The following is a 225,337-nucleotide window of genomic DNA, read 5'->3' as shown; positions in this document are numbered from 1 at the left end:
CAAGGCTGACTGGACCGGCGACACCCGCGCCGATTGCAGCCGCGAAGGCGCCTGCTGGGTGTTCGTGCAGGTTCGCTTCGGCCAGTTCATGTACGGCTTCTACCCCACCGAGCTGCGCTGGCGGGTCGATGCGGCGGCATGGTTGGCGATCATCGGCGCGGCGCCACTGTTTCTGCGGCAGATGCCGCACAAACTGCGCTACGGCATCGGTTACCTGCTGGTCTATCCGCTGCTGGCCTACTGGCTGCTGCATGGCGGATTCCTCGGGTTGCAGACGGTGCCGACCAGTCAGTGGGGCGGCTTGATGCTGACGGTGGTGATCGCCGCGGTGGGCATTGCCGGCGCCTTGCCCTTGGGCATCCTGCTGGCGCTCGGGCGACGCTCGGACATGCCGGCCATCCGGGTTCTCTGCGTGACCTTCATCGAGTTCTGGCGCGGCGTACCGCTGATCACCGTGCTGTTCATGTCGTCAGTGATGCTGCCGCTGTTCCTGCCCGAAGGCATGAACCTCGACAAGCTGTTGCGGGCGATGCTGATGGTGGTGTTCTTCGAGGCCGCCTACATCGCCGAAGTGGTGCGAGGCGGCCTGCAGGCGATCCCCAAAGGGCAGTACGAGGCGGCGGCCGCCATGGGTCTGGGCTACTGGCGCAGCACGCTGCTGGTGATTCTGCCGCAGGCGCTGAAGCTGGTGATCCCGGGCATCGTCAATACCTTTATCGCCCTGTTCAAGGACACCAGCCTGGTGATCATCATCGGCCTGTTCGACTTCCTCAACAGCATCAAGCGCGCTACGGCGGACCCGGCCTGGCTGGGTATGTCCACCGAAGGCTATGTCTTCGCCGCGCTGGTGTACTGGATGTTCTGTTTCGGCATGTCCCGCTATTCCATGCGCCTGGAGCGCAAGCTGGACACCGGCCACAAGCGTTAGGAGTGAGATATGAATGATTCAATTGCGCAGGCCGGGCAGGCAAGCGAGCCGGTCATCCGCATGCAGGGCGTGCACAAGTGGTTCGGGCAGTTCCATGTGCTCAAGGACATCAACCTGTCCGTACGGCAGGGCGAGCGCATCGTGTTGTGCGGGCCGTCTGGGTCGGGCAAGTCCACCACCATCCGCTGTCTGAACCGCCTGGAGGAGCATCAGCAGGGGCGCATCGTTATCAACGGCGTCGAGCTGACCAGTGACCTCAAGCAGATCGAGGCGATTCGCAGCGAAGTCGGCATGGTCTTTCAGCATTTCAACCTGTTCCCGCACCTGACAGTGCTGCAGAACTGCACGCTGGCGCCCATGTGGGTGCGCAAGCTGCCACGCCGGCAGGCCGAGGAGGTCGCCATGCATTATCTGGAGCGGGTACGCATTCCGGAGCAGGCCAACAAGTATCCCGGGCAGCTGTCCGGTGGCCAGCAGCAGCGCGTGGCGATCGCCCGCGCCCTGTGCATGAAGCCGAAGATCATGCTGTTCGACGAGCCGACGTCGGCCCTCGATCCGGAAATGGTCAAGGAAGTGCTGGACACCATGGTCAGCCTCGCCGAAAGCGGCATGACCATGCTCTGCGTGACCCACGAGATGGGCTTCGCCCGAACGGTGGCCGACCGGGTGATCTTCATGGACAAGGGTGAAATCGTCGAGCAGGCCGAGCCGGAGGTGTTCTTCACCAGCCCGGTGAACGACAGGACCAAGCTGTTCCTCAGTCAGATCCTGCATTGAGCGAGGCCGAAGGGGAGACCGTCGGGGCGGAAGGCGTTCGGCTGTCTTCGGCTGGCCGTCATGGGCTAGAATACGCGCCCCGACTGCTCCCCCCTCCGAGGCTGTTCCGACGATGTTGATCCTGCGCGGTGCTCCCGCTCTTTCCGCCTTCCGTCACGGCAAGCTCCTGGCACAACTGACCGAAAAGGTTCCCGCCGTCAGCGGGTTGTATGCCGAGTTCGCCCATTTCGCCGAGGTTTCCGGCACGCTTGGCGCGGATGAGCAGAACGTACTGACCCGTCTGCTGAAGTATGGCCCCAGCGTACCGGTGCAGGAGCCGGCCGGTCGGCTGTTCCTGGTGGTGCCGCGCTTCGGCACCATCTCGCCCTGGTCGAGCAAGGCCAGCGACATCGCGCACAACTGCGGCCTGGAGAAGATCCAGCGGCTGGAGCGGGGTATCGCCTACTACGTGCAGGGCGAGTTGTCCGACAGCGATGCTCAGCTTGTCGCTGCCGCGCTGCATGACCGCATGACGCAGCTGGTGCTGGGCCGGTTCGAGGAAGCCGCCAACCTGTTCAGTCATGCCGAACCGAAGCCGCTCACGGCGGTGGACGTACTCGGCGGCGGTCGCGCCGCGCTGGAGAAGGCCAACGTCGAGCTGGGCCTGGCCCTGGCCGAGGACGAGATCGACTACCTGGTGCAGGCCTTCAGCGGGCTGGGACGCAACCCGCACGACATCGAACTGATGATGTTCGCCCAGGCCAACTCCGAACACTGCCGGCACAAGATCTTCAATGCCAGCTGGGATATCGATGGCGAGAGCCAGGAAAAATCCCTGTTCGGCATGATCAAGAACACCTACCAGCTGCACAGCGAAGGCGTGCTGTCGGCCTACAAGGACAATGCCGCGGTCATCGTCGGCAACGTCGCCGGTCGCTTCTATCCGAATCCCGAGACGCGCGAGTACGCCGCGAGCCAGGAGCCGGTGCACATTCTGATGAAGGTGGAAACCCACAACCACCCGACCGCCATCGCTCCGTTCCCTGGTGCTTCCACCGGCTCGGGCGGCGAGATCCGCGACGAAGGTGCGACCGGGCGCGGCGCCAAGCCGAAGGCTGGCCTGACCGGTTTCACCGTATCCAACCTGAACATTCCCGGCTTCGAGCAGCCCTGGGAGAAGCCGTACGGCAAGCCCGAGCGCATCGTCACGCCGCTGGACATCATGATCGAGGGCCCGCTGGGTGGCGCCGCGTTCAACAACGAATTCGGCCGTCCGGCGCTGACCGGCTACTTCCGTACCTTCGAACAGGCGATCAACACGCCGCGTGGCGAGGAAGTACGGGGCTATCACAAGCCGATCATGCTCGCCGGCGGCATGGGTAACATCCGCGAGGAGCATGTGCAGAAGGGCGAGATCTCGGTCGGCGCCAAGCTGATCGTGCTCGGCGGCCCGGCCATGCTGATCGGTCTGGGTGGTGGCGCGGCATCCTCGATGGCCACCGGCACCAGTTCGGCGGACCTGGACTTCGCCTCGGTACAGCGCGACAACCCGGAAATGGAACGTCGCTGTCAGGAGGTCATCGACCGCTGCTGGCAGCTGGGCGAGCACAACCCGATCAAGTTCATCCACGACGTCGGTGCCGGCGGCCTGTCCAATGCGTTTCCGGAGCTGGTCAACGATGGTGGCCGTGGCGGTCGTTTCGAACTGCGCAACATCCCCAACGACGAACCGGGCATGGCGCCGCTGGAGATCTGGTGCAACGAGTCCCAGGAGCGTTACGTGCTCTCCGTCGATGCGGCCGATTTCGAGCGCTTCAAGGCCATCTGCGAGCGTGAGCGCTGCCCGTTCGCGGTGGTCGGCGAGGCCACCGAGGAGCCGCATCTGACCGTTGCCGACAGCCATTTCGGCAACAAGCCGGTGGACATGCCGCTCAACGTGCTCCTCGGCAAGGCGCCGCGCATGCACCGCACTGCCAGCCGCGAAGCCGAGCTGGGTGACGACTTCAGCGCCGCTTCGGTCGATCTGGCCGAGGCCGTGACTCGCGTGCTGCGCCATCCCGCCGTGGCCAGCAAGAGCTTCCTGATCACCATTGGCGATCGCAGCATTACCGGTCAGGTGGCGCGCGATCAGATGGTCGGTCCGTGGCAGGTGCCGGTGGCCGACTGTGCCGTCACCGCGACCAGTTATGACGTCTATACCGGCGAAGCCATGGCGATGGGCGAGCGCACGCCGCTGGCGCTGCTGGACGCCCCGGCGTCGGGCCGCATGGCCATTGGTGAAACGCTGACCAACCTTGCCGCTGCGCGGATCGAGAAGATTTCCGACATCAAGCTGTCGGCCAACTGGATGGCCGCAGCCGGTCATCCGGGCGAGGATGCGCGGCTGTACGACACCGTTCGTGCCGTCGGCATGGAGCTTTGCCCGCAACTGGGCATCACCGTTCCGGTGGGCAAGGACTCGATGTCGATGAAGACGCGCTGGTCGGAGGAGGGGGGCGAGAAGAGCGTCACCTCGCCACTGTCGCTGATCGTCTCCGGTTTCGCTCCGGTCGCCGACATCCGCCAGACCCTGACTCCGCAGCTGCGCCTGGACAAGGGCGCCACCGACCTGATCCTGGTCGATCTGGGCCGTGGTCAGAACCGCATGGGCGCCTCGATCCTCGCTCAGGTGTACGGCCAGATCGGCCGTCAGGCGCCCGACGTCGATGACGCCGAGGATCTGCAGGCCTTCTTCGCCGTGGTCCAGGGCCTGAATGCCGACGGTCTGCTGCTGGCCTATCACGACCGCTCCGACGGTGGTCTGCTGACCACCGTGCTGGAGATGGCCTTCGCCGGTCATTGTGGCTTGAACCTGAATCTCGACGGCCTGCTGGACAGCGCCGACGACATCGCCGCCTTGCTCTTCAACGAGGAACTCGGTGCGGTGCTCCAGGTGCGCCAGGATGACACCGAGATCGTGCTGGCGCAGTTCAGCGCGGCCGGATTGGGCGATTGCGTCGCGGTGATCGGGCAGCCGGTGAACAATGGCCATGTGTCGATCAGGCACGGCGAGAATGAAGTGTTCGCTGGCGAGCGCCGTCTGCTGCAGCGCCAGTGGGCCGAGACCAGCTACCAGATCCAGCGTCTGCGCGACAACGCCGAGTGCGCCGATCAGGAGTTCGATGCACTGCTGGAAGAGGACAACCCAGGCCTGAGCGCCAAGCTCAGCTTCGACGTCAATGAGGACATCGCCGCACCCTTCATCAAGCGCGGCGTGCGCCCCCAGGTGGCGGTGCTGCGCGAGCAGGGCGTCAACGGCCAGGTGGAGATGGCCGCCGCGTTCGATCGCGCCGGCTTCGCAGCGGTCGACGTGCACATGAGCGACATCCTTTCCGGCCGCGTCAGCCTGGACGAATTCAAAGGTATCGTCGCCTGCGGCGGCTTCTCCTACGGCGACGTGCTCGGCGCTGGCGAGGGCTGGGCCAAGTCGATTCTGTTCAATGCCCGCGCGCGGGACGGTTTCCAGGCGTTCTTCGAACGCAAGGACAGCTTCGCCCTCGGCGTGTGCAACGGTTGCCAGATGATGAGCAACCTGCACGAACTGATTCCGGGTACGGAGAACTGGCCGCACTTCGTGCGCAACCGCTCGGAGCAGTTCGAAGCACGGGTGGCGATGGTCCAGGTGCAGGATTCGCCATCGATCTTCCTGCAGGGCATGGCCGGCTCCCGCCTGCCGATCGCCATCGCCCATGGCGAAGGTCATGCCGAGTTCGAGAGCGAGGAAGCCATGCTACAGGCCGATCTGTCCGGCACCGTGGCGCTGCGTTTCGTGGATAACCACGGCAAGGTCACCGAGCGTTACCCGGCCAACCCGAACGGCTCGCCGCGCGGTATCACCGGTCTATGCAGTCGTGACGGTCGCGTGACCATCATGATGCCGCACCCGGAGCGGGTGTTCCGCGCCGTGACCAACTCCTGGCGCCCTGACGAGTGGCAGGAAGACGGCGGCTGGATGCGCATGTTCCGCAACGCCCGGGTCTGGGTCGACTGAGCGTCCTGCTGAGCGCTACCAGATAGCCCGCTCGACGCTTGCGTCAGCGGGCTTTTTCCCTTGTGAACCCGTTCCATGAACCGCGCGCCTCGGCTGTCGTCTCAGCTATGACGCACCGCACCGTTTGGTAGTTGCGTTGATGGCAAGCTGCCACCTCACTGTCTGGCGCCCGCCGGGTTCACCTGCATGGAGAGTTCGATGTACAAGCTGTGTTTCTCTACGAAAATGAGAAAATGCTTGTAAATCAAATGGTTAGGAGCGATGTGGAGCCTAGTTTCTAACCAATATCTCTAACCAAAATATCTACCCTTTATCAGTCGTCTTCTATAGCCGAAAACGCCTCTTGCACGCTCTTGTTCCCTACGGCTGGTCAGCACATCATTGCCGTGATATCAAAGAAATATCACACAAGGAGGATGGAGCCATGCCCCGCTACTGCATGAATCTCGAAAAAGACGAACACGGAGACAACGAAGTTCACAAGGAAGGATGTGAGTGGACCCCCATCAAGAATAGGGACCTTGGCACCCACCCTAGCTGTAAGGAGGCCGTAGCTCTGGCAATCGTGCTTGGCTTTAAAGACGCTAACGGCTGTTACCACTGTTGCCGGGACTGCCACTCATCCTAACCATCACACAAAGGAAATTTGGAATGATCAAGAATATATCTGTAACTGCGTTGTTGCTCGGAACGATCCCAAGCGCGTTTGCGTGGCAAGACGTTAGCTACTCACGAACGCTACCATCTGGCGCTGTGTACTGCACAAGCCAAGGCAACCTTGAAAAGTTCGGGGGCTATGCTCAAGACGGAGACGAGCGAGGTGCAGACCGGATGCTCGATAGCGGGAAGTGCCGCATTAGCTCTGGCATGAGGGTTGAGGTGTTCCAAGAGGACCAAGATTTTATGGTCAGCTTCCTTTCCCCAAGCGGTAAAGCGTTCTACACCTTCAAGGCATTCTTTAGATAACCCCCCGCCAAAAAGCCCCCATGCTTCGCACAGGTGTGGGGGATTCTCCCCTAGCAAATATCACAGCCCGAAACATTCGCTGAAGTTCCCCGCTCGGGATATGACCGGCTTAACTCGCGCCCGCTGATCACTTTTTGACCAGTTACACGAATTTAAAATATCGAGCGTAGGGCTACAGTGAGCGCTATTGAGCTTTTGTGTGAAGACATACCACGCAAAGGAAACGGAGAGAACGTGCGTTCTAGCGTGCTCAGCGACGCTCTAAGGGGCATTCCTGAAGGGATTTGAGGGATAGCAGGAAGCCCCACTAGATGAGTGTGAACGAATCACACCATAAAGCAGGGCTTGAGAGGGGGAAACAGAAGGTTAAGAGGCAGCTTTGACCCGCTGCACTGTACTGATACCGACGTTCAGTGACTCCGCCACCTTGCGAATGGACATACCAGATTCTAGAGCGGCCTTGATCGCTTCTGCATCTACCCGAGGCTTGCCGCCCTTGTACTTGCCTGCTGCTTTAGCCTGCTGAATTCCTTCACGCTGACGCTCAAGGATCATCGAGCGTTCGAACTGATACACGGCACCAAGCATCGAGAGCATAAGCTCCTGCATGGGGCTGTCTTCGCCTGTAAAGGACAAGTTTTCCTTATGGAACCGGACGGCTACCCCCTTGGCATTGAACATCTTCACCAAGGACAGAAGGTCTTCAAGGTTACGGGCCATACGGCTGATATCGTGGACGACTACAGTGTCACCTTCCCGCACATACTCGATTAGCTGTTGCAGCGCAGGGCGCTTGGTGTCCTTACCTGAGCACTTGTCTTCGAACACCTTGTCCAGAGTGTAGCCGTCAAGCTGACGGTCTGTGTTCTGATCTACCGTGCTGACTCGGATATAACCGACCGTTGCCATGATTGCCCCCTTGCTGTGTTCATCTACGTCTTAGATGTTTGCAGTTTAGGGTAAAAAAGCAATGAACACAACTCTGTTGAACACGAATAGCCAAGCGAAGCGTATTCAGGGAATTGTACTCAGCAGCCTATAGCCTGTTGAACACAACGATTTCCTAGCGTCCTGCCTTCACTTCCAGCATCTGCACACGGCGATCAATCTTGTTCAGACGCTCCGTCACTCGTGCGTCCAGGGCATTCGTTCGCCCTTCGTTGTAACTGAGGTGGTTGGTCACTCTGTCCTCGATTTGGGATACGCGGCTATTGGTGGCCTGTAGGTCAGCAGCCGATGGCAAAGACCAGATCACCAGCAAGACGGTGGACAGGGCAAAAATGTTAAGGATTTGAAGGCTATTAGAAAAAGTAATCAATTTATGCTCCTTTATTGGGGATATATATTCTTGAATTGAAAATGTTTAGCAGAACATCGCGTTTAAGCGATGAAATATGCTTAACACAAAACTAAATGTTATTAAGTAACATCAGGACTACAGCGGAGCTATGGGAATAGCCGGGGAAGGCAGAGAATGTTTATCCCTGCCTTTTAAATACAGCTTTGTATGTTTACTGGGGTTTATAGCACTGTATGTGGCGTGCTACCTATTTAGAGCCGAATGCAATGTCCGTTTCTGTCAGCAGACCTTGTAGAGAATTATCAAACTGCTGCCGGATGTGTGGTTCAAGCTCCTGAGCAAGCTGCTCGGCATCCTTTGCTTGTGTGTTTACGACAATTCCACCGGGGCTGATGGTCATGCTTGCCTGCATGCTGATGTTGTTCGTTGTGCTGGATAGCTGTTCAAGGATGCTTTCGGGGTTGGCGTACTGAGCTGCCTGCATCTGCCATTCTGGCTTCGGGTAAAGCATTGGAGTGATGGGCTGGCGGGGTTTCTCTTGTAGCTTTGTGATACTTGCCGTTGATGGCATAGACAAAGCCGGTGGCTTGTTCCAACGACTAACATCCTGCAATGCCAGCACCTTCAGAGGGTCTTGTTTAGCTAACCTCTGCTCAAGCTTGGCGGCAGGGGTGCCCCAATCAGCAGAAAGCTTAGGCATGTAGCGGTCTGACTCCTTCTGCCAATCTGGACGCTTGTAGAGCATCGGTGTGATGGGCTGACGTGGCTTCTCTTGTAGCTTTGTAATGTTCGGAACACTCAAGAGGCCACGTCCCATGCTTGGAGCCATCAGGGCTTCACTACGTTGTTCGTAGCTAGCTTGTTTGGCCATTGCTGGGCTGTTCTCAAGAGCCTTAGCACTCCACGATACTAGGCTGGCTGTAGCTGACAGGGCACCAGCTCCAAGGCTGTACATTGCATCTCTGAGGGGAATGGTGGCGGTGTGCAATTCTTGCTGTGCTGCTGTGAATCGCTTGATGCTCGGGACCATCTCCCCGTCAACAGTTCGCTGTAGCTCTTCGGTGAATCTTGCATTAGCAAGCCGGTTTTTACTGGATTCAGCGCTTGCGGCAAATTCTTCGACACGAGGGGCCACATATGCGGCTTGGCGTGCATAAGCTTCTGCAAGCATATCCGGCGTAACCTTGCGAGCTGCCATATCCTTCAAGAAAGCTTCCATGCCACTCTTGCCTGTGCGGTCCTGCCATACCTCCTGAACGAATCGCTTGATCCCGGCGTTTGCATCTCCAAGTTGTTGGTTACCGTAGCCTTCAAAGAGGGTCGCTAATCCTCTCCCGCTTTATTCAAGCTGCTCATGCTCTGACATGAGTTGAGACCATATCTTCACCTTCGGCATTGTCCGGTAAGGTGCTCCCCGTTTCGGGCTGCTTAGCCCTACGCCTTGCGGCTGGTCGTTGAACGTTCCTTCTGATTAGAAGGCTTCGCTGCTGATTGCCCTCGTCTTTACGTTAGGGGTTTCCAGCAATTAAAGGAGTTTATTTTTCTGCGCATTTCGGCACAGCGAGCCTAACCGTTAAGCTCTTCACTCATAAGCGCCTGTTTACCGAATGTCTGGGTAATGGCGTATAACTGGCGGCTGTTCTGGTCGTCCGTCAGGCCGCTACCCTTTGTGGCAATACTGACGTTCTCAAATAGCTTGAATGCTTCTGCTGCTGATAGCCCGGCCCCTTGTAGCTGCTTCATTGCTTGGGCGTATGCGTCAACGTTCTTTTCAGCGTTCAGACCGAGGCGATTGCTAAGGATGGTCTGAAGTAGCCATGTATTTCCCCGGCATACCACCTGGCGCAACTTTTAAACTCGCCAAATGACCAAAAAACAATCAATTCGACGAGTATTTCTTACGTTTTCGCCACCCGGACCCCACTCCGGTGGCCATTTCCCGCATTACAGGCGCACCTCTCCTGCATTCGTCAGTAAATGTCGGCGCGCCATCCACAGGTTCGACAGAGCGAACAGTGTCACCAGTTGCGCCGTGTTTTTGGCCAAGCCGCGAAAGCGCACCTTGGTGTAACCGAACTGGCGCTTGATTACCCGGAACGGATGCTCGACCTTGGCGCGCACCTGAGCCTTGGCCTTTTCAATCTTGCGCTTGGCTTTGTACAGCACGCTGCGCTTATCGAGTTTTTTGTAGGTGCTGCGGCGTGCCGCCACCTGCCAGATAACTTCACGTCCTTCATGCTCGGGCCGCTTTTCGACACCGGTGTAGCCTGCATCGGCGCAGACCACGTTTTCGTCGCCATGCAGCAATTTGTCCACCTGGGTGACATCCGCCACATTGGCCGCCGTGCCCACTACGCTGTGCACCAGACCCGATTCGTCATCGGCGCCGATGTGGGCCTTCATGCCGAAATAATACTGGTTTCCCTTCTTGGTCTGGTGCATTTCCGGGTCGCGCTTGCCGTCCTTGTTCTTGGTCGAACTGGGCGCATTGATCAGCGTTGCATCGACGATGGTGCCCTGGCGCAGCGACAGGCCGCGGTCGCCCAGATAGCCATTGATGACAGCGAGGATGCCGGCCGCCAGCTCGTGTTTCTCCAGCAAGCGGCGGAAGTTGAGAATGGTGGTTTCGTCGGGGATGCGCTCCAGGTTCAGCCCGGCAAACTGGCGCAGGATCGTGGTTTCGTACAGCGCTTCCTCCATCGCTGGATCGCTGTAGCCGAACCAGTTCTGCAGCAGATGCACACGCAGCATCGCCATCAACGGGTAGGCCGGACGGCCACCTTCACCCTTCGGATAATGTGGCTCGATCAAAGCAATCAAGCCCTTCCACGGCACCACCCGATCCATCTCGATCAGGAACAACTCCTTGCGGGTTTGCTTGCGCTTGCCAGCGTACTCGGCGTCGGCGAAGGTCATCTGCTTCATCGGGAAACTCGGTGGGTGGGGTCGCGGTATTTTGCCAAATCAGAAAGTCTTTTTCAGAGTTTCCCTAAGCTCAAGAAAACGAGCATTCATTGCGTCCCGTCCGGCTCGATCTTGGGAGCCTGACGCTACGTCCATGGCTATCCTCTGGGACTCTCGTTGTGTTTGGGATTGGTTGAGCTTATCCACTTGCCGATAAGCCATATAACCACCTGCTGTCACACCAGCTACAGCAAGACCAGCGGGACCGCCCATCATTGGGAGACTTGCTCCGAGGGTGCCTCCAAAGCCTGCGGCCCCGGCATATGGCCCAAGACTTTGTGTGTTCGGCATATGTGGCATTGAAGGAATACGGGGAATATATGGAAGGTGCATTGGGTAGTTAGCGTTCGCGCCTCCCGAACTACCTTGTATAGTGCGGACATTTAATCGAGCTGCCGATGCTGCGCGAGTGAAAACATTTTGCACCTGTCGCGTGATGCGAGCTTCATCAAGCTTCACACTGCCAATACGCAATTCTGTAAGGCGACCAATCCTGTTCAAATCAGTTTGAATGGAGCGCTGAGCGTTCAGGGTGTTGTCAATCTGAACTTTCTTGATCTTCAGTGTTGGGAGGACAAGAGTTTTACTAAAGTCCTTCTGAAGAGCTGCTGTTGTCTTCTTTACCTTGCCTTCAAGGACCTTCAGATATTTATCTACCCTCTGTAAATCTTGTAGACGTGTTTGTATGCCGATCTGGGCATAGAACGATGAAACGGGACGAGTCATTTATTTTATCCTTTGTTTGTGTTTGGGAAGGGGGCGCAATGCCCCCTGTCCTTGTTAGTCGTTGGGCTGTAGCCCCATTGCTTCCAAACGTTCACGGATGATTCGGTTGGTGGGGTTGTTGGGATGACTTGGAGAACGAGCGTTCGCTTCGTGAATCATATTCACGTAATACTGCACCTCTTCTTGAGTGAGATTAGATTTAAGCTCAGGCTCTTTTTTCTCTTCTACTTTCTTTGGAGCCACTACAGGAGCTTTAGCAGTGACAGGAGCAGGAGCAGGAGCGGTAAGAGCGGCTTGTTTCTTTTCTTCTGCTGCTCGTTTCATAGCGCGTTCAAATGCTTTGATGTTAAGAGGCATCTTATTTGCCCTCCTTGGTGATGGTCATAAAATATTTACGGGCTTCTTCTTTTGCTTCTTCCCGAGCTTTACGCTCTTTCTCTTCAGCGGCCTTGCGTTCCTTTGCCACTTGAGCCTGATACAATTGCTCTGCAAGGATGGATTCTTGCTCAGCGTTGAATGCTTCAATCTCGGATTTGTATTTTTCTTCTACTTCAAGCTTGAGAGCTTCAATTTCTTCTTCCTGAAGCTGTTCCGGTTTGTTGAAGTAGGCCGAGTAGGAATGATTCCCCGAACGGCACGGAAGCTTTTCATTTAGGCTGTAGCCTGCTGCTACAAGCTCCACCACCTTCTTTGTATAAAGGAGAAGAATAGGTTCATCTATGTGCTGGCAAGCTGCGTGAGAGCCTTTGTAACGCTCAATTGCTTTAGCCTGACGTTCTGCCAATACTTCGGCAGAAAGGATCATTGGCTGTTGGACGTGTTGTTTAGTAGTCATATTGTGTTTCCTCTTTTATGGTTTATATAAATTGCAGGCAATAGCTGCCTGCGGCATTGACCCTGAATGAGTCAAATTCGTTGATGTTTTAAGGGTTGTTTGTTGCTTGTTCTGCCCCAGTGTGGGGAGGGTTTGTAGCAGATCGTTTAAAACAGAAGCGTTTTTCCGTAGTGAATAGCTATTTAGAACGGGCTAAATTCCTCTTCCTCTACTTGTTTGGTGCACACTTCAAACTGTCGGCCTATGAAGGCATAACGAGTGCCATTCAAGTGCACGATACAATTGCTTGGGTCTTCAACATAGAAGCCGCGAGTCTCCAGCCAATCCCACATGCGGTCATTAATACTGCCGTTCCGCTCGTAGCAAATATCAGGCAGAGTGCTCAGGTCGATACCGTCGATTCCTGATGCGGATAATTGCTTAGCCGCTGGCACAGATACAGATACAGGCTGTTCTATCGTTTCCAGCTCGCTGTAGCTAAGGGCATCAGCACAAGAGCCATCATCGTCTTCAGGCTCGGGCATAAAGTCGTCGTATGCGTCCATTGGCACAGCTTCAGAGGCCCACTCAGCACTAGCAGGCACGAAGTCATCTATTGTCGGGGCTGCAAGCTCCTGGGGGGCTTGTGTGGGCTGCTCCTTGGCCTGTACAGGGGCTTTCGCCGCGTCTTCCTGCACCAACACCAAGTCACGGTGAATCACATAGCTGTTCGACTTGTGGCCACCGATACGAGTCTCGTGTGCAGTCAGGTAGCCGGCCTCGCGTAGTGCTCGGAAGAATCGTTTGACTGTTGATTCGGAGACGCCGCAAGCGTTGCCAATATCAATCTGGTTGTCGAAGTAGGCGCGCTTGTCATCGGTGAAGAACTTGTAGCGGTCAAGAACATACAACCATACAAGCTTTTGTTCGGCACTGAACGGTTTTACAACCTGTTTAATTTCGCCAGTGTCTTTTTCTACCTCAACACCTACGAAGCCTTTAGCAGAAAGGATGTTCTTGTAAGCTGGCAGGTAGATATCAAGCTGTTGTTCGGATTTAGCAAAGAGTTGAGTGGCCATTGGTAATATTCTCCTCATGGGATGGACGTTGTAGGATTTGTTTAAATAGAGCGGTGACAGCTTGATTGCACGTATGGCTTGGGCTGGAGTGCCCAAGGTGTTCCATAAGCTGCAACAGCTCATCACTTGCTTTGTCGCACAGTGTGATTCTGATTTTCATATGCACCCTCATTACTTGAATAGAGCCAGGGGGCACAGAGACCCTTGGCTATTTATATTTCTATGATCTTGCGATCTTTGCACCAACACAAATGTATAAGAGCCGAAGGCTCATGCACCAACAAATCAAATACAGTCAACACAGAACCAAGCTTTGCTTTTGCTTGTTACAGTGCCAAGCGTGAGTCGTAGACGAACAAGATTGGTGCTGGGTTTTCTAATGTGTCTGTGTGCGAACGGTCGAAGACCTGAGCTAAGCAGATACATCAAACAGAGAAGAAAGAAATTTAGCTTCTATGCTTTTATTCTTTATTTCTAAATCTGTTTTACTGTAATCAGTATTACTATAGGAGCATCAAGACCCTTGGCCAAGGAGCACAGAGACCCTTGGTAGGGAGCACAGTGACCCTTGGCTTTATTTATCACCACCTCCGCCGAGTGCATTCACCCGTGCAAGCTCTTGTTTCAGTTCCAAATGAAGTAGGTGCTGTTTGAGAAGCTTATGTGCTAAAGCTTGTAGGCTAATATCAAGCTCCAGCTCTTTCGCCTTCTCAAACCATTCCAGCGGCACGATTACCTTGATTCGTTTATCCCGTTCTTTGTCATACAGCATTGTTAAACTCCTTGTTCAAGATTGTGTTCAGATATGCGGATACCGTTTGGTTGTGTTGCTTTGCTTGTGTCTCAAGCTTTGCCAGCAGCTCAACTTGCAGCAGGAACGTTTGCTTCTGGTAGCACTGGTTGCCCAGATACATTGTTTGTCGCAATTGTCATTTCTCCTTTCTATAGGCAATAGAATCCCGTCAAACGATGTTTGATATGAATTAGCGTTGGGATGGTGTTGCCGGGATCGTTGATTTACAGCACTAAGGATGGTCTGAAGTAGCCATGTATTTCCCCGGCATACCACCTGGCGCAACTTTTAAACTCGCCAAATGACCAAAAAACAATCAATTCGACGAGTATTTCTTACGTTTTCGCCACCCGGACCCCACTCCGGTGGCCATTTCCCGCATTACAGGCGCACCTCTCCTGCATTCGTCAGTAAATGTCGGCGCGCCATCCACAGGTTCGACAGAGCGAACAGTGTCACCAGTTGCGCCGTGTTTTTGGCCAAGCCGCGAAAGCGCACCTTGGTGTAACCGAACTGGCGCTTGATTACCCGGAACGGATGCTCGACCTTGGCGCGCACCTGAGCCTTGGCCTTTTCAATCTTGCGCTTGGCTTTGTACAGCACGCTGCGCTTATCGAGTTTTTTGTAGGTGCTGCGGCGTGCCGCCACCTGCCAGATAACTTCACGTCCTTCATGCTCGGGCCGCTTTTCGACACCGGTGTAGCCTGCATCGGCGCAGACCACGTTTTCGTCGCCATGCAGCAATTTGTCCACCTGGGTGACATCCGCCACATTGGCCGCCGTGCCCACTACGCTGTGCACCAGACCCGATTCGTCATCGGCGCCGATGTGGGCCTTCATGCCGAAATAATACTGGTTTCCCTTCTTGGTCTGGTGCATTTCCGGGTCGCGCTTGCCGTCCTTGTTCTTGGTCGAACTGGGCGCATTGATCAGCGTTGCATCGACGATGGTGCCCTGGCGCAGCGACAGGCCGCGGTCGCCCAGATAGCCATTGATGACAGCGAGGATGCCGGCCGCCAGCTCGTGTTTCTCCAGCAAGCGGCGGAAGTTGAGAATGGTGGTTTCGTCGGGGATGCGCTCCAGGTTCAGCCCGGCAAACTGGCGCAGGATCGTGGTTTCGTACAGCGCTTCCTCCATCGCTGGATCGCTGTAGCCGAACCAGTTCTGCAGCAGATGCACACGCAGCATCGCCATCAACGGGTAGGCCGGACGGCCACCTTCACCCTTCGGATAATGTGGCTCGATCAAAGCAATCAAGCCCTTCCACGGCACCACCCGATCCATCTCGATCAGGAACAACTCCTTGCGGGTTTGCTTGCGCTTGCCAGCGTACTCGGCGTCGGCGAAGGTCATCTGCTTCATCGGGAAACTCGGTGGGTGGGGTCGCGGTATTTTGCCAAATCAGAAAGTCTTTTTCAGAGTTTCCCTAAAAACAGTAGTAAATGCTGTATTTCTATCTGTGTTTACGTGGTAGGCGATAGGGGGCTGTTAATATCTTCGACCAGCTTTTCCAAATCTTTAATTAGCTGGGCAATATTGTCTTTGTTCTGCAAGCTATAGAGCACATCAGCAAACCGATCTTTAGCCAAGGCTCGCAAGCGGAATCGTCTAATTCGACAGGCATTGCCACACACCACCTTGTCACTGCGCCCCTCGATGGGTGTTCCGCACATAATACAGCTACGCATTCAATGTCCCTCCTTGTTCAATAGCCGCTTCGATGGCTGTGGTTATGTTCCTATAGGCTTCAGCAAGTGCTTTGTCCAATATGTTGACTGGATGGTGAGGGTTAGGATGACATCCATTAGAAAGCCAGCCTTGTATCACTTCGTGGAATTCGTCAACTGTTAGCCAGCTCCATTCTGTCTTCAGAGCGTAGTTGAATTGATTGGCACAGCGTTGGCTGCAATATTTCTTTGTTTGTCGTGATGTGGGCATTGTCTTGCCACACCAGACACAGTTTCGTTGAACGATAGCCAAGGGCATACCTCCATTAAATTGGTGAAAAATTCAAAGATAAAATCTTTAGGGTTTAAAAAGAGGCATACAACCCAAGGAAAAAGAGCTGTATGCCTATAAGATGTGTAGCGCAGCAAGAAGAGGAAATGCACCACACATAGAACAACTACCAAGCTCCCTCAAACCAGAAAGCTAAAGTAGAGAAGCCGGGAAAGCTTCTTTTAATTCCTCACCAGACCATATGTCAGAGTCCAGTGAGGCGGAAACACAAAACTGTAGAAAGCAAAAACCCACAAAAGTGGGGTATATTCTTTCGGATTATAAAACTTAGACGAGGGAAGTGCTAAGGAAAGTCACAAAAGAGAAGAAAAATGTTTAATATTTATTCCTTCTGTGCTTGCAATATATTATACACTCAAAGTCCGATTTTGGATATAGCTCTAAAGTGTGATTTTAATACTTTGGCGTAAATAACACATACATTTGCTGGTATGTCTTATTGCGGACTTAGTGTATAAAACAATTCTTGAGCTATGTGGTAAGTTTAACATTCACTACGCGATTCTGTCAAGTAGGTAAAGCAATAAAAAGCAACTATTTTGTTAACTATTTCGTATCTGGTAGTGCAGGAGGCACAGAACATCACGGTTACAGGTTAAATATCGTTATTCATTACCAAATGCTTGTTCAACAGTGACCACCTTCTAACCTGATGCTTGTTAAAGAAGCGTTCGAGGTTATGTGGTTTCTGAGCTTTGATAACAGATGCCATCCGCTCTAATCGCTGTTCTGTGCAGACACGTCCCAGCACCACCACATCAGCAGAGAATGTTTTGTCTGCAATGTCCTGAATGTCTTCAATGCGTGCAGGAGCCAAGATCGACAGGAAGGCTTGTGGCTTCTTCTCCCTGTTCAGGAGCTGGATTCGTATCAGGAACGGGTGTTCGGGATGGCGACGGCGTAGGAGCTGCTTAAACGCAATCATGTCATCGAGCAGGGCAATGGAGTCTGGTTCGGACGTGTAGAAAACAGAATGCTGATGGTGCCAAGGGTGGGCACGGAGCATCGAGAGATATTTTCTCTTGGTCTTGTCCTCTGAAGCTTCTGACACCTAGTACATCCTCCTGTGAATCAAAGTCTTTTCCTAAACCTACCCTCGATATGTGATGGTGGGGGCTGTGTGTCATCTGGCTACGCAATAGGCGCAGCAAGGGGTGACACGGAAAAAGAGTGTACTCCGATTTTCAGAAAGTGTGCATTAGTAGTGCGGTGCTTTGATAGAGTCACGGGAAGTCGAAAGACAGTAGTTCGATGGCTTGTCGTTTCTGCTGCATTGATGCGCCTTGGCTATAGGTGTCAAAGCTGATGTGCCCTCGGGTATGGCCAAGAATGCTCGGAATTACCAGTGCTGGCGCTCCTGCCTGTTCAAGCTCAGTGGCAGTTAGCTTTCTGAAGCTATGGAATACGTGTTGATCCCCGAAGCCCTCTGAACGCTTGAGCTTGGTGAACCTCTGACTCAAGGCGTTGAGCCGGATGCCTGACTTCGTTTTGTCATTGCCCGAGAACAGATAGCCATTCTGTGACTGGGCAAGCTCCAGCCGCTGCCGGTATAAGGGAAGCAATGCGGAGGCAATCGGAATCTCACGAACCCCGGCCTTGGTCTTAGCATCTTCCACACGGAATGCGACGGGGGTGCCGTCATTGAATATGGTTGAGCTGGTGCTAAGGCGTCCAAGCTCCTCGATCCTGCATCCCGTCCAGCATGCGAATGCGCAGAGGTCTGCGAGGTCGGTGTCATCCTTTGCCTTTGCAGCTTTATATAGACGTTCTGCTTCCTGCTTTGTGAATGCTGCCCAGCTACCCCCAGCAGCTTTACCAACTCGCGGGTGCTCGTGTCCTTCGAAGGGTGAAGGGGAGGCGGCAAATTGCTCGCGGTATGTCGGATCGTAGCGGCAAGCCCATTTGTGAATCTTGCGTAGCGCCCACAGGTGACCTTGGCGTGTCTGCCTGTTTGCACCGAGTGTGTCCAGGTACTGAGCAACGGCATCAAATGAGAGCGGAAGCTTTTCAGTAGTCAGCCAGTCGGAGAATGATTTGATCTTGCTGAGCGCTACAGAGCGTGTGCGTTCGTTGGCTGATTGTGTGGCGAAGTGTTCGGCAAACCGACGTTGTAGCGATGGGGTGAGCGGAGAGCGGGCACGGTAGGCTTCTGGCTTGGCAATAAGCAATCTGGCCTCTTCCAATTCTTCAGGCGTAAGCAAATGCTCTTGCTGTGCAAACAGCACCTCACTTTGACGGGAGAGGGTGTTGGCCTCCTGAACAAGGGGAATGAGGTCTGTGCCTGTACTGAGAAACTTTTGACGGACAAGCTCGTTAGCTCGGTCGATATCAGCTTGGGGAACGCCTGCGGCTCTGCGGTCGGCATCCACCTCGTCAAAGAGGAACTTGAGGGCTGACAGGATCGAATCAACCTCTTCGGGTGTGCGAGCTATAGAAGTGGGATGGCCATCAACGGCGTGCATGATCTGCCGCTTACGACTCTTCTCGTAAAACTCACCAGACCGAGCAATAGATTCTTTCCACTGATCGCCACGGCGAATTTGTTGGTCGCGTAGCTGTCGGAAATCGGCTTTCCATTCTGCTACCTGTCGAGCTGCAAGCTCACGAGCCAGTAGAGCGTCACCAGTCTTCAGGCTCTTGCTAAGAACGCGCCTGCTATAAATCTTCTGTAGCTTCTCAGGGATATCAAGGCGAACGTGATACGTCGAACCACGTAGCAGAATGTGATTTTTGATTGATGGCATGCTGGCATCACTTGATAGCGTTTCTATGCAGCCATTCTAACCAATATTTCTACCCAAACGCAGCGTTGACCCCTTGTAGGCCGCATGTTTGCTGGGTTGGAGGTGATTCTTTGTACAAGCTGTGTTTCTATGTTCCGGACAGCCATCTGGAAGCGGTCAAGAAAGCAGTGTTTGCGATTGGCGCTGGCCGGATCGGTGCCTACGACAGCTGCTGCTGGCAGGTGCTGGGGCAGGGACAGTATCGTCCGCTGGAAGGCAGTCAGCCCTTTCTCGGGCAAACCGGGCAGGTGCAACACGTGCCGGAGTGGAAAGTGGAGATGGTGGTTGCCGACGAGCTGATTCACGACAGCGTCAAGGCGATGAAAAAGGCCCACCCCTACGAAACGCCGGCCTTCGACGTCTGGCGTCTATCGGACATGCAGTTCTGATTCGATGGCCTGCTGGCATGGCCGGCAGGCGCTTCCCGGCTTAGGGGCGTATCTCGATCAGGGTTCCGTCCTTCACCAATCCCCAGATTTCCCGCATGTCGCTGTTGGTGAGCGCGATGCAGCCCTCCGTCCAGTCGAGGGTATGGAAGAACCATTCGGGATACTCTTCATCCACTGGCGTGCCGTGCAGCATGATCATGCTTCCCGGGGCCACGCCTTCCTGTTGCGCGCGCGCCAGGTCGCGCGCGTTGGGATAGGAAATGTGCATCGAGAGGTTGTACTTGTCGCTGGTCTTGCGCCAGTCGATCCAGTAGAAGCCTTCCGGCGTGCGCATGTCGCCTTCGCGCTGCTTGGCACCGTTCGGCTGTTTTCCGAGGGAGATGCGATAGCTCTTGAGCGTCTGCCCGGCGCTGACCAGATGGAGCTTGCGCTCGGATTTGATGACCAGCACCTTGTCGATGGGCGAGCCGCCCAGGCTGGGTGTCGCATTGGCGTGGGAGAAGGCGGTAAAGGTGAGGCAGAGCAGAGCGAGCAGCCAACGCATGGGGCTTTCCTGTCGAACTTCATCAGACCTGTGACCCGTTCGCCGACTCAGTCTGCCCGAGCGTTTTGTGGCTGGCGGTTCCGATAGCTCGTCACGGCCTCGGTGCGCACCGGGAAGGTCTGCTGCACCCGGTCGGCGAAGAAGCATTCTAGGGTACGGCCGATGGTCGGAAAAGCCAGCTCGGACCAAGGGATGTCCTGTTGTTCGAAGAGCTTCACCTCCAGGCTCTCGTCACCGGCACAGAACTCCAGATCCACCAGCTGAGCGCGAAAGAACATGTACACCTGATTGATGTGTGGCAGATCGAACAAGGTGTAGAGCTGCAGGTCCGTGACACGGGCGCAGGCTTCTTCGAGCGTCTCGCGTTCCGCTGCCTGCTGCAGGGTTTCGCCGTTCTCCATGAAGCCTGCCGGCAAGGTCCAGTAACCACGACGTGGCTCGATGGCCCGTCGGCAGAGCAGCACCTGGTCGCCCCAGATTGGCACGCACCCGGCGACTATTCGCGGGTTTTCATAGTGCACAGTGTGGCAACTGCCGCAGACGAAGCGCGGGCGGTTGTCCCCGTCCGGGATGCGGATCAGTACCGGGTTGCCACACTGGTTGCAGTACTTCATGGACGAATTCCTGTCGATTCCGGCAAATCTTGGTCCGTTCGCGATGATTCGGCAAGGAAGCCGCGGACCTCAGTGAGACCGACCGCGCATGTCGGTGTTCGTCCGCTTCTCATGGCTTTTCCGAGGTCTTGGGCGACTGCGCCTTTCATGCCATGATGCCGGTCAAAGACGAAACGAGAAAATTCATGCTGGACACAATACTCCGACGGGTGCGCGGCCATTGCCCGCATCTCCTGGCGCCGGAGGACCGCCTGCCCGAGGCGGCCGTGTTGATGCCGATCACTCGCAGCGAGTCGCCGGAACTGGTACTCACACTCCGAGCGGCCGGCCTGTCCACCCATGGCGGGGAGGTCGCATTCCCTGGCGGTCGCCGCGATCCGGAAGACCGCGATCTGCTGCAGACTGCGCTGCGCGAGGCCGAGGAGGAGGTCGGACTGGCGCCTGGCATGGTAGAGGTTGTCGGCCCGCTCAGCAGTCTGGTATCGGTGCATGGCATCCACGTCACGCCCTATGTCGGGCTGGTTCCCGACTACGTGGAGTACCGCGCCAATGACGCCGAGATCGCCTCGGTGTTCTCGGTGCCGCTGGAGTTCTTCTGCCAGGACCCGCGTGAGGTCACCCATCGCATCGACTACCAGGGCCAGAGCTGGTACATCCCGTCTTACCGTTATGGCGAATACCAGATATGGGGGCTGACGGCGATCATGATCGTCGAGCTGGTCAACGTGGTGTACGACGCCGGCATCGAAATGCGCCGTGCACCCGCTGCGTTCGTCGACCTGTCCGGGCGCGGCAAACCCTGAGCCACGCCGGTGACGCCGTCGGCGTCCCGGCGTTCATCATCCGACAACAAGAGGTGTCTGCGTGAAATACCGTCTGGGAGAGTCGCGAGTCGATGCACATCCGCAAAGCTGGGTGGCGCCAAATGCCACGCTGGTCGGCAAGATTCGTCTCGATGCTGGTGCCAGTGTGTGGTTCGGTGCGGTGCTGCGCGGCGACAACGAGCTGATTCACATCGGCGAGAACAGCAATGTGCAGGACGGTAGCGTGATGCACACCGACATGGGCCATCCGCTGACGCTGGGAACTGGCGTGACGGTGGGTCACAACGCCATGCTGCATGGCTGCACGGTGGGTGACTACAGCCTGATCGGCATCAATGCGGTGGTGCTCAACGGGGCGAAGATCGGCAAGCACTGCATCATCGGCGCCAATACGCTGATTGCCGAAGGCAAGGAAATTCCCGATGGCTCGCTGGTGGTGGGCTCGCCCGGCAAGGTGGTCCGCGAGTTGAGCGAGGAACAGAAGAAAATGCTCGAGGCCAGCGCCGCTCACTACGTGCACAACGCCCAGCGCTACGCGCGTGATCTGGAGCCAGACGAGTGAGTGTCGCGGAAAAACCTGTCGCTTCCCCCTGTGTCAGCCTATGCGCGCTGGACGAAGACGACCTGTGCGTCGGCTGCCAGCGCAGTGCTGACGAGATCCGCCGCTGGGGCCAGATGGACAACGAGGAGCGTCGCCTGGTACTGCAGCGTTGCGGCGAAAGGGCCCGTCTCGGCGGCCAGCTGATGTAAGACGTTGCCTGTACCCGGTTCGTGTTTTCAACCGTAACGAGGAATCCCATGCCAAGAATAGGCACTCCGCTGTCGCCCAGTGCGACCCGTATCCTGCTCTGCGGCTGCGGCGAGTTGGGCAAGGAACTGGTCATCGAGCTGCAGCGCCTCGGCGTCGAAGTGATTGCCGTGGACCGTTATGCCAATGCGCCAGCCATGCAGGTGGCGCACCGCAGCCATGTGCTCGACATGCTCGACGGCGCCGCGCTGCGTGCCGTCATCGAGCAGGAGCGCCCGCACTACATCGTGCCGGAGATCGAGGCGATCGCCACTGCGACCCTCGTCGAGCTGGAGCGTGAAGGCTATACGGTGATCCCGACCGCCAGGGCTGCCCAACTGACCATGAATCGCGAAGGCATCCGCCGCCTGGCAGCTGAGGAGCTGGGGTTGCCGACCTCACCCTATCGCTTTGCCGACTCGCTGGACGAGTGCCGCGCCGCCGCCATGGCGCTGGGCTTCCCGTGCCTGGTCAAGCCGGTAATGAGTTCCTCTGGCAAGGGGCAGTCGGTGCTGCGTAGCGACGCGGACATCGATGCGGCCTGGGAATATGCGCAGGCCGGTGGCCGCGCCGGTCGCGGGCGGGTCATCGTCGAAGGCTTCATCGATTTCGATTACGAGATCACTCTGTTGACGGTGCGTCATGCTGGCGGAACCAGCTTCTGCGAGCCGGTAGGGCATCGCCAGGAGAAAGGCGACTATCAGGAATCCTGGCAGCCGCAGCCTATGGCACCGGCGGCGCTGGCCGAGGCGAAGCGCATCGCGCTGGCGGTCACCGATGCGCTGGGCGGGCGTGGCATCTTCGGGGTCGAACTGTTCGTCAAGGGCGAGCAGGTATGGTTCTGCGAGATATCGCCGCGGCCGCACGACACCGGTCTGGTCACGCTGGTCTCGCAGGAACTGTCGGAATTCGCCTTGCATGCGCGGGCCATCCTTGGCCTGCCGATTCCGGTCATTCGCCAGCTGGGGCCTGCGGCGTCGGCCGTGGTGCTGGTGGAGGGGGAGTCGGCTCAGGTGAGCTTTGGCAACCTCGCGGAAGTGCTGGCCGAGCCCGATACCGCGCTGCGTCTGTTCGGAAAGCCTGGCGTCAGCGGTCAGCGGCGCATGGGCGTGGCGCTGGCACGAGACACTTCCATTGATGCTGCGCGGCAGAAGGCGCTACGTGCCGCGGCAGCGGTGAAGATCGAGCTCTGAGTGCAGCGGAGCCGGCTTAGTGCCGGCTCTAGCCAACTTGCTGCTCAGCCGACGGGGTCGCGCTCACGGTCCAGGCACGCACGCTTTTTACCCGATTGTCGGCCGCCTGGAGGATCTCCAGGCGATAGTTGCCGATCTGCAGGCAGATGCCGCTATCGGGGATATGCTCCAGGGCCTCGGTGATCAGCCCGTTGAGCGTCTTGGGCCCGTCGCAGGGGAGGTGCCAGTCCAGCGCACGGTTCACCTCGCGGATATAGGCCGCGCCATCGATGACCAGCGTGCCGTCTTCCTGCGGGTGGATGTCGGGGCTGCGCAGGGTATCCTGATTGCTGAATTCGCCGACGATCTCTTCGAGAATGTCCTCGAGCGTGACGACGCCGCGAACGTCGCCGTACTCGTCCACGACGATGCCGATCCTGCGCTTCTGTTTCTGGAAGTTCAGCAGCTGGGTGGAAAGCGGCGTGTTTTCCGGCACGAAGTAGGGCTCGGTACAGGCGGCAAGCAGGCTTTCCTTGGTCAGCTGGTCGTGGCTGAGCAGGCGGGCGATCTGTCGCATGTGGACGATGCCCTCGATCTGGTTGATGTCGTTGCGGAACACCGGCAGACGCGTGTGGGGAGTGGTGCGCAACTGGCTGATGATCGCTTCCAGATCGTCATCGAGGTCGATACCGGCGACCTCGTTGCGCGGAATCATGATGTCGTCGACCGTCACTCGTTCCAAGTCGAGAATGCCCAGCAGCATACTCTGGCGATTGAGGGGCAGGTCGCTGCCCGATTCGCGCACCACGCTGCGCAGTTCCTCGGTGGACAGGCTGTCATTGCCCTTGTTGGACAGGTCGACGCCGAGCAACCCGAGCAGGCCGTTGCTCACCCAGCTGAGCATGGCGACCAGGGGGTAGAGCACCTTCTGCAGCATCTTCAGTGGCAGACTGACCGGGTAGGCGATGATCTCCGGGCGCAGCGCCGCCAGCGTCTTGGGTGTGATCTCGCCGAATATCAGCAGGATGATCGTCAGGCCGATGGTTGCGATGGCGATGCCTGCTTCGCCCCACAGCTGCATCGCCAGCACTGTGGCAATGGATGAAGCAAGGATGTTGACGAAGTTGTTGCCGACCAGAATGGTGCCCAGCAGGCGGTCGGGGTGCGCTAGCAGTTCGCTGGCACGGCGGGCGCCACGATGGCCCTCCTTGGCCTGATGTCTGAGGCGGTAGCGATTGAGGCTGAGCATGCCGGTCTCGGAGCTGGAAAAGAACGCCGAGCACAGCAGCAGAAAGACCAGCAGGCCGACGAGAAAGCCGGGGTGTAGATTTTCCACGAGTTAGCCTGTTCGCTTCAGATATGCAGGATGAATTCGCGGACCAGCTTGCTGCCGAAGTACGCCAGCATCAGCAGGCAGAAACCAGCCAGCGTCCAGCGGATGGCCTTGTAACCGCGCCAGCCGAGTTGGTGCCGGCCCCACAGCAGCAAGCCGAATACGACCCAGGCGACCACCGAGAGCAGTGTCTTGTGGACCAGATGCTGGGCGAAAAGGTCATCGAGGAACAGCCAGCCCGACAGCAGCGATGCGGAGAGCAGTGCCCAGCCTGCCCAGAGGAAGCCGAACAGCAGGCTTTCCATGGTCTGCAACGGCGGGAAGTTGCGGATCAGCCCCGAAGGGTGCTTGTGCTTGAGGTGGTGGTCCTGCAGCAACAGCAGCAGCGCCTGGAACACCGCAATGGTTAGCATGCCGTAGGCCAGGATCGACAGCAGGATATGCGCGAGGATGCCCGGCTCCTCGGTGATAGCCGGTGCGGTGCCGGATGGGGCGAATTCTGCGAAGAGCACCGTCAGGCAGCCTAGGGGAAACAGAAGCAGCAGCAGGTTTTCCACGGGCATGCGGTACAGCGCCAGCAGTATCAGCAGGATGACGGCGGCGGCGATCAGGCTCGATGCGTTGAAGAAGTCCAGGTGCAGGCCGCTGGGCGACAGCAGCTGAATGAAGAGGCTGACCCCGTGGGCAAGCAATGCGAGCAGGCCCACGGCCAGCAGCAGGCGTTTGTCCGGCACGGTGCGTTGTGCCAGTCGCAAGCTTTGGTAACCCGTGACGCCGGCGTAGAGAATGGCGGCGGCAAGGCTGGGTAACAGAGGGTGCATAGGTTCCGCTAACGGGCTCGAAAGGTCGTGAGTGTGGCACAAACGCCCGAGGCACAAAAGCTGCGGCAAGGTTACGCGGCTCGTGGTGGGAACTGCTTCGTGTGGGGCCGCTGTCGCCGCACCTTTAGCAGGGCGGATCGGCGGCATGGATCGCGTCTGCTGAGAAAAGCGACGTGTGCGGGGTACCGGCGGCGCGTCCGCACCTTCTATAATCGCGCCCCTCAGCACATCCAGCGTGGAATGGCTCATGTTCGAAAACCTAACCGATCGTCTCTCTCAAACGCTTCGTCATGTCACCGGCAAGGCCAAGCTGACCGAGGACAATATCAAGGACACCCTTCGTGAAGTGCGGATGGCGCTGCTCGAGGCCGACGTCGCGCTGCCGGTGGTGAAGGATTTCGTCAATCGGGTCAAGGAGCGCGCGGTTGGTACCGAGGTGTCGAAGAGTCTGACCCCGGGCCAGGCGTTCGTGAAGATCGTTCGCGCCGAGCTGGAAGAGCTGATGGGCGCCGCCAACGAGGATCTGGCGCTCAATGTCACGCCTCCGGCCGTGGTGCTGATGGCGGGCCTGCAGGGTGCGGGTAAGACCACGACCGTGGGCAAGCTGGCGCGCTTCCTCAAGGAGCGAAAGAAGAAAACGGTGCTGGTGGTGTCTGCCGACGTCTATCGTCCAGCGGCGATCAAGCAGCTCGAGACGCTGGCCGGCGAAGTCGGCGTGACCTTCTTCCCCTCCGACACCAGCCAGAAACCGGTGGATATCGCTCAGGCCGCGATCCGCGAAGCCAAGCTCAAGTTCATTGACGTGGTACTGGTCGATACCGCTGGTCGGCTGGCCATCGACGCCGAGATGATGGCCGAGATTCAGGCTGTTCACGCGGCGATCAAGCCGGCGGAAACGCTGTTCGTGGTCGACGCCATGACCGGTCAGGATGCGGCGAACACCGCCCGGGCGTTCGGCGATGCACTGCCTCTGACCGGCGTGGTGCTGACCAAGGTCGATGGCGACGCCCGGGGTGGTGCGGCGCTTTCGGTGCGGCATGTCACCGGCAAGCCGATCAAGTTCCTCGGCATGGGTGAGAAGAGCGATGCGCTGGAGCCCTTCCATCCGGACCGAATCGCCTCCCGTATCCTTGGCATGGGCGATGTGCTCAGCCTTATCGAGCAGGCCGAACAGACCCTCGACCGTGAAAAGGCCGAGAAGCTCACCAAGAAGCTGAAGAAGGGCAAGGGCTTCGATCTCGAAGACTTCCGCGATCAGCTGCAGCAGATGAAGAATATGGGCGGTCTTGGCGGCCTGATGGACAAGCTGCCCTCCATCGGTGGCGTCAACCTGTCGCAGATGGGGCACGCGCAAGGCGCGGCGGAAAAGCAGTTCAAGCAGATGGAGGCGATCATCAATTCGATGACGCCAGCCGAGCGACGCAACCCCGATATCATCAGCGGCTCGCGCAAGCGGCGTATCGCCATGGGCTCAGGCACCCAGGTGCAGGATATCGGACGGTTGATCAAGCAGCACAAGCAGATGCAGAAGATGATGAAGAAGGTCACCGGCAAGGGTGGCATGGCCAAGATGATGCGCGGTATGGGCGGCATGTTCCCGGGTGGCGGGATGCCCAAGTTCTAGTCCCGCGGCTGCGATTGCACAGGTTTGGCGCCAGGACGGGCGCGCGCCTGTGTCCGGCGCGCTGGACGGCTGCGCGCCTCTAGCAAAAGAGTTTGCAAAATCCCCGGCATTCCTTAAAATGTGCGGCCTTTCGGGCCTAGGCCCATTTTAAGTGTGTGCCTTAAGTTAGCACCGACTACAGGAACGATGTTCACATGGTAACTATTCGTCTCGCCCGTGGCGGCTCCAAGAAGCGCCCTTTCTACCACCTGACCGTGACCAACAGCCGCAATCCGCGTGATGGTCGCTTCGTCGAGCGCATCGGTTTCTTCAATCCGATCGCCACTGGTGCGGAAGTGAAGCTCTCTGTGAATCAGGAGCGCGCTGCTTACTGGCTGAGCCAGGGCGCACAGCCGTCTGAGCGCGTTGCTCAGTTGCTGAAGGAAGCTGCCAAGGCCGCTGCCTGAACCCTATGAGCGCAATGTCCGCCCCGAGCGATGAGCTGGTCGTCATCGGCAAGATCGTTTCGGTGCATGGCGTGCGCGGTGACGTGAAGGTCTATTCCTTCACCGATCCAATCGACAACCTGCTGGACTATCGTCGCTGGACGCTGAGGCGAGGTGATGAGGTCAAGCAGGTCGAGTTGGTCAAAGGGCGCCTCCAGGGCAAGATCCTGGTGGCTTCGCTGAAAGGACTGACCGATCGCGAGGTGGCGCGTACGTACGCCGACTTCGAGATCTGCGTTCCACGCAGCGAACTGCCCGCGCTGGATGACGGCGAATACTACTGGTACCAGCTTCAGGGGTTGAAGGTGCTCAATCAGACCGGGCAGTTGCTCGGTCAGGTCGATCACCTGCTCGAGACCGGAGCCAATGATGTTCTGGTCGTAAAGCCTTGCGCCGGAAGTCTGGATGATCGCGAGCGACTGCTGCCCTATACGGATCACTGTGTCTTGAAAGTGGACCTGGAGTCGGGCGAGATGCAGGTCGACTGGGACGCGGATTTCTGAACGGCATGGCCGGCTTGCGCGTCGAGGTCATCAGTCTGTTCCCGGATATGTTCGCAGCCATCAGCGAATATGGGATTACCAGTCGTGCGGTGAAGCAGGGGTTGCTCCAGTTGAATTGCTGGAATCCCAGGAGCTACACCGAGGACCGTCATCAGACGGTGGATGACCGCCCGTTCGGCGGTGGCCCCGGCATGGTGATGAAGATCAAGCCGCTCGAGCTGGCGCTGGCTGATGCCAAGCGTGCCGCGGGCGGGAAGGCGAAGGTTATCTACCTGTCGCCGCAAGGGCGTCAGCTGAAACAGGCCGACGTTCGCGAACTGGCGAATGAGGAGGCGTTGATCCTCATTGCCGGTCGTTACGAAGGTATCGACGAGCGCTTCATCGAAGCGCACGTGGATGAGGAATGGTCGATCGGTGACTACGTGCTGTCCGGCGGCGAGCTGCCGGCAATGGTGCTGATCGATGCCGTGACCAGGTTGCTTCCGGGCGCCCTGGGGCATGCTGGTTCCGCCGAGGAGGATTCGTTTACCGACGGCCTGCTCGACTGCCCGCATTACACGCGTCCTGAGGTGTATGAGGGTAAATGTGTTCCTGAGGTGCTGCTCAGCGGCAATCATGAACACATCCGGCGTTGGCGCTTGCAGCAGTCCCTTGGGCGGACCTGGGAGCGACGCGCTGATCTTCTGGATAGCCGCTCGCTTTCTGGAGAAGAACAAAAGCTGCTGGCGGAATACATCCGTCAGCGGAACGATAGTTAACGTATCGATGGCAACCCGGCGGGTTGACCTTAGGAGCACACAGCATGACCAACAAGATCATTCAGCAGCTCGAAGCCGAGCAGATGACCAAAGAAATCCCGCCGTTCGCGCCGGGCGATACCGTCATCGTTCAGGTGAAGGTGAAGGAAGGCGACCGTCAGCGTCTGCAGGCCTTCGAGGGCGTGGTAATCGGCAAGCGTAACCGCGGCCTGAACAGCGCTTTCACCGTTCGCAAGATCTCCAACGGCGTTGGCGTCGAGCGTACCTTCCAGAGCTACAGCCCGATGGTCGACAGCATCAGCGTCAAGCGTCGCGGTGACGTGCGCAAAGCCAAGCTGTACTACCTCCGCGCGCTGTCCGGCAAGGCCGCCCGCATCAAGGAAAAGCTGGTCTAAGACCTCCTTTCCGCGAATCGAAAAAGCAGCCCTCGGGCTGCTTTTTTCGTTTCTGCAGCCTCGAAGCATCGCGCTGCGGTGACTACAGGCGGTCGACGCAGGCCGGGTTGCGCTTGCCGAGGCCCTGGCCCGCCTCGGCCGGCTGTGGAACACTGTCGGGCCCGATCCGATTCGTACCGCCATGCCCACGCTCGACGACCCCGTAATAGACCGTTACCTCGATGCCCTCTGGCTGGAAAAGGGCCTGGCCGATAACAGTCGGGAGGCCTATCGCAACGACCTCGCCTCATTCAACGGTTGGTTGCAGGAGCGCGGCGTTCGGTTGGCGGCGGCGGGGCGGGAGGTCATTCTCGATCACCTCGCCTGGCGCCTGAACAATGGCTACAAGGCGCGTTCCACGGCGCGCTTTCTTTCCGGGCTGCGCGGCTTCTACCGCTACCTGCTGCGTGAGGGTGAGATTTCGCTCGATCCGACATTGCGTGTCGACTTGCCCCGTCTGGGGCGGCCGCTACCCAAGGCATTGTCCGAAGCGGACGTGGAGGCCTTGCTGGCGGCGCCCGATACGGGTGATCCGCTTGGGTTGCGGGATCGGGCAATGCTCGAGGTGCTCTATGCCTGCGGCTTGCGGGTCACCGAGCTGATCAGTCTGACCCTGGAGCAGGTGAGCATGCGCCAGGGCGTGTTGCGAACCTTCGGCAAGGGCAACAAGGAGCGTCTGGTTCCGCTCGGCGAAGAAGCGCTGCACTGGCTGCAGCGTTACCAGCGGGATGCTCGAGATCAACTGCTGGCAGGTCGGCCCAGTGACGTGCTTTTTCCGAGCCAGCGCGGCGAGCAGATGACCCGCCAGACCTTCTGGCACCGTATCAAGCTGCACGCCCGGGTCGCAGGTATCGCGACCGGCATTTCGCCCCACACCCTGCGCCACGCATTCGCAACGCACCTGCTAAACCATGGGGCGGACTTGCGTACCGTGCAAATGCTGCTTGGCCACAGCGACCTGTCGACGACACAGATCTACACGCACATCGCACGCGCGCGGCTGCAGGAACTGCATGCGACGCACCATCCACGAGGCTAGCCAGCGGTGATTGGCTGCTCATGATGCCGCCGGAGCAGTCGCATCGAACGATCGGCTGCACAACGTAGTGGAGAGGTCTGTGGCAGTTTGCAGCACTTGGCTATGGTAGGCTTTGCGCCTTTCCTTGACCGTCGCTGCCAGGAGTTCCCATGGGCGTGATTCGTATGTTCGCTGCCGCCACAATTGGTCTGGTCAGCACCGTTGCAATGGCCGCCGATCCGGATCAGGCAATACGTCAATCGCTGCAGAAAATTCAGCCCGACATGCCGATCGAGGCGGTAGCCGAGAGCCCGATGCCGGGGGTGTATCAGGTTCAGCTGGAAGGCGGGCGGCAGCTGTATGCCAGTGCTGACGGTCAGTTTGTCATTCAGGGTTATCTCTACCAGTTCAAGGATGGGCAGGCGGTCAACCTGACCGAGCAGGCGCAGAGCCGATCGGTGGCCAAGCAGATCAACGCCATTCCGGCGAGTGAGATGGTGGTGTTCGCACCCAAAGCGCCGAAAACCCATATCACCGTGTTCACCGATACCGATTGTGGCTATTGCCAGAAGCTGCACAGCGAAGTGCCTCAGCTCAACCGTCTCGGTGTGGAGGTGCGCTACGTGGCGTTCCCGCGCCAGGGGATGGGCAGCCACGGTGCCAATACCCTGACCAGTGTGTGGTGCGCCAAGGATCGTCAGGATGCCATGAACAAGGCCAAGGCTCGTGAAGAACTGCCGGCAGCCAGTTGCGATACCCCGATCGCCAAACAATACCAGTTGGGGCAGATGATCGGTGTGCAGGGTACGCCGGCCATCATTCTCGCCAACGGTCAAATGATCCCTGGCTATCAGCCAGCGGCGCAGCTTGCAGAGGTGGCGCTCGCTGCGGCCAAGTAATCGATCATAGCCCATCGGTCCGGTTGCGCCGGTCCGACGATCGGCAGCGGAACTGAGCAGCTGACCGCGTTCAAACCCTTCGGTACTGAACGAAGGTGGTCGCGATGAAGCTCGAAGGTTCCTGTCACTGTCAGGCCGTGCGGTTCACGCTCGAATCCGCACAGCCCTATCCTTTCATGCGCTGCTATTGCTCGATCTGCCGCAAGACGGCAGGTGGCGGCGGCTTCGCCATCAATCTGGGTGGCGACTATCGCACGCTCCAGATCGATGGGCGTGAACATCTCGGCATCTATCGGGCGAGGCTGACCGATGCGGACGGCGGAACGCGCGTCAGCGAAGGGCGCCGGCATTTCTGCCGCCTTTGTGGTAGCGCACTGTGGTTGTGGGACCCGAGCTGGCCGGACCTGGTGCATCCGTTCGCCTCGGCCATCGACAGCGACTTGCCGGTTCCGCCGGAGCATACGCATCTGATGCTCGATTCCAAGGCCGGCTGGGTCGAGCCCCATATCCTGCCCGGGGACCGCTGTTTCGCCGAGTACCCGGACGAATCCCTCGCGCAGTGGCATGAGCGACTGGGGCTTGGACGGCTGTAGCGCTAGCCGTGGCTGATTGACTAAAAGCTGCTCCCTTCGTAATGTGCGACTCTTTTGTCGATCGGCAGGTCCGGTCGTTTCGCTGTGAATGGGGAGTTCAGCTTGAAACCGGTGAAAGTTGGCATCTGTGGGCTGGGAACCGTCGGTGGCGGTACCTTCAATGTGCTCAAACGCAACGCCGAGGAGATTGCCCGCCGTGCCGGGCGTGGAATCGAGGTTGCGCAGATTGCCACTCGTCACCCTAATTCCAAGTGCGACACCGGTTCGACCCCTATCACCGCCGACATCTTCGATATCGTGAACAACCCGGAAATCGACATCGTTGTCGAGCTGATCGGCGGCTACACGGTAGCCAAGGAACTGGTGCTCAAGGCCATCGAGAATGGCAAGCATGTGGTCACTGCGAACAAGGCACTGATCGCTGTGCACGGCAACGAGATTTTCGCCAAGGCGCGCGAAAAGGGCGTCATCGTCGCGTTCGAGGCTTCGGTGGCTGGCGGTATCCCGGTGATCAAGGCGATTCGCGAAGGCCTTGCCGGCAACCGCATCAACTGGCTGGCGGGCATCATCAACGGCACCGGCAATTTCATTCTCACCGAGATGCGAGAGAAGGGCCGCACCTTCGAGGACGTGCTCAAGGAAGCCCAGGAGCTCGGCTATGCCGAGGCCGATCCGACGTTCGACGTGGAAGGCATCGACGCTGCCCACAAACTCACCATCCTGGCATCCATCGCCTTCGGCATTCCGCTGCAGTTCGACAAGGCCTATACCGAGGGCATTGCACGCCTGACCACCGCCGATGTGAACTACGCCGAGGCCCTGGGCTATCGCATCAAGCACCTGGGCGTCGCTCGTCGCACTGAGGCAGGTATCGAGCTGCGCGTGCATCCCACGTTGATTCCGGCCGACCGGCTGATCGCCAATGTCAATGGCGTGATGAACGCCGTGATGGTCAATGGCGATGCCGTCGGCAGCACCCTCTACTATGGTGCCGGAGCCGGCATGGAGCCGACTGCCTCGGCCGTTGTTGCTGACGTCGTCGATGTCACTCGCGCGCTGACCACCGACCCGAACAATCGCGTGCCGCACCTGGCCTTCCAGCCGGACTCGCTGTCCGACCATCCGATCCTGCCGATCACCGCCTGCGAAAGCGCTTATTACCTGCGTATCCAGGCCAAGGATCATCCGGGCGTGCTGGCACAGGTGGCGACCATCCTTTCCGAGCGCGGCATCAATATCGAGTCGATCATGCAGAAGGAAGCCGAGGTCCAGGACGGCCTGGTTCCGGTGATCCTCGTGACCCATCGGGTCGTGGAGCAGCGCATTGACGACGCCATCGCTGCGCTCGAGCGGCTCGATGACGTCGTGGACAAGGTCGTACGCATCCGCGTCGAACAGCTGAATTAACAGGAGCCGAGCGAGCGCCGGGAGGCCCAGCGGCTTCAGGCGTCCAGGCCCAAATCGAAGGTTGAGAAAAATGCGCTACATCAGCACCCGCGGCCAGGCACCGGCCCTGAATTTCGAAGATGTGCTGCTGGCCGGTCTGGCCAGCGACGGCGGCCTCTACGTGCCGGAGAACCTGCCGCGCTTCACCGTAGAGGAAATCGCTTCCTGGGCCGGCCTGCCGTATCACGAACTGGCGTTCCGGGTCATGCGACCATTCGTTGCCGGCAGCATTCCGGATGCCGACTTCAAGAAAATCCTGGAAGAGACCTATGGCGTTTTCGCCCATGGCGCCATTGCCCCGCTGCGCCAGCTGAACGGCAACGAGTGGGTACTCGAGCTGTTCCACGGTCCGACCTTGGCCTTCAAGGATTTCGCCCTGCAGCTGCTCGGCCGTCTGCTCGACTACGTGCTGGCCAAGCGTGGCGAGCGCGTGGTGATCATGGGAGCCACCTCCGGTGACACCGGTTCGGCAGCCATCGAAGGCTGCCGCCGTTGCGAGAACGTCGATATCTTCATCTTGCACCCGCATCAGCGCGTGTCGGAAGTGCAGCGCCGGCAGATGACCACTATCCTCGGCGACAACATCCATAACATCGCCATCGAAGGCAATTTCGATGACTGCCAGGAGATGGTCAAGGCCAGCTTCGCCGACCAGGGGTTCCTCAAGGGCACCCGCCTGGTGGCAGTCAACTCGATCAACTGGGCGCGGATCATGGCCCAGATCGTCTACTACTTCCATGCCGCACTGCAGCTGGGCGGCCCGGCGCGTTCGGTCGCCTTCTCGGTCCCGACCGGCAATTTCGGTGACATCTTCGCCGGCTACCTGGCGCGCAACATGGGGCTGCCGATCAATCAGCTGATCGTTGCCACCAACCGCAACGACATCCTGCACCGTTTCATGTCCGGCAATCACTACGACAAGGACACGCTGCATCCCTCGCTGTCGCCGTCCATGGACATCATGGTGTCCTCCAACTTCGAACGCCTGCTGTTCGACCTGCACGGTCGCAACGGCAAGGCCGTAGCCGATCTGCTGGATGGCTTCCGCGCCAGCGGCAGACTTTCGGTGGAAGAGGATCGCTGGGCCGAAGCGCGTCGACTCTTCGATTCGCTGGCGGTGGACGACGAGCAGACTTGCGCGACCATCGCCCGGGTGTTCAAGGAGACCGGTGAGGTGCTTGATCCGCATACCGCCATCGGCGTGCACGCCGCTCGTGAATGCCGTCGTAGCCTGAGCATCCCGATGGTCACGCTGGGCACCGCGCATCCGGTGAAATTCCCGGATGCGGTGGAGAAGGCCGGTATCGGTCAGGCGCTGGCGCTGCCGGCGCACCTTGCCGACCTGTTCGAGCGCAGCGAGCGGTGCACGGTGTTGCCAAACGAGCTCAAGGCGGTGCAGGCCTTCGTCGGCCAGCACGGCAATCGCGGCAAGCCGCTCTAAGGGACGGTGATGTAAAAAAGGCCAGTCATGTGACTGGCCTTTTTCGTTATGGAGTGGGGCGAGCGACAAACGTCGCCTCGCACATCGGCATCGGGCGGTGCTAGTCGTCGAACTCTTCCCAGCCGCCCATTTCCTTCCAGCGATTGACGATCCCGCAGAACAGCTCGGCGGTCTTCTCGGTGTCGTAGCGGGCCGAATGCGCCTCGCGACCGTCGAAATCGATGCCCGCGGCCTGGCAGGCCTTGGCCAGCACGGTCTGGCCGTAGGCGAGGCCGGCGAGGGTGGCGGTATCGAAGCTGGAGAAGGGGTGGAAGGGGTTGCGCTTGATCTCGCAGCGGGCAATGGCAGCGTTCAGGAAGCCCAGGTCGAAGCTGCTGTTATGCCCGACCAGGATGGCACGCTTGCAGCCGGCGGACTTCACCGCCTTGCGCACGCTGCGGAAGATGTCGGTCAGCGCCTGCTGTTCGGGTACCGCCATGCGCAACGGGTGATCGAGCTTGATGCCGGTGAACTCCAGCGCGGCCGGTTCGATATTGGCGCCAGCGAAGGGCTCGACCCGGTAGAACAGCGTGTCCTGCGGGTAAAGCAGGCCTTGTTCGTCCATACCGATGGTGACTGCGGCGATCTCCAACAGTGCATCGGTCGCGCAGTTGAATCCACCGCACTCGACATCGATCACCACCGGCAGGAAGCCGCGGAAGCGCCGCGCCATGGGCGAGCGGGGCTTGTCGGGCAGGTGCTCCTCGAGTTCGTCTTCGAAGTGTTCCTCGCTCATGCATTGCTCTCCAGGCGCCAGTGCAGGCGTTCGCCAGCGCGCAACGGGACCACGACCTGTTCGCCGAACGGCAGGCTGGCCGGGACGTTCCACTCCGTGCGCACCAGCGTGATCTCATCCGTATTGCGCGGCAGGCCATAGAAATCAGGACCGAAATGGCTGGCGAAGGGTTCCAGCTTGTCCAGCGCCTGGCGCTGCTCGAAGGCTTCGGCATACAGCTCGATGGCCGCGAAGGCGGTGTAGCAGCCGGCGCAGCCGCAGGCGGCTTCCTTGGCATGCTGCGCATGGGGTGCTGAGTCGGTTCCGAGAAAGAACTTCGGGCTGCCGCTGGTGGCGGCGTCCAGCAGGGCTTCCTGGTGCAGGTTGCGCTTGAGCACCGGCAGACAGAACAGGTGCGGGCGGATTCCGCCCACCAGCATGTGGTTGCGGTTGTAGAGCAGATGGTGCGCGGTGATGGTGGCGCCGACGTTGGCTCCGGCCGCCTGCACGAACTGCACGGCATCACGCGTGGTGATGTGCTCGAAGACCACCTTCAGGGTCGGGAAGCGAGCGGTGACGCGGCTCAGCTGCTCGTCGATGAAGTATTTCTCGCGGTCGAAAATGTCGATCTCGCTGCGGGTGACTTCGCCGTGCACCAGCAGCGGCAGACCGACTTCGGCCATGGTTTCCAGCACGCCGAAGATATTGTCGATGGCGGTGACGCCGGAGGCCGAGTTGGTGGTGGCGCCTGCCGGGTAGAGCTTGGCTGCGTGGACGAAGCCGCTGGCCTTGGCGCGGCGGATGTCGTCCGGAGTTGTACTGTCGGTGAGGTAGAGCACCATCAGCGGTTCGAAGCGACTACCCGCGGGGCGGGCCGCGAGAATGCGCTGGCGATAGGCCTCTGCCTCGTCGGCGTTGCGCACCGGCGGCACCAGGTTCGGCATGATGATGGCGCGGGCGAACTGGCGAGCCGCATCTGCGACGGTATGGGGCAGGGCGGCGCCGTCGCGCAGGTGGATGTGCCAGTCGTCGGGGCGCAGCAGGGTGAGTCGGTCGGACATGCGGGGCTTTCCAGGCGGGTGAAACGTGCGCGAATGCTACCGGAAAAGCCCGGGCGGGGCACCTTGCCTTCGTCTGCGGCGGTCGACCCTCGCCACCCAACGCTCAAGTTTGCTGACCGGGCACCGATACCTAGATGGAACCAGCATCCTCCCGGAGCCCACCGTGCGCCTGCGCCCCCTCGTACTGTTGTGCCTGCTCGCTTCACCGGCCAACGCCCTGACATTCCAGACTCGGCTGGAGCGGGTGCAGTGGCAGGTGGAGGGCGATCAGTTCGAGTGTCGGCTGATCCAGCCCATCGCCGGTTTTGGCAGCGGCCAGTTCGTGCGTCGGGCCGGCGAGCAGGCAATTTTCCGCCTGCATTCCCCGGAACGCTGGCTGAGTACCGGTTCGGCGACGCTGCTGGCCGCTGCCGCGCCGTGGCAGCCTTCACGCAGCGATATCAATCTGGGGGTTGTGTCGGTGGGTGGTGGCGATATCCCGTTCAACAGCACCCAGGCGCAGGCCGGACGGCTGCTCAGCGGGTTGCTCGAAGGTCGTAGCCCGGTGGTGCGCCATCGCACGCTGCATGGCGGCGATGCGCTGGAGATCCGCCTGCTGCCGGCGCGTTTCGCCAAGGCCTACGAAGACTACCGCGCCTGCACGGCGAAATTGCTGCCGGTCAACTTCGATCAGGTGCGCCAATCGCAGATCGGCTTCCCCAGCAGCGACGTAGCGCTCGATGCGCTGGGGCGTGCCAAGCTGGACATCATCCTGCAGTACCTGCGTGCCGATCCCAGCGTGAATCGCATCCAGCTCGATGGCCATTCCGACAACAGCGGCAATCGGCTGGTCAATCGTGATCTGTCGAGACGCCGGGCGCTGGCGGTGCAGGAGTACCTGATCGCCAATGGCGTGCCGGAGCAGCAGATCACCGTGCGCTTCCATGGCGAGCGCTATCCGCTGGTGGCCAACAGCAGCGAAGCCAACCGGGCGAAGAACCGGCGAGTCACCCTGCGTCTGGAGCGCGAGGCAGCGGCCGCGGCGAACTCGACCGAAACAGCGGCGCCATCTTCCTGACCGCGCGACCGCCGCGCCCCTGTAAAAGCAGCCCCGTGACCGGTAGAATCGCAGGTTTTCCGTATAACCCGTGGAGCTGATGGCATGGCGGACGTTAAGAAGGTAGTTCTGGCCTATTCCGGTGGCCTGGACACCTCGGTGATTCTCAAGTGGCTGCAAGACACCTACAATTGCGAAGTGGTGACCTTCACCGCCGACCTCGGCCAGGGCGAGGAGGTCGAGCCGGCCCGCGCCAAGGCTCAAGCCCTGGGCGTCAAGGAAATCTACATCGATGACCTGCGCGAAGAGTTCGTCCGCGATTTCGTCTTCCCGATGTTCCGTGCCAACACCGTCTATGAAGGCGAGTATCTGCTGGGTACCTCCATCGCCCGTCCGTTGATCGCCAAGCGACTGATCGAGATCGCCAACGAGACCGGCGCCGACGCCATCTCCCACGGCGCCACCGGCAAGGGCAACGACCAGGTGCGTTTCGAGCTGGGCGCCTATGCACTCAAGCCCGGCGTAAAGGTAATCGCTCCGTGGCGCGAGTGGGACCTGCTGTCCCGCGAGAAGCTGATGGACTACGCCGAGAAGCACGCCATCCCGATCGAGCGCCACGGCAAGAAGAAGTCGCCGTACTCCATGGACGCCAACCTGCTGCACATCTCCTATGAGGGTGGCGTGCTGGAAGACACCTGGACCGAGCACGAAGAGGACATGTGGCGCTGGACCAAGTCCCCGGAAGCCGCGCCGGACACCCCGACCTACATCGAGCTGACCTACCGCAAGGGTGACATCGTCGCCATCGACGGCAAGGACATGACGCCGGCTCAGGTCCTGGCCGAGCTGAACCGTATCGGTGGCGAGAACGGTATCGGCCGCCTCGACATCGTCGAGAACCGCTATGTCGGCATGAAGTCCCGTGGCTGCTACGAGACCCCTGGCGGCACCATCATGCTCAAGGCCCACCGCGCCATCGAGTCGATCACCCTCGACCGCGAAGTGGCGCACCTGAAGGACGAGCTGATGCCCAAGTACGCCAGCCTGATCTACAACGGCTACTGGTGGAGCCCCGAGCGCAGCATGCTCCAGCAGATGATCGACGCCTCCCAGGTCAACGTGAACGGTGTGGTGCGCCTGAAGCTGTACAAGGGCAACGTCATCGTGGTCGGCCGCAAGTCGGACGATTCGCTGTTCGATGCCAATATCGCGACCTTCGAGGAAGACGGCGGCGCCTACAATCAGGCCGACGCTGGCGGCTTCATCAAGCTCAATGCGTTGCGCATGCGCATCGCCGCGGGCAAGGGCCGCACCCAGTTCTGATAAGCTGACGCGCCTGAGCCAACCGACCCCGGCCATGTGCCGGGGTTGTACTTTCTGCACTGCCACAAGCGCTGCCGAACGAGGAGACCTGAATCATGAGACTGCTGCATACCATGCTGCGTGTCGGCGATATGGAGAAGTCCATCGCCTTCTACACCGAAGTGCTGGGCATGACCCTGCTGCGCCGCAAGGATTATCCGGAAGGCAAATTCACCCTGGCCTTCGTCGGTTACGGCGACGAGGCGCACAACAGCGTGATCGAGCTGACTCACAACTGGGGCGTGGAAAAGTACGAGCTGGGCGACGGCTACGGGCATATCGCCCTGGAAGTCGAAGATGTCTACAAGGCCTGCGAAGACATCCGCGCACGTGGTGGCAAGATCACCCGTGAGCCTGGGCCGATGAAGCATGGCTCCAGCATCCTGGCCTTCGTCGAGGACCCGGACGGCTACAAGATCGAGCTTCTATCGCCGACTCGGGCCGACTGAGCGGCAAGCATGAAAAAGCCCCTTTCGGGGCTTTTTCTTTTTACAGATCGAAGTCGAAGTCGTTCAACTCTTTCTGCAGACGTCGTTCCTCGAGCAGGTTGTCGATGATCCGGCGCTTGGTCAGATTGGTCTTGGCCACCTCGACAGGGGCGTCGCTGCTCTCGTCGTCATCTTCGGCGATGAAATCGTCTTCGATCTGGATATCTTCTTTCTCGGCCACTTGTTCACTCCAAGGCTACGGGGCGCTCTTGGCGCACCTTATAGCGGCAAATTCGGGGCCGGTAAAAAAGTTTTTTTCAATCATGGGGCGAGCTTTTCTGCTATCCGCTCAATCGTCAGATGTCTTGTGCTTGTACTCGCAGAGGTCTTCGATCCTGCAGCTGCCACACTGTGGTTTGCGCGCCTTGCAGACATAGCGACCATGCAGAATCAGCCAGTGATGCGCGTCCAGCAGATATTCCTTTGGCACGAAGCGGATCAACTTGCGCTCGACCTCCAGCACGTTCTTGCCGGGCGCGATGCCGGTGCGGTTGCTGACCCGGAAGATATGCGTATCCACCGCCATGGTGAACTGGCGGAAGGCGGTGTTCAGTACCACGTTGGCGGTCTTGCGACCCACCCCTGGCAGCGCTTCCAACGCCTCGCGGTTGTCCGGCACCTGGCTGCCATGCTGCTCGATCAGGATGCGGCAGGTTTCGATGACATTCTTCGCCTTGCTCGGGTACAGGCCGATGGTGCGGATGTACTCGCACAGGCCGTCGTAGCCGAGGGCATAGATGGCTTCCGGGGTATTGGCCACCGGGAACAGCTTGGCGGTGGCCTTGTTCACGCCGACGTCGGTGGCCTGAGCCGAGAGGATCACCGCGATCAGCAGTTCGAAGGGTGTGCTGTAGGCCAGCTCGGTCTTCGGCTCCGGATTATCCTCATGAAAGCGGCGAAAGATTTCCCGGCGTTTCTCGGCATTCATCGCGGTGCACTCACTCGATCACACCGGTCACCCGCACTCGGCGGCTGGCCGCAGGCGCGACTGGCTGCGCGGCGCTGGCGCGTTCGGCGAGGTGCTGGTCGATACGGTTCTTCAGGGCGATCAGCAGGCCGAGCACAATGAAGGCGCCAGGCGGCAGGATGGCCAGCAGAAAGCCCTTGTAGTCGCTGAACAGGGTGATCTGCCAGTCACTGGCGACCGGCCCGAACAGCAGGTGCATGTTGGCGAACAGCGCGCCGGTGCCGAACAGCTCGCGCAGACCGCCCAGCACCACCAGCACCAGACAGAAGCCGATACCCATCACCAGGCCGTCGAAGCCGGCGATCAGCGGATTGTGCTTCGCAGCGAAGCCGTCGGCCCGGCCGAGGATCACGCAGTTGGTGGTGATCAGCGGGATGAAGATGCCGAGGATCTGGTACAGCTCGTAGGTGAAGGCCTGCATCAGCAGCTCGATGCAGGTGGTCAGCGCGGCGATGATCATCACGAACGCCGGCAGGCGCACCGCGGTGTTGACCACGCCTCGCACCAGCGAGACACCGATATTCGAACAGGTCAGTACCAGCATGGTCGCCAGGCCAAGGCCGAGGGCGTTGACCGCCGAGTTGCTGACGCCGAGCAGCGGGCAGAGACCGAGCAGCTGCACCAGCGCCGGATTGTTCTTCCACAGGCCGTTGACGGTCAGTTCGCGGTAGCTGGGTGTGCTCATGGCTGATCCCTTTGCGGCTTGGCGGCCGGCTCGGTGGTGCGTAATTCGTCGCGCGTGGCGGCGCTGCCGGCCCGCGAATGCACGGTGGCTTCGTCTGGTTCGCTGCGACCTTCCAGGGCGTTCCCGGTCGCGTCGGCCGTCGCGCCTTCGGCTGCCAGTAGTTCGGCCTTGTGTGCATCGAAGTACTGCAAGGCACGATGCACTGCGCCGACCACCGCGCGTGGTGTGATGGTGGCGCCCGCGAACTGGTCGAACTCACCGCGATCCTTCTTCACCGCCCAGCCATCGGCCGCCGGGTTCGTTAGCGACTTGCCGTCGAAACTTCGAATCCAGGGGCTCTTTGCGAGCTCGATCTTGTCGCCCAGCCCGGGTGTTTCCCGGTGGCCGATGACTCGCACGCCAGCCACCCGGCCGTCGGCATGGATGCCCACCAGCAGATGAATGGCGCCGCTGTAGCCGTCCGGAGCGATGGCCTGGAGGATCACTGCGGAGGGGCGCCCATCCTTGATGGCGATATAGGCGGGCAATGGGCTTCGGTTGCCAAGCAGGCGATCCTGAACCAGCACGCTGTCATCGAGCAGATGGTTGTCATAGCTGCCAGTCGGGAGGATCTCGCCCAGCGCACGTACCTGGGCGGCGCGTTCAGCGGCCTGGATGCGCTCGGCAGTGCCCTGTTGCAGCAGAGTCACCGCGCCCACGGTGACGATGGCGAACAAGCCCAGCACCGTGGCGTTCTTCAGCATCGAACGGCTGATTTCCGGAACTATCATGTCATTCGCCCAGCTTGAAGCCGCGCTCGGCCTTGCGATGGCCGTAGGTGCGCGGGCGGGTGTAGTAATCGATGGTGGGAGCGGCAAGGTTCATCAACAGCACGCCAAAGGCGACACCGTCCGGATAGCCGCCCCAGGCGCGGATGACGTATACCAGCACACCGACACCAGCACCGAAGATCAGGCGTCCACGTGGGCTGGTGGCGCTGCTGACGGGGTCGGTGACAATGAAGAAAGCGCCGAGCATGGTGGCGCCGCTGAGCAGATGGAACAGCGGCGAACCGTTGCTATCCGAACCCGAGCCGTTCCAGAACACCAGGCTCATCAGCATCAGCGCGCCGAGCATGCCGACTGGCGCGTGCCAGCTGAACAGCCGCTTATGCAGCAGGAACAGGCCGCCAGCGAGAAACGCCAGGTTCACCACTTCCGAGCCGATGCCGCCGAAGTGGCCGAAGGCCGGGTTGCGCCAGAGTTCGTCGATGGTCAGGCTCTTGTTCACCTTGAGCACATCCAGGGCGGTGGCTTGGGTCCAGCCGTCGGGAAGCGAAGCGATACCGAGGATATGCTGCAGACCGGCGCTCAGCCCGACACTGTGCGGCACCGGCCAGGTGGTCATCTCCACCGGGAAGGAGATAAGTACCACCACGTACCCGATCATCGCCGGGTTGAAGGGGTTCTGGCCCAGGCCGCCATACAGCTGCTTGCCGAACACCACAGCGCAGCCGGTGGCGATCAGCGTCAGCCACCAGGGCGAATAGGGCGGCAGCGCCAAGGCCAACAACACCGCGGTGACCAGCACGCTGCCGTCGCGCAGAAAGAAGCCCACCGGCCGCTGCCGCAGGTGGAGAATCGCCGCTTCGAAGGCAAGTGCGGCGAGCGATGCCCAGGCGAGGTTGATCAGCGTGCCGGCGCCGTAGAGCCAGGTCAGCACGACCACGCCGGGCAGGGTGGCCGCGAGCACCAGCAGCATGACTCGCTGGGTACGGTTGGCGCCCTTGGCGTGGGGCGAGGTGATGCGGGGCAGGGCCATTGGCTCTCCGGTGAAGGCGTTGTCTTGGGGCGTGGCCTGGGCCACTTCCTCGAATCTCTCTGACTTGTCGAGCGACTACACCAGCACACCGGTGCAGCGGTCATTTCTCACGATTGCTGATAGTCCGCCAGCTGCCGTTCGGCTTCGCTGAGTCGCAGGCGAGCGGCTTCCAGTGTCGTAGGCTCGGTCTGTTCATCTCGCTCCAGCTTGCGCAGATCGGCGCGGGCGAAGGCAACCTCGGTCTTCAGTTCACGCTGGCGCTCATCGATACCGGGCTTGCTGGTACGCACCAATTCCGGAGCGGGCTTGTGCGATGCGTCTTCGGCCGCATGCAGGGCTTGTTCGGCCGCCTGCAGCGCGTCGCGCAGGCGGCTGAGTTCCGCCTCTTGCGCGCCGGCCTTCTCGGCCTTCTTCAATTCGGCGCGCTTCATCGCCAATTCGATCTTGGCCTTTTTCAGCGCCTCGTCATCCGCTGGCTTGGCGGCGGGAGCGGGCGCGGCGCTCTGCGCGGCCGCCAAGGCCTGTTCGGCTTCGTGCAGCTGCTGACGCAGACGAGCGAGCTCGGCCTGCTGGTCGTCGTCCGGCGCTTCGAGCTTTTCCAGCTTGCGGATCTGCGCCTTGAGCATGGCGGCTTCGATCTTGGCCTTTTTCAGCGCCTCGTCATCCGCTGGCTTGGCGGCGGGAGCGGGCGCGGCGCTCTGCGCGGCCGCCAAGGCCTGTTCGGCTTCGTGCAGCTGCTGACGCAAACGAGCGAGCTCGGCCTGCTGGTCGTCGTCCGGCGCTTCGAGCTTTTCCAGCTTGCGGATCTGCGCCTTGAGCATGGCGGCTTCGATCTTGGCCTTTTTCAGCGCCTCGTCATTCGCTGGTTTAGCGGCGGGAGCGGGCGCGGCGCTCTGCGCGGCTGCCAAGGTCTGTTCGGCTTCGTGCAGCTGCTGACGCAGACGAGCGAGCTCGGCCTGCTGGTCCTCGTCCGGTGCTTCGAGCTTTTCCAGCTTGCGGATCTGCGCCTTGAGCATGGCGGCTTCGATCTTGGCCTTTTTCAGCGCCTCGTCATCCGCTGGTTTAGCGGCAGGAGCGGGCGCGGCGCTCTGCGCGGCTGCCAAGGTCTGTTCGGCTTCGTGCAGCTGCTGACGCAGACGAGCGAGCTCGGCCTGCTGGTCGTCGTCCGGCGCTTCGAACTTTTCCAGCTTGCGGATCTGCGCCTTGAGCATGGCGGCTTCGATCTTGGCCTTCTTCAGCGCCTCATCGTCCGCTGGGCTGACGGTAGGTGCTGCGCTGGCATTCTCCTGCATGACGGCATCGAGTGCCTGCTGCGCCGCTTCGGCGGCTTTGCGCAGATCGGCGACCTGGGCTTGCAGTTCGGGCGTGTCGTGTGCGGCGAGCTGCTTTTCGGCCTTCTTCAGTGCGACCTGAGCCATGCTGGCTTCGATCTTCAGTTTCTTCTGGGTCTCCGAGAGCCCCGACTTGGGCGCTGCGCTCGGGGTCGCAGCGGTGGTATCAGAGACCACCTGCGCGCTTTCGCCCTGCGCCGCCTTGGCGCGTGCGGCGCGCTCGGCGCGGGCCTTGCGCTCGGCTTCCTTCTGTTCCTCGGCACGGCGCAGGCGCTCCTGGCGCAGTTCGAAGCGCTGCTTGGAATGCTCGGCCTTCTGCTGCTTCTGCTCCAGCTCGCGGATCTCGGCCTTGGCGGCGCGGTAGTACTGCACCAGCGGGATGCTCGACGGGCAGACGTAGGCGCAGGCACCACACTCGATGCAGTCGAACAGATGGTGGGCCTTGAGCTGCTCATGCTCCTGGCCCAGTGCAAAGAAATGCAACTGCTGCGGCAGCAGGCTCACCGGACAGGCCTCGGCGCACTCGCCGCAGCGGATGCAGGGCAGCGCTGGTGGCGGAGGAGGCAGCTCTTCGAGCGTGCTGGCGAGCAGGCAGTTGGTGGTCTTGATCACCGGCACGTCGAGGGACGGCAGGGTAAAGCCCATCATCGGCCCCCCCATGATCAGACGGTTGAGCCTGTTCTGCTCGAGTCCGGCGAACGCCAGCAGTTCTCCGGCCGGTGTACCGATCAGCGCCTCGACGTTCATCGGGCGTGCCAATGCTTCGCCAGTGAGGGTGGTGATTCGCGAGATCAGCGGCTTGCCGAGCAGCACCGCGTCATGGATGGCAACGCAGGTGCCGACGTTCTGGCAGAGCATGCCGATGTCCGCCGGCAGGCCACCGCTGGGCACCTCTTCACCCGTGAGGATCTGGATCAGCTGCTTCTCGCCGCCGGAGGGGTACTTGGTCGGAAAGACCTTGAGCACGAAGGGGCGCTCCCCGATGGCGGCGCGCACCGCGGCGATGGCCTCGGGTTTGTTGTCCTCGATGCCGATCAGCACGTCCTGCGGTTGGACCAGGTGCGCGAGGATTTCGATACCCGCCACCAGTTCGGCGGCTTTCTCGCGCATCAGCAGATCGTCGGCGGTGATGTACGGCTCGCACTCGGTACCGTTGATGATCAGCGTGCGGATGCGCTGTGTCGGTGGCGGGGTCAGCTTGACTGCCGTCGGAAAGCCTGCACCGCCGAGGCCGCTGATACCAGCCTGACGAATCAGCTCGAGCAGCGCCGGACGCTCCAGCGCACGATAATCGAGGTGGGGCTCGAGCTCGATCCAGCGGTCCTCGCCATCGCTATCGATGACGATCGCATTGGCGAGCATGCCTGAAACGTGTGGGTAGGGCTGCGGGCCGATGAAGCTGACCACGCCGGATGTCGGCGCATGGAGCGCGGCGCTGACGAAGCCGCTGGCGACGGCGATCTGCTGGCCCTTGAGCACGTGCTCGCCGAGCGTCACACAGGGTTCGGCGGGCGCGCCAAGGTGCTGCGCCAGCGGCAGAATCAGGCGCTTGGGCAGTGGCGCCGGCTGGATCGGGGTGCGGTTGGACAGCTCCTTGTGCTCCGGCGGATGGATGCCGCCGTGGATGTCCCATACCTTTAGTGAGGTCATGCCGCCTGCTCCCGGTCAGTCGCGATCAGCTGGCCGGGCGGCAGCGGCCGGTTCCACTTCCAGCTCTGCAGGTTGCTGCCGACCTCGATCATGTCGATGCAATCCACCGGGCAGGGCTCGACGCAGAGGTCGCAGCCGGTGCACTCGGAGATGATGACGGTGTGCATCTGCCGTGCCGCGCCGACGATGGCGTCCACTGGGCAGGCCTGGATGCACTTGGTGCAACCGATGCATTCGGCTTCGCGGATATAGGCGACCATCTGCGGTTTCTCGCCGCCTTCGGCATCCAGCGGTTCCGGCTCGACATCGAGCAGGTCGGCCAGCGCCTGGATGGTCGCTTCGCCGCCCGGCGGGCACTTGTTGATCTTGTCGCCGCCGGCGATGGCCTCGGCGTAGGGCTTGCAGCCCGGGTAGCCGCACTGGCCGCACTGGGTCTGCGGCAGCAAGGCATTGATCTGCTCGGCGATGGGGTCGCCCTCGACGCGAAAGCGCACGGCGGCGAAACCGAGGATGGCACCGCCAAGCAGGCACAGGGCGAGCAGTGCAAGCACTGCGATGAGAACCGCACTCATAGCTTGATCAGTCCGGTGAAGCCCATGAAGGCCAGCGACATGAGGCCGGCGGTGATCATGCCGATCGCCGCGCCCTGGAACGATCTGGGCACATCGGCAATGGCGATGCGCTCACGCATGGCGGCGAACAGCACCAGCACCAGGGAAAAGCCCAGCCCCGCGGCGAAGCCGTTCACGGTGGCGGTCAGGAAGGTGAACTCGGCCTTGTTGGCGTTGAGCAGGGCCACGCCTAGGACGATGCAGTTGGTGGTGATCAGCGGCAGGAAGATGCCGAGCACGCGATAGAGCAGCGGACTGGTCTTGTTTACCACCATTTCGGTGAACTGGACGGTTACGGCAATCACCAGAATGAAGCTGATGGTGCGCAGGAATTCCAGGTCCAGCGGCTTGAGCACGTACTGCTGAACGAGATAGCTGCACATCGCTGCCAAGGTCAACACGAAGGTGGTCGCCAGCGACAGGCCGATGGCCGTCTCGATCTTCTTCGACACGCCCATGAACGGGCACAGACCGAGGAACTGCACCAGCACGAAATTGTTGACCAGAATGGCGCTAACCATGATCAGGGCGAGTTCGGTCATCTAGGGTCTGTTCCCGTTCCGTCGCGCTCTGCGAGAGCCGTGGGGCTAAAGGGCCGCTATTATCGGGAAGCGGCGGCGGGCATACAAGCTGCGGCAGCCGGTCGCGCTGATCCGGCGACATCCGGAGCAGTCCAAGGGCAGGACATGACTGCCGGTTGTCCGCCGTTTCAGCAGCTGGCCGCTGGTTGTGGTCTGATGAGCTGAAGCCCGCGACACCATCGGAGGTGTTCTCATGAGCATTCGATCGTTGTTGGTCCTGCTGTGCCTCGGCCTTGGGACGAGCCTGCAGGCACAGGCGGATCGGCGAGGCGGCGTCTGGGTGTTCCAGGCCGAAAGTCCCCGCTATTACAACCAGGGTTACAGTGCGGGCTACGGCCAGGGGTACAGCCGTGGCTATCGGCACGAAAGCCGTCCGCATCAGTACGATCCGCGCAGCCCCTATTCGCACTATCCGCAGTACCCGCGCAACCTGCCGCCGCGCTATCAGAGCCAGCTGCCACCGCAGTATTACGACCGTCATCGCGGCTTCGAGCGCCGCGACCACTGGCGTCAGGAGCATCGCCATCAGCGGCCACACGTTATTCGTGATGGCCGCGACTATCGGCTGCGGCCGCACTACGAGCGGGACGGGCGCTACCAGCAGTATCGGCGCTGAGTGTGCTTCAGGGCAGATCCAGGAGCGGGTGCGCACCGCTCCATGTTGGCTCGAAGTGGGCGTCGACCACTGCCTGCGGCACCTGGTGGACGTCTGGCCAGCGCCAGTGCGGTTGCCGGTCCTTGTCGATCAGGCGCGCCCGAACGCCTTCGGCGAACTCGGGGTGACGGCAGCAGTTGAGGCTGAGTGCATATTCCATTTGCAGCGCCTGGCTCAGCGACAGTTTCCGGGCACGCCGCTGTTGCTGCCAGACAATATGAGCGCTAAGGGGGCAGCCCGTGCTGAGAGCATGGGCGGATTCGGCGAGCAGCTCGTCGGGGTCGCTCTGGAGGGCGGTCAATGCCTGCCACGCATGGGGTAGTTCAGCCACGTCCAGCAGCTCGTCGATCCGTGTGCGCCGTGGCAGCAACCGGGCATCCGGCAGCCGCTCGGCGGCCTGTCGGCCGAGTGCTCGCAGCAGGCTGTGCAGCTGGCTGTCGGCCTGCTCTTGCCAATTGATCTGCACCAGGCCGTCCAGCAGCTCGGTCTGCTGATCTTCGCGCAGACAGCGATCGGCGAGGTCAAGGTCCAGCGCATCGCGCGCGTTGATCTGTGTACCGGTGAGGGCGACAAACAGGCCCAGCCGGCCGGGCAGGCGTGGCAGGAACCAGCTGGCGCCGACATCCGTGTGCAGGCCGATGGAAACCTCCGGCATCGCCAGGCGGCAGTCCGGTGTGACGATGCGAAAGGTGCCGGCCTGTAGCAGGCCCATGCCGCCGCCCATGACATAGCCATGGCCCCAACAGATCAGCGGCTTGGGGTAGTCATGCATTCGATGGATCAGACGGTACTCGTCGGCGAAGAAGCGTTCGGCGAGCGACGGTATCGTGCCGGGCTCGGATCGGCATGCCTCCGCCAGCTTGCGCACATCGCCACCGGCGCAGAACGCTTTCGGGCCGTTGCCACGCAGCAGTACACAGACCACGGCGGGGTCGGTTGCCCAGCGATGGAACTGGTCGAGCAGGGCTTCGATCATCGGCAGACTCAGCGCGTTGAGTTGCCGTGGGGCGTCCAGAGTGGCGATGGCGATCCGCGTTCCGTGCAGCGCCGGGCGATCTTCGAACGTGACCTTCATGGGGATCCTCGTCGCCTGCGGGGTTGCCGTGGATTATCGGTTGCGCCAGCGTGGGTCGCGCTTTTCCAGGAAGGCATTGACGCCCTCAAGCGTGTCCTCGGCTTCGAACAGCTCGACGAAGGCTTCCCGCTCGGCGGCGGCGAAGGTGTCCGGGATGCGTTGGCGTGCGCCATTGATCAGGGGCTTGATCGCGCGTACGGCCACCGGGCTCTGCCGAGCGACACGGGAGGCGAGCAGCAGGGCGTGGCCGCATGACTGCCTTTGCTCCACCACCTGTTCCACCAGACCGATGCGCAGTGCGGTGTCCGCAGTGATGCGCTCGCCGCAGAGAATCATGCGTTTGGCCCAGCCTTCGCCCACCAGCCAGGCCAATGCCTGGGTGCCACCGGCACAGGGCAGCAGTCCGACCGAGGCTTCCGGAAGGCCCATCTGCGCTTGCTGTTCGGCAATCCGCAGGTCGCAAGCCAGCGCGCATTCCAGGCCTCCACCCAGGGCGAAACCGTTGATCGCGGCAATCGACACGCCGCGGAAGTCGCGTAGCGCTTCGAATGCCTCGCCGAAGCGCCGGGCCATTTCGCGGGCCCGGTTGCGATCCCCGTCGGCAAACAGTTTGAGATCCGCCCCCGCGCTGAAGAACTTCTCACCCTGGCCGCAGATCACCAGTGCGTAGATGTCGTCATCATGGTTGAGATGGTCGATGACCTGCTTGAGCCCGATCAGCGACTCGCGGTCCCAGGTATTGGCGGGCGGATGGTTGATGGTGATGAGCGCGGTGTGGCCGTGCTTTTCCACGGTCAGCTTGTGGGTCAGGTCGAAGACGCCAGCCTGGTAGGGCTCTACGGCAGTGCTCATGGTCGAATCCTCGTGGCGGTTCTGGGCTCCGCTGACAGGCGACGGAGTACGTCGCACCTCTTCAGAGTCCTTCAGTGCAGCGAGGTTGCAGCGTTCCGGGCGGTCACGAAACCGGCACGGTGCGCCTGGGCGGGGCCAGTGCGCACCGTGGTTCTCTCACTGTAGCCTAGCTGGCTGGCCGGCCGCGCGGCGCTCTTCCTGCCATTCGGCCAGCGTAGGCGCCGCCTGTTCGCCGGACAGGCGATGGACGATCTCGAAGTAGTCCTGCTTGAAGCGATCCTTGAGTACTTCCTCACGGGGCTTCACGCGCACGGCGTAGACCGTCTGGACGTTCTGATGATCGAACGCTCGCCACTGCTGTTGGCCCTTGAGCAGGCTGTAGCTGTGGTTTTCCAGGGCTGCGATGACCGGCTCGCTGGCGATGGTCTTGGCGCGGCTGACCGCATCCGCCCACTGGTAGACGATGCTGTAGGCCGATGCGGCCGAGCTGGAGGGGTGCGTCTGGTAGCGCTCGCCGAAGTTGCGCACGAAGGCCTTGCCGCGCTCGGAGCCTTCCAGCTCGGGCACTCGCCAGGTCCAGGGCTCGGTGCCGAGCACGCCGCGCATGATGTCCGGGCCGGCCAGTTCGACCATGGACAAGGTCAGGTTGGGGACGGCAATCTGCATCTTCTTGTTCAGGCCGAGTTCGTCGGCGATGCGCATGGCGCGCACCATGTCCTCGCCGAACAGTACCAGCACCAGAACCTCGGCGCCGCTGTTGGCAGCCTTCTCGAGCGCGGCGCGGTAGTCGGACAGGCGTGCGCCTGGGAAGGCGGTACGCACACCCTGGTGCTTGCTGGTGTCGACGGTGCCGGTGGCCTGGCGCAGCGAGCTCTCGCTGGTGTGGCCCCAGGTGTAGTCGGAGGTGATGTAGAAGTAGGTCTTGCCCGGCATGTTCTCGTTCAGGTATTGCCCCAGCACCCGTGCACTCATCCAGGCGTTGTTGCACTCGCGGAACATGTAGCGGTGCCCATCCTTGCCGGTGGTGTCGTTGGAGTAGGTCAGCGTGCCGAAATAGAGAAGGCCCCGCTCCTTGGCGCGCTTGCTGGCGGCAATCGCCACCGCGCTGGATACGCCCCCGAACAGCATCGCAACGCCTTCATCAGCCATCTTGTCGACGTTGGCGATGGCCTTGTCCGGGCGCGAGGCAGTGTTTCGGCTGATCAACTGCAGCGGGCGACCCAACACGCCGCCGGCCTGGTTGATCTCGTCGATGGCCAGCAGCGCACCGCGCATCTGCGCCAGGCCTTCTTCCTTGTAGCTTCCGGTACGGGGATAGTTGAGACCAAGCGTGATGGGGTCGGCTGCCTGAGCCGCAAGACAGAACCCCAGCCCTAGTGCCAGAAGGGTAATCCGGTTCATAGCATGTTCCTTGTTATCGCTTTTGTTATTGGTTTATTGGCAGTGGGCTTTTTTACCTTGCGGCTGGGGCTTGCGTCACTCTTTATGTGAGGCTCGAAAGCCATGCCTGCGTCAGTACGTGAGCCAGGCGCGATTATGACTAAAGGAGGGGGGCTGATATTGCGGCAACGCAACGATTGAGCGGTTTTGTCGTTGACAACCCCACCGAGCTTTCTTAGGGTTCGGCGGCTTGGCCAACCGGAAATCGACCATGACTCAAGACGATCGCATCAGGCTCGAGGCAGGCTGGAAGGATGCGCTGCGCGAGGAGTTCGACAAGCCCTACATGGTCGAACTCGGTGCCTTTCTAAGGCGCGAGAAGGCTGCTGGCAAGACGATCTATCCACCGGGGCCGATGATCTTCAACGCGCTCAATTCGACGCCGCTCGAGCAGGTCAAGGTGGTCATCCTGGGTCAGGATCCCTATCACGGGCCGGGGCAGGCGCATGGCCTGTGCTTTTCCGTGCAGCCGGGAGTGGCGCCGCCGCCGTCACTGCAGAACATCTTCAAGGAACTCAAGCGCGACCTGAATCTGGATATTCCGCAGCATGGCTACCTGCAGCGCTGGGCAGAACAGGGTGTGCTGATGCTCAACACCTCGCTCACGGTGGAGCGGGGTTTGGCGGGGTCGCATGCCAAGGCGGGGTGGCAGCAGTTCACTGATCGCATCATCGAGGTAGTCGGCGAACGGCGCCCGCACCTGGTGTTCATGCTCTGGGGAGCGCACGCTCAGTCGAAGGCAAAGCTGATCGATGCGACTCGGCATCTGATGTTGAAATCCGTGCATCCGTCGCCGCTATCGGCGCACCGCGGCTTCATCGGCAACGGTCACTTCAGTCGCGCCAATCAGTTCCTTCGGCAGCAGGGCATGCAGCCTATCGATTGGCAGCTTCCGGCGCAGGTGTGACCCGATGCCTGCACGGCGGGCACCGGGTCTGACGGGTCAGTTGCGCTCGCCGTGCTTGGCCTGCAGCTCCTTGGCGTGCGTCAGGTGTTCTTCCAGTTTGGGCAGCGTCTGCTGAGCGAACTGTTTCAGATCGGCGTTCTCGCCGCTCTCTACGTAGTCCCGATACAGCTCGATGGTTTGCTCGTGGGCGACGACCTGGTTGTTGGCGTAGGCCTTTTCGAAATTCTCGCCGTCGCGCAGTTTCAGGATCATGGCCTTGGCCTTGTCCATGAGCGTGGCCTCGTCCGACATTTCGAGATCTTTCTGCTGCGCCAGCTGTGCGAGCTGCTGATTGGCTTTGGTGTGGTCGTCGATCATCTTCTGGGCAAACTGCTTCACATCCTCCGATGTGCCTTTTTCCAGCGCCATCTTGGCTGTCTCGATTTCCGCGATGCCTTTGGCAGAGGCTTCATCGACGAAGTTGTCGCCTCCCGCAGCCAGAGCCATGTTGGCTGCCAGCCCGACGAGCAAGGCGAAAGCGCCTGAGAAGATTGTCTTGGTTGTTTTGTTCATTGCCGTTCTCCTACTTCACCTGGCTCATGCCCGCCGGCAGGCGGGGCACAAGGCGCGATGCGGCGAAATTGCCGTCCCTTTTTGTGACTAGGTGCCTAGGGGACGGTTCCTCGCTTTCAGGCGAACGGCGCGGTGAAGAGATTTACTGCAGCATGGTCATTGCCGCATCCATGGCTGCGGACAGGTCCTCGTCTTCCTGCATCAGCTCGCTTGGGTCGAGCCCCAGCTTGGAAAACGCCGGGACGCTACTCCAGTCCAGCTGCGCATAGGGATGCTGCGTACCCATGTAGCTCTGCAGGGTGGCCACCTGCACGATGTCGACGTAATCGACCTTGTCTGAGTCGCGCTGGAAATTCGTGTACTGGCCGGCGACCGAGGCGATGGCATCCGGAAAATCCCAGGTGCGCAGAATTTTCTCACCGACGATGGGATGGATCTTGTCGATCACATGGTTGAGGCTGAAGGAATCCGCCAGCAGCGCGCTGTGCTCTTCTGCGTAGGTCAGGATGGGCAGGATGCCGATCTGGTGGACAAGGCCGGCGAGCGTCGCCTGATCTGGCATCAGGCGGGTGTAGTGGCGGCAGAGCACATGGCTGATCGCGGCGACCTCGGTGCTCTTGTTCCAGACTTCGCGCATCTTTCGGTCGACCACGTCGGTGGTGGCCTGGAACATCTGCTCCATCGCCAGGCCCGTGGCGAGGTTGCAGGTGTAGTTGATGCCCAGACGGCTGATGGCCATCTGCAGGTCGTCGATTTCTCGGCTGCTGCGCAGCAGCGGACTGTTGACCACCTTAATGATGCGCGCGGTAACGGCGGCATCGTTCCCGATCACCTTGCTCAGCGCGGGAATGCTGATGTTGGGGTCTTCGGCAGCCTCGCGCACGCGCAACGCCACTTCCGGCAGCGTAGGCAGGACCAGTTCATCGTTCTCGATCGCAAGGGTCAGCTCACGCTGGACTTTCTCGGCAAGGGTGCTCATGTCATTCCTTTATGTGTCGGTCAGTGTCGCTTGGGCGCTTCTGTCTGTCGGCTGGCATGCCGCTATGGTGCGCCTCTTTGGTGAATGCTTTCTGGCTCCGGTTCGCACTAGCGCTGGATTTCCTGGTCCGGATTCAGACTGTAGGGCAGCTCGAGCAGGCTCAGCGGCAAGCCATCCGGCGAGCCGAGGTAGAGTCGGCCGTCAGCGGCAGCGTCTTCCTGCACCACGGCGAGCAATTCGATGCCATCGGCACTGGTCGCCGCCAGTACCACCTCGCCGACGCTGGAGTTATGGACAGGTGAGAACAGTTCCACACCCGGCGCCGGCAGCTCACCCGGTTCACCTTCGACGGCCAGGTGCTGCAGGCGTCGTTTGAGTTTGCCGAGATACTGCATGCGAGCCACGATTTCCTGGCCCGTATAACAGCCCTTCTTGAAGCTCACGCCGCCGAGTGCCTGCAGATTGATCATTTGCGGGATGAACAGCTCGCGCGTGCTGCCGAAGACCTGGCCGATCCCGGCGCGGACCTGATCGAGCAGCCAGCGGTTGACCGGCACCTCGCCAAGCTGCGCGCTCAGGCGGGTGCGAACCTGCTCGGCTTCTGCTTTCGGTGCCCAGAGTTCGGCGCGGCCATCGGGCAGTCGGATGGCGATCAGGCCATTGCCGCGTACGATGCTGTCCGCTGCCTGGGATAGATCCAGCCCCAGGCTGACCAGCGAGCCATCTCCGCCAGCGATGCCGAATCGGCACCAGTCAGCGCTTTCGTCGCTCAGGCGAGACTTGGAAAAAACCGCGTACTTGGCGAGGTCGGCCAGCTGCGGTTGCAGCAGTTCGCCGGCCATCGCCAGCAGGTACCCGTCACCCTCCGGCACGATGCGGAAACTCGACTGCATGCGGCCTTTGGGCGTGCAGCGTGCTCCCAGGCTGGAGGTGTGCGCATCGAGGTAGTTGAGATTGCAGGTCAGCTGACCCTGGAGGAACTTGCTGGCATCCGGGCCGCGTACGGCAAGGACGCCTTCATGCGACAGAACGCAGAAATAAGCTGTGTCGGTCATGATCAGTCGTCGTCAGAATCCGGGTGGGCATCATAGCAGGCTGGCATAGCAGGCTGGCGAAAACGGTTGCGTGGGGCGGGTTCGCCGCGGGGCGAAAAAAGCGGCTGATCAGCGCAACGCAGTCGTTATAATGCGCGCCTTCTCAAAAGGAGCCGATGTATGGCCGAGCAATCCGAACTCAATCGTCTGTTCTGGCAAAGCCGTCGCGGCATGCTGGAGCTGGATGTCCTGCTGGTGCCTTTCGTCAAGGAGGTGTATCCGGGCCTCGACGAAGAAGACCAGCGTCGTTATCGCAAGCTGCTCAGCTGCGAGGATCAGGACATGTTCGGCTGGTTCATGCAGCGCGAAGAGCCCGAGGACGAGGATCTGCGCCGCATGGTTCGCATGATCCTCGATCGTGTCCAGCCCAAGTAATCCGCCTTTCGAGTGCCACTGGCGGCCGTCCGGTCTGCTGCTGGCGTTCTATCTAGCCGTTCAGGCATGCGCGCTCACGGCCATTCTGCTGTCTGGCGCGCCGCCTGCGGTACGGCTGGTCTGCCTGCTGCTGTGTCTGACGCATGCCTGGTTCGCGCTGCCGCGCCACATCCTGTTGTCCGATCCGAATGCCTTGCGCGGTCTGCGTCATGATGGGCAAGGCTGGCATCTCTGGAGCGAGCGGCACGGCTGGCAGGCTGTTCAGTTACTGCCCGACAGCCTGGCGCTGCCGTTGGTGGTGGTGTTGCGCTTTCGTTTGCCTGGGCGACGCCTTGCCAGCAGTGTCTGCGTGCCTTGTGATGCACTGCCGCACGAGCAGCATCGCCGCCTGCGGCTGTGTCTGAAATTCAGTCGACGTAGGTGGGCGGCACCAGAATAGTGTCGATGGCTTCGGGAAGCAGGTTGGGGTAGTCGAGGGTGTAATGCAGGCCGCGGCTTTCCTTGCGCTCCATCGCTGAACGGATCATCAGGTCCGCCACCAGCGCCAGGTTGCGCAGCTCGAGCAGGTCGCGGCTGACCTTGTAGTTGCTATAGAACTCGTCGATCTCGCTCAGCAGCAGGCGCACGCGATGCTGGGCACGCATCAGGCGTTTGGTGGTGCGCACGATGCCGACGTAGTCCCACATGAAGCGCCGCAGCTCATCCCAGTTGTGCGCGATGATCACGTCTTCGTCGGAATCGGTGACCTGGCTGGCATCCCAGGCGGGCAGGGTCGCCGTGCTGGTGATCTGGGGCAGTTCGCGCACGATGTCCTGCGCCGCGGCGCGGCCGTAGACGAAGCACTCGAGCAGCGAGTTGCTGGCCATCCGATTGGCGCCATGCAGGCCGGTGAAACTGGTTTCGCCGATCGCGTAGAGCCCGGGAGTGTCGGTGCGGCCGGCCTGATCCACGACCACGCCGCCGCAGGTGTAGTGCGCCGCCGGAACGACCGGGATCGGCTGGGTGGTGATGTCGATGCCATATTCCAGGCAACGTTCGTAGACGGTGGGGAAGTGGCTTTTGACGAAGTCGGCGGGCTTGTGGCTGATGTCCAGATAGACGCAGTCGATACCCAGCCGTTTCATCTCGTGGTCGATTGCGCGCGCGACGATGTCGCGCGGAGCCAGTTCTTCGCGGGGGTCGAAGCGGGGCATGAAGCGCTCGCCATTGGGCAGCCTGAGCAGTGCGCCTTCGCCGCGCAGCGCTTCGGTAACCAGGAAGCTCTTGGCCTGTGGGTGATAGAGACAGGTGGGATGGAACTGGTTGAATTCCAGGTTGCCTACTCGGCAACCTGCGCGCCACGCCATGGCGATGCCGTCGCCGCAAGCGCTGTCGGGGTTGCTGGTGTACAGGTAGACCTTCGCGGCACCGCCCGTGGCCAGCACGACGAAGCGAGACTGAAAGGTTTCGACCTCGCCCGTGTTGCGGTTGAGCACATAGGCACCCAGGCAACGCCTGCCCGGCAGGCCCAGCTTGTGCTCGGTAATCAGATCGACCGCGACACGCTGCTGCAGCAGTTCGATGTTGTCCTTCTGCCTGGCCTGGCCGAGCAGGGTGTTGAAGATGGCGGCACCAGTGGCGTCGGCGGCATGGATGATCCGCCGGTGACTATGGCCACCTTCGCGAGTCAGGTGGAACTCGAATCCGCCATCCTCGCGGTCAGGGCCCTCGTCGCGTGTGAAGGGTACGCCCTGCTCGATCAGCCACTGGATCGCCTCGTTGCTGTGTTCGACGGTGAAGCGTACGGCGTCTTCACGGCACAGTCCGCCGCCAGCCACTAGCGTGTCGGCGACATGGGATTCCACGGTGTCGGTGGTGTCCAGGACCGCAGCGACTCCGCCCTGAGCCCAATAGGTGGAGCCATTGGACAGGTCACCCTTGCTCAGTACCGCAATGCGCAGGTCGGACGGAAGATTGAGCGCGAGGGTAAGGCCGGCGGCACCGCTGCCGATGACCAGCACGTCGTATCGAAGAACCTGGTTCATGTCCATTTCCGCGGAAAAACGAACCCTAGTATATAGACCGGATGTAGCGCCAAAATAGATGACTGTGCAGTTGTCTTCTAACGAACGGAACTTTTTCCTCTGCGGACAGCTCAATAGGCAGTTATGAATGCAAACCAGCTGGCCATCGTGAATGGGCGGTGCGAGTTTGCTATGGACACCAGGACGGCGTCGTCAGCAAATCTGGCGCAACGCTGTGGTGCAATCGCCGTCAGGTATTGCAGGATAGCTTGCTAGGAGGGGGGAGAACTTTTGCGTAAAGCCCGGGTCTATTCTGGCAGGTCGGTTCACTGGTGTGAGCGACGCTGCTCCGACAAGGAGGAGCGTTCATGCTGACTCAGGAGCAGGACCAGCAACTGGTTGAACGAGTGCAGCGTGGGGACAAGCGGGCGTTTGATCTGCTGGTGATGAAGTACCAGCACAAGATCCTTGGGTTGATCGTACGGTTCGTACATGACTCCCACGAAGCTCAGGACGTCGCGCAAGAGGCGTTTATCAAAGCCTATCGCGCACTCGCCAATTTTCGCGGGGACAGCGCCTTTTATACATGGCTGTACCGCATCGCCATCAACACGGCGAAGAATCATCTGGTGGCGCGCGGAAGGCGTCCGCCGGACAGTGATGTGAGCTCTGAGGATGCCGAGTTCTACGAAGGCGATCACGCCCTCAAGGACATCGAGTCACCGGAACGCTCGCTGCTCAGGGATGAGATAGAAGATACCGTTCATCGAACCATTCAACTTTTGCCAGAAGATTTGCGTACGGCTCTAACACTGCGCGAATTTGATGGTCTTAGTTATGAAGACATTGCGAGCGTCATGCAGTGTCCGGTGGGCACAGTACGTTCTCGGATCTTCCGGGCGCGTGAAGCCATAGATAAAGCGTTGCAACCCTTGTTGCATGAATCCTGAGACAGCGGCGACAGCCAAGAGAGGAACCGCCATGAGTCGTGAAGCCCTGCATGAATCGCTGTCCGCGGTGATGGATAACGAAGCGGACGAGTTGGAATTACGTCGCGTACTCGCAGGCGACAACCCCGAGCTGCGTGCCACCTGGTCGCGTTATCAGCTCGCTCGTGCCGCAATGCACAAGGAACTGATCGAGCCGCGCCTGGACATCGCAGCTGCGGTATCGGCTGCGCTGGCCGACGAGGCCGCTCCGGTCAAGGAGCAGCAGCGTACCGCCTGGAGAAGTCTGGGGCGTCTCGCGGTAGCGGCTTCGGTCACGGTAGCTGTTCTGGCAGGTGTACGCCTGTACAATCAGAACGAAGTTGCCGGTCCGCAGCTTGCCCAGCAAGCGCCGCAGCCGACCATCTCCGTGCCGCAGGCCAATCAGGGGCCGACGGTGCTGGCTGGTTACAGCGAGCAGGCCGAGCTGCCCGCGCAGACAGCGGAGTCAGCACCGGTAGAGCGTTGGCATGAGGAGCGTCTGCCTTCTTATGTTCGCCAGCATGCACAGCAGGCTGCCTTTGGCACCGGATCGGAGAGCGCGCTGCCGTACGCTCGTGCGGCCAGCATGGAAGAACGTTAGGGAGAAACATGCGCGTATTACCGCTGTATGTGGTGATGGGGGGCTGGCTATCGATGCCGGCCCTCGCTGCTGATGCTGAGTCTTGGATGGGGCGCCTCGCGATAGCCGAGCAGCAGCAGAGTTATGCAGGGACTTTCGTCTACGAGCGTAACGGCAGCTTTTCCAGCCATGCTGTTTGGCAGCAGGTCGACGGAAAGCGGGTGCAGGAGCGCTTCCTCCAGTTGGATGGGGCGCCTGCCGAAGTTCTGTTGGTCGATGGACAGATGCAGTGCGCCACCGATGAGCTGGCGGCTCAGGTGCGCGAGGCGCAGGCGTGGCACGGTCAGCGTCTGGACCCCAAGGCACTTTCCGAATGGTACGAATTCCGTGAGATCGGTGACTCTCGTGTCGCCGGCCGTTCTGCGGTGGCGCTTGCCGTCGTTCCGCGTGACCAGCATCGCTACGGATTCGAGCTTCACCTCGATCGCGAGACCGCACTGCCGCTCAAGTCCCTGATGCTCAATGAGAAGGGGCAGCTGCTCGAGCGCTTCCAGTATGCGCAGTTCTCTACCGATCCGATCGATGCCCAACAACTGAAGCCAAGTGCCGATTGCAAGCCGGTATCGGTCAGCAAGCGTGAAGCCAACCCCTCTTCAGTCTGGCGTTCCGATTGGCTGCCGGCCGGTTTCAAGCTGCTTGATGCCAACCAGCGTCCGAGTCCCGCGTCTTCCGAAACGGTGTCCTGGTTGTCCTATGGCGACGGCCTGGCCAAGTTTTCGGTGTTTCTCGAGCCTTTGCGCGGCGCCTTGGTCGAAGATGCGCGTAGTCAGATGGGCCCCACCGTCGCCGTGTCCAAGCGCATCAGCACCGAGGACGGTGACGTGATGGTGACCGTCGTCGGCGAGATCCCGCTCGGTACGGCCGAACGCGTGGCGCTCTCCATGCGTGCTGGTGCCGAACAGGCGCAGCGATGATCGAAGAGTCGGGGCGGGTCGTTGCGCTGGATGACGGCGCCGTTTGGGTCGAAACTCGGCGCAAAAGCACCTGCTCTGGCTGTTCGGCGAAGAACGGCTGCGGGCAGGGCTTGATGGATACCCTCGGGGTGCGTGAGCAACGAGGGCTGATTCGGGCGCTTAGCGACCTGCAGCTCCAGGTGGGTGACTCGGTCATCGTCGGGGTCCGCGAGGACGTGTTGCTGCGCGGTGCCGTACTTGTCTATCTTCTCCCTCTGCTCATGCTGATGGCGGCAGCAACGCTCGCCGCCCAGTTTTCTGCGCATGAACCGCTCGTCATCCTGGCGGGGTTCGGGGGATTCTTCGTTGCCTGGCTGTTCGTGCGCATGAGAAGCCGAACGGTGGCAAGCGATCCGAATCTGCAGCCGGTGGTTTTGCGCGCTATGCTCGCGGGGCCTGCGAGTCCCTGAGCTTCCTTGTTTTGTCAGTGGGGAGACTTGTAGTCATGCTCAATCGAAACAGCTGCTTTGCCTTCGTGGCAGGCCTGGCCCTGTTCGGGCAGGCCGTGGTGGCGCAAGCGCAAGCGGCTTTGCCTGATTTTACGCCGCTGGTTGAAAATGCCTCACCAGCGGTCGTCAACATCAGTACCAAGCAGAAAGTGCCCACACGTGGGGCCACCGCGCAGATTCCTGAACTCGAAGGGTTGCCGCCGATCTTTCGCGAATTCTTCGAGCGCAGCATTCCACAAATGCCGGGCGCGCCGGGCCAGGGCCAGCAGCGCGAAGCGCAATCACTGGGCTCCGGATTCATCATCTCCGATGACGGCTATGTGCTGACCAACAACCACGTGGTGGCCGGTGCCGACGAGATCATTGTGCGCCTGCCCGATAGAAGCGAGCTCGAAGCCAAGCTGATCGGCGCCGACCCTCGCTCCGATGTGGCCGTTCTGAAGGTCGAAGGCAAGGGCCTGCCGACTGTGAAGATCGGGCGCTCCGACGAGCTCAAGGCTGGCGAGTGGGTGCTGGCCATCGGCTCGCCGTTCGGCTTCGACCATACCGTGACCGCGGGTATTGTCAGTGCGACTGGCCGCAGCCTGCCCAACGAGAGCTACGTGCCCTTCATCCAGACCGACGTGGCGATCAACCCGGGCAACTCGGGCGGCCCGCTGTTCAACCTCAAGGGCGAGGTGATCGGTATCAACTCGCAGATCTTCACCCGCTCAGGCGGCTTCATGGGCCTGTCCTTCGCAATTCCGATTGATGTGGCGATGGACGTGGCCAATCAGCTGCGCACCGACGGCAAAGTCAATCGCGGCTGGCTCGGCGTGGTGATTCAGGAGGTGAACAAGGACCTGGCCGAGTCCTTCGGGCTCGAGCGCCCGGCCGGAGCCCTGGTGGCCCAGGTAATGGATGGCGGTCCGGCGGCTCGTAGCGGGCTGCGCGTCGGCGACGTGATCCTCAGCCTCAACGGTAAGCCGATCGTCATGTCTGCGGATCTGCCTCATCTGGTCGGTGCGCTGAAGCCCGGCAGCAAGGCGCGCATGGAAGTGGTGCGCGACGGTGATCGCAAGACGCTGGACGTCAGCATCGGCGCCATGCCGGAGGAAGGCGAAGCGGTGGCGGCGTCTGGCGGTGGCCAGGAGCGCAGCGACAATCGCTTGGGCGTGAAGGTCACCGAGCTGACCGAGGAGCAGAAGAAGAGCCTCGATCTGCCGGGCGGCGTGGTGATCACCGAGATCCTCAATGGCCCGGCAGCGATGATCGGCCTGCGCCCCGGGGATGTCATCACTCATCTGAACAACCAGGCGATCAATTCGGCGGCGACGTTCAGCCGGGTTGCCGAGCAGCTGCCCAAGAACCGCTCGGTTTCGATGCGCGTGCTGCGTCAGGGGCGTGCGAGCTTCATTACCTTCAAGCTGGCCGAGTAAGCGCGGGTGCAGCAAACGAAGGGCGGCTCAGGCCGCCCTTCTTCGTTTCTGCCGTTTGGCCACTGGATGCAGCTGATCGTGATGCGGGCGGCTTGTGCGTGGCACTGCAGGGGCTGATCAGTTACACTTCGCGGCTATTTTCGGCGGGCAATCGGCCCGCGACTACCGAGTGTTGAGCTGTGAGTGACCTGAGTCATATCCGCAATTTCTCCATCATTGCCCATATCGATCACGGCAAGTCGACCCTGGCGGACCGTTTCATCCAGATGTGCGGTGGCCTGTCCGAGCGCGAAATGGCCGCTCAGGTACTGGATTCGATGGACCTCGAACGTGAGCGTGGTATCACCATCAAGGCCCACAGCGTCACGCTGCACTACAAGGCGCGGGACGGAAAGACCTACCAGCTGAACTTCATCGATACCCCCGGACACGTCGACTTCACCTATGAAGTCAGCCGCTCGCTGGCCGCGTGCGAGGGCGCGTTGCTGGTGGTGGATGCCGGTCAGGGGGTGGAGGCACAGTCGGTTGCCAACTGCTACACCGCCATCGAGCAGGGCCTCGAGGTCATGCCGGTGCTCAACAAGATGGACCTGCCGCAGGCAGAACCCGAGCGCGTCAAGGAAGAGATCGAGCACATCATCGGCATTGATGCCACCGATGCGGTCGCCTGCAGTGCCAAGAGCGGAATGGGCGTCGACGAGGTGCTCGAGCGTCTGGTCGCAGTGATTCCTCCGCCCACCGGTGATATCGAGGCGCCGCTGCAGGCGCTGATCATCGACTCCTGGTTCGACAACTACCTGGGTGTGGTGTCGCTGGTGCGGGTACGCCACGGTCGCATCAAGAAGGGCGACAAGGTGCTGGTGAAGTCCACCGGCAAGGTGCATCAGGTGGACAGCGTTGGTGTCTTCACGCCCAAGCACACCGCCACCGCCGATCTCAAGGCCGGCGAAGTGGGCTTCATCATCGCCGGGATCAAGGATATCCATGGTGCGCCGGTGGGCGATACCCTGACGCTCTCCAGCACGCCGGACGTGGAGATGCTGCCCGGCTTCCAGCGCATCAAGCCGCAGGTATATGCCGGCCTGTTCCCGGTCAGCTCCGACGATTTCGAGGACTTCCGCGAAGCCCTGCAGAAACTCACCCTCAACGACGCGGCACTGCAATACGAGCCGGAAAGCTCCGAGGCGCTGGGATTCGGATTTCGTATCGGCTTTCTCGGCATGCTGCACATGGAGATCATCCAGGAGCGCCTGGAGCGCGAGTACGACCTGGACCTGATCACCACGGCGCCGACGGTGGTCTACGAGCTGCTGCTCAAGAACGGCGACACCATCTACGTCGACAACCCGTCGCGCCTGCCGGACCTGTCCTTCATCGAAGACATGCGCGAACCCATCGTGCAGGCCAACATCCTGGTCCCGCAGGATCACCTCGGCAACGTCATCACCCTGTGCATCGAGAAGCGCGGCGTGCAGCGCGACATGCAGTTCCTCGGCTCGCAGGTTCAGGTGCGCTACGACCTGCCGATGAGCGAAGTGGTGCTGGATTTCTTCGATCGTCTGAAGTCGGTGAGCCGTGGTTACGCCTCGCTGGACTACAGCTTCGTGCGTTTCCAGTCGGCGAACCTGGTCAAGCTGGACGTGCTGATCAATGGCGAGAAGGTCGACGCTCTGGCATTGATCGTGCACCGAGACAATGCGCATTACAAAGGGCGTCAGCTGACCGAGAAGATGAAGGAGCTGATCCCGCGGCAGATGTTCGATGTGGCGATCCAGGCGGCCATCGGTGGGCAGATCGTCGCGCGGACCACGGTCAAGGCGTTGCGCAAGAACGTTCTGGCGAAATGTTACGGCGGCGACGTAAGCCGTAAGCGCAAGCTGCTGGAAAAGCAGAAGGCCGGTAAGAAGCGCATGAAGCAGGTAGGCAGCGTGGAAATCCCGCAAGAGGCGTTCCTCGCGGTACTGAAGGTAGATAGCTGATATGTCGATCAATTTCCCGTTGTTGCTGGTTATCGCCGTGGCCGTCTGCGGTCTTTTGGCACTGAGCGATCTGTTGTTCTTCGCACCCCGGCGTCGGGCTGCGATCGCCAACTACGAAGGGCGCACCGGGGAAATCGATCCATCGACGCTGGAGGCGCTGAACAAGGAGCCACTGCTGATCGAGTATGGCAAGTCCTTCTTCCCGGTGCTGGCCATCGTGCTGGTACTGCGCTCGTTTCTTGTCGAACCCTTCCAGATCCCGTCCGGTTCGATGATTCCGACGCTGGAGGTCGGTGACTTCATCCTGGTCAACAAGTTCGCCTACGGCATCCGCCTGCCGGTGGTGGACACCAAGGTGATCGAAGTCAGCGATCCGAAGCGCGGCGACGTGATGGTCTTCCGCTATCCGAACGAACCCAGCATCAACTACATCAAGCGGGTCGTCGGTCTGCCGGGTGACACCGTGCGCTACAGCAGCGACCGCCGTCTGTTCGTCAACGATCAGCCGGTGGCTGAAATGCTGGTCGGCGAAGAACCGGGCAGTCTCGGCAGCGCCGTGCTGTATCGGGAAAAACTCGGCGAAGTGGAGCACCTGATCCGCAAGGAAATGGGGCGCTATCGAATCGAACCGAGCCGCCAGTGGACCGTGCCGGCCGAGCATTACTTCATGATGGGCGACAACCGCGACAACTCCAACGACAGCCGCTACTGGCAGGATGACTCGATCCCCGCCGAGCTTGCTGGCATGGTTCCGGACCGCAACATCGTCGGCAAGGCCTTCGCCGTGTGGATGAGCTGGCCCGATCCGAAACTCAGCAATCTGCCGAATTTCTCCCGCGTGGGCCTGATTCACTGAAAGCTGTGAATTGCGGCCCCCGTCGAGCGTAGTGGGCTCGTTATATTTGTCCTGCCCCGATCGGTGGGTATCGTTACGACATAGAGGTCGACATGAGTTTTGCGCGTTCGCAAAAAGGGCTGTCCATGCTGAGCTGGATCATGCTCCTGGCGGTTGTGGCGTTTGTGGCCAGCACCGGGTTCAAGATGTTCCCGCATTATTTCGACTACATGTCCATGGACAAGATCATCCAGTCCGTGGAAACCGACGAAGCGCTTGAGATTCGCAGCGTCGGGGAGTTCTATAGTCATGTCAGCAAGGGGATGCAGGTCAACGGCATCCAGAATATCGATCTGAAGGAAGCGCTGAAGGTCGAGATCCAGAACAATGAATTCAGGGCACACCTGAAGTACGAAAAACGCGAGCCGCTGATCCGCAATCTCGATCTGGTGGCGAACTTCGACAAAGAATATCGCCTAAGGATGCCGTGAGCACTTCGTTAGCCCGCCTCGAGCGCAAGCTCGGCTATCAATTCAAGGACCAGGAGCTGATGCTCCTGGCCCTTACCCATCGCAGCTATGCCGGACGCAACAACGAGCGTCTGGAGTTTCTCGGCGACGCCATCCTCAACTTCGTTGCTGGCGAGGCGCTGTTCAACCATTTTCCGCAGGCCCGTGAAGGCCAGCTGTCGCGGCTGCGGGCCCGGCTGGTCAAGGGCGAGACGCTTGCCGTGCTGGCACGCGGCTTCGAGCTTGGTGATCACCTGCGTCTCGGCTCCGGTGAGCTCAAGAGCGGTGGCTACCGCCGCGAATCGATTCTGGCCGATACCCTCGAGGCGCTGATCGGCGCCATTTATCTCGATGCCGGCATGGATGTCGCCCGTGAGCGGGTTATCGCCTGGCTGGCCAACGAGCTGCAGGGCCTGACGCTAGTGGACACCAACAAGGATCCCAAGACCCGCCTGCAGGAGTTTCTGCAGTCGCGTGCCTGTGAGCTGCCGCGCTACGAAGTGGTGGACATCCAGGGCGAACCGCATTGCCGCACGTTCTTCGTCGAATGCCAGGTGGCCTTGCTCAACGACAAAACTCATGGGCAGGGCGCCAGTCGCCGCATTGCCGAACAGGTTGCCGCAGCAGCCGCATTGATCGCCCTGGGCGTGGAGAATGGACATGACTGACGAGCAGCAACAATCCGAAGACGTCAGCCGTTGCGGTTATGTCGCCATCGTCGGCCGGCCGAACGTCGGCAAATCCACCTTGCTCAACCACATCCTCGGGCAGAAGTTGGCGATCACCTCGCGCAAGCCGCAGACGACCCGTCACAACATGCTCGGCATCAAGACCGAGGGCAGCGTGCAGGCGGTCTATGTCGATACCCCGGGTCTGCACAAGAATGGCGAGACCGCGCTCAACCGCTACATGAATCGCACCGCGGCCTCGGCGCTAAAGGATGTCGACGTGGTGATCTTCGTCGTCGACCGCACCCGCTGGACCGATGAAGACCAGGCCGTGCTGGAGCGCGTGCAATACGTCACCGGACCGCTGATCGTCGCCGTCAACAAGACCGACCGCATCGAGGACAAGGCCGAGCTGCTGCCGCACCTGCGCTGGCTGGCCGAGCAGCTGCCGAATGCCGAGATCGTGCCGATCTCTGCGCAGCACGGGCAGAATCTGGAAACCCTGGAACAGCTGGTGGCCGAGCGCCTTCCCGAGGGCGAGCACTTTTTCCCGGAAGATCAGATCACCGACCGCAGCAGCCGCTTTCTTGCCGCCGAGCTGGTGCGCGAGAAGATCATGCGTCAGCTTGGCGCCGAGGTGCCGTACCAGATCACCGTCGAGATCGAGGACTTCAAGCAGGAAGGCCACGTGCTGCACATCCACGCGCTGATTCTGGTCGAGCGCGACGGGCAGAAGAAGATCATCATCGGCGACAAGGGCGAGCGCATCAAACGCATCGGCCAGGAAGCGCGCAAGGACATGGAGGTCCTCTTCGACTCCAAGGTCATGCTCAACCTGTGGGTCAAGGTGAAGGGCGGCTGGTCCGACGACGAGCGCGCACTGCATTCGCTGGGCTATCAGTAACAGCCTCTTCGCACTCACCCGTGCGCATTGCGCACCCCCTGGGCCGCCATGCACCAGCCTGCATTCGTTCTGCACAGCCGTCCGTACAAGGAAAGCAGCGCGTTGGTCGACCTGTTCACTCCGCAGGGGCGGCTGCGCGCCGTCATGCGTGCGGCGCGGGGCAAGGCCGGCAGCCTGATCCGCCCGTTCGTATCGCTGGAAGTCGAACTGCGCGGCAAGTCCGAACTGAAGACCGTTGCCCGCCTGGAAAGTGCCGGGCCCGCCCACTGGCTCGATGGCCAGGCGCTGTTCAGCGGCATGTACCTCAACGAGCTGCTGATCCGCCTGCTGCCGGCGGAGGACGCGCACCCTGCACTGTTCGAGCATTACGTCGCGACTCTGCCGGCGCTGGCCGAGCACCGGCCGCTTGAGCCGTTGCTGCGGGCCTTCGAATGGCGACTGCTCGACGAGCTGGGCTATGGTTTTGCCCTCGACATCGATATCGCCGGTCAGCCGATCGACGCGCAGCGGCTGTATCGGCTGGTGCCGGACGCCGGCCTGGAGCCGGTTGTGGGGTTCCAGCCAGGGCTGTTCAATGGCGCGGAACTTCTCGCGATGGCCGAGGCCGACTGGCAGGTGCCGGGCGCGCTGGCCGCCGCCAAGCGGCTGATGCGCCAGGCTCTGGCACCGCATCTGGGCGGCCGACCGCTGGTCAGCCGCGAACTGTTCATGAATCTGAAGGAGTCCCCGCGTGACTGAAGCCAATCGAATCCTGCTCGGTGTCAACGTCGACCATGTCGCCACCCTGCGCCAGGCCCGCGGCACCCGCTATCCGGACCCGGTCAAGGCCGCGCTGGACGCCGAAGAGGCAGGCGCGGACGGCATTACCGTGCACCTGCGCGAGGACCGTCGACATATCCAGGAACGCGATGTGCTGATGATGAAGGACGCCCTGCAGACGCGCATGAATTTCGAGATGGGTGTCACCGAGGCGATGCTGGCCTTTGCCGAGCAGCTGCGGCCGGAGCATGTCTGCCTGGTGCCGGAAACCCGCCAGGAGCTGACCACAGAGGGTGGTCTGGATGTCGCCGGCCAGGAGGCGCGCATTCGCGAGGCGGTGGAGCGTTTGCGCGGCTGCGGTGCGGAAGTCTCGCTGTTCATCGATGCCGATCCGCTGCAGATCGAGGCGGCGGCCCGGGTCGGTGCGCCGGCCATCGAACTGCACACCGGTCGCTATGCCGATGCTCACAGCGTGGCGGAACGTGCCTGCGAACTGGCGCGGATTCGCGACGGTGTCGAGGTCGGTCTCAGCCACGGGCTGATCGTCAATGCCGGGCATGGTCTGCACTACCACAACGCCGAGGCCATCGCCGCCATCCGTGGTGTCAATGAGCTGAACATCGGTCACGCCATCGTCGCTCATGCGCTGTTCGTTGGCTTCAAGCAGGCGGTCAAGGAAATGAAGCATCTGATCCTCAGCGCCGCAGCGCGAGGGTGAGACAAGCCGTCCGCTGAAGGGTCCATTCGCGGTCCTCTCCGCGGGGACGGCGCTGTTCAGCGGCGGAACAGGTTGATCAGCACGGTCAGGACCAGGCTGAGAATCACCATCGAGGTGATCGGGATGAACACCCGGCTGCGTTCGGACTCGATGCGGATGTCGCCCGGTAGGCGGCCGAACCAGTTCAGCAGCCAGGGGAAGTAGTGCCAGGCGATGCCGAGCAGGAGCAGCACCGCCCCGGCGAGGATCATCCAGCGTGCCATGTCGGTTCCTCGCTGGCTTCCGGGCGATGGCCGCCAAAACGGCTGCGGTACTCGGCGAAGGCGGCAATCACCTGGGCGGCCAACACCTTGACCGCATCGCTGCGATTGCTTCCACGCAGCAGGTTGATCCGATAGTCGCCCAGTTGCGGTAGCCCGTACTGCCCGTCCAGCCGCTGCAGGGGCGGGCGGACCAGGCTCGCCGGGTAGGGCGCGATTGCCAGATCGGCGATCATCGCCGCTTCCTGGCCGGAGGTCTGCTCGCTCGAGTAGGCGATGCGGTAGCCGCGCCCGATTCGGTCGAGCGCGTCCAGGGCCTGCCGTCGCCAGGCGCAGTCCGGACTGGCCAGCGCCAGTGGCAACGGCGTGCGCAGCGCGGCGACACCGCCGCTGCGGCCGGCCCAGACCAGGGGTTCGCTGTGGATCGGCTCGCCCCGCGAATCGTCCTGCCCGAGATTGCCGGTAGTGATCAGCGCCAGATCCAGTTCGCCGGCATCGATACGTTCGATCATGTCGATGCTGCGGGCGACCGAGACGTCGACCTCCACGCCGGGATGGCTGCGGGCGAACAGCGCCAGCAGGCCGGGCAGGATGCGTGTGCCGACATCGGCCGGCGTGCCGAAACGCACACGCCCTTGCAACGCCGGCTGCAGAAAATGGGCGATCGCTTCCTCGTTGAGCTTGAGCAGGCGCCGCGCGTAGCCGAGCAGCGTCTCCCCAGCGGGGGTGAGGCGCACCTGACGAGCCTCACGGACAAACAGCGGGCGGCCCAGGGTATCTTCCAGCCGCTTGATCTGCATGCTGACCGCCGAGGTGCTGCGATAGATCTGCCCGGCCGCGCGCGTAAAGCTGCCGCTCTCGGCGATGGCGACAAAGGTGCGTAGCACGTCGCTTTCCAGCAACGGGGCAGTCGTACCGGGGTTAGATGGTTCCAGCATGAGCCACCATTCAATAATCTTGAACGCAGGCTTTTATATTAGTCGTTTGTTTGAACAGCGGGCGTCCGCTCATCCTGTTCGTGAACCCGTGGCCGCCATATCCATGACGTGCTCACGGCCAGCGAAACGGAGGTGAGCATGTCTACAGAGCCACGCAACATCCGATCACGGCGGCCAGTGGAGCCCCAGATTCCTGACGTCTACATGCCGGCCATGTGGCCGCTCGGTCTGCAACGCAGCCTGCGTGACTGGTACCGGGCGTGGCGGCAGCGCAGCCGTTATCGGCAGCTGTTGCGACTGGACGACGCCGAGCTGGCCAAGCGCGACCTGAGTCGCCAGCAGTTGCTCGAACGGGCGCGCCTGCCGCTGCGGCAACTCGTGGAGGGGCGGCGCCGCAAGCGTGGCGCCTGACATCATCAGGCCGAGATGTCAGGGCTTGCGTGCCAGCAGTACGGCACGCATGGGGGCCGGCAGCCCTTCGACGGTGCGGCCGTGGTCCTGAGGGTCGAGGAAATCCGGTAGCGACTGGTAACGCATCCAGTCGGTGCTGCGCTGTTCCTCGACGCTGGTCACGCTGATGTCCACGCAGCGCACGTCGAGGAACCCGGCCCGCCGCAGCCAGCGCTCCAGCGCCGGCACCGAGGGCAGGAACCAGACGTTGCGCATCTGTGCGTAGCGGTCTTCCGGTACCAGCGCGGTGTTCTCGTCGCCCTCGACCACCAGCGTTTCCAGCACCAGCTCGCCGCCGCGGACCAGGCAGTCCTTCAGATCGAGCAGGTGATCGACGGGCGAACGGCGATGGTAGAGCACGCCCATGGAGAATACCGTTTCGAAGCCTTCGAGCTTGGGCGGCAGCTCTTCCAGGGCGAACGGCAGGTGCCAGGCGGGCAGCTCCGGCAGGTAACGTTTCATCGCATGGAACTGGCAGAAGAACAGCCAGTTCGGGTCGACACCGACCACGCTGTCAGCACCGGCGCCGAGCATGCGCCACATGTAGTAACCATTGCCGCAGCCGACGTCGAGGATGCGCTTGCCGGCAAGGTCGAGATGCGGCGCGACCCGGGCCCATTTCCAGTCCGAGCGCCATTCGGTGTCCACATGCACGCCGAATACCTCGAACGGCCCCTTGCGCCACGGCGACAGCCCCATCAGCGCCTCGCGGGTGGCCTGGCGTGTGGCTTCGTCGCAGGGGGCCGCGAGGCGGAAACATTCGCGCAGCTGGATCTGCGTCGGCATCAGCGCCGGTAGCGCATCGACGGCCCGGCGCCAGCGCGGCAGATCGCCATGACCGATGGCGAGTTTGGCGTCCAGTTGCTGTTGAACGTCGTTGGCCCAGGCAGCGAGTGGTGTGCCCGCCAGGCGCCAGGCGAGGGGAGTGAGGTCGAGATTCATGGCAGGGCGATCAGCGAAGCGAAATTCAGGCATTGGAACCAGGGCACGACCTTGGAAAAGCCGGCCTCGAGCAGGCGTTGGCGATGGGTTTCCAGGCTATCGGGCTTCATAACGTTCTCGATGGCGCTGCGCTTCTGGGCGATTTCCAGTTCGCTGTAGCCATTGGCGCGCTTGAAAGCGATGTGCAGGTCGGTCAGCAGCTGCTGCTCCTCGTCGTCCTCGAAGCGCAGTTTCTCCGACAGGATCAGCGCGCCGCCCGGCACCAGTGCCTGACGAATGCGGCCGAGCAGGACCGGGCGCTGTTCGGGGGCGATGAACTGCAGGGTGAAGTTCAGCGCCACCAGCGAGCTGGACTGGAACTCCAGGGCCAGGATGTCGGCTTCTAGGACCTCCACCGGCAACAGCTCCTGGTACATGGAGTCCTGCGCATGCAGGTATTCGCTGCAGCGCTCGACCATGGCGGTGGAGTTGTCCACGGCAATCACCTGGCAGTTGTCCTGACTCACATGCCGGCGCAGTGCCTGGGTCACCGCACCCAGCGAGCAGCCGAGGTCGTACAGGCGGGTATTAGGCTGAGCGAACTGTGCGGCGATCACGCCGATATTCTCAACGATCGTCGGGTAACCAGGTACCGAACGCTTGATCATGTCGGGGAACACCCGTGCCACGTCCTCGTTGAAGACGAAGTCCTGGACACGGGCTAGGGGCTGGGCGAACAGACGGTCGGGATCGTGACTCACGGTGGCGGCGGCGTGTTGGAAAAATGGGGCGGCATTGTAGCGGAAAGCGGCTGCCTGGCCCTGCCTCAGTGCACCTCGATCCGACAATCGAACAGCCCGGCCGGCTCGCCATCGGCCTCCCAGGGGCGCTGGTAGGTCAGGTAGAGCCGACCGCTGCCGGCCTGCCGCGCTTCGAAACGCCAGGTAGAGAGCCCGTCGCCGCCGATCATGTCGTCCTTCGGGTTGCTGAACACTTCAGGCCCAAGACTGCGCAGCTGCTCCGGGGCCGACTCATGGAGGATCCAGCGATAGCCGGTGGTCGGGTTGCTCGGCAGGCTGACGATCAACTGCTGACCGTTCTGCAGGCTCTGCGGGCAGCGGCGATCGTCGCTGAGTACCACGCTCGAAGGCGGTGCGCTCTCTTGGCCGGCGCAGGCGGTCAGCAGGGCGAGGCTGGTGGGTAGCAGCAGGCGAGGGATGTCGAAAGGCATGATCGGCACCAGTCGGAATGGAACCGGAAGGATAGCCCAAAAGCGCCCGGCTGCAGACGTGTCAGGGGTGCGGCGAGCGCAGGGCGGCTGTGCAAGCGCACCGTCCGCCCCGCGCAGGCTGTTTCTACTTAGAAGAGCACCTTGGCCACATCGGCGAAGCGCCTGGCGAAGTGCACCGTCAGCCCTTCCTTCAGGTAGTCCGGCAGCTCGTCGAAGTCGCCACGATTGGCTTCCGGCAGGATCAGCTCGAAGAGCTTCTGCCGCCGCGCGGCGATGACCTTCTCGCGTACCCCGCCGATGGGCAGCACATGGCCGGTCAGGGTCAGCTCGCCGGTCATGGCCACGCCCTTCTTCGGCGGCTGGTTGCGTGCCAGCGACAGCAGTGCGCTGGCCATGGTGATGCCGGCGCTGGGGCCGTCCTTGGGTGTCGCGCCTTCCGGCACGTGCAGGTGCACGAAGGCCTGGTCGAAGAACTGCGGATCGCCCTTGAATGTCTTCAGATTCGAGGTCACGAAGCTGTAGGCGATCTCCGCCGATTCCTTCATCACGTCGCCGAGCTTGCCAGTGAGCTTGAAGCCGCGGTTGAGCGTATGGATGCGCGTCGCCTCGATCGGCAGCGTGGCGCCGCCCATGCTGGTCCAGGCGAGGCCGGTGATCACGCCGACGCCAGAGAGCACCTGCTCGCTGCGGAAGACCGGTTTACCGAGGTAGCTTTCGAGATCCTTCGGCGTGATCTTCAGCACCGCTTGCGGATCTTCCAGCAGCTTGACCACCGCCTTGCGCACCAGTTTGCCCAGCTGCTTTTCCAGCTGGCGTACACCGGCCTCGCGGGCATAGCCTTCGATCACCGCCTTCAAGGCGCTGTCGCTGATGGCCAGGCGCTCCTTCGGCACGCCGGTCTTGTCCAGCAGCTTCGGCCACAGGTGGCGCTTGGCGATGGCCAGCTTCTCTTCGGCGATATAGCCGGACAGGCGGATCACTTCCATGCGGTCGAGCAGCGGGCCGGGGATCGAGTCCAGCGTGTTGGCCGTGCAGACGAACAGCACCTTGGACAGGTCCAGGCGCAGGTCCAGGTAATGGTCGAGGAATTCGACGTTCTGCTCCGGGTCGAGGGTCTCCAGCAGCGCCGAGGCTGGATCGCCCTGGTAGCTGCTGCTGAGCTTGTCGATCTCGTCGAGCATGATCACCGGGTTCATCACTTCGACATCCTTGAGCGCCTGCACCAGCTTGCCGGGCAGGGCGCCGATGTAGGTACGGCGGTGGCCCTTGATCTCCGCCTCGTCGCGCATGCCGCCGACGCTGAAACGGTAGAACGGCCGGCCGAGGGATTCGGCGATGGACTTGCCGATGCTGGTCTTGCCCACGCCCGGCGGGCCGACCAGCAGCACGATGGAACCGGCGATCTCGCCCTTGAAGGCGCCGACGGCGAGAAACTCGAGGATACGGTTCTTGATGTCGTCGAGTCCGGCGTGATGCTTGTCGAGCACCTTGCGCGCGCGCTTGAGGTCGAGCTTGTCCTTGCCGTAGACCCCCCAGGGCAGGGCGGTGGCCCAGTCCAGGTAGTTGCGGGTGACGGCGTATTCCGGCGAGCCGGTCTCGAGGATCGACAGCTTGTTCAGTTCCTCGTCGATGCGCTTCTGCGCGGCCGGTGGCACCACCTTGCCTTCCAGGCGCGCGCGGAACTCGTCGGCGTCGGCGCTTTTGTCGTCCTTGGTGATGCCCAGCTCGCGCTGGATGATCTTCAGCTGTTCCTTGAGAAAGAACTCGCGCTGGCGCTCGCCGATCTTGCGATTGACCTCGCCGGTGAGCTCCTTCTGCAGCTTGCCGACCTCGACTTCCTTGCGCAGCAGCGGCAGCACCTTTTCCATACGCTTCAAGACCGGCACGGTGTCCAGTACTTCCTGCAGTTCGGCGCCCGGCGCGGTGGTCAGCGCGGCGGCGAAGTCGGTCAGCGGCGACGGGTCGTTGGGGCTGAAGCGATTGAGGTAGTTTTTCAGCTCCTCGCTGTACAGCGGATTGAGTGGCAAGAGCTCCTTGATCGCGTTGATCAGCGCCATGCCGTAGGCCTTGACCTCGTCGCGCGGGTCCTCGTCGCTCTTCGGGTAATCGACTTCCACCAGATACGGCGGCTTGCGCCGCAGCCAGCCGCGGATGCGCACCCGCGCCAGGCCCTGGGCGACGAACTGCAGCTTGCCGCCCTCCTGTGAGGCGTGGTGTACGCGGACCATGGTGCCATGTTCCGGCAGGCTGTCCGGGTCGAAGGTGGCCATGTCCAGCACCGGCGAGTCGACGAAGAACAACGCCACCCGCTGGTGCGGCGTCTTGGCCACGCGCTCCAGGGTCTCGGCCCAGGGGTCTTCATTGACGATGACCGGCAACACCTGAGCCGGGAAGAACGGCCGGTTGTGCACCGGGATGATGTAGAGCTTGTCCGGCTGCTGCTGGTCAGGCAGCACGAGGCCGTTGGAGATGATTTCCTGATCCTGATTGATGTCGTCGTTCATGCGGCACCCGTTGCGAATACGTGCTCCTTAGATGGGTAGTGCCCCGGATGATTTCAATCCCGGCCGCGGGGTGGGCACCTTCCCCGGCGTTAGGTAGAGTGCGCACTGGCCGGCGTCTTTCATCAACGGCGACGGCTGCCAACCTCAGGTGCCCACATGCTCAATGCCCGTCTGCTTCGCCTGGATGACCAGACTCACCAGCACGCCCACGACTATCACCAGTTGGTGATGTCGCTGGCCGGTCGTGCGGAATTCGAGGTCAACGGCTCGGGCGGGGAGGTGTGCCGGATGCGCGCCTGCCTGGTGCCGGGGGATGCCGATCATGGTTTCGCCGGCATGGGCGACAACCGCATGCTGATCATCGACCTGGACGAGCAGGAAGTCGGCACCGAAGATCCCGAACTGCTGGCGCGCCTGTTCGAGGCGCCGCGCTATCCGGCGCTGGATGCCGACTTCCAGAACCTGTTGGCGTACGCCGGTGCCGAGCTGGCGCGCTACGGCAGCGATCCGCTGCTGGCCCGCGCGCTGGGTGGCGTGCTGTTACGGGCATTGCACCTGCGGCTGTTCGGCGAAGCCCAGCAGCGTCCGGCCGGCCCGCTGGATCTGCAGCGACTGGACAGCCACATCCAGAGCAATCTGGCGCGGCGCATCACGGTCGCCGAGCTGGCCCAGGTGGTCTGCCTGAGCCCCAGCCATTTTCACGCCCAGTTCAAGGACAGCGTCGGCCTCACCCCGCACCAGTACCTGCTCAAGGCCCGCCTCGATCGCGCCGCGCGCCTGCTGCGCGAGACGCCGCTGCCCTTGGTGCGCATCGCCGAGGAGTGCGGCTTCTCCAGCCAGAGTGCACTGACCACGGCCACCCGCCGCTACCTCGGCCTGACCCCTCGCGGGCTGCGCAAGTCGGATTGCTGATCGGCCCTGGATCGCCCTGTTTTCGCGCCGGTCAGAGATTACGCAGATATTCCTGCGCCATCCTGGTGCGCTTTTGTTACCACAGCTTTTCCGCCTTCCCCTATCGGAGTTTTTCGCAAAACTTCCGTAGTTTTGCGTAAGAACGGCTCGACGCGCTGACCCTACATTCCGCTTCCCGACCTGGCTCATCGTCTTGTGCTGCATCATCAGCCCGGCCGTGGACTAGACCTATAAGCAGACACAACTCAAAAGAGGAGCGGCGCATGTTCAAGGCCGGTCACGTGCTGGATGGCGCCTTCGCCAACCAGAAAGCCGCGGAATTCTTTCCCGCCATCAGCGCCAACTACGCCGTTGACGAGGCGCAATATCTCACCGAGCTGCTGCAGCTTGCCGATCCCGGCGAGGCGGGTGTTGCCGCCATTCGCGAGCGCGCGCGCAGCCTGATCGAGGCGGTGCGCGGGCGTGACAATGCCGTCGACACCCTCGATGCACTGCTGCGCCAGTACAGCCTGGATACCCAGGAAGGGCTGATGCTGATGTGCCTGGCCGAAGCGCTGCTGCGCGTACCGGACGCGGCGACCGCCGATGCGCTGATCCGCGACAAGCTCAACGCTGCCGAATGGGAGCGCCACCTGGGCCAGAGCGACAACGTGTTGGTCAACTTCGCTGCCTGGGGCCTGGTGATGACCGGCAAGGTGGTTGATCCGGAGACTGCCGACGGCCGGCCGAAGAACGTCATCGGCCGCCTGCTCAAGCGCTCCGGCGAGCCGGTGATCCGCGCCGCGATGAACCAGGCCATGAAGCTGATGGGCAAGCAGTTCGTGCTCGGTCGCACCATCGCAGAAGCCCTTAAGAACGGCCGACCGGAGCGGGAGAAGGGCTACACCTATTCCTTCGACATGCTCGGCGAGGCTGCGCTGACCGCTGAAGACGCCGCCAAGTACATGGCCGACTACCGCCAGGCCGTGGAAACCGTGGGCGCCGAGCCGCAGGTCGGGCCGGGCCCACGACCGTCGGTGTCGATCAAACTGTCGGCGCTGCACCCGCGCTACGAAGTCGCTCAGCGCGAGCGGGTGCTCAACGAGCTGTTCGCCAGCGTGCGCGAACTGGCCGTGCTGGCGCGTCAGCGCAATGTCGGGATAACCATCGATGCCGAGGAGGCCGACCGCCTCGAGCTGTCGCTGGAACTGTACGAGAAACTCCTGCGCGACCCGGCCATCGCCGGCTGGGGTGAGTTCGGCCTGGTCATTCAGGCCTACTCCAAGCGCTGCCTGCCGGTGCTGGTTTGGCTGACGCTGCTCGGTCGCGAGCTCGGCGAACGCATTCCGCTACGGCTGGTAAAGGGCGCCTACTGGGACAGCGAGATCAAGCAGTGCCAGGTCCAGGGCCTGGATGGCTACCCCGTCTATACCCGCAAGGAAGGTACCGACACCTCCTACCTCGCCTGCGCGCGCTACCTGTTGTCCGAGCACACCCGTGGGGTGATCTACCCGCAGTTCGCCAGCCACAACGCACACACTGTCAGCTGCATCCTGGCCATGGCCGAGGAAACCTCGCAGCCGCGCGAGTTCGAGTTCCAGCGCCTGCACGGCATGGGCGATGCCCTGTACGACACGGTGATCGAGAAGTACGCCCGCAACGTCCGGATCTACGCCCCGGTCGGTGCGCACAAGGACCTGCTGCCCTATCTGGTGCGTCGCCTGCTGGAGAACGGTGCCAACTCGTCGTTCGTCCACCAGCTGGTCGACCCGCGCGTGCCGGTCGAATCGCTGATCGATCACCCGGTCACCCAGCTGCGCAGATTTGCCGCACCTGGCAACCCGCGCATTCCGCTGCCGCCGGCGCTGTTCGGCAATCGCAAGAACTCCCAAGGGATCAACATGAATATCCAGAACCAATGGAACGACCTGGCCAGCGCCTACCAACCTTTCCTTGAGCGCCAGTGGCAGGCGGCGCCGGTCATCAGCGGGCAGAGGCTCGCCGGTACGCCGTCCGAGGTGCGTTGCCCCTATGACCTGAACAAGGTCGTCGGCCAGGCCCAGTTCGCCAGCGCCGAGCAGGCGCGCCAGGCCGTTGATCGCCTGGCAGCTTACTGGCCAACCTGGAATGCCACGCCGGTGGAGACCCGTGCCGCGGTGCTGGAGCGTCTGGGTGATCTGCTGGAGCAGCACCGCGCCGAGCTGATGGCCCTGTGTACCGTTGAAGCCGGCAAGTCGCTGCAGGACGGCATCGATGAGGTACGCGAGGCGGTGGATTTCTGCCGTTACTACGCCCAGCAGGCGCGGCTGAAGCTTGGCCGCGAAGAGCTGAAAGGCCCGACCGGTGAGCGTAACGAGCTGTTCCATGAAGGCCGCGGCGTGTTCGTCTGCGTCAGCCCGTGGAATTTCCCGCTGGCGATCTACCTCGGCCAGATCAGCGCGGCACTGGTTGCCGGCAACACCGTGCTGGCCAAGCCGGCCGAGCAGACCAGCCTGATCGCTGCGCGTGCGCTTGAACTGATGTTCGAAGCCGGCCTGCCGAAAGAGGCGATCGCCTTCCTGCCCGGCGACGGCGCCACCCTGGGCGGTGTGTTCTGTCGCGATCCGCGCGTGGCCGGCGTGTGCTTCACCGGGTCGACCGACACGGCGCGCATCATCAACCGCCAGCTGGCCGAGAAGGAAGGCCCGATCGCCACGCTGATCGCCGAGACCGGTGGGCAGAACGCGATGATCGTTGACTCCACGGCACTGCCCGAGCAGGTGATCAAGGATGCCGTCGGTTCCGCCTTCACCAGCGCCGGCCAGCGTTGCTCGGCGTTGCGCGTGCTCTATGTGCAGCGTGACATCGCCGATCGGGTGATCGAGTTGCTCAAGGGCGCCATGGCCGAGCTCAGAGTCGGCCCGACCCATCTGCGTGAGAACGACATCGGCCCGGTGATCGATCAGGAGGCGCGCGAAGGCCTGCTGGCGCATATCCAGCAGCTCAAGAGCGAAGGGCGCTTGATCGCCGAAGCCCGATTGCCGGAGGGGCTCAACGGCCATTTCGTGGCGCCGGTGGCCTTCGAGATCGACGGCATTCACCAGCTGAAGAAGGAGCATTTCGGCCCCGTGCTGCATGTGGCGCGCTACGACGCGGCGGACCTGGAAAAGGTCGTCGCGGCGATCAATGGCACCGGCTACGGCCTGACGCTCGGTGTGCACAGCCGCAACGAGGAAACCGCCGAACGCATCGAGCGTCTGGCGCGGGTCGGCAACCTTTACGTCAACCGCAACCAGATCGGTGCGGTGGTGGGCGTGCAACCGTTCGGGGGCTGTGGCCTGTCCGGCACCGGCCCGAAGGCGGGCGGCCCGAGCTACCTGCTGCGCTTCGCCAACGAGCGCACCACCTCGACCAACACCACGGCGGTGGGCGGCAACGCCTCGCTGCTGTCGCTCGGCGACGACTGAGCGGATTGACGCCCGAAGGGCGTCGGCGTGTAACCGCGGGGGCTGGCTTCGGCCGCAACCCGCGCATGACATCAACCCGGCTGTCCCGGCAGCCGGCGTACAACAACAAATTGGACAGTTGGCGGACGCTCTTCCGCCACTGACGGGCCCGGGTTGGGCCTGTCGCCGGTGATGGCCGCTTTCGCCATCGCCCTCTGCCAAGGTGGCACGCGGGTTCGCTCGCGCTCCGCCGAACAACAACTAACGAGGGATTCACAATGAGCGTCAGTACACCCACGCTGATCACCTTTCTGATCTACATCGCCGCGATGATCCTGATCGGTTTCATCGCCTACCGTGCCACCAAGAACTTCTCCGACTACATCCTCGGCGGGCGCAGCCTCGGCAGCTTCGTCACCGCGTTGTCGGCGGGCGCCTCGGACATGAGCGGCTGGCTGCTGATGGGCCTGCCCGGCGCGATCTTCGTCGCCGGCCTGTCGGAAAGCTGGATCGCCATCGGCCTGATCATCGGCGCCTGGCTCAACTGGCTGTTCGTTGCCGGTCGCCTGCGCGTGCACACCGAGCACAACCACAACGCGCTGACCCTGCCGGACTATTTCTCGCACCGCTTCGAGGACGAGAGCCGCATGCTGCGGATCTTCTCCGCGCTGGTGATCCTGGTGTTCTTCACCATCTACTGCGCCTCGGGCGTGGTGGCCGGCGCGCGGCTGTTCGAGTCCACCTTCGGCATGCCCTACGAATACGCACTGTGGGTCGGCGCTGCGGCGACCATCCTTTACGTGTTCATCGGCGGCTTCCTGGCGGTGAGCTGGACCGACACCGTGCAGGCCACGCTGATGATCTTCGCGCTGCTGATCACGCCGCTGTTCGTCATCCTCGCCCTCGGTGACATGGGCACCGTGATGGCCACCATCGAGGCGCAGAACCCGGCCAACTTCGACATGTTCCGCGGGCTGTCCTTCGTCGCCATCATCTCGCTGCTGGCCTGGGGCCTGGGCTACTTCGGCCAGCCGCACATCCTGGTGCGCTTCATGGCCGCCGACTCGATCAAGACCATCCCCAACGCCCGTCGCATCGGCATGACCTGGATGATCCTGACGCTGGCCGGTGCCGTAGCGGTGGGTTTCCTCGGCATCGCCTACTTCGCCGATCACCCGGACCAGGCCGGTGCGGTGAGCCAGAACGGCGAGCGGGTGTTCATGGAGCTGGTGAAGATCCTGTTCAACCCCTGGGTGGCCGGCATCATCCTTTCCGGCGTGCTGGCAGCGGTGATGAGCACCCTCAGTGCCCAGCTCTTGGTCAGCTCCAGCGCGCTGACGCAGGACTTCTACAAGGCGATGCTGCGCAAGAATGCCTCGCAGACCGAACTGGTCTGGGTCGGCCGCGGCATGGTGCTGCTGATCGCCCTGATCGCCATCGGCATCGCTTCCAACCCGGAGAGCAAGGTGCTGGGTCTGGTGTCCTACGCCTGGGCCGGCTTCGGTGCAGCGTTCGGTCCGGTGGTGCTGATCTCGCTGCTGTGGAAGCGCATGACGCGCAACGGCGCGCTGGCCGGCATGCTGGTGGGCGCGGTCACCGTGGTGGTGTGGAAGGAGTTCATCGGCCTGGGCCTGTACGAAATCATCCCGGGCTTCATCCTCGCCAGCATCGCCATCGTGGTGGTGAGCAAGCTGGGCGCCGAGCCGGCGCCGAGCATCGTCAAGCGCTTCGAGGAAGCGGATGCGGATTACCACGCCGGTTGATGACCGGAGTGGGTGCGCGCGCGTGGTGGGCTGAAGCCCACCCTACAAAAAGCGGACGTGCACAGCCGTCATGCCAATCCTGCGTAGGGTGGGCTTCAGCCCACCGCTACGGTCGATCCGATTCAAGGCGTAATGCATCCCGCCCGGCCCTTCGCCAAATCTGCTCAATCCATCACCTCGGACAAATCGATCCGCCGCCAGCGCGCTTCGGCGAAGCTGTACACGGCGAAGGCCAGCAGGCCGACGCCGATTGCCAGCAGCAGCGCGCCACCGGCGGGCATGCCCTGCAGCGCTTCCAGCGCTTCCTTGAGGCCGGGTGGGTCGGTCGGTTCGTAACGGCTGCCACCCATGAACAGCAGCCCGGCAATGATCAGAAAGGAACAGCCACGTGCAGCCAGGCCGATACGCGAGACGGGCCGAACCAGGCGCATGGTGCCCTCGTCGCACTGGAAGTAGCGCTCGAAATGCGCGCGCCATGCTTTGATCAGGTGGGCGATGCCGACGCCGAGCGGGATCAGCGCGATTGCCCAGATCAGCCAGTGCGAATGTTTCAGGCCCAGCAGCCGCATCAGGCTGTCGGTGCCGTCGCTTCCGGAACCGCCGCCGCCCGCGGCGAAACGGTCCAGGCCGCTCACCAGCAGGCTCAGGGTGAACAGCGCGAGCAACAGATTCACCACACCGCTGCTGACCAGACCGGTGCGTACCAGCAGGCCCTGGGCATCGCGGCCGTGCCGGTCGGTATCGCCGATGCCTTGGGTCAGGCGCCAAGCCACATGGGCCAGCAGGCCGATCACCACCAGCCAGAGCAGCACGGCACCGAAGGGCTGCCCGAGCAGCTGCTGCACGGCGCCGCGGGTGTCCACGGTGTCTCCCGAGCCCAGTGCGGCCATGACGGCGAAGAATCCGACGATCACATACACCAGGCCACGCGCTGCATAGCCGCTGCGCGCCAGCCAGACCACTCCGCGGGTCACGTTCATCGTTTTCCTCCGTAGGCCATCCACCCTTTCAGTAGATGCCCTCTTTGCGTCTCGGTTCGAGCCTGCTGCGATATGGATGCACAGCGCCGTGACCCGCTGAGGCTACAATCGACCGGCACCGCCAACGGGGGCTCCGGTGAACATCGATAACCGAATCAAGTACCGTCATCTGCTCTGCTTTCTGGAAATATCCCGGAAGGGCAGTCTGGCGCGCGCCGCCGAAACGCTCGCGGTGAGCCAGCCAGCGATCTCCAAGACCTTGAAGGAACTCGAGGCGCTACTTGGCACCAGCCTGTTCGAGCGCAGCAAGACCGGCGTCAGCTTGACGGCCGCCGGCAGCGCCTTCCTGCGCTACGCCGGGCCGAGCGTGCAGGCGCTGCGTGAAGGCGTGCGCAGCCTGCGAGCGGGCGAGCATGAGGCCGGCATGGTGCGCCTGGGCGTGCTGTCCACGGTGGAAAGCGCGTTACTACCTGATGTGGTGCGTCGGCTGCATGCCCAGCATGCGGCGCTGGTGGTGAGCGTTGCCACGGGGCCGGGCGCATACCTGCTGGGCCAGCTGCGCAGCGGCGAACTGGACCTGGTGATCGGCCGGGTCACCGACAATCCGCAGATCGAGGGGCTCAGTTTCGAGCACCTCTATAGCGAGTCCATGACGCTGGTGGTGCGCCCGGACCATGCACTGCTAGGCGCCGGCGCCGGGCAGCTGGGCGATTATCCGGTGGTGCTGCCGCTGGCCGGCACCAGCATCCGGCGCTCGGCGGACAGCCTGTTCATGCAGCTGGGCATCGCTGCGCCGCCGCGGCGCCTGGAAACGCTGTCCGTCGCGTTGAGCCGTCGCTACGTGCTCGACAGCGATGCCGTCTGGGTTGCGCCACTGGATGCGGTGCGCCAGGACCTCGCCTGCGGAGAGCTGGTGGAGCTGGACCTGGGTTTGAAGGAGCCCGGCGGCTCGGTGGGCATCTGCAGCAACCCATCGCTGCCGCCCACCCTGGCCATGCAGTGGTGCTGCGAGGCGCTGCGTGAAGCAGCGGTGGTTTACCGCAATCCATAACCCCTGGGTTATGGATCGGCCCGTTCTTTTCAATTTCGGCCTGCGGCAGGCTGTCGCACACTGGCTCCGCCTTGAAGGCTTCGTGCCCAACGACAAGAAAGGAGCCTGCCATGTCCGAACCGGACACCCGCCTGTTCGTCGCCCGTGATCGCACCTGGCATCCGGCGGCGCTAACGCCCGACTACAGGACCTCCGTAGCCCGGTCGCCACGTCAGGCGCTGATCAGCATCCCCGCATCGCTGTCCGAAACCACCGGCCCGGATTTCTCGCACCTGAAGTTCGGCGATCATGACAACGATCTGCTGCTCAACTTCAACCATGGTGGCTTGCCCATCGGCGAGCGGATCATCGTCTCCGGACGGGTCATGGACCAGTACGGCAAGCCGATTTCCAACACGCTGGTGGAGATGTGGCAGGCCAATGCCGGCGGGCGCTACCGGCACAAAAACGATCGCTACGTGGCGCCGCTCGACCCGAACTTCGGCGGTGTCGGTCGTACGCTGACCGATAGCGAAGGCACCTACATCTTTCGCACGATCAAGCCGGGTCCGTATCCCTGGCGCAACGGGCCGAACGACTGGCGGCCCTCGCACATCCACGTCTCGGTCAGCGGCCCATCGATCTCCACGCGGTTGATCACCCAGCTGTATTTCGAAGGCGATCCGCTGATCCCGCTGTGCCCGATCGTCAAGACCATCGCCAACCCCGCCGCGGTGCAGACGCTGATCGCCAGGCTCGACATGGGCAACGCCAATCCCATGGATTGCCTGGCCTATCGCTTCGATATCGTGCTGCGCGGGCAGCGCAAGACCCATTTCGAGAACCGCTGAGGAGGCTCTGACATGCCCCTTGAACTGCTGCCGGAGACCCCCTCGCAGACGGCCGGCCCCTATGTGCACATCGGCCTGGCGCCGGCTGCCGCCGGCAACCCGACCCGCGAACAGGAAATCTGGAACGAGATGGCCAGGCCGGACGCGTCAGGTGAGCACATTCTGCTGCTGGGCAGCGTCTACGATGGCAGCGGCCATCTGGTGCGCGATTCGTTTCTCGAGTTCTGGCAGGCCGACAGCACCGGCCGGTATCAGCCGCGTTTCGATCCGGAGCAGTCGTTCAACAGCTTCGGCCGTACCGCCACCACCTTCGATGCCGGCGAGTGGACCCTTCGTACGGTCAAGCCGGGTGTGGTGAAGAACCGCGCCGGGATACCGATGGCGCCGCACATCAACGTGTCGCTGTTCGCCCGCGGGATCAACATCCACCTGCACACGCGCATCTACTTCGATGATGAGGCGCAGGCCAATGCCGCCGATCCGGTGCTGAACCTGATCGAATGGACCCATCGGCGCGAGACGCTGATCGCCCGACGCTGCGAGGTCGACGGCAAACTGGCGTATCGTTTCGACATTCATCTCCAGGGCGAGGCGGAAACGGTTTTCTTTGACTTCTGAGCTCAGCGCCGTCGCGGGCGTAACCAGCGAGCGGGTTGCCCCGCATATCCAGCAACGGTTTGCCGATGCCCTGCAGGCCCGTGGCTACCGTGCCGACCCGGCACAGCAGCGCGCGATCGACCAGCTCGCCGGCTGGCTCGAGCGCTGGCTGCGTGGCCGCAGCAGCTGGTTGCGCGCGCCGTCCTCCGGCGTCTACCTGTGGGGCGGCGTCGGCCGCGGCAAGAGCTTCGTCATGGACGCCTTCTTTGCCGCAGCCCCGGTGACGAGCAAGCGCCGCGTGCATTTCCATGCCTTTCTCCACGAGGTGCAGCTGCGCCTGCAGGAGATCACCGGCCAGCCCGATCCGCTGCAACTGATCGCCGCCGAGATCGCCGGGCAGAGCCGGCTGCTGTGCTTCGACGAATTCCATGTACATGACATCGGCGACGCCATGCTGCTCGGTCGGCTGCTGCAGCACCTGGTGCAGGCCGGTGTCGGGCTGGTGTGCACGTCCAACTATCCACCGGCCGGGCTGTGCCCCAATCCGCTGTATCGCGACCGGTTCAAGCCGGCCATCGCGCTGCTCGAGCGGCGCTTCCAGGTGCTGCAACTCGATGGCGGTGAGGATTACCGCCTGCGCGGCGACTACCGGTGGGGAGATTACGCGGTCGCGCCGGAGTCGGAGCAGGGCGCCCGGGTCGCCGCGCTGCTGCCCCTGGGCGAGGCTGCCGAGCACGATCTGATGCTGGAGGTGAACCGTCGTCCGCTGCCGCTGCTGGCCCGCGAGGCGGAGCGCGGCTGGATGCATTTCGACACGCTGTGCCGCGAACCACGCGCCAGCGCCGACTTCCTCTGGCTGGCCGAAGAGTTCCATGCGCTGGCGTTGTCCGGGGTGCCTCCGCTCGACGGGCAGGGCATCGACGTGCAACAGCGCTTTCTCAACCTGGTGGACATTCTCTACGACCACGGCAACCGGCTGCTGCTGGTGAGCGACATGCCGTTGTCGGCGCTGCTGAGCGAAAGCGCCCACGTGGATTTCTCCCGCACCCGCAGCCGGTTGCAGCAGTTGCGCTTGCTGCCGCCGGGCAATGCCCTGACCGCCTGACGAGACTTCCATGCTCGCGATCCTCGGGATTACCGCGCCCATCTTCATCCTCGTTGGTATCGGCTTTCTCGCCTGTCGCAGCGAGCTGATCAGCCGCGAGCAGTCGGCGGGCATGGGGCGCTTCGTCATCACCTTCGCGCTGCCGGCGCTGGTGATCAAGGCGCTGATCGACCAGCCGCTGGAGCAGGTGCTGAACTGGAACTACCTGTGCGCCTATGGCCTGGGCTCGCTGGCGTCATTCGCCCTGGGCTACGGCATCTCACGCCGCGTGCGGGGCGACAGCCTGAGCGGCAGCGCGTTAGCGGGACTCGGCAGTTCGGTTTCCAACAGCGGGTTCGTCGGCTATCCGATCGTGGTGATGGTGGTCGGCTCGCCGGCCGCGGTGGCGCTCGCGCTGGGCATGATGATCGAGAACCTGCTGATGATTCCGCTGGCGCTGACGCTGGCCGAACTCGGACGGCAATCGGACGCGGGCGTCTGGCGAGCACTGAGCGGCACGCTGAAAAGCCTGGTACGCCACCCGGTGCTGATCGCGATCACGCTGGGATTGACGCTGGCGGTGCTCGGGCTGCGCCCGCCGGCCGTCATGATGCGGGTCATCGACATGCTGGCGCTGGCCTCCTCACCGGTGGCGCTGTTCGTCATCGGCGCCAGCCTCAACGGCCTGCGGGTCGGCGCACTATATACGGACATGGCGCAGCTGACAGTGGGCAAGTTGCTGCTGCATCCGCTGCTGGTGATGGGATGCTTCCTGCTGTTTCCGGTGAACGATCCGGAGCTACGCCTGGCCGGCATCCTCATGGCGGCGGCGCCGATGATGAGCATCTATCCGATCCTTGGCGCACGCTACGGCCTGGAAGGACGCTGCGCGGCCGCCGTGGTCAGCGCGACGGTGCTGTCCTTCCTGTCGATCAGCCTGTTTCTCTGGCTGCTGCACTAAAGCCGCATTGGCGATTATCGGTCACCGTGTCGATAATCGCCCTATATCAGCTGTCCGGGGTTTCCGCCATGACCGACGAATCGCGCGTTCACCAACCACCGATGGCACCGCCCATCGTCGCTTCGCCTGCCAAGCGCATCGAGGCACTGACCGGCGATCCCAACTTCATGACGTCGCTGGCCCGTGGCCTGGCGGTGATCCATGCGTTCCAGGAGCGCAAGCGTCACCTGACCATCGCGCAGATCAGCCACCGCACCGAAATCCCCCGCGCCGCCGTGCGGCGCTGCCTGCATACGCTGATGAAGCTCGGTTACGTCACCACCGACGGGCGCACCTATTCGCTGCTGCCCAAGGTGTTGACGCTGGGGCACGCCTACCTGTCCTCCACACCGCTGGCGATGACCGCGCAGCCGATCCTCGACCGCCTCAGTGAACAGCTGCACGAGGCCTGTTCGATGGCCACGCTGGAGGGTGACGAGGTGCTCTACGTCGCCCGTTCCGCCACGCCGCAGCGGCTGATCTCGGTGGATCTGTCGGTGGGCAGCCGGCTGCCGGCGTACTGCACGTCCATGGGCCGTATCCTGCTGGCCGCGCTGGACGATGCAGCCCTCGACGAATACCTCGAACGCGCCGACTTGCAGGTCAAGACCAGCCGTACCCTGCATACGGCCGAGGCCCTGCGGCAGAACATCGCCGAGATTCGCCACCAGGGCTGGGTCATCATCGATCAGGAGCTGGAAGTGGGCCTGCGCTCGCTGGCGGTGCCGCTGAAGGATTCCGCCGGGCAGGTGCTGGCGGCACTCAACGTCGGCACCCATGCCGGCCGCGTTTCGCGCCAGGAACTGGAAACGCGCTTCCTGCCGGTGTTGCTGGAAGCCAGTCGCGAACTGAGCACGCGGCTGTTCCACTGATGATACGGTCCGCCTAGTCGAGATGCCGGGGACGGGGGCCAGGCGGACGTTGCAGATAAAAACGGGGGATGGCACGCTAATCCGTTCGATAATCGAACGCTATGTCGATTATCGGATTGTGGCCCGGGAGTTGGACCGTTACCGTTTTCGCAACGCAATCAGCGTACCGAAAACAACACGAGATTCGACTCATGGCTGAACTCCTTACGCTCCGCGAAGCCGTCGAGCGCTTTATCCAGGACGGTGACACGGTTGCCCTGGAAGGCTTTACCCACCTTATTCCCACCGCCGCGGCCCACGAGATCGTGCGTCAGGGCCGCAAGGACCTGACCCTGGTACGCATGACCCCGGACCTGGTCTACGACCTGTTGATCGGCGCCGGCTGCGCGAGGAAGCTGGTCTTCTCCTGGGGCGGCAACCCCGGGGTCGGCTCGCTGCACCGCCTGCGCGACGCGGTGGAGAAGGGCTGGCCGCAGCCGCTGGAGATCGAGGAGCACAGTCACGCGGATCTCGCCAACGCTTACGTCGCCGGTGCTTCCGGCCTGCCATTCGCTGTGCTGCGGGCCTACGCCGGCTCCGACCTGCCCAAGGTCAACCCGCTGATCAAATCGGTTACCTGCCCGTTCACTGGCGAGGTGCTGGCTGCAGTGCCTTCGGTACGCCCGGATGTCACCGTGATCCACGCGCAGAAGGCCGACCGCAAGGGCAACGTGCTGATCCAGGGCATCCTTGGCGTGCAGAAGGAGGCCGCCTTGGCCGCCAAACGCTGCATCGTGACCGTCGAGGAAATCGTCGACGACCTCAATGCGCCGATGAACGCCTGTGTGCTGCCCACCTGGGCGCTGACTGCGGTCTGCCTCGTCCCGGGCGGTGCGCATCCGTCCTATGCCCATGGCTACTACGAGCGCGACAACCGCTTCTATCAGGCCTGGGACCCGATCGCCCGCGACCGCGAGGCGTTCAGCGCCTGGGTCGACACCTACATCCGTGGTACCGAAGACTTCGCCGAATTCCAACGCAAGCTGGCCCAGCAGCAGGAGGCCAACTGATGAGCGCCTACAGCACCAATGAAATGATGACCGTGGCCGCCGCCCGCCGCCTCGGTAACGGCAGCGTCTGTTTCGTCGGCATCGGCCTGCCATCGAAGGCCGCCAACCTGGCGCGCCTGACCCATGCACCTGAAGTCGTGCTGATCTACGAATCCGGCCCGATCGGTGCCAAGCCGTCCGTGCTGCCGCTGTCCATCGGCGACGGCGAACTGGCCGAGACCGCAGACACTGTGGTGCCCACCGGCGAGATCTTCCGCTACTGGCTGCAGGGAGGGCGCATCGATGTGGGCTTTCTCGGCGCGGCACAGGTGGACAAGTACGGCAACATCAACACCACGGTGATCGGTGATTACCACAAGCCCAAGGTACGCCTGCCCGGCGCCGGCGGGGCGCCGGAGATCGCCGGCAGCGCCAAGGAGGTGCTGATCATCCTCAAGCAGTCGCATCGCACCTTCGTCGACAAGCTGGCCTTCATCACCTCCGTCGGCTTCGGCGAGGGCGGCGAGCACCGCAAGCAACTGGGGCTGCCTGGCAAGGGCCCGGTGGCGATCATCACTGACCTGTGCATCATGGAGCCGGAGGTCGGCACCCACGAGTTCGTCGTCACCGCGCTGCACCCGGGCGTGACGCGCGAGCAGGTCGTCGAGAACACCGGCTGGGCGATCCGTTTCGCCGAGCAGGTAACAACCACCGAGGCGCCGCGTGCCGAGGAGCTTCAGGCGCTGCGCGCGCTGGAGGCCCGCACCGCCGCCGCCCACGGTCAGCCAGGAGGTGAGGAATGAGCCGCGACGTATTCATCTGCGATGCCGTAAGAACGCCCATCGGCCGCTTCGGCGGTGTGCTGGCGGGCGTGCGAGCCGACGATCTGGCAGCGATTCCGCTCAGGGCGTTGCTCGAACGCAACCCCGGTCTCGACCCGGCGGCGGTCGATGAAGTCTTCATGGGTAGCGCCAACCAGGCCGGCGAGGACAACCGCAATGTCGCACGCATGGCCGCGCTGCTTGCCGGGCTGCCGAAGACGGTTCCGGGCGTGACGCTCAACCGTCTCTGCGCCTCGGGTATGGACGCGGTGGGCACCGCTTTCCGCGCCATCGCCTGCGGCGAACTGGAGCTGGCCATCGCCGGCGGCGTCGAGTCCATGTCCCGCGCCCCCTATGTGATGGGCAAGGCCGACAGCGCATTCGGCCGCAGCCAGAAGATCGAAGACACGACCATCGGCTGGCGCTTTATCAACCCGAAGATGAAGGACATGTATGGCGTGGATGCCATGCCGCAGACCGCCGACAACGTCGGCGACGAGTGGGACATCAGCCGCGAGGATCAGGACGCCTTTGCCCTGCGCAGCCAGCAGCGCACCGCTGCCGCGCAGCAAGCCGGTTTCTTTGCCGAAGAGATCGTCCCGGTGGTGATCAAGGGCAGGAAGGGCGACACGGTGGTCGATACCGATGAGCACCCGCGTGCCGATACCACGGCCGAGGTGCTGGCCAGGCTCAAGCCGGTCAATGGCGAAGGCAAGACGGTCACCGCCGGCAACGCCTCGGGCGTCAATGACGGCGCGGCGGCGATGATTCTCGCCAGCGCCGAGGCGGTGCAGAAGTACGGCCTCAAGCCGCGCGCCCGGGTGCTCGGCATGGCCAGTGCCGGCGTCGCCCCGCGCATCATGGGTTATGGCCCGGTGCCGGCAGTGAAGAAGTTGTGCGAGCGGCTGAAGCTGGCCGTCAGCGATTTCGACGTCATCGAACTCAACGAGGCTTTCGCCGCTCAGGGCCTGGCCGTCATGCGTGATCTCGGGTTGGCGGATGACGATGCCCGTGTGAACCCCAACGGTGGCGCCATCGCCCTCGGCCATCCGCTGGGGATGAGCGGCGCGCGGTTGGTACTGACAACGGTCCATCAACTGGAGAAATCCGGCGGCAAGTTGGGCCTGGCGACCATGTGCGTCGGGGTCGGCCAGGGGGTGGCACTGGTGGTGGAGCGGGTCTGACAGGCCGCGGTAGCTTGGCCTGTGAATGGGCGAGGGTGGATGGGCTGAAGTCGCCCTGCGACATGCAGGCGGCAATCCGGCAGGCTGGGCTGCAGCCCACCAACCGCCGCATCCTCGCCGAGCGACGTTCACACCGGTGCCCGGATATGTTTATCCAGCGGTGGGCGCGGGCGGGCATTTGGACCACACTGATCCGTCGATCGAATAACAAGGAATCGGGTTTTGGACCGGCCAAGCAACCAACTCTTCGATGTCTATTTCACCAGCGCCCCGATGCGTGAGGTGTTTTCCGACCGCGGCCGTGTGCAGGGCATGCTGGATTTCGAGGCGGCGCTGGCCCGGGCCGAAGCGCGGACCGGGGTGATCCCCGCCACCGCGGTCGACGCCATCGAGGCGGCCTGCCATGCCGAGCACTACGACCTGTGCGCACTGGCCGAGGCGGTCGCCACGGCCGGCAATTCGGCGATTCCGCTGGTCAAGGCGCTCGGCCGGCAAGTCGCGGCCAACGACCCGGATGCCGAGAAATACGTGCACCTGGGCGCCACCAGCCAGGATGCCATGGACAGCGGGCTGGTCCTGCAGCTGCGGCAGGCCCTCGCGCTGCTCGAGACGGACCTGCGCCGTCTCGGCGACGCGCTGGCCGACCAGGCCGCGCGCCATGCCGAGACCCCGATGGCCGGGCGCACCTGGCTGCAGCATGCAACCCCGGTAACCCTCGGCATGAAGATCGCCGGCTGGCTCGGCGCCGTGACCCGTCATCGCCAGCGGCTCGCCGAACTCAGACCGCGGCTCCTGTGCCTCCAGTTCGGTGGTGCTTCCGGCTCGCTGGCTGCGCTCGGCGAGCAGGCCTGGCCGGTTTCCGAGGCATTGGCCGGTGAACTCGGGCTCAACCTGCCCGACCAGCCCTGGCATACCCAGCGCGATCGCCTGGTGGAGTTCGCCAGCCTGCTTGGCTTGATCGCCGGCAGCCTGGGCAAGCTCGGCCGCGACCTGGCCCTGCTGATGCAGACCGACGTCGGCGAGGTCTTCGAACCCGCCGCGCCGGGCAAGGGCGGTTCCTCGACCATGCCGCACAAGCGCAACCCGGTCGGCTGCGCGGTGATGATCGCCGCCGCCACCCGGGCGCCGGGGCTGGTGGCTACCATGCTGTCGGCGCTGCCGCAGGAACACGAGCGCAGCCTCGGTCTCTGGCTCGCCGAATGGGAAACCTTGCCGGAACTCTGTTGCCTGGTTTCCGGCGCCCTGAGCCAGGCGCTGATTGCCGTACCGGCGCTGGAGGTGGATGGCGAACGGCTACGCGGCAACCTGGAGTTGACCCGCGGGCTGGTGCTGGCTGAGGCGGTAAGCATCGCTCTGGCGCAGCTCGTCGGTCGCGAGAAAGCCCACGAACTGGTCGAGCAGTGCTGCAAGCAGGCGGTGGCCGAGGGCCGCCACCTGCGCGGTGTGCTGCGCGACAGTCCCGAGGTCAGCAGCCGATTCAACGATGCCGAACTGGATCGCCTGCTCGATCCGGCCAACTATCTGGGCCAGGCGCGCCGCTGGGTCGAGCGCGCCGTGGCCGAACACCATGCCCTGAACGAGTGAGAACGACGATGCCGAGCGTACAACTGGCCGATGTCAGCCTGAACTACCGATTCGACGGCCCGGAGAGCGCGCCTGTGCTGGTGCTCTCCAATTCCCTGGGCACCGACCTGCACATGTGGGACGCGCAGATTCCGGCCTTCGCCGAGCATTTCCGCGTGCTGCGCTACGACACCCGCGGCCATGGCGCTTCGGGCTTCACGCCGGGGCCATACAGCATCGAGCAGCTGGGCCATGACGTGCTCGGTATGCTCGCTGCATTCGGCATCGAGCGCTTCTCCTTCTGCGGGCTGTCCATGGGCGGACTGATCGGCCAGTGGCTGGGTATCCATGCCGCGGACCGCCTCGAGCGCCTGGTGCTGTGCAATACCGGGGCGAAAATCGGTACCGACGAGGTCTGGAACGCGCGCATCGAGGGCGTGCTGACCGGCCGTGAGCAGGCCATGCGCGACATGCGCGATGCCTCCATCGCGCGCTGGTTCACGTCGGCCTTCGCCCAGGCCAACCCGGCGGTGGCGGCGCGTATCACCGAGATGATCGCCAGCACCGCGCCGGATGGCTACGCGGCCAACTGCGCGGCGGTGCGCGATGCCGATTTTCGCGAGCAGCTGGGTGCGATCAAGGCGCCGACCCTGGTGGTCTGCGGCACACAGGACCCGGTCACGACGGTCGAGCATGGCCAGTTCATGGAGCAGCGCATCGCCGGCGCCAAGCGGGTGGATTTCGACGCGGCGCACCTGTCCAACGTTGAGGCGGGCGAGGTCTTCACCCGGGCCGTGCTGGATTTTCTTCGAGGCTGAGCGCTGGTCGTTCAGTCCACCGCAACCTCTAAACACTGCTTATCTCGGCGGACCGGCCTCAGTCGCCGGCTCGCCCTGACAGGAGACGCCCCACAATGGACGAGAAACAACGCTACGAAGCCGGCATGCAGGTGCGGCGCGCGGTGCTCGGCGATGCCCATGTCGACCGCAGCCTGAGCAACATCAGCGAGTTCAACGCCGAGTTCCAGGAGATGATCACCCGCCATGCCTGGGGTGATATCTGGACCCGGCCCGGCCTGCCACGCCACACCCGCAGCCTGATCACCATTGCCATGCTGATCGGCATGAACCGCGAGGGCGAGCTGAAGCTGCACCTGCGCGCCGCGCGCAATAACGGCGTCACCCGTGAGGAGATCAAGGAAGTGCTGCTGCAGAGTGCCATCTACTGCGGCATCCCGGCGGCCAACGCCAGCTTCCACTTGGCCGAGGAAGTCTACGCCGAGCTGGGCGTCGAATCGCTCGGCGAGTCCTGAACCCACTGCGCCAGCCGTTCTCGCCCCACCCACGCCCCGTACCGCCTTACCGGTGGCCGGGGCGTTTTGCCTGGCGTCCTAGCGCGGGATGCCACATACCCCGGCAACGTAATGCGGCCATGCCGGTGGCGGCGGCGTAGGGCCTGGCGGTGGATAGCTCAGAAGCAAAAGCCAGAAACGAAAAAGCCCTGTAAAAACAGGGCTTTAACGATAGGTGTCTGGAGCGGGCGAAGGGAACAGCACCCGGTCGCTAACTCGTTTATTACGAACGTTTTTTCCGATCCAGGCGTCACGGAATGGACTCGATTGTGGACTCAAGTCTTCGGCCTGGTCAACGCAGGCCGTTGCGGGTGATCCAAAGCGAGCCAAGCACATCCATCAACAGCCAGAGCATCGGATTTCATTCGGAAGTCTATCTGTCTACTGGCACACCACGCCACAGGTCGCGACGGACAGGCGAGCTGCCGTCCTCAAAGGACTGGCTCTTCATCGACCGGCGCGGCCCCGTCTTTCACCCGCTCGATGAACCGCCTCATGGGCTCCGAGGGTTCGCCCCGGCGGCGCAGCAGGTAGGTGGAGAGCATCGGTGGGATGCCGGCCAGGGGACGAATGGAGATGTCCGGGCGCTGTAGCGTCTGCACCTGCGAGGCGATGGCGAAGCCGATGCCGTAGCCGGCGCCGACCAGGGTCAGCATCACGCCCAGGCTGGTCACTTCGTCCACCAGCTTGAGCGGCATGTTCGTGTCCTGCAGCACCGCCTGAATCTGGTGGCGGCAACCGGAGCCCGCCTCGGGGTGGCACAGAACCAGCGGAAACTTCAAGGCTTCGGGCAGCGGCACCTGCACGTGTGCCAGCAAGGGATGGCGTGCGGGCACGATCACCGACAGCGGGTCGGTCCACACCGGCTCGGCGACGAGGCCATCATGCACCGCGTTTGACAACGCAAAGCCGATGTCCAGCAGATCGTCGTGCAGCATCTTGAGCTGCTGCGCGAACGGCAGCTCGAAGACGCGAATCTCCAGCTCGGGCTCCTCCTCACGGCTGCGTGCCAGCAGGGTGGCGATGCGGGGCTGCGCCAGGCTGTCGCAGATGGCGATGCGCAGATGGCCCTGGTAGCCCTGTGCCGCCGCCTTGGCGCTCTTGACTGCCTGCTCCACGGTGGCCATCACGCGCCGGCATTCGCCGAGGAACACCTGGCCGGCCCAGGTCAGCCGCGTCAGGCGTGTGCTGCGGTCGAACAACTGCACGCCAAGCTGGCTTTCCAGGTCGCGCATCGCACGCGACACAGGCGACTGCTCGATGCCCAGACGCTCGGCTGCACGGGCCAGATGCAGTTCTTCCGCAACTGCGACGAAGTAACGCAGCAATCTGAAATCCAAGGCCACCTCCTGTTTGTCTTCTTCTGGTTCGGCATCTCGGGCGCCAGCATCTACATCCGCATCCCGTCAGCACCTCCTTCGATTGCATCGCGTCGAAGCACTCATGCCTGTCGGGACCAGGCCCGTCGCCGACACGCGCGGAGCTGGCCGGCGCACACAGCCGGACACTGAATGCTGATGGCCAGTGTTTGCGGCTGCCATGCCAGGGCGGGCGGCCAAGCAATATGACGCAGGCGTTCCTGCGAACCAGGGCCGCGAAGACGATGCTGCGTCCGCAAGGCTGGTAAATCAGCCGGTGTGCCGAGCACCGCGCGCAGGCGCTCACGCGTGTCGGAGTTCGCGATCGGTGCAGCCGACGACGACACGCCGGCGTCAGGGCGGGCGTGCCGATGCAGTTTCATGGGGGTGTCTTTCGGCTCACCCCGGTCGTGGCCTGGTCGGTCACGAACCCAGCTCCAACACCCCGGACTTCTGCGTAGCCGCCATCCCCTGGGCGACGCGCTCGTAGATCCACCAGGCGGTCGCCGCGGATGAAGTCCTCGGGCTGCGGTTGACGCGGCGCGGAGGCCTGCAGCCGCTGCGCGAGCTGCTCGTCGCCCATGCGTTCGTCGTTCCAGAACACGCTGCCGTGGGTAGTGACGGACAGGTTCGCCACGTCGGGCTTGATCGGCTTCACTCCATTCAGACACAGATGCTAATAAGAACTATTATTGATTGTCCGTGGTTTTGTGTGATATGGCAACACCGATGGAATAACCCGGCCTTGCCTGGACACTCGCAGCCTCGCCAGCGACTGAAGGCCGGATGGCGGCAACTGGAAAGCCTCTGTGACCGGCATCGCCACCGGGAAGCACTCATGCGGTTCCCTACGGCCAGAGGAATGGACTCCACTTTCTGGGGGGGAAGTACATGAACTTACGCCATCTTCGCTGTTTCATCGCCGTGGCCGAGGAGTTGCACTTCGGCCGGGCGGCGCGAAGGCTGCATGTGGAGCAGTCACCCCTGTCGCGAACGATCCGCCAACTGGAGGCGGACTTGGGCGTGACGCTGCTGGAGCGCACGCCGCGCGGGGTGCGCCTGACCCCGGCCGGGCAGGTGTTCCTGGAGGAGGCCCGGCGCGTGCTGCTGACCCTTGAGCAAGCCCAGACCAAGGCGCGGGCGGTGGCGGCGGGACACCGGGGCACCCTGCGCATCGCCTTGGCCGGCGGCGTCGGGCGGACCCGGCTGTCGGCGCTGCTCGCGCTGTGCCGGGAGGAGGCGCCGGAAGTGGGCATCCGGCTGTTCGAGGCGCCGCTGTCGCAGGTGGTGGGCGGGCTGGGCAACGACCTGTACGACGCGGCCTTTGCGATGGCCGGCGAGATGGAGGCCGGGGTGGTCGCCATGCCGGTGTGGCAAGACCCGCTGGTGGTGGCCATACCCGCGCGGCACCCCTTGCTGGCGCACAAGCGGGTGCCGCTGGAAGAGGTGGTGGGCTACCCGCTGGTGCTGTGCCACCCGCAGGTGTGTGCGGAGTGCAGCCGGCAATGCGAGCGCCTGCTACGCCTGGTGGAGACACCGTCGGTCGTGGCCGAGTACGTGACAACCCACTCGCTGATGCTGGCCCTGGTGGCGGCCGGCTATGGCGTGGGATTTTCCACCGAGGCGCACGTGGTGGCATGCCGGCAGGCGGACGTGATCGTCCGGCCGCTGGATGAAGACTCGGCGGCGTTGACGACCTACCTGCTACATGCCGAGGGCGCGATGTCGGAGCCGCTGCGCCACTTCATCGACCGTGCGCAGCGTGTCGGCCATATGCCGTTGGATGCGCAACGGCTCGCATGAGGCTGCCTCAGGCAGGTTGACCGATTCCATTTTGGTCAAAGCGCCAGACCTGTTTTGCCACAGCAGGATTCCATTGCAGCGGTGCACGGGCGCGCTGCACTCAGGCGTTGCTCGCGCTTGCAGTTGGCATCCTGCGATGAAACTCGCATGCCCATCGTGACGCGTCACAGCGAAGACGCGCGGCGCAACAGTGCTTGCCGTATGCGCATCGGCTCTGGCGTGTTGAGCTGATCGCGCTTTACTGGGCCTTTTTCCCTGCAAAGACTTTGGCCTGGTTATCCGGGTCAAGCATGGCGCCCGCGAATGACGCTGGTGACAGCATGTTTCGCGGCTTGCGAATTGTGAGTGATGGCGCCCTGCGCGGCAAGGCGCACATCTCGCATCGGAACCGGCGGTATCACCGATGCCACGGTCTTCGCCGCTTCGCCACCTGCTCGTTTCGCCCGGAGATTCCTGGACAGCCACGCACGCCGCCTGTACGGCGGGTGCGCGTGCTTGGACTCGGTGCGATGACGAATGGAGGCGCGCGATATGCCGAAGTCGAGCAGCCTGGCCGATGGCGCCAAGACCTACTACCGCCCGATCGAGGCGGCAATCCGCTGGAGCGGATTGCTGCGCTTCGAGCGGCGCATCCTGGCGATCTTGGGACAGCGGCCTCTGCCGGAGGCAACGGAGTTTCCGCGCTGGCCGATGCTGCGGTTGAACGCCGAAAGAATCTTCGATGCGCTGGCTCACGGCGAGATGCCGTATGGCAAGGAGGGCTTAGTGCGGGACACGCAGGGCCTGGCAATGGACGACCCGTCGCTGACGGTGCGGCACGTTGATCTGAAAGCCTGGATGGCGCACTACTACCCCGGCGAGAAACCGGCGTTTCTGTTCGATGAGATCGAGCGTGCACTTCACCCGGCGATCAGCCTGGACACAGTGGGCGCATTGCTGGCCGAGCGGGAAGCGATCAAGGCGCGGCTGGCGGAACACTTGGGCGTGCACGAGACGCTGCGCGCCGAGCACGAGGCGCTGCTGAAAACGCACGCCGACTACACAGCCGACGCGGAGCGTGCGAACACACCTGGGCCACGTAGCGAATCGACCTACCTGAACATCGTTGGTGGGTTACTGACGCTGCTGCTGGGCAAGTCTCCCAGCGGCATGCCGTATTCCAGCTTCCTGACGCAGGAAGCCATCATCAGCGCGATGGTGGCGCACCACGGCAACGCGATGGGCATCACCGAGCGCACCCTGCAGGCCAAGTTCGCACTGGCTCGGCGCAATCTGCAGAGCACAACTTCCTGAGCGATGCCAGACCGTATCTGCGGTCGCGGATGCCGCATTTGCGGTGTCTTTCCTCAGCGCGGCGTTCTTAATGCGAGTCACGCCAATCAGCGCCACTGAGCGTTAAGGAGTGACCCTCATGTCTTCGCAGACCACCGCCACGGCGGCACCGACCGAGCACCGCATCCTGCGCCGCGCCGAGGTCGAAGCCAAGACCGGCTTCAAGCGCGCGCACATCTACAGCCTGATGAAGGAAGGCAAGTTCCCCAAGGCGCTGCGCTTGGGCGTGCGCGCGGTGGGCTGGGACTCGGTGGAGATCGAACAGTGGATCGCCGATCGCCTCAAAGAACGCGCCTGACGCTTCTTCTCGGTTCATGCCATTCGACGAGGAGAAGCTCATGCAGGTGGTGTCCATCATTTCGACCAAGGGCGGCGTGGGCAAGACCACGACGGCGGCCAACCTGGGCGGCTTCATCGCCGATGCCGGGCTGCGCGTGCTGCTGCTGGACCTGGACGTGCAGCCCACGCTGTCGAGCTACTTCACGCTGGACGTGCGCGCGCCCGCCGGCATCTACGAGATGCTGGCCTTCAACGAGCGGCGCATCGATCAACTGGTGTCGCGCACCGCGATCGCGGGCCTGGACCTGGTGCTCTCCAACGACGACCGCGGCGAACTGAACACGCTGCTGCTGCACGCTCCGGATGGGCGCCTGCGACTGCGCCATCTGCTTCCCGTCTTCCGCACGCACTACGACTTGCTGCTGATCGACACCCAGGGCGCGCGCAGCGTGCTGCTGGAGATGGCGGTGCTGGCGTCCGACCTGGCGCTGTCGCCGGTGACGCCGGAAATCCTCGCGGCGCGCGAGCTGCGGCGCGGCACGCTGCAACTGATCGAGGACATCGCGCCGTATCGCCACCTGGGCATCGAGCCGCCGCCGCTGCGCCTGCTCATCAACCGTGTGCATCCGGTGTCGTCGAACGCGCGGCTGGTCCAGCAGGCGCTGCGACAGGTGTTCCAAGAACAGGCCGGCGTGCAGGTGCTGGGCACCGACGTACCGGCCATCGAAGCCTATCCGCGCGCTGCGACACGAGGATTGCCGGTGCATCGGGTGGAGTACCGGCAGCCAGCGGGGCGCACGGCGCCCGCGGCGCTCGACACCATGCGCACGCTGGCCGGCGAGCTGTTCCCCGCGTGGCGGGAGCGCTTCGCGCTGGTCACCGGCCGGGCCGATGTGGGAGGGGCCGGCCATGGCGAGCGCGCATGAACTGGCGCGCGGCCGTGAACGGCTGCGCGCGCTGATCGAGTTCGCGCTGGGCGAAGGCTGGCGCGTGGTGCGCACGTCCGGCGGGCACCTGAAGTTCACGAAACCAGGCTGCGCGTCGATCTACACCAGCTCGACTGCGAGCGACCACCGTGCCGACCGCAATGCCCGCGCGCAGCTTCGCCGCGCCGACCGGCAGGCGCAGGAGAACGGCCGTGGCTGAGCTGTCGCCGCAGGACATGGCTGCCAAGCTGCTGGCCACCGGCTTCGAGCGCAGCGGCCCTTCGGCCGCGACCTTGAGTGACCCCATCGCCGACACGCCGATGGTGGTGACGCTGGACCAGTTGCGGCCCTACGACCACGACCCGCGCGTGACGCGCAACCCGGCCTATGCGGAGATCAAGGCGTCCATCCGCGAACGTGGGCTGGACGCGCCCCCCGCGATCACGCGCAGGCCGGGCGAAGCGCACTACATCATTCGCAACGGCGGCAACACGCGGCTGGCGATCCTGCGCGAGTTGTGGAGCGAGACCAAGGAGGAACGCTTCTTCCGCATTGCGTGCCTGTTCCGCCCGTGGCCGGCGCGCGGCGAAATCGTGGCGCTGACCGGGCATCTGGCCGAGAACGAGCTGCGCGGCGGGCTGACCTTCATCGAGCGGGCCTTGGGCATCGAGAAGGCCCGCGAGTTCTACGAGCAGGAAAGCGGCCAGGCGCTGTCGCAGAGCGAACTCGCGCGGCGGCTGACTGCCGACGGCTATCCGGTGCCGCAGTCGCACATCAGCCGCATGAACGATGCGGTGCGCTATCTGCTGCCGGCGATCCCGACGCTGCTGTACGGCGGATTGGGCCGGCATCAGGTGGACCGGCTCGCGGTGCTGCGCAAGGCGTGCGAGCGCACCTGGGAGCGGCGTGCGCTGGGCCGCACCGTGGCCGTGGACTTCGCCACCTTGTTTCAGGACGTGCTGACGCAGTTCGACACTCAGCCAGACGACTTCTCGCCGCAGCGGGTGCAGGACGAGCTCGTGGGCCAGATGGCCGAGCTGCTGGAGGCGGACTACGACACGCTGGCGCTGGAGATCAACGACAGCGAAAGCCGCCAGCGTGCGCTGACCAGCGAACCGGCAGCGCCGACGCCCCCGGCAGCACCTGTCTTGCCTGCTACACCGCCCTCGCCGGTCTCCGCGCCTCGGCAGCCACCCGCCTCGTCTGTGCCGCGCGACACCACGCCGGTCGCGCCTCCGGCGCCAGCAGCAACACCGCCTGCACCGCCCGGAGCGCCGGAGGAACAGTACGGGCAACGCGACGAGCGTCTGCAAGGGCACATCGTGACACCGGCACCGACCACCGAGCGCCTGCTGTCCATCCAACGGATGGTCGCGGACCAGCTCGGCGACAAGCTGCCCGACTTCGAGGTCGACGCGCTGCGTGCGATCCCCGTGCAGGCTGGCGGGCTCTATCCCATCTCGGACGTCTGGTATATCGAGCCGGGGCTGGACGCGCCGGATCGCCTGCGCGTGCACATCGCGCAGTTCGCGCGCGAGATTGCCGGGGACGCGGCGGTGGCCGACCACATCGAGGCCATCGACGGCGGCATCGGCTTCGTCTGCGTGGCGCCGGCCGTGGGCCAGGCGAAAGCGCTGCCGGCGTTCGCGCGGGCGGTGCTCACCCTGCTGCATGCGCTGAGTGCGGCGCCGCCTGCCGCGAACGGCTTGGACCGCGCGCGGCTGGCCGACGAGCTGGCGGCGCTGCTGCATGGCCACGGCGGCTCGGCCACACGCCTGAGCGATGCTGCGCTGGTGAAGCTGTTCCGTCTGCTGCGCCTGGCGCGCCGGCTGCTGGACCTGCAAGCCGGCGAAGCGGGCCAGGAATCCTGAGCGCAGGAGGCTCTCGCATGTCGGCACCGCACCCGCTCAACCAGGCCGTGATCGCCCAGGCCCTGCATGACCTGCGCAACGGCCAGTTGCGCCGCTGCAAGGCCATGGGCTTCGGCGAGGAGGAGCTGGATGCGCTGAAGCACCCTGAACTCGTGAGCATGCTGGTGAATGCCACGGTGTCATGGTGTTCGGTGTCGGTGAACCAGGAGGTGTTGAAGCGGCTGCTGAGCCAGCTGCACGACGTGGAGCGGGAGATCGCCACGGTGGACCGCATGCTGCGCCTGGGGGCGAGCACGGAGATGGTCAGCAAGTTCTACGGCCTCACGCATCAGGAAGTGGCGCTGCGCCGCGACATCCTCGGGCTGCCCAAGCGCAAGGGCCGGCATCCGGTACTCGACGAGGCGCAGGACGTGGCCTTGTGGGAGCGCTGGAAGGCCGGCGTCACCGAGCGCCATATCGCCCTGACCGACGACATGGCGATGCTGGCGCTGACCATGGACCTGGCCGAGGCCATGACCCTGCCCATGTCGGTGATCTGGTCGGCGATACGGAACTGGATCGACCAGGGGCTGGTGTAGCCATGACCACGGGCAGCGCACCACGGCGCGATGGCCCGGTTGCGCTGTCGGCGTTGTTCGACGAGGCGCTGCGGCACCTTGAGCCGAAGGAACCGGCGCAGGGCACGGCGCCGAGCCAGGACTGCTTTCTCTACAGCGGCAACCGGCACGAGAGCGTCCCGCGCGCGCTGTTCCTCGACCGGCGCCTGACGCCGCTGGAGCGCAATGCCTGGCAGGTGTTCCGCCTGCAGCTCAACGACGACGGCGTGACCGCCTTTCCTACCTACGACCAGCTCCGCCCCTATCTGGCGTCCATGCCCTGTGCGTCGCAAGCCTCGCACGAGACCGTGGCGCGCGCCTTGACGCTGCTGCGGCTGACACGCTGGCTCAGCCTGGTGCGGCGGCGGCGCGATCCCAGGACCGGCCGTATCCAAGGCAACCTCTACGTGCTGCACGACGAACCGCTGTCGCCCTTCGAGGCGATGCAGCTCGACCCGGACTACCTGGGCTTGGTCAGTCAGGCGCTCACGCACGCGGCGAAGGCGGTGCAGGTCGTGGGCATGAACACGCTGCGGGAGATCGCCGAAGACCCGCTGCTCAGCGGGCGCACGCTGCCGACCCGCCTGCAAGTGCTGGCGCAGCGCATGGCGCGGCATGGCTGGACGACGCCAGGTTATCCACAGGAGGGTGCGGACCACGAATCCGAAGAAGGCCAGGAAGCCCTTCTTCGGAATGCTGCGCGCCCGTCTTCGGAATCCGAAGCAGGGCCGAAACCCGCGCCGGACGGCTCTCTTCGGATTCCGAAGCAGGACCGTACAGTACGTAATGATCGTATAAATGAAGTACGTACAGTACCGCGCGCGAGGGCCTTGCAGAACCTGCGGCTGCCAGACCGCTTCCAGCGTTTGAAGCACGAGCAGCAGTCCGGCGCGCTGGTGGCCTTGCGGCAGGTGGACGAAGCCCTGCGGCAGGCGGTGCTGGACGAATGGGAGGCGCGCTGCTGCAACAGCTCGGTGCGCAACCCGGCTGGCTACCTGTTCGGCATCATCCAGAAGGCGATCCGTGGGGAGTTCAAGGCCTGGGCGGGCGACAGCGCCACGGTGCCGCCTGCTTCCCGTCCACCCGCACCGGCACCGGCGCCATCGGCACCGCCGGTATCCCCCGAAGTGGCGCGCGCCCACCTGGCGCGGTTGCGGGCGGCCCTGCGCGACCCGTGACCGGCCGAGCTATCCCCTGGGGATAGCTGGGACAGGGAGCCTTCCGGCGGGTCAATCCGGCTACACCCTTGCCAAGGTCTCAATTGAGATACAAAGTAGGGGCTAATGCATAACAGGAGAAGCAACGATGGCCGCACAGACTTCGATGCTGCACATCCGCGTGGACGATAAGCTCAAGGCCGATGCAGCCGAGAAACTCGCCGGGGTCGGCCTCACCGTTTCGGACGCCGTGCGCATCCTGCTGACCCGTGTGGTCAAGGAAGGCGCACTGCCGGCTGGCCTCACGGCCGACCCGGAGGCCTACGATGCCTGGTTCCGGGCGAAGGTCCAGGAGGCGCTGGCCGACACACGGCCGCCGGTGCCGCACCAGCAGGTCATGGATGAGGCGCAGGCCCTGATCGACAGGAAGCGGCGTGCGCGTACTTGAGTGGCGGGAAGCTGCCCGCGCCGACCTGCTGGCGATTGTTGACTACATCTCGGACGACAACCCCGATGCCGCGCAGCGGTTGAAGGACGACATCGAGGCCAAGGCCGCGAAGCTGCCGGAGCGCCCGAAGCTCTACCGGCCTGGCCGCGTGGCCGGCACGCGGGAGATGGTCGTGCGTGCGAACTACGTGGTGGTCTACATGGAGGACACCCGCGCGGTGTCCATCCTGCGCGTGTTGCACGCCGCGCAGCAGTGGCCGCCGGCACGGGAGTGAAGGAGGTTTTCCTCACTGGAGATTCACCATGAATACCAAGGAGCCTGAAGCAGCCAAACTCAAGGCGCTGCAGGAAGCAGCTTGCATGGGCTGGGCCGACATCGCCGCCGGCCGCCATGCCGATGTTGCCGACGGCCAACTCGAAGGTTTCATTGCACAGTTGGGACAGCAGGCGGCGCTTGCCGTCGCTACCCGCCGCGAGGCTATCCCCAGGGGATAGCTGGGACAGCCAGCCTTCCCGCCACCGACAAACCGGGCGCACGCCGATTGCGGTTTGTTGACTGACGGCCTTCCGGGCGGTGCCGATGCTGGCGACTCGTTCCGTTAATGCGAGTCGTCACCCATGGCCAATGAACCCCTGCAACTGAATCTCGGGTCGCTGCGCAGCGCGATGTCGCTGACGCTGCACACGCACCACGCTTCGCGCATCTGGCACGGCCGTGCGCCGACCGAGGGGCGCCCCGGCATCATCGGTCTCAACGGCTTCATCGGCGCCATGAACAAGATGAAGCGCGGCGCCGAGCAGGACGACCCGTACTCGGACTGGTGGATGTTGCGGATCGAGGACAAACTCGCCGACACCAAGACCCGTCTGCAGACCCTGCGCGAACAGGTGGATCAGGCCCTGGCCGACGTGCCCCCGGCGCTGTCGCTGGGCGAGAACATGAACGTGCAGCCGGTGAAGCTGCCGCTGTTCGTGAACGCCCAGCTCGGCTTCATGGCGGTGTATCTGCTGGCCGACTACGACGACCTGGCACGCAAACTCATCCTGGCGCACCACACGGCGCTGATCGACCGCAGCACCTTGGAGCGCTGGCTCAATGATGGTGCGCACGCGCTGCGCAGCCTGTTCTCGCTGGCCCAGCAGTACCGCTACTCGGGCACGACGCGCGACGACTTCGCGGCGAAGAACGCGGCGGCGCGAGCGGCGCTGGAGAAGTTCGGCGAGTTGCCGCAGGACGTGCTGGAAGGCACGCGCCGCTCGCGCTTCGCGCCACCCATCGCGCGGCGGACGACCAAGCCCGGCACGCCGCCTGCTGCGCCTGCCATCGTGCCCGATGCGCAGGCTTCCACGGGTGGCGCAGCCGATGGTGCGGCGGGCGATGAGGGTGTTGGCGCATGACAGCATCGCCCCCTATCAGCCACTCCACGCGCTTCGTGGCGCTGGAACAGGCGGACTTCCAGCGGCTGGAACACGCAGGCTACCTAAAAGGCCTTTTACAGCCTTTTAAGGGTAAGGGGAGTCTGGAGACCTGGGCCAGCCAGTGCGCAGCGCTGCGCGACGACGTGATTGGCCTGGCGCAGCGGCGCGTGCTGCCCCAGGCGCGCGCCTATCCATTCAGTCTGCTCGACGTGCAACTGGCCCAGCAGGCCACTGGCGCAGGGACGACCTTCCTGCGCTGGCGCAACCTCGACCGTTCCTCCATGGGCGTGGCGTTGTGGGAGGCCCTGCTGGCCAACCCCGCGACGCCGGCCTCGCTGATCGACGAGCTGTACGCGATCGAACTGCAGCGCATCGTGCTGAACATGCAGATCAGTCTGACCCACAGCATCGCTCGCCAAGCCCTGGAATGCGCCAACAAGGCCGCGCAGGCCGAAGCGGCTTACCTGCGGCGCGTCCACGGGCATACCGCGTCCGTTCCACCCACCACCAAGGAGTCACCATGAGCACGCACTTCGTCGGCGAGGGCAACATCGGTTCTGCGCCGGACTACCGCGAATTTCCGAACGGCAACGACGAGCCACGCCGGCTGCTTCGCCTGAACGTCTACTTCGACAACCCGATCCCGAAGAAGGACGGCGAGTACGAAGATCGCGGCGGCTTCTGGGCGCCCGTGGAGCTGTGGCACCGCGACGCCGAGCACTGGAAGACGCTGTACCAGAAAGGTATGCGGGTGCTGGTCGAGGGCCGCACCGTGCGCGACGAATGGGAGGACGCCGACGAGAACGAGCGCGTGACGTTCAAGGTCGAGGCGCGGCGCGTGGGCATCCTGCCGTACCGCATCGAGTCGGTGGCGCTCAGCGCCAAGCCGGCCGGCGGACAGTAATTCGCCCATCGCCGTTCCCCCGAGGGCGGCTGTAGCAACCGTCATACGCCCGCGATGCACCAGCGAGCTATCCCCAGGGGATAGCTCCAAGGTCGTCCACGGAGTTCCAGCCGCCCTCCCGAAACGACGCTCTTGCTGTGCCAGCTCCTACGATCTATGCACACCGCTGCGGCAACGAACCGCCTGCCAATCACAAAGCGGTGTCTGCATCAATCGACTTCCTTGCTGCCGGCATCTCCTGGCCCCGCCAAGCTGACGCCCATCCGATGAACCGCACATTTCCAAGGAGGCTTCATGCGCGTGTTCCTGTGCGAGAAGCCGTCCCAGGGCAAGGACATCGCCCGTGTGCTGGGTGCCGGTCAACGCGGCAACGGCTGCTACAGCGGCGCGGGTGTCGTTGTGACCTGGTGCATCGGTCATCTGGTGGAGGCGGTTCCGCCCGAAGGCTACGGCGAGCAATACAAGCGCTGGGCCATCGAGCAACTGCCCATTCTTCCTGAGCGTTGGCGTGTCGAGCCCAAGGCGGCGACCGCGGCGCAATTCAAGGTCGTGCAGCAGCTCGTCGCCAAGGCGGGCGAGCTGGTGATAGCGACCGACGCCGACCGCGAGGGCGAGATGATCGCCCGCGAGATCATCGACCTGTGCGGCTACCACGGGCCGATTCAGCGCCTGTGGCTGTCGGCGCTCAACGATGCGTCGATCCGCAAGGCGCTGGGTGCGCTCAAGCCGTCCGCCGAGACGCTGCCGCTGTACTACTCGGCCCTGGCCCGCTCGCGTGCCGACTGGCTGATCGGCATGAACCTGAGCCGGCTGTTTACGCTTCTAGGTCGGCAGGCCGGCTACACCGGCGTGCTGTCGGTGGGGCGCGTGCAGACGCCGACGCTGAAGTTGGTCGTGGATCGTGATCGCGAGATCGCGCGCTTCGTCTCTGTGCCGTATTGGGCCGTGGACGTGCTGCTATCCCATGCCGGCCGGTCCTTCACCGCGAGCTGGATACCGCCCGAAGGCAGCACCGATGCAGCGGGTCGCTGCCTTCAGCAGCCGGTGGCGCAGCAGGCTGCGGATTGCATTCGCGCCGCACGCGATGCGCAGGTCGTGTCGGTGGACACCGAGCGCGTGCGCGAGGCACCGCCGCTGCCGTTCGACCTGGGCACGCTGCAGGAGGTGTGCTCCAAGCAGTTGGGCCTCGACGTGCAGGAGACGCTGGACATCGCGCAGGCGCTGTACGAGACGCACAAGGCGACGACCTATCCGCGCAGCGACTCGGGATACCTGCCCGAAAGCATGCTCGCGGAAGTGCCGGCGGTGCTCGATGCACTGCTAGCCACCGATCCCAGCCTGCGGCCCTTGATCGGCCAGCTCGACCGCAACCAGCGTTCGCGCGCCTGGAACGACGGCAAGGTGACGGCTCACCACGGCATCATCCCGACGCTGGAGCCCGCCAACCTGTCGGCCATGAACGAGAAGGAACTGGCCGTCTACCGGCTGATCCGCGCTCATTACCTCGCGCAGTTCCTCCCGCACCATGAGTTCGACCGGACGGTAGCGCAGTTCTCGTGCGGCAGTCAGTCGCTGGCGGCCGTGGGCAAGCAGATCGCCGTCACCGGCTGGCGCGAGGTGCTGGCGACGCCGGGGCCGGACGATGCCGACGGCGAGGATGCGCAGCGCAGCCAGGTGCTGCCGGCGCTGCATGCGGGCCTGTCCTGCCCGGTCGGCAAGGTGGATCTCAAGGCGCTGAAGACGCTGCCGCCCAAGCCCTACACGCAGGGCGAGCTGATCAAGGCCATGAAGACCGTCGCCAAGTTCGTGACCGACCCGCGGCTGAAACAGAAGCTGCGAGATACCACAGGCATCGGCACCGAGGCGACACGCGCCAACATCATCAACGGTCTGATCGGTCGCGGCTACCTGGTCAAGAAAGGTCGCGCCGTCCGCGCTTCCGACGCGGCATTCACGCTCATCGACGCGGTGCCCTCGGCCATCGCCGACCCCGGCACCACGGCGGTGTGGGAGCAGGCGCTGGACATGATCGAGGCCGGCCAGATGGCGCTGGACACCTTCATCGAGAAGCAGTCCGTGTGGGTCGGCCAGCTCGTGCAGCAGTACCGCGGCGCAACGCTCTCGCTCAAGCTGCCGCCGGCGCCGGCCTGCCCGCAGTGCGGCGCACCGATGCAGCAGCGCACGGGCAAGAGCGGCTCGTTCTGGTCCTGTTCGCGCTACCCGGACTGCAAGGGCACGTTGCCGATCGAGTCCCCGACGGGCCGGCGCAGCGCACCGCGCAAGCGGCGCGCTGCCTCCAAGGCGTCCTGATCCTCGCTTCCCCCTGCCGCGCCGGCCACTTCACTGGCGGCGAGGCAAACGTCCCGCACCGCGCGGGACTCCAAAGCGCGCGTCTCCTTCTGCAACGGTGTGCGCGCCCCGTCTGCCCGCCGTCGGGCGACGGGGCGAGAAGGTCATTGCTCCACGAATCGCGCCCGCCGCCATTCCCTTGATCGGTGTGCCTTGCCTCGGTCACGAGGGGCTTCCTGACGCCTTGCCGCCGCGCGAGCCGTGAGGAGGCCCCTTGGGCCGAGGGTATTCCGTGCCGGTGCCCGCCGGCGAAACATCGGGCTCCCTTTGTGTGTGGATGCACGCCAGAGGTTTCCGGCCCCAGCCACGAAACGGGCCGGGTGCGATTGCTGACGCAGCGAACGGCTTTGACGACGGCCTGCGCTGACGCAGCCCACAGGTGGTTTTCCTTTCTCTTCAGCCGAAGGCCCGTGTGGCCTTCGGCGCCCTGGTCTTTGCCTTGTCCCGTGACGCCGGCCATTGCCCTAAAGCGGGCCGTCCGCGATTCGGTTTTCCCTGCGACGGCAGCCATGCTTCGCGCCCATCCTCACGCCATGCGTTGCTGACAGTCGTCAGCGGCATGCCCTGGCAGTCTCGGTCTTCAAGACTGCAACGCGGTTCGCCGCGTTGACCGAACCAGTCCGCTTCGCATCGCCCATCGCGGACGCTCGCCGGCCTGGCGACGATGCACTTTTCTCAACCACCCGAGGGGAACCCCATCCCCTGCGGGATGCGTGCTCCCCGACCCACCAAGGAGCACGGCATGTCTGAACCTTCCGCATCTTCCTCTGCAACCGCAGTGCGCAGTGGTGCGCTGGCGCTGACCTGGACCGGCAAGCGTTTGCCGCTACAGGTGCTGCGCAGCGCGGCCGGCCACTACATCGGCACACAAGACGACGAAGGACCGGTATCGCGGGAGTCCGTCGAGTATTTCCCGACCCACCTCGCAGCACAGCGCGCCCTGGATACCCATGCCTGGACACAGCGCGCTCACCCCTGATTCCCACCCTTCAAGGAGTTCTCTCATGAATCTGTCTTTACCCGAAGACGTGCTCGATCAGATGGCGCTGGAACAGGCGCACTTCGACGCTGCACCGCAGGCCTTCTTCGAGGCCTGGAAGCGCGGCGCGCAGATCGCCGGCCACGAGTGGTTCGGCGACGGCACACGCGAAGGTCTGCAGCGTGCCACCACCAAGTGGGACCTGCGGCCCAACATGCTGATGCTCAACGACGCCCTGGGCGTGCTGAGCAGCGGTCAACGCATGTTCCTGTCCGCGATGGTGAGCTTCTACAACTCCCGCGAGGGCGGCGCGATGCTCAAGCGTTGCGGCTTCGAGGGGCTGTCCGACTTCGGCGGCCTCGATCTGGAACGGCGCCAGGTCATCGCTGACCTCACGCTGCACTACAACGGCTGGTGAGCCGCGCCTGGCAACCCACCGTCCATTCATCCCACCCCACGAGGGACATGCGTCCCCGTTCGGGGCCATGTCCCTCCTTCTTTTCGCAGGAGCGGCCATGTCCCGAATCACCATCTTCCACTGACCTGCACCGCCCGCCACCAGGGCGGCCCGACGCCGCGGCCGGCTGACCGGCTGCCACTTCATCCACTCGCTGGGGTTCAATCCCCGGCAGGGGATTGCCTCGGCCATCCTCTGCTGGAGGAATCCCATGTCCCATTCCAACAATCCCTTCGCCCGCGGCTACGATGGCCTGTCCGTGCAGCGGCTGTTGGCGATTTCCTACGACGACGACTGCCCGCTGAGCTACCTGCCGCTGCACGTCTCGCAGTCGCACCTGCCGGACAGCCAGGTCGAGCGCCATGCCTGCGTCTTCTGCGACGACTTCGCGCTGATCACCGAGGGCCAGAACGTGCCGCCCGAGCTGGACGCGCAGTGCCCCAGCCACGGTATCGCCCGAAACCTCGTCTACGCCGTCATGGCCGAAGAAGCCGGCCAGCCGCTGCACGTCGGCGATACCTACTCCGAGGAAGCCGCGCGCGAGGTGGTACGCCGCCTGCGCTTCGAGACCGGGTTCTACAGCCGTGCCTGGGAAATCAGTTCGGCGCACATCACCGAGGAGGCCGGTCGCTTCCTCGCCGAACTGGCGGACATCGCCACGCCGAGCGGTTTTCTGTTCGTGGCCTTCCGCATTCCCTACAGCCCGGCGGTCGGCGTGAAGCTGGTCGCCACGCCCTGGACGGATGCGAACCTGCAGCATGTCGAGGGCATCACCGCCGAAGAGCTGCGGCAGGAGCACCGGGCCAAGGGCGTGCCGGAGTCCCTCGTGGAAGTGTTGCACCTGGCTGCGCTCGCCGACGTTCGCATGTTGGTGTTCGATGCCGACGCGCCCGTGCTGGACGGGCTGACGCTCTACGACGACGAGTAACCCGCAACCCATTCGAGCCCCCACGTCGGGGCTCTTCTTTTTCGCGGAACGCGGTGCCGGCGCATTGCCGATTCCCAACGGACGGTCGCCGCCATGTGCCGCACGCTGGCCGCATGTTCGCTGGCGTTGCCGGCAGCATGCCCAGGCAGTCGAGACCTTCGAGACTGTGGCGCGGTTCGCCGTGCTGGTTGCTTCGTTCTCCGGGCGCCCCCGCGTCCATCCACCTCACCCTCAAGGGATCGACCTCCCTTGAGGGAGGGAGCCCCTTGGTTGCCACAAGGAGTCTCCCCATGGATACCCAAGCCATCCGCGCACAGATGCCGACGCTCGTCGTCGGTCATGTGCCTTCCAACGTCCGTTCGTTCAAGTTCAACATCTTCGACGGCCAGCCCAAGGTTTCGACGCTGGGCTTTCACATCGACCCGAAGCCTTTCGAGGGCAAGGTCATCGCCACCACCGACGAGGCCATCGTCGTCAAGACGGGACGAGCCGAGTTCGCGGTGCTCGATCGCACGCTCGTGACCGAAGTGCCCGACGAGGGCGCCAAGGTGCAGGTCGAACCCTATGTCAGACGCCGCTTCGACGGTCAGCGGGCGGACACGCCCGAGGAGCAGACCGAGTTCACCGCCGACGGCCAGCCCTACACGGTGAAGCGGTTCGTGCTCGGGTCCGCACCGGCGAAGCTGCCGATCCCCGAGCCGCGCTGCCCCGAGCTGCAGGAACTGATCGTCCAACTGGAGCAGTTGCCCGCTCCCGACGGTTTCCGGCGCGTCACCCACCTGTTGGTGGATGCCGGTGCGCGGGACATCACCTGGGTCGATCCGCTGCCCGCCGACATCATCCGCACGCCACCGGCCATCGGCTTCACCGTCGACACGATGAAGTTTCAGGGTCGCGTCACCGTGCTGTATGAGCGTGGCCTCGACCTCTACGCGGTGGAGCTGCACCGCGACGGCGAGCTGGTCGAACGGGTCGATGAGGTGTTCTTCGACACCCTCGGCGAGACGCTGGAACGGCTGATTGACGACGGGAGCTGGAGACGCATCCGCGTGCAGTGCCTGTCGAGTCGCAAGGCTGTCCGGCACTGACCTCTCAGCAGCTTCCCGCCCTCGCGGCGGGAAGCCTCTTTTCCTGCCCCCTGGAGATCACACCCATGACTGTTCGATTCAAAGGCACGGAGCTGCGGCCCGTGCTCGCCGAAGCGGTGGCGAATCAATGCCGCGTCATCCTGGTCAAGGATCAGGGCGTGTACTTCCTGGCCGAGTGCGGCGAGCGCCGACCCGATGGTCGCCAGAAGACCATCGCCTATGCCGCCGGCTGCAACCCGGATGTCGATGCCTTCGATGACTGGTGGGAGCTGGCGCGCGCCGAGTTCGGTGGCGACGACTTCGGCGAGTTCTTCGATCCGCAGGAGGGCGTGTTTGCGCGCATCCTGCGCAGCGAGGACGACCTCGACGTGTCCGCCACCGCGACACACCTGTCGCTGCAGGCGGTTCCTCCCACGCCCAGCGGCAACTGACCGCCCATCCCTGGCCCCCGCTCCGGGGGCCTCTTTCTTCTCGGCAATGCGGACAGCCGCGAGTGCCGATTGCCGCTCGCCTGCGCGCCGTCCCGGCGCCACGCTTCCGGCCATGTTCCGCTGACGTCCGTCAGCGACATGCCCAGGCAGCCACGATCTTCAAGGCTGCGACGCGGTTCCGACCGCGTTGATCACCCGAGTTCGCACCGGCATCCATGCGCGAACGGCCATCGGTTCTCGATGGCGATGCCACCAAGCTGTTCCATCAACCCACGCGGGGGTTCCACACCTTCCCCGCCTTGGGTCGGGTGTGTCTCCGCCTCATTGTTCCCAGGAGATTCACCATGACCACTTCCAACGAAAAGTCCTACTTCGATCTGCACATCACCGGCCTCGGGTACCTCAATCGCATCCGCGAAGTGAAGCCCAAGAAAGGCGATGCGTTCCTGGCCTGCGACATCGCGGCTCTGAACGGTCCCAGCGATGACGTCTCGTATGTGCGTTTCGACACGCGCGTATCGGGATCGGAAGCGCAGCACCTGGTGCGCCGCTGCATTCAGGCGGTCGACGCCGAGAAGAAGGTGATGATCGGCTTCCGCATGGGCGACCTGTGGACCGACACCTTCACCTACTCCAAGGGCAAGCGTGCCGGCGAGCAGGGTGTGAGCCTCAAGGCCCGCCTGCTGTTCGTCAGTTGGATCAAGGTCGACGGCAAGCTCGTCTACAAGGCCGAGCCCAAGCCGACCGAGACCGACGAGCGGGACCCGGAAGTCCCTGTGACGTCCGACGCGACCGCTGCGCAGCAAGCCTCGGCACCGGAGCCTTCCAAGCCCGTCGCCGATGCTGCCGACGACGCAGCCGATGCCCCCGCATTGGCAGTTGCCGAGTCGTTCTGATCCGCAAGGCCCCATCCCCGGGGCCTTGTCTTCTCTTCGTCCGCAGGAGACCTTCATGATCACCATCCCCGGCCAACTGGCCATCAAGACCATCCACGGCAGGAACGGCGACTTCAACGTCGGCCGCCTGGCGACCTCGATCGGCGAGTTCGTCGTGAAGAACGCCGAACTCGATCAGTACCGCGAGGGCAAGTACGACGGTGATTTCGTCATCGTCGAGATTCGTCCCTCCACGTACAACGCCAACGGCCGCATGGTCATCGAGATCCGCGCCCATCTGGGCGGGATGACACTGTCCAACATCGACGCCCTGAGCCGCGACGAAGCCCGCCGGCTGAGTCCGCAGGAAGTCGATCCAATCGACGAGGAAGCGCAGGCGCCCGCGCCGGCAACGCCCCCGGCCAAGCCGAAGGCGAAGCCGCGCAGTCCGCGCGATCCCCTGGTCGATACCACGCCGTTCGGCAGCGAACCGGCTCCCGTGTCCGCTGCGGCCTCGGCCGAGGCAGACGACGCGGCGCTGTTCGGTGCCTTGTGGCCCCTGGGCGAGACCGTAAAGCTCGATGCGACCGTGGATCGTCGTGTGCTGCGTCAGCAGCGCGACCGTCTCGACAAGCTGGGCTACGAGTTCGCTCCGCTGTCCCAGGACTGGCACCTCCAAGCTGCCTGATCCATCCGCCGCCTTGCGCGGCATTCCGCCACCCGCCGGGGTTCTCCCCCGACGGGGAGGGCTCCGGCCTTTTCTTCAAGGAGACCCTCATGGGCTGGACCTTCGTTCGTCAGACGCGCGATCAGTTGATCCGCGAGCTGCTCGCTCCGCAGGCGTCCGAACGCGCTTGCTGCGAAGTCATCGACCACACGCTGGACGGCGACGTTCTGTGGACCGTGGTTCGCGTCACCGCCAGGCAGGCGGGCGTCATGGGCCTCGTGGCCGGTGAGTCCGTCTGCTACATCGGCTGCCATCTGCTGGAAAGCTCGGGCGGCGATTGGGGCTACAAGTCCCTCGATGAGTCCGTGCATCCGTACTACTACTCGTGCCCGCTGCGCTATCTCGACATGGCGCCGGTGCAAAGCCCCGAGTGGCGCGAGCGGGTTCACCGCTTCCACGCGGGGCGCGCTGTCTAGCGGCACGCATCTTCCTTCACCCAACCGGGGCGAGCACGGCCCCGCGGGCTGTGGTTGCTCCTTCATTTCCAAGAGGACATCACCATGCCTGCACCTTCTTCCGCGAAACCGCTGTACCGCATCGACGAATGCCCCGACCTCATGGCCGACGGTTGCGTCGGTGACGAGCAGGGCAATCTCGTCTTTCTCTCGATCTGGGCGCGCGACACCGCCGTTCAGGAGTTCCTCGCCCGCCTGACCCTCGGCCGGGATGAACAGGGACTGGATCAGTTCCACGTCATCACCGAGCAGGGCGCTTCCATCCCGGTCTTCGTCGGCAACGTCGAGAACCTGGAAAAGCGCATCACCCGCGCCTATCGGCGAACGCTGTTCGGTTCGCTGACGAATGTGTGGCTGTTCGATCGTCGCTGCGTGAAGCCAGACAAGGCCAACGCCGGCGCGCTGGCGCTGCTGCCCAGGGATTCCGCTCACCGGCTCGACCGGCTGTGGACGCTGGTGCAGGACACCTGCCCGCTGCCACTGCTCGACCACTGGCGCGACACCGTGCTGGAGCTGTTGCAGACACGGCGGATGCTGACCGGTCTTCCCTTGGCCCTCGGGCCGCTGGAAGGCCATCGGCTGGCCCTCGATGTCCCGGCGCTGACGAAGGCGTTGGGCGAGCTGATCCGCAACGGCACCCTCGGCGCCACGCAGTACGAACTGGCCGCGAACGCACCGCTTCGGCGTGTGGCGTGAGCCATCCCCACGGGCATGCGCGCCGCGCGTGCCCGCCTTCCCTCATCCATCACCAGGAGAAATCCATGGCACTCATGTTTCCGCGCCTGGCGCGCAATTTCATCCGTAACGGCTACTTCCCCACCGACGAGCCGACGCTGGAGCGGGCCTTGTCCGCACTGGCGCCGTCTCCCGGCGCCATGTCCATCCTCGATCCCTGCGCCGGCGAAGGCGTGGCGATTGCCGAAGCCGCCCACGCCCTCGGGCGCGAGCAGGTCCAGGCCTTCGTCGTCGAGTACGACGCCGAGCGTGCCCGCCACGCACGGCAACTGGTCGATCGCTGCATCCACGGTGACCTGATGGACACGCTGATCTCGCGCCAGTCATTCGGGCTGCTGTGGCTGAACCCGCCGTATGGCGACCTGAGCAAGGACGTGAACGGCAACATCGGCTATCAAGGCCAGGGCCGTGCGCGGCTGGAAAAGCTGTTCTATCAGCGCGCGCTGCCGCTGCTGCAGTACGGTGGCGTGCTGATCTTCATCGTGCCGTCCTACGTGCTCGACGCCGAGCTGGTCGGATGGCTGACGCGCCACTTCGCCGACCTGCGCATCTACCGTGCGGTGGAAACGCAGTTCAAGCAGGTGGTGATCTTCGGTCGCAGGATTCGTCAGCGCGACCAGGCATCGGATTCGGTCAAGGCCACCCGCGGTCTGCTGCTGCAGATTGGACAGGGTGACGCCGAAGCCGAGGAACTGCCGCTCGAATGGCCGTTCCTGCCGTACACCGTCCCTGCCAGCCCGGCCGAGCCGGAGCACTTCTATCGCGTGACGATGGAGCCCGAGCAGTTCGCCGATGAAGTCGGCCGGCTGCAAGGACTCTGGCCGGCGCTCGATACGCACCTGGGGGCCGCGCAGCAGTCGCTGCGTCCGCCCGCGCGGGCCTTGTCGCACTGGCATCTCGCCCTGGCTCTGGCCGCAGGCGCGATCTCTGGCGTAGTGAAGTCCAAGAGCGGGCGCGTGCTCGTCGTCAAAGGTGATACCCACAAGGAGAAGACCCTCCAGACGGAATACACCGAACGCGACGACGGCTCCGTGGCCGAGACGCGCATCCTCACCGACAAGTTCGTGCCGGTCATTCGTGCATGGGACTTGACGCTGGGCTCGCCTACGTGGGGCGAAGTGCTGACCATCCGCTGATCGCTGTTCCCTGACGGTTCGCCGTCGCTTTCATCCACCCACCGGGGTCACGTTGCCCCGATGGGGTGCCGTGGCCCCTTCTTCCAGAAGGAGAAACCACCATGGCACTCGCAGTCCTCAACCTCGCGTCACAAGCACGCTTTTCGCCAGGGCAGGTGGTCATGACCGCCGGCGTCGACGAGCTGGTCCGACAGGGCCGGCTCAACCCCTCGCCGTACCTGCGCCGCCATCTTCATGGCGATTGGGGCGACCTGGACGACAGCGATCGACGGCAGAACGACGCCGCGCTGAAGTCCGGTGAGGATCGTCTGTTCTCGTCCTACCAGGTCACGCGCGACCTGAAGCTCTGGATCATCACCGAATGGGATCGCAGCGTCACCACACTGCTGTTGCCCAGCGAATACTGATCCGCATCCAGCGGCCTCGCGCCGCTTCTTTCTTCCCGCCCAGGGGCATGTCACCGCCCCGTGGGGGAGGTGCATGCCCCATTGCTTTGGAGCATCACCATGTCCCTCGATCTCGAAACCGTTCCCGAAACCGCTGTGCAGGGCGACCTGCTCGAAGCGGCCGCTTCACCCCTCACGCTCAGCCTGCAGGACTTCGTGTCCGAGTTCGGCGACGAGCTGCTCGACTCGCTCAACCGCGCCAATCCTCCGGTCTACACCGGCCAGGTGCGGGGGCATCGGCAACTGATCCTCGCCACGCTCAAGCGCAAGCTGTTCCCGGCGCAAGCCGATGTGGTCCATGCCGTCACCGAGCTGTTGGTCGATCGTGGCGAACGCGCCGCGATCGTCAATGGCGAGATGGGTTGCGGCAAGACGACCGTCGGCATCGCCACGGCCGCCGTGCTCAACGCCGAGGGCTACCGCCGCACCCTGGTGCTCTCGCCACCCCACTTGGTCTACAAGTGGCGGCGCGAAATCCAGGAGACGGTGGCCGGTGCCAAGGTCTGGGTGCTCAATGGCCCGGACACGCTGGTCAAGCTGCTGAAACTGCGCGAGCAGTTGGGCGTGCCGGCCCAGGGCCAGGAGTTCTACGTCCTGGGCCGCGTGCGGATGCGGATGGGGTTCCACTGGAAGCCTGTCTTCGTTCGGCGGCGCACGCCTCACGGCGACGTGGGGGCCTGCCCGGATTGCGGGCATGTCATCACCGACCTCGACGGCGAGCCGATCAACCCGGTCGCGCTCGAAGCCGAGGAGTCCCGCCGCAAGTGCAGCCACTGCCGTGCACCGCTGTGGTCGTTGATCCGTCCCAGAGGCCTGTCCGCCAGCGACCAGTCCTCGACCGTGCTCAAGGCACTGAAGCGCATTCCAACCATTGGCGAAGTCACCGCGCAGAAGCTGATGCAGAAGTTCGGTGACGCCTTCCTCGCGTCGATGCTCGGGGACAACATCCACGAGTTCATCAACCTGATGGATGGCAACGGCGAGCTGGTCTTCTCGGACCGGCAAGCCCACCGGATGGAACGCGCGATGGCCAACATGGAGTTCGGCTTCGGCGAGGGCGGCTACCAGCCGTCCGAGTTCATCAAGAGGCAGCTTCCCCAAGGCACGTTCGACCTGCTCATCGCCGACGAGGCGCACGAGTACAAGAACGGCGGCTCCGCACAGGGCCAGGCCATGGGGGTGTTGGCGGCCAAGGCGCGCAAGACGCTGCTGCTCACCGGCACACTGATGGGCGGCTACGGCGACGACCTGTTCCACCTGCTGTTCCGAGCCCTTCCGGGGCGGATGATCGAAGACGGCTACCGGCCGACGAAGAGCGGCAGCATGACGTCCGCCGCGATGGCGTTCATGCGCGATCACGGCGTGCTCAAGGACATCTATTCCGAGAGCACCGGCACGGCGCACAAGACGGCCAAGGGCACCAAGGTATCGGTGCGCACGGTCAAGGCGCCGGGCTTCGGTCCCAAGGGCGTACTGCGTTGCGTCCTGCCGTTCACGGTCTTCCTCAAGTTGAAGGACATCGGCGGGAATGTGCTGCCGCCCTACGACGAGGAGTTCCGCGAAGTCGCGATGGACACGGCGCAAGCCGCGGCCTACCGCGATCTGGCGGGTCGGCTGACCCAGGAGCTGAAGCAGGCCCTGGCGAAGCGCGACACGACGCTGCTCGGTGTAGTCCTCAACGTGCTGCTGGCCTGGCCGGACTGCTGCTTCCGGTCGGAAACCGTGGTGCATCCGCGCACGCGCAACACCTTGGCGTTCGTACCGGCTCAGTTCAACGAGCTGGAGGTGATGCCCAAGGAGCGCGAGCTGATCGAGATCTGCAAGCAAGAGAAGGCGGAAGGTCGCAAGACCCTGGTCTATTCGGTCTACACCGGCACGCGCGATACCACGTCGCGTTTGAAGGTGCTGCTGGAGCAGGAAGGCTTTAAGGTTGCGGTACTGCGCGCGAGCGTGGATGCCTCCCGCCGCGAGGACTGGATCGCCGAGCAGTTGGACCGTGGCATCGACGTGCTCATCACCAATCCCGAGCTGGTGAAAACCGGCCTGGACCTGCTGGAGTTCCCGACCATCGTGTTCCTCCAGTCCGGCTACAACGTGTATTCGTTGCAGCAGGCCGCCCGGCGCTCATGGCGCATCGGCCAGAAGCAGCCGGTGCGCGTGATCTACCTGGGCTACGCCAACTCCTCGCAGATGACCTGCCTGGGGTTGATGGCCAAGAAGATCATGGTGTCGCAGAGCACGTCGGGAGACGTACCCGAGTCGGGCCTGGATGTTCTGAACCAGGATGGTGATTCCGTCGAGGTCGCCCTGGCCCGACAGCTTGTCACGGTCTGATCCATGTGCCCATGCCGGTGGCCCCTCGGGGTCGCCGGCTTCTTTCCACGGCCCTTCGGGGCCGTTTTTCTTGGGCGTATGGCAGTCCATGGCGCCGCCCCGCCATGTATTCGGGCGGGCGCCAGTGCGTTTTGTTTGCTGCCCGCAGGCCAAGCGGCGGCGATGGTGAGCGCTCCGTGTTCCAGGGAAGCGCCCTCCATGCAACCATCCATCCGCGCTGTTCACCGCCTGGCCCTCGTCACTGGCTTGCTGGCCGGCAGCCTGTTGGCCGCCGGCTGCGCCACGACCGCTGCGCCGTCTGCGCCAGCGGTGCCGGCCGCATCGCCAACCGCCGTCGCGCCGGAGCCGGGTTTTGTTCCGGTGGCCCGCTACGGCCGCTACACCCTGGTCGAGCTGGTGCCGGAACCTGCGCAGCGTGATCTCTTGCAGCAGGCGGTGGAGGTCTCGATTCCGCCCATGCTCGATGCCAGCGTGGGCGATGCCATGCGCCATGTGTTGCTGCGCTCGGGCTACCGGCTCTGCGATGCGGCCGAGGCCGCTACGCTCTACGCGCTGCCGCTGCCTGCCGCGCACCTGCGCCTAGGCCCGCTGATGCTGCGCGATGCCTTGCTGACCCTTGCCGGCCCCGCCTGGGAGCTGTCGGTCGATGACTTGACCCGCCAGGTCTGCTTCAGCCGGCACGGTGCTCCCACCTTCCTTTCCGCCAACCCGCCCGGCACCGCCACGCCCGCGCCGGACGCCGACCGGCCCGAGGAGATGCAGCCATGACCTTTCCCCAGGCGCCATCCGAGCGCAATTCCCGCACGCGCTGGCTCAAGATCGCCGCGGCCTTCTGGCTGCTGCTCATCAGTGCCGTGGCACTCATCAACAGCGTCGGCTTGTCGCGGCTCGCCGAACAGACCCAGAGCACTGCACAGGATGCGCAGGTCAAGGCGCTGGGCCTGCGCGTGGCCGATCTCGAACACCAGGCCAATGCGGACAAGCGCCGGCCGGTGCCGATCAGCCAGGCCGAATTCGCCAACGCGCGGCAGGCGCTGGACGAACGGATGACGCGCCTCGAAGAGGCCGATGAGGCGAGGGCCTTGGCCGTCGACCTGCAGACGCTGCTGGCGCGCGTGAACGCAATCGAAACCCGCCTGGAGAAAACCCGGCAGGTGGCATCCGCCGCTCGCCCGCGCACTCCGGTTGCGACGAAGCCCAAGGTGCCGGAGCCGCCGTTCCGGGTGCTCGGCGTGGAGCTGCGGGGAGGCGAGCGCTTTCTGTCGATCACCTCCACCGCCGCGGCCTCGCTCGCGGGCGCCCGGCTGCTGCGCGAGGGCGACGCCGAGGGCGGCTGGCAACTGCAGTCCATCGAGGCGCAGGCGGGCGTGTTCCAGGTGAACGGCCAGACGCAGCGCGTTGCGGTGCCGTAGGAGGTCGCCATGAACCTGCGGCCGTTGCTCGCTGCCGTCGTCCTGTTCGCCACTTTCGGCGCATCCGCCCAACCGGCCCCGGTGACGAACTCGCGCATGGTGCCCGCTCAAGTGCAGCCGGGCGCTGATGCCGCGCTCGACGAGAGGCAGGCGCGGGAGTGGGGGCTTCGCTCCGAGGAGTGGGCGCGTTACCGGCAACTGATGCAGGGGCCGCTCGGGGTCTATTCGCCCCAGCTCGATCCGCTCACGACGCTGGGCATCGAGGCCCGCAGCGAGGAGGAGCGCAGGCGCTACGCCGAGCTGCAGGTGCAGGCCGAGGCCCGGCGCGTCGGCAAGACGCTGGCCTACCAGCGGGCCTACGACGCGGCGTGGCAGCGCCTGTTTCCCGGCCAGCCGCGCGTGAGCCTGCCCGGCGCCAAGGCGCAGGGTGCCGGCAACACCGGCTCCGGGCGCCTGGCGGTCTTCGTCAAGGCCGACTGCGCACCGTGCGCGCAGCGCGTGCAGCAGTTGCAGGCGGCCGGCACAGCCTTCGATCTCTACATGGTCGGCAGCCGTCAGGACGACGCGCGCATCCGGCAGTGGGCCACCCAGGCGGGCATCGACCCGGCCAGGGTGCGCGCCCGCACCATCACGCTCAACCACGATGCGGGGCGCTGGCTGTCGCTCGGCCTGCCCGGCGATCTGCCGGCCGTGGTGCGCGAGGTGAACGGCCAATGGCAGCGGCAATAGGTGCTCCGGGCCGGGAGCGTCGGCCGTCCCGCGTCGCCATCCGCTGCGCCAGCGCCGTGCTGCTGCTCACCAGCGGCGGCTGGGCGTTGGCCGCCCTGGCGCGGGAAGTGCCGCCGCCGGCCTATCAACTGGCGGCGCATCGTGCAGACGTGCCGGCGGCGGTGCTGTACGCGGTGGCCTTGCAGGAGAGCGGCGCCATGCTGCGCGGGCGCCTGATCCCCTGGCCGTGGACGCTCAACGTCGCCGGCTCGCCACAGCGCTATGCCACCCGCGCCGAGGTCTGCGCGGGGCTGCACCGTGCGCTCGCCTACACGCCGGCCAATCGCATCGACGCCGGCCTCGGCCAGGTCAATCTCGGCTACCACGCGCATCGCTACACGCAGCCCTGCGAGCTGCTGGACCCGTACCGCAACCTCGCCATCGCTGCGGAAATCCTGCGCGAACAGCACACGCCGGGCGAGGACTGGCTGCTTGCCATCGGCCGCTACCACCGGCCCGCCGGCGGGGCACCCGCGGCGCGATACCGGCGCAGTGTGCATCGGCACCTGACCCGCGTACTCGACCCCGGCGTTCCCGTTCCAACTCTCCAGGCCACCACGCCATGAACCACACCGTCCTCATCGCCGCCATCGGGCTGCTGTCCACGACCACCATCTTCGCCCAGACCGTCTCCGGGCCGCTGATCGTCGTCGAAGACCGCGGCGGCGACTCCGCGCTGCCGTACTACCAGTCGCTGAATCCTCAGCCGGATCAGGCCACGCCGCCGGCCCCGATGCCGACCCCTCGCGCGGGCAACACGGCCGACGCCGAAGCCGCCATGCTGCCGGTTCGCTCGACGCAACTGTCGCCGGGCGAGGTGCAGCGCCGCGTCATCCGGGCGCCGGGCCTGACGGCGCTGTTCCTGATCGGCGACGACGAGCGTTCGCGCGCCTGGCTGCGGCAGCGGCAGGCGGCGCTGCGAGAGCTGCAGGCCGTGGGCCTGGTGGTCAACGTGGAGTCGATGGCTGCGCTGACGGCGCTGCGCAGGCTGGCGCCCGGCCTGATCCTGTCGCCGGCCTCCGGCGATGACCTGGCCCAGCGCCTGGGCCTGCGCCACTACCCGGTGCTCATCACGGCCACCGGTGTCGAGCAGTAGGTGCGCAAATGGCCCAACCGCATGCGGTCGAGGTCTTGCTGCGGCCAGCGGTGGAGCTTTATACCGTGGCGGTCTGCACCGGCGCCGCGATTCTGTGCCTGGTGGCACCGTGGTCGCTCGCGCTGAACCCGCTGCTCGGCCTGGGCTCGGCGCTGGCCTTCCTGACCTTCGGCGCGATTCGCCTGCGCGATGCCTGGGCGATCCTGCGCTATCGCCGCAACATCCGCCGCCTGCCGCGCTACGTGATGACCAGCCGCGACGTGCCGGTGAGTCAGCAACGGCTGTTCGTCGGCCAGGGCTTTCGCTGGGAACAGCGGCACACGCACCGGCTGATGCAGACCTATCGGCCGGAGTTCCGCCGCTACGTCGAGCCGACGGCGATCTACCGGGCCGCCCGGCGGCTGGAGGAGCGGCTTGAGTTCGCGCCGTTTCCCGTCTCGACGCTGGCGCGCGCGTTGGCCTGGGACAGCCCGCTCAACCCGGCGCGACCACTGCCGTCGGTCGGCGGACTGCCACGCCTGCATGGCATCGAACCTGCCGAGGTCGACGTCACCCTGCCGCTGGGCGAGCGCGTCGGCCACACCCTGGTGCTGGGCACCACGCGCGTGGGCAAGACGCGGCTGGCCGAGCTGTTCATCACCCAGGACATCCGCCGCAAGGTCCGCGGCGAGCACGAGGTGGTGATCGTCTTCGACCCCAAGGGCGATGCGGACCTGTTGAAGCGCATGTACGTCGAGGCCAAGCGCGCCGGGCGCGAAGGCGAGTTCTACGTCTTCCATCTGGGCTGGCCGGACATCTCGGCGCGCTACAACGCCGTGGGCCGGTTCGGGCGGATCTCCGAGGTGGCCACGCGGATCGCCGGGCAGCTCTCGGGCGAAGGCAACAGCGCCGCGTTCCGCGAATTCGCCTGGCGCTTCGTCAACATCATCGCGCGCGCCCTGGTCGAGCTGGGGCAGCGGCCGGACTACCTGCTGATCCAGCGCCACGTCATCAACATCGACGCGCTGTTCATCGAGTACGCCCAGCACTACTTCGCCAAGAACGAGCCGAAGGCCTGGGAGGTCATCGTCCAGCTCGAAGCGAAGCTGAACGAGAAGAACATCCCGCGCAACATGATCGGGCGCGAGAAGCGCGTGGTGGCCCTCGAACAGTACCTGTCCCAAGTGCGCATCTATGACCCGGTGCTCGACGGCCTGCGCAGCGCCGTGCGCTACGACCGGACGTACTTCGACAAGATCGTCGCTTCGCTGCTGCCGCTGCTGGAGAAGCTCACCACCGGCAAGATCGCGCAACTGCTCGCACCGAACTATTCCGACCTGTCCGACCCGCGGCCGATCTTCGACTGGATGCAGGTCATCCGCAAGCGCGCGGTGGTCTACGTGGGGCTGGATGCGCTGTCCGACGCCGAAGTCGCGGCAGCGGTGGGCAACTCGATGTTCAGCGACCTGGTCTCGGTGGCCGGCCACATCTACAAGTTCGGCGTCGACGACGGGCTGCCCGGCGCCGCGGTGAGCGCCAAGATTCCGATCAACGTCCACGCCGACGAATTCAATGAACTCATGGGCGACGAGTTCATTCCGATGGTCAACAAGGGCGGCGGTGCCGGCGTACAGGTGACGGCCTACACGCAGACCTTGAGCGACATCGAGGCCCGCATCGGCAATCGTGCCAAGGCCGGCCAGGTGGTCGGCAACTTCAACAACCTGTTCATGCTGCGCGTGCGCGAGACCGCCACCGCCGAGCTGCTGACGCGACAACTGCCCAAGGTCGAGGTGTACGCCACGGCGCTGATGAGCGGCGCCACCGACAGCTCCGATCCGCACGGCAATACCGCGTTCACGTCCAACACCCAGGACCGCATCAGCAGCAACAGCGTGCCGTTGATCGAGCCGGCGCATGTGGTGGCGCTGCCCAAGGGGCAGTGCTTCGCGCTGACCGAGGGCGGCAACCTCTGGAAAGTCCGCATGCCGCTGCCTGCGCCCGACCCCGACGAAGCCATGCCGAAGGATCTGCAGGAGCTGGCCGGCTACATGCGACAGCACTACGTCGAGGCAGGAGACTGGTGGGAGAACCAAGGCATCCCCGGCCTGCAGGACAAGGCGCTGCCCGACGACCTGCTGGACGACTTCAAGCAGATGGCCGCGGCTGAAGAGGCCGAAGCATGAGCGATCCGGCCGTCGCGGCACAGCGCCAGCAGCAACGACAGCAAGGCCTGATCGCCAGCCTGGTCACGCTGCCGTTCCGCTTCTTCGGCGTGCTGTGCGGCGCGCTGCTGCTGTGCATCCTGATCGAATGCGTCGGCATGCACTTCTTCTGGCCCGAGCAGGGCTGGCGCCACGCGCAGGGCATGCTGCACTACGAGCTGGATCAGCTTTCCACGCATTTCACCCGCAGCGCGCTGGTGCAGGAGCCGGGGCGCACCGCGCACCGGCTGGTCGAGCAGGGCTACGACTGGCTGTTCGTGAAAAGCGGTCTGCTGGACTGGATACGCGACGCCTCGGCGCAGGCCAGCGCCGGCAGCCATCGTCCGACCAAGGATTTCCGCTACTACATCGGCTTGGTCTACGTGAACGTGGAGAGCTACCTGATCGCGGCGGCCTACACGACGCTGGTCTTCCTCGTGCGGCTGCTGGTGCTGTGCCTGACCCTGCCGCTGTTCCTGATGGCCGCCTTCGTCGGATTGGTCGACGGCCTGGTACGCCGGGACATCCGCCGCTTCGGCGCGGGACGCGAATCGGGGTTCATCTATCACCGCGCCAGGGCCAGCCTGATCCCATTGGCCGTGCTGCCGTGGGTGACTTACCTGGCACTGCCGGTCAGCGTGAACCCGTTGCTGATCCTGCTGCCCAGCGCCGTGCTGCTCGGCGTGGCGGTATGCATTGCGGCGGCGACGTTCAAGAAGTATCTCTAACCGATCACTGGACTGGCGCTACACACTACGAGCTTCATCGACCCACGGGTCATGGCGACGTAAAGGTTCTGTGCGCTCATACCCTCGATATTTAGCAGCACCGCAACTTCCGCTTCCAGCCCCTTGAGCAACAGCGTGCTGCCGACGGCGCGTTTTGGTAGCGGGCGCCCCAACAGCCGGTTCTCTTCCCGCACGCGCCGGGCCGCCTCTGCCAGAGGGACGGCCCCCGACGAGGCTTCTCGGAGCGCCTTGAGCACCCCGTAGAGGATGGCCGGCCGATGCACACGCACGTTCGGCAGTGCCCGCAATTCCGACAACAGCGCGGCGGCTGCAGCGAGAGAGGGCGTGCGCCCGAACGCCAGTGCGCGGCTTTCTGCCTCGTTCGGAGGATTCCTTGCAGTTCCCTTTGCCAACGACTGCAGGCGCCGCGTCAACTCCGCCACGCCCACATTGGTCATGACGCTCTGTGCCAGCGCCAGCAACTGCGCGAGGGCATTCGGTGCCCCCACTTCAAAGCTGCTGGCGAAGGCGATGAGGTCTTGCAGATCGACGGCCTCGACCGTCGAAGCGCCCGGCGTCTGGCTCGCAAAGTTCTGCTGAGCTGCTCGGTTGCGGCTATCGGCGATGATGAGCACGCGCCCGTCAGCGGTTGGCGATGCCGTCCTCGCAGCGGCTAGGCGCTGGGCATGGTCGTTGGGTGGTACGGCCTGCATCCAGGTCACATGCTCCGGTGGCCCACTACGCAGATCCACCGACTGCCCCGCCGCCAACAACCGGCGGGCCTCCAGCAACCATTGTCCCAGCGCTTCCGCGCCGGCGTTGCGCCATCGCCAGGGCGTTGCCAGTTCCCCGATGACAGGAAAATGCGCGCACACGTGCTGGTTCCAGTCGGCCAGCGCATTGCCCCGGAACCCGAAGATCGCCTGCATGGGGTCGCCCAGCACGCAGGTCGGCAAGATCAACGAGAGGAAATAGACGATGTAGTGCTGAGGCACCGAACAATCCTGGTACTCATCCACGATCAGATGCGCATATGAGGCTTTCAGCACCTCACTGACGTGCCCGGCTTGCAGCAGCTTCCAGGCGGCGTCGCGGATTGCCGGGTAGTCCCGCGCAGGTGCAGCCAGCCGCAGAATCTCCGGATCGTGGGCGCTGCGGCCGGGAAAGGTCGAGATGAGCCGGATGGCCCAGCCATCGATCGTGCTCAATCGATAAGCGCTGGCTGGCACACCGGCGCGGTCCAGCCGGCCACGCAGGGCCGCAACCCCGGCGTTCGTGTGTGTCAGCACGAGGATGGGCTTGTTGCCCCGATGACCGGCAAGCGCGTGGGCAATCAGCTGTGTCTTGCCGCAGCCGGCCGGTGCGGTGACGGTTCCGCGTTGGATTGCACGAAGGTCGATTTTAACGTGGTCCATCAGTGGCCCACCCGAATACCTGGTCCATCAGAGCGCGGAAGCCCTGATCGCAAAGATGCAGGTCCGGTGCAACGATGGTCCTCGCCACGTCCTCCATCCACGAGATTTGCTTGAACCAGCCAGCTTTTCGGATGCGCGCCGCCTGACCAAGAATGGCCCTGCGTTCGGCCGACAGGAGGCCGGTGTTCTGGATCTCGTCCCAGATCTGCTGGAAGGTGAGCGTGTTGTTCGAGACAGTGCGCAGGTGTTCGACGATCAGGTCGCCATGCAATTCGTTGGCATAGCCGATCAGCCTCTGGCAGGCAGCCGGCGTGAGACTTCCGAACAGCTCGTCCTCCAGCGCCCGGCCCGCGCGGTAGGCGACGACGGTGCCACCGTTCTCGACAAAAGCCTGCTCGACCGCAGGTGTGGGCTTCTTGTCGTCGTCGCGCAGCACCATCACCCGGTAGCCCAGAGACTGGAATGCGGAGGCGCGCGCATACGGTCGATCCGGCTCCCCGCCACCGCAGTCGACGAGCGCCACGCCCAATGCAGCCAGTGACGCATTCCCCTGGTCAAGCCTGTATAAGTCCAGCCCGCGCAGCAGGCCTATCTCGCTGGCTCCCTCGCACACGACCACGGAGCCAGCCAGGAAGGCCTCGGGATAGAGGCGGATCGTGCTCTGGATGTCATTGTCGGCGCCGACCAGGCGAGCCTCATGGCCGAGGGGGCCGCGGCGCAACACGAAGAGCTGGCCGCCCGACAGTTCTCTCAGCGCCACGGGTGAGTGGGTGGTGAGGAACACCTGCAGCGGAGCAGCGGCCTCCTTGGCTCCGAGGGAGCCCAAGAACCTCGCGATGCGGTGCGGCTCCAGCCCGTACTCCAGTTCGTCCGAGAGCACGATTGACGCCTGACCGGCCGCCTTGCGCTGTAGGCCAGCGACAAGCAGACGCGTGGACCCGACGCCCAGGCTGCGAAGCGGGATGCCGCTTTCGTTGTGCAGGGAGATGGTGCCGCCACCGAACGACACCGAATGCGAATCCAGCAGCGCCTTGGCCTTGGCGCCGATGTTGACGCCCAGCTCCTGAGCAGTGGTGGTGACGATCCCCAGCGCTTCTCCCAACTGTTGTTCGGCCTGGTCTCCGAAGCCACTCCGCGCATCTCTGGCGGCCTTGACGAGGGCGGCCGAAGCGTCGGCTCGCTCTTCCGAGATGCGGTTCAGTACCGAGCCGCGCTGCCATCCCAGGTTGAAGTCCGCCAGCGCGCCGATGCGAGTGGGCGCCAGGGCGACGCGATCCTTCCATGCGAGCGTCTTGACGATGCCTTGCTGTGCGGCGCGGTCGGAGACGAGGGTCCACGAGGGCTCCAGGTCACTGGCGACCGTCAGGTTCAGGCAGAGCACAACCTCCGCGCCGGCAGAGGGCTCGTCTTCGACGACGCCAGTGTTGGCGTGGTATCCGCGCAGGAATGCACCAAAGCCCTCCAGCGTCCTCATGCTGTCATCGAGGTCGCCGAGCGTCAGCGTGATGCTGATTGGGGTCGTGATGTCCAGGCCGAAGAAGTCCGCATCCGAGAACTGGACATTACGCCTGGCCCCCAGGCATAGATCGATCGCGTCCAGTACCGTGGACTTGCCGCTGTCGCCCGGGCCGATCAGGCAGTTGATGCCAGGCGTCGGGCACCAGGCCAGCAACTGGATGCCGCGGAAGTTGGCGATCTCGATCTTTCTGATTCGTGCCATGCCTATCCCCCGCGCATTGAAGCCGCTGCCACTGAAATCGCAGTACCTCACTATCCACTCGGGCCGCCTGCTGCAGGCCTCCTGCCCAGTTCTCCTACTTGGTAGGGCGAGACAGCGACTCGGCAAGCTCCAACAACTTTGCGACGTCTTCTGCGGGCAATGACGCCTCCTTCAGGTATCGCACTAAAGCCATCGCTTCAGGCTGCGCGTGCAAGTAGTTGACGACTTCAGGGTCAGTCGAATGCGATAGGCGGAACAAGACGTCGGGATCTGCCGCCAGCACCTTCGCTAGAGCTTTGATGACCTCGGGCCTAGGCGGAGACTCCTTGCCACGCTCGATACGGCTCAGGTAGGCCGGCGAAATGCCGACTATGCCTGCCGCCTCGCGCAACCCAAGGCTCTGCGCCACCCGAAGGTCGCGAATCGTCTCTCCAAAGCTAGTCATGCCGCACATCCTACCCCGAATGTTTAGTGTTGTGCAACATACAACACTCTTAGTAGACTGCGCCATTGTTTGGTAAAGTTTGCTCTTTCCTGCCGATCTTGGGCCAGGACCATGCCGGCCAACCTGCCCACGTCGTCACTTTTCAGGAGCGAACAGATGCTTGGGGAAGAAGTGTTCACGGTTAAAGAGGTCGCCACGCTCTTAAAGGTCGGCGAGAAGACGGTCTACTCCATGGCCCAGGCTGGAGAACTACCTGCGTTCAAGGTGCGAGGTCAGTGGCGATTCGCCCGAAAGGACATCGATGCATGGATAGAGCAGCAGAAACACACAACCCATGATTTCGGCGAGGAAGACCAGAAATGACCCCAGCCTCGGTGAGCGGAGTTTTTATATGAGCAGAACGAAGAACAAGCAGGCCGAGAACACCATCCCAGCTGGATACACGCTCGACTACGTTTCTGGCAGACAGATCAAGGAAACGAAGAAAGAGCTCGTCCGGCAGCGGGTAGTTCGTGCCCTGATCCATGAATACGGATTCTCTCCGGAAGACATGGAGCTGGATTTCTCCATTGGCGGGCGCAAGAAGGTGGATGTGGCCATCTTCCACCACGGCAAGGACCACACAATTGAGAATCTCAGCCGCGCAGTGATTTGCCGCCAAGAACCGAACGTCGGCAAAAATGCCATGCGCATCCGCGATTACGAGCAGGCTGCCAAAGACCTCGAAGAGATCGAAACCATCATGCGCGAGGTCGATGCCGTTCAGTACGGCTTGTGGACCAACGGCCTGGAGTTCTTCTTTGTCGAGAAAGAGCAAAAGCGCTTCGAAACCAAGTGCAACCCCATCGGCGACTGGCCGATGGCCGAAGAGTCGGTCGGCACCAAGGAGGTCATCTCCGATGCCCATACCCGCATCGCCGACAACGAGATGCTCAAGATCACCTTCCGCCGCTGCCACAACTACATCCATGGCAACGAGGGCATGCCCAAGGATGCCGCCTTCTGGCAGTTCCTCTATCTGATCTTCTGCAAGATGCACGATGAGAATCTGCGCGGCAAGCAGCGTCAGGCCTGGAAACGGCGCTTCTGGGCTGGCCCGAAGGAGCAGTTCGAGCCACAGGGCCGCAAGGCCATTCGTGCCCGTATCGAGGAGCTCTTCACCGAGGTCAAGAAGCAGTACAAGAACATATTCCGGGGCAACGAGGAGATTACCCTCTCCGACCGGGCGCTGGCCTTTATCGTTTCTGAATTAGCCAAATACGATTTCACCCGCACGGATGTCGATGCCAAGGGTGTGGCCTACCAAGAACTGGTGGGCGTCAATCTGCGCGGCGACCGTGGTCAGTATTTCACTCCCAGGGGCGTGGTGAAGCTGGTCGTGGAAATGCTTGACCCCAAGGAGAACGAGACGCTGCTGGACCCGGCTTGTGGGACCGGCGGTTTCCTGGTCGCCACCCTGGGACATATGCTGCAGAAATTCCGCGAGGAGCAGAATACCCAGGTCGGCAACGAGAACACCACCGAGTTTCTGAACGTCCATGAGCGGCTGAAAGAGTATGCTGCCGCCAATGTCTTCGGCACCGACTTCGACCCGTTCCTGATCCGCGCCGCTCAGATGAACATGGTGCTGGCGGGCGATGGCCGTGGACATATCTACAACATCAACTCATTGGAGTTTCCGCTGGGGCATCTAGCCGACCTGCCCAGCGTCAAGAAGGAGATCCCGCTGGCGTCCGTGGATATCATCGCCACCAACCCTCCCTTCGGCTCCGACATCCCGATTACGGACAAGCACATCCTGAAGCAGTACGAGCTGGCTCATGGCTGGGAGCCGGACGGCGAAGGTGGATTCCGCAACACCGGCGTTCTCAAGGGCAGCGTTGCCCCCGAAATTCTCTTTATCGAGCGCTGCATCAAGTGGCTCAAGCCTGGAACCGGCCGCATGGGCATCGTTCTTCCCGACGGAGTTCTCGGCAATCCGGCCGCGGAGTACATTCGCTGGTGGATCATGCGCGAAACGCAGGTGCTTGCTTCCGTCGACCTGCCGGTAGAAGCCTTCATTGCCGAAGCCAACGTCAACATCCTCACTAGCTTGCTGTTCCTGCGCCGCAAGGACGACCAGGAGAAGCATCGCGAGGCCCTGGGTCGTGCCGAGGAATACCCAGTCTTCATGGCCGTTGCCGACAAGGTTGGCTTCGACCGTCGTGGTAACAAACTCTACAAGCGCACCCCGGACGGCGAAGAGATTGTCGAGCCCAAGCAGCATATCGAGCGCATCCGTATCGGCGGGCGCTTCGTGGAACGGACCCTGACCCGCAGTGAAAAGATCGAGGACAACGATCTGCCGGTCATCGCTGAGAAGTACCGCGAATTTCTCAAGGAGCAGAACGGGTGAGCGATCAAGACGACATCATTGAAGCCCCGCAGGACGCTGCCGATGAGAGCGGCCCGGATAATTTTTTCATCGACATCCTGACCGGCAACAAGGAGAGCGCCTCGGCCAAGAAGCTGCTGGTGCAAAAGGTTTTGCGCCAGCTCATCGAGAGCTATGGCTTTGACCGAAACGATCTGGAGGTCAACTACAACCCGCAGATCCCCGGCCAGGGGCGCAAGCGCATCGACATCGCGATTTTCCGCCCCGATGCCGAGCACAATAACGACAACCTGCAGCGGATCATCGTCTGCAAAAATCAGAAAAAGCGAGACAAGCTCCGCTCCATTGCCGAGGCCGACGCCGACCTGCGCGAGCTCAAGGAGCTGCTGGAACTGATCCCGGGCGCGACGCTGGGCATGTGGACCAACGGTCAAGAAGAGTTCCTGTTCCAGGTCGAGCGCACCCGTTTTGAAGTCCGGCCCAAACCGCTGGGTGTCTGGCCGGTTCCGGGCGAACGCACCTCCGATCTCGATCGCACCGGCGGTGTCATTCAGGTCAGCGCCGAAGCGGAAGATCTGGAAGACGCCCTGATGCGCTGCCGTCAATATCTGAACCGGAATCTTGGTCTCGATCACAAGGATTCCTTCAAGCAGTTGGCCGTGCTGATGCTGGCCAAGATCCATGACGAGACCCTGCCCACCGGTGAGCGCAAGTTCTGGATCAGGGGTGACGAGCCTTTCACCGAGGCGGGCCAACAGGCCATTGCCCAGCGCATCACCGAATCCATTGCCGCCGCCAAGGCCTGGCAACCGAACCTGCTGACCCGTGGCTGGGATCTGACGCTGGAACCCCACGAGACCGCCCGCGTGGTCATGGAGCTGGCCCGTTACTCACTGAGCGAAACCCAGCCACGTTACCGTACCGAGGCCTTCCGTGCGGTTGCCCGCAGCGTGATGGACGGCCGCGAGGGCCGCTACCCTACGCCGCTCAACGTGGCCGAAATGGCGGTGGAGATGCTCGACCCGCAACCCGGCGAACGCATCATGGACTGCTCCAGCGGCACCGGCACCTTCCTGGCCATGACCGCTGCGCACATCTTCAGGAAAAAGCTGGCGGCCGTGGGCACGACGCCTGAAGAGGCCACCAACGAACAGATCCGCCAGGCGCAAAACGAAACCGCCGCCTGGGCGGCCAGCAATGCCCTCGGCTGCGACATTGATCCCTTCCTGGCCGTGGCCAGCCGCATGAACCTGCTGTTCACCACCGGCAATCCCGGTCGTGTGTTCCGCATCGATGCTCGCACCTTCCCGGACGGCGATCTGGATGGCATTGAGGCCGCTCGCCCGGCCATGCCGCTGGGCAGCATGGATATGGTTCTGCTCAACCCCTGGTTCTCGACACAAGACACGGTCAGCGACACCTCCATCCTGGAGCGCTACGACCTGGGCAACAACTGGGAGCGCGACGAAGAAGGTGGATTCCGCAACACCGGCAATCTAAACATCGGCGGTGTGCCGCCCGAGGTGCTATTTATCGAACGCGCCCTGCAATGGGTGAAGCCTGGCACCGGCCGCGTGGGCATCCTGTTGCCCGATGGTTTGCTGGGCAATCCGGGCGATGAGCACGTGCGCTGGTGGATTCTGCGCCACTGCGAGGTCCTGGCCTCGGTTGACCTGCCGGTGGAGCCGTTCAAGGTCACGGTGAAGGAATATGGCCTGACGCCCGCCTTGCCGAGCCTTTTGGTATTACGCCGCCGCAGCCAGGAGGAACTGATCAATACCGAGCATCCCGAATACAGGGTCTTTATGGCCGTGGTGGACCGGGCTGGTGTCGATGCCCGGGGCAATCTCCTGTTCCAGCGAGCCCCGGATGGTGAAGAACTGGTTTTCGATGAGGAAGTGATCGAGCGGGTTCGAGAAGGTGGTGAAGTAGAAATCCGCCGGACCACACGTCGCAACCGCCGCGTTCATGACGAGCTGCCGCTGGTGGCAGAGAAATACAAGGAATTCCGCGCAACCGGCGAGGTGACGTTATGAGCAGAAAATTCCAGGTAAAAGCTGTGCCAAGTTCTTGGCTGGAGCACAATGGCCGTCGCTTGGACTGCGGGCCTTATATGTCTGGCGCTATAGAAGCTGCCGAACTAATGAGGCAGTTCAGCGTAGAACCACTTGAGAGCCTTACAAAAGACATATTTCATGCAGGCAGAGAGGGCAGACAGTATGTTCTGGATGCTCAGCATGGTGTTCCCTTTATGGGAAGCACAGATATTTTGGCTTTCGACCTCACGTACCAACCCCTGCTTTCCAAGAAGCAGGTAAACAGAAACCCACAGTTCACCATACGGAAAGGCTGGACGCTGATTACTCGTTCAGGTACGACAGGGAGGATGGCGTTTGCTCGCGAGAGCATGGATGGCATGGCCTGCTCTGAGCACGTAATGCGGATAGTTCCCGACGCGAATAAAGTGCCAGAAGGCTACATCTTTGCTTATCTGTCATCTCGCTTTGGAATTCCTCTTGTTGTCTCTGGCACTTACGGCTCGATAATTCAAAGTATAGAACCACACCATGTCAGCAACTTGCCTGTGCCACGATTAGGAGAAGTAGAGTCTGTTGCAGACCGGTTAATCCAGCGCTCTGGAAGCCTTCTTAGTAACAGTCAAGCAAAGCTTAACGAAGCTACGGAACTCTATTTTGATTCTGTTGGGCTTTCAGATATTAATCCAACGGAGTGGCACTCGTGGGGTAGCGATCTTGGATTTGCCACCCCTGTAAGTTCGAAGTCTTTGCGGGCTTTAAACTTTAATCCTCGATTCGAGCGGCTTTGCTCGCAAATTAAAGAAGGACAGCATAAGTTGCTTGGCGAATTATGCCTTGAAGGAACATTGCGCCGGGGCAATATATTCAAGCGAATTGATGCAGCTCCAGAATACTCGTATCAACTGGTTGGCCAGAAACAAATTTTTTGGCTGCGACCAGAAGGTCGCTGGATTTCTAAAGCATCCGTTCGCGAGGAAGTTCTCGTTTCCGATGGAACGATTCTGGTGGCCGCTCAAGGAACGCTTGGTGAGGGAGAGCTATTCTGCCGTGCCGAGTTTATAACTGGAAGTACGCTGGAGAGGGCCTATTCGGAGCACTTCCTACGAGTCATTGCCGACGAGTCGCAGATCGAACGGGGGGCGCTGTTTGCATTTATGCGTTCAGAAACGGCATTCCGTATGCTTCGCTCCGCCTCGACAGGAAGCAAACTCCAAGATTTTCACTATGCAGTTTTGCCGTCTTTACCGATCCCTTACCCAGAACAGGCGGTCCGCAAGAAGTGCCATGACTTGGTCATGGAGGCTTATGAGGCCCGCGATGAGGCCATAAGGTTCGAAGACGAAGCCCGTTCCCTCGTCGAGCGCACCATTGAGGAGGGGGCTCGCTAATGGCAAAAGTCATACCCATCGGGCAGCCCGCGAACGAATCTGAACGCCAGGCCATCGGCTTCCTTCGGGATCATCTGCCCGATGGTTGGTTGATCTTCCACAACTTCGAGATGCGCCAAGGCCAGGAGGTATTCGAGATCGACATCGCCATCCTCGCGCCTCACGCGGTGTATCTGGTGGATGTCAAAGGGACGCGGGGCAACATCGATGTGTATGGCTCCAAGTGGTATCCGCAGGGGCGGCAACCGTTTTTCTCGCCGCTGGCCAAGCTGCGCAGCCATGCCAAGACCATGGCCACCATTATCCGCGAAAGCAATACCGGCCTGATCGAACTGCGCAAGGCCCATGTGCATGCCGCCGTGCTGCTCACCGCCGATGACGCCGCCGTGTTCGACCAGGCGGGTATCGACAGCCCGGACGTGACCGACTTCAAGCACTGTCTGAAATACTTCCGCGACGCGAGCCGCATTCCCGACAACCGGCTGGATAATATCACCCGCTTCCACTCCCAAATTGCCAAGGCGATCACCGGTAACGCCAAGCCCAAGAGCGCGGCGCTGGTGTTCCGCGACTGGCAGGTGGAAGAGAAATTGGGCGGCACCGACCGCTACACCGAATACCGCGCCAAGCACAACCTGTTGGGCAAGAGCGGCGGCATGGCCCGCCTGCGGGTCTATCAGGCCGACCCTTACCAGGACGAGACCGCCCGCAAGGAAGAGTTCAAGAAGATCAGCAACGCCTATCGCGCCGTGGCACACATGCCGACCCACGCCAACGTGCTGGCGGTGAAGGATCTGTTCGTCTCCGACGATGAAGATAAGGTGGTGCTGGTCACCGAGGACCTGCCTGGCCAAGCCCTACGCCTGCACATCAACAAAGCCTCCCTGGCGCTGACCTTTGACCAAAAGCTCCAGGTGATGCGCGATGTGCTGTCGGCCCTGGACCATGCGCACCGGCACGAGGTGATCCACCGCAATCTCACCCCGGACGCCATTCTCGTGACCAAGGGCGGCCAGGCCCGGGTGACGGGTTTCGATTTCGCCCGGGTGGGCAAGAACCGCACCTCCACCATCGCCGATCAGGTGGTGGATGATCTGGAAGCGGCTTACCAGGCTCCGGAGTGTTTCAAGGACCCGACCCAGGCCAGCATTGCCTCCGACCTCTACGCCGTTGGGCTGATTATCTATGAACTGCTGACCGGCGAGCTGCCCTTTGAAAGCGTCGACCAGATGATGGAGGCCGACGGCAAGTTCCCCATCAAGCCCTCGGAGCACAAGCCGGACCTGCCCAAGGGGATCGACGAGTGGCTGCAGAAGTTCTGCGAGTTCGACCCCGAGGAACGGCATACCAGCGCGGCCATCGCCCGCAAGGGCCTGGATGACCTCATTCTGCCCGAGGCCAAGAATGACCAATCGACAGGAGAGTCGATTGGCACGCCCGAGCAGGGCGCCCGAAGGGCCGCGCCCAAGGACGGGAGCGGTGACTCCGCCCCTGAAAACGACCTGATGAACCTTCCGCAGGATTTCATCCTGGCGGATCGCTTCCGCATTCAAAAGAAGCTGGGTAGCGGCGGCTTCGGCGTGGCCTACAAGGTGTTCGATTCCCTGGGCGATGTGGTGCGGGTCATCAAGCTGGTGACCAAGGACCGCCGCAGCGTGTACGAGCGACTGCGCCGCGAATACAAGACCCTGACCAATCTGCCCGACCATCCGCACGTGGTGAAGGTGATCTGGGCGGACCGCATGGCCGACGCCAAGCAGACGCCGTACATTGTCTTTGAATATGTGGAAGGTCTGGATGTCTCCGATCTGATCGACGCCGAGGCGCTGTCACTGGATGATGCCGTGCGCATCGTGCGCGAGGCCGCCGATGGGCTGGCCCATTTACACAAGCACGGTGTCTACCATCAGGACATCAAGCCCTCCAACCTGCTGTGGACCGATAAGGGAGTCCGCATCATTGATTTCAACGTTGCGGTCTCCGAGAACGACGAGGTTCAAGGCGGTGGTGGCACGCGTCGCTACCTGCCGCCGGATTACGATTACTCCTCCGAGCCTGATGCTTCGGATCGAATGGACCGTGACCTCTATGCCCTGGGCATCTCCTTCTATGAGTGCCTGACCGGCAAGTATCCGTTCGACGACCCCACGCCACCGATCAAGACTCAGCCCAAGGACCCCAAGCAGTTCAAAGGTTGCGCCGATCTCAGCTCATCGCTGGTCAATGTGCTGGTGAAGATGATCGCGCCGGAGCGCAAGGATCGCTTCGCGTCAATCGATGAGTTCTTGACCGCCATGGCCGAGGTCAAGCGCCTGCGCTCGGTGCTGACCACCGGCGAGATTGGTGCCGGACCCAAGGTGGTGTCCAAGCTGGGTTTCGAGCCGACCAAGCCCAACACCAACCCCTTTGTTACCCACTTGCTGACCCTCTACAGCCAGAGCCAGGTATCCAACGCGGGCACCCGAGGTCTCGACGAAGTTGGCAAGGCTACCTACGTGCCGACCTATCTGGATGAGAAGCTCAAGCCCGCGCTGCTCAAGGGCGAGTTCCGCCTGGTCATCATCAGCGGTAACGCCGGTGACGGTAAGACGGCCTTCATTCAGCAGTTCGAGGCCTTTGCCGAGAGCAAGGGCGCTCAGATGCAGCGCGGCGCGAACGGGGCCGTGTTCCAGCTCAAGGGCCATACCTACCAGAGCAATTACGACGGCAGCCAGGATGAAGGCGACGAGCGCAACGATGCCGTGCTGCAGAAGTTCTTTGCTCCCTTCGCGGGAAAGGACGCCTCCGACTGGCCCGAGAATCAGACCCGCCTGATCGCCATCAACGAGGGGCGGCTGGTCGATTTCTTCCTGGAGCATGAAGAGGAGTTCCCGCTGCTCGCAAAGCAGATCCAGCAGGGCTTGGCCGGAGCCGCTCCGGAAGGCGGCATCGCGGTCATCAACCTCAACCTGCGGTCGGTGGTCGCCGAACCCGAGGAAGGTCAGCCTTCGATTCTGGAGCGGCTGATTGCCCGCATGACGCAGCAGGAATACTGGCAGGCCTGCGAGAAGTGTGACCTCAAGGGCAAGTGCTTTGCCTACCATAACGCCCGGACCTTCCAGGACCCGGTTGCCGGACCCAAGGTGATCGAGCGTCTGAAGATGCTCTACACCATTACCCACCTGCGCGGGCGACTGCATATCACCATGCGCGACCTGCGTTCGGCGCTGGCCTTCATGCTGGTGGGCACCCAGGATTGCGACGGCATTCACCAGCTCTATCAGAACGGTGGTGAGGAGACCCAGAATCGCATCCTTGACGGTTTCTATTTCAACTCGTGGCTTGGCGGGGCGGAAGGATCCAATGACCGGCTGATTGCCTTGCTGCGCGAAATTGACGTTGCCGAAGTCAGCAACCCCGATCTGGACCGCGAGCTTGGCTTCCTCAATCCCAAGACCAAGGCCATGAGCCGCTTCTCGTTCGCGGAGCGGTCCGGATATGACAATGAACTGGTGGAGACGCTGTTTGGCAGTCTGCCTCGCGATTACTCATCGAAGAACCGTGCCCGATTGATCGTCAAACACCGGAATTACCTCTCGCACATGCGCCGCCGCCATTTCTTCGAATGCCGCGATAGTCAGGAAAACCGTCCTTGGGAAAAGATGCTTCCATATGGGCATATTGATCCCTTCTTAAAAGCCATCGAGGAATCTGGAGCGAAGAGTCAGGATGAGGTAACCACCATTCTCCGCGCCATCAACCGGGGCGAAGGGTTGAGCGATCCGGCGCGGCTGGGCAACCAGTTGGCACTCCGTGTTCGTCAGGTGGATAAAGGCACCATCCGCAGTTACCGCCTCTTTGACGGCGACCATTTCACGCTCCGCACCGAGCAGGAAACGGCGGCTCATCCTTTCCTCGAGTGCCTGTCTCAGGCGCTGGTGCTGTTTTACGACTCCGGCGACGGCCACAAGGCCAGCCTGCGCATCAATCTCGACATCTATGAAATGCTGATGCGGCTCAACAACGGCTACCGTCCCAGCATCGAGGAGCAGGAAGGTTTCTACCTCAGTCTGGCGGTGTTCAAGAACGTTCTATCCGCCGCTCCCTATCAGGAGGTGCTCCTCACTGAAAGCGGCTTCGAATTCTTCCAGATCCGGCGCGACGACAAAGGCATCCTGCATCTGGGAAAGGTAAGCAGGAGGGCTGAAGCATGAGCATCAAAGGCAGAGACAAGGAGTTCCGCACTCCCAAGACCACCTACGTCGATTTCAAGCACATCGAGATGGATCGTGTGCTGACCATGCTCTTTCCCCGGCTGAAATACGATGGCTATGCCAGCCGACGCCCGCCCCGTGGCGGCGACCTGACCGTTGAAGAGTTCATGGAGGACTTCCTTGAGCATCCTGAATGGTTCGCGGGCTTTGATCGCTTTCCGCAGGTGGTACACCGCTGGATCGAAACCGATCTGATGGATGTGGTTAATCGGGGCAAAGCCAATCAGGCCGTGGCCGCTCCAAGGCCGCTGCATGGCAATACCTATAAGTTCCGCAACGCCAAGCATACCCGTGATTACGGCGCTGCCGAGCAGATCTACTGGATGCTTTTCTATGCCCGCAAAGGCAAAGGCCAAGCGGCGCGGGATGCGTTGAAGCGCTTCTTCTTCCCGGGAATCGACCTGGTGACGGACCGCTACGATCCCAACGCTTCCGTGGATGTGGAAACGCAGGCCATCCTGCGTCTGGATCATCAGGTTACCCAGGACATGAAGGACTCCAAGGAGCCCTCGCGCTTCCAGCCGCTGTGTATCGGCCAGGCCGATATTATGGCCGACGACATTCTGCGGCTACTGGCCTATGAGCCCTATATTCCGCGTTCGGTGCTGGTGGATTACCTCAAAACCCTGATGGCATTCCATCTGGCGCTTTACCACCTCAAGCTACTGCAGATGCTGCCCAAGCTGGTGAAACAGCGCTCGGGCAACGATCTCTGCACCGCCAAGGAATGCCCGATCAACCCGGGCCTCGATAATGCGCTGGAAGGCTGTCCTTACCGCGTGGCGCTGGTCGTGGATATGGGCGACGTCAACAATCCGCACATGGCCGAGTTGGCTCGCAAGTCCACTGACCGGCTCTATCGTCAGATACCGGCCTTTGTGCAGGCCAACTTCGTCATCAAGAAGCTCGATGAGATGGCGGAATACCTGAGCAAGAAGACGGGCAAGCTGGCTACCCCTGGGGGCGGCGTGTTCACCGTCGGCGACCTGGTATCCCTACTGAAACCGGAGCACGACTCAGAGCGCCAAGCCTACTTCAAATTCCGCCTGGCGAGCCTGATCGAGGAATCGACCTCCGGGAACGAGGACGTCGATCCGGAGATCCGGGAAGTCACCGGCATGGGCCTGGGTGAGTTCGAATCCTTCATCGAAATCCTGATGGCGTATCGCGGCAAGTATCACCGCCAGTACATCACCGAGTGCCTGGACTCTCTGCTGCTGAAGAACAAAGAGAACGGCCTGCTGGCCCAATCCCGGACCAAGGGAAGTCCTCGGCGATTTGTGCTGGGAAGCAAGCTGCTCGAGGTGCTCCTCCAGGTGGCCGTGCTTACCCAGGACGGCGGGCGATTTGTGACCCGCGAGGTTCGCATCGAGGAATTGCTGGCCTTTTTGAGAAACCGCTACGGCCTTCACATCGACCGGCTGCCGGAAGGAAGCCAAGCCAACAGCAGCATCCTGGACAGACGCGCCCTGCGCCTCAACCTCGAAGCCTTCAAGCGCCGCCTGCGTGAAATCGGTTTCTACGAGGACCTGTCGGATGCCTACGTGACCCAGAAGGTATCGCCCCGCTATGCGATTGAGAGAAATGCCGGAACTGATAAGAACGGGAGGCACGCATGAGTAACGCGTTCACCAAGCTTTCCCAGGATAAATTGAACGCGGCGGTAGCTGGTCTGCTGTGCCCTCGTATCGAAGCGATCCTGGGTGATCGTGGCCCAGGCCACTGCATGCGGGTCACCGATCTTGATGACGATGTCATGGAGTCGGTCTGCAAGGAACTGCGGCGAACCCGGCCCGACGGAAACATCTTTATACTCGGCAGCCATGACCAGGAGGGCATGCCTTTCCGGGTGACCTCCACCAAGCTGGTGGAACTGCGTAACCCTGACGCGAATGGCGAGCTGCGCCAGCCATTGCTGGTCTTCATACCGACCTCGCTCCGTACCAGCGCCGAAGATTCTTTTGGCGTGGCCACCTTCGAGGAGTTGGCTTTCACCGGCATCTACGAGGACCTGATCGACTCGCTGCTTGACCGGCTCCCGGCAACGCTGGTCGGCCATGTCCGCGATCTCTTGGGCATCCTCACCGAAGAGGAATGGCTGTTTGCCGACGATGTTTCCCGCGTGCGGTATCTGCTCACCGCGCTCGAAAACGGGATTGATGGAGAAACCCTCGGGGCCAGCCTGTATGAATTGACGTTGATCCCGGACTTCAAGCTCTTTGCCGACACCGGCATGGTCAATGGCAAGATTCGCCGCAACCTCGGCAGCGTCCGCAGTCTGATGACCTCACACAAGTCGGTGCGTGGCCGTATTGCCGATCTGGGGCTCAGCGACAAGGCATTGGAGTCGCGCCTATTCGCCTACTTTGAAAAATACGATGTCCAGGAGCCCGAATCCTGGACGCCGCCCATCGCGACCGACAAGAGCTGGTGGAGCATCTCTTTCGACAAATGGACCTTCCAGGAAGAGCTTTCGCTGGACAAGGTTCTTCTGACGGTGCTGGAGACCGACTTGCCGGTCGTTGCGGAGGATGAGACCGACGACCAACTCTCCGGCCTCATCGGACAACAGGTTCTGGTCCCGAACGACCGCCGCAAAATGAACGTGGTGTTCGAGGTTAACCCTCACCCCGGCAAGGTCAGCGGGCTTGACCATTTTACGGTGCAAATCATTTCACAGAATGACGGCCCGGTAGGAAAATCCAAAAAGGTCAAAGCCTGGACGCCCAACCGCCTGCAATGCACGACCAACCTGGCCAAACTCAATAAAATCGAATTCGAGGAAGGATGGCATTTCATCCGTGTAATGCCTTGGACGGCCGATGGCGATCCGATTCCGCTCGAAGCAGATTCCGCCTCCGAGGGAGCTAAACGCTCTTACGAGAGTGAACCTTTCTACGTCCTGCCCGGTGGCAACATTGAGGAAGAACCGCCGCAACGCGCCATCCCAATTGAGCAAAGTTTGGAGCATGCACGTTTCCGGCTGCAACTGACTGCCCTGGGCGACGAACGCAATCCCGATGATATCGCCATCAGTGGTGTCGCCTGGGCCGAAGGCGGTCGTTCCAAAAAGACCTCCCGCCAGGAAACCCTGCACGCAAAATTCGGCCGTGAGGGCGCTGTTCAGATCCCGCTCTCGCGTATGCTCAAAACCATCGAGCAGCGCATCTTGGCGGAGCCCAAGCACCCGTCGGGCTGGCGAATGCAGATCAACCTGGATACCGCCGAACCGCCTTCCGAAGTCGGACTCACACTGCCTTCTTCCGCCGCGATGGCTTCCTTCCTGGCTGCCCGCGAAGAGTTTTTTGCAGCGGTGCGCAAAGACACTGCCGAGCTGATCATGCAGGGGCTTTCGTTCCGGGACTCGGAAAAGGAATGCCTCGCGTATGCTGAAAGCTACCTTGATCTGGTCAGGAACCTCATCCGTCAGGCCGAGACTACTTCCGGTGCCGAGCGTCAGCAGCACCTGCAAGCGCTCAGAAACGTGCTGGCCGTCGATTCCATTCATGTCATCTTGACCGACTTCCGTGGAAGGCATCGTGAGGCTGTTTTGGTCTCCCCAACCCATCCGCTCCGTGCCTTGTGGCTGAGCAGTTGGGTCACCCTGGGCAAGGATTGGATCGAGAAGATCAAGTCAGGTGGGAAGGATCACATTCCTCATGTCCGTTCCGCGCTGTTGGATGGCCTTGTGCCCTCTGCCTATCCGGTCGGTATTCCCGTCGAGGATGGCCGCATCTTCACGCCGGTGGACAACCTGAATGCGTTTTGGGCGCTCTACGCCCCGACCACCGAGGAGAATTCCCGTGGCCTGATGGCGGAGATCTGTTCGGCCCTCGGCTTGGCCGAGCCCTCTGCGGCGGGAACCGATATTTCCGGAAAGGTCATTGCGGACAAGATCGAGCGCTATCTCTCCCAGCATCCGTATGTGCGAGAGCTATCCCTGAACATTTTCAACCCCGGGGCCGGATCGGTGATAGCGGAGGCCCTGATATCGCTCCAGCAGAAACGTGAGCATGCTGATTTGCGCTATGACATCCGGCTCTTTACCTCCGATCCCGACTCGCCGGTTTTGGGTGAGGCGCTTGAATCCATGGTCCGTCCTGGAGCCACGGTAAACGAGGCAGCCGACGCGTTTGCGACTTCAACTGGCAGCCATCTGTTTTCCAAGCTGAACTTGGCCAAGCACGCGCTGAATGAATTCCATGCAAATTCCAAAGAGTTTCCGGCGCACATCAGCGTTCTTTTGGATGTGTTCCCCGCCGAGGAGCTTTCCATTGCCGAGAGGCCGATGGGGGTGACTCCGCTGCATGGGTTGATACAGGACTTCGATACCGAATTCGTTGATGACGATTCGGGTACCTTCTGGAATAAGCGGCCGATTGTTGGGCGCTCCCTCGGCGCGGACAACCACGCTGCGTGTTTCGATTTGCTGTCGTCGCTGAGCCGTCACCTCTGTTTTGCCACCTCAGCGGTTGCTGCTTCTGGTGCCAGTTTCAAAGCCGTACCCGTCGTGACCCTTGGCCTCGATGTGGCCCAACGAGAACTGATCTACGAGGTTCACCAGATCAGCGATTGGGTGTTCACCATCGACCGAAATATGGGAATTGAGTTTTTCGACCATGGCGGCCGGAAGAACAGACCGGACTATCTGATTGACTATGTGCCGGGAGCCAGCTCCCAGGCTACACATAACCTGATCATATCCTCGCGCTCGAGCGATGAGCTGGAGGCCATGCTGAAGCCGGTGCTGCTTGAGCACGGGTTATCCGCCGACGGCGAGCAGTCGGTTCAGATCCTGGCAAACCTGCGGTCGCTTTCCGGCCAGCTCGCCCTGAAACTGATTTCAGCACGCACGCAACAGGCAGAGGCTCTTGGCCTGGCCCTGGCGCGGCTCTATCTCGAATATCAGGGCGCGTTGAGCAATCAGGTCATTGTGCCGCTGGATGCACACACGGACCTCTACCGCTCAAGCGGTGAATCAGACGACGTCAACGATGCCATCAGCCTGCAACGCACCGACTTGGGTTTGTTCGACCTGGATTTGAACACCAGGACGATCACCTGCAACCTGGTCGAGGTGAAGTGTTATTCGCAGGTCGGCGACTTTGCGGCCTTCAACCAACTGAAGGAGCGGATCTCCGCCCAGATCAATCAGAGTGAGCGCATCCTCCAGCGCCACTTCGACCCGGCCCTGAAAAAACCGGACCGGCCGGATAGGTTGCTCAAGAGCCGGGAGTTGGCTCAGATCCTTCGGTTCTATTTGGAACGCTCACTGCGGTATGGGATCTTTGATGTGACTGCCGCGCAGGAAGCGCGAGGGCTACTTGAATCCATCGAACAGGGCTACTCGCTTCAATTCAGGCGGTGCGCCCTGATCTTCGACTTTGACAAGGCCGGAACCGAAGCCCCTGACAACGAGGTGGGCATCGAATTCCACCGCATTGGCAAGGATCTCATTCACGCCTTGCTGGAGAATTGCCGTAAGCCTGTGTCCGTCGAGATTGAGGAAGAGCCGACCGCCCATCTCCTGAGCGAGCAGTTCATTCCGAACGTGCCGAAACTCGAGACAGCCGCGTTCATCGCGCCCAAGAGAGCCCGGTCAACGTCCTGGACGGTGGATGAGCTCTGGGACGAAGAGCCGGAGGCACCAATCACCCAGTCAACAGCTTCTGCCGCAGAGGAAACACACGCACCTGCGCAAGAGGAAAAGGAAGGACAGGCGGAACCCGTCGAGCAAGCACCTCGAACTTCCACCATCGAGCCTGAAGAAGAAAAGGAAGCCGAACAGCCCGCTGTCGTTGCTGTTGAACCGGAAGCACCTGTTCAACCCGAGCATGAAGCGCCTGAGCATCCGACCCCCGAGCCCGCGCCTCAAACCGAGGTCAGTTATGACATCATGCTGGGTGTCAATGGTGACTCGCCTCAGTACGGTTTGCTCGGAGAGGTTTCCGGCAGAAAGATCGCCCTGGACCTCAACCACACACACACGATCAGTCTCTTTGGGGTTCAAGGCGGCGGCAAGAGCTACACCCTTGGAACAGTCATTGAGATGGCCTCTATGCCGCTTCAGCACATCAATGTGCTGCCAAGCCCGCTCGCCACGGTCATTTTCCATTACAGCCCGACGCAGGATTATGCGCCGGAGTTTACCTCGATGATCAATGCCAACTCGGTGGATGAGGAGATCCGCATCCTTCGTGAGCGTTACAAGGCCAACCCGGAAGCCCTGAAGGATGTCCTGATTCTTACCCCGGCAAACAAGGTGGATGATCGCCGGGCCGAGTACCCGGATATCGAGGTGAAGCCGATTGCCTTTTCTGCCTCCGAACTCAAGGCGGCGCACTGGAAATTCCTGATGGGAGCGATTGGCAGCCAGAGCATGTATATGCGGCAAATCAATCTCATCATGAGGGGGCTGCGGGATAACCTGACTTTGGATGCCCTGCGAGCAGGCATCGATAACTCTGGCCTGTCCGATCACCTGAAAGAGCTGGCCCAGACGCGCCTGCTGTTCGCCAGTGAATACATCAACGATAACCAACGGCTTCAAGACCTGATTCGTCCGGGCCGCTTGATCATTGTGGATCTGCGTGACGAGTACATTGAAAAGGATGAAGCGCTCGGTCTGTTCGTGGTGATGTTGCAGATTTTCTCGGAAGCCACTTACCAAGGAGGCGCCTTTAACAAGCTCGTGGTATTTGACGAAGCCCACAAGTACATAGAGAACGATGATCTAGTTTCCGGATTGGTTGAAGTGGTTCGGGAAATGCGACATAAAGGCACCAGCATCATGGTCGCGTCCCAAGACCCGCCATCGGTTCCCGTTTCTCTAATTGAGCTGTCCTCACAGATCATCATGCACAAGTTCAACTCACCAGCCTGGCTTAAGCATATCCAGAAGGCCAATGCCGCCCTCGGAGAGTTGACTTCCGAGAAAATGAGTCACCTCGGTGCAGGCGAAGCCTATGTTTGGTCAAGCAAGGCCTCAGATGACTCGTTCACCCGCGGCGCAGTGAGAATCAAATGCCGTCCACGCATCACCCAGCATGGCGGCAGCACAAAGACGGCAGTTGCTAACCAGCAATAGCAATGCGAGCAGGCCTCACCAATCTGAACAAAACGAAGGCGCCCTCCACCAAATGAGAACTCCCTTCCTGTGGGAGTGAGTTAGGCACTTCAGCCCCCTCCTGGAACCCATTTACGGACGGGGTGCGGCTCTCCTGCTCCCGCACCCCAACCGCGCCACGCCAACCACGAACGTAAATCCGGCACCATGCCGATTCCGATTGTTTGCGGCAGGTTCCAGCCGACCACCGCAGCATTCCGCCATCCAGACGACTGCGGAATGGCGTGATGACGACCACAGGCAAACCAACGACCGACTGCCGCCGCGCGCCGGCATTGGCCCTGGTCCTAGCCGTCGCGCTGACCAATGCCTCGCCCGCGTCAGCCGGCGATGCCTCCCCAGAGCATGCACAGTTGGCGGCCCTCGCGCGCCAGCTCGACCTGATCGACCGCCTGGCCGAGCACGCCGCCAATACCGCTCCGCAGGAACGCGCCCGCCATCACTTCGACTACGCCCGACTGCGCGCAGACCTGAAGCGCGTTCGCGCCGGCCTGCAGGACTATCTCGTGCCCCAGCGCGCCCAGCCGCGCGATCCCGTCCCGCTGGCCGGCGATTACGTCCGCCGCGACCGCGCCGACGACGAGGAGCCGTCGCCATGACGCCCTCTGCCGATCAGGTCGCCGCCTTCCAGGCCAACGGCGGCTTTGCGCCTTCGGCCGTCTCTGCCGTGGTGCTCGCTTTCGTGTTCGCCGTGTTGCTGCTGTGGGGCGTGTGGGCCATGCGCACCGCCTACGTCGGCTGGGCCGAGCACCGCATCACTGAACGTCAGTTCCTCGCCGTCGTCGTGCGCTTCGTGGCGATGTACCTGGTGCTGACCTTCTTTCTCCTCTCCTGACCGTCACGAAGGGCCATACGCCATGAACACTCCAACGACATCCCATCGCATTCCGTCCCGCATCGCCGCTCCGCTGCTGCCGCTGGCGCTCGCGGGCCTGCCGCTGTCGGCCTTCGCGCAGGGCCTGCCGACCATGGAGGACCCTTCGCGCGGCCAGGGCAGCGGCATCCTGCAGACCTTGCAGAACTACGGCTACGACATCGTGCTGCTGATCGCGCTGCTGGTGGTCGCCTCGATGTTCGTCGGTGTCTGCTATCACGCCTACACCCGCTACTCGGAGATCCACACCGGCCGCGCCACCTGGGGCCAGTTCGGCCTGACGGTCGCCGTGGGCGCGATCCTGCTGGTGGTCGGCATCTGGCTGCTCACCAAGGCCACCGGCGTGCTGTGAGGGCGGCAAACGATGGCCGTCCCCTTGGAGACCCCGCGCGACACGCTGGTGACCTTCCTGCCGCACCGGCTGAACCGCCAGCCCGTGGTCGTGCGCGGGGTGACCGCCGACGAGTTGTGGATCTGCGCCGGCCTGTCGGCCGCAGCCGGGTTCGCGCTCGGCCTGCCGCTGGCCTGGCTCACGCACAGCATCGCCATGGTGCCGACGCTGATCGTCGCCGGCATCGCGCTGGGCGTCTTCGTCGGCGGTGGCTTCCTGCGCGCGCAGAAGCGGGGCCGGCCCGACACCTGGCTGTACCGGCAGCTCCAGTGGCGGCTGGCCCTCAGGCATCCGGCGCTGGCGGCGCTCCTGGGCGGCCAGCGCCTCATCACCCGCTCGGGCTACTGGACGACCCGGCGCAACGCCAATCGAGGTGCGCCATGAGCCGTTTCAGGAACGAGGTTGCGCACCTGCAGGCGCACGTGAAGACGCTGCGTCTGGGGGCCGGCGCGTTGTTCGCGGTGGCGCTGCTGCTCGGCTTCGGCTGGTGGAGTGCGCCGAAGAGTCTGACCATCCATGTGCCGCCGGACTTGCGCTCGGGCAGCACGCGCAAGTGGTGGGACGTGCCGCCCGAGAGCGTGTATGCCTTCTCGTTCTACATCTGGCAGCAGGTACAGCGTTGGCCCACGAACGGCGAAGAAGACTATCCGCGCAACCTGCGCGCGCTGTCGGCCTACCTGACGCCGAGCTGCCGGGCCTTCCTGCAACAGGACTACGAGTACCGGCGCGCCAGTGGCGAGCTGCGTCAGCGCGTGCGCGGCATCTACGAGATTCCCGGCCGCGGCTACGGCGATGATCCGGCCACGCGCGTCAAGGTGCTCTCCGACCGCGATTGGATCGTCACGCTCGACGTGAGCGCGGACGAATACTACGGCTCCGAGCAGGTCAAGCGTGCCCTGGTGCGCTACCCCATCAAGGTCGTCCGGCTGGACATCGACCCCGAGCGCAACCCCTTTGGCCTGGCGCTGGACTGCTACGCCAGCGCGCCCCAGCGCATCGAAACGCCGCCGACGCCGACCCAGGCCGGCGCGCCCGCCAACGCCTCCGGCCACCTGCAGGGAGACTCCCCATGAAGCCCGTTGCCTTGTCGGCCCTGGCCGGCGTCCTGCTGATCCTCGGTGTCGTGCCGGCCAGCCAGGCCGTGGAAATCCTGCGCTGGGAGCGGCTGCCCCTGCCGGTGCCGCTGGTGGTCGGCCAGGAGCGCGTGGTCTTCATCGACCGCAATGTGCGCGTCGGCGTACCGGCCAGCGTCGGCGACCATCTGCGCGTGCAGAGTGCGGGCGGCGCGATCTACCTGCGGGCGAGCGAGCCGATTCCGCCCACGCGGCTGCAACTGCAGGACGTGGAATCCGGCGCGCTGATCCTGCTCGACATCGCCGCCGAGCCGGCGAAGGACGGCCAGGCGCCGCTGGAGCCGGTGCGCATCGTGGAAGCGGAGGCCCCCGCGAAGCGCTACGGCGGCGGTGCAGCAAGTGGCGCGGACGAGCAGGCCGATGCGCCCGCAGACAAATCCGTTCCCCGGCGCGAAACGCCGGTATCGGTCGTGTTGACGCGCCATGCCGCACAGAACCTGTACGCGCCGCTGCGCACCGTCGAGCCGGTCGCCGGCATCGGGCGCGTGAACCTGCGCCGCGGCCTCGCGCTGGACACCTTGCTGCCGACGCTGCCGGTGCACGCGCGGGCGCTGGCCGCGTGGCGGCTGGAAGACCAGTGGGTGACGGCCGTGCGACTCACCAATACCGCCGCGCGCTGGCTCGACCTCGACCCGCGCGCCCTGCAGGGGAACTTCGTGGCGGCGACCTTCCAGCATCCGAACCTGGGGCCGGCCGGCACCCCGTCCGACACCACGGTGCTCTACCTGGTCACGCGCGGCCACGGCCTGGCCGAGTCGCTGCTGCCGGCGCTGAGCCCGATCGATGCCACCGTGAACCTGCCGCCGGCCGCCGCGGCCGGCTCGACCGGAGGAGCGCGCGATGAAAAGTAATCCGCTGCTCAAGTGGCTGCTGATCCCGATGGCGCTGCTGCTGGTGTTCGTCGGCATCAAGCTGTTCTCCGGCGCGCCCGGCGGCCAGCCCGCCTCCAAGGGCGCGGCCAGCACGCTCACGTCCGAGGAGATGAAAGCCCTGGGCATCGCAGGCGACACGCCGCGCGATACCGTTGCCACGCTGGTGGCCCAGGTGAAGCAGTTGCGCACCGAGCTACAGAGCGCGCTCGGCGACAACAAGCAGCACAAGGCCGAGAACGAGCGCCTGCGCGCGCGGGAAAGCGCGATCGACCAACGCATCCAGAGCGCGCTGGAAGGCGAACGCAGCCGCCTGGAGCAGGAGCGCAATCAGGTGGCCAGCGACAGGCAGCAGACCCAGGGGCTGCTGCAGGATCTGCAGCGGCAACTGGACGGCCTTTCCGGCAAGGGTGGCCCGTCCGACCTGTCCGTCGGGCTGGGGCTGGAAGAGGGTGACGGCCAGCGCTTCAACCGCGGCGTCGGTGGCACGCAGTGGGTCGAGCCCGACGATGCCAAGGTCGACGCCAAGAACGCCAGCAAGGAGCCGAGCTTTCCCCTGAGCTTCGGGCCGGCCCAGAAAAGCCTGTCGGCCGCAGTGGAATCCGTCGCCGACGTCGGCAGCCGCGCGGTGGGCGCATCCACGAAGGCGGTCTACACCGTGCCGTCGAACTCGACGCTCATGGGGTCGATTGCCATGACGGCGCTGATCGGGCGCGTGCCCATCGATGGAACCGTCAACGACCCGTACCCTTTCAAGGTGCTGATCGGCCCGGACAACCTCACGGCCAACGGCATCGACATCCCCGACGTGGCCGGCGCCGTGGTCAGCGGCACGGCCTCGGGCGACTGGACGCTCTCGTGCGTGCGCGGGCAAATCCGCTCGGTCACGTTCGTGTTCCAGGACGGCACCATCCGCACGGTGCCGGAGGACAGCAGCAAGGGCGGCAGCAACAGCGGCAACTCGGGGCACAACGGCGCCAGCATCCAGGGCGGCCTGGGCTGGATCAGCGACCCCTACGGCATTCCGTGCGTCAGCGGCGAGCGACGCAGCAACGCCCAGCAGTACCTGGGCAGCCAGGCGCTCATCACCGCAGCCGGCGCCGGCGCGGCCTCGCTCATCAAGTCCGACAACGGCAGCGTGGCCGTGGTCGCCAACAGCAACGGCTCGCTGGGCACCGTCGGCATCAGCGGCAACGAAGCGATGGGCCGCATCCTCGCGGGCGGCGTGCGCGACATGGCCGATTGGGTCAACAAGCTCTACGGCCAGGCCTTCGCGGCGGTCTACGTGCAGCCCGGCGCCAAGGTGGCCGTGCATCTGGAGCAGCCGCTCGACATCGACTACGACGCCAAGGGGCGTCGGGTTCACCACCGCACCGGAGAAGCCCATGCCTCGGATCTGGATTGACGCGGCCGCCGTGCTGCTGGCGGCCACCCTGCTCGGCGGCTGCGCTACCAGCAAGGAGAAGCTGCTGCCGCACGGCGACAGCACCATGCTCGACATCTGGCATCGGGAGACCGGCGGCAGCGCGGGCGGCGGCCAGGCCGCGCGGCAACTGCTCGATGCGCGCCAGGGCCTGCGCCGGCCGCTGGTCGAGGCCGATGTGCAGGCGGCGCCCGGCGTGCAGGCGCGCTACACCCGTACCGCGCAGAACGAGATCTACCGCCAGTTCCACCGCCTGCCGAACCCCGACCTGGTGATGTACGTGTTCCCGCACCTGGCGGGCACCGACCCGGTGCCGGTGCCCGGCTACAGCACGGTGTTCCCGCTCTACCAGCGCGTGCAGTACGCGATGCCGGGCGAGCGCGTGGAGGACTACTGATGGCCTGGTCGCTGTCGTGGTCACGCAAGGGCGACGCATCGCCTGCTGACGCCGTGGATGCGACCGATGATGCCTGGGCACGGCACGTGGCGGCCTTGGTGGCACAGGGTGTCGCCGAGCCGGGCAGCGCGCTCGGCCGGGGCCGGCGCAGGCCGGCCACCCAGGCCGACCACGATGCGCTCTATGGCGTCGCGCCGTCGTTCGCGGACTTGCTGCCCTGGGTCGAGTACCTGCCCGGCAGCAAGTGCATGTTGCTGGAAGATGGCCAGTCGGTGGCGGCCTTCTTCGAGCTGGCGCCGGTCGGCACCGAGGGCCGCGAGATGGCCTGGCTATGGCAGGCGCGCGATGCGCTGGAGAACGCCCTGCAGGACTCCTTCGACGAGTTGGACGACAACCCCTGGGTGGTGCAGCTCTACGCCCAGGACGAGGCCGACTGGGACAACTATCTGCGCTCCCTGGCGAACTATCTGCAGCCGCGTGCGCAGGGCAGTGCGTTCAGCGACTTCTACCTGCGCTTCTTCGCCCATCATCTGCGGGCCATCGCCAAGCCGGGTGGCCTGTTCGAGGACACCACGGTGACGCGCCTGCCGTGGCGCGGTCAGGTCCGGCGCGTGCGCATGGTGGTCTACCGCCGCACGTCCGCGGCCACGACCTCGCGGCGCGGCCAGTCGCCCGAGCAGGCGCTGACAACGATCTGCGACCGCCTCGCCGGCGGGCTGGCCAATGCCGGCGTGAAAGCCCGGCGTCTCGGCGCGGCGGACATCCACGCCTGGCTGCTGCGCTGGTTCAACCCGAATCCGACCCTGCTCGGCGCCACCGCCGAAGACCGGGAACGCTTCTACGCGCTGACTCGCTACCCGGAAGAGTGGGAGGAGGGCGAGATCGAACTCGCCAGCGGCACCGACTTCGCGCAGCGCCTGTTCTTCGGCCAACCCCGTTCGGACGTGCCCAACGGCCTGTGGTTCTTCGACGGCATGCCGCATCGGGTGATCGTGATGGATCGTCTGCGCACGCCACCCGTGACCGGCCATCTGACGGGCGAGACGCGCAAAGGCGGCGATGCCATGAACGCGCTGTTCGATCAGATGCCCGAGGACACGGTGATGTGCCTGACGCTGGTCGCCACGCCCCAGGACGTTCTGGAGGCGCACCTCAACCACCTCGCCAGGAAAGCCGTCGGCGAGACCCTGGCCTCGGAGCAGACCCGGCAGGACGTGCAGCAGGCGCGCGGCCTGATCGGCAGCGCGCACAAGCTCTACCGCGGCGCGCTGGCGTTCTACCTGCGCGGCCGCGACCTGGCCCAGCTCGATGCGCGCGGCCTGCAGCTCGTCAACGTGATGCTCAACGCCGGTCTGCAACCGGTGCGCGAAGAGGACGAGGTGGCGCCGCTGAACAGCTATCTGCGCTGGCTGCCGTGCGTGTTCGATCCGGCGGCCGACAAGCGCCAGTGGTACACCCAGCTCATGTTCGCGCAGCACGCGGCGAACCTGGCGCCGGTCTGGGGCCGCAGTCAGGGCACGGGGCATCCGGGCATCACGTTCTTCAACCGCGGCGGCGGCCCGATCACCTTCGATCCGTTGAACCGCCTCGACCGGCAGATGAACGCGCATCTGTTCCTGTTCGGCCCCACGGGTTCGGGCAAGAGCGCGACGCTCAACAACATCCTGAATCAGGTGACGGCGATCTATCGGCCGCGCCTGTTCATCGTCGAGGCGGGCAACAGCTTCGGCCTGTTCGGCGACTTCGCGGCACGGCTGGGCCTCACCGTGCATCGGGTGAAGCTGTCGCCGGGCGCGGGCGTCAGTCTGGCGCCGTTCGCCGACGCCTGGCGCCTGGTCGATACGCCGAGCCAGGTACAGACGCTGGACGCCGATGCGCTCGACGAAGACCAGACCGATGCCGGCATGGCCGTGGAAGGCGACGAGCAGCGCGACGTGCTCGGCGAGCTGGAAATCACTGCACGACTGATGATCACCGGCGGCGAGGACAAGGAAGAAGCGCGCATGACCCGCGCCGACCGCAGCCTGATCCGCCAGTGCATTCTCGATGCGGCACAGCATTGCGTGGCGGACGAACGTACGGTGCTCACACGCGATGTGCGCGACGCGCTGCGCGAGCGCGCCCGCGACGCCACGCTGCCGGAGATGCGGCGCGCACGGCTGCTGGAGATGGCCGACGCCATGGATATGTTCTGCCAGGGCGTGGACGGCGAGATGTTCGACCGGTCCGGCACGCCGTGGCCCGAGGCGGACATCACCATCGTGGACCTCGCCACCTTCGCGCGCGAGGGCTACAACGCCCAACTCTCGATTGCCTACATCTCGCTCATCAACACCGTCAACAACATCGCCGAGCGCGACCAGTTCCTGGGTCGCCCGATCATCAACGTGACGGACGAAGGCCACATCATCACGAAGAACCCACTGCTCGCGCCCTACGTGGTCAAGATCACCAAGATGTGGCGCAAGCTCGGCGCCTGGTTCTGGCTCGCCACGCAGAACCTGGACGACCTGCCGAAAGCGGCCGAGCCCATGCTCAACATGATCGAGTGGTGGATCTGCCTGTCGATGCCGCCCGATGAAGTCGAGAAGATCGCGCGTTTCCGCGAACTCAACGCTTCGCAGAAGGCGCTGATGCTCTCGGCACGCAAGGAGGCCGGCAAGTTCAGCGAGGGCGTCATCCTGTCCAAGTCGATGGAAGTGCTGTTCCGCGCCGTGCCGCCCAGCCTCTACCTGGCGATGGCGATGACCGAGCCCGAGGAGAAGGCCGAACGCTTCCAGTTGATGCAGCAGCACGGCATCAGCGAGCTGGATGCCGCCTTCCGCGTGGCCGAGAAGATCGACCGTGCGAGGGGTATCGAACCGCTGGCGCTGGACACGTTGGCCTGACGGGAGCGACACGATGCGCATGCCTTCCTTCGCCCGCCGTCATCCCCGGATCGTTCTGCTGATCGTGGCGACGATTGCGGTGGCCTCGTGGATGCTGCTGCGCGCGCCGCATCCGGCAACCGAGTCCATGTCCCTGGCCGCCGCCGGGTCCGAAGCGCCGAAACCGGCCGGCCCGCCCTGGCTGTATGGCCGTGCCGATGCGCGCTTCACGGTGGTCGGGTACGCCGACCTGGAGTGTCCGTACTGCCGGGCCTACTTCCCCGCGCTCAAGCGCTGGATCGACGCCCATCCCGAGGTGAACTGGCAGTGGCACCACCTGCCGCTGTCCATGCACGAGCCGGCCGCGACTGCCGGGGCTCGCCTGGCCGAGTGCGCGGGCGAGACCGGCGGACATGCCACGTTCTGGCAAGTCGTGGCGTGGTTCTACGCGCACACCCGTGGCGACGGCCAGGGCCTGCCGGAGGGCCTGCGCTATCCCGACCTCACGCCAGCCATGCAGGGTTGTCTCGACAGCGATCGCGCCGATGCCATCATCCGTGCCCAGGCGGCGGAAGCAGCACAGCAGGGCATCGCGGCCACGCCGGCTCTGCAACTGCGCGACCGCGAGTCCGGCAAGACCCTCCTGCTGCACGGCCCCGTCGAAGGCGATGCCTTGCTGTCGGCCATCGACCAGCTTGCCGCCGGCAGCACGACTGCAGCCGAACCCGCCCATTCCCCAGACATGCCCGCCGGCGTCGCCGGTGACATGCCCAGGTAGCCATCGATCTTCAAGGCTGCGGCGCGGCTCGTCCGCGTTGATCGAAACCCGTTCGCATCGCATCCCTTGACGCGAACAGCCACCGCATCCGCGGTGGTGGATGCCCGCTCGTCACCTGTTCCATCCCCATCGTCCCCCGGAGGGTTTGCCCTCCTGGGGCAGGCGCCCTCCGATCTCATCCATTGGAGGTTCGCCATGTCTCTTGCCATCGCCGACTCCCGCCCGGAGTCGCTCACCCTGATCGCCGCCCAGCACGAAGACTGGATCATCCAGCAGGCCATCACCCTGCTGGAGAACCGCGTGTTCAAGGCCGGTCCGGCGCTGGGCAGTCCCGCCGCCGTGCGCGACTACCTGCGCCTGAAACTGGTCGCGGAGCCGAACGAAATCTTCGCCGTCGTGTTTCTCGACAACCAGCACCAGGTGCTCGCCTTTGAGCCGCTGTTCCAGGGCACGGTCGACCAGACTTCGGTGTATCCGAGGGTGGTTGTTCAGCGTGCGCTGGCGCTCAACGCTTCGGCGCTGATCCTGGCGCATCAGCACCCTTCGGGGAACACCGAGCCCTCGGCCGCTGATCGTGCGATCACCGAGCGGCTGAAGAGCGCCCTGGCCACCGTCGATGTCCGGGTGCTGGATCACTTCATCGTCGGCAAGGGCAGCCCGTACTCGTTCGCCGAAGCCGGCTTGTTGTAGCAGCACCAGCCGACGCGCATTCATGTCATCACCACGGGAGCCCTTGGCTCCCGTTTCCTTTCGCCGACCCGCAGAGAAATCGGGACTGACCGGTTTCGGTTTCTTTGTCGTCCCCTGATCTGCGTTGCGCTCGACTACGAGTCTGCATCGACTCCGCGGAGGCGCGACATGCCGGCTCATTCCCTCAACCTTCCTGCCGCCTCGCGGCGCCTCCTGGCCGCCCGGCTGGCCGCTGGACTGTGCGCCGCGCTGCTCGGTCCCATCGCGGCCGCCGCCGATGTGCTCGTCGTCACCGACAGCCGTCATCCGGTGCAGGCCCCGGCCGGCGTGCGGATCATCGAGCTGGACCAGGCCACGCGCATCGAGGTCGAACTCGCCGCGCACCTACCGGCCGACCCGCAACAGGCTGCAGCCCTGGTGCGGCAGCGGTTGCATGACGGCGGCGAGGCCCTGCAGCGCCGCATCGGCCACGCCTACCAAGGTGTCGCGGATGCCTGGGGACTGGGCATCGCCAAGATTCCCGCCGAGGTGGTCGATCGACGCTATGTGGTCTACGGCGAGCCCGACGTGTCCCGCGCCGTCGCGCGCATCAACGCCTACCGGAGCACGCAGCCATGAGCCTCCTGCTGGCACGCCGGCGCCTGCGCGCCACCGTCGCCTCGCTGCTGCTGGGCACGGCCAAATCGACGTTCGCCCTGGACACCGCCACCATCGTCTCGTCGGCGCTGTCCCCCGACTGCCTCGAATACCGCGTGGTCGGAATCTGCTACTGGCTGTACTGCACGCCCTTCGGCTGCTCGGTTCGCACTTCCGTCAAGGTGCGCCACTACGTCCCCGATGCGGTGGTGTCGAGCTACTCGAACACCGGCGAAAACCCGTGGCTGGAAGTCAGGGCGATGAGCATGCCCAACCCAACCGCCAAGGCGGGCGGTGACGGCACGACCAATCACGACAACGAGAACAACCTCGCCAAGTTCAAGAACGCCGATGTCATCGGCCATCCGGCCGGGCTGGTGTTCAGCCAGTTCGCCAGCGCCTCCGGCTACACCTGCGAAGGCGCGGGCACGGCCTTCATGCCGTATCTGCTGAGCACGCTCGACACGATCGCCTGGCGCTACAACATCCCGGAAGCGTTCTACCCCGAAGCGCTCATCCCCGGCCGGCGCGAAATCGGTACGCGCACCGGCCTGAACCTCTGGGGCAACGTGTATCCCCGCGGTGGCTTCCTGCACCAGACCGACGACCACAAGAGCGGCGCCGTGGTCGCGCAGCGCGCGGGCGACATCGTGACGCGCCGCAACCAGATTCACGTGTACCAGCCTCTGCTGGCCAACGCCCGCGACGGCTACTGGCCGGCCGGCGCGCTGATGGAGACCGACGCCTCGACGGGCAAGTGGCAGGAGCTGACACCCACGCTCTCGAACAGTTGCGTGGTCTTCCCGCACAGCCGCACCCGCGTGCAGGCCCAGCAGGGCGACTACGCCTGGGCCTTGTGGCGGCCGTACTCCTGCTGCCGGCGCCGTGGCCAGGTCTTCCTCGGCAGCGTCGATTTCATGTGAGGAACCCACGATGAACGCCTCCCTCCCTGACTTTCTGCGCCGCGCGAAGTCGCCCCTGCGGGCCACGCTGCTCGTGGCGGCCATCACGCTGGTCGTCGGCGTCGCCTGGGCGCAGACCCGCATCGACCCCAATGGCGTGAACGTCAGCGGCAGCGTGATCGGCGACGACGTGCTCTACAGCATCGGCGGCGGCCGGGCCGTGTCGATGGGTGGTGCCGGCAACATGCAGAGCATCGGCGTCGGCGTCGGCTGGAACAGCAACCTGATCTGCGGCGACATGAGCATCACCACGACGCTGCAGAACCAGCTCAACGGCATCACCAACGGCTTCCAGACGATCATGAGCAACGTGATCCAGAACGCCACCAGCGCCGTGGCCTCGCTGCCGGCCCTGATCATCCAGCGCGCCGACCCGGGCCTGTACAACCTGCTCACCAACGGCATCCTGCAGGCGCGCCTGGATTTCGACCGCTCGAAGATGACCTGCCGCGCCATCGCCAATCGCATGGCGGACATGGCCGGCGGCCAAGCCGGCTGGGACCAGCTCGCCGAGGGGATGGCGCTGCGGGATGCGGTCAGCAGCACCGATGCCGTCTCCGCCATCGAGCAGGCCGAGTCCAACAAAGGGAACAACGGCGTGCCCTGGGTCGGCGGCGGCAACGCGGGCGGCTCCGGTCAGAGTTCGATCAAGGTGGTCGGCGACGTGACGCGCGCGGGCTACAACCTGCTCAACGGGCGCAACGCCACCGATACCTCGTCGATCGCGCGCAGCGCCTGCGGCAACCGCCTGACCTGCCAAACCTGGTCCTCGCCCCAGGCGGCCGCCGACTGGGCGACCCGCGTGTTGGGCGAACGCGAGCAACGCACCTGCGAAAACTGCACGAAGACCCAGACCACGCCTGGCGTCGGGCTCACGCCAATGATCCAGGAAGAGTACGAGACCAAGCTGCAGGCGCTGCAGGAACTGGTGACGGGGGCCCGGCCGACGACGTTGGCCAATCTCGACGCAGCCGGCAGCAGCTCGCTGCCGATCACCCGCGGCGTGATCGAGGCCCTGCGTGACGAACCCGACCAGGACGTGCTGGGCCGGCGCCTCGCGTCCGAGGCTGCGCTGTCCAGCGTGCTGGAGAAGGCCCTGCTGCTGCAACGCACGTTGCTGACCGGCAAGAAGGAGCCGAACGTCGCTGCCAACGAGCTGGCCGTGCAGGCGGTCGACCAGGAGAACAGCGCGCTGGAGCAGGAGATCAACAACCTCAAGACCGAGCTGGAACTGCGCCGCACGCTGGCCGGCAACTCGGCGATGGCGATCATCCAGCGCCACAGCACCCGCGCTGCCGGCTCGCGCGGCGTCTTCGAGGGCGACACCACGCGCGACCGTCTGCGGGAAATCCAGAAGCCGCGGAGCGGTACGCCATGAGCCGGCTGGCCTGGCTGCGGCTGCCATGGCTGTTCAACCGCCGCGTCGGCGTGGCGCTGCTGTGGACCTTGCTGGTGGTCGCTGCCGCGGTGGCGGTGAACATCGCCGGCATCCACGTGGTCGGCGGCGTCGAGGGCTGGCAGCACTGGCTGCAGGCGCACGCCGGCCACTTCTTCGTGTGGCGTCTGTGCCTCTACGGAGCGACGGCTTACGGCTGGTGGTGGATGCGTCGGCGCCTGTTGCGGCGGGAGCCGTCCCGCGAGACGCATCAGCGCCTGCTGCGCACGGAGATCGCGGCCGTCATCGCCGTGGTCGCGCTGGAAGCCAGCCAGCTGCTGCGGCACGGCTGAGACCGGGAGGCAGGCATGACGCTCTACACCACGGACTACTTGGAGTATTACCTGACCCTGGTGGCTTGGGTGGTCAACAACGGCATCTGGAGCATCCTCGTGGCCAGCGGCGTGTTCGCGCTGCCGTTCGTGGCCATCGTGATCCAGGAATGGCTCAAGGCCCGCAGCGAAGGTGCGGACGAGGGCAACAAGGGCGTGCTGTCGTCGATGCGCATCGAGAACCGGGTGTGGGTGGCGATCGTGGTCATCATGTTCGCCGGCATCCCGTTCATCCCGGTGGATCTCGCCACGATCAGGTTCGACACCACGCGCTCCGCGCAATGCCAGGTCAACGTCCCGCTGCCCAACGACACGGGCTGGTCCAACGTCTACACGGCGCTCAACGACCAGAGCGCGCTGGTGCCGGTGTGGTGGTTCTTCATGCACGCGCTGTCGAAAGCCGTGACGGGCTCCGCGGTGGCGGCGATTCCCTGCGGCACGGACCTGCGTCAGATTCGCATGGATGTGGATGCCACGCGCATCGACGATCCGGTGCTGGCACAGGAGGTCGCCGACTTCACGCACGACTGCTACGGGCCGTCGCGCGCCAAGCTGTTCATGAACCGGCCGACGCTCTCCGACGAGCAGATGAACGACGTCACCTGGATCGGATCGAGTTACTTCCTCGACACGCCCGGCTTCTATGACACCTATCGCGCCAAGACCCCACGCACGGCCTGGCCCTACGACGCGACCCGCGATGCGGGGCTGGCACAGGTGGACAGCGGCGGCGGCTATCCGTCCTGCCGGCAGTGGTGGGCCGATGGCGGCCAGGGACTGCGCAGCCGGCTGCTGGCACAGGTCGACCCGGACCTGCTGACCCGCATCGGGCGCTGGGTGGGCTTCCTGTCGCAGAGCGAGGTCAATGACTCGGTGATCCGCGCCGTCGTCTCACCGCGGCAGCAGAAGATGAACCAGGGCGCCGTCTACACCGACTACGGCGGCCAGATCGACAAGACGCTGCCGAACATCGTCACGCGCGGCGCGAGCGACCTGGGGCTGACCGTCGGCTCGCTGGGCTTCTTTCCGGCGATGGACGTGGTGCGCCAGGCGCTGCCGATGGTGCTGACCATGCTCAAGATGGCGCTCGTCATCTGCATCCCGCTGGTGCTGCTGATCGGCACCTACGACCTGAAGACGGTGGTGACGGTGAGCTGCGTCCAGTTCGCGCTGTTCTTCGTGGACTTCTGGTTCCAGCTCGCGCGCTGGATAGACAGCACGATCCTGGATGCGCTCTACGGCTGGGGGTTTGGCGCGGACAGGCCGCACACGAACTTCGATCCGCTGATCGGCTTGAACAACGCCTTTGGCGACATGCTCCTTAACTTCGTCATGGCGATGATGTTCATCGTGCTGCCGACGTTTTGGGTCATGGCATTGGCTTGGGCAGGCGTTCGCACGGGAAATATCGTGCAGGGGTTGTCCACCGCCACCTCGGACGCCAAGGGCGCTGGGGGGCGTGGCGCTGGTATGGCAATGAGCGCCGTATCGAAGAAGTGACCGCCGTTCAGTCGTCGTCGGTCACATGCGGGTCGATGCGCCAGTCGCTCTTGTCATAAAGCCCGAAGCCGTTGGGGCCTTCCCTCCACTCGGGTTGCGGTTCCTCTTGATCAGGGTCGTCGTGCTGCACGAGCCATGCAGCAGTCACCGCAAAGGCAAGCAGCAGGGCCAGCCAGAACGCGGAGTAGAGCAGCGCACCGAGCACGGCGAGCTTGACGATCCAGAGCACCGCCGTCGCCGCGCCTGCGGGCACCCCGCGCGTCACCAGCCAGCCGGCGACACGCTGCTCGCGGCGCAGGTATCCACGCCAGGCACGGCCAGCCCCCCGGCCCAGCCGGTGGCTCCAGCGCCTGTTGTGCGTGTTGGTGGTCATGCTCATGTGCCTCGGTTTCAGTGGTGCCTCACCTCAAGAGCGGCCGGTTGGGGCTTGCCCTCCAGCATAGACCGCGATCAGGAGGCCGGGTTGCGGCTGGCAGAGCGGTCGCAGGTCGATTAGATTCTGCAATATAAATCAAACGTTATGCTACTTTCCCTGCACGTTCTTGCGATAGCTCTAGCAGCCTGTTGAAATTCGCCGCGATGATTACGCCCACTGCTTCTGGCAGCAGCGGTCGCGCTCGTTTACTTCCCGTTTAGGGCGCCAATCGATGGAAATAGCCCGATTTGGCGTGCTCCAGGCGCACCTTCCCCGTCAACGCGCTCATGCCATTGAGCCTGTAGCCAGCAGCTTCGGCAGGCGCACCAGGTTGCTTGCCGCCATGGCCAGCTGGAACAGCGCGTCGACACGCTCAAGTCCGCGTTGCTTCACCTGGCGCAGCCCGGCCGCCGCCTTGAGCCAGCCGAAGTGGGTATCGATCCAGGCGCGAATCTTCAGGCTCAGACCATAGCCGGCGTGCGCGTGGTACGGCCATCGATGGCGCTGCGCCGACCATTGGTGTTCTGCGCAACATGGGGTGTCACGCCGGGGGCACGACAGGCGGCCACGAAGTCTGCCGTGTCGTAAGCCTTGTCCGCGGCCAGGGTGCGTCGACGGCGACCACCCAGCTTGCTCAGCATCGCCAGCGCGGCTTCGCGTTCGCCATGGCCACCGGCCAGAGTCACATGAGCACTGCGCACCAGGCCACTGCGGTGCTCCATCAGCACATGCCCCATGTAACTCAGCTGCGCGCCGGTGTTGTGGCTCTTGCGGTACAGCCGGGCATCCGGATCGCTGGTCGAGGCGTGGGTGTCGTTGCTGCGCTTGTGCCCCTTGAAGTCCGGCGGGGCATTGCGCGGGCCGGGGCCCGGGTCGTCTGGCGTATCGTCCTTGGGACGGAAACTCTTCTGAGAGGCCCAGGCTTGCAGCAATGTGCCGTCGACCGAGAAGTGCTCATCCGAGATCAGCCCCTGCTTCTCCGCCAGGCGTACCACCTCGCTCAGAAACTCAGCGGCCACTGCCTGAGCATTGAGGCGGTCACGATTCTTCGAGAAGACCGAGTGATCCCACACCGGATCATCAATGGCCAGGCCGACGAACCAGCGGAACAGCAGGTTGTAGCCCAGCTGCTCCATCAGCATCCGCTCGCTGCGCAGCGAGTAGAACAACTGCAGCAACTGCGCCCGCATCAGCTTCTCGGGGGCGATCGAGGCGCGGCCGGTGTCGGCATACAAGGTGTCGAACAGGGCGCTCATCCGCTGCAGAGCGGTGTCTGCCAGCTTGCGGATGGCGCGCAGTGGGTGAGTCGCTGGCACGAAGTCATCGAGCTGCTGGAGGCGCGGGTTGGCCAGCCGGTGTTGCAACGCAGCACGCCGCCGCAGGCTACCCCGTTGGGCAGGCGCCTGCTTAACCATGTCCAGCAGGTGCGCTGGCTGGAGCGCGACCTGCGTCGGGTGGTGCCGGCGCTGGCAGACAGTCAGCAGCCCAAGCGTTTGCGCATCGCCTTGAATGCCGACAGCCTGGCCACCTGGTGGGCGCCGGCGGTGGCCGACTTCTGTGCGCAGCAACAGGTACTGTTGGAGTTGGTGGTCGAAGACCAGCAGGTAGGACTCAAGCGTATGCGCGCCGGCGAGGTGGCGGCCTGCCTGTGCGCAGCAGAGCGTCCCGTGGCGGGCGCGCGCAGCCTGGCCTTGGGAAGCATGCGTTACCTGGCGCTGGCCAGTCCGGCGTTCATGGCCCGGTATTTTGCCAATGGTGTGCAGCGCACCCGGCTGGCGCAGGTGCCGGCCATTGTATTCGGCCCGGATGACCAGCTACAGCACCGCTATCTGGCCGCGCTCGGTGTGCATGGGCATTTCAACCACCACCTGTGTCCCTCTTCGGAGGGTTTTGTGCAGCTGGCCCTGGCCGGACTGGGTTGGGGGCTGGTGCCTGAGCTACAGGTGCGTGAGTTGCTGGCAGGTGGCGAACTGGTCGAGTTGCTGCCCGGGCAGTTCATTGATGTGCCGCTGTACTGGCATTACTGGCGGCAGGGCGGAGCTTTGCTGGATGGCTTGACGGCTGCCCTGCGCGACTATGGCCAGACACACCTGCATGCCTGGTAAATGGGCTGTGGCTCAGGGGGTCTTGCGCTGTAGCGGCAGGCTGCTGAAGCTGACGCCGGCCAGGCCGGTATCCATCAGGGCGCGGATATTGCCGTGATCCTTGCCCTCCGGGTGACCCAGCACCTGGCGGTAATGCTCACCAAAGGCCTGCAGGGTTTCTTCCAGGCTCAACCCTTCGAGCAGGGCCAGGCCGAGCAGCTTGCAGGAGCCTTCATTCTGCCCGGCTGGATTGTCCAGTGTGCCGTTGCGGAAGGCGGCAGGCTGGTAGTCATAGTGTTCGGCAATGAACGCCAGGGTTTGGCTGAACAGATGCTGGCCACTGTGTAATTGGGCACGAAAGTGCTCGAGTGCGGTCATGCGCAGGGCTCCCGGAAAAGGCGACAGGGTAGGCGCGATAGTATAGGTCGCGCCGGCCGGCGAGCATGCCAGCCGGCCGGCGCGGGAGCAAATGGACTCAATATTATTGAGCTTGTATGTTGCTTGGCTCAGGGACCTTCACTATTGGCTACGCGGGCCTTAAGGCGGACCAGGGATGGTGGGAAGCCATAGTGACGTTTGAAGGCAGCACTGAAACTGCTGATGTGCTCATAGTTGGCAAGGCTTGTTGCCTCCTCCACCGATAGCCCTTTCTGGGACATGGCTTGATAGGCACGTGCCAGACGCTGGCGACGCAGGTAGGCGGCGATGGTAATGCCGTTGCGGCTGCGGAAGGCGTTCTGCAGGTCGACCGGGTTGGTACCGAGCTGGCGGGCCATATCGGCAATGCTCAAGGCGTCTGCCTCGCCGCTGTTGAGCCACTCCTTGAGGCGCGCCAGGCAACGTTCCAGGTGGCTGCCGAGACGTTTATTTGGCGGCGTGTCGATGCTGCGCAAAATATCGCTGGCCAGGTCCAGGGCGAAACTCTCGCGCTGCAGGCGCTGCAGCAAAGGCGGTAATCCAGCATCACGTTCAAGCAACTGATGGGCGCGCTGGAGGGTATCTACCGACGGTTGCCAGGGCAGGTTCTGCCAGTGGTTATTACTGAAACGCAACAGGTTGTCACTGCGCAGCTGACTGCTAAGGGCAACCTGCTGCAGCCAGTCGGGGGTAATACTCAAGCACACCTTGGTTTCTTCGCGGCCGCTGCGCCAGTGGCGCTGGAACTGATCGGCGTCGGTCAGGTTGACCAGCATGGCGCGCTGGCCACCAAGGCGGGCGTCGAAGTGCAGGCGCTGGCGCGGCAGGCTGACTTCGGCCTCGCCCTGCAGCAGAAAGGCGGCGGTGATGCCTGGTGCCAGGCGATTGGCGCTGCTGGCGTCGACCAGATCGCGGCTATGGCTGAAGTACAGCACCAGGCCTTCGCTCAGCACTTGCACTTGTTGTTCGCCGTCGAGCACTGGCTGTTCGCCCGGTAGCTCGCGCTGGAAATGCAGGTTGCCGCCCAGGGTGTGGGCGACATTGCTGAGCTGACCGCAGGTGAAGACCGTCATGCTGGCTTGACCGATGGAAGTTTCGTTGCGGCTAATTTTTCCTTCTTTTCGCCTAAGCGCGCAACATTGTTCAGAATTATTCTCATGTGCAATGAGATCGCAATCGTCTTGATTGCGTTACCAACGAGCATGGGAATCACACAGCGATGGGTTTGCTCCTCACGCAAACGACGGTGGTCGAGGCGGTCTTTCACGATCAGGTCGACGCGGCGCAGATAAGCCAGTGGCTGGACGGCATCGAGCAGCTGATCGAACGCCGCCAGCCGTTCTTCTTCATCTCCACCACCCGCGAGAGCAGTACCTTCGCCGAGGATTACCGGGCCATCCAGGGCGTCTGGTACAGGCAGCACAAGGCGGCGTTCCGCGAGATCTGCGTGGGGCTGGTGCGCATCGCCAGCGATGCCGACGAACTGGCCCGGCTCGACACGCCGGCGCTGCATGCCGCCTGGGGCGTGCCGTACTTCGTCACCCTCGACAGGACGCACGGCTATCGCTGGATCGCCGAGCGCATGGTGAATCATGCAGCGTCCATCTGAGCAGGTGCCGGTGACCCGGCTGGCGCTGGCGGTGATCGTGGTGCTGTACCTGGCCCACGCGCTGCCGCTGTACTTCTTCAACGTGGCGATGCCGGCCATCCTGCGCAGCCAGGGCGTCGACCTGCGCTGGATCGGCATGCTCTCGCTGCTGTACATCCCCTGGGCGCTCAAGTTCCTTTGGGCGCCGCTAATCGACCGCCATTACCTGCATAGCCTCGGCCGTCGCCGCACCTGGCTGTGGCTGACCCAGACGGCGCTGGTAGCCGGCATTCTGCTGCTGGCGTTGACCGGGCTGGAGCACGGCCTGTTGCTGTTCGTGTTGGTGAGCTTGTGGATATCCACCTTCGCCGCCACTCAGGACATTGCCATCGACGGCTACACCGTGGAGTCGCTGGCCAGCGAGGATCATCGCCTGGGCAGCATGGCGCAGAGCATCGGCGTGGCCCTGGGCAGCCTGTTCGGCGGTGCCGGCGTGCTGTGGTTGTACCAGGTGCTCGGTTGGCAGAGCGCACTACTGACTCTGGCCGGCCTCAGTGCCTTGACCATGCTGGCGGTGGTGCGGGTCGATGATCGCCTGTCGGCTCAGATCGAGGCGGCCAGGCCAGGCTTCGTTGCCACCTTCAAACGCTCGGAAATCCGCTGGGCACTGCTGCTGATCCTGGTCTATCGCCTGGTCGAGGCGCCGGCCATGGCCATGCTCACGCCGATGCTGGTGGATCGGCAGTGGTCGTTGACGCAGATCGGCCTGCTGATGTCGGTGGCCGGCGCCAGCGTCGGGCTGCTCGCCGCCGTGGCGGCTGCGCGCCTGCTGCTGCGCCAACTAGCGGCGACCCTGCTGCTACGTGCCGGCTGGCTGCGCAGCCTGGCCTACCTGGCGGTCGCCGGGCTGCTGCTCAGCGGCCTGGCCGACGGCTCACCGCTGTGGCTCGGCACCATGGTGCTGGTGCTCCTGGCCATCCGCTACCTGGCGATGACCAGCCTCTACGCCCTGTTCATGCAGCTCTGTTCGCGGCAGCAGGCCGGCACCGACTTCACCGTGCTGGTGTGCTTCGAGCTGCTGGTGTTCTTCGTAGGTGGCTCGCTGTCGGGCTTCCTCGCCAAGGGCCTGGGCTACGAAACCTATTACCTGCTGCTGGGCGCACTTTCAGTGCTCAGCGTCCTGCTCTGCAAACCTATCGTCCGGTCGATCCAGGCCGGCTCCGACAATCATTGACGCGCTTTCTTTGGGGGAAACCATGAGGCATCTTTCGGCATCCATGCAGGTCACCTTGCTCAGCCTGGCGGTGAGCGGCGCGCTCCACGCGCAGGCCGACGACACCACGGCCAGCCAGGTCAAGGAGCTCAGTCCAATGGTGGTCACCGCCACTCGTTCGGCCAAGAGCATCGCCGAGATCGCCGGTACGGTATACAGCATCGAGCGCGAGCAGGTCGTCGAGCAGGCCGCCGCCGGTCGTTCCACTGCCGATATCCTCGGCCAGCTTGTGCCTTCTTTGGCACCGAGCAGCGGCACCACCAGCAACTACGGCATGACCATGCGTGGGCGCACCGTGCAGGTGATGATCGACGGTGTGCCGCTGACCGGCTCACGTGATGGTTCGCGCCAGCTCAACAGCATCAACCCGGCGATGATCGAGCGCATCGAGGTGATCTCCGGTGCCACCAGCATCTACGGTGCCGGCGCCACTGGTGGCCTGATCAACATCATCACGCGCAACGCCAATGATGAAAGCAGTGACTTCAGCAGCCGCATCGGCCTGCGTACCCCCGGCAAGGCGGCGCGTGACGCCATGGCTTACGAGGCATCCCAGACTGCCGCCTTCCACCAGGGCGCGGTCAGCGGTTTCGCCGGCCTGAGTTACACCAATCAGGGCGAGATCCGCGATGCACACGGTGATCGCATCGGCCCGGAGATCGCCCAGACCGACCGTCAGGACACCACCAGCTTCGACTTCAACGGCCGCCTGACCTGGCACCTGGACGATGACCAGCAACTGAGCGCCGGCGTGCGCTATTACAACGACGAGCAGGACAGCGACTATGGCCCGGACTACGGCCCAGGCCTGGCAGCGCTGTTCACCCCGGCGACTTTCCAGCCGAGCCTGCAAGGCATCAAGGGCCTGCAACTCGACGATCAGCCGCGTACCCGTCACTACGGCGCCAACGTCCAGTATCTGAATCGCGACCTGTTCTGGGGCCAGCAATTGACCGCCGAGGCCTATTACCGCAAGGAGAAGTCGCGCTGGTTCCCGTCCGTGGCGGCCGCGGTGCACCCGGCGCTGCCGGGGGGCTTCACCTACGTGGCGCTGCAGTCCAACACCGATATCGATGTGTGGGGTGTACGCACCGCGTTGCAGAAGGGCTTCGAACTGGCCGGGCGCGACCTGCAACTGACCTACGGCCTGGATCACGAACGGGAAAAGGACAGCCAGAGCGGGCAGTCCTACGACCTCAATACCTTCATCGCCAGCAACGGTCTGAACTACCGCGAAGCCCAGCGCTATGCCATGGGCCCGGACGTTGAGGTGAGCAAGACCGGCCTGTTCCTGCAGGGCGACTACCAGCTCACCGAGCGTCTCAGCCTGCAGGCCGGGGTGCGTCGCGAGACCATTGGCAACGACGTGGACGCTTCCATTCCCTATGGCGAGGCGATTGCCGCCGACCGTGTGCCGGGTTATCAGCCGCAGACAATGGCCGGCGGCAACGTGCGCCACAGCGAAACCCTGTTCAACCTCGGCGCGGTGTATGCGTTGACCGACAGCCAGCAGGTATTCGTCAATTTCTCCCAGGGCTTCAGCCTGCCTGACACCCAGCGCATGCTGCGCGACGTGTCGGCCAACTTCTCGATCGATAGCAGCAGCATCGATTCGATCAAGGTCAATAACTACGAACTGGGCTGGCGCCTGGGCGATGCCCGCGGCCTGAATGCCGGGGTGACCGCGTTCTACAACACCTCCGACAAGGTGGTGCAGTTCAACCGCGACTACAGCGTCTCGGTGGCCGATACCGACGAACGCGTGTGGGGTGCCGAGGGCAATCTGCAGGTGCCGGTTGCCGAGGGCTGGACGCTGGGCGGCACCCTGGCCTACACCCGCGGCCAGTACAAGGACGCCGCCGGCAAATGGCGCGAGCTGAACGCTTTCCGCGTGTCGCCGCTGAAGGGCACCGTCTACAGTGACTGGGATTTCCTCAATGGCTACAGCGTGCGCCTGCAGGCGCTTAGCGTAGGCGGCAGCGACAGCGCCTATGACGACGCGCAAGTGGCGGCGGTGAGCCCAACGGTCCGCGCCAATCCCTCGGCGAAGATTCAGGGCTACACAGTGGTCGACCTGATCGCCCATGCACCCTGGTTCGGTGGCGAGGTCGGCTTCGGTGTCTATAACCTGACCGACCGCGACTACAAGAGCGTCTACAGCCAACAGGCCGAGGCTACCTACGGCAAGCTTTCCAGCCTGCCGGCAGCCGGTAGAACACTATCTTTCAGCTACAGCACAAGGTATTGATTCAGCTTTATCAGCCTGTTGAAATTCGCCGCGATGATTACGCCCACTGCTTCTGGCAGCAGCGGTCGCGCTCGTTTACTTCCCGTTTAGGGCGCCAATCGATGGAAATAGCCCGATTTGGCGTGCTCCAGGCGCACCTTCCCCGTCAACGCGCTCATGCCATTGAGCCTGTAGCCAGCAGCTTCGGCAGGCGCACCAGGTTGCTTGCCGCCATGGCCAGCTGGAACAGCGCGTCGACACGCTCAAGTCCGCGTTGCTTCACCTGGCGCAGCCCGGCCGCCGCCTTGAGCCAGCCGAAGTGGGTATCGATCCAGGCGCGAATCTTCAGGCTCAGACCATAGCCGGCGTGCGCGTGGTACGGCCATCGATGGCGCTGCGCCGACCATTGGTGTTCTGCGCAACATGGGGTGTCACGCCGAGGGCACGACAGGCGGCCACGAAGTCTGCCGTGTCGTAAGCCTTGTCCGCGGCCAGGGTGCGCCGACGGCGACCACCCAGCTTGCTCAGCATCGCCAGCGCGGCTTCGCGTTCGCCATGGCCACCGGCCAGAGTCACATGAGCACTGCGCACCAGGCCACTGCGGTGCTCCATCAGCACATGCCCCATGTAACTCAGCTGCGCGCCGGTGTTGTGGCTCTTGCGGTACAGCCGGGCATCCGGATCGCTGGTCGAGGCGTGGGTGTCGTTGCTGCGCTTGTGCCCCTTGAAGTCCGGCGGGGCATTGCGCGGGCCGGGGCCCGGGTCGTCTGGCGTATCGTCCTTGGGACGGAAACTCTTCTGAGAGGCCCAGGCTTGCAGCAATGTGCCGTCGACCGAGAAGTGCTCATCCGAGATCAGCCCCTGCTTCTCCGCCAGGCGTACCACCTCGCTCAGAAACTCAGCGGCCACTGCCTGAGCATTGAGGCGGTCACGATTCTTCGAGAAGACCGAGTGATCCCACACCGGATCATCAATGGCCAGGCCGACGAACCAGCGGAACAGCAGGTTGTAGCCCAGCTGCTCCATCAGCATCCGCTCGCTGCGCAGCGAGTAGAACAACTGCAGCAACTGCGCCCGCATCAGCTTCTCGGGGGCGATCGAGGCGCGGCCGGTGTCGGCATACAAGGTGTCGAACAGGGCGCTCATCCGCTGCAGAGCGGTGTCTGCCAGCTTGCGGATGGCGCGCAGGGGGTGAGTCGCTGGCACGAAGTCATCGAGCTTGGCGACAGTGAACAAGGATTCCTGAGTGATATCGGCGCCACGCATGGAAATCGGGGTTCCCGGCAGATTGGAGCCGATATCGTAAACCTTACACGGCAAAGTCAGACAGGCCGTAGGCGAATTTCAACAAGCTGCTAGAGGCTGATTTGATTCCGTGCTATTTTTATAGCATGGATGGAAATTCTAGGCACCAGGTAATCAAGCGGCTGCAGGCGGGACTCCCCCGCGGGGCGCCGTTCGACCTTGCCACCCTGAGCCAGTTCGGGGTGTCGCCCCAGCTCGCCGCCCACTATGCCGACGGCGGGTGGCTCGTGCGCCTGGCCCATGGCGTCTATGCCTTCCCGAACGATGAGTTCGGGGTCTACGGTGCGCTGAAATTCCTGCAACAGCGCGTGCCCGGCCTGCACGTCGGCGGCAAGAGCGCCCTGGCCCTGCAGGGCGTGCGGCACAACCTGGGCAGCCGGGAGACGCTGGTGCTGTGGGGCGACGGTCGTTTCGCGTTGCCAGCTTGGTTCACCTCGCGCTTTCCGGCCCGCTACGTCCACGCCCGCCTGTTCGACTGGCCGGACACGGCGCTGGCCAGCAAGACCCTGACCACGCCGCCTGGCCTGCCCGAGGATCTGCGGGTGGCTGCCTCCGAGCGTGCCGTTCTGGAACTGCTGTACGAAGCCGGCGTCAAGCAGAGCCTCGAAGAGGCCCGCAACCTCTTTGATGGACTGCGTTCCCCCCGCAAGGACTTGCTCGGACAACTGCTGTCCTGCTGCACCAGCGTGAAGGCCGTGCGCCTGTTCCTCACCTGGGCGCGCGAGACCAGCCTCGTGGATGTCGATGCCCTGCTGGAGCAGTACCCGGTTCGCACCGGCAGCAACACGCGCTGGATGAGCCGGCTCGATGACGGCACCTTGCTGAGCCTGAGACCTCATGGATAAGACCTACGCGGACACCGTTCGCCTGCTGCTGGCCGTCGCGCCCGACGTGTTCGCCAACGACATCTTCGCTATGAAGGGCGGCACGGCCATCAACCTCTTCGTGCGGGACATGCCGCGCCTGTCGGTGGACATCGACGTGGTGTACCTCCCGTGGCAGACGCCGCGCGACGAAGCGCTGCAAGCCATCAACCAGGAGCTGGCCGCCATCGCCACGCGCGTTGCACCACTGGGCGTGCAGACACGCCTGGTTCGCGCCAAGGATCTGGGGGACACCAAGCTGATCGTCGAGAACGACGCCAACCAGGTGAAGATCGAGGTCAACGTCGTGTTCCGAGGCAGCGTGCTGCCCGTGGAGCGGCGGCCGCTGAGTGCCAAGACCAGCGATCTGTTCGGCGTCGAGTTCGAGCTGCCGGTTCTGGCACCGGACGAGCTGTACGCCAGCAAGCTGGTGGCTGCGCTGGATCGGCAGCACCCCCGCGACCTGTTCGACGTGTGGCAGCTCTTTGAGTCGGGCGACATCAGCGACGGCATGGTCGAGTGCTTCGTGATCTATCTGGCGGGCCACAACCGGCCGCCCCACGAAGTGCTGTTCGGCAACGACAAGGACATCGCCGGCGAGTACGAGCGGGCCTTTGTCGGCATGACCGAAGTGGACTGCTCCCTGGAGACACTGCTCGACGCTCGCGCCAGGATGCGGCGCGAGCTGCCACAGCGACTGAGCACCGCGCACAAGCAGTTTCTGAGCGGGCTGGCGCGCGCAGAGCCGGACTGGTCGCTGGTGCAATGCCAGCATGCCGCTCAACTGCCGGCGCTGCGCTGGAAGCTCGCCAATCTCGAAACCTTCCGCAAGCGCCGTCCCGACGACTTCGCAGCGCAATCCGCCGCCCTCGACACCGGCTTGGGCCAGAGCTGACGAGCGTCCCGCAGCGCCCCACTTGCCGGGATTGCCCCATGCCGCATTCATCGTGGCGCCCGCGCAGCAGCGGCCCTATACCCAAAGGCTTCCGACAAAGGCCAAAGGGTTGGGAAGGGGCAAAGGAAGGGCGCCAAGGGGAAAGGCCCTATCCTGAAAAGGCCAAAAGGCGCCCCCGAGCAGTCCGTCATCCGGGGTTCGCCATGCTCTCGCTGTTCCAGCGCAAACGGGTGCCACCCACCGCCGGCACACCGCCCACATCCGCCATCGAAACTCCGAAAGGGTTGATGCGGCCGGAGTCGGCCGCATCGCTGCTGGCCACGCCGCGTCGGCAGAAGCTGCTGGAACACATCTGGCAGCGCACATCGCTCTCGCGCCGACAGTTCGCCACGCTCTACCTCGCCCCACTGGAGCGCTACGCCGAGCTGGTCCAGCAGTTCCCGGCCTCCGAGAACCACCACCACGCCTATCCGGGCGGCATGCTGGACCACGGCCTGGAGATCGTCGCCTATGCGTTGAAACTGCGGCAGTCATACCTGCTGCCTGCGGGCGTCACGCCGGAGGCACAGGCGGTCCAGGCCGAAGCCTGGACCGCAGGCACGGCCTACGCGGCCCTGCTGCACGACATCGGCAAGATTGCCGTCGATCTGCACGTCGAACATGCCGACGGCAGCGTCTGGCATCCCTGGCACGGCCCGCTGCGAAAGCCCTACCGCTTCCGTTACCGAAAGGAGCGCGAGTACCGCCTGCATAGCGCCGCCACCGGGCTGCTCTACGCGCGCCTTCTCGATCGGGACATCTTCGACTGGCTCAGCGGCTATTCCGACCTCTGGGCCGCGCTGCTGTACGTGCTGGCCGGCCAGTACGAGCACGCCGGCACGCTCGGCGAGCTGGTCGTGCAGGCCGACCAGGCATCGGTCGCCCAAGAACTCGGCGGCGATCCCAGCAAGGCGCTGGTGGCGCCCAAGCATGCTCTGCAACGCAAATTGCTCGACGGCTTGCGCTACCTGCTCAAGGAAGCGTTCAAGCTGAACCAGGCCGGCCCGGCGGACGGTTGGCTGACCCAAGACGCCTTGTGGCTGGTGAGCAAGACCGTCTCCGACAAGCTGCGCGCACATCTGCTATCGCAAGGCATCGACGGCATTCCGGCGAGCAACACGGCGGTGTTCAACGTGCTGCAGGATCACGGCATCGTGCAGCCAACGCCGGATGGCAAGGCGATCTGGAAGGCTTCTGTCACCAGCGACGCCGGCTGGTCGCACGCCTTCACCTTCCTGAAACTCTCGCCGGCGATGATCTGGGATGCCGCCGACCGGCCGGCGCCGTTCGCAGGCCGTGTGCAGGTCGAAGAGGAACAGGCGGAGCCGACGCCGCAGGCGACAACGGTGGCCGATGGGCCGCGCGCCGAAGGCATCGAAGCTGCATCCGCGAGCACGGCGCCGATCGCATCCGCAGCCACGGACATCGGCGTGGCCGCGCTGCTCGACCTGCTGGGCGACACTGCTCCATCCACAGCGCCGGAGATCGCCGAGGCCGAGCCGGCCCCTTCGACCGTGCCCCCGCCGCAGATGAGCCTCGCGCCTTCCCAGGATCGCGCGGAGCCCTCCGGGGCGCACTTCATGGCCTGGCTGCGTCAGAGCATCCAGACGCGCAAGCTCATCATCAACGACGCCAAGGCCCTGGTGCATACCGTCGCCGGTACGACCTATCTCGTCAGCCCCGGCGTGTTCCAGCGCTACGCGCAGGAGTGCCTTCAAGTCGCCGCGCTGGCCAAGCAGGAGAAGCTGGAGGGGTGGCAGTGGGTACAGAAGCGCTTCGAGAAGCTGGGACAGCACCGCAAGCAGCCGAGCGGGCTGAACATCTGGACCTGCGAAGTCACGGGGCCGCGCAAGTCGCGCCGGCTGCACGGCTATCTGCTCGCCAGCCCGGAGGCGCTGTTCCGGGAGACGCCGCCAGACAACCCATACCTGCGGCTCCTCAACGAGGCCGCAAAGCGCGAAGATTCAGCCCTTGGGGGCAAGGAGGGGTCGTCTCAGAAAACGGAAAATAAAGCACGTTAAGCTCCAATTTCGCGCAGGTACTGGTACAACGTTTCGCGGCTGATGCCAAATTCACGGGCCAGCTTTGCCTTTTGTTCGCCGGCCTTGACGCGTTGCAGAAGTTCAGCGGCGCGTTCGGGCGAAAGCGCTTTCTTGCGGCCCCTGTAAGCTCCGCGCTGTTTGGCGAGCGCGATGCCTTCCCTCTGCCGCTCGCGGATCAATGCTCGCTCGAACTCGGCGAACGCGCCCATGACCGACAACATCAAGTTCGCCATCGGCGAATCCTCGCCGGTGAAGGTCAGGCATTCTTTGACGAACTCGATGCGCACACCGCGCTTGGTCAGCTTTTGCACAAGGCGGCGCAGGTCATCGAGGTTGCGGGCCAAGCGATCCATGCTGTGCACCACCACCGTATCTCCTTCGCGCACGAAGGCCAGCAGCGAGTCAAGTTCTGGGCGCTGGGTGTCCTTGCCCGATGCCTTGTCGGTGAATACCTTTCCGACTTCGACCTGTTCCAGTTGCCGCTCCGGGTTTTGGTCGAAGCTGCTGACCCGGACGTAGCCGATACGTTGACCTTGCAAGATGCCCCCAAACAGAAAAGTGTCAGGAATAAATCTATGACCTTGAGCAGCCTGTGTCAATAAATTAAGCGATGGAGTCTATCCGGACGTTTCTGGGTAGGCTGTCCTGACGTCAGGTTAGGGCATAGCCTAATCGGACACGATGACATGATTGCATAATTTCGATAGTTGTAGTATTATTTGATGATGAAAAAGCAAGCCGCAACATCGATCTTCGAATCCCTCTCCTCGGGCCTGCGCTTGGATGTGTTCAGGCTGTTGGTCAAGAAGGGGCCGGGCGGCATGGTGGCAGGCGAGATTGCTAACGCGCTGGACATACCGCCGGCCAACCTTTCATTTCACCTCAAGGTGCTGTCACAAGCTCATCTGGTGACGGTTGAGCAGGAGGGTCGCTTCCAACGTTACCGAGCGGACATCCCGTTAATGTTGGATTTGATTGCGTACCTCACCGAAGAATGCTGTTCGGGTAGCCCCGATCAATGCCTTGAACTGCGTACCGCCTCGAAGTGTTCCGAGGAGTTCTTGCCGCTCCTGTCACCCACTCCAGCGAAAGCGACAACATGAATATTCTGTTTCTTTGTACCGGTAACTCCTGTCGTTCCATCCTGGCGGAAGCGACCTTCAACCACTTGGCTCCGACAGGCTGGAAAGCGATGAGTGCGGGAAGTCAGCCGACCGGGACGGTCCATCCGCGTTCCCTGTCGCTCCTGACACATGAAGGTATCGACACGGGCGAACTGCACAGCAAATCATGGGACAACCTGCCGCTGGCCCCGGATGTGGTCATCACTGTGTGCGCAAATGCTGCCGGGGAAACCTGCCCGGCTTATCTTGGTCCGGTACTGCGTGCGCATTGGGGTGTTGACGATCCCGCTCATGCCACAGGGACCGAAGCGGAAATCGAAGCCGCGTTCACGACGGCCTACCGTATCTTGCGACGTCGCATCGAAGCCTTCCTCGCGCTGCCGTTGGAGCAACTTGTACACGACCGGACACGCTTGAAGGTGGAACTGGATCGGATTGGAGCGCTTTCAGCGTAGTTTTTATTTGACTGTTATTTCAATACTTGATGGAGGTTTTAAATGAAGAGGATCGAAGTGTTTGACCCATCGCTGTGTTGCAGCACCGGCGTCTGCGGCGTGGATGTTGACCAAGCCCTGGTGACTTTTGCCGCTGATGTCGATTGGGCGAAGCAGAACGGCGCGTACATCGAGCGCTACAACCTGGCGCAGCAGCCACAGATGTTTGCCGACAATGCGACCGTAAAAGGATTTTTGCAGCGCTCCGGTCAGGATGCTCTGCCACTGATCCTGGTCGATGGTGAAGTGGCCCTCGCGGGGCGTTATCCAAAGCGGGCTGAATTGGCCCTCTGGATCGGCATTGATCAACCGGCAGACGCCGCCAAACCGACAACGGGCGGTTGCTGCTCCGGCCCGCGTGGCTGCTGCTGAACAACATGGAGAAAATGATGATGAAATTCCTGCAAATTCCTCCCCGCTTTCTGTTTTTCACAGGCAAGGGCGGCGTCGGCAAGACCTCGATTGCCTGTGCCACGGCCATTCAGTTGGCCGAAGCCGGAAAGCGCGTCCTCCTGGTTAGTACTGACCCGGCATCCAACGTCGGGCAGGTATTTGGTGTCGATATCGGTAATCGCGTCACACCGATTCCGGCGGTTCCACGTCTTTCTGCTCTGGAGATTGATCCCGAGGCAGCGGCCAGTGCCTATCGGGAGCGCCTGGTTGGCCCTGTCCGCGGCGTGCTTCCTGATGACGTGGTGAAGGGCATCGAGGAATCGTTGTCCGGCGCGTGTACCACCGAAATTGCCGCATTTGACGAGTTCACTGCGCTACTGACCAACGCGGCACTCACGGCTGATTACGAGCACATCATCTTTGATACGGCACCTACCGGCCATACCATCCGCTTGCTGCAACTGCCGGGCGCGTGGAGCGGTTTCCTGGAAGCCGGCAAGGGCGATGCCTCGTGCCTAGGCCCGCTGGCCGGTCTGGAAAAGCAGCGTACTCAGTACAAGGCGGCTGTTGAAGCCTTGGCTGATCCGCTGCAAACCCGCTTGGTGCTAGTCGCTCGCGCCCAGCAGGCGACCTTGCGCGAGGTCGCCCGAACCCACGAAGAACTGGCCGCTATAGGCCTCAAACAGCAACATCTCGTCATCAACGGCATCCTGCCTCACATTGAAGCCGCTACCGACCCACTCGCCGCTGCAATCCACGAACGGGAACAAACGGCGCTGAAGAACATCCCGGCTACGTTGACTGCGCTTCCGCGTGATCACGTAGAACTTAAGCCCTTCAATCTCGTCGGCCTTGAAGCACTGCGGCAGTTACTGACCGACCTTCCTCCACAAGCACCCGCAGCGGTTGATTCCCCGATCGAACTCGACGAGCCAAGCGTGGCCGAGTTGATCGACGGCATCGCGGCGGATGGACACGGGCTGGTCATGTTGATGGGCAAGGGTGGAGTAGGCAAGACAACCCTGGCGGCCGCCATCGCGGTCGAACTGGCGCATCGCGGCTTGCCGGTGCATCTGACGACCTCCGATCCTGCTGCCCACTTGACCGACACACTGGATTCCTCGCTCGACAATCTGACTGTGAGCCGAATCGATCCGCATGCCGAGACCGAGCGCTATCGCCAGCACGTCCTGGAAACCAAGGGCGCTCAACTCGATGCCGAAGGCCGCGCGCTGTTGGAAGAGGATCTGCGTTCGCCCTGCACGGAAGAGATTGCGGTCTTCCAGGCGTTCTCACGCATCATTCGCGAGGCTGGGAAAAAGTTCGTTGTCATGGACACGGCTCCGACCGGGCACACCTTGCTACTGCTCGACGCGACGGGCGCGTATCACCGCGAAGTGTCACGACAAATGGGCAAGACCGGTGTGCACTTCACGACGCCGATGATGCAATTGCAGGATCCGAAACAAACGAAGGTACTCGTCGTCACGTTGGCGGAGACGACGCCTGTACTGGAGGCCGCCAACCTGCAAGCTGATTTGCGCCGTGCCGGGATCGAGCCGTGGGCCTGGATCATCAATACCAGCGTGGCGGCAGCCTCGGCCAAGTCGCCGTTACTGCGTCAGCGTGCGGCCAACGAGCTACACGAAATCAGCGCCGTGGCGAATCAGCATGCGGACCGTTACGCGGTTGTTCCGCTTCTGAAGGAAGAACCGATCGGTGCAGAACGACTGCGTGCGCTCATCCATCCTCAAGCATAGGAGATCGACCATGTTGATCCAGAATTTCATGACGCCCGATCCGGTAACCGTTCAACCTGAAACACCGGTTGAGGACATCGCGAGACTGCTGCTTGCCCATCGCATCAACGGCGTTCCCGTGGTCGACGGTGCTGGTCGGCTGATCGGCGTTGTGACTGCGCAGGACTTGATTCACCGGGGCGCGGACGAACGGCTCGAACCCCGTGAATCGGTCTGGAAGGAGAACTTCTGGGTTTCCTTTCTTGGCCCAAAAGGGACGCAGCGCGACAAGGCCGGGGGGCGTACTGCCGCAGAGGTAATGACCACGGAAGTGCATAGCGTCGCGGCGGCCATGCATCCCTCCGTTGCAGCCCGGCTGATGGTGGATCATCACTTAACGTCCCTTCCTGTCGTGGAGGATGGGAAAGTGATCGGCGTCATCTCCCGGATTGACCTCTTGAGCCTTCTTAAAGAACTCGAAAACCCCCTGAAAAGAGAGAATTGACGTGATTGCCGCCCTTCTGATTTTTCTTGCCACTATCGCCTTGGTGATCTGGCAGCCGCGCGGGCTGGGCATTGGCTGGAGTGCGACGCTTGGCGCTGTCGTGGCGTTACTGTCCGGTGTCGTTCACTTCGGTGACATTCCTGTCGTCTGGCAGATCGTCTGGAACGCCACAGCCGCATTCATTGCCATCATCATCATTAGCCTGTTACTCGATGAGGCCGGGTTTTTCAAATGGGCAGCCTTGCACGTCGCACGCTGGGGCGGAGGGAAAGGACGTCTGCTGTTTGCGCTGATCATCCTGCTTGGTGCAGCCGTCGCCGCGCTTTTTGCCAACGATGGCGCAGCGCTGATTCTCACGCCAATCGTCATGGCCATGTTGTTGGCACTGGGGTTCAGTCCGGCGGCAACGCTCGCGTTCGTCATGGCGGCAGGGTTCATCGCAGATGCCGCCAGCTTGCCGCTTGTCGTATCCAACCTGGTTAACATCGTCTCTGCCGACTTTTTCAATATCGGGTTCAATGACTACGCTGCGGTGATGGTTCCAGTGAATATTGTCGCCATCATTGCCTCTCTGGCCGTGCTGTCGATCTATTTCCGCCGCAGCATCCCCGCACGCTACGACGTGAATCAATTGAAACAGCCGAAAGAGGCCATTCGCGATGTGGCTACGTTTCGTTTCGGCTGGGTGGTTCTGGCCCTGCTGCTGGTCGGATTCTTCGGCCTTGAGCCGCTAGGCGTGCCGGTTAGCGCCGTGGCTGCCGCAGGCGCCCTGCTGTTGCTCGTCGTCGCTGCGCGCGGGCATGTCATCAGCACCCGCAAAGTGATCCGTGAAGCGCCTTGGCAAATTGTCATTTTCTCGCTGGGAATGTATCTCGTGGTTTATGGGCTGCGTAACCAAGGACTGACGGAACATATCGCAAGGCTGCTGGATTACTTCGCACAAGGCGGTGTATGGGGCGCCGCCTTTGGCACTGGCTTCCTCACAGCGCTTCTGTCCTCTGCCATGAACAACATGCCGACGGTACTGGTGGGCGCCCTGTCCATTGATGCCACAAGCGCAACGGGCGTGGTGAAGGACGCGATGATCTACGCCAATGTGATCGGTAGTGACCTGGGGCCAAAGGTCACCCCGATCGGCTCGCTGGCGACGTTGCTTTGGCTGCATGTGCTGGCGCGCAAAGGAATGACAATCACATGGGGGTATTACTTCAAGGTGGGCATTGTGCTAACCGTCCCCGTACTCGCGGCGACCCTGGCAGCGCTGGCACTGCGCCTGAGTCTCACTTGATGCGCGCGGAGCGCTGTTTGCAGACATACAGTATTGGAGTGAAGAAGGGTGAGCGGCTTGGCGTATGGCTATTCTCTTGAGTGCGGTCATCGGGATACCGCTCTATATCGCCTTTTTTAGCGGAACTGGATTTACTCGGCCATAGAAAGAAAAAGAGCATCCATGCCACGCCGTTCGATCCTGTCCGCCGCCGAGCGTGACAACCTGCTGGCATTGCCGGACGCCAAGGAAGAACTGATCCGTCACTACACGTTCAGCGACACCGACCTGTCCATCATCCGGCAGAGGCGCGGTCCGGCCAACCGGCTGGGCTTCGCCGTGCAGCTCTGCTACCTGCGCTTTCCTGGTGTCATCCTTGGCGTCGATGAGCCACCGTTTTCGCCCTTGTTGAAGCTGGTCGCCGACCAGCTCAAGGTCAGCATCGAAAGCTGGGACGAGTACGGCCAGCGGGAACAGACACGGCGCGAGCACCTGGTCGAGCTGCAAACGGTGTTGGGCTTCCAGCCCTTCACGATGAGCCACTACCGGCAGGCCGTCCAGTGGCTGACCGAGCTGGCAATGCAAACCGACAAGGGCGTCGTGCTGGCCAGCGCCTTGGTTGATCATCTGCGGCGGCAGTCGGTCATTCTGCCTGCCATCAACGCCGTCGAACGAGCGACCGCCGAAGCGATTACCCGCGCCAACCGGCGCATCTACGATGCCCTGGCCGAACCGCTATCGGACGCGCATCGCCGCCGCCTCGACGATCTGCTCAAACGCCGGGACAACGGCAAGACGACCTGGTTGGCTTGGCTGCGCCAGTCACCGGCCAAGCCGAATTCGCGGCACATGCTCGAACACATCGAACGCCTCAAGGCGTGGCAGGCGCTCGACCTGCCTTCGGGCATCGAGCGCTTGGTTCACCAGAATCGGCTGCTCAAGATCGCCCGCGAGGGCGGTCAGATGACGCCCGCGGACCTGGCCAAGTTCGAGGCGCAGCGCCGCTACGCGACCCTAGTGGCGCTCGCCATCGAGGGCATGGCCACCGTCACCGACGAAATCATCGACCTGCATGACCGCATCCTGGGCAAGCTGTTCAACGCCGCCAAGAACAAGCATCAGCAGCAGTTCCAGGCGTCCGGCAAGGCGATCAACGCCAAGGTGCGGCTGTTCGGGCGCATCGGTCAGGCGCTGATCGAGGCCAAGCAAGCAGGCCGCGATCCGTTCGCCGCCATCGAGGCCGTCATGTCCTGGGATGCCTTCGCCGAGAGCGTCACCGAAGCGCAGAAGCTCGCGCAGCCCGAGGACTTCGATTTCTTGCACCGCATCGGCGAGAGCTACGCCACGCTGCGCCGCTACGCGCCGGAATTTCTCGGCGTACTCAAGCTGCGGGCCGCGCCTGCCGCCAAGGACGTACTCGACGCCATTGAGGTGCTGCGCGGCATGAACAGCGACAACGCCCGCAAGGTGCCTGCCGACGCGCCGACCGACTTCATCAAGCCGCGCTGGCAGAAGCTGGTGATGACCGACGCCGGCATCGACCGGCGTTACTACGAGTTGTGCGCGTTGTCGGAGATGAAGAACGCGCTGCGCTCAGGCGACATCTGGGTGCAAGGCTCCCGCCAGTTCAAGGACTTCGAGGACTACCTGGTGCCGCCCGCGAAATTCGCCAGCCTCAAGCAGGCCAGCGAATTGCCGCTGGCCGTGACCACCGACTGCGACCAGTACCTGAACGACCGGCTGACGCTGCTGGAAACACAGCTTGCCACCGTCAACCGCATGGCGCTGGCCAACGAGCTGCCGGACGCCATCATCACGGAGTCGGGCCTGAAGATCACGCCGCTCGACGCGGCAGTGCCCGATACCGCGCAGGCCCTGATCGACCAGACCGCAATGGTCCTGCCGCACGTCAAGATCACCGAATTGCTGCTGGAGGTGGACGAATGGACGGGCTTCACCCGGCACTTCGCGCACCTGAAATCGGGCGACCTGGCCAAGGACAAGAACCTGCTGCTGACCACGATCCTCGCCGACGCGATCAACCTGGGCCTGACCAAGATGGCAGAGTCCTGCCCCGGCACAACCTACGCCAAGCTGGCCTGGCTGCAAGCCTGGCACATCCGCGACCAAACCTACGGGGCGGCGCTGGCCGAGCTGGTCAACGCGCAGTTCCGGCATCCCTTCGCCGAGCACTGGGGCGACGGCACCACATCATCCTCGGACGGCCAGAACTTCCGCACCGGCAGCAAGGCCGAAAGCACCGGCCACATCAACCCGAAATACGGCAGCAGCCCAGGGCGGACGTTCTACACCCACATTTCTGACCAGTACGCGCCATTCCACACCAAGGTCGTGAACGTCGGCGTGCGCGATTCAACCTACGTGCTCGACGGGCGCTGTACCACGAATCCGACCTGCGCATCGAGGAGCACTACACCGACACAGCGGGCTTCACCGATCACGTCTTCGCCCTGATGCACCTTTTGGGCTTCCGCTTCGCCCCGCGCATCCGCGACCTGGGCGACACCAAGCTCTACATCCCGAAGGGCGATGCCGCCTATGACGCGCTGAAGCCCATGATCGGCGGCCCGCTCAACATCAAGCACGTCCGCGCCCATTGGGACGAAATTTTGCGGCTGGCCACCTCGATCAAGCAGGGCACGGTGACCGCCTCATTGATGCTGCGGAAACTCGGCAGCTACCCGCGCCAGAACGGCCTGGCCGTGGCTCTGCGTGAGCTGGGCCGCATCGAGCGCACGCTGTTCATCCTGGACTGGCTGCAAAGCGTCGAGCTGCGTCGCCGCGTGCATGCCGGGCTGAACAAAGGCGAGGCGCGCAACGCGCTGGCTCGCGCCGTGTTCTTCAACCGCCTGGGCGAAATCCGTGACCGCAGCTTCGAGCAGCAGCGCTACCGGGCCAGCGGCCTCAACCTGGTGACGGCAGCCATCGTGCTGTGGAACACGGTTTATCTGGAACGGGCCGCGAATGCCCTGCGTGGCCACGGCAAGTCCGTTGATGACTCTCTATTGCAGTATCTGTCGCCGCTGGGTTGGGAGCACATCAACCTGACTGGCGATTACCTCTGGCGCAGCAACGCCAAGATCGGCGCGGGCAAGTTCAGGCCGCTACGGCCGCTGCAACCAGCTTAACGTGCTTTATTTTCCGTTTTCTGAGACGACCCCAAGGACAACGACGATCAGGGGTAGCCGTGCGGCCGCTGCGCAGGCCGGCTTCAATCCGCGGATGGGGCCGACTCTGCCAGCTTGGCTTCGGTCAGAGTCATCAAGTGGGCGGAACTGCATTTCAGCGCACGGGCGATCTTGAGGATGAGGGGGAGCGTGGGGACATGCTCGCCGCGCTCGATCTTGCCCATGTGAGACCGCTCGATGCCGGCCATGTGAGCCAGCGTTTCCTGAGCGATACCCTGGTTGGTTCTCTCTTCCCGCACGGCAGCCCCAAACGCGATGGCTGGTTCCGCTTCGTAGGTAGTGGTGCCGGTGGGGCGGCCCCTTTGGATCGAACGCTTTGGCATTGCCAAGAGCGTCGAACACGGTCACGATTTAAACCACGTTAAACTTAACTCATTCAACGGCTTCGAGATCAGTTGCCACGAGTTCACCGCCTGGGGGGAGCTGGACGTGGAATCGAGTGACATCACCGCCGAAATTCGCATGGCCGTCCTCGGCGAATGGGTGCCTCCCCAGCTCGCCGACGTGCTCGCCCTGCAGCGTACCGAAGAGCCGGAGACTCATGCCGTCCTGGCCGGCTGGACAGATCCCGGTCGAGGCGCGGAGCTGCCGGGCGACGGCTTCGACTTCGCCTTGTCTGCGGTTGCCCGGCAGTGGCCTGGCTGGGTATGCGAGCCGCTGTGGCATGACACGCTGGCGGTCGCCGTGGCCAAGCGCTCCCACCTGCTGGCCTACCGTGAAGTACCGTGCCAGGAAGTGCTCAAGCAGCCGTTGATCTGCTCGCAGTCCACGGCCGATGAACCATGGCGCATGACCGTGCAGCGCGTGTTCGAGAACGCGCTGCAAGAGCGAGAGCAAACGGTGGAGACATTCGATGTGGCGATGACGCTGGTTGCCGCCGGGTACGGGATCGCCATTGCGCCTGCCGCGAGACTGGCGAGCTACCTACGCCGAGGCATCGCCGTGCGGCCGCTGGCCGGCGCACCAACGATCGTGATGGCTTACCTGCTCCGCCGCGATGCTTCCTTGTCGGACACCCAGGCAAGATTCGCCCGCCGCGCGCGCTTGGTGTCCTGACAGATACGCCGGGATCGCGGTTTCGCCACGATCCCGCATTCCTGCTGCTAGGCGACCCCGACTCGCGGCGGGGTCCATTCGCTTTCCTTCACGGCTGTGCTCACTGCCATGACGAGCTTGTCGAGATTGCTGGCCGTCACGCCCTCCAGTGCCGAACGCCCCCGCAGCATCGAGCGCGGCTGCAGCAGTGCATGGTAGATCTGCCAAGGGTCGGCACCCCTGGTCAGCTTGAGGACGGACTGGATCAGCTCGTGCTTGAGTGGGTCGAGGTGCCAGTCCGGCACCCGCTGGCCGCGGTTGCCCACGTTCAACGCCAGCAAGTTGCCCGCCTTGATCTCGTAGCTGATCCACCTGCGGGACTTGCCCGCCATCTTCGCAAACGCAGCGACGGGAAGGTTGTGCGGCGCCTCGAAGACATCGAACAGCTCCATCCTCTCGCGCTGAATGTCCGAAGGCACCAGCGGCGCGGCCGATCGAGGGGGCGGAACCGCCGGCAGCCGATGTGCGGCGGCAGAAACCAACGGCATGGCGTCGCCGGGCTTCGTCACGAGCAGGATTGGCGAAGCGGCAACCGGCGTGGAGGGTGCGCTTGCGGTTTGCTCATTCGGGAACGCGGGAACGCCTTCCAGATGCACGGTGAGCGGCATGCTGGCCGCCTCGACCTGGTTCTGCTCGAAGAGGTCGAGCCGATCGGCCCAGTCCTGCATCATGCGGCGACGCTGCTCCACGTACTGGGCATGGTTGTAGGTCGCGCTGACCTTGTTGGGATCGACATGCGAGAGCTGTGCATCCACCCAGACCTTCGGGTAGCCGATCTCGTTGAGCGCAGTGGACATCGTGCCGCGGATACCGTGTCCGGTCAGGCGTTCCTGATAGCCCATGCGCTTGAGGGCACCATTGAGCGTGTTCTCGCTGATGCGCTTCTTCAAGTCGCTGTCGTGCCGGAACAGGTGGCGCTGGGCCGGCTTGAACTCATCCAGCAGGTGCCGGACGATCTCCATGGCCTGAATCGACAGCGGCACGATGTAGGGCGGGATGTCCTTCGCCTGCTGCCGCTTCTTGCGCATATCCAACTGGAGTTGCTTCACGACGTCGGGCGGGATGATCCACAACCCACGGTCCAGATCGAATTGATCCGGCGTCGCCTGTCGCAGCTCTCCGGTTCGCACGCCGGTCAGCAGCAATAGCCGCAGCCCGAGCTGGGTCTGCCGCCTGCCGCGATAGCTGCGCAGCCGCTGCAACAGCTTCGGCAGCTCGGCCATGCGCAGGAACGGGTTGTGGTTGACGGGTGGCAGCGGCAGCGCCACCACATCGAGATCGGAGGCAGGGTTCTGCTCCAGGCCCGGCACGATCACCAGCGCGTAGCGGAACAGTTGGTTGAACCACGTCCTGACTTTCTCGGCGACGGAGAGCGCCCTGCGCTTCTCGATCTTGGCGATCACCTCCAAGAGGTCGGGACGCTTGATCTCATAGATCGACCGCTTGCCCAAGGCGGGCAGCACATCCTTGTCGAAGATGCGCGGAAGTATCGAGAGGGTCGTCTGCCGGCCTTCCTTGAGGCTGAGCCCGCGATGCTTGAGCCACTTGCGATACACCGCCTCGAAGGTGTTTTCGTCGGCGAGCCGGACAGCGGTGCGCTTCTGCTTGCGGTGAACGCGAGGATTGGTGCCTTTGGCCAGCAGGGCGCGCGCTTCGTCGCGCAGGCTGCGGGCCTCGCGAAGCGTCACCTCCGGATAGGTGCCGAGCGACATCCGCTTCTGCTTGCCCGCCCAGTAGTAGCGGAAGTGCCAAGTCCTGCCCCCTGCAGCCGTGACGGCCAGGGAGAGGCCATCCAAGTCAGGGAGGGTGTATGCCTTGCCAGTTGCCTTGGCCTGTCGAACGGCCAGGTCTGAGAGTGCCATGCTCTTGCTCCTGAACATGAGTCAGGAACCAGATGCTGGTCACGTCGACCTCGCCCCTCCATCAACAATCCGGAATCAGCCGCGCCCGCAAAAATGGACTTGTTTGTGGACTTAAAAGTCCCGGCTGTAGATGGATCGCAGTGGACCGCGGCAGAACGTCAAAGAGAGGAAAAGTCCTTGTGTGGCAACGACTTGCAGACTCTCTTGGACCTCTGCGGAAGTCCGCAGAATGATGCAGTGGAGCGGGCGAAGGGAATCACCCACGGCAACCAACCAATTGATTAATAAAGATTTTTTCTGGTTACCCAAGCCAGAAATGGCCTCTAAGCTTACCACCTCGGCCCTCTTGATGAAAGGCGTACATCCACCGCCGTCTGCTGGCGGCTACCGACAGCCACTGCGATCAGGAAGTGACCGATTTTGCGATCTGCAGTGCCCTTCGCTCGAATCGCTCGGAAACAGAGTTCGCTTGTCCCTGGGGTCTATGCAGGTGCGTCACGATCTCGTAGGGGCCGTCGTCCAGCGCTCGCATGCTGATTCCCCATCCATGGGCGTGCTTGATGCGCGATTGCGCGGATAGCCCGACACCGTAGCCGGCAGAAACCCATAGCGCCATCAGCTCGAAGGAAGTCACGTACTGAAGATTTTGCTGGTCAGCAGGCAGGTGCGAGAGCAGCCGATGATCCAGCAGTGAACACGTCTCAGCCCGCCAGCGAAAGATCGGGTAGTCCTGTAGATCGGCGATGGTGAGCGATGCCTGATCCAGCAAGGGAAACCGCAGCGGCATCGCAACGGCCATGTGCTCAATCCACAAGGGCTGGGTTTGGATGGCCGGATCGCTCGACCCTTGAAGCGACAGCCCTACGTCATAGCGGCCTTCACGGAGTCCATCAAGCAACTCGTCACCAGCAACCTCAAAGAACGCGATGCTGACCTCGGGTTCTTCGGCACGTTGCAGCGCGAGTAGCACCGAAAGCTGCGATGACGATACGCCTGGCGCTATCGCAAGCCTGAGGTGGGCGGGTTGGCTGGTGAGGTTGTCCATGGAGAACCCACAGAAGCGACGAAGCGGGTCAAGGGAAAACCAGCATCATAGTAAAGAGAGAACTTTAACGTCTATATGTTTAACGTGGTTAATTTAAGAGGTTTGTTTGACGCTTCTGTCGATGCAGAAGCTTACTATTCAGCCAGGTCGTCCACCTGGCACACCCACCTATGAATCCGAACCAGCATTAGCTTTCGGGCGGGCCGTGCGTGCCGCTCGCGTCGCGCAAGGCGTCGCTCAAGACGACTTTGCATTTCAGGCTGGAATATCGCGTTCGCACATGGGCAAGATCGAGCGCGGGGAGCATGTGCCTACGCTTCCCCTGATACTGAAAATTGCTACCGCGCTCGGGATCAGCGCCAGCGAGTTGATGGCGGCGACTGAAAAAAACCTCAACTCTGGCAGTGAGCTGCAAGGCTCGCCATAAGCGGCCGCGAACTTCAGTTACGGCCCTTGCCGCCGCATCAATCGCCCGAGTGCTCGCGCAGGCGCGCAATGAACCGCTCCGCCGACACCGGCAAATCCTCGCTGACGGGCCGCAGCAAGTAGGTTGTGATGACTGCGGAATCCATGGCCAGGGGGCGGATCACCACATCGGGGCGCAGGCTCGCCGCGATCCTGGTTGCCCTGATGAAGTCAACGCCGTAGCCTGCACCGACCAGGGTGAGCATCATGTCCAGCGAGGACACGTGCTCGGCGATGTCGGGATCACGCTCCAGCGGTCGCAGGAGCCGCGCCAGTTCACGGTAGTAGCCTTCGTATACCTGTGGGTCGCATAAGACCAGTGGGTAGCTCGCAAGCTGATGCAGCGGAACGGCCTTGTGTGAAAGCAAGGGGTGCCGGGCGGGCACCGCGACCACCAGCGAGTCGTGCCAGAGTGGCTCGGTCAGGATGTCATCGCCGACCTCCGCCGTGTGCGCAAACCCGATCGAGAAGTCGCCCGAGCGCAACCCGCGCAACTGCTCGGCCAGCGGCACTTCGGACAGGCGAATCTCGATCTCCGGCTCCTCCTCGCGGCAGCGGGCCAGGAGGGCCGACAGCCGGGGATCGATTGCGCCGTCGGACACTGCAATGCGAAGGCTTCCGCTCAGGCCCGCCGCGACCGCCTGAGCGTTCTCCTGAGCCTGCTTCAGCGCGGCGAACACCCTGCGCACGTCTTGCAGGAAAGTTGCGCCCGCCTCGGTAAGCACCGTACCTCGGCGGTTGCGCACGAAGAGCACCACGCCCAGATCGCCCTCAAGCTCCTTGATGGCGCGGGACAAGGGTGGCTGTTCGATATGAAGGCGCTCGGCGGCCCGTGTGAAGTGCAGCTCCTCTGCGAGAGCCACAAAGCAGCGAAGGTGTCGCAGTTCCATGGGCCATGCTCCTGTTCCATATCAAGGATCTATTCGCACCAGTTTTCGTCCGCGATGGCCTGCTGGATGCACCCCATTCCACGCCGTTCCTGGTGCGCTCCGCTGGGCTGATTGCCTACTCGTCCACGTCAGATCACTCATTTGCGCCTCAAAAAATGGTTATCATAATGCGGCGCACTAGCAAACCAGCTTGGATTTATAGACGTCTTTTCAAGCAGCTCATATACTTTCTGCAGAAATCTGCATAAGCATTCGCTAACCCGAACGAGCCAACCAAGATGCCCCACGAACAGCTTGCCGATCTAACCCAGCCACAGCGTGACCGGCTCGCGTTCGTGGAGTTGCGCGTGCGCTTCATTGGGGAGATGCGCCGCCAGGACTTGGTCGCGCGGTTTGGTATCCAGTCCGCTGCTGCGTCCAGGGACCTGGCGCTGTACAAGGAAATCGCCCCCGGCAACATCGACTACGACGGCAAAGGCAAGTTCTACGTCCTCGGCCCGAGCTTCCAGCCGATCTTCGATTTCCCGCCCGAGCGGGTGTTGTCGTGGCTGACGCAGGGTTTTGGCGACGGTGAACCGATGCGCATCAAAGCCTGGGTGGCCAGCGAGAGCCCGTCCCGGCTCACCCACCCTGACCTGGACATCCTGGCGAGCGTGACTCGTGCCATCCACTACGAATGCCCGATGGGGATCGAGTACCACTCCATCTCCAGTGGCCGCACCGTGCGGGAGATCGTCCCGTTCGCGCTGATCGACAACGGCCTGCGTTGGCACGTCCGCGCCTTCGACCGCAAATCGCAGGAATTCCGGGATTTCGTCATCACCCGGATCAAGCGTCCCGTGGTGCGCAAGGGGCAGCTCGTGGCGCCCCACGAGATGAGCGATCAGGACATTCAATGGACACGGATCGTCGAACTTGAGCTGGTTCCTCACCCGGATCAGCCCCGGCCAGAAATCACTGAAATGGACTACGGCATGCGAGGCGGCGTGTTGCACATGAAACTGCGTGCCGCCACCGCCGGATACATCCTGCGCAAATGGAGTGTGGACTGCTCCCCCGACCATAGCCTGCGCGGCCCTGAGTACCGGCTTTGGTTGAAGGACCACCTCGCCATCTACGGCGTGCGCAATGCAGTGCTGGCGCCGGGGTATGCATCGCCGAGTGCAGAAACGTCGATTGCTGACTGAACGGAAACGACCATGAAGCTGATCCAAAACACCGGAACACAGCGCGTCATCGACTTGATGCAGCCCCACCTCAAGCACGGCAACCGACTCGACTGTGTAACGCCTTCGTTCTCTCTCTACGCCTTTGCAGAAATCCGGGAGGCGTTGTCTGCTCTGGATCGAGTTCAATTGATCGTGCCTCCTGACAACGAGGCACTTGAACTCTTGGGTACGGAGAGCGACCGCGCTGCACGCAATCGTCTGCAGGCACGCTGGTTGGCCAATCAATGCGCGAAATGGATCACAGAGAAAGTGGCGCTTCGGCGGGCATCAAAAGGGGTGCCACAGGGAGCTGCCGTTATGCGCGGGCCGGACGGGGCTCCTGCGCAAGTGATTCTGGGTTCTTTTGCCTTCAACACGTCTGGCCTTGGCCTGACGCCGGGCAACCCTCTGAACCTGATTCAGGCATCAGAAACGGTCGACGAAGCCGCGCAGCTCGCCCAATGGTTTGATCACCAGTGGGCAGGCTTGCATGGTGCTGATGCCACCGACTCCAAAGGCCAGCGCAACGAGAGCGAGTCCATCCTTGAAGCACTGCAGGCGCTGGGTGAGCACCGCGATCCCTTCACCATCTACACCTTGATGCTGCACCGCCTGTTTCAGGACAGCGGTGACGAGATGGACGAGGAGCGCATCGTCAAGTCCGCCACCGGCATCCGCAATACCGTGGTGTGGAAAAAGCTCTTCAAGTTCCAGCGCGACGGTGTGGTGGGTGCCATCGACAAGCTGAACCGCTTTGGCGGCTGCATCATCGCCGACAGCGTGGGTCTGGGCAAAACCTTCGGAGCCCTGGCCATCATCAAGTATCACGAACTGCGCAACGACCGCGTGCTGGTGCTGGCGCCCAAGCGCCTGCGCGACAACTGGACGCTCTACAAGGCCAACAACAAGCGCAACATCCTTGCGGCTGATCGGTTCAACTACGACGTGCTCAACCACACCGACCTGTCGCGCGATGGCGGGGTGTCTGGTGACATCGACCTGTCACATGTGAACTGGGGCAACTACGACCTGGTAGTGATCGACGAGTCGCACAACTTCCGCAACAAGGCCACACACAAGGGCAAGGAATCGCGCTACGACCGCCTGATGCGACGCATCATCCGCGAAGGCGTCAAGACCCGCGTGCTCATGCTCTCGGCCACGCCGGTCAACAACCGTCTGGCCGACCTGCGCAACCAGATTGCCTTTGTCACCGAAGGCGATGACGCCGCTCTGCTGGAGCATGGCATCGCCAGTATCGAGGCCACGACCCGCAAGGCGCAGGCGCAATTCAATCGCTGGCTGGCGTTGGACGAAGCTGAAAAGACCCCCAGCCAGTTGGTGGAAATGCTGGGGTTTGACTACTTCACCCTGTTGGATCATCTCACCATTGCCCGCTCCAGGCGGCATGTGGAGAAGTACTACGGCACCAGCGAGACCGGCCGCTTCCCCGACCGACTGCCGCCCATCAACATCAAGGCCGACGTGGACCTTGCGGGCGAATTCCGTGCCATCCGCGACATCAATCAGGAAATCCGCCGACTCACGCTCGCCAGCTACGCGCCGCTGCGCTATGTGCTGCCCCACAAGCAGGCCGCCTACGACGCCAAGTACAGCACCCAGGTGCGTGGCGGCGAAAGTTGCTTCCGTCAGGCGGATCGGGGTATACGGATTTAATGGTTGATGGGGCACCTTCACCCCATCAATCTGATACCACCCTCAGATGGTTGATAGATGGGGTCGCCTCAGAAAACGGAAAATAAAGCACGCTAAGCCGGTTGCAGCGGTCGTAGCGGCCTGAACTTGCCCGCGCCGATCTTGGCGCTGCTGCGCCAGAGGTAATCGCCGGTGAGGTTGATGTGCTCCCAACCGAGCGGCGACAGGTACTGCAACAGCGCGTCATCAACGGCATGGCCGTTGCCACGCAGCGCGTGCGCAGCCCGTTCCAGATAGACCGTGTTCCACAACACGACGGCAGCCGTTACCAGATTGAGGCCGCTAGCCCGGTAGCGCTGCTGCTCGAAACTGCGGTCGCGGATTTCACCCAGGCGGTTGAAAAACACTGCCCTGGCCAGCGCATTGCGCGCCTCGCCCTTGTTCAGGCCGGCATGCACGCGGCGGCGCAGTTCCACGCTTTGCAGCCAGTCCAGGATGAACAGCGTGCGCTCGATGCGGCCCAGCTCGCGGAGCGCCACGGCCAGGCCGTTCTGGCGTGGGTAGCTGCCGAGCTTTCGGAGCATCAGGGAGGCCGTCACCGTGCCCTGCTTGATCGAGGTGGCCAGCCGCAGGATTTCGTCCCAATGGGCGCGGACGTGCTTGATGTTGAGCGTGCCGCCGATCATGGGTTTCAGCGCGTCATAGGCGGCGTCGCCCTTCGGGATGTAGAGCTTGGTGTCGCCCAGGTCGCGGATGCGCGGCGCGAAGCGGAAGCCCAGGAGGTGCATCAGGGCGAAGACGTGATCGGTGAAGCCCGCCGTGTCGGTGTAATGCTCCTCGATCCGCAAGTCGGACTCGTGGTACAGCAGGCCGTCGAGCACGTAGGTCGAATCGCGCACGCCGACGTTCACGACCTTGGTGTGAAATGGCGCGTACTGGTCAGAAATGTGGGTGTAGAACGTCCGCCCTGGGCTGCTCCCGTATTTCGGGTTGATGTGGCCGGTGCTCTCGGCCTTGCTGCCCGTGCGGAAGTTCTGGCCGTCCGACGATGATGTGGTGCCGTCGCCCCAATGCTCGGCGAAGGGATGCCGGAACTGCGCGTTGACCAGATCGGCCAGCGCTGCCCCGTAGGTTTCGTCGCGGATGTGCCAGGCTTGCAGCCAAGCCAGCTTGGCGTAGGTCGTGCCGGGGCAGGACTCCGCCATCTTGGTCAGGCCCAGGTTGATCGCGTCGGCCAGGATCGTGGTCAGCAACAGATTCTTGTCCTTGGCCAGGTCGCCCGATTTCAGGTGCGTGAAGTGCCGGGTGAAGCCCGTCCATTCGTCCACCTCCAGTAGTAGTTCGGTGATCTTGACGTGCGGCAGGATCATCGCCGCTGAAACCGGCCTGGAGCCCCATACAGTCAGTGACGGCGAGCGCGTCAGCGGCGTCTACCGTCGCAGCGTGATGCTGGCCAGCGGGCGTTTTGCGATGCTCGATGATGGCAAGGGTTTCAGCCTGGTGCCCTGGAAGGCGGTGATTGAGCAACGGCTAGGTAGCACCCTCGCAGCGACTGTCCGTGCGGGACATGTGACCTGGGAAATCGGGAGGCAACGTGGCCCCACAGTTTCATAAGGCGAGTCGGTCCCCTCGGTACGGTGGCGATGCTGGGCGCTGAAATGTGTTGCCGCTTTTCCCCGGTTCTTGGTAACATGACGAAATTGTGCATACTTTTATCAGACATAGGCTCATGGTGGTGGCGTTGCTGCTTGCAACGTTCGTTGCCATATCTGTGGCTGACATGTTTCTGTGTGCATCCGAGAGCGTAGATGCTCACTATGTCATGGCGGATTCTCACGATGAGAGTGTGGATAGCCAGAGCAATGGTTCCGACTCAGACAGTGGTCATGACGCCTGTAGCCATGGGCATTGTCACCATATCTACGCTCACATTCCCCCGGGCACGGCCCCCAAAACCGAGTCCCTCAATTCGACGCATCAGTGGCCAGCCAGTGATGCCCTTGCGTCTCGCACTCCTGACGGGTTGATGCGCCCACCCAAAGCCTGACGACTCCCGGCTGCACCCTTCGTGCGGCCGTTTCGTCAACTCATTCAGCTTTGGGAGTTTCCTCATGTTCACGTCGTTCAGTCGACCGCAGTGGGCGGTTGGCTTTGCTGTGGCTGTTACAGCGGTCTTATTCGCATTACCTTCTCGGGCCGAGCCGGCTCCGCCCTATGAAGCATTGATCGAGAGCCTCGATCGCATCCCCATCACGGTTGAAGCGGAGGCGTTGCTCGACGCTGCCAATGCGCGCGCGCAACAGGCGCGGGCTTTGCCCAATCCCTCTGTCTCCGTGGAAACCGAAAACGTTTACGGTCGCGGTCGCTTTTCCGGCTACGACGCTGCGGAATCAACATTCTCCATCAATCAGCCATTGGAGCTGTGGGGCCAGCGAGGCGCACGTATCGGTGCCGCACAGGCGGAAGCTAAGGTCGCGGCGCTGCGGCGTGATCAAACACGGTGGACGGTCGCTGGCAGTCTTGCGCTGATCTATTCCGAAGCGGAAGCGGCTTCCCTGCAATATGAACTGGCTGTCGAGGCGCTGGAACTGACGGAAGCGGACGCGAACGCAGTCATGCTGCTGATCGAAGAAGGTCGGGAACCCTCACTGCGCGGCATCCAGGCGAACAGTGAAGTTGAATCTGCCCGTGCTGCAGTGGACGAAGCGCGGGCGAACCGCGATGCCGCATTTGCCAGACTGACTGCTGCCGCGATGCTGGTCCAGCCAGTGACCGCCATCGAACCCAGTCTATTGAACCGCTCCCCTGATGCCTCCTTTCAGGCCATGGGCAATCCTCTCACCGTTCAGATTGCCGAGGCAGAACTGGAGGCCGCGAATAAATCGGTGAGTGTCGAGCGGTTGCGTGCGCGTCCTGCGGTAAGCGCGTCGCTTGGTGTGCGGAGGTTCCAGGAATACGACACGGAGGCATTCACCTTCGGCATCAATGTATCTCTCCCCTTGTTCGACAGAAACAAGGGCGCGATCAGTGCTGCCCGTGCAGAGGAACATGCCGCAGCAGCCAGGTTGACCACAGCAAAGCTGCAAACCCAGGCGAATCGCAGTGCTGCCCAAGCCCGTCTTGATGCGTCCATTACCCGCATACGTGCTGCCGACAAAGGCGTTGCTTCGGCGGAGGAAGCCTACCAACTCGCGCGTGCGGGGTTCGACGCCGGGCGTATCTCGCAACTGGAGCTGCGCAGTATCCGATCGGCTCTGATCAGTGCACGCAATACGGCCGTCAATGCGCGGTTAGCGCGCGTCCGCGCGGAAGTTGAACTCGCAGGCCTTGATGGCCGCGCTCCATTCTGAGGAAGCATTCATGAACTCAACAAAAAACCGGCTCCTCATTGGAGCAGCTTTACTGATCGCCCTAGGGCTTGGCTTCGGCGTCGCCCAATTCGTGCCGCATGCGGAGCATGAAGCGCAGGCCGAGGATGGTGATCATGCCTCTCATGACGAGGGTCATGAAGAAGATGGAGGACACGATGACCACGACGAACACGAGGGAGAGTCGACAGAAGAAGGTGTTGTCGCACTGACGGAACAGCAGATCAAGGCGTCGGGCATCGGTATCGTCAACGTCAGCCGTGGCGGAGGGAATGAATATCGACTGTCAGGCCGCGTTGAACCGGCGGTTGACGCCAAGGCCATTGTCGCCGCGGTCACCAGCGGCCGGGTTGAACAGATTCTCGTTGCTACCGGTGCCTCAGTAGAGGTTGGCCAATCGCTGGCGATCATCGTCAGCGGCGAAGCCGCCACATTGCGTGCCAACGCCGATGCCGCGGTGGCAGAGGCGGAGGCAGCGCGACTTGTCTATCAACGGGACCTGAATCTCGTTGCGCAAGGCATCGTCGCCCGCCAGGAGATGGAGGCATCCCGGGCACGGTCTCTTGCCGCCGACGCAGCGGCGAGGGCAGCGCAGGCGCAAGTCGCCGCCAGTGGATCACCTGATACCTCGGGGCGGCTCACCATCAACAGCCCGATTGCCGGCATCGTCAGCGCCGTGAATATCACCCCCGGTGGGGTTGTGGCGGCCGGCGGCGCTGTGGCGGAAATCGCAGACCCGGCCCGGGTGGAACTGGTGTTCAACGCGCCTCCGGCGCTGGCATCTGCAGTCACCACGGAAACCCGCATCCAAGTGACGGGAACATCCCGCAACTTTGACGCTGTCGTGGTCGGCGTTGCCGCCAATGCCCGCGAACAAAGTGGTGCAACGGTTATCCGAGCGCGATCAACTGCCGGCGATCTGCCGCCAGCCGGTTCACCGATAACGGCCATTGTCGTGACGGACACACAGGAAGCCGGACTCACCGTACCTGCCGATGCCGTGCAAACGGTGGAAGGGCAATCCGTCGTATTCGTGGTTGAGGACAGCGGCTTTCGCGCTACGCCGGTGCTTGTCGGTCGGCGTGCGGGTGGGTTCATTGAAATCCTCAATGGCCTGTCCGGTAATGAACGCATTGCTGGCACCAATGCCTTTCTGTTGAAAGCCGAACTCGCCAAGGGCGAGGCCGAGCACGGTCACTGAGGCGAAGCCCATGTTCAAAATGATTATTGAGAAATCAGTTCAGTTTCGCTGGGCTGTGGTGTTCGCCGCGACGCTCGTCATGGCCTACGGGTTGTTTCAGCTCAGCAGGCTTCCCATCGATGCCGTTCCGGACATTACCAATCGTCAGGTGCAGATCAATACCGTCGCACCTGCGCTGGCGCCCGCGCAAATCGAGCGCCAAGTGACCTATCCGCTCGAAACCGCACTCGCCGGGATACCGGGGTTGACCAGCACGCGCTCCATATCGCGCAATGGGTTTTCACAGGTCACCGCCATCTTCACTGACCAGACCGACATTTACTTCGCGCGTCAGCAAGTGGGCGAGCGCATGCGTGAGGTAGAGGAAGATCTGCCGGAAGGGGTGACACCGATGATGTCACCTGTCACTACGGGACTCGGCGAAGTCCTGATGTGGACGGTGGATTTCACCCCATTCGACCCGGATAAAACCGCTTCCCCCGGCGAGCCAGGCTGGCAGGCGAACGAAATCTATCTGACGCCGGAAGGCGAGCGGCTCACGACGGCCGAAGAGCGCGCCACCTACCTCAGAACGGTCCAGGACTGGATCATCGCGCCGCTGATGCGCTCAGCACCAGGGCTTGCCGGCGTCGATACGATCGGAGGTTACGTCAAGGAGTACGCGGTCAGGCCCAACGCCGAGCAACTGGCGGCCTATGGGCTTGGGCTTGGCGATCTCGTGCTAGCACTTGAACGCTCCAACATTCAGGCAGGCGCAGGTTTCATTCAGCGTGCGGGTGAAGGTTTGATCGTCCGTGCCGATGCGCTCGCGCTAACCGTTGACGATCTGGCGCAGGCGCCGATCACCCGGCGCGACGGCCTCGTCATCCGCGTCGCCGATGTGGCGAGCGTAGGTTTGGGCCGCGCACCGCGCTTGGGCGCGGCGACGCGCAATGGTCACGAAGCGGTACTCGGCACAGCCTTGATGATCGCCGGCGGCAACAGCCGCACGGTCGCACAGGCAGCAGCGGAGCGCCTTGTCGAAGTCAACCGCTCGCTGCCGCCAGACATTGTCGCCGAGCCTGTACTGAACCGCAGCGAACTGGTCAATGCAACGATCAAGACGGTGGCGAAGAATTTGACCGAAGGCGCATTGCTGGTCATCGCCGTGCTGTTCTTGCTGCTGGGCAACCTACGTGCGGCCGCCATCACCGCACTGATCATCCCATTGTCCTTTCTGTTCGCGGTCATCGGCATGAACCGCTTCGGGATCAGCGGCAACCTGATGAGTCTTGGCGCACTCGATTTCGGCATTCTTGTCGATGGTGCCGTGATCGTGATCGAAGCAACCTTGCTCATGCTCGGTCAGAGACGTGCCGAACTGGGTCGCGTCCTGTCGCCGGTCGAGCGGTTGAACGTGGCCGCTCAGGCTGCGCGCAAGATGGTTCGCCCAGCCGCATTCGGTCAGGTCATCATCCTGCTGGTATTTGCCCCCATCCTCACCCTGGAGGGCGTGGAAGGTAAGACCTTCCAGCCCATGGCGGCAACGCTCATGCTGGCGCTGGTCGGCGCATTCATTTTTTCGTTCACCTTCGTACCGGCAATGGCCGCCCTGTTCGTGCGTGAGCCCAAAATGCAGGGTGACGAGCATGGCCGTTCGGATGATGGCGAGCACGAAACCCGTCTTATCCGCTTCGTGCGTGCCAAGGTTGAACCGGTCATTCGCCGAGTGGTGATGCGGCCGCGAGCGGTATTCGCCGGTGCTGTTCTCATGCTGGCGATCGGATTGACGGCTTTCGTTTCATTGGGACGAGAGTTCATGCCGACGCTCGATGAAGGCAACCTGGCCATGCAGGCGCTGCGGGTGCCTTCGACTTCCCTGGAGCAATCGCTGTCGATGCAGCTTGCCTTGGAGAGGGCTTTGGCGAATGAGCCGGAAGTCAAAACCATCTTCTCGCGCACGGGCACCGCCGAAGCGGCCATCGACCCGATGCCCACCAACATTTCGGACAGTGTCATCGTGCTCCATCCCCGCGCCGAGTGGCCGGATGGATCACTGGACAAGGAAGCACTGATCCAGCGCTTCGAATCGCTGGTGAGTGATCAGATCGGTAACGCATTCGAATTCAGTCAACCCATCGAACTGCGTTTCAACGAACTGATTTCAGGCGTGAGGACCGACCTGGCTGTCATGGTTTTTGGTGACGACTTCGACATCCTGCAGAGAACGGCGGATCAGATCGCGCTCAAGCTACGCGGCATCCCGGGGGCTGCGGACGTGCGTGTGGAGCAGGTCTCTGGACTGCCTACGCTCACGGTCCAGATCGATCACGCGGCCGCAGCCCAGTATGGATTGAGCGCCGCCGATGTCAGTGAGGCCGTGGCCACCGGTATCGGTGGAACATCCGCTGGCAAGATCTTCGAGGGCGACCGCCGCTTCGACGTCGTGATTCGGCTGGAAGAAGTCGCCCGAAATGATCCTGCGCAACTGGCGGCCCTGCCCATCGTTGCAGCTGATGGCACCGTGGTGCCTTTGTCGTCGGTGGCGCGTATCGACGTACGCGAAGGGCCCAACCAGATCAGTCGCAACAATGGCAGTCGCCGCATCGTGGTGCAGTCCAATGTACGCGGTCGGGATCTGGGTGGGTTCGTGCAGGAGGCTCAGACCGCCGTGGCAGATGTGCCGCTTCCCGCAGGTGTCTATCTGACCTGGGGCGGCCAGTTCGAGAATCTGCAGCGTGCCGAGGCGCGCTTGATGATGGTGGTTCCGGTCGTGTTTCTGCTGATCGGATGTCTGCTGTACATGGCGTTGGGCACCATCCGTGAAGCCGCGCTTGTCTTTGTCTGCGTGCCCTTGGCTTTGGTGGGTGGCGCATTGGCACTGCTGCTGCGTGGTATGCCGTTCTCCGTATCGGCAGCCGTGGGCTTCATCGCGGTGTCGGGTGTGGCCACGCTCAATGGCTTGGTGCTGATGCAGGCGATTCGTGAGCGTCTGACGGCTGGTGACCTGCCTCTGGAGGCCGCTGCCGCTGGCGCGTCGAGCCGCCTTCGCGCCGTGCTGACGACGGCACTGGTGGCCATCGTCGGCTTCATCCCCATGGCGATAGCGACAGGGTCCGGGGCCGAAGTACAGAAGCCGCTCGCCACCGTCGTTATCGGGGGATTGATCACCGCCACCGTGTTGACCTTGATGGTGCTGCCCACCTTCGCTGCTCGTGCGGTGAAGCCGGAAGAAACGGGGAGCGGCAGAGCATGACGAGCAAACTACATCCGGTTTCTTATCCCGCTCAAACATCAAGATGTCGAGAAGGCTGGCAACGACTCTGGTCCAGATTTCCTCATTTTCTGGTGGCGGGCGGAATTTCCACAGCCGTGCATTGGAGCGCGATGTCGGGCCTGATGGCCTGGGATATCCCCGCCTTATGGGCAAGTTCCGTGGGCGCTGCGGCCGGAGCGTTAACGAACTACTGGCTGCAGAAAGGCTATGTGTTTCGTTGCGTCAAGTCGCATGAACGTGTCGTGCTCCTCTATTTGGCATCCGTGGTCGGTTCTTGGGTCGCTAACCTGATACTGCTCGGGATTTTGTATCAATGGGCCGGAGTAAACATCGCCTACGCTCAGCTGATGACGACCTCGCTGGTTTGCCTGATGAACTTTCAGGTTCAGAGGAGGGTTTTCTCGTGAACCTTTCTCGTCTTCCATCGAACGGCCCCGTCCTATCCGTTGTCATTCCGGTCTTCAATGAGAAGCCCGTTCTTCCCCGCTTGTACGAGCGACTGCATAAGGCCCTCGACTCACTGGATTTCCAGTACGAGATCGTCTTTGTCGATGATGGCAGTACTGACGACAGCCATAGGTACCTTGCCGGGTTGGCCTACACCTATCCGTGGGTTCGTTTGGTAAAGCTCAGTCGGAATTTTGGCAAGGAGGCCGCGACAACAGCCGGCCTGGACCATGCGCTAGGGCACGCCGTGATCATCATGGACGCCGACCTTCAGGATCCACCTGAACTCATTCCGCTCATGGTTGAGGCTTGGCGCAGCGGGATGGATATCGTCCTGATGCGGCGTCGTTCCAGGAATGGGGAAGGTGCCCTGAAACGCTTCTGTGCCTACATGTTCTATCGACTGCTATGTCGATTGAGCGATGTGACCATTCCCGAGGATGTTGGCGATTTCAGGCTGATGAGTCGTCGCGCCATTGACGCCCTGGGGCGCCTGCGCGAAAGAAACCGCTACATGAAAGGACTATTCGCCTGGATCGGTTTGCCAACGAAGATCATATCGTTCGACCGAGAACCCCGCGCTGCCGGAGACAGTAAATGGAATTTCGTTGGACTGATGCGTCTGGCAATGGAGGGGCTCACTTCCTTTTCAGTGTCTCCACTTCGCTGCGTGACCTTTCTGGGCTTGCTGACCGCATTGGGAAGCGCCATGTACGGTGCGTTGATCGTCGCCAAAACACTGATCATCGGGTCGGACGTTTCCGGATATCCCTCGCTTATGGCGGTGATGACTTTTATCGGTGGTATCCAGCTGCTTTCGATCGGCTTGGTTGGTGAGTATGTAGGGCGTATTTATCTGGAATCAAAGCAGCGTCCGATTTACTTGGTCGAGGAGGTCTGTGAATTACCACATGATGATGCAGCTCTGTCGAGGAGAGAGGAATGATGAGCCATCCATGGTACGAACGCCGTTTTATATGGTTGTTCTTTCTTATACTTGCGCTACAACTTTTCGGTATGGTGTTGATCCCGTTTTCGGGAACATCTGAACCTCGGTACGCCGAAATTGCCAGAATGATGGCGGAAAGTGGCGACTGGATAACACCTTGGTTCGAGCCTGGCGTGCCTTTCTGGGGAAAGCCGCCTCTCTCTTTCTGGGTACAGGCGCTATCAATTCGATTGTTTGGTCTGGATGAATGGGCCGTACGCTTTCCCTCATTGCTAGCATTTCTCGCCATCCTTGCAGTCATCCACACAGTGGCTCGCAGGTATGCGGGCCTACGAGCAGCGTTTTGGGCGGTTATCGTTTACGCATCCTGTGCGTTGCCCTACATAGCCGGTATTGCAGTTCTGACAGATCCCTTCTTGGCACTGGGTACCACACTCTGCATGGCTGGATTTGTGTTGGGTCAATGGTATTGGCGAGCTTTGGGATTCGTAGGCTTGGCAATCGGTCTTCTCGCCAAAGGGCCATTGGCTGGTGTGCTTGTGGTGGGATCGATCGCCACAGGCTGGCTCATCTGCCGCCAATGTCAGTGGTCTCGTATTTCTGGAAAGTCCTGGCTCTGTGGAATAGCGCTTGTTATAGCGCTGGTCCTCCCGTGGTATGTGCTGGCTGAGCTAAAAACACCGGGCTTCCTTAACTATTTCCTGCTCGGCGAGCATGTTCTGCGTTACCTCGATCCAGGTTGGCAGGGTGACCTCTACGGGACGGCACATATACGGCCCTATGGCAGCATCTGGGCTTTTTGGCTCGTGGCGACCTTTCCATGGGGGATCCTAGCGTTCGCAGCTCTGTTGTTCGTAGCAGGCAGCCGTGGCGGTCGTCAGTTATTGAGAAGGGCCCTGGCTGACCCTTTCACCGCGTACCTGCTGGGATGGTCGGTTTTCGCATTATTACTTTTCACTTTTGCCAGCAATCTGCTATGGACCTATGTATTGCCCGCTATCCCAGCGTTTTCGATTCTGATGGGGAGGGCGTTGTCTGCCTGGCAAGAGGGACAACTGAAGTCGTTTTCAGTGCCCCCTCGATATGTGACTGCAACACTCGCTTCGCTGGTGCCAACCGTGACGCTGGTTGCGTCGCTGACAGCCTTGCTGCAGCCGAATCTGATCAATACCGAAAGAGAATTAGTGCGATACGTGCAGGATGCGTCCGGCGCGAATGCCAATTTTTGGTACATCGATAGCAGGCCGTTTTCCGCACGCTACTACTCAAGGGGGATGGCAGAGCTGGTGTCCATCGAGCAAGTGAGTGCTCGACTGAGGCACATGAACGGCGATGTCTATATGGCAGTTACCAAAAGACAATTCGATCAAATACAGCACCGACTACCGTCTTCCAGCCAGAGGGCGAACATAGAGAGCAAGAAATATGTCCTTGTCAGAATTCCCGGAGGCAGTGGAAAAATGCGATTGGGAGAGAAGCCATGACAAAAAAACTACAGATCGATCTTCCCATTCTGCTGCCAGATATTGCGCACGATGCTGACGCCTGTGTACAGCGTCTTCTCGTTGAGTTGCGAGCACAACAGGGGGTGGAAAACGTTCATATCCGCAGCGGCACCAACAATCAGACGCATGAGGTATGCATTCATTATGCCTCCGACGAGCTATCGCTCGCGCGTATCCGCGAACTCGTTGAAGCTGCCGGTGCACGCATTACCCAGCAATACGGCCATCTGATCTGGCAGGTCGAGGGTGTCACACACCAGCGGCTTGCGCGCACCTTGACCAAACGACTTCTCTCCATGCCAGGCGTATTGGAAGCAGAAGTCAGTATTGGGGGTGTGGTGCGAGTGGAATTAGATAGGGAAAGAATCTCAGAGAATGACATTCGTGACGCGCTCGCGGAAGTTGGTGTCAACCGAAAGCCCAAAGCCCTTCCGCATGAAAGGGGCAGCGATCAACACCCGGAGGGTGACGGGGATGCTCACCGTCACGCCGGTATCTTTGGCGAAAACAGTGAACTGATATTCTCCCTGCTGTGCGGAGGACTTCTTGCCACCGGCTTCGCGTTGGACAAGTGGGCGCCCGTCACAGATTGGTTCGCCGTCGCCAACTATCTCGGTGCCTACTTCTTTGGTGGTTTCTATACCGTCAGAGAAGCGGTTCAGAACCTGAAGCTCAAACGCTTCGAGATCGACACGCTGATGCTGGTCGCCGCCGCTGGTGCGGCAGCGCTCGGTGCTTGGGCCGAAGGCGCCCTGCTGTTGTTCCTGTTCAGCCTGGGCCATTCGCTGGAGCACTACGCCATGGGGCGGGCCAAGCGGGCGATCGAAGCCCTGGCCGAACTTGCGCCGGAGACCGCCCGCGTTCGCCGTGACGGTGAGGTCAAGGAATTAGGCGTGCAGGAACTGGTTCTCGGCGACGTGGTGCTCGTGCGGCCCAACGAACGTTTGCCAGCTGATGGTTTCGTGGTGTCCGGCGAAACCAGCATCAACCAGGCCCCGGTCACTGGAGAAAGCGTGCCTGTCGATAAGCGCCCAGTTCCCGACCCGGCGCAGGCCAATATCCGGCCTGATCTTTTGGACGCGGCGCATCGCGTGTTTGCCGGCACCATTAACGGTGCCGGCGCGATAGACATCGCCGTGACCAAACTTGCCTCGGAAAGCGCGCTGGCCCGCGTGGTCAAAATGGTCAGCGAAGCCGAGACGCGGCAATCTCCCACGCAGCGACTCACTGACCGCTTCGAACGCGTCTTCGTGCCGGCCGTACTGGCTACATCCTTCCTGCTCTTGTTCGCCTGGGTTGTAGTAGACGAGCCGTTCCGGGACAGTTTCTACCGCGCCATGGCCGTACTGGTAGCGGCCAGCCCGTGTGCGCTCGCCATAGCAACGCCGAGCGCCATCTTGTCTGGCGTCGCGCGCGCTGCTCGTGGCGGTGTACTGATAAAAGGTGGAGCCTCGCTTGAGAAGCTCGGTTCGCTTGATGCCCTGGCCTTCGACAAGACCGGCACCTTGACCGAAGGACGGCCACGTATCACCGATGTCCTGCCAGCACCGGGCGTCAACGAGACCGAGCTACTGGCCACGGCAGTTGCCGTCGAAGCGCTGAGCGATCATCCCTTGGCGCGGGCCATCGCACAGGATGGCGTGGAGCGCCTTGGCAGCACGACGCTTCCCGTTGCATCCGGGCTTCGTAGCCTCACCGGCAAAGGGGTGATCGCCGAGATCGAGGGACATGCCGTGGAAATCGGCAAGGCGGAAATGTTCGGCAGCGACAGGATACCCGCCTTGACGGAGCCGGTCGCCGAGGCGGTCGAACGGCTCCGCATCGAGGGGCGCACCACCATGGCGGTACGCCGCGCAGGTCGTGATCTCGGGGTCATCGGTTTGATGGATACGCCACGCGCAACGGCGCGGCCGGCGCTCGAACGCCTGCGTGCCATCGGTATCAATCGCATGATCATGATTTCTGGCGACAACCAACGCGTCGCCGATGCCGTCGCCAAGCACGTTGGCTTGGACGAGGCATGGGGTGATCTGATGCCGGAGGACAAGGTAGAGGCCATCAAAAAGCTGCGCGACACCACTGAGGTCGCGATGGTAGGAGATGGTGTGAATGATGCGCCCGCCATGGCCCATGCGACAGTCGGCATCGCCATGGGGGCGGCCGGCTCGGACGTGGCGTTGGAGACTGCCGACGTTGCCTTGATGGCGGACGATCTTTCGCACCTGCCGTTTGCGGTCGAACTCAGTCGACGCACCCGGAAGATCATCCGCCAGAACCTCTTCATCAGTCTTGGCGTTGTGGCGATTCTGGTCCCGGCAACGATTCTCGGTCTGGGAATTGGTCCCGCCGTCGCAGCCCATGAAGGTTCAACTTTGGTAGTAGTGTTCAACGCACTTCGGTTGCTCGCCTATAAAGAGCGTGAATATAAACCTGAAGGTTAAGAAAGGAGGTGTTGATTGAGTCGGTGCTAAAAAATGGACTTGCGTCATCTTCGATGTTTCATCGCCGTTGCTGAGGAGCTTCACTTCGCTCGTGCAGCCGAGCGGCTACACATTGAGCAGTCCCCGCTTTCACGCGCCATCAAGGAGCTGGAGGAAGATCTGGGTGTTCGCCTTTTCGACCGAACAACGCGCAGTACGCGATTGACCCGTGCAGGCTAGGTATTTCTGGAGCATGTTCCGCGCGTATTTTCTGCTCTTGAACAGGCAAGCAACAGTATCAGAGCTGTTGCCGCTGGCTATCAGGACCAACTGCGAGTTGCCTTGTCCGACGGGATCACCCCGCCACGCTTGAGCGCCTTGCTTGCCCAGTGTCGACAGGACGATCCAGATATCGAGATCCGCCTGTTCGAGATTCCGCTATCGCAGCAAATCCGGGGGTTGAACGACGAACTATACGATGTCGGCTTCGCGCAGTCGGCCGACGTTGGAGATGGCATTGTGGCCGAAGCGGCATGGAGCGATCCACTGGTGGTTGTAATGCCGGCACGGCACCCTCTGCTGGTTCATAAACGCATTCCATTGGACGAAGTGCTGCGCTATCCACTTGTGATGTGTGATCCGCAGTCCTGTGAGGGCTATGGGCTGTCCAACATCAAGCTCTTCTCCCGTGTGAAAATCAACATCCAGAAACCCTCAGGCGACCGCACCCCCGATCTGCTCTACGCGCTGCGCCTGTACCTCACTGGTGACGATGGTGCGAACGCTATTCACATATCTAGTGTTTCTGATGGAAATACTGATGAGACCATTTAATTTTGATAGATGATTTTCATATCTTGATCTTCATAGGCCGGGAAATTTCATTGAAAATAGATATGGGTTATTTGGAGGCGTAAATTCGAAAACCATTTCTGGTTTGATAAGTAAATAGCCATGTAGCTTCCTCGATTTTCTGGCGCCTGTGACTTCGCAAGTCCAGATGTTCAGGCCACTTGGTTGCTTGCGATGCAATTGCAGTCGCTCGAAGCGCTTCTGCACCCACTGCCAATCCTGCAGGTTCTCCTGTTTGGCCAGTTTGCCTACCTGCGGGTGTTCCTGCGCATAGCGCTGGAACACGCCAGGGCTGACCAGGTAGGCGGTGTCGCTCACGGTATGCACCAGCGCTTTCGCATCGTTGATGATGAGCCGCCGCGTGGCGATGCCATGTTTCAGCCACGCCATGAAGTGCTCGCCGGATGGCTGTGTCGTCGAGGACGTGAAGGCCGGTGACGAAGGCGCAGCGGCGGCCAAGGGCGGCTGGGTCGCATCGGGGAGAGTTGCGGGTACTTCGTCCGGGACGGTTTCCACATCCTGATCTGTGGTTGGCGAGTTTCCCGTTCCCACCATCGCCAGCATGTCCGCTATGACGTCGGGGCTGGCCTGGGCCTTGGGTGGAGGGGCTGAGGTGATGCCACTACCCTCCGCTGGCGGAGCGTTTGGATTCTCCAAAGCGGACGTCGCGCCGTTCGCAGAAAGGGTGGCTCCTGCTTCGACATCTTCAACTGCGGTGGGCGTGTCGATCGTCAACGTCCCGGTGAACGGTGCCGGTCGCTCACCAGATTCCCAGATCAGCGCGGGTGCCAGCCGTAGCAACGTAAACGAGTGGCTCCAGCCGGTGGAACTGGTCACGGTCGCACGCCAGATCGCTTTGCCGTCCGGCGTGGGCTGCAACATGCCGTGATCCTGCAGCACGTTGAACACGGCGGTGTTGTTCGCTGGGATGCCGTCGATGCCTTGGGACAGCAGATGTGCCCGAAGCTTGTCCGAGACCGTCTTGCTCACCAGCCACAAACCATCCTCGGTGAGCCAGCCATCCGAGGCTTCGTGTTGGTTCAGCTTCAGCTCCTCCTTGAGCAGGTAACGCAGCCCGTCGAGCAGCTTGCGTTGCAGTGCGTGCTTGGGCGCGGCCATGGCGCGTGTGGGATCGCCGCCCAGTTCCTGGGCCACGGAAGCTCGGTCGGCCTGCACCACCAATTCGCCCAGCACGCCAGCGTGCTCGTACTGCCCGGCCAGGACGTAGAGCAGCGGTGCCCACAGCGACGGATAGCAGCTGAGCCAATCCAGGACTTCACGGTCAAGCAGTTGCCGGTAGAGCAAGCCTGTCGCGGCGCTGTGGAGCCGGTACTCGCGATCGTCTCGGTAGCGGAAGCGGTATGGCTGGCACAGCGGGCCGTGCCACGGATGCCAGATCGAGCCGTCGGCCAGCTCGACGTGCAGATCGACGGCGATCTTGCCGATGTCGTGCAGCAGTGCGGCGTAGGCGACGGCAGCGGTCCAGGCTTCGGCTTGCGCAGCCTGATCCTCGGGGTTGGCGCCGATGGGCAGCAGATGAGACTGGCGCAGCTTCAGGCTGTAGGCGACGATTTCCAGGCCGTGGTCGAGCATGCCGCCTGGGTAGGCATGGTGATGTGCTTCGGATGCAGGGAAAGTCTGAACCAACTCGGCATAACGTTCCATCGGCGTGCGGTACAGCGCGGCGAACTGCTTGCGCGAGAGCGAGGTGCGCTGCCAGATGTGTTCCAGCAGCTTCTGCCGGCGCGGTGTCGCCAGCAGCGATGCGGCCGATTCCGGTTGCAGCAGCCCTTTCGGGAGATCGGTGACGGGTGCAGGCGACGGAGCGGCAGCGACCGGAGGCCGTTTCCGCTGGAACAGAGAGAGCATGTGGGTGTCCTGGTGGCGGGCAAGCGGGCGGCCTTTTCGCCTTTTCGGGTAGGGCCTTTCCCCTTGCACCCCATTCCCTTGCCGTTTCGGCCCTTTGGCCTTTAGAAGCCTTTGGATATAGAGCGGTGAGCATTGGTTGTCCACCGTCAATGCGGGTATGGCGGGGCCGGATTGATGCAGGAAGGCTGGCTGTTCCCACCCTACGATGAGATTCATTGTTGGATGCTGGAGGACCCCGGTGAGACCTTTCATTGACGAGGTAAGGATATTTCCTTACAATACGGGCATTGCGATCAAGAGAGCCGCCATGCCTGCCATTCACGAAGTTGCCACGCTGACCTCCAAAGGCCAGATCACGCTACCCAAGTCCATCCGACAGGCACTTGGGGCCGATACCGGCAGCAAGCTTGCGTTCGAGCTTCGTGGCAGTGAGGTCGTCGTGACCCGCGCCGATGCCGAGCACGAGGACCCGGCCATTGCCGCGTTTCTGACCTTGCTGGCCCGCGACATTGAAGCGGGTCGGAATGTGCGCGGCCTGCCCGAGAATCTGGCTCGCACAATGCTGGAGCACGCGGGGCACAAGGTGGACCTGGGCGATGATTTCGATGAGGACGTGGAAATCTGATGCAACAGCATGGCTGGACACTGCTGTTCCACGACAACCTGATCGAGCAGTTGATGAAGCTGCGCGCGGCTGTGCTGCGCGCCCAAGGCAACGACCCGGAAGGGTTCGGATCGAACGCCAACGTCAAGTTCTTCCGGGCCTTGACCCAGTTGATACAAGACGTGATACCGAGTGCCCCGGCGCGCGATGAGTACCGGCAAGGCAACACCATGGGGCCGGCATATCGCCACTGGCGGCGGGCCAAGCTCGGAAGGCGATACCGGCTGTTCTTCCGCTACGACTCGAAGGCGAAGGTCATCGTGTACGCCTGGGTCAACGATGAACAGACCCTGCGGTCTTCGGGAAGCAAATCAGACCCGTATGCCGTGTTCGAGAAGATGCTCGGGCGCGGGAATCCGCCGGACGAATGGAGCGCATTGGTACAGGCAAGCAAGCAGGATTGGAGCAAACTGGAGTAGTGATTTCACATATAGCAGGTGACGACCATGAACACGACGACCCGCATCAGCACCGCAGAACGCCTCGGCCGTAGCTTTGGCCGTGGATGGCGCGCCTATGCGCGTGGCGAACGGCGGGCGTCGAGCTGGTTGGTGTACAGGGGCGTGCCGGTAGTTGGTGCCACCGTGCTGTTGTGGGTGGTCAAGCTGGCCGTGCTCGGTGTACTGCTCTATTCCGCGTTCTGGCTGGCACTGCTGTTGGTTTGTGTCGTGGCTGTGGGATGGGCAGCAAATCAGAGCCATTCAGACGAAGAGTTCCATTTGCAGTTTCCTACCACCTTGGAAGAACTTCGAGAGACACCGGGTTATGACCCGAATCTCTACAACGACACATCTCATGAGATGTACAAGGATGATGACTGACACTCGGCTTGAGCGTGCGTCACTTCAACTTCCTTGACATTGCGCCAGCTCCTTTTCCACCGGCAGCGCCTGCGTCCCTCGTACCTGCTGAGAAACTGTTTGCGATCGTTCCAGCGCGGATTCCGGCCCAGGTCAGCGCACCGATCCAAAAGGTGGGCAGCACGATGAACATCGTCCCCATAACGAAGTTCAACAACAGGTCGCCAAAGGCGTTGTTCAGCCCCACCAGTGGATCGAAGTTGGCGTGTGGCCGGTTCCAGCCGAAGCCCCAGCCATAAAGCGCATCGAGGATGGTGCTGTCGATCCAGCGCGCGAGCTGGAACCAGAAATCGACGAAGAACAGCGCGAACTGCAAGACGCTCACGGTAACGACCGTCTTCAAGTCATAGGTGCCCACAACCAGCACCAGCGGGATGCAGATGACCAGCGCCATCTTGAGCAAGCCGAGCACCATGGGCAGCGCTTGGCGCACCACGTCCATGGCGGGAAACGCGGCAATCGCGCCGACAGCCATGCCGACGTCGCCCGTGGCCCGCGTCACGATGTTTGGCAGGGTCTTGTCGATTTGGCCGCCGTAGTCCGTATAGACGTTGCCCTGGTTCAGTTTCTGCTGCCGCGGCGAGGCGATGGTGCGGATTACCGAGTCGTCCACCTCGGCTCGGCTCAGAAAGCCGGCCCAGCCCGCCAGGCGATTCAGCAGGCTTGGGTCTACCTGCCCCAGCAGGCGTGCGCGCAGGCCATTGCTGCCATCGGCCCACCACTGCCTGCAGGACGGATAGCCGCCACCGCTGGCCACCTGCGCAAGCCCGGCATCACGGTTGCTGTCGTAGGGCCAGTCATCGCGTGGTGTGCTGGAGCGATAGCTGTCGTAGTAGCCGCCGGTGTCCGTGAAGAAGCGCGAGCCGATCCAGGTCACGTCGTGCATTTGTGTCTCATCGAGGTCCGGGCGCTGCATGAAGAGCTTGGCGCGTGCCGGTCCGTAGCAGTCCCGCGAGAAATCCGCCACTTCCTGAGCCAATACCGGGTCGTCGATGCGCGTCGCGTCGATCTCCATGCGCATCTGCCGCAAGTCGGTGCCGCAGGGAATCGCCGCCACAGAGGCACCGGTCACTGCTCGCGAGAGTGTGTGCATAAAGGCCCACCAGACGGGCACCTTCGCCGACTGGTTGTTGATAGTGCTGAAGGACTGCGACCAGCCGGTATCGGTGGGCTGCGGCACGCTGACTTGGCATTGGGCCGAGCGCGAGCTGTCGTAGCGGATGGTGTTGAGATCCACGTCGATGAATGGGATGCCGGCGAACATCACCACCACGATGGCGACGAACACCCGGTTCTCAATGCGCGCAGCCGAGAGCACGCCCTTGTTGCCTTCGTCGGCGCCCTCCGCACGGGCCTTCAGCCATTCCTGCACGATGATGGCAATGAAAGGCAGCGCGAATACGCCGCTCGCCACCAGCACGGCCCAGATGCCGTTATGGACGATCCACGACACCAGCGTCAGGTAGTACTCCAAGTAGTCGGTGGTGAAAAGCGTCATGTCCTCGCCCCTTCAAGCGGCCTGCATCAACAGGCTGGCTTCCAGCGCCACAATGGCGGCGACGCCGGCGATCTCGCTGCGCAGCAGGCGCCGTCGCGCCTGCCTATCAGCCCCGCGTTGGGCCTCACGCGCCAGCAGCCGGCGGCGCATCCAGACCCAGCCGTAGGCTGTCGCGCCGTACAGGCACATCCGCCACACTAGAAAGTAGCCTGCCGTGGCCGCCAGCCACCGCTCCCAGTTGGCAACGCTGCCGACGAGATAAATGCCGACGATGTTGGCGCCCACAGCGGCGGCAACGAGCAACACCGTCCACAGCAGCGCCTTCATCGCGCGCCGGTTGAACAGCCAGCGCGGGCGCAGCCAGCTGGCACGCGACGGGTTCATGGGTTGCCTCCCGGATTGCCCTTCTGGAGCCGGTCGAGGCGGTCGGGAATGGGATCGCCTTCGTAGATGCCACGTGAGCCAGCCGCGCGTGTGCCATGGCGCTGGATGATGGCCATGGGCGAGTTGTTCGCCAGCTCGCGGCGCAGCTCCAGCTCGGTCTTGAGGTTGCGGATTTCCTGGTCGAGCGTGTCGCTCTCGTGGTTCACGGCCTCGACCGCCAACTGGTTCGCCGCGACGTTGGGCTCCTTCTTGCCGGTCAGCAGGGTGCGCTGGAGCAGCAATGCCTTCTCCAGCACCGACGCCAGCGCGACCTCCGAGGCCAGGCGCCGCGCCAGCAGGTCTTGATCCGGCTCGTCGCGCAGCGCCTCGATGACGCCGCGTGTGATGGGCAGCGAGGTGCTGCCAGCCGCACGCAGGTTCTCGAAGGTGGTGTTGCGCGTTCCCGAGACCAGTTCCTGCAAGGCTTCCAGCTTTGCCTCGTACTCCTCCTGGATCAGCGGCGTCAGCCCGACGCCGGGCACCGTTTCGGTCTTGGTGCAGGCATCGCAAGTGCGCTGCACCTGTTCGCCGAGAACCCGTGTGGCCCATTCGGTCGCCTGCTGTGGCGAGGTCCAGGTCTGGCAAGACAGACTCGCGCAACTGGCGGCAGCGATGGACGATGTGTCGGTCACGCTGCGGCCGTTGACCAGGTTGTAGCCTGCGCGGGTGACGTCGCCGACCACGCGGATGGCCGACTGGCCTGCGCCGCCCGCATTGCTACCACCCACCCAAGGCACGCCGTCGTTGCCGCGGCGCGTCTCCGCCTGTTCAATTGCCGACACGGCATCCGTGCTCGACACCGCATCGCGCAGTGCCATGCCTTCGGCCATCTGGCTCCAGCCGAGTTGTCCGCCCGCCGTGTCGGCCATCTTCTCGGCCATGGCACGGCAGGTCAGCTTGGAGCGGTCGAAATCCAGGCGCGCCTGCAGCACGCCGTTGGTCAGCAGGTTGTACAGGCCGGGATCGGCGCGCTGGATGATCAGCGCAGGCAGCGATGCCACCGCGCTGGTGGCGCTCTGGATCACGTTGCTCATGATCTGCTGAAAGCCGTTGGTGACGCCGTTGAGCTGGTTGCGCAGCGTGGTCTGGATGCTCATGTCGCCGCAGATCAGGTTGCTGTTCCAGCCCACGCCAACGCCGATCGAGCGCATGCCGGCCGCGCGGCCCATGGACACCGCGCTGCCGCCGCCAATCGAATACATCACTTCGTCGCCGATCACGGAGCCGCCGGTCTGAAATCCGGCCTGCGCCCACGCCAGGCCGCCGCCAAGAACGAGTGCGCCAGCCAGCAGCCCAGCCAATACCGTGGGACGCAGCAGGCGGCACGCCTTGGTGGAGAGGTTTGTCAGTTCAGGACGCTTCATCGCCGTACCCTCATTGGAAATCGACGCTGCCGAGGAATACCTGGCCGCGACGTTCGCAGCACGCATAGGGCCGCCACAGCGCCCAGGCGTAATCGCCCTGCTGCGCCTGGGTCAGGAAGCCGCTGCGCGGGAACACCGTGCAGGACGAGGACAGGACGGGCGTGAGTTCCTGCCACTTGCCCGTCGAGGCATCGCCTTCCATCAGCGCGCCGGCAGGCCAGTAACCGGGCCGCGAGTTGGCGAGCAGCGGCTGATAGACGTGAATCTGCCCACGGCGCGTGACGACATCGCCGGCGCGCTGGGCCACCACGGCGCCGGCCTTGTGGTCGTCGGCCTGGTGCAGGAAGCCGCCGCGCGGATAGACGTTGCCCCACAGGTTCATCGTGGTGCGCGCGCCGACCTCGCGCCTGCCCGGAATTAGTGCCTCCGGGTAGGCCATATCCGGCACGTTGTAGCGCCAGGCCAGTGTGTCCAGGGTGCTGAGCAGATACGGCATGAACGCCGTGCCCGCGCCCTCGCAGAAGTAGCCCGACGATGAGACGAACTGGTTGAACACCTCGACGCCGGGATGGCCGATGACGTCCGCGTTCTTGAACTTGGCGAGATTGTTTTCGTGGTCTTCGTTGGTGGTGCCGTCCCCGCCGGCCTGCGCGGATGGGTTGGGCGCGCTCATCGCCCGGACTTCGACCCAAGGGTTCTCGCCGGTGTTGCTGTAGCTGGAGACGACCGCATCGGGGATGTAGTGGCGGACCTTGATGGATGTGCGCACCGTGCAGCCCGTCCAGGTGCAGTAGAGCCAGTAGCAGATGCCGACGACGCGGTATTCGAGGCAGTCCGGCGATGCCACTGAGCCAACGATGGTTGCGGTGTTGAGGGCGTAGCTGCCCGTGGCGCTGAGCAGCAGCACTGAGACCACGCCAGCACGCAGGCGGCGCATCCGCTCGAAGGGTCGGGTCATGGCTGCGGCCTCCGGTGTTGCTCGATGCGCGCGACGGCACGGGCCACGTCCGGCTCGCCATAGACCACGTAACGCTGATCCACCACGACCGCCGGGATGCTGGTGACGCCCAGGCTCCATGCGTCGGCGACGCCCTGGTATGCGGAAGCAATGCGGCGCTGGAGGTCGGCACCGCCGTTGTTCAGACGGCGCTTGACGATGGCCGTGGCCTGCTCAGGATCGGCGGGCAGCTGTGCGGAAAGCTCGGCTTCGATGCGCGGGCCTTCATCCAACTCGATCAACCGCTCGCCACCCATGGTCTTGACCGGGTGGCGGCTGTCGGTGACGACCACCACATCGGCGGCGAAGGTGGCTGGGCTGAAAACGGCCAAGGATGCCGGCAGTGCAACGGCCAGGCCAAGGGTTCGCCAGCCGGATGCGAAGCGGAATAAAGATGCTGGCATGTCGCGTGCCCTGGAAGTTGATCAGAGCCATAGTCGAACGCGAACCCGCTGCCGCCCCAACAAACAATGCGCATCGCGGGCACCCCGCATACCTGTTCGGTGCTGCCGCATGGAAAAAAGCGGAGGCCGAAGCCCCCGCTGTGATCAGTGAACCACGGGCCTTCCTACAAAAGACCAGACTCGGCGAACGAGTACGGTGTGCCCTGACCAATCACGAAATGGTCAAGTACCCGCACGTCGATAAGCGCCAAGGCCGTCTTCAACTGCTCGGTCAGCAAGCGATCCGCATTGGATGGCTCGGTGGTGCCCGAGGGGTGCTGATGGGCGAAGATGACCGCAGCGGCGTTCAGTTGCAAAGCGCGTTGCAGCACGACACGCGGATAAACCGAGGTCGCATTGATCGTTCCATGGAACATCGGCTCCACGGCCAGCACGTCGTGCATGCTGTTCATGAACACGACGACGAATATCTCATTGGGCTCGGCGACCAGCTTCAAGCGAAGGTAGTCCCTGACCGCAGCGGGCCGTTCAAGACGTGGCCCTGCTTTGAAAACCCGTCGCTCCAGCAACACGATGGCTTGCTGGACGATCCAGTCCTCGTTCTGAACAGAAATATCGGAAAGCGACTCCAGGCAGGAGTCATTGATGACGACAGACATGGCGAACCTCCAGGCAGGGAAATCGGAGGGCGCACATGCCCCTGGAGGGCAGGCCCTCCAGGGAATGGAACAAGGTGCATCCATCACCGCAGCAGCGGTGATCGTTCGCGGCCAGGATGCGGGGCGAACGGGTAGCGGTCAGCGCAGCGTGCTGCGCCGTAGCCTCAATGACCGCGGGCTACCTGGGCATGTCGCCGACGACGTCGGCAGGCATTTCCGTAGTGGGTGAAACGACCGAATCCTCAGCTGCCAGCATGTCCATGGCCGACAGCAGTGCATCGCCTTCGATAGGCCCCTGCAGCAGGATCGCCTGGCTGGTCTGGCGATCGTGTAGTCGCAGGGATGGCGTCGCGGTCACGCCGCCCTTGGTGGCTTCCTCGGCCTGAGCGCGAATCAACGTTTCGGGCCGCTCGCTGGCCAAACACTGCTCGACGGCTGGGTTTAGGCCGGGATAGCGCAGGCCCTCGGGCAAGCCCAGGCCGTCACTGCGCGTGTGCGCATAGACCCATTCAATGGCCTGCCAAAAGGCCACATGCCCGCCACTTTCGGCGGCGCACTCGGCCAGGCGTGCCTCGGCAGAGGCGGCCGGTTCGTGCGCGGCCAGCGGCTGGTGCTGCCATTGCAGGGCGACGTCCGCGTTGGCGCCCACCCAGCGTTTGAGTTGCGGAAAGTACTCCCGGCAGAACGGACATTCGAGGTCGGCATAGAGCGTCAGCGTGAACCGGCCCTGCGCGTTGCCCATTTGCCAGGGCGGCCCGGCCACCTGCGCGGTACTGACCGGCGCGGGAGCCAACGACGCGGGTTCGCTGGGTGCGCGGGACACGAGCCAGATCAGCAGCAGCGCGATCAATCCAGCGGCCAAGAACCAGGGCCAGCGCTTGCGCGAGCGCCGATGGCGGAGCGCCTGGACTGGCATCGGAATGGAAGGATGTTTCGGTTTCACGGCAGTCTCCGGCGGCTATTGCGGCAGGCCCAAGGCCGGCGACTCGATGCCGCGCGCCTGGTCGATCTTCTCGGCCACCTTGAAGGCCGCGTCGAGTTCACTGATGCCGTGCTGTTGCATGAGTTGGTAACGCTCGGCTTTCTCCTCGGGTTCGGTCTGCGCAAGCGCGAGATAGAGGCTCGGTGGCACGGCCCGAAACAGCACTTCCAGGCTCTTGGAGAGGATGACGCCCTCGGTGAACTTCCCGGCTTCCTTGCGCGCCGAAAGCATCAGCGCCTTCTGCGCAGGCGAGAGTTCGCGGAAGCGGGCGATCTTCTCCACCTCATCGGGTGGCATCGACAGGCAGATCCACCACTCGATCATGTTGAGCATGGGCTCTGCGGCGCGCGGCAGATCGTCGATGTTTTGTGTGGCGAGCCAGAACCAGGCCCCCAGCTTGCGCCACATCTTGGTGATCTTCACCACGTAGGGGGCGAGCAGCGGGTTCTTGGTGATGATGTGCCCTTCGTCGGTGACGTTGATGATCGGGCGGCCCAGGTACTGATCGCGCTCGGCAATGTTGTTCACCGTGCTGATCAGGCTTATGTAGGCAATGGAGAGCTGCGCGTTGTAGCCCTCGCGGGCATAGGTCGCCAGATCGACCAGGGTGATGTCGGCCTCGGGCCACGGCGAACCGTCGCGGTCGAACATTTCACCGTCCGTGCCTTGGCAGAACATGTCCATGGCGTCGGCCATCTCCAGCAGTCGCACACGCCGCATTTCCGGCAGCGTCGGGTCCTGGCTGCGCGTGCGCAGCGCATTGCGCACATCGCGCGTGAGCACGGTGCGCTTCTCGCCATCCTTGCTGTGGCAGTGTTCTGCGGCATCGAGGATGCACTGACGGATCAGCGAGCGGTCGGCCCGCGTCATCCGGGCTTCTTCCTTGTCTTCGCCACCGGTGATCATCAGCCTCGCGGTGATCTCCAATTCGCCCAGTACGTCGCGCTGCTCATCTGCCTCCATGGCCACAGCATCGGGCGGCAGGTCTTCGTCCAGGGCATCGGCGTCGAGCGTCTGCACGTCGCTGGGCGTCTCGATCAGCCGGCGCGCATCCGCGAACGGCGCCAGGGTAACGACCGAGCCCGGCGCGAGCTTGACCCGGTTCACGGTCAGGCCCAGGCGCCGGGCAAAGTCGCTGAACAAGCCAAAGCTGTTGCCGGCCTCGACAATGAACAGGCGGGGTCGGTAGATCGCCGTGACCTGATTCAAGAGGTTGTTGAGGGTCGCCGACTTGCCCGAACCCGTCGGGCCGAACAGGAACAGGTGGGCGTTCATCTGCCGGTCCAGGCGGTTGAGCGGGTCGAAGGTGATCGGCCCGCCGCCGCGGTTGAACATCGTGATGCCGGGGTGCCCCGTACCCTGGGCGCGGCCCCACACCGGCGAGAGGTTCGCCGCGTGCTGGGCGAACATCAGTTGGGTGTACCACTTGCGCCGATCCTGGCCGGGGTTGTAGCAGCACGGCAGCCAGCGCAGGTAGCTGTTGAGCGGTGCCACCTCGTCGTCCTCGCGCACCGGCTGCAGGCCAGCGTTGAGCATGACGTTCGCCAGATCCAGGCCGCGTCGGTCCAGTTCCGCCTCATCGCGCCCGCGCAGGTAGAACGCCAGCGTGCCGCGATAGAGCTTGTGCGCGCTGCCGATCAGGGAACGGGCTTCATGCACGTCCTTGAGCGTCTGCTCCGACGCCAGGGTTTCGCCGACCGCTTTCTTGGCCAGGTGGTTCAAGTCCGCCTCAAGGACATCCTGCGGCGTGGCGACCATCGTCAGGCAAAGGGTGGTGTCCTCGGGCATCTGGTCGAACAGCGTGTTGATGGCATCGCCTTTGCGTGTCTCGCCGGTCAGGTGCCCTGTGCCCGGCGGCATGCGCAGGCGGTCGGTGATCAGCACGCGGTGCGGCAGGCCGTCGAAATGCCAGGTGCCCTGCGCCACGTCGGAGCGCGGCTGGCCGAAGAACAGCCGCTGGCTGAAATCCCGCCCGCTCGCCAATTCGATCTCGCCGTCTTCGCCGGCCTCCGTACTGTCGGGGTAGCGCGCCAGCGCATAGAAGCGCTCCCTGTCTTCGGCCCCAGGCCCAAGCAACGTGGGACGCGGGTTGAACCAGCGCAGCAGCCAGTCGTGAACATCCGCAGCCACCATGCGCCGGGCCTGAATGCCGGCGTTCGCCAGTCCGCCGCACAGGCGGTCGCAAACGATATTGAGCATCTGCTCGGGCGTCTGCCCGCGGCGGCTGTTTTGCCCTTGGCCGGTCACGCGGCGATAGACCACCATGCGCACACGCCGGGTCTGGCCGCGCCAGCGCAGCCGTGTGACCACCGTGTCCTCGAACAGACCGCCCGGCTTGGCCACCGCGCGCAGGTGATGGCCGAAGAAGCGCAGGTAGAACTCGGTGAACGCCGTCTCACGGGCGCGCGGCTGCACATAGTCGCGCAGGGTCTGCATGTACTGGTCGAAACTGGGCTCGTCCTGAGCGTAGAGCTGCAGCACCCAGGGGTTCTCATCCAGTTCATCGAAACTGTCCTGCAGCGCGTTTTCCAAGGCATCGCGGGCCTGCGCGAGCCAGCCAGGTTCCCGGCCTTCGGTGCCCAGCGGCACCAGCTCGTAGAACGCCGCCACCGATTGCCCGTCCTCCAGCAACATGGCTTTCGACTGCGCCAGGAACTCCACCCAGGGCAGCAGTTCCACGAACGACGGCGCGACCTCGTACAGCGCCTGCTCGTCTGCCAGGGTCGCCGGCCTGCGGCCTTGCACCGCCGTGCCGGGTTCGGGGATGCCGACCTGGCGCAGTGCCTCGACGTGGCGTTGCCAGCCGTCCGGCTGCTCGTCGTCGTCAGCATCGGATGCGGCCAGCTTCGGCGCGGTCGGCTTCGGTCTGGGGAGTTTCCAGCGCATCAGTAATCCTCCACGCGCTCGCCTGGCATGGCGTACTGCACGCGCTGGTACAGCGGGAACACGGTCGTATAGCCCGGAATCGGCACTGGGTCGGTGCCCGCCAAATGCGGATACACGTACATCACGAGATCGGGGTTGGGCAGGCGCTGGAACTGGCGGTAGACCTCGTTGCGCGCCGTGCGCGTGTAGCGCATCTGCTCGGCAGGCGCGGCCTGCACGTCCATCTCGGTCAGCGGCCTGCGCAGGCTCTGGCGCGCATCGAGCAACTGCCTGCGCGCTACCTGGCCGGCACCACCGCCGCCGTCGCCGGCGTTCTGCTGCCAGATGTTCATCATCGTGCTGTCGCCGTGGGTCAGCAGCTTTTCCTTGCTGGTGGCGCAGCCACCGAGCAGCGCGACGGCCAAGGCCAGCGCCAGGCCCTGAGCCCAGCTATTCAAGTTCGAGGGCATGGCTTTCTCCTGCGCGGTGATCGACCTTGCGGCCTTCGGGATCGAAGTCGATGGCGAGCGGCTTTTCGAGGTGGACGGCGACCTTGGCACCGGGCTGCACATAAACGGCAGCGAAGGCCTGGCCGTAGAGCTTGTTGACCCAGCTCGACATGTCCTGGACGCCGCTGGCGAGAATCCGGCCCACGGCTTCCTGGCCGCTGATGCCCACGCTGCCGATGGAGCCGTCGGCGCCGACATAGGACGCCCTGCCACTGTCGGATTCGATCAGCGAGGCCACGCCAGCCCCAGCCGCCGTGATCAGCGCCTGGGTGCCGAGGTACTGCTGCGCATTGCTGCGCCGCTCGCCGCTGACACAGGGAATGCCGTGCGGGTCGCTGATCCAGCCCAGGCCGTCGCGTTGTTGGTTGTTCTGCTGGTTGCCCTCACGATCCTCGGGGATGGTGCGGATGGTCCCGTCATGGAACACGAAGGTGATGCTGCGCACCTGGCCGCGCACGCAGGAGAGCGTCCAGTCGCCCGATGCGGTGCCGGAGAACACGGCCCCGGCCACATCGGGAATGTCGATGCCGTTCGCGGTCAAATTGTCAGGCCCGACCAAGACCTTGAAGGGGTATGGATCGTTCACCGTGCCGTCGATCGGCACGCGGCCAATCAGCGCCGTCATCGCCACCGACCCCATCAGCGTCGAGTTGGTCGGCACGGTATAGACGGGCGTCGGGCTCTTGACGCCTGCCGCGCGTGCGCCCGCGTTCGCCACGGTTTGCGCTGTGGTTTCCAGCGTGCTCTGTGCGGAACCGAAGCTGGTGGGGAAGCTTATGCCGCCATTCGACCTGCCACGCCCGTCGCTTTGTTTCGCGTCATCCGGCTCCACCCAGCGCATACCGCCTTCCATGCCGGCCTCGTCGCCGTCACGCAGGCCCAGCCCCACCGGCAAATCGGCATGGCCGCCGCCACGCCCGCCGATGCTGTCCAGGCGCTGCTGCAGGTCAGCGAGCAGCCCCTCGGTCTGCTGGCGCGCGCTGGCCGCCTGCTGTTGGTCGCGGCGCAGGTTGGAGCGCTCGGATTCGAGGGCGGAACTGATGCGTTGGTCGATGGCGTTCTCGCGCTGGCGCAGTCGCTGGTTCTCCTCACGCTGCGACCTGTTGTCGGACAGCGCGGTCTGAAGCTCGGTGCGCAACTGCTTCACCTGGGCAACCAGCGTCGCCACGGTGTCGCGCGGGGTGTCACCCTCGATGCCCAGCGCCTTCATTTCTTCCGGCGTAAGCCTGCCGCCGCCATCCGCGACAGGCGGTGCCGACGCACCGCCACCGGAAAACAGCCGGATGGCGACAAACAGCACCAGCAGGGCCACGGGGATCAGCAGCCACTTCAGGAGTCCGTTACTGCGCATGGCGGGCCTCCCTGTCGTCGCTGGCTGCTGCTTTGGGCTGCGGGAGATGCACAGCGGGGTCGAAGCGATGGATCGCCGGCAGCAGCGATTGCGCGAGGCCGTGCCCGCGCGTCACCAGGTACAGGACGGTGGTGTCCTCGGGGGTTCCGCGCGGGCCAAGCGCCTCGTGCTGGAAGGTGGCGGTGAGGAAATCCCCTTGCAGCACGCGCGGGTCGAGGCTGATCCAGTCGTTGCTACTGTTGGTCAGGCGCACGGCAGTGACCCACTGGTCTTCCAGGCGCCACGAGGCGAGCGCGACCGCGCGTGCCGGCAAGGTCGGCATCAGCGTGCCGAGGTCGAGGTCGCGGCGCAGGTTGACCCGCATGACGCCAGGCAAGGCTTCCACGGTGCGCAGCGGTGCGTAGAGGTTCTGCGCAGCAAAACGTGTCAGCACGACGGGGATTGGCGTTTCGCGCCGCGCCGTCCGGGTGCCCGCCTGCTCCTGAGCGCGTGCATGGGGCGCATCGGCACCGTCAGGCTGATCGCCATAGCGCGCTGTTGAGTTGTTGCCCTCGACGATTCGCACCGGTTCCAGCTCGGCTTCGCCGTCCTTGGGCGGCTCCGCCGCAATGTCGAGCAGGATCAGCGCGCCGGTGTCGGCGTCCTGCAATTGCAGCCGAGTGGGCTCGATCGGCTCGCTGGCGCGCAGGTACACCGCGCCGCCCGCGCTCTGCACGCGCAAGCGCTCACCGACGCCTGCGGGAACGCCCACGCGGACGTTTCGGTCGATGAACACGATGCGCTCCTGGCCGACCTTCAACGGCACCGCCAGCGGCATGCGCTCCCAACGCAGGATCTCCACCGCCTGGACAGCGGGGGACACGACCACTGCGGCGGCCACGGCCAGCAGCCCCAGCAGCGCGAGTACAGGATGCTTCATGGGCTTCATGGGGAATTACCTCCTTGAGGCGCTTGCGGCGTCAGGCCACCAGGCACCGGGCGCGTCGGCTCCGGTGCGCTGATGCGCTGGGGCGTGCCCTCGTAGCAGTCGATCACCAGGCCGAACGGGTTGCGTGCGGGATCGACGTCCACCCGCGCGACCTTTACGGGGTAGCGCACCAGGGCGCGTTTGACCTGCTCGGCGCCGTAGTACTCGTCGGCGCTGATGTCCAACGTCACCACCCAGTCGCGGTCGGAGATCACACGCACGCGCGCCGTGGGGTTGTCGCCATAGCTGCGACCGGGGATTTCGTAGATGCCGCGCACCCGCTGGCGCAGTTCGCCGGTGCTGCGGCGGTAGTCGTAGTCCGCCTTGAGGAATGCCTGGCAGGACGGGGTGAGGTACGGCGAGAGCGTATGGAGGTTGCGCGGGTAATCTTCTTCGCCATTCGTCGGCCAGCGGTTGAGGGTCTGGAACACGTAGAACGTGAACGCATAGACCGACTCGGGCGGCACTTCCCACCACTTGCGGGTACTGCCGGAGCGTAGGTCAGGCGGGACGTGGATGGTCAGATCGCGCGGTGCGCTCCACCAGCCGCCGCCCATGACCAGGGCGACGATGACCAGCGCACCCGCGCCGAGGCGCAGCGTCTTGATGTGCGCCTGCAGGTGGGTGATCTCGTTCTTGAAACGGCTCATCGCGCGCCCCCGTGCATGCCCCTGCGGATGGTCCAGAAGCCGGAGCGCGAGATCAGCACATGGCCGCCCACCCAAGCGGCCATCAGCGGATGGCGCGTGGCAATGCGCCACTGCAACTGCCGGTACAGCCAGGTGTCGGGACGCCCACGCTTGAGACGGCGCAGGATGCCGCCGCCGATGAAAACGCCCAGCGCCACGCCCAGGACAACGAAGGTCGGCGCGATGGCAATGGTGCGTAACACCCAGGACAGCGGCGCGCCAACCACCAGGCCGGCAGCGCCGGACAGGCCGCAGCAAATCCACAACTCATCGGCAGTGAGGCCGCGCACGACCACCGGGTGCCTGTTGAGCCGGTGTGGAAGGAACGTGACTGTCCCATCGGCACGGACATGCTGTTGCTCGGACATAGCCCGTCCTCGCTTACAGGATGCCGGTGGCTTCGGTGAGCAGCCAGATGCCGATCACGAGCAGGACGGCGCCGATGGCGACCGTGAGACCGAACTGCCCCCAAGTCTTGCGACCGGTGTGGATTTCCGCGTAGGTGCCGTAGGCGTGGTAGCACACGCCAATGAACATCGACGCCACCACCAGGAGGGCCACGAGCATGATGATGTCGTAGCCGTAGTTCCTGATTGTTTCCATGATGCCGCTGCCGGCGCCGCGGGTCGGGTTTTCCAGCTGCGGCAGACCTTGCGCAAACGACAGCGCGGGCAGCGCGGCGGCACCCAGGGCGACGGCGGCGCGTTGGACAAAACGAGTAGTGAGGATGCGGTTTGGCATGGTCAATCCCTTCAGGTCAGGAGAGGAGGAAGAACGTCATGACGAGGTACATCGCGACGAAGCGGATGCAGACGCCGAGGAACTGGCGTTGGTTGAGGCGGTTCTCGGCCCACCCCACGTAGGCCGTTCGGATGGCCCAGACGCCCCAGACGAGCAGAACCGCAAACACGATGCCGACCAGAACGGTCGCCATCGCGGACGGCGCGATACCGCTGTTGGCTTGAAATGCCGAGACCTGGGCGCCGTTCATGGTCTGCCCTGCGCAGTCGTCGGCAGCGATGGCGGGGCGGTCCGCTCGGTGCGGTACTCACCAGCCAGTTCGGAGAGGTCGCGTGGCTGGGCGCGCGACGGTGTGAGATGGGCCTGGATGCCGGCGCGCACACGCGCCAGATCAGCCAGCAGTCGTGGGTAATCGAAGTGGTAGCGCTCGCCCGGCTGGATGGGTGCGTGTGCAGCGCCATCCGCGATGGTGCGCTCCAGCGCGTCGAGCTGGCGTAGCGCGGCAACCAGCTCCTGGCGCTGTGCCGGGGATTCGGCCAAGGCAACCGGGAACTGACCCATCAGCAGGGCCGTCACGAGAAAAGTTGGCACGCCGCGATGCGCGGCGCGCAGCCAGATCGGAGCCAACATCGCGCCATTCCTGTGTGATAAGCAATGGCTTGATCGTGGCGATCAAAGGCGTATCAGGCCGCAAACAATAAGAACCTGCGGATGACCGGATTGATGGCCTAGAGGTACTTCTTGAAGCTCCCTGCAGTCAGGCTCACGGCCAGCCCCAGCAAGCCGGCGCTGGGCAGCAGGATCAGCAGCGGATGCACCGAGATCGGCAGCGCCAGGTACGTGACCCAGGGCAGCACGGCCAGCGGCATCAGGCTCGCTTTCGCTCGGTGATAGATAAAGCCGGATTCCCGGCCTGCGCCGAACCGGCGCACATCCCGCCGTACCAAACCGTCGATCAGGCCGACGAAAGCGGCCGTGAAGATCAGCGGCAGCGTGAGCGCCAGGACCAGCAGGCGCACGAGGAAAGTAAGCGTCGTGAAGGCTGCGGCGATCAGGTAGCTCTCCGTCCAGCCATAGACCTGGCTGATGAAGTAGCGGAAGTTGCGCCCTCCGTCCTGGTTTTTCCCCTGGCTGGGCGCGCGGGCGCGCTCGGCGGTCTGGCTCATGCGCTCCAGGAGCCCTGATCGCACGAACACCCATTCATAACCCGTGTCCACCAGCTCGTGCGCCGTTCGCCCCGGCTCCTGCACGACCACGCTGCGCGTGAAATGCTTGGACAGGTGCCCCAGCTCGTACTGCAACATTTGCTGGGAGTGCTGCCAGCCCTGGTCTTTCCAGAACAGGTGCATGCCGATGCACTCCATCAGGATCGAGAACAGCAGCGAGCCGACCAGCACCCCGAGCAGCCGGAGCGGCAAGGTGATGGTGCCGACGATCAAGCCCTGGCGGCGGTTCTGCTCGCGCTGCGCAGTCGAGGCGGCATCGCTCATGGCGCGGCCTCTTCGCTGGCCGTGTCGCCCGTGCCGGTGGTGGGTGTGGCGATGGCCGTCTCATCGAGCAGATCGTCCGGCAAGGCCGCGTCCTGCAAGACCGGGGAGCTGGTGAACTCCCACCACTGCGTGGCCTCGCTGTAGCTCTGGCGCATGTGCCCGGCCAGTTGCTGCAAGTCCGCCGGCATCACTTCATCCGGGTCTGGCGCCGGCAACGGCATACGCACCTTCCAAAGCTGACCGCCCTGCAGCAGCGCGAAGCACTGGCCTTTGGGCAGGCCGACGATGTGTGATGGCTCGATCATCGGCACGCTGGACATGCTGATGCGGTCTTGGGTGTTTGACGTAAAGTCTGTCGCTCCACGAATATCGGAGCTGTCGGTCGCGCCGCTGACGATGGTGGTCGTATAGACCTCGACCTTCGGCAATTGCCGGGTCAGCAATTCAGCGGTAGCCGTCTCGCGCACGCGCAGCATGAACAGGTTGTTGAAGTTGCCGATCACCTGACCGGCCTTCGCGCGGTTGCCAATGCGTGCTTCGATGTCCGAGAGCGTCTGTGTGTACGCGGTGACTTGCAGGCCAGCGCCGCCGCCCTTGTTGATCAGCGGGATGAACTCGTCGCCCATCAACTCGTTGAACTCATCGGCATGGACGTTGATCGGCACGCGCGAGCCAGCCGATGCGCCCGGCAGGCCGTCGTCGATCCCGTGCTTGTAGATGTGGCCGGCGACCGAAACCAGGTCGGAGAACATGGAATTGCCGACTGCGGCGGCGACCTCGGCGTCGGACAGCGCATCGAGGCCGACATAGACCACGGCGCGCTTTCGGATGACCTGCATCCAATCGAAGATCGGGCGTGGGTCGGCCAGGTCGGAGTAGTTCGGGGCCAGAAGCTGGGCGATCTTGCCGCTGGTGAGCTTCTCCAGCAGCGGCAGCAGCGATGCGACGATCTTGTCGAAGTAGGTCTTGTCGTAGCGCACTGCCGAGCGCAGGCCGTCGAGCACCGGGTCGTAGTTGCGCGCCTGCGAGAGGTACTGCTCCAGCGCCACCACGCGCTTTTCGCGCCCGATCATGTTGCGCGGGATGTTCTTCTCGTTGAGCTTGGCCTCGATCTGGACGATGACCTCCCAGGCCTTGGGCTCGGTCTTGGCGAAGTAGTGTTGGGCGTACTCGATGAACAGCGCGTCGATGTTGATCACATGGCGCTGGATCAGCATGTAGTCCGGGCGCTGCCCCAGTTCCACCAGGGCGCGGGCGATGATGTTGACGAAGCGCCACGCAAACTCGCGAAATGCCGCGCTGTTGCCTTCCCCGGAGAGCTGCCCTGCAACACGGGTGGCCACCTCGCTGATGCGCCCAAAGCGGCCCACAGCGTTGTAGCGCGCGGAAATGTCGGGCCAGCCCAAGTGGAAGACATAGAACTCGCCCTCGCGCCCCGCGCGCTTGGCCTCGACGTACACTCGCTTCAAAAGATCGGCGTCGCCCTTGGGGTCGATGACGATGACGACCTCGTGCTCGCCGTCGGCGTTCTTGCGCCGGATGTCCTGAGTCACGAACAACTCGGCCAACCGCGTCTTGCCCACGCGCGTGGTGCCCAGCACCAGCGAATGCCCGACGCGCTCACCCAGCGGTAGGCTGACGTCCACCTCATCGGGTTCGATGCCGTGCAGGCGCGGCAGGCCGCCCACAGGCGGCAGCGGGCGCACCGGGTTGAAAGGCACATCCCAGCCCGTGAGCGCAGGTAGCCGGGACAGCGGGAATGGCGCGAACTCCAGCCGTTCCTCCAGCCTGCGCGCCAGCCGGTAGGCCGGCGTCAGCTCGACGTAGCGGCGAAATTCCGGTCTGTATGTCTGCATCAGCCGATGGGTATGTTTCTGCTCCCACAGAAATCCGCGTCCCACGAACAGACGCTGCTGGCTGACCGGCACGTCCTTGCTGGTCATCACATAGCGCGGCAAGCGGCGAATGTTGCGTCGGTAGCGCAGGATGACGCGGGCATCGCGGTAGCGGATGGCACCGTAGATGCAGAACGCCAGCGCACTGCCGACGCCCATGGCGGGGCTCAGCGCGAGCGACCACGGGGCCACCAGGGACAGAAACGCGGCGCCTGCACACGCCGCGACGGTATAGAACTCCACCGCTGGGCGCAGCAGAACCTCGACCGGCTGTTTCCCCGACATGGCTTCATTGCTCGATGCCGGTGGCTGTGATCAGCACCGGGTAATGCCGCAGACCCAGGCGCTCGGCCAGGTCGTCACCGGCCACAGGCGCAAGGGGCACGCCGGGCACCAGGGCGCGCAGCCGTGCCAGGCCCTGCATGGTCTCGACGTTAACCACCAGGCCCACCGCGCCGCGCTCGCGCAGCGAGCCCGCCTGGCGAAGCAGCCAGGCGTGGGAAGCTTCGTCGTCGCCGACGACTACGAAAGGCCGCAGGCCCGGTGCCTCGATCACGCGCCGCGCGACGGTGCCAGGCGTGAGCTTGGCACTGCGCACCGGCAACATCGCGGCCTCATCCATGGGCGTGGCGGGCACCGGGAGCATCGGGATGGGCGGCCCGGCCGGAGCATTGGCGCGCGGCTGAAGGTTCAGAGCCTCGTAGTACGGCAGCGCCGACGTGCCGCCACGGTCTTCGACGACGATCAGGGGCTCTCCGGCGCGCGAGGCCAGTGGCAGAGCCGCCAGCAGCACGAGCAGGCCCTTCAGTGTGAGATGGGTCAAATGGCATGTTTTCATGGGGTGCTCTCCTGGTGCACGGCGATGGCCGCGGCGGTTGGGTGTGTGCCCTGCACACGGGCAAGGTGGCGCGACACGCTGCGCCGGTAACGAGCCGCAGGTTCTCCGCCCGCAGGACGGTGGTAGCGACCGATCGCCGGCAACCAGTCCTCGCCCGAGGTGTGCTGCTCTTTCAGGATTTCAGCGGCGATGGCGAGGTTGCTGTATGGGTCGAGCAGGTCGCACGGGCTGGCGTAGCGCTGCTGGTGGTAGCCGAGGTTGATCTGGCCCAGGCCCGCGTCGATGCGTGTGTGCGGCGTGGCGCGCATTGCCTGCTGCAAACCAGCGCAGGCGTCGGCACGGGTGGTGAAGCGGCGCGACTGACCGGCGACGTTGAGGGACCACGGCCACGGGACGATGCGCCCGTTGCGGCGGATGCCGCTTTCCTGCAAAGCCACGGCGTAGAGCACCGTCGAGGGGATGCCCGCGCGCTGTGCGGCAAGCTGGTAAGCCGGTGGCGGAAGCTCCTGGGCATGGGCGGCGCAGGCGCACAGGCCCGCCGCGATCACCAGTGCGCGCAAGCACTGCGAAACGGAGGTGGCCGCTATGGCTGGCGCTGCCATTGACCGTTCACCTCGCGCACGACCGCAGGAAGGTCTCCGGGCAAGCTCAGCGACAGCCACCGCCCGCCATCATGGTTGAGCGTGATGCCACCGCTGCGCACGCGCGCCGGATCGACGTTCGCACGCTTGGCCCAGTCGCGGATGCGCGTGTCGTCTTGGCGGCTGCCGACCATGTACAGGTCGAACTCGGTGCCGGAGGATTGCAGGCGCTGCACGAGTTGCCCGCAGGCCGCGCAGCCGTCCTTGACGAACACGGCCGTGCGGCCTGAACCGCGCAAGGGATTGGCGCTTGTGCCGGCGCCGGGTTTTTCGTCAGGCAGGTTCACCCGCTGCATGCCGGGACTCAGGCGCTGCCAGGCCTGGTCGTAGGCACGCTGGTAGGCGAGCAGCTTCTCGATACGGCGCGCCTCGACCTGCACCTGCAGCTCTGCGTAGCGGCGCCGTTCCTCGTCGGTGCGCGCCTCGATGCCCAGGGCGGACAGTGGGTCCATGTTGGGCGAGTAGATGCCCAACGGCCCGTCCATCAGCTCGCGATAGCGAGCCCACTCCTGCGGTTGCAGGCCCCAGTCGCCTGCCACTCGGTCGTCCAGGGAGCGAGTAACCAGCGGGCGCTCCTGGCTGTGCGCACTGCCGGCGGGAGCCGTGGCCGGCTGCTGCGCCC

Annotated in this window: 215 protein-coding genes and 6 pseudogenes (2 of these 221 running past the window's edge); 141 read left to right on the top strand and 80 right to left on the bottom strand. The window is 63.2% G+C overall.

Translation table 11 applies throughout. The features are described from left to right. The 4 genes from P5703_RS16310 to P5703_RS16295 all read left to right on the top strand — a co-directional run. Window positions 1–928, top strand: the 3' portion of a protein-coding gene (locus P5703_RS16310) for an amino acid ABC transporter permease (protein ID WP_013982039.1). It extends 170 nt beyond the left edge of the window; 928 of the gene's 1,098 nt are visible here — the last part of the coding sequence; the start codon falls outside the window, past its left edge; the stop codon is at window positions 926–928. A 9-nt stretch (window positions 929–937) separates the two neighbouring features. Beyond that, window positions 938–1,705, top strand: coding sequence for an amino acid ABC transporter ATP-binding protein (locus tag P5703_RS16305; protein ID WP_014596028.1), 768 nt, complete (start codon window positions 938–940; stop codon window positions 1,703–1,705). Window positions 1,706–1,817: 112 nt separating this feature from the next. Beyond that, a complete protein-coding gene (gene purL / locus P5703_RS16300; protein WP_125856710.1) occupies window positions 1,818–5,714 on the top strand; it encodes a phosphoribosylformylglycinamidine synthase in 3,897 nt (1,298 codons plus the stop codon). A gap of 651 nt (window positions 5,715–6,365) precedes the next feature. Continuing rightward, complete coding sequence (locus P5703_RS16295; RefSeq protein ID WP_003285945.1) at window positions 6,366–6,680, top strand: hypothetical protein; 315 nt, start codon at window positions 6,366–6,368, stop codon at window positions 6,678–6,680. Window positions 6,681–7,046: 366 nt separating this feature from the next. Here P5703_RS16295 and P5703_RS16290 read toward each other — a convergent pair whose 3' ends face one another. From P5703_RS16290 to P5703_RS16225, 14 genes are all read right to left on the bottom strand, one after another. Beyond that, window positions 7,047–7,589 carry a recombinase family protein gene (locus P5703_RS16290; RefSeq protein WP_285588163.1) on the bottom strand — a complete coding sequence of 181 codons (543 nt, stop codon included), beginning with the start codon at window positions 7,587–7,589 and terminating at the stop codon, window positions 7,047–7,049. A 154-nt stretch (window positions 7,590–7,743) separates the two neighbouring features. Next, window positions 7,744–7,998: a hypothetical protein gene (locus tag P5703_RS16285; protein WP_079327407.1), complete on the bottom strand. Its 255-nt coding sequence runs from the start codon at window positions 7,996–7,998 to the stop codon at window positions 7,744–7,746. Between the two features lie 229 nt (window positions 7,999–8,227). Then, window positions 8,228–9,199, bottom strand: a complete 972-nt coding sequence (locus P5703_RS16280; protein ID WP_285588159.1) for a hypothetical protein — start codon at window positions 9,197–9,199, stop codon at window positions 8,228–8,230. A 347-nt stretch (window positions 9,200–9,546) separates the two neighbouring features. Next, window positions 9,547–9,828: a hypothetical protein gene (locus tag P5703_RS16275; RefSeq protein ID WP_285588157.1), complete on the bottom strand. Its 282-nt coding sequence runs from the start codon at window positions 9,826–9,828 to the stop codon at window positions 9,547–9,549. A gap of 96 nt (window positions 9,829–9,924) precedes the next feature. Further along, a complete protein-coding gene (locus P5703_RS16270; protein WP_010466230.1) occupies window positions 9,925–10,905 on the bottom strand; it encodes an IS5-like element IS1384 family transposase in 981 nt (326 codons plus the stop codon). A gap of 39 nt (window positions 10,906–10,944) precedes the next feature. Then, window positions 10,945–11,670, bottom strand: coding sequence for a hypothetical protein (locus P5703_RS16265; protein ID WP_285588155.1), 726 nt, complete (start codon window positions 11,668–11,670; stop codon window positions 10,945–10,947). A 54-nt stretch (window positions 11,671–11,724) separates the two neighbouring features. Continuing rightward, window positions 11,725–12,027 (bottom strand): hypothetical protein, encoded by a 303-nt coding sequence (locus P5703_RS16260; RefSeq protein WP_285588153.1) that lies wholly within the window; start codon window positions 12,025–12,027, stop codon window positions 11,725–11,727. A gap of 1 nt (window position 12,028) precedes the next feature. Continuing rightward, entirely contained in the window at window positions 12,029–12,505 is a 477-nt protein-coding gene (locus P5703_RS16255; RefSeq protein ID WP_285588150.1) for a hypothetical protein, read from the bottom strand. 182 nt (window positions 12,506–12,687) lie between these two features. Next, window positions 12,688–13,563 (bottom strand): DUF6945 domain-containing protein, encoded by an 876-nt coding sequence (locus P5703_RS16250; protein WP_285588147.1) that lies wholly within the window; start codon window positions 13,561–13,563, stop codon window positions 12,688–12,690. A 574-nt stretch (window positions 13,564–14,137) separates the two neighbouring features. Continuing rightward, window positions 14,138–14,335, bottom strand: a complete 198-nt coding sequence (locus P5703_RS16245; RefSeq protein WP_285588144.1) for a hypothetical protein — start codon at window positions 14,333–14,335, stop codon at window positions 14,138–14,140. A gap of 402 nt (window positions 14,336–14,737) precedes the next feature. Next, window positions 14,738–15,718, bottom strand: a complete 981-nt coding sequence (locus tag P5703_RS16240) for an IS5-like element IS1384 family transposase (RefSeq protein ID WP_010466230.1) — start codon at window positions 15,716–15,718, stop codon at window positions 14,738–14,740. Between the two features lie 101 nt (window positions 15,719–15,819). Beyond that, on the bottom strand, window positions 15,820–16,044 hold the full coding sequence (locus P5703_RS16235; protein WP_285588141.1) for a hypothetical protein: 225 nt from the start codon (window positions 16,042–16,044) through the stop codon (window positions 15,820–15,822). 926 nt (window positions 16,045–16,970) lie between these two features. After that, window positions 16,971–17,426, bottom strand: coding sequence for a hypothetical protein (locus P5703_RS16230; RefSeq protein WP_285588135.1), 456 nt, complete (start codon window positions 17,424–17,426; stop codon window positions 16,971–16,973). A 172-nt stretch (window positions 17,427–17,598) separates the two neighbouring features. Continuing rightward, window positions 17,599–19,119: a tyrosine-type recombinase/integrase gene (locus P5703_RS16225; protein ID WP_285588131.1), complete on the bottom strand. Its 1,521-nt coding sequence runs from the start codon at window positions 19,117–19,119 to the stop codon at window positions 17,599–17,601. A 110-nt stretch (window positions 19,120–19,229) separates the two neighbouring features. On the opposite strand from P5703_RS16225, the gene P5703_RS16220 reads away from it, so the two are divergent. Beyond that, window positions 19,230–19,547: a YqfO family protein gene (locus P5703_RS16220; protein WP_013982042.1), complete on the top strand. Its 318-nt coding sequence runs from the start codon at window positions 19,230–19,232 to the stop codon at window positions 19,545–19,547. 40 nt (window positions 19,548–19,587) lie between these two features. On the opposite strand, the gene P5703_RS16215 is transcribed toward P5703_RS16220, so the two are convergent. Together P5703_RS16215 and P5703_RS16210 are read right to left on the bottom strand one after the other, a co-directional pair. Continuing rightward, window positions 19,588–20,091, bottom strand: coding sequence for a L,D-transpeptidase family protein (locus tag P5703_RS16215; RefSeq protein WP_014596030.1), 504 nt, complete (start codon window positions 20,089–20,091; stop codon window positions 19,588–19,590). A 47-nt stretch (window positions 20,092–20,138) separates the two neighbouring features. Continuing rightward, window positions 20,139–20,705 carry an NUDIX hydrolase gene (locus P5703_RS16210; RefSeq protein WP_019407295.1) on the bottom strand — a complete coding sequence of 189 codons (567 nt, stop codon included), beginning with the start codon at window positions 20,703–20,705 and terminating at the stop codon, window positions 20,139–20,141. Between the two features lie 185 nt (window positions 20,706–20,890). Here P5703_RS16210 and P5703_RS16205 point away from each other — a divergent pair, with 185 nt between their 5' ends. From P5703_RS16205 to purT, 4 genes are all read left to right on the top strand, one after another. Further along, window positions 20,891–21,508, top strand: a complete 618-nt coding sequence (locus P5703_RS16205) for a CoA pyrophosphatase (RefSeq protein ID WP_014596032.1) — start codon at window positions 20,891–20,893, stop codon at window positions 21,506–21,508. A gap of 61 nt (window positions 21,509–21,569) precedes the next feature. After that, window positions 21,570–22,091 carry a gamma carbonic anhydrase family protein gene (locus P5703_RS16200; protein WP_013982047.1) on the top strand — a complete coding sequence of 174 codons (522 nt, stop codon included), beginning with the start codon at window positions 21,570–21,572 and terminating at the stop codon, window positions 22,089–22,091. Then, window positions 22,088–22,279, top strand: a complete 192-nt coding sequence (locus tag P5703_RS16195) for a DUF1289 domain-containing protein (RefSeq protein ID WP_014596033.1) — start codon at window positions 22,088–22,090, stop codon at window positions 22,277–22,279. Before P5703_RS16200 ends, P5703_RS16195 begins: the two co-directional genes overlap by 4 nt. 48 nt (window positions 22,280–22,327) lie before the next feature. After that, window positions 22,328–23,509, top strand: a complete 1,182-nt coding sequence (purT, locus tag P5703_RS16190) for a formate-dependent phosphoribosylglycinamide formyltransferase (protein WP_014596034.1) — start codon at window positions 22,328–22,330, stop codon at window positions 23,507–23,509. Between the two features lie 28 nt (window positions 23,510–23,537). Here purT and P5703_RS16185 read toward each other — a convergent pair whose 3' ends face one another. Together P5703_RS16185 and P5703_RS16180 are read right to left on the bottom strand one after the other, a co-directional pair. Further along, the gene (locus P5703_RS16185) at window positions 23,538–24,824 is read right to left on the bottom strand and encodes an HlyC/CorC family transporter (RefSeq protein ID WP_014596035.1); all 1,287 of its coding nucleotides are present in this window, start codon (window positions 24,822–24,824) and stop codon (window positions 23,538–23,540) included. Window positions 24,825–24,841: 17 nt separating this feature from the next. Next, window positions 24,842–25,642, bottom strand: coding sequence for a cytochrome C assembly family protein (locus P5703_RS16180; RefSeq protein ID WP_013982049.1), 801 nt, complete (start codon window positions 25,640–25,642; stop codon window positions 24,842–24,844). A gap of 247 nt (window positions 25,643–25,889) precedes the next feature. Between P5703_RS16180 and ffh the strand changes: the two genes are divergently transcribed. The 10 genes from ffh to thrC all read left to right on the top strand — a co-directional run bounded on the left by ffh (window position 25,890) and on the right by thrC (window position 34,843). Next, a complete protein-coding gene (gene ffh / locus P5703_RS16175) occupies window positions 25,890–27,266 on the top strand; it encodes a signal recognition particle protein (RefSeq protein ID WP_013982050.1) in 1,377 nt (458 codons plus the stop codon). Window positions 27,267–27,460: 194 nt separating this feature from the next. Continuing rightward, window positions 27,461–27,712 carry a 30S ribosomal protein S16 gene (rpsP, locus tag P5703_RS16170; protein WP_011912373.1) on the top strand — a complete coding sequence of 84 codons (252 nt, stop codon included), beginning with the start codon at window positions 27,461–27,463 and terminating at the stop codon, window positions 27,710–27,712. Between the two features lie 5 nt (window positions 27,713–27,717). Continuing rightward, window positions 27,718–28,254 (top strand): ribosome maturation factor RimM, encoded by a 537-nt coding sequence (gene rimM / locus P5703_RS16165; protein WP_125886175.1) that lies wholly within the window; start codon window positions 27,718–27,720, stop codon window positions 28,252–28,254. 5 nt (window positions 28,255–28,259) lie between these two features. Continuing rightward, a complete protein-coding gene (gene trmD, locus P5703_RS16160) occupies window positions 28,260–29,012 on the top strand; it encodes a tRNA (guanosine(37)-N1)-methyltransferase TrmD (RefSeq protein WP_011912375.1) in 753 nt (250 codons plus the stop codon). A gap of 44 nt (window positions 29,013–29,056) precedes the next feature. Beyond that, complete coding sequence (gene rplS, locus P5703_RS16155; protein WP_011912376.1) at window positions 29,057–29,407, top strand: 50S ribosomal protein L19; 351 nt, start codon at window positions 29,057–29,059, stop codon at window positions 29,405–29,407. A gap of 181 nt (window positions 29,408–29,588) precedes the next feature. Continuing rightward, window positions 29,589–30,485, top strand: a complete 897-nt coding sequence (gene xerD, locus P5703_RS16150; RefSeq protein ID WP_045633021.1) for a site-specific tyrosine recombinase XerD — start codon at window positions 29,589–29,591, stop codon at window positions 30,483–30,485. 149 nt (window positions 30,486–30,634) lie between these two features. Beyond that, on the top strand, window positions 30,635–31,363 hold the full coding sequence (locus tag P5703_RS16145) for a thioredoxin fold domain-containing protein (protein ID WP_014596038.1): 729 nt from the start codon (window positions 30,635–30,637) through the stop codon (window positions 31,361–31,363). Window positions 31,364–31,467: 104 nt separating this feature from the next. Further along, complete coding sequence (locus P5703_RS16140) at window positions 31,468–31,956, top strand: GFA family protein (protein WP_279641616.1); 489 nt, start codon at window positions 31,468–31,470, stop codon at window positions 31,954–31,956. A 102-nt stretch (window positions 31,957–32,058) separates the two neighbouring features. Further along, on the top strand, window positions 32,059–33,363 hold the full coding sequence (locus P5703_RS16135) for a homoserine dehydrogenase (RefSeq protein WP_013982055.1): 1,305 nt from the start codon (window positions 32,059–32,061) through the stop codon (window positions 33,361–33,363). A gap of 70 nt (window positions 33,364–33,433) precedes the next feature. After that, window positions 33,434–34,843: a threonine synthase gene (thrC, locus tag P5703_RS16130; RefSeq protein WP_013982056.1), complete on the top strand. Its 1,410-nt coding sequence runs from the start codon at window positions 33,434–33,436 to the stop codon at window positions 34,841–34,843. A gap of 100 nt (window positions 34,844–34,943) precedes the next feature. Here thrC and rnt read toward each other — a convergent pair whose 3' ends face one another. Continuing rightward, a complete protein-coding gene (gene rnt / locus P5703_RS16125) occupies window positions 34,944–35,618 on the bottom strand; it encodes a ribonuclease T (RefSeq protein WP_125875679.1) in 675 nt (224 codons plus the stop codon). After that, window positions 35,615–36,658, bottom strand: coding sequence for a dihydroorotase (gene pyrC / locus P5703_RS16120; protein WP_013982058.1), 1,044 nt, complete (start codon window positions 36,656–36,658; stop codon window positions 35,615–35,617). Before pyrC ends, rnt begins: the two co-directional genes overlap by 4 nt. Window positions 36,659–36,821: 163 nt before the next feature. Here pyrC and P5703_RS16115 point away from each other — a divergent pair, with 163 nt between their 5' ends. From P5703_RS16115 to gloA, 3 genes are all read left to right on the top strand, one after another. Beyond that, window positions 36,822–37,715: an OmpA family protein gene (locus P5703_RS16115; protein WP_014596042.1), complete on the top strand. Its 894-nt coding sequence runs from the start codon at window positions 36,822–36,824 to the stop codon at window positions 37,713–37,715. A gap of 84 nt (window positions 37,716–37,799) precedes the next feature. Beyond that, window positions 37,800–39,017, top strand: a complete 1,218-nt coding sequence (locus P5703_RS16110) for an argininosuccinate synthase (RefSeq protein WP_011912385.1) — start codon at window positions 37,800–37,802, stop codon at window positions 39,015–39,017. Between the two features lie 95 nt (window positions 39,018–39,112). Continuing rightward, window positions 39,113–39,505: a lactoylglutathione lyase gene (gene gloA / locus P5703_RS16105; protein WP_013982060.1), complete on the top strand. Its 393-nt coding sequence runs from the start codon at window positions 39,113–39,115 to the stop codon at window positions 39,503–39,505. Window positions 39,506–39,545: 40 nt separating this feature from the next. Here the strand turns inward: gloA and P5703_RS16100 are convergent, their stop codons facing one another. The 8 genes from P5703_RS16100 to rsxA form a co-directional block, all read right to left on the bottom strand. After that, window positions 39,546–39,725, bottom strand: coding sequence for a PA3496 family putative envelope integrity protein (locus tag P5703_RS16100; RefSeq protein WP_019407287.1), 180 nt, complete (start codon window positions 39,723–39,725; stop codon window positions 39,546–39,548). A 108-nt stretch (window positions 39,726–39,833) separates the two neighbouring features. Beyond that, complete coding sequence (gene nth, locus P5703_RS16095; RefSeq protein WP_017244341.1) at window positions 39,834–40,472, bottom strand: endonuclease III; 639 nt, start codon at window positions 40,470–40,472, stop codon at window positions 39,834–39,836. A gap of 10 nt (window positions 40,473–40,482) precedes the next feature. Next, entirely contained in the window at window positions 40,483–41,196 is a 714-nt protein-coding gene (locus P5703_RS16090) for an electron transport complex subunit E (protein ID WP_013982063.1), read from the bottom strand. Continuing rightward, window positions 41,193–41,966: an electron transport complex subunit RsxG gene (gene rsxG, locus P5703_RS16085; RefSeq protein ID WP_125851178.1), complete on the bottom strand. Its 774-nt coding sequence runs from the start codon at window positions 41,964–41,966 to the stop codon at window positions 41,193–41,195. The genes P5703_RS16090 and rsxG overlap by 4 nt, the downstream gene beginning before the upstream one ends. A gap of 1 nt (window position 41,967) precedes the next feature. Continuing rightward, on the bottom strand, window positions 41,968–42,996 hold the full coding sequence (locus P5703_RS16080) for an RnfABCDGE type electron transport complex subunit D (protein WP_013982065.1): 1,029 nt from the start codon (window positions 42,994–42,996) through the stop codon (window positions 41,968–41,970). 107 nt (window positions 42,997–43,103) lie between these two features. After that, window positions 43,104–45,977 carry an electron transport complex subunit RsxC gene (gene rsxC, locus P5703_RS16075; RefSeq protein WP_285588105.1) on the bottom strand — a complete coding sequence of 958 codons (2,874 nt, stop codon included), beginning with the start codon at window positions 45,975–45,977 and terminating at the stop codon, window positions 43,104–43,106. Further along, window positions 45,974–46,549, bottom strand: coding sequence for an electron transport complex subunit RsxB (gene rsxB / locus P5703_RS16070; RefSeq protein WP_017245682.1), 576 nt, complete (start codon window positions 46,547–46,549; stop codon window positions 45,974–45,976). The genes rsxC and rsxB overlap by 4 nt, the downstream gene beginning before the upstream one ends. Further along, the gene (gene rsxA / locus P5703_RS16065; RefSeq protein WP_011912394.1) at window positions 46,546–47,130 is read right to left on the bottom strand and encodes an electron transport complex subunit RsxA; all 585 of its coding nucleotides are present in this window, start codon (window positions 47,128–47,130) and stop codon (window positions 46,546–46,548) included. The genes rsxB and rsxA overlap by 4 nt, the downstream gene beginning before the upstream one ends. Before the next feature lie 232 nt (window positions 47,131–47,362). On the opposite strand from rsxA, the gene P5703_RS16060 reads away from it, so the two are divergent. Then, the gene (locus P5703_RS16060) at window positions 47,363–47,785 is read left to right on the top strand and encodes a hypothetical protein (RefSeq protein WP_013982067.1); all 423 of its coding nucleotides are present in this window, start codon (window positions 47,363–47,365) and stop codon (window positions 47,783–47,785) included. A gap of 7 nt (window positions 47,786–47,792) precedes the next feature. Here the strand turns inward: P5703_RS16060 and dspII are convergent, their stop codons facing one another. From dspII to P5703_RS16045, 3 genes are all read right to left on the bottom strand, one after another. Beyond that, window positions 47,793–48,899, bottom strand: a complete 1,107-nt coding sequence (gene dspII / locus P5703_RS16055; RefSeq protein WP_125885620.1) for an enoyl-CoA hydratase/isomerase DspII — start codon at window positions 48,897–48,899, stop codon at window positions 47,793–47,795. A gap of 33 nt (window positions 48,900–48,932) precedes the next feature. Next, window positions 48,933–49,751, bottom strand: a complete 819-nt coding sequence (locus P5703_RS16050) for an enoyl-CoA hydratase (RefSeq protein ID WP_125885621.1) — start codon at window positions 49,749–49,751, stop codon at window positions 48,933–48,935. 156 nt (window positions 49,752–49,907) lie between these two features. After that, window positions 49,908–51,152, bottom strand: coding sequence for an ABC transporter substrate-binding protein (locus P5703_RS16045; protein WP_011912397.1), 1,245 nt, complete (start codon window positions 51,150–51,152; stop codon window positions 49,908–49,910). 250 nt (window positions 51,153–51,402) lie between these two features. Here P5703_RS16045 and ung point away from each other — a divergent pair, with 250 nt between their 5' ends. Further along, window positions 51,403–52,098: a uracil-DNA glycosylase gene (gene ung, locus P5703_RS16040; RefSeq protein WP_013982071.1), complete on the top strand. Its 696-nt coding sequence runs from the start codon at window positions 51,403–51,405 to the stop codon at window positions 52,096–52,098. Window positions 52,099–52,134: 36 nt separating this feature from the next. Here ung and P5703_RS16035 read toward each other — a convergent pair whose 3' ends face one another. The 3 genes from P5703_RS16035 to ygfZ all read right to left on the bottom strand — a co-directional run bounded on the left by P5703_RS16035 (window position 52,135) and on the right by ygfZ (window position 54,684). Further along, window positions 52,135–52,650, bottom strand: coding sequence for a DUF4142 domain-containing protein (locus tag P5703_RS16035; protein ID WP_111481677.1), 516 nt, complete (start codon window positions 52,648–52,650; stop codon window positions 52,135–52,137). 142 nt (window positions 52,651–52,792) lie between these two features. Then, window positions 52,793–53,629, bottom strand: coding sequence for an HDOD domain-containing protein (locus P5703_RS16030; protein WP_011912400.1), 837 nt, complete (start codon window positions 53,627–53,629; stop codon window positions 52,793–52,795). A 107-nt stretch (window positions 53,630–53,736) separates the two neighbouring features. Beyond that, window positions 53,737–54,684: a CAF17-like 4Fe-4S cluster assembly/insertion protein YgfZ gene (gene ygfZ, locus P5703_RS16025; RefSeq protein WP_013982073.1), complete on the bottom strand. Its 948-nt coding sequence runs from the start codon at window positions 54,682–54,684 to the stop codon at window positions 53,737–53,739. Between the two features lie 159 nt (window positions 54,685–54,843). On the opposite strand from ygfZ, the gene P5703_RS16020 reads away from it, so the two are divergent. Then, window positions 54,844–55,098: an FAD assembly factor SdhE gene (locus P5703_RS16020; RefSeq protein WP_011912402.1), complete on the top strand. Its 255-nt coding sequence runs from the start codon at window positions 54,844–54,846 to the stop codon at window positions 55,096–55,098. Further along, complete coding sequence (locus P5703_RS16015) at window positions 55,082–55,537, top strand: protein YgfX (protein WP_045633009.1); 456 nt, start codon at window positions 55,082–55,084, stop codon at window positions 55,535–55,537. Before P5703_RS16020 ends, P5703_RS16015 begins: the two co-directional genes overlap by 17 nt. On the opposite strand, the gene nadB is transcribed toward P5703_RS16015, so the two are convergent. Then, window positions 55,506–57,122, bottom strand: coding sequence for an L-aspartate oxidase (gene nadB / locus P5703_RS16010; protein WP_279641618.1), 1,617 nt, complete (start codon window positions 57,120–57,122; stop codon window positions 55,506–55,508). The two genes, P5703_RS16015 and nadB, sit on opposite strands and share 32 nt — an antisense overlap. 347 nt (window positions 57,123–57,469) lie before the next feature. Between nadB and rpoE the strand changes: the two genes are divergently transcribed. From rpoE to pdxJ, 12 genes are all read left to right on the top strand, one after another. Beyond that, the gene (gene rpoE, locus P5703_RS16005) at window positions 57,470–58,051 is read left to right on the top strand and encodes an RNA polymerase sigma factor RpoE/AlgU (RefSeq protein ID WP_003282114.1); all 582 of its coding nucleotides are present in this window, start codon (window positions 57,470–57,472) and stop codon (window positions 58,049–58,051) included. A gap of 31 nt (window positions 58,052–58,082) precedes the next feature. Continuing rightward, window positions 58,083–58,670: a sigma-E factor negative regulatory protein gene (locus tag P5703_RS16000; protein ID WP_125885623.1), complete on the top strand. Its 588-nt coding sequence runs from the start codon at window positions 58,083–58,085 to the stop codon at window positions 58,668–58,670. An 8-nt stretch (window positions 58,671–58,678) separates the two neighbouring features. Next, window positions 58,679–59,623 carry a MucB/RseB C-terminal domain-containing protein gene (locus tag P5703_RS15995; RefSeq protein ID WP_019407282.1) on the top strand — a complete coding sequence of 315 codons (945 nt, stop codon included), beginning with the start codon at window positions 58,679–58,681 and terminating at the stop codon, window positions 59,621–59,623. Further along, entirely contained in the window at window positions 59,620–60,072 is a 453-nt protein-coding gene (locus P5703_RS15990) for a SoxR reducing system RseC family protein (protein WP_013982078.1), read from the top strand. Before P5703_RS15995 ends, P5703_RS15990 begins: the two co-directional genes overlap by 4 nt. A 35-nt stretch (window positions 60,073–60,107) precedes the next feature. Beyond that, on the top strand, window positions 60,108–61,529 hold the full coding sequence (locus tag P5703_RS15985) for a DegQ family serine endoprotease (RefSeq protein ID WP_011912408.1): 1,422 nt from the start codon (window positions 60,108–60,110) through the stop codon (window positions 61,527–61,529). 179 nt (window positions 61,530–61,708) lie between these two features. Beyond that, window positions 61,709–63,508 (top strand): translation elongation factor 4, encoded by a 1,800-nt coding sequence (gene lepA / locus P5703_RS15980; RefSeq protein WP_013982080.1) that lies wholly within the window; start codon window positions 61,709–61,711, stop codon window positions 63,506–63,508. Between the two features lies 1 nt (window position 63,509). Further along, complete coding sequence (gene lepB / locus P5703_RS15975) at window positions 63,510–64,364, top strand: signal peptidase I (protein WP_011912410.1); 855 nt, start codon at window positions 63,510–63,512, stop codon at window positions 64,362–64,364. Between the two features lie 92 nt (window positions 64,365–64,456). Next, window positions 64,457–64,834: a DUF4845 domain-containing protein gene (locus P5703_RS15970; RefSeq protein ID WP_011912411.1), complete on the top strand. Its 378-nt coding sequence runs from the start codon at window positions 64,457–64,459 to the stop codon at window positions 64,832–64,834. Continuing rightward, window positions 64,831–65,520, top strand: a complete 690-nt coding sequence (rnc, locus tag P5703_RS15965; RefSeq protein ID WP_013982082.1) for a ribonuclease III — start codon at window positions 64,831–64,833, stop codon at window positions 65,518–65,520. Before P5703_RS15970 ends, rnc begins: the two co-directional genes overlap by 4 nt. After that, window positions 65,513–66,424: a GTPase Era gene (gene era / locus P5703_RS15960; protein ID WP_013982083.1), complete on the top strand. Its 912-nt coding sequence runs from the start codon at window positions 65,513–65,515 to the stop codon at window positions 66,422–66,424. The genes rnc and era overlap by 8 nt, the downstream gene beginning before the upstream one ends. Before the next feature lie 48 nt (window positions 66,425–66,472). Beyond that, on the top strand, window positions 66,473–67,162 hold the full coding sequence (recO, locus tag P5703_RS15955; RefSeq protein ID WP_013982084.1) for a DNA repair protein RecO: 690 nt from the start codon (window positions 66,473–66,475) through the stop codon (window positions 67,160–67,162). Then, window positions 67,155–67,901, top strand: coding sequence for a pyridoxine 5'-phosphate synthase (gene pdxJ, locus P5703_RS15950; protein ID WP_019407281.1), 747 nt, complete (start codon window positions 67,155–67,157; stop codon window positions 67,899–67,901). Before recO ends, pdxJ begins: the two co-directional genes overlap by 8 nt. A gap of 56 nt (window positions 67,902–67,957) precedes the next feature. On the opposite strand, the gene P5703_RS15945 is transcribed toward pdxJ, so the two are convergent. Both P5703_RS15945 and P5703_RS15940 read right to left on the bottom strand, forming a co-directional pair. After that, window positions 67,958–68,164 (bottom strand): DUF2905 domain-containing protein, encoded by a 207-nt coding sequence (locus P5703_RS15945; RefSeq protein ID WP_011912416.1) that lies wholly within the window; start codon window positions 68,162–68,164, stop codon window positions 67,958–67,960. Next, on the bottom strand, window positions 68,149–69,099 hold the full coding sequence (locus P5703_RS15940; RefSeq protein ID WP_234492804.1) for a LysR substrate-binding domain-containing protein: 951 nt from the start codon (window positions 69,097–69,099) through the stop codon (window positions 68,149–68,151). Before P5703_RS15940 ends, P5703_RS15945 begins: the two co-directional genes overlap by 16 nt. A 138-nt stretch (window positions 69,100–69,237) precedes the next feature. Between P5703_RS15940 and P5703_RS15935 the strand changes: the two genes are divergently transcribed. Next, on the top strand, window positions 69,238–69,510 hold the full coding sequence (locus P5703_RS15935; RefSeq protein ID WP_234462112.1) for a hypothetical protein: 273 nt from the start codon (window positions 69,238–69,240) through the stop codon (window positions 69,508–69,510). Window positions 69,511–69,528: 18 nt separating this feature from the next. Here the strand turns inward: P5703_RS15935 and cmoB are convergent, their stop codons facing one another. The 4 genes from cmoB to lon all read right to left on the bottom strand — a co-directional run bounded on the left by cmoB (window position 69,529) and on the right by lon (window position 74,205). Further along, a complete protein-coding gene (gene cmoB, locus P5703_RS15930) occupies window positions 69,529–70,491 on the bottom strand; it encodes a tRNA 5-methoxyuridine(34)/uridine 5-oxyacetic acid(34) synthase CmoB (protein WP_254163073.1) in 963 nt (320 codons plus the stop codon). Next, complete coding sequence (gene cmoA / locus P5703_RS15925) at window positions 70,488–71,231, bottom strand: carboxy-S-adenosyl-L-methionine synthase CmoA (RefSeq protein WP_125912186.1); 744 nt, start codon at window positions 71,229–71,231, stop codon at window positions 70,488–70,490. Before cmoA ends, cmoB begins: the two co-directional genes overlap by 4 nt. A gap of 65 nt (window positions 71,232–71,296) precedes the next feature. Next, window positions 71,297–71,701 carry a protease inhibitor I42 family protein gene (locus tag P5703_RS15920; protein ID WP_017245691.1) on the bottom strand — a complete coding sequence of 135 codons (405 nt, stop codon included), beginning with the start codon at window positions 71,699–71,701 and terminating at the stop codon, window positions 71,297–71,299. Between the two features lie 128 nt (window positions 71,702–71,829). Then, window positions 71,830–74,205, bottom strand: a complete 2,376-nt coding sequence (lon, locus tag P5703_RS15915; RefSeq protein WP_013982089.1) for an endopeptidase La — start codon at window positions 74,203–74,205, stop codon at window positions 71,830–71,832. 156 nt (window positions 74,206–74,361) lie between these two features. On the opposite strand from lon, the gene P5703_RS15910 reads away from it, so the two are divergent. The 3 genes from P5703_RS15910 to putP all read left to right on the top strand — a co-directional run bounded on the left by P5703_RS15910 (window position 74,362) and on the right by putP (window position 80,284). Further along, on the top strand, window positions 74,362–75,117 hold the full coding sequence (locus P5703_RS15910) for a helix-turn-helix domain-containing protein (RefSeq protein ID WP_013982090.1): 756 nt from the start codon (window positions 74,362–74,364) through the stop codon (window positions 75,115–75,117). 263 nt (window positions 75,118–75,380) lie between these two features. Beyond that, the gene (gene putA, locus P5703_RS15905; protein WP_285588063.1) at window positions 75,381–78,542 is read left to right on the top strand and encodes a bifunctional proline dehydrogenase/L-glutamate gamma-semialdehyde dehydrogenase PutA; all 3,162 of its coding nucleotides are present in this window, start codon (window positions 75,381–75,383) and stop codon (window positions 78,540–78,542) included. Window positions 78,543–78,799: 257 nt separating this feature from the next. Then, window positions 78,800–80,284, top strand: a complete 1,485-nt coding sequence (gene putP / locus P5703_RS15900) for a sodium/proline symporter PutP (RefSeq protein WP_234492799.1) — start codon at window positions 78,800–78,802, stop codon at window positions 80,282–80,284. Between the two features lie 164 nt (window positions 80,285–80,448). On the opposite strand, the gene P5703_RS15895 is transcribed toward putP, so the two are convergent. After that, on the bottom strand, window positions 80,449–81,264 hold the full coding sequence (locus tag P5703_RS15895; RefSeq protein WP_111482068.1) for a DUF1206 domain-containing protein: 816 nt from the start codon (window positions 81,262–81,264) through the stop codon (window positions 80,449–80,451). A 136-nt stretch (window positions 81,265–81,400) separates the two neighbouring features. Between P5703_RS15895 and pcaQ the strand changes: the two genes are divergently transcribed. The 12 genes from pcaQ to pcaC all read left to right on the top strand — a co-directional run bounded on the left by pcaQ (window position 81,401) and on the right by pcaC (window position 92,606). After that, complete coding sequence (gene pcaQ, locus P5703_RS15890; RefSeq protein WP_111482069.1) at window positions 81,401–82,315, top strand: pca operon transcription factor PcaQ; 915 nt, start codon at window positions 81,401–81,403, stop codon at window positions 82,313–82,315. A 110-nt stretch (window positions 82,316–82,425) separates the two neighbouring features. After that, the gene (gene pcaH / locus P5703_RS15885) at window positions 82,426–83,145 is read left to right on the top strand and encodes a protocatechuate 3,4-dioxygenase subunit beta (RefSeq protein WP_011912430.1); all 720 of its coding nucleotides are present in this window, start codon (window positions 82,426–82,428) and stop codon (window positions 83,143–83,145) included. A 12-nt stretch (window positions 83,146–83,157) separates the two neighbouring features. Further along, window positions 83,158–83,763, top strand: a complete 606-nt coding sequence (pcaG, locus tag P5703_RS15880; protein WP_011912431.1) for a protocatechuate 3,4-dioxygenase subunit alpha — start codon at window positions 83,158–83,160, stop codon at window positions 83,761–83,763. Beyond that, window positions 83,753–84,847: a cell division protein ZapE gene (gene zapE, locus P5703_RS15875; protein WP_111482070.1), complete on the top strand. Its 1,095-nt coding sequence runs from the start codon at window positions 83,753–83,755 to the stop codon at window positions 84,845–84,847. The genes pcaG and zapE overlap by 11 nt, the downstream gene beginning before the upstream one ends. Before the next feature lie 10 nt (window positions 84,848–84,857). Further along, entirely contained in the window at window positions 84,858–85,787 is a 930-nt protein-coding gene (locus P5703_RS15870) for an AEC family transporter (RefSeq protein WP_111482071.1), read from the top strand. A gap of 68 nt (window positions 85,788–85,855) precedes the next feature. Beyond that, window positions 85,856–86,698, top strand: coding sequence for an IclR family transcriptional regulator domain-containing protein (locus P5703_RS15865; RefSeq protein ID WP_019406450.1), 843 nt, complete (start codon window positions 85,856–85,858; stop codon window positions 86,696–86,698). Window positions 86,699–86,889: 191 nt separating this feature from the next. Further along, a complete protein-coding gene (locus P5703_RS15860) occupies window positions 86,890–87,747 on the top strand; it encodes a CoA transferase subunit A (protein ID WP_020308029.1) in 858 nt (285 codons plus the stop codon). After that, window positions 87,747–88,529, top strand: coding sequence for a CoA-transferase subunit beta (locus P5703_RS15855; protein ID WP_011912436.1), 783 nt, complete (start codon window positions 87,747–87,749; stop codon window positions 88,527–88,529). Before P5703_RS15860 ends, P5703_RS15855 begins: the two co-directional genes overlap by 1 nt. After that, window positions 88,526–89,731, top strand: coding sequence for a 3-oxoadipyl-CoA thiolase (gene pcaF, locus P5703_RS15850; RefSeq protein WP_279641651.1), 1,206 nt, complete (start codon window positions 88,526–88,528; stop codon window positions 89,729–89,731). Before P5703_RS15855 ends, pcaF begins: the two co-directional genes overlap by 4 nt. Window positions 89,732–89,953: 222 nt before the next feature. After that, window positions 89,954–91,315: a 3-carboxy-cis,cis-muconate cycloisomerase gene (locus tag P5703_RS15845; protein ID WP_011912438.1), complete on the top strand. Its 1,362-nt coding sequence runs from the start codon at window positions 89,954–89,956 to the stop codon at window positions 91,313–91,315. 8 nt (window positions 91,316–91,323) lie between these two features. Beyond that, window positions 91,324–92,112, top strand: coding sequence for a 3-oxoadipate enol-lactonase (gene pcaD, locus P5703_RS15840; protein WP_011912439.1), 789 nt, complete (start codon window positions 91,324–91,326; stop codon window positions 92,110–92,112). A 95-nt stretch (window positions 92,113–92,207) separates the two neighbouring features. Next, the gene (gene pcaC / locus P5703_RS15835) at window positions 92,208–92,606 is read left to right on the top strand and encodes a 4-carboxymuconolactone decarboxylase (protein ID WP_011912440.1); all 399 of its coding nucleotides are present in this window, start codon (window positions 92,208–92,210) and stop codon (window positions 92,604–92,606) included. A 470-nt stretch (window positions 92,607–93,076) separates the two neighbouring features. Here the strand turns inward: pcaC and P5703_RS15830 are convergent, their stop codons facing one another. Together P5703_RS15830 and P5703_RS15825 are read right to left on the bottom strand one after the other, a co-directional pair. Next, window positions 93,077–93,985, bottom strand: coding sequence for a LysR family transcriptional regulator (locus P5703_RS15830; protein ID WP_280059663.1), 909 nt, complete (start codon window positions 93,983–93,985; stop codon window positions 93,077–93,079). A gap of 397 nt (window positions 93,986–94,382) precedes the next feature. After that, on the bottom strand, window positions 94,383–94,661 hold the full coding sequence (locus P5703_RS15825; RefSeq protein ID WP_025297715.1) for an ExbD/TolR family protein: 279 nt from the start codon (window positions 94,659–94,661) through the stop codon (window positions 94,383–94,385). Between the two features lie 233 nt (window positions 94,662–94,894). On the opposite strand from P5703_RS15825, the gene P5703_RS15820 reads away from it, so the two are divergent. The 34 genes from P5703_RS15820 to P5703_RS15655 all read left to right on the top strand — a co-directional run bounded on the left by P5703_RS15820 (window position 94,895) and on the right by P5703_RS15655 (window position 123,864). After that, complete coding sequence (locus tag P5703_RS15820; RefSeq protein ID WP_280059661.1) at window positions 94,895–95,806, top strand: LysR family transcriptional regulator; 912 nt, start codon at window positions 94,895–94,897, stop codon at window positions 95,804–95,806. A 531-nt stretch (window positions 95,807–96,337) separates the two neighbouring features. Then, window positions 96,338–97,099 carry an ATP-binding protein gene (locus P5703_RS15815; RefSeq protein ID WP_280059660.1) on the top strand — a complete coding sequence of 254 codons (762 nt, stop codon included), beginning with the start codon at window positions 96,338–96,340 and terminating at the stop codon, window positions 97,097–97,099. Window positions 97,100–97,217: 118 nt separating this feature from the next. Beyond that, the gene (locus tag P5703_RS15810) at window positions 97,218–97,436 is read left to right on the top strand and encodes an AlpA family transcriptional regulator (protein ID WP_016446183.1); all 219 of its coding nucleotides are present in this window, start codon (window positions 97,218–97,220) and stop codon (window positions 97,434–97,436) included. A gap of 40 nt (window positions 97,437–97,476) precedes the next feature. Then, window positions 97,477–98,343: a ParA family protein gene (locus P5703_RS15805; protein ID WP_031275994.1), complete on the top strand. Its 867-nt coding sequence runs from the start codon at window positions 97,477–97,479 to the stop codon at window positions 98,341–98,343. Further along, window positions 98,327–98,563, top strand: coding sequence for a type II toxin-antitoxin system HicA family toxin (locus tag P5703_RS15800; RefSeq protein WP_013982111.1), 237 nt, complete (start codon window positions 98,327–98,329; stop codon window positions 98,561–98,563). Before P5703_RS15805 ends, P5703_RS15800 begins: the two co-directional genes overlap by 17 nt. After that, complete coding sequence (locus tag P5703_RS15795; protein ID WP_262243890.1) at window positions 98,556–100,214, top strand: ParB family protein; 1,659 nt, start codon at window positions 98,556–98,558, stop codon at window positions 100,212–100,214. Before P5703_RS15800 ends, P5703_RS15795 begins: the two co-directional genes overlap by 8 nt. Before the next feature lie 17 nt (window positions 100,215–100,231). Further along, window positions 100,232–100,792: a DUF2857 domain-containing protein gene (locus tag P5703_RS15790; RefSeq protein ID WP_280059658.1), complete on the top strand. Its 561-nt coding sequence runs from the start codon at window positions 100,232–100,234 to the stop codon at window positions 100,790–100,792. A gap of 2 nt (window positions 100,793–100,794) precedes the next feature. Next, on the top strand, window positions 100,795–101,988 hold the full coding sequence (locus tag P5703_RS15785) for an STY4528 family pathogenicity island replication protein (RefSeq protein WP_017244810.1): 1,194 nt from the start codon (window positions 100,795–100,797) through the stop codon (window positions 101,986–101,988). A gap of 127 nt (window positions 101,989–102,115) precedes the next feature. Continuing rightward, the gene (gene relB, locus P5703_RS15780; RefSeq protein ID WP_009618210.1) at window positions 102,116–102,415 is read left to right on the top strand and encodes a type II toxin-antitoxin system RelB family antitoxin; all 300 of its coding nucleotides are present in this window, start codon (window positions 102,116–102,118) and stop codon (window positions 102,413–102,415) included. Continuing rightward, window positions 102,402–102,689 carry a type II toxin-antitoxin system RelE/ParE family toxin gene (locus P5703_RS15775; RefSeq protein ID WP_009618209.1) on the top strand — a complete coding sequence of 96 codons (288 nt, stop codon included), beginning with the start codon at window positions 102,402–102,404 and terminating at the stop codon, window positions 102,687–102,689. The genes relB and P5703_RS15775 overlap by 14 nt, the downstream gene beginning before the upstream one ends. Window positions 102,690–102,717: 28 nt before the next feature. Continuing rightward, window positions 102,718–102,909 (top strand): hypothetical protein, encoded by a 192-nt coding sequence (locus P5703_RS15770; protein ID WP_011805449.1) that lies wholly within the window; start codon window positions 102,718–102,720, stop codon window positions 102,907–102,909. Window positions 102,910–103,032: 123 nt separating this feature from the next. Further along, window positions 103,033–103,812, top strand: coding sequence for a PFL_4669 family integrating conjugative element protein (locus P5703_RS15765; protein ID WP_280059657.1), 780 nt, complete (start codon window positions 103,033–103,035; stop codon window positions 103,810–103,812). Further along, the gene (locus P5703_RS15760; RefSeq protein ID WP_004362273.1) at window positions 103,809–104,357 is read left to right on the top strand and encodes a DUF3158 family protein; all 549 of its coding nucleotides are present in this window, start codon (window positions 103,809–103,811) and stop codon (window positions 104,355–104,357) included. Before P5703_RS15765 ends, P5703_RS15760 begins: the two co-directional genes overlap by 4 nt. Further along, the gene (locus P5703_RS15755) at window positions 104,354–104,737 is read left to right on the top strand and encodes a single-stranded DNA-binding protein (RefSeq protein WP_004362284.1); all 384 of its coding nucleotides are present in this window, start codon (window positions 104,354–104,356) and stop codon (window positions 104,735–104,737) included. Before P5703_RS15760 ends, P5703_RS15755 begins: the two co-directional genes overlap by 4 nt. Window positions 104,738–105,031: 294 nt before the next feature. Beyond that, complete coding sequence (locus P5703_RS15750) at window positions 105,032–107,047, top strand: DNA topoisomerase III (RefSeq protein ID WP_280059656.1); 2,016 nt, start codon at window positions 105,032–105,034, stop codon at window positions 107,045–107,047. A gap of 781 nt (window positions 107,048–107,828) precedes the next feature. Then, window positions 107,829–108,065, top strand: a complete 237-nt coding sequence (locus P5703_RS15745; RefSeq protein ID WP_016446173.1) for a hypothetical protein — start codon at window positions 107,829–107,831, stop codon at window positions 108,063–108,065. Window positions 108,066–108,090: 25 nt separating this feature from the next. Then, window positions 108,091–108,483, top strand: coding sequence for a hypothetical protein (locus P5703_RS15740; protein ID WP_003141051.1), 393 nt, complete (start codon window positions 108,091–108,093; stop codon window positions 108,481–108,483). A 250-nt stretch (window positions 108,484–108,733) separates the two neighbouring features. After that, the gene (locus P5703_RS15735; RefSeq protein WP_016851998.1) at window positions 108,734–109,450 is read left to right on the top strand and encodes a DUF5983 family protein; all 717 of its coding nucleotides are present in this window, start codon (window positions 108,734–108,736) and stop codon (window positions 109,448–109,450) included. 290 nt (window positions 109,451–109,740) lie between these two features. Beyond that, window positions 109,741–110,538: a GTPase gene (locus P5703_RS15730; RefSeq protein ID WP_285588001.1), complete on the top strand. Its 798-nt coding sequence runs from the start codon at window positions 109,741–109,743 to the stop codon at window positions 110,536–110,538. Window positions 110,539–110,603: 65 nt separating this feature from the next. Continuing rightward, window positions 110,604–110,969: a DUF3085 domain-containing protein gene (locus P5703_RS15725; RefSeq protein ID WP_029578154.1), complete on the top strand. Its 366-nt coding sequence runs from the start codon at window positions 110,604–110,606 to the stop codon at window positions 110,967–110,969. A 344-nt stretch (window positions 110,970–111,313) separates the two neighbouring features. Beyond that, window positions 111,314–111,865 (top strand): STY4534 family ICE replication protein, encoded by a 552-nt coding sequence (locus tag P5703_RS15720; protein WP_285587996.1) that lies wholly within the window; start codon window positions 111,314–111,316, stop codon window positions 111,863–111,865. A 55-nt stretch (window positions 111,866–111,920) separates the two neighbouring features. Further along, complete coding sequence (locus tag P5703_RS15715; protein ID WP_010792165.1) at window positions 111,921–112,532, top strand: DUF3275 family protein; 612 nt, start codon at window positions 111,921–111,923, stop codon at window positions 112,530–112,532. An 89-nt stretch (window positions 112,533–112,621) separates the two neighbouring features. Then, the gene (locus P5703_RS15710) at window positions 112,622–112,987 is read left to right on the top strand and encodes a hypothetical protein (RefSeq protein ID WP_096861898.1); all 366 of its coding nucleotides are present in this window, start codon (window positions 112,622–112,624) and stop codon (window positions 112,985–112,987) included. Between the two features lie 84 nt (window positions 112,988–113,071). Further along, complete coding sequence (locus P5703_RS15705) at window positions 113,072–113,722, top strand: hypothetical protein (protein WP_023094215.1); 651 nt, start codon at window positions 113,072–113,074, stop codon at window positions 113,720–113,722. Between the two features lie 65 nt (window positions 113,723–113,787). Further along, entirely contained in the window at window positions 113,788–114,897 is a 1,110-nt protein-coding gene (locus tag P5703_RS15700) for a DUF6094 domain-containing protein (RefSeq protein ID WP_280059654.1), read from the top strand. A 101-nt stretch (window positions 114,898–114,998) separates the two neighbouring features. Beyond that, window positions 114,999–115,304: a hypothetical protein gene (locus tag P5703_RS15695; protein WP_023124349.1), complete on the top strand. Its 306-nt coding sequence runs from the start codon at window positions 114,999–115,001 to the stop codon at window positions 115,302–115,304. Between the two features lie 99 nt (window positions 115,305–115,403). Beyond that, complete coding sequence (locus tag P5703_RS15690) at window positions 115,404–117,677, top strand: helicase-related protein (RefSeq protein WP_285587994.1); 2,274 nt, start codon at window positions 115,404–115,406, stop codon at window positions 117,675–117,677. Between the two features lie 198 nt (window positions 117,678–117,875). Further along, entirely contained in the window at window positions 117,876–118,445 is a 570-nt protein-coding gene (gene pilL2 / locus P5703_RS15685) for a PFGI-1 class ICE element type IV pilus protein PilL2 (RefSeq protein ID WP_280059652.1), read from the top strand. Then, complete coding sequence (locus P5703_RS15680; RefSeq protein WP_280059651.1) at window positions 118,442–119,089, top strand: hypothetical protein; 648 nt, start codon at window positions 118,442–118,444, stop codon at window positions 119,087–119,089. Before pilL2 ends, P5703_RS15680 begins: the two co-directional genes overlap by 4 nt. 9 nt (window positions 119,090–119,098) lie before the next feature. Further along, window positions 119,099–119,818, top strand: coding sequence for a TIGR03759 family integrating conjugative element protein (locus tag P5703_RS15675; RefSeq protein WP_227264501.1), 720 nt, complete (start codon window positions 119,099–119,101; stop codon window positions 119,816–119,818). Then, the gene (locus tag P5703_RS15670; protein WP_280059650.1) at window positions 119,803–120,423 is read left to right on the top strand and encodes a lysozyme family protein; all 621 of its coding nucleotides are present in this window, start codon (window positions 119,803–119,805) and stop codon (window positions 120,421–120,423) included. Before P5703_RS15675 ends, P5703_RS15670 begins: the two co-directional genes overlap by 16 nt. Next, window positions 120,420–120,953, top strand: coding sequence for an integrating conjugative element protein (locus P5703_RS15665; RefSeq protein WP_003141015.1), 534 nt, complete (start codon window positions 120,420–120,422; stop codon window positions 120,951–120,953). The genes P5703_RS15670 and P5703_RS15665 overlap by 4 nt, the downstream gene beginning before the upstream one ends. Window positions 120,954–120,961: 8 nt before the next feature. After that, the gene (gene traD / locus P5703_RS15660; protein WP_280059649.1) at window positions 120,962–123,118 is read left to right on the top strand and encodes a type IV conjugative transfer system coupling protein TraD; all 2,157 of its coding nucleotides are present in this window, start codon (window positions 120,962–120,964) and stop codon (window positions 123,116–123,118) included. Beyond that, on the top strand, window positions 123,115–123,864 hold the full coding sequence (locus P5703_RS15655; protein WP_016446165.1) for a TIGR03747 family integrating conjugative element membrane protein: 750 nt from the start codon (window positions 123,115–123,117) through the stop codon (window positions 123,862–123,864). The genes traD (P5703_RS15660) and P5703_RS15655 overlap by 4 nt, the downstream gene beginning before the upstream one ends. Here P5703_RS15655 and P5703_RS15650 read toward each other — a convergent pair. From P5703_RS15650 to P5703_RS15640, 3 genes are all read right to left on the bottom strand, one after another. Then, the gene (locus P5703_RS15650) at window positions 123,861–125,279 is read right to left on the bottom strand and encodes a UvrD-helicase domain-containing protein (protein ID WP_280059648.1); all 1,419 of its coding nucleotides are present in this window, start codon (window positions 125,277–125,279) and stop codon (window positions 123,861–123,863) included. The two genes, P5703_RS15655 and P5703_RS15650, sit on opposite strands and share 4 nt — an antisense overlap. Further along, on the bottom strand, window positions 125,266–126,999 hold the full coding sequence (locus tag P5703_RS15645; RefSeq protein ID WP_280059647.1) for an ATP-dependent nuclease: 1,734 nt from the start codon (window positions 126,997–126,999) through the stop codon (window positions 125,266–125,268). Before P5703_RS15645 ends, P5703_RS15650 begins: the two co-directional genes overlap by 14 nt. A gap of 94 nt (window positions 127,000–127,093) precedes the next feature. Next, a complete protein-coding gene (locus tag P5703_RS15640) occupies window positions 127,094–127,444 on the bottom strand; it encodes a helix-turn-helix domain-containing protein (RefSeq protein ID WP_280059646.1) in 351 nt (116 codons plus the stop codon). Window positions 127,445–127,600: 156 nt separating this feature from the next. On the opposite strand from P5703_RS15640, the gene mads1 reads away from it, so the two are divergent. The 23 genes from mads1 (at window position 127,601) to P5703_RS15525 (ending at window position 158,911) form a co-directional block, all read left to right on the top strand. Then, on the top strand, window positions 127,601–127,807 hold the full coding sequence (gene mads1, locus P5703_RS15635) for a methylation-associated defense system helix-turn-helix domain-containing protein MAD1 (RefSeq protein ID WP_153161901.1): 207 nt from the start codon (window positions 127,601–127,603) through the stop codon (window positions 127,805–127,807). A 28-nt stretch (window positions 127,808–127,835) separates the two neighbouring features. Further along, on the top strand, window positions 127,836–129,839 hold the full coding sequence (gene mads2 / locus P5703_RS15630) for a methylation-associated defense system DNA methyltransferase MAD2 (protein WP_280059645.1): 2,004 nt from the start codon (window positions 127,836–127,838) through the stop codon (window positions 129,837–129,839). Continuing rightward, a complete protein-coding gene (mads2, locus tag P5703_RS15625; RefSeq protein ID WP_285587984.1) occupies window positions 129,836–131,854 on the top strand; it encodes a methylation-associated defense system DNA methyltransferase MAD2 in 2,019 nt (672 codons plus the stop codon). Before mads2 (P5703_RS15630) ends, mads2 (P5703_RS15625) begins: the two co-directional genes overlap by 4 nt. Next, complete coding sequence (gene mads5, locus P5703_RS15620) at window positions 131,851–133,245, top strand: methylation-associated defense system restriction endonuclease subunit S MAD5 (protein ID WP_285587982.1); 1,395 nt, start codon at window positions 131,851–131,853, stop codon at window positions 133,243–133,245. The genes mads2 (P5703_RS15625) and mads5 overlap by 4 nt, the downstream gene beginning before the upstream one ends. After that, window positions 133,245–137,438 (top strand): methylation-associated defense system protein kinase MAD6, encoded by a 4,194-nt coding sequence (gene mads6 / locus P5703_RS15615; RefSeq protein WP_280059642.1) that lies wholly within the window; start codon window positions 133,245–133,247, stop codon window positions 137,436–137,438. The genes mads5 and mads6 overlap by 1 nt, the downstream gene beginning before the upstream one ends. After that, entirely contained in the window at window positions 137,435–139,117 is a 1,683-nt protein-coding gene (gene mads7 / locus P5703_RS15610) for a methylation-associated defense system protein MAD7 (protein ID WP_280059641.1), read from the top strand. Before mads6 ends, mads7 begins: the two co-directional genes overlap by 4 nt. Continuing rightward, the gene (gene mads8 / locus P5703_RS15605) at window positions 139,114–144,585 is read left to right on the top strand and encodes a methylation-associated defense system ATP-binding protein MAD8 (protein WP_280059640.1); all 5,472 of its coding nucleotides are present in this window, start codon (window positions 139,114–139,116) and stop codon (window positions 144,583–144,585) included. The genes mads7 and mads8 overlap by 4 nt, the downstream gene beginning before the upstream one ends. Window positions 144,586–144,851: 266 nt before the next feature. Then, entirely contained in the window at window positions 144,852–145,223 is a 372-nt protein-coding gene (locus P5703_RS15600) for an integrative conjugative element protein, RAQPRD family (protein WP_280059639.1), read from the top strand. Continuing rightward, the gene (locus P5703_RS15595) at window positions 145,220–145,459 is read left to right on the top strand and encodes a TIGR03758 family integrating conjugative element protein (RefSeq protein ID WP_003140997.1); all 240 of its coding nucleotides are present in this window, start codon (window positions 145,220–145,222) and stop codon (window positions 145,457–145,459) included. The genes P5703_RS15600 and P5703_RS15595 overlap by 4 nt, the downstream gene beginning before the upstream one ends. 22 nt (window positions 145,460–145,481) lie before the next feature. Continuing rightward, window positions 145,482–145,850, top strand: coding sequence for a TIGR03745 family integrating conjugative element membrane protein (locus P5703_RS15590; RefSeq protein ID WP_003294215.1), 369 nt, complete (start codon window positions 145,482–145,484; stop codon window positions 145,848–145,850). 12 nt (window positions 145,851–145,862) lie between these two features. Further along, a complete protein-coding gene (locus P5703_RS15585) occupies window positions 145,863–146,273 on the top strand; it encodes a TIGR03750 family conjugal transfer protein (RefSeq protein ID WP_280059638.1) in 411 nt (136 codons plus the stop codon). Continuing rightward, on the top strand, window positions 146,270–146,962 hold the full coding sequence (locus P5703_RS15580) for a PFL_4703 family integrating conjugative element protein (RefSeq protein ID WP_280059637.1): 693 nt from the start codon (window positions 146,270–146,272) through the stop codon (window positions 146,960–146,962). Before P5703_RS15585 ends, P5703_RS15580 begins: the two co-directional genes overlap by 4 nt. After that, entirely contained in the window at window positions 146,959–147,873 is a 915-nt protein-coding gene (locus P5703_RS15575) for a TIGR03749 family integrating conjugative element protein (RefSeq protein WP_280059636.1), read from the top strand. The genes P5703_RS15580 and P5703_RS15575 overlap by 4 nt, the downstream gene beginning before the upstream one ends. After that, on the top strand, window positions 147,863–149,296 hold the full coding sequence (locus P5703_RS15570) for a TIGR03752 family integrating conjugative element protein (protein ID WP_280059635.1): 1,434 nt from the start codon (window positions 147,863–147,865) through the stop codon (window positions 149,294–149,296). The genes P5703_RS15575 and P5703_RS15570 overlap by 11 nt, the downstream gene beginning before the upstream one ends. After that, window positions 149,277–149,711 carry a TIGR03751 family conjugal transfer lipoprotein gene (locus P5703_RS15565; protein ID WP_004254902.1) on the top strand — a complete coding sequence of 145 codons (435 nt, stop codon included), beginning with the start codon at window positions 149,277–149,279 and terminating at the stop codon, window positions 149,709–149,711. The genes P5703_RS15570 and P5703_RS15565 overlap by 20 nt, the downstream gene beginning before the upstream one ends. Next, the gene (locus P5703_RS15560; RefSeq protein ID WP_280059634.1) at window positions 149,711–152,599 is read left to right on the top strand and encodes a conjugative transfer ATPase; all 2,889 of its coding nucleotides are present in this window, start codon (window positions 149,711–149,713) and stop codon (window positions 152,597–152,599) included. The genes P5703_RS15565 and P5703_RS15560 overlap by 1 nt, the downstream gene beginning before the upstream one ends. Window positions 152,600–152,612: 13 nt before the next feature. Then, window positions 152,613–153,356 (top strand): DsbA family protein, encoded by a 744-nt coding sequence (locus P5703_RS15555; protein WP_124075401.1) that lies wholly within the window; start codon window positions 152,613–152,615, stop codon window positions 153,354–153,356. A gap of 195 nt (window positions 153,357–153,551) precedes the next feature. Next, window positions 153,552–154,046, top strand: a complete 495-nt coding sequence (gene radC / locus P5703_RS15550) for a RadC family protein (protein ID WP_124075402.1) — start codon at window positions 153,552–153,554, stop codon at window positions 154,044–154,046. 168 nt (window positions 154,047–154,214) lie between these two features. Then, on the top strand, window positions 154,215–154,664 hold the full coding sequence (locus P5703_RS15545; protein ID WP_124075403.1) for a TIGR03757 family integrating conjugative element protein: 450 nt from the start codon (window positions 154,215–154,217) through the stop codon (window positions 154,662–154,664). Further along, the gene (locus P5703_RS15540; protein WP_124075404.1) at window positions 154,661–155,605 is read left to right on the top strand and encodes a TIGR03756 family integrating conjugative element protein; all 945 of its coding nucleotides are present in this window, start codon (window positions 154,661–154,663) and stop codon (window positions 155,603–155,605) included. Before P5703_RS15545 ends, P5703_RS15540 begins: the two co-directional genes overlap by 4 nt. Before the next feature lie 10 nt (window positions 155,606–155,615). Then, window positions 155,616–157,022, top strand: coding sequence for an integrating conjugative element protein (locus P5703_RS15535; protein ID WP_011829988.1), 1,407 nt, complete (start codon window positions 155,616–155,618; stop codon window positions 157,020–157,022). Beyond that, window positions 157,019–157,372, top strand: a complete 354-nt coding sequence (locus tag P5703_RS15530; protein ID WP_003292115.1) for a hypothetical protein — start codon at window positions 157,019–157,021, stop codon at window positions 157,370–157,372. Before P5703_RS15535 ends, P5703_RS15530 begins: the two co-directional genes overlap by 4 nt. Window positions 157,373–157,387: 15 nt before the next feature. After that, on the top strand, window positions 157,388–158,911 hold the full coding sequence (locus P5703_RS15525; RefSeq protein ID WP_023083160.1) for a conjugal transfer protein TraG N-terminal domain-containing protein: 1,524 nt from the start codon (window positions 157,388–157,390) through the stop codon (window positions 158,909–158,911). Window positions 158,912–158,918: 7 nt separating this feature from the next. Here P5703_RS15525 and P5703_RS15520 read toward each other — a convergent pair whose 3' ends face one another. Further along, window positions 158,919–159,290 carry a DUF3742 family protein gene (locus tag P5703_RS15520; RefSeq protein WP_013982148.1) on the bottom strand — a complete coding sequence of 124 codons (372 nt, stop codon included), beginning with the start codon at window positions 159,288–159,290 and terminating at the stop codon, window positions 158,919–158,921. A 321-nt stretch (window positions 159,291–159,611) separates the two neighbouring features. Beyond that, window positions 159,612–160,690, bottom strand: a pseudogene (locus P5703_RS15515) (IS5 family transposase). On the opposite strand from P5703_RS15515, the gene P5703_RS15510 reads away from it, so the two are divergent. Then, complete coding sequence (locus tag P5703_RS15510; RefSeq protein ID WP_124075434.1) at window positions 160,586–161,431, top strand: LysR family transcriptional regulator ArgP; 846 nt, start codon at window positions 160,586–160,588, stop codon at window positions 161,429–161,431. The pseudogene P5703_RS15515 and the gene P5703_RS15510 overlap by 105 nt on opposite strands. A 12-nt stretch (window positions 161,432–161,443) precedes the next feature. On the opposite strand, the gene P5703_RS15505 is transcribed toward P5703_RS15510, so the two are convergent. Together P5703_RS15505 and P5703_RS15500 are read right to left on the bottom strand one after the other, a co-directional pair. Continuing rightward, window positions 161,444–161,788 carry a HopJ type III effector protein gene (locus P5703_RS15505; RefSeq protein WP_093985076.1) on the bottom strand — a complete coding sequence of 115 codons (345 nt, stop codon included), beginning with the start codon at window positions 161,786–161,788 and terminating at the stop codon, window positions 161,444–161,446. A 128-nt stretch (window positions 161,789–161,916) separates the two neighbouring features. Next, complete coding sequence (locus P5703_RS15500; RefSeq protein ID WP_124075431.1) at window positions 161,917–162,900, bottom strand: AraC family transcriptional regulator; 984 nt, start codon at window positions 162,898–162,900, stop codon at window positions 161,917–161,919. Between the two features lie 146 nt (window positions 162,901–163,046). Between P5703_RS15500 and P5703_RS15495 the strand changes: the two genes are divergently transcribed. From P5703_RS15495 to P5703_RS15485, 3 genes are read left to right on the top strand one after another with little or no spacing between them, the layout of a single operon-like run. Then, on the top strand, window positions 163,047–163,436 hold the full coding sequence (locus tag P5703_RS15495; RefSeq protein WP_124075432.1) for a hypothetical protein: 390 nt from the start codon (window positions 163,047–163,049) through the stop codon (window positions 163,434–163,436). After that, window positions 163,420–164,649 (top strand): MFS transporter, encoded by a 1,230-nt coding sequence (locus tag P5703_RS15490; protein WP_124075433.1) that lies wholly within the window; start codon window positions 163,420–163,422, stop codon window positions 164,647–164,649. Before P5703_RS15495 ends, P5703_RS15490 begins: the two co-directional genes overlap by 17 nt. A gap of 22 nt (window positions 164,650–164,671) precedes the next feature. After that, window positions 164,672–166,936 carry a TonB-dependent receptor gene (locus P5703_RS15485; RefSeq protein WP_201266547.1) on the top strand — a complete coding sequence of 755 codons (2,265 nt, stop codon included), beginning with the start codon at window positions 164,672–164,674 and terminating at the stop codon, window positions 166,934–166,936. A gap of 154 nt (window positions 166,937–167,090) precedes the next feature. Here P5703_RS15485 and P5703_RS15480 read toward each other — a convergent pair. Next, window positions 167,091–168,181, bottom strand: a pseudogene (locus P5703_RS15480) (IS5-like element ISPa8 family transposase). Between the two features lie 125 nt (window positions 168,182–168,306). On the opposite strand from P5703_RS15480, the gene P5703_RS15475 reads away from it, so the two are divergent. The 3 genes from P5703_RS15475 (at window position 168,307) to mobH (P5703_RS15465) (ending at window position 172,038) form a co-directional block, all read left to right on the top strand. Then, entirely contained in the window at window positions 168,307–169,065 is a 759-nt protein-coding gene (locus P5703_RS15475; RefSeq protein WP_031754973.1) for a type IV toxin-antitoxin system AbiEi family antitoxin domain-containing protein, read from the top strand. Then, window positions 169,058–169,978, top strand: a complete 921-nt coding sequence (locus P5703_RS15470) for a nucleotidyl transferase AbiEii/AbiGii toxin family protein (RefSeq protein ID WP_124075060.1) — start codon at window positions 169,058–169,060, stop codon at window positions 169,976–169,978. The genes P5703_RS15475 and P5703_RS15470 overlap by 8 nt, the downstream gene beginning before the upstream one ends. Before the next feature lie 203 nt (window positions 169,979–170,181). After that, window positions 170,182–172,038 carry a MobH family relaxase gene (gene mobH / locus P5703_RS15465; protein ID WP_285587945.1) on the top strand — a complete coding sequence of 619 codons (1,857 nt, stop codon included), beginning with the start codon at window positions 170,182–170,184 and terminating at the stop codon, window positions 172,036–172,038. Here the strand turns inward: mobH (P5703_RS15465) and P5703_RS15460 are convergent. Further along, window positions 172,035–172,598 carry a recombinase family protein gene (locus tag P5703_RS15460; protein WP_236183280.1) on the bottom strand — a complete coding sequence of 188 codons (564 nt, stop codon included), beginning with the start codon at window positions 172,596–172,598 and terminating at the stop codon, window positions 172,035–172,037. The two genes, mobH (P5703_RS15465) and P5703_RS15460, sit on opposite strands and share 4 nt — an antisense overlap. 183 nt (window positions 172,599–172,781) lie before the next feature. Between P5703_RS15460 and P5703_RS15455 the strand changes: the two genes are divergently transcribed. From P5703_RS15455 to P5703_RS15425, 7 genes and pseudogenes are all read left to right on the top strand, one after another. Then, complete coding sequence (locus tag P5703_RS15455; RefSeq protein ID WP_285587937.1) at window positions 172,782–173,162, top strand: ArsR/SmtB family transcription factor; 381 nt, start codon at window positions 172,782–172,784, stop codon at window positions 173,160–173,162. Continuing rightward, on the top strand, window positions 173,159–173,638 hold the full coding sequence (locus tag P5703_RS15450) for an arsenate reductase ArsC (protein WP_285587934.1): 480 nt from the start codon (window positions 173,159–173,161) through the stop codon (window positions 173,636–173,638). Before P5703_RS15455 ends, P5703_RS15450 begins: the two co-directional genes overlap by 4 nt. A gap of 42 nt (window positions 173,639–173,680) precedes the next feature. Beyond that, complete coding sequence (gene arsD / locus P5703_RS15445) at window positions 173,681–174,049, top strand: arsenite efflux transporter metallochaperone ArsD (protein ID WP_285587931.1); 369 nt, start codon at window positions 173,681–173,683, stop codon at window positions 174,047–174,049. 20 nt (window positions 174,050–174,069) lie between these two features. Then, a complete protein-coding gene (gene arsA / locus P5703_RS15440; RefSeq protein ID WP_023842654.1) occupies window positions 174,070–175,830 on the top strand; it encodes an arsenical pump-driving ATPase in 1,761 nt (586 codons plus the stop codon). 10 nt (window positions 175,831–175,840) lie between these two features. After that, entirely contained in the window at window positions 175,841–176,314 is a 474-nt protein-coding gene (locus P5703_RS15435; RefSeq protein ID WP_285587929.1) for a CBS domain-containing protein, read from the top strand. A 1-nt stretch (window position 176,315) separates the two neighbouring features. After that, entirely contained in the window at window positions 176,316–177,602 is a 1,287-nt protein-coding gene (locus P5703_RS15430; RefSeq protein ID WP_285587926.1) for an arsenic transporter, read from the top strand. Between the two features lie 162 nt (window positions 177,603–177,764). After that, window positions 177,765–180,730 (top strand): annotated as a pseudogene (locus P5703_RS15425) (Tn3 family transposase). A gap of 83 nt (window positions 180,731–180,813) precedes the next feature. Here the strand turns inward: P5703_RS15425 and P5703_RS15420 are convergent. After that, window positions 180,814–181,113 (bottom strand): helix-turn-helix domain-containing protein, encoded by a 300-nt coding sequence (locus P5703_RS15420; protein ID WP_003282197.1) that lies wholly within the window; start codon window positions 181,111–181,113, stop codon window positions 180,814–180,816. A gap of 106 nt (window positions 181,114–181,219) precedes the next feature. Here P5703_RS15420 and P5703_RS15415 point away from each other — a divergent pair, with 106 nt between their 5' ends. After that, the gene (locus tag P5703_RS15415; RefSeq protein ID WP_041771671.1) at window positions 181,220–181,846 is read left to right on the top strand and encodes a LysR substrate-binding domain-containing protein; all 627 of its coding nucleotides are present in this window, start codon (window positions 181,220–181,222) and stop codon (window positions 181,844–181,846) included. A 47-nt stretch (window positions 181,847–181,893) separates the two neighbouring features. Here the strand turns inward: P5703_RS15415 and P5703_RS15410 are convergent, their stop codons facing one another. After that, window positions 181,894–183,747 (bottom strand): tyrosine-type recombinase/integrase, encoded by a 1,854-nt coding sequence (locus tag P5703_RS15410; protein ID WP_285587911.1) that lies wholly within the window; start codon window positions 183,745–183,747, stop codon window positions 181,894–181,896. Between the two features lie 403 nt (window positions 183,748–184,150). Next, entirely contained in the window at window positions 184,151–184,792 is a 642-nt protein-coding gene (locus P5703_RS15405; RefSeq protein ID WP_034079873.1) for a substrate-binding domain-containing protein, read from the bottom strand. 106 nt (window positions 184,793–184,898) lie between these two features. Here P5703_RS15405 and P5703_RS15400 point away from each other — a divergent pair, with 106 nt between their 5' ends. Then, window positions 184,899–185,219, top strand: coding sequence for a helix-turn-helix domain-containing protein (locus P5703_RS15400; protein ID WP_012206013.1), 321 nt, complete (start codon window positions 184,899–184,901; stop codon window positions 185,217–185,219). A 37-nt stretch (window positions 185,220–185,256) separates the two neighbouring features. Here P5703_RS15400 and P5703_RS15395 read toward each other — a convergent pair whose 3' ends face one another. After that, a complete protein-coding gene (locus P5703_RS15395; RefSeq protein ID WP_279641652.1) occupies window positions 185,257–186,147 on the bottom strand; it encodes a LysR family transcriptional regulator in 891 nt (296 codons plus the stop codon). A 278-nt stretch (window positions 186,148–186,425) separates the two neighbouring features. Between P5703_RS15395 and P5703_RS15390 the strand changes: the two genes are divergently transcribed. Further along, on the top strand, window positions 186,426–187,334 hold the full coding sequence (locus P5703_RS15390) for a WYL domain-containing transcriptional regulator (RefSeq protein ID WP_014596073.1): 909 nt from the start codon (window positions 186,426–186,428) through the stop codon (window positions 187,332–187,334). A 12-nt stretch (window positions 187,335–187,346) separates the two neighbouring features. Next, window positions 187,347–189,032: a DEAD/DEAH box helicase family protein gene (locus tag P5703_RS15385; RefSeq protein ID WP_279641653.1), complete on the top strand. Its 1,686-nt coding sequence runs from the start codon at window positions 187,347–187,349 to the stop codon at window positions 189,030–189,032. Window positions 189,033–189,124: 92 nt separating this feature from the next. On the opposite strand, the pseudogene P5703_RS15380 reads toward P5703_RS15385, so the two are convergent. After that, window positions 189,125–190,384 (bottom strand): annotated as a pseudogene (locus P5703_RS15380) (Tn3 family transposase); the annotation flags it as partial. Here P5703_RS15380 and P5703_RS15375 point away from each other — a divergent pair. The 9 genes and pseudogenes from P5703_RS15375 to P5703_RS15335 all read left to right on the top strand — a co-directional run. Then, window positions 190,380–190,625 (top strand): annotated as a pseudogene (locus tag P5703_RS15375) (DUF3363 domain-containing protein); the annotation flags it as partial. The pseudogenes P5703_RS15380 and P5703_RS15375 overlap by 5 nt on opposite strands. Before the next feature lie 497 nt (window positions 190,626–191,122). Next, complete coding sequence (locus tag P5703_RS15370) at window positions 191,123–192,361, top strand: TolC family protein (RefSeq protein WP_014596076.1); 1,239 nt, start codon at window positions 191,123–191,125, stop codon at window positions 192,359–192,361. 10 nt (window positions 192,362–192,371) lie between these two features. Then, window positions 192,372–193,580 carry an efflux RND transporter periplasmic adaptor subunit gene (locus P5703_RS15365; RefSeq protein WP_279641654.1) on the top strand — a complete coding sequence of 403 codons (1,209 nt, stop codon included), beginning with the start codon at window positions 192,372–192,374 and terminating at the stop codon, window positions 193,578–193,580. Between the two features lie 10 nt (window positions 193,581–193,590). Continuing rightward, on the top strand, window positions 193,591–196,815 hold the full coding sequence (locus P5703_RS15360) for an efflux RND transporter permease subunit (protein WP_279641655.1): 3,225 nt from the start codon (window positions 193,591–193,593) through the stop codon (window positions 196,813–196,815). Further along, window positions 196,812–197,243 (top strand): GtrA family protein, encoded by a 432-nt coding sequence (locus P5703_RS15355; RefSeq protein ID WP_080558857.1) that lies wholly within the window; start codon window positions 196,812–196,814, stop codon window positions 197,241–197,243. The genes P5703_RS15360 and P5703_RS15355 overlap by 4 nt, the downstream gene beginning before the upstream one ends. Further along, complete coding sequence (locus P5703_RS15350; RefSeq protein WP_043942131.1) at window positions 197,240–198,229, top strand: glycosyltransferase family 2 protein; 990 nt, start codon at window positions 197,240–197,242, stop codon at window positions 198,227–198,229. Before P5703_RS15355 ends, P5703_RS15350 begins: the two co-directional genes overlap by 4 nt. Next, window positions 198,226–199,716: an ArnT family glycosyltransferase gene (locus P5703_RS15345; RefSeq protein WP_285587887.1), complete on the top strand. Its 1,491-nt coding sequence runs from the start codon at window positions 198,226–198,228 to the stop codon at window positions 199,714–199,716. Before P5703_RS15350 ends, P5703_RS15345 begins: the two co-directional genes overlap by 4 nt. After that, entirely contained in the window at window positions 199,713–202,178 is a 2,466-nt protein-coding gene (locus P5703_RS15340) for a heavy metal translocating P-type ATPase (protein ID WP_084342274.1), read from the top strand. The genes P5703_RS15345 and P5703_RS15340 overlap by 4 nt, the downstream gene beginning before the upstream one ends. Before the next feature lie 33 nt (window positions 202,179–202,211). After that, window positions 202,212–202,907: pseudogene (locus P5703_RS15335) on the top strand (LysR family transcriptional regulator); the annotation flags it as partial. 114 nt (window positions 202,908–203,021) lie between these two features. Here the strand turns inward: P5703_RS15335 and mobH (P5703_RS15330) are convergent. Further along, window positions 203,022–204,878: a MobH family relaxase gene (mobH, locus tag P5703_RS15330; RefSeq protein ID WP_014596083.1), complete on the bottom strand. Its 1,857-nt coding sequence runs from the start codon at window positions 204,876–204,878 to the stop codon at window positions 203,022–203,024. Between the two features lie 307 nt (window positions 204,879–205,185). Between mobH (P5703_RS15330) and P5703_RS15325 the strand changes: the two genes are divergently transcribed. From P5703_RS15325 to P5703_RS15315, 3 genes are read left to right on the top strand one after another with little or no spacing between them, the layout of a single operon-like run. Next, the gene (locus tag P5703_RS15325) at window positions 205,186–205,503 is read left to right on the top strand and encodes a type II toxin-antitoxin system PrlF family antitoxin (protein WP_014596084.1); all 318 of its coding nucleotides are present in this window, start codon (window positions 205,186–205,188) and stop codon (window positions 205,501–205,503) included. After that, window positions 205,503–205,961 (top strand): type II toxin-antitoxin system YhaV family toxin, encoded by a 459-nt coding sequence (locus tag P5703_RS15320; protein ID WP_014596085.1) that lies wholly within the window; start codon window positions 205,503–205,505, stop codon window positions 205,959–205,961. Before P5703_RS15325 ends, P5703_RS15320 begins: the two co-directional genes overlap by 1 nt. 27 nt (window positions 205,962–205,988) lie before the next feature. Further along, complete coding sequence (locus P5703_RS15315; protein WP_014596086.1) at window positions 205,989–206,363, top strand: DUF3742 family protein; 375 nt, start codon at window positions 205,989–205,991, stop codon at window positions 206,361–206,363. A 19-nt stretch (window positions 206,364–206,382) separates the two neighbouring features. On the opposite strand, the gene P5703_RS15310 is transcribed toward P5703_RS15315, so the two are convergent. The 21 genes from P5703_RS15310 to P5703_RS15210 form a co-directional block, all read right to left on the bottom strand. Continuing rightward, entirely contained in the window at window positions 206,383–207,900 is a 1,518-nt protein-coding gene (locus tag P5703_RS15310) for a conjugal transfer protein TraG N-terminal domain-containing protein (protein ID WP_014596087.1), read from the bottom strand. Window positions 207,901–207,912: 12 nt separating this feature from the next. Continuing rightward, a complete protein-coding gene (locus P5703_RS15305) occupies window positions 207,913–208,284 on the bottom strand; it encodes a hypothetical protein (RefSeq protein WP_014596088.1) in 372 nt (123 codons plus the stop codon). After that, entirely contained in the window at window positions 208,281–209,687 is a 1,407-nt protein-coding gene (locus tag P5703_RS15300; protein WP_008266424.1) for an integrating conjugative element protein, read from the bottom strand. The genes P5703_RS15305 and P5703_RS15300 overlap by 4 nt, the downstream gene beginning before the upstream one ends. A gap of 10 nt (window positions 209,688–209,697) precedes the next feature. After that, window positions 209,698–210,645: a TIGR03756 family integrating conjugative element protein gene (locus P5703_RS15295; RefSeq protein WP_014596090.1), complete on the bottom strand. Its 948-nt coding sequence runs from the start codon at window positions 210,643–210,645 to the stop codon at window positions 209,698–209,700. Then, entirely contained in the window at window positions 210,642–211,088 is a 447-nt protein-coding gene (locus tag P5703_RS15290; protein ID WP_008266034.1) for a TIGR03757 family integrating conjugative element protein, read from the bottom strand. The genes P5703_RS15295 and P5703_RS15290 overlap by 4 nt, the downstream gene beginning before the upstream one ends. Window positions 211,089–211,252: 164 nt before the next feature. Beyond that, window positions 211,253–211,747: a RadC family protein gene (gene radC, locus P5703_RS15285; RefSeq protein WP_012205990.1), complete on the bottom strand. Its 495-nt coding sequence runs from the start codon at window positions 211,745–211,747 to the stop codon at window positions 211,253–211,255. A gap of 178 nt (window positions 211,748–211,925) precedes the next feature. Then, window positions 211,926–212,690, bottom strand: coding sequence for a DsbA family protein (locus tag P5703_RS15280; protein WP_014596091.1), 765 nt, complete (start codon window positions 212,688–212,690; stop codon window positions 211,926–211,928). Window positions 212,691–212,705: 15 nt separating this feature from the next. Beyond that, a complete protein-coding gene (locus P5703_RS15275; RefSeq protein ID WP_014596092.1) occupies window positions 212,706–215,615 on the bottom strand; it encodes a conjugative transfer ATPase in 2,910 nt (969 codons plus the stop codon). Then, window positions 215,615–216,064 carry a TIGR03751 family conjugal transfer lipoprotein gene (locus P5703_RS15270; protein WP_012205987.1) on the bottom strand — a complete coding sequence of 150 codons (450 nt, stop codon included), beginning with the start codon at window positions 216,062–216,064 and terminating at the stop codon, window positions 215,615–215,617. Before P5703_RS15270 ends, P5703_RS15275 begins: the two co-directional genes overlap by 1 nt. Continuing rightward, window positions 216,045–217,454 (bottom strand): TIGR03752 family integrating conjugative element protein, encoded by a 1,410-nt coding sequence (locus P5703_RS15265; protein ID WP_012205986.1) that lies wholly within the window; start codon window positions 217,452–217,454, stop codon window positions 216,045–216,047. Before P5703_RS15265 ends, P5703_RS15270 begins: the two co-directional genes overlap by 20 nt. Next, on the bottom strand, window positions 217,444–218,373 hold the full coding sequence (locus tag P5703_RS15260; protein WP_033945092.1) for a TIGR03749 family integrating conjugative element protein: 930 nt from the start codon (window positions 218,371–218,373) through the stop codon (window positions 217,444–217,446). The genes P5703_RS15265 and P5703_RS15260 overlap by 11 nt, the downstream gene beginning before the upstream one ends. Before the next feature lie 5 nt (window positions 218,374–218,378). Next, window positions 218,379–219,071 carry a PFL_4703 family integrating conjugative element protein gene (locus tag P5703_RS15255; RefSeq protein ID WP_012205984.1) on the bottom strand — a complete coding sequence of 231 codons (693 nt, stop codon included), beginning with the start codon at window positions 219,069–219,071 and terminating at the stop codon, window positions 218,379–218,381. After that, window positions 219,068–219,478, bottom strand: a complete 411-nt coding sequence (locus P5703_RS15250; RefSeq protein ID WP_012205983.1) for a TIGR03750 family conjugal transfer protein — start codon at window positions 219,476–219,478, stop codon at window positions 219,068–219,070. Before P5703_RS15250 ends, P5703_RS15255 begins: the two co-directional genes overlap by 4 nt. 13 nt (window positions 219,479–219,491) lie before the next feature. Next, window positions 219,492–219,851, bottom strand: a complete 360-nt coding sequence (locus P5703_RS15245) for a TIGR03745 family integrating conjugative element membrane protein (protein ID WP_012205982.1) — start codon at window positions 219,849–219,851, stop codon at window positions 219,492–219,494. Between the two features lie 16 nt (window positions 219,852–219,867). Beyond that, window positions 219,868–220,101, bottom strand: coding sequence for a TIGR03758 family integrating conjugative element protein (locus P5703_RS15240; protein ID WP_012205981.1), 234 nt, complete (start codon window positions 220,099–220,101; stop codon window positions 219,868–219,870). After that, entirely contained in the window at window positions 220,098–220,481 is a 384-nt protein-coding gene (locus P5703_RS15235; RefSeq protein WP_012251136.1) for an integrative conjugative element protein, RAQPRD family, read from the bottom strand. The genes P5703_RS15240 and P5703_RS15235 overlap by 4 nt, the downstream gene beginning before the upstream one ends. A 98-nt stretch (window positions 220,482–220,579) precedes the next feature. Next, window positions 220,580–221,341, bottom strand: a complete 762-nt coding sequence (locus P5703_RS15230; protein WP_175021861.1) for a TIGR03747 family integrating conjugative element membrane protein — start codon at window positions 221,339–221,341, stop codon at window positions 220,580–220,582. After that, window positions 221,338–223,521, bottom strand: a complete 2,184-nt coding sequence (gene traD / locus P5703_RS15225; protein ID WP_012205978.1) for a type IV conjugative transfer system coupling protein TraD — start codon at window positions 223,519–223,521, stop codon at window positions 221,338–221,340. Before traD (P5703_RS15225) ends, P5703_RS15230 begins: the two co-directional genes overlap by 4 nt. A gap of 4 nt (window positions 223,522–223,525) precedes the next feature. Next, window positions 223,526–224,074 carry an integrating conjugative element protein gene (locus P5703_RS15220; protein WP_012205977.1) on the bottom strand — a complete coding sequence of 183 codons (549 nt, stop codon included), beginning with the start codon at window positions 224,072–224,074 and terminating at the stop codon, window positions 223,526–223,528. Continuing rightward, entirely contained in the window at window positions 224,071–224,676 is a 606-nt protein-coding gene (locus P5703_RS15215; protein WP_012205976.1) for a transglycosylase SLT domain-containing protein, read from the bottom strand. The genes P5703_RS15220 and P5703_RS15215 overlap by 4 nt, the downstream gene beginning before the upstream one ends. Beyond that, window positions 224,658–225,337, bottom strand: partial view of a TIGR03759 family integrating conjugative element protein gene (locus P5703_RS15210; RefSeq protein ID WP_264887378.1) — the 3' portion only. The gene runs 58 nt beyond the window's last position; the window shows 680 of its 738 coding nt (coding positions 59–738); its start codon lies off the right edge, out of view; the stop codon is at window positions 224,658–224,660. Before P5703_RS15210 ends, P5703_RS15215 begins: the two co-directional genes overlap by 19 nt.

The organism is Stutzerimonas sp. FeSN7, from assembly GCF_030263795.1.
Classification (GTDB): Bacteria; Pseudomonadota; Gammaproteobacteria; order Pseudomonadales; family Pseudomonadaceae; genus Stutzerimonas; species Stutzerimonas stutzeri.
This window is presented reverse-complemented; position numbering and strand designations above follow the sequence as displayed.

What these genes read in the sequence shown, in the direction of transcription:
- P5703_RS15580 (WP_280059637.1), top strand. Translation starts at nt 146,270, where the DNA reads ATGAGCCGTTTCAGGAACGAGGTTGCGCACCTGCAGGCGCACGTGAAG.
- P5703_RS15575 (WP_280059636.1), top strand. Translation starts at nt 146,959, where the DNA reads ATGAAGCCCGTTGCCTTGTCGGCCCTGGCCGGCGTCCTGCTGATCCTC.
- P5703_RS15745 (WP_016446173.1), top strand. Translation starts at nt 107,829, where the DNA reads ATGTCTGAACCTTCCGCATCTTCCTCTGCAACCGCAGTGCGCAGTGGT.
- P5703_RS16205 (WP_014596032.1), top strand. Translation starts at nt 20,891, where the DNA reads ATGCTGGACACAATACTCCGACGGGTGCGCGGCCATTGCCCGCATCTC.
- P5703_RS15990 (WP_013982078.1), top strand. Translation starts at nt 59,620, where the DNA reads ATGATCGAAGAGTCGGGGCGGGTCGTTGCGCTGGATGACGGCGCCGTT.
- P5703_RS15320 (WP_014596085.1), top strand. Translation starts at nt 205,503, where the DNA reads ATGCAACAGCATGGCTGGACACTGCTGTTCCACGACAACCTGATCGAG.
- P5703_RS15435 (WP_285587929.1), top strand. Translation starts at nt 175,841, where the DNA reads ATGTTGATCCAGAATTTCATGACGCCCGATCCGGTAACCGTTCAACCT.
- pcaG (WP_011912431.1), top strand. Translation starts at nt 83,158, where the DNA reads ATGCCCCTTGAACTGCTGCCGGAGACCCCCTCGCAGACGGCCGGCCCC.
- P5703_RS15940 (WP_234492804.1), bottom strand. Translation starts at nt 69,099, where the DNA reads ATGCTGGAACCATCTAACCCCGGTACGACTGCCCCGTTGCTGGAAAGC.
- P5703_RS16215 (WP_014596030.1), bottom strand. Translation starts at nt 20,091, where the DNA reads ATGCGTTGGCTGCTCGCTCTGCTCTGCCTCACCTTTACCGCCTTCTCC.
- P5703_RS15250 (WP_012205983.1), bottom strand. Translation starts at nt 219,478, where the DNA reads ATGTCCGAGCAACAGCATGTCCGTGCCGATGGGACAGTCACGTTCCTT.
- P5703_RS15640 (WP_280059646.1), bottom strand. Translation starts at nt 127,444, where the DNA reads ATGACTAGCTTTGGAGAGACGATTCGCGACCTTCGGGTGGCGCAGAGC.
- P5703_RS16240 (WP_010466230.1), bottom strand. Translation starts at nt 15,718, where the DNA reads ATGAAGCAGATGACCTTCGCCGACGCCGAGTACGCTGGCAAGCGCAAG.
- P5703_RS15360 (WP_279641655.1), top strand. Translation starts at nt 193,591, where the DNA reads ATGTTCAAAATGATTATTGAGAAATCAGTTCAGTTTCGCTGGGCTGTG.
- P5703_RS15945 (WP_011912416.1), bottom strand. Translation starts at nt 68,164, where the DNA reads ATGGCACGCTGGATGATCCTCGCCGGGGCGGTGCTGCTCCTGCTCGGC.
- rsxC (WP_285588105.1), bottom strand. Translation starts at nt 45,977, where the DNA reads ATGACCTCACTAAAGGTATGGGACATCCACGGCGGCATCCATCCGCCG.
- relB (WP_009618210.1), top strand. Translation starts at nt 102,116, where the DNA reads ATGGCCGCACAGACTTCGATGCTGCACATCCGCGTGGACGATAAGCTC.
- P5703_RS15725 (WP_029578154.1), top strand. Translation starts at nt 110,604, where the DNA reads ATGACTGTTCGATTCAAAGGCACGGAGCTGCGGCCCGTGCTCGCCGAA.
- P5703_RS15560 (WP_280059634.1), top strand. Translation starts at nt 149,711, where the DNA reads ATGGCCTGGTCGCTGTCGTGGTCACGCAAGGGCGACGCATCGCCTGCT.
- P5703_RS16280 (WP_285588159.1), bottom strand. Translation starts at nt 9,199, where the DNA reads ATGGAAGCTTTCTTGAAGGATATGGCAGCTCGCAAGGTTACGCCGGAT.
- P5703_RS15300 (WP_008266424.1), bottom strand. Translation starts at nt 209,687, where the DNA reads ATGAAGCGTCCTGAACTGACAAACCTCTCCACCAAGGCGTGCCGCCTG.
- P5703_RS15735 (WP_016851998.1), top strand. Translation starts at nt 108,734, where the DNA reads ATGTCCCATTCCAACAATCCCTTCGCCCGCGGCTACGATGGCCTGTCC.
- ygfZ (WP_013982073.1), bottom strand. Translation starts at nt 54,684, where the DNA reads ATGACCGACACAGCTTATTTCTGCGTTCTGTCGCATGAAGGCGTCCTT.
- P5703_RS15270 (WP_012205987.1), bottom strand. Translation starts at nt 216,064, where the DNA reads ATGCCCTCGAACTTGAATAGCTGGGCTCAGGGCCTGGCGCTGGCCTTG.
- mobH (WP_014596083.1), bottom strand. Translation starts at nt 204,878, where the DNA reads ATGCTCTCTCTGTTCCAGCGGAAACGGCCTCCGGTCGCTGCCGCTCCG.
- rsxB (WP_017245682.1), bottom strand. Translation starts at nt 46,549, where the DNA reads ATGAGTGCGGTTCTCATCGCAGTGCTTGCACTGCTCGCCCTGTGCCTG.
- P5703_RS15245 (WP_012205982.1), bottom strand. Translation starts at nt 219,851, where the DNA reads ATGCCAAACCGCATCCTCACTACTCGTTTTGTCCAACGCGCCGCCGTC.
- P5703_RS16080 (WP_013982065.1), bottom strand. Translation starts at nt 42,996, where the DNA reads ATGGCCCTGCCCCGCATCACCTCGCCCCACGCCAAGGGCGCCAACCGT.
- ffh (WP_013982050.1), top strand. Translation starts at nt 25,890, where the DNA reads ATGTTCGAAAACCTAACCGATCGTCTCTCTCAAACGCTTCGTCATGTC.
- mads5 (WP_285587982.1), top strand. Translation starts at nt 131,851, where the DNA reads ATGAGCAGAAAATTCCAGGTAAAAGCTGTGCCAAGTTCTTGGCTGGAG.
- P5703_RS15705 (WP_023094215.1), top strand. Translation starts at nt 113,072, where the DNA reads ATGCCTGCACCTTCTTCCGCGAAACCGCTGTACCGCATCGACGAATGC.
- P5703_RS15730 (WP_285588001.1), top strand. Translation starts at nt 109,741, where the DNA reads ATGGATACCCAAGCCATCCGCGCACAGATGCCGACGCTCGTCGTCGGT.
- P5703_RS15970 (WP_011912411.1), top strand. Translation starts at nt 64,457, where the DNA reads ATGAGTTTTGCGCGTTCGCAAAAAGGGCTGTCCATGCTGAGCTGGATC.
- ung (WP_013982071.1), top strand. Translation starts at nt 51,403, where the DNA reads ATGACTCAAGACGATCGCATCAGGCTCGAGGCAGGCTGGAAGGATGCG.
- P5703_RS15785 (WP_017244810.1), top strand. Translation starts at nt 100,795, where the DNA reads ATGACCACGGGCAGCGCACCACGGCGCGATGGCCCGGTTGCGCTGTCG.
- P5703_RS16035 (WP_111481677.1), bottom strand. Translation starts at nt 52,650, where the DNA reads ATGAACAAAACAACCAAGACAATCTTCTCAGGCGCTTTCGCCTTGCTC.
- mads8 (WP_280059640.1), top strand. Translation starts at nt 139,114, where the DNA reads ATGAGTAACGCGTTCACCAAGCTTTCCCAGGATAAATTGAACGCGGCG.
- P5703_RS16250 (WP_285588147.1), bottom strand. Translation starts at nt 13,563, where the DNA reads ATGGCCACTCAACTCTTTGCTAAATCCGAACAACAGCTTGATATCTAC.
- P5703_RS15645 (WP_280059647.1), bottom strand. Translation starts at nt 126,999, where the DNA reads ATGGCACGAATCAGAAAGATCGAGATCGCCAACTTCCGCGGCATCCAG.
- arsD (WP_285587931.1), top strand. Translation starts at nt 173,681, where the DNA reads ATGAAGAGGATCGAAGTGTTTGACCCATCGCTGTGTTGCAGCACCGGC.
- xerD (WP_045633021.1), top strand. Translation starts at nt 29,589, where the DNA reads ATGCCCACGCTCGACGACCCCGTAATAGACCGTTACCTCGATGCCCTC.
- rpoE (WP_003282114.1), top strand. Translation starts at nt 57,470, where the DNA reads ATGCTGACTCAGGAGCAGGACCAGCAACTGGTTGAACGAGTGCAGCGT.
- pilL2 (WP_280059652.1), top strand. Translation starts at nt 117,876, where the DNA reads ATGCAACCATCCATCCGCGCTGTTCACCGCCTGGCCCTCGTCACTGGC.
- pcaD (WP_011912439.1), top strand. Translation starts at nt 91,324, where the DNA reads ATGCCGAGCGTACAACTGGCCGATGTCAGCCTGAACTACCGATTCGAC.
- P5703_RS15255 (WP_012205984.1), bottom strand. Translation starts at nt 219,071, where the DNA reads ATGAGCCGTTTCAAGAACGAGATCACCCACCTGCAGGCGCACATCAAG.
- P5703_RS15760 (WP_004362273.1), top strand. Translation starts at nt 103,809, where the DNA reads ATGACAGCATCGCCCCCTATCAGCCACTCCACGCGCTTCGTGGCGCTG.
- P5703_RS16265 (WP_285588155.1), bottom strand. Translation starts at nt 11,670, where the DNA reads ATGACTCGTCCCGTTTCATCGTTCTATGCCCAGATCGGCATACAAACA.
- P5703_RS15800 (WP_013982111.1), top strand. Translation starts at nt 98,327, where the DNA reads ATGGCGAGCGCGCATGAACTGGCGCGCGGCCGTGAACGGCTGCGCGCG.
- P5703_RS15475 (WP_031754973.1), top strand. Translation starts at nt 168,307, where the DNA reads ATGGATGGAAATTCTAGGCACCAGGTAATCAAGCGGCTGCAGGCGGGA.
- rsxA (WP_011912394.1), bottom strand. Translation starts at nt 47,130, where the DNA reads ATGACCGAACTCGCCCTGATCATGGTTAGCGCCATTCTGGTCAACAAT.
- putA (WP_285588063.1), top strand. Translation starts at nt 75,381, where the DNA reads ATGTTCAAGGCCGGTCACGTGCTGGATGGCGCCTTCGCCAACCAGAAA.
- P5703_RS15820 (WP_280059661.1), top strand. Translation starts at nt 94,895, where the DNA reads ATGAACTTACGCCATCTTCGCTGTTTCATCGCCGTGGCCGAGGAGTTG.
- P5703_RS15755 (WP_004362284.1), top strand. Translation starts at nt 104,354, where the DNA reads ATGAGCACGCACTTCGTCGGCGAGGGCAACATCGGTTCTGCGCCGGAC.
- P5703_RS15485 (WP_201266547.1), top strand. Translation starts at nt 164,672, where the DNA reads ATGAGGCATCTTTCGGCATCCATGCAGGTCACCTTGCTCAGCCTGGCG.
- mads6 (WP_280059642.1), top strand. Translation starts at nt 133,245, where the DNA reads ATGGCAAAAGTCATACCCATCGGGCAGCCCGCGAACGAATCTGAACGC.
- P5703_RS16060 (WP_013982067.1), top strand. Translation starts at nt 47,363, where the DNA reads ATGAGCATTCGATCGTTGTTGGTCCTGCTGTGCCTCGGCCTTGGGACG.
- pcaH (WP_011912430.1), top strand. Translation starts at nt 82,426, where the DNA reads ATGTCCGAACCGGACACCCGCCTGTTCGTCGCCCGTGATCGCACCTGG.
- P5703_RS16270 (WP_010466230.1), bottom strand. Translation starts at nt 10,905, where the DNA reads ATGAAGCAGATGACCTTCGCCGACGCCGAGTACGCTGGCAAGCGCAAG.
- P5703_RS15230 (WP_175021861.1), bottom strand. Translation starts at nt 221,341, where the DNA reads ATGAGCGATGCCGCCTCGACTGCGCAGCGCGAGCAGAACCGCCGCCAG.
- nth (WP_017244341.1), bottom strand. Translation starts at nt 40,472, where the DNA reads ATGAATGCCGAGAAACGCCGGGAAATCTTTCGCCGCTTTCATGAGGAT.
- P5703_RS15215 (WP_012205976.1), bottom strand. Translation starts at nt 224,676, where the DNA reads ATGGCAGCGCCAGCCATAGCGGCCACCTCCGTTTCGCAGTGCTTGCGC.
- P5703_RS15675 (WP_227264501.1), top strand. Translation starts at nt 119,099, where the DNA reads ATGAACCTGCGGCCGTTGCTCGCTGCCGTCGTCCTGTTCGCCACTTTC.
- P5703_RS15530 (WP_003292115.1), top strand. Translation starts at nt 157,019, where the DNA reads ATGAGCCGGCTGGCCTGGCTGCGGCTGCCATGGCTGTTCAACCGCCGC.
- P5703_RS15740 (WP_003141051.1), top strand. Translation starts at nt 108,091, where the DNA reads ATGAATCTGTCTTTACCCGAAGACGTGCTCGATCAGATGGCGCTGGAA.
- P5703_RS16030 (WP_011912400.1), bottom strand. Translation starts at nt 53,629, where the DNA reads ATGAGCACCCTTGCCGAGAAAGTCCAGCGTGAGCTGACCCTTGCGATC.
- P5703_RS15710 (WP_096861898.1), top strand. Translation starts at nt 112,622, where the DNA reads ATGGGCTGGACCTTCGTTCGTCAGACGCGCGATCAGTTGATCCGCGAG.
- P5703_RS15365 (WP_279641654.1), top strand. Translation starts at nt 192,372, where the DNA reads ATGAACTCAACAAAAAACCGGCTCCTCATTGGAGCAGCTTTACTGATC.
- P5703_RS16305 (WP_014596028.1), top strand. Translation starts at nt 938, where the DNA reads ATGAATGATTCAATTGCGCAGGCCGGGCAGGCAAGCGAGCCGGTCATC.
- P5703_RS15275 (WP_014596092.1), bottom strand. Translation starts at nt 215,615, where the DNA reads ATGCGCTGGAAACTCCCCAGACCGAAGCCGACCGCGCCGAAGCTGGCC.
- P5703_RS16140 (WP_279641616.1), top strand. Translation starts at nt 31,468, where the DNA reads ATGAAGCTCGAAGGTTCCTGTCACTGTCAGGCCGTGCGGTTCACGCTC.
- P5703_RS15290 (WP_008266034.1), bottom strand. Translation starts at nt 211,088, where the DNA reads ATGCCAGCATCTTTATTCCGCTTCGCATCCGGCTGGCGAACCCTTGGC.
- P5703_RS16145 (WP_014596038.1), top strand. Translation starts at nt 30,635, where the DNA reads ATGGGCGTGATTCGTATGTTCGCTGCCGCCACAATTGGTCTGGTCAGC.
- trmD (WP_011912375.1), top strand. Translation starts at nt 28,260, where the DNA reads ATGGCCGGCTTGCGCGTCGAGGTCATCAGTCTGTTCCCGGATATGTTC.
- P5703_RS15295 (WP_014596090.1), bottom strand. Translation starts at nt 210,645, where the DNA reads ATGACCCGACCCTTCGAGCGGATGCGCCGCCTGCGTGCTGGCGTGGTC.
- P5703_RS15590 (WP_003294215.1), top strand. Translation starts at nt 145,482, where the DNA reads ATGAACACTCCAACGACATCCCATCGCATTCCGTCCCGCATCGCCGCT.
- mads7 (WP_280059641.1), top strand. Translation starts at nt 137,435, where the DNA reads ATGAGCATCAAAGGCAGAGACAAGGAGTTCCGCACTCCCAAGACCACC.
- P5703_RS15505 (WP_093985076.1), bottom strand. Translation starts at nt 161,788, where the DNA reads ATGACCGCACTCGAGCACTTTCGTGCCCAATTACACAGTGGCCAGCAT.
- pcaC (WP_011912440.1), top strand. Translation starts at nt 92,208, where the DNA reads ATGGACGAGAAACAACGCTACGAAGCCGGCATGCAGGTGCGGCGCGCG.
- arsA (WP_023842654.1), top strand. Translation starts at nt 174,070, where the DNA reads ATGAAATTCCTGCAAATTCCTCCCCGCTTTCTGTTTTTCACAGGCAAG.
- nadB (WP_279641618.1), bottom strand. Translation starts at nt 57,122, where the DNA reads ATGAACCAGGTTCTTCGATACGACGTGCTGGTCATCGGCAGCGGTGCC.
- P5703_RS15995 (WP_019407282.1), top strand. Translation starts at nt 58,679, where the DNA reads ATGCGCGTATTACCGCTGTATGTGGTGATGGGGGGCTGGCTATCGATG.
- P5703_RS15650 (WP_280059648.1), bottom strand. Translation starts at nt 125,279, where the DNA reads ATGGACCACGTTAAAATCGACCTTCGTGCAATCCAACGCGGAACCGTC.
- P5703_RS15720 (WP_285587996.1), top strand. Translation starts at nt 111,314, where the DNA reads ATGACCACTTCCAACGAAAAGTCCTACTTCGATCTGCACATCACCGGC.
- era (WP_013982083.1), top strand. Translation starts at nt 65,513, where the DNA reads ATGACTGACGAGCAGCAACAATCCGAAGACGTCAGCCGTTGCGGTTAT.
- gloA (WP_013982060.1), top strand. Translation starts at nt 39,113, where the DNA reads ATGAGACTGCTGCATACCATGCTGCGTGTCGGCGATATGGAGAAGTCC.
- P5703_RS15310 (WP_014596087.1), bottom strand. Translation starts at nt 207,900, where the DNA reads ATGACGCTTTTCACCACCGACTACTTGGAGTACTACCTGACGCTGGTG.
- P5703_RS15860 (WP_020308029.1), top strand. Translation starts at nt 86,890, where the DNA reads ATGGCTGAACTCCTTACGCTCCGCGAAGCCGTCGAGCGCTTTATCCAG.
- P5703_RS15765 (WP_280059657.1), top strand. Translation starts at nt 103,033, where the DNA reads ATGGCCAATGAACCCCTGCAACTGAATCTCGGGTCGCTGCGCAGCGCG.
- P5703_RS15385 (WP_279641653.1), top strand. Translation starts at nt 187,347, where the DNA reads ATGAAGCTGATCCAAAACACCGGAACACAGCGCGTCATCGACTTGATG.
- P5703_RS15370 (WP_014596076.1), top strand. Translation starts at nt 191,123, where the DNA reads ATGTTCACGTCGTTCAGTCGACCGCAGTGGGCGGTTGGCTTTGCTGTG.
- P5703_RS16180 (WP_013982049.1), bottom strand. Translation starts at nt 25,642, where the DNA reads ATGCACCCTCTGTTACCCAGCCTTGCCGCCGCCATTCTCTACGCCGGC.
- P5703_RS15495 (WP_124075432.1), top strand. Translation starts at nt 163,047, where the DNA reads ATGGGTTTGCTCCTCACGCAAACGACGGTGGTCGAGGCGGTCTTTCAC.
- rsxG (WP_125851178.1), bottom strand. Translation starts at nt 41,966, where the DNA reads ATGATAGTTCCGGAAATCAGCCGTTCGATGCTGAAGAACGCCACGGTG.
- pcaF (WP_279641651.1), top strand. Translation starts at nt 88,526, where the DNA reads ATGAGCCGCGACGTATTCATCTGCGATGCCGTAAGAACGCCCATCGGC.
- thrC (WP_013982056.1), top strand. Translation starts at nt 33,434, where the DNA reads ATGCGCTACATCAGCACCCGCGGCCAGGCACCGGCCCTGAATTTCGAA.
- P5703_RS16090 (WP_013982063.1), bottom strand. Translation starts at nt 41,196, where the DNA reads ATGAGCACACCCAGCTACCGCGAACTGACCGTCAACGGCCTGTGGAAG.
- P5703_RS15690 (WP_285587994.1), top strand. Translation starts at nt 115,404, where the DNA reads ATGTCCCTCGATCTCGAAACCGTTCCCGAAACCGCTGTGCAGGGCGAC.
- P5703_RS16000 (WP_125885623.1), top strand. Translation starts at nt 58,083, where the DNA reads ATGAGTCGTGAAGCCCTGCATGAATCGCTGTCCGCGGTGATGGATAAC.
- P5703_RS16235 (WP_285588141.1), bottom strand. Translation starts at nt 16,044, where the DNA reads ATGCGTAGCTGTATTATGTGCGGAACACCCATCGAGGGGCGCAGTGAC.
- P5703_RS15410 (WP_285587911.1), bottom strand. Translation starts at nt 183,747, where the DNA reads ATGGCACTCTCAGACCTGGCCGTTCGACAGGCCAAGGCAACTGGCAAG.
- P5703_RS15855 (WP_011912436.1), top strand. Translation starts at nt 87,747, where the DNA reads ATGAGCGCCTACAGCACCAATGAAATGATGACCGTGGCCGCCGCCCGC.
- P5703_RS15585 (WP_280059638.1), top strand. Translation starts at nt 145,863, where the DNA reads ATGGCCGTCCCCTTGGAGACCCCGCGCGACACGCTGGTGACCTTCCTG.
- P5703_RS15655 (WP_016446165.1), top strand. Translation starts at nt 123,115, where the DNA reads ATGAGCGATCCGGCCGTCGCGGCACAGCGCCAGCAGCAACGACAGCAA.
- P5703_RS15770 (WP_011805449.1), top strand. Translation starts at nt 102,718, where the DNA reads ATGAATACCAAGGAGCCTGAAGCAGCCAAACTCAAGGCGCTGCAGGAA.
- P5703_RS15555 (WP_124075401.1), top strand. Translation starts at nt 152,613, where the DNA reads ATGCGCATGCCTTCCTTCGCCCGCCGTCATCCCCGGATCGTTCTGCTG.
- P5703_RS15810 (WP_016446183.1), top strand. Translation starts at nt 97,218, where the DNA reads ATGTCTTCGCAGACCACCGCCACGGCGGCACCGACCGAGCACCGCATC.
- P5703_RS16290 (WP_285588163.1), bottom strand. Translation starts at nt 7,589, where the DNA reads ATGGCAACGGTCGGTTATATCCGAGTCAGCACGGTAGATCAGAACACA.
- P5703_RS16245 (WP_285588144.1), bottom strand. Translation starts at nt 14,335, where the DNA reads ATGCTGTATGACAAAGAACGGGATAAACGAATCAAGGTAATCGTGCCG.
- P5703_RS15895 (WP_111482068.1), bottom strand. Translation starts at nt 81,264, where the DNA reads ATGAACGTGACCCGCGGAGTGGTCTGGCTGGCGCGCAGCGGCTATGCA.
- P5703_RS16050 (WP_125885621.1), bottom strand. Translation starts at nt 49,751, where the DNA reads ATGAGCACTGCCGTAGAGCCCTACCAGGCTGGCGTCTTCGACCTGACC.
- P5703_RS15545 (WP_124075403.1), top strand. Translation starts at nt 154,215, where the DNA reads ATGCCGGCTCATTCCCTCAACCTTCCTGCCGCCTCGCGGCGCCTCCTG.
- P5703_RS15450 (WP_285587934.1), top strand. Translation starts at nt 173,159, where the DNA reads ATGAATATTCTGTTTCTTTGTACCGGTAACTCCTGTCGTTCCATCCTG.
- P5703_RS15665 (WP_003141015.1), top strand. Translation starts at nt 120,420, where the DNA reads ATGAACCACACCGTCCTCATCGCCGCCATCGGGCTGCTGTCCACGACC.
- P5703_RS15985 (WP_011912408.1), top strand. Translation starts at nt 60,108, where the DNA reads ATGCTCAATCGAAACAGCTGCTTTGCCTTCGTGGCAGGCCTGGCCCTG.
- P5703_RS15865 (WP_019406450.1), top strand. Translation starts at nt 85,856, where the DNA reads ATGACCGACGAATCGCGCGTTCACCAACCACCGATGGCACCGCCCATC.
- P5703_RS15260 (WP_033945092.1), bottom strand. Translation starts at nt 218,373, where the DNA reads ATGAAGCATCCTGTACTCGCGCTGCTGGGGCTGCTGGCCGTGGCCGCC.
- radC (WP_124075402.1), top strand. Translation starts at nt 153,552, where the DNA reads ATGTCTCTTGCCATCGCCGACTCCCGCCCGGAGTCGCTCACCCTGATC.
- P5703_RS15670 (WP_280059650.1), top strand. Translation starts at nt 119,803, where the DNA reads ATGGCAGCGGCAATAGGTGCTCCGGGCCGGGAGCGTCGGCCGTCCCGC.
- dspII (WP_125885620.1), bottom strand. Translation starts at nt 48,899, where the DNA reads ATGAAGGTCACGTTCGAAGATCGCCCGGCGCTGCACGGAACGCGGATC.
- putP (WP_234492799.1), top strand. Translation starts at nt 78,800, where the DNA reads ATGAGCGTCAGTACACCCACGCTGATCACCTTTCTGATCTACATCGCC.
- P5703_RS15910 (WP_013982090.1), top strand. Translation starts at nt 74,362, where the DNA reads ATGCTCAATGCCCGTCTGCTTCGCCTGGATGACCAGACTCACCAGCAC.
- P5703_RS15305 (WP_014596088.1), bottom strand. Translation starts at nt 208,284, where the DNA reads ATGAACCCGTCGCGTGCCAGCTGGCTGCGCCCGCGCTGGCTGTTCAAC.
- P5703_RS15340 (WP_084342274.1), top strand. Translation starts at nt 199,713, where the DNA reads ATGACAAAAAAACTACAGATCGATCTTCCCATTCTGCTGCCAGATATT.
- P5703_RS15390 (WP_014596073.1), top strand. Translation starts at nt 186,426, where the DNA reads ATGCCCCACGAACAGCTTGCCGATCTAACCCAGCCACAGCGTGACCGG.
- P5703_RS15395 (WP_279641652.1), bottom strand. Translation starts at nt 186,147, where the DNA reads ATGGAACTGCGACACCTTCGCTGCTTTGTGGCTCTCGCAGAGGAGCTG.
- P5703_RS15920 (WP_017245691.1), bottom strand. Translation starts at nt 71,701, where the DNA reads ATGCCTTTCGACATCCCTCGCCTGCTGCTACCCACCAGCCTCGCCCTG.
- P5703_RS15355 (WP_080558857.1), top strand. Translation starts at nt 196,812, where the DNA reads ATGACGAGCAAACTACATCCGGTTTCTTATCCCGCTCAAACATCAAGA.
- mobH (WP_285587945.1), top strand. Translation starts at nt 170,182, where the DNA reads ATGCTCTCGCTGTTCCAGCGCAAACGGGTGCCACCCACCGCCGGCACA.
- traD (WP_012205978.1), bottom strand. Translation starts at nt 223,521, where the DNA reads ATGTCGGGGAAACAGCCGGTCGAGGTTCTGCTGCGCCCAGCGGTGGAG.
- P5703_RS15325 (WP_014596084.1), top strand. Translation starts at nt 205,186, where the DNA reads ATGCCTGCCATTCACGAAGTTGCCACGCTGACCTCCAAAGGCCAGATC.
- P5703_RS15700 (WP_280059654.1), top strand. Translation starts at nt 113,788, where the DNA reads ATGGCACTCATGTTTCCGCGCCTGGCGCGCAATTTCATCCGTAACGGC.
- P5703_RS15715 (WP_010792165.1), top strand. Translation starts at nt 111,921, where the DNA reads ATGATCACCATCCCCGGCCAACTGGCCATCAAGACCATCCACGGCAGG.
- purL (WP_125856710.1), top strand. Translation starts at nt 1,818, where the DNA reads ATGTTGATCCTGCGCGGTGCTCCCGCTCTTTCCGCCTTCCGTCACGGC.
- P5703_RS15695 (WP_023124349.1), top strand. Translation starts at nt 114,999, where the DNA reads ATGGCACTCGCAGTCCTCAACCTCGCGTCACAAGCACGCTTTTCGCCA.
- radC (WP_012205990.1), bottom strand. Translation starts at nt 211,747, where the DNA reads ATGTCTGTCGTCATCAATGACTCCTGCCTGGAGTCGCTTTCCGATATT.
- rplS (WP_011912376.1), top strand. Translation starts at nt 29,057, where the DNA reads ATGACCAACAAGATCATTCAGCAGCTCGAAGCCGAGCAGATGACCAAA.
- P5703_RS15565 (WP_004254902.1), top strand. Translation starts at nt 149,277, where the DNA reads ATGCCTCGGATCTGGATTGACGCGGCCGCCGTGCTGCTGGCGGCCACC.
- P5703_RS15265 (WP_012205986.1), bottom strand. Translation starts at nt 217,454, where the DNA reads ATGCGCAGTAACGGACTCCTGAAGTGGCTGCTGATCCCCGTGGCCCTG.
- P5703_RS16255 (WP_285588150.1), bottom strand. Translation starts at nt 12,505, where the DNA reads ATGACTACTAAACAACACGTCCAACAGCCAATGATCCTTTCTGCCGAA.
- rpsP (WP_011912373.1), top strand. Translation starts at nt 27,461, where the DNA reads ATGGTAACTATTCGTCTCGCCCGTGGCGGCTCCAAGAAGCGCCCTTTC.
- lepB (WP_011912410.1), top strand. Translation starts at nt 63,510, where the DNA reads ATGTCGATCAATTTCCCGTTGTTGCTGGTTATCGCCGTGGCCGTCTGC.
- P5703_RS15935 (WP_234462112.1), top strand. Translation starts at nt 69,238, where the DNA reads ATGTCTACAGAGCCACGCAACATCCGATCACGGCGGCCAGTGGAGCCC.
- P5703_RS15680 (WP_280059651.1), top strand. Translation starts at nt 118,442, where the DNA reads ATGACCTTTCCCCAGGCGCCATCCGAGCGCAATTCCCGCACGCGCTGG.
- P5703_RS15240 (WP_012205981.1), bottom strand. Translation starts at nt 220,101, where the DNA reads ATGAACGGCGCCCAGGTCTCGGCATTTCAAGCCAACAGCGGTATCGCG.
- P5703_RS15500 (WP_124075431.1), bottom strand. Translation starts at nt 162,900, where the DNA reads ATGACGGTCTTCACCTGCGGTCAGCTCAGCAATGTCGCCCACACCCTG.
- P5703_RS15790 (WP_280059658.1), top strand. Translation starts at nt 100,232, where the DNA reads ATGTCGGCACCGCACCCGCTCAACCAGGCCGTGATCGCCCAGGCCCTG.
- P5703_RS16260 (WP_285588153.1), bottom strand. Translation starts at nt 12,027, where the DNA reads ATGCCTCTTAACATCAAAGCATTTGAACGCGCTATGAAACGAGCAGCA.
- P5703_RS15470 (WP_124075060.1), top strand. Translation starts at nt 169,058, where the DNA reads ATGGATAAGACCTACGCGGACACCGTTCGCCTGCTGCTGGCCGTCGCG.
- P5703_RS15405 (WP_034079873.1), bottom strand. Translation starts at nt 184,792, where the DNA reads ATGGACAACCTCACCAGCCAACCCGCCCACCTCAGGCTTGCGATAGCG.
- P5703_RS16295 (WP_003285945.1), top strand. Translation starts at nt 6,366, where the DNA reads ATGATCAAGAATATATCTGTAACTGCGTTGTTGCTCGGAACGATCCCA.
- lon (WP_013982089.1), bottom strand. Translation starts at nt 74,205, where the DNA reads ATGAACGACGACATCAATCAGGATCAGGAAATCATCTCCAACGGCCTC.
- cmoB (WP_254163073.1), bottom strand. Translation starts at nt 70,491, where the DNA reads ATGAATCTCGACCTCACTCCCCTCGCCTGGCGCCTGGCGGGCACACCA.
- P5703_RS16225 (WP_285588131.1), bottom strand. Translation starts at nt 19,119, where the DNA reads ATGCCATCAATCAAAAATCACATTCTGCTACGTGGTTCGACGTATCAC.
- rnt (WP_125875679.1), bottom strand. Translation starts at nt 35,618, where the DNA reads ATGAGCGAGGAACACTTCGAAGACGAACTCGAGGAGCACCTGCCCGAC.
- recO (WP_013982084.1), top strand. Translation starts at nt 66,473, where the DNA reads ATGCACCAGCCTGCATTCGTTCTGCACAGCCGTCCGTACAAGGAAAGC.
- P5703_RS15345 (WP_285587887.1), top strand. Translation starts at nt 198,226, where the DNA reads ATGATGAGCCATCCATGGTACGAACGCCGTTTTATATGGTTGTTCTTT.
- P5703_RS15595 (WP_003140997.1), top strand. Translation starts at nt 145,220, where the DNA reads ATGACGCCCTCTGCCGATCAGGTCGCCGCCTTCCAGGCCAACGGCGGC.
- P5703_RS15535 (WP_011829988.1), top strand. Translation starts at nt 155,616, where the DNA reads ATGAACGCCTCCCTCCCTGACTTTCTGCGCCGCGCGAAGTCGCCCCTG.
- P5703_RS15490 (WP_124075433.1), top strand. Translation starts at nt 163,420, where the DNA reads ATGCAGCGTCCATCTGAGCAGGTGCCGGTGACCCGGCTGGCGCTGGCG.
- P5703_RS15600 (WP_280059639.1), top strand. Translation starts at nt 144,852, where the DNA reads ATGACGACCACAGGCAAACCAACGACCGACTGCCGCCGCGCGCCGGCA.
- P5703_RS15570 (WP_280059635.1), top strand. Translation starts at nt 147,863, where the DNA reads ATGAAAAGTAATCCGCTGCTCAAGTGGCTGCTGATCCCGATGGCGCTG.
- P5703_RS15220 (WP_012205977.1), bottom strand. Translation starts at nt 224,074, where the DNA reads ATGAAAACATGCCATTTGACCCATCTCACACTGAAGGGCCTGCTCGTG.
- purT (WP_014596034.1), top strand. Translation starts at nt 22,328, where the DNA reads ATGCCAAGAATAGGCACTCCGCTGTCGCCCAGTGCGACCCGTATCCTG.
- P5703_RS15420 (WP_003282197.1), bottom strand. Translation starts at nt 181,113, where the DNA reads ATGCCAAAGCGTTCGATCCAAAGGGGCCGCCCCACCGGCACCACTACC.
- P5703_RS16210 (WP_019407295.1), bottom strand. Translation starts at nt 20,705, where the DNA reads ATGAAGTACTGCAACCAGTGTGGCAACCCGGTACTGATCCGCATCCCG.
- P5703_RS15750 (WP_280059656.1), top strand. Translation starts at nt 105,032, where the DNA reads ATGCGCGTGTTCCTGTGCGAGAAGCCGTCCCAGGGCAAGGACATCGCC.
- P5703_RS15805 (WP_031275994.1), top strand. Translation starts at nt 97,477, where the DNA reads ATGCAGGTGGTGTCCATCATTTCGACCAAGGGCGGCGTGGGCAAGACC.
- P5703_RS16110 (WP_011912385.1), top strand. Translation starts at nt 37,800, where the DNA reads ATGGCGGACGTTAAGAAGGTAGTTCTGGCCTATTCCGGTGGCCTGGAC.
- P5703_RS15520 (WP_013982148.1), bottom strand. Translation starts at nt 159,290, where the DNA reads ATGAGCATGACCACCAACACGCACAACAGGCGCTGGAGCCACCGGCTG.
- P5703_RS15525 (WP_023083160.1), top strand. Translation starts at nt 157,388, where the DNA reads ATGACGCTCTACACCACGGACTACTTGGAGTATTACCTGACCCTGGTG.
- P5703_RS15815 (WP_280059660.1), top strand. Translation starts at nt 96,338, where the DNA reads ATGCCGAAGTCGAGCAGCCTGGCCGATGGCGCCAAGACCTACTACCGC.
- pyrC (WP_013982058.1), bottom strand. Translation starts at nt 36,658, where the DNA reads ATGTCCGACCGACTCACCCTGCTGCGCCCCGACGACTGGCACATCCAC.
- P5703_RS16045 (WP_011912397.1), bottom strand. Translation starts at nt 51,152, where the DNA reads ATGAACCGGATTACCCTTCTGGCACTAGGGCTGGGGTTCTGTCTTGCG.
- P5703_RS15315 (WP_014596086.1), top strand. Translation starts at nt 205,989, where the DNA reads ATGAACACGACGACCCGCATCAGCACCGCAGAACGCCTCGGCCGTAGC.
- P5703_RS15870 (WP_111482071.1), top strand. Translation starts at nt 84,858, where the DNA reads ATGCTCGCGATCCTCGGGATTACCGCGCCCATCTTCATCCTCGTTGGT.
- traD (WP_280059649.1), top strand. Translation starts at nt 120,962, where the DNA reads ATGGCCCAACCGCATGCGGTCGAGGTCTTGCTGCGGCCAGCGGTGGAG.
- P5703_RS15235 (WP_012251136.1), bottom strand. Translation starts at nt 220,481, where the DNA reads ATGTTGGCTCCGATCTGGCTGCGCGCCGCGCATCGCGGCGTGCCAACT.
- rimM (WP_125886175.1), top strand. Translation starts at nt 27,718, where the DNA reads ATGAGCGCAATGTCCGCCCCGAGCGATGAGCTGGTCGTCATCGGCAAG.
- mads1 (WP_153161901.1), top strand. Translation starts at nt 127,601, where the DNA reads ATGCTTGGGGAAGAAGTGTTCACGGTTAAAGAGGTCGCCACGCTCTTA.
- P5703_RS15540 (WP_124075404.1), top strand. Translation starts at nt 154,661, where the DNA reads ATGAGCCTCCTGCTGGCACGCCGGCGCCTGCGCGCCACCGTCGCCTCG.
- P5703_RS16020 (WP_011912402.1), top strand. Translation starts at nt 54,844, where the DNA reads ATGGCCGAGCAATCCGAACTCAATCGTCTGTTCTGGCAAAGCCGTCGC.
- P5703_RS15455 (WP_285587937.1), top strand. Translation starts at nt 172,782, where the DNA reads ATGATGAAAAAGCAAGCCGCAACATCGATCTTCGAATCCCTCTCCTCG.
- mads2 (WP_280059645.1), top strand. Translation starts at nt 127,836, where the DNA reads ATGAGCAGAACGAAGAACAAGCAGGCCGAGAACACCATCCCAGCTGGA.